Annotated in this window: 153 protein-coding genes and 1 pseudogene; 88 read left to right on the top strand and 66 right to left on the bottom strand. The window is 63.3% G+C overall.

The genetic code is table 11. The annotated features are described in order from the left end of the window. Positions 1-1,126: 1,126 nt before the first annotated feature. Entirely contained in the window at positions 1,127-2,836 is a 1,710-nt protein-coding gene (locus AB4Y81_RS15670) for an AAA family ATPase (RefSeq protein ID WP_275777388.1), read from the bottom strand. A 230-nt stretch (positions 2,837-3,066) separates the two neighbouring features. On the opposite strand from AB4Y81_RS15670, the pseudogene AB4Y81_RS15665 reads away from it, so the two are divergent. Further along, positions 3,067-3,734 (top strand): annotated as a pseudogene (locus tag AB4Y81_RS15665) (recombinase family protein). Between the two features lie 76 nt (positions 3,735-3,810). Here the strand turns inward: AB4Y81_RS15665 and AB4Y81_RS15660 are convergent. From AB4Y81_RS15660 to AB4Y81_RS15630, 7 genes are all read right to left on the bottom strand, one after another. Continuing rightward, positions 3,811-5,487 carry a thiamine pyrophosphate-binding protein gene (locus AB4Y81_RS15660; protein ID WP_441996228.1) on the bottom strand — a complete coding sequence of 559 codons (1,677 nt, stop codon included), beginning with the start codon at positions 5,485-5,487 and terminating at the stop codon, positions 3,811-3,813. Continuing rightward, positions 5,484-6,275: a cyclase family protein gene (locus tag AB4Y81_RS15655; protein ID WP_434327873.1), complete on the bottom strand. Its 792-nt coding sequence runs from the start codon at positions 6,273-6,275 to the stop codon at positions 5,484-5,486. The genes AB4Y81_RS15660 and AB4Y81_RS15655 overlap by 4 nt, the downstream gene beginning before the upstream one ends. 7 nt (positions 6,276-6,282) lie before the next feature. Beyond that, positions 6,283-7,914 (bottom strand): phytoene desaturase family protein, encoded by a 1,632-nt coding sequence (locus AB4Y81_RS15650; protein WP_441996227.1) that lies wholly within the window; start codon positions 7,912-7,914, stop codon positions 6,283-6,285. 21 nt (positions 7,915-7,935) lie between these two features. Further along, a complete protein-coding gene (locus AB4Y81_RS15645) occupies positions 7,936-9,669 on the bottom strand; it encodes a flavin reductase (RefSeq protein ID WP_441996226.1) in 1,734 nt (577 codons plus the stop codon). A gap of 39 nt (positions 9,670-9,708) precedes the next feature. Next, a complete protein-coding gene (locus tag AB4Y81_RS15640) occupies positions 9,709-10,950 on the bottom strand; it encodes a styrene monooxygenase/indole monooxygenase family protein (protein ID WP_441996225.1) in 1,242 nt (413 codons plus the stop codon). A gap of 37 nt (positions 10,951-10,987) precedes the next feature. Next, positions 10,988-11,776, bottom strand: a complete 789-nt coding sequence (locus AB4Y81_RS15635; RefSeq protein ID WP_441996224.1) for an SDR family oxidoreductase — start codon at positions 11,774-11,776, stop codon at positions 10,988-10,990. 123 nt (positions 11,777-11,899) lie between these two features. Next, entirely contained in the window at positions 11,900-12,049 is a 150-nt protein-coding gene (locus AB4Y81_RS15630) for a hypothetical protein (protein ID WP_179128464.1), read from the bottom strand. A 149-nt stretch (positions 12,050-12,198) separates the two neighbouring features. On the opposite strand from AB4Y81_RS15630, the gene AB4Y81_RS15625 reads away from it, so the two are divergent. Next, positions 12,199-13,167, top strand: a complete 969-nt coding sequence (locus AB4Y81_RS15625; protein ID WP_441996223.1) for an AraC family transcriptional regulator — start codon at positions 12,199-12,201, stop codon at positions 13,165-13,167. Here the strand turns inward: AB4Y81_RS15625 and AB4Y81_RS15620 are convergent, their stop codons facing one another. Together AB4Y81_RS15620 and AB4Y81_RS15615 are read right to left on the bottom strand one after the other, a co-directional pair. After that, positions 13,168-13,869, bottom strand: a complete 702-nt coding sequence (locus tag AB4Y81_RS15620; protein WP_039239287.1) for a FadR/GntR family transcriptional regulator — start codon at positions 13,867-13,869, stop codon at positions 13,168-13,170. Positions 13,870-13,937: 68 nt separating this feature from the next. Beyond that, entirely contained in the window at positions 13,938-14,741 is an 804-nt protein-coding gene (locus AB4Y81_RS15615; protein WP_441996222.1) for an alpha/beta fold hydrolase, read from the bottom strand. A 129-nt stretch (positions 14,742-14,870) separates the two neighbouring features. On the opposite strand from AB4Y81_RS15615, the gene AB4Y81_RS15610 reads away from it, so the two are divergent. The 5 genes from AB4Y81_RS15610 to AB4Y81_RS15590 all read left to right on the top strand — a co-directional run bounded on the left by AB4Y81_RS15610 (position 14,871) and on the right by AB4Y81_RS15590 (position 20,246). Further along, positions 14,871-16,376: a four-carbon acid sugar kinase family protein gene (locus AB4Y81_RS15610; protein WP_441996221.1), complete on the top strand. Its 1,506-nt coding sequence runs from the start codon at positions 14,871-14,873 to the stop codon at positions 16,374-16,376. A gap of 25 nt (positions 16,377-16,401) precedes the next feature. Then, positions 16,402-17,304, top strand: coding sequence for an NAD(P)-dependent oxidoreductase (locus AB4Y81_RS15605; protein WP_039239290.1), 903 nt, complete (start codon positions 16,402-16,404; stop codon positions 17,302-17,304). A gap of 175 nt (positions 17,305-17,479) precedes the next feature. Then, entirely contained in the window at positions 17,480-18,946 is a 1,467-nt protein-coding gene (locus tag AB4Y81_RS15600) for a GntP family transporter (protein ID WP_018778989.1), read from the top strand. After that, positions 18,946-19,815 carry a class II fructose-bisphosphate aldolase gene (locus tag AB4Y81_RS15595; protein WP_441996220.1) on the top strand — a complete coding sequence of 290 codons (870 nt, stop codon included), beginning with the start codon at positions 18,946-18,948 and terminating at the stop codon, positions 19,813-19,815. The genes AB4Y81_RS15600 and AB4Y81_RS15595 overlap by 1 nt, the downstream gene beginning before the upstream one ends. A gap of 38 nt (positions 19,816-19,853) precedes the next feature. After that, complete coding sequence (locus AB4Y81_RS15590; protein ID WP_039239292.1) at positions 19,854-20,246, top strand: DUF1304 domain-containing protein; 393 nt, start codon at positions 19,854-19,856, stop codon at positions 20,244-20,246. Here AB4Y81_RS15590 and AB4Y81_RS15585 read toward each other — a convergent pair. Both AB4Y81_RS15585 and AB4Y81_RS15580 read right to left on the bottom strand, forming a co-directional pair. Continuing rightward, the gene (locus AB4Y81_RS15585) at positions 20,243-20,662 is read right to left on the bottom strand and encodes a VOC family protein (protein ID WP_018778986.1); all 420 of its coding nucleotides are present in this window, start codon (positions 20,660-20,662) and stop codon (positions 20,243-20,245) included. The two genes, AB4Y81_RS15590 and AB4Y81_RS15585, sit on opposite strands and share 4 nt — an antisense overlap. Positions 20,663-20,724: 62 nt before the next feature. Next, positions 20,725-21,750 carry an Lrp/AsnC family transcriptional regulator gene (locus AB4Y81_RS15580; protein WP_441996219.1) on the bottom strand — a complete coding sequence of 342 codons (1,026 nt, stop codon included), beginning with the start codon at positions 21,748-21,750 and terminating at the stop codon, positions 20,725-20,727. A 132-nt stretch (positions 21,751-21,882) separates the two neighbouring features. On the opposite strand from AB4Y81_RS15580, the gene AB4Y81_RS15575 reads away from it, so the two are divergent. The 4 genes from AB4Y81_RS15575 to AB4Y81_RS15560 all read left to right on the top strand — a co-directional run bounded on the left by AB4Y81_RS15575 (position 21,883) and on the right by AB4Y81_RS15560 (position 26,312). After that, a complete protein-coding gene (locus AB4Y81_RS15575; RefSeq protein ID WP_441996218.1) occupies positions 21,883-23,304 on the top strand; it encodes an MFS transporter in 1,422 nt (473 codons plus the stop codon). Continuing rightward, positions 23,301-24,497: an amidohydrolase gene (locus AB4Y81_RS15570; protein ID WP_441996217.1), complete on the top strand. Its 1,197-nt coding sequence runs from the start codon at positions 23,301-23,303 to the stop codon at positions 24,495-24,497. Before AB4Y81_RS15575 ends, AB4Y81_RS15570 begins: the two co-directional genes overlap by 4 nt. 103 nt (positions 24,498-24,600) lie before the next feature. Next, positions 24,601-25,953, top strand: a complete 1,353-nt coding sequence (locus AB4Y81_RS15565) for an acyltransferase family protein (protein WP_441996216.1) — start codon at positions 24,601-24,603, stop codon at positions 25,951-25,953. Then, on the top strand, positions 25,950-26,312 hold the full coding sequence (locus AB4Y81_RS15560) for a GNAT family N-acetyltransferase (protein WP_018778983.1): 363 nt from the start codon (positions 25,950-25,952) through the stop codon (positions 26,310-26,312). The genes AB4Y81_RS15565 and AB4Y81_RS15560 overlap by 4 nt, the downstream gene beginning before the upstream one ends. A 10-nt stretch (positions 26,313-26,322) precedes the next feature. Here AB4Y81_RS15560 and AB4Y81_RS15555 read toward each other — a convergent pair whose 3' ends face one another. After that, entirely contained in the window at positions 26,323-26,976 is a 654-nt protein-coding gene (locus AB4Y81_RS15555) for a hypothetical protein (RefSeq protein ID WP_144401217.1), read from the bottom strand. Between the two features lie 121 nt (positions 26,977-27,097). On the opposite strand from AB4Y81_RS15555, the gene AB4Y81_RS15550 reads away from it, so the two are divergent. From AB4Y81_RS15550 to AB4Y81_RS15540, 3 genes are all read left to right on the top strand, one after another. Beyond that, positions 27,098-28,714 carry a sigma-70 family RNA polymerase sigma factor gene (locus AB4Y81_RS15550; RefSeq protein WP_441996215.1) on the top strand — a complete coding sequence of 539 codons (1,617 nt, stop codon included), beginning with the start codon at positions 27,098-27,100 and terminating at the stop codon, positions 28,712-28,714. Positions 28,715-28,972: 258 nt separating this feature from the next. Then, a complete protein-coding gene (locus AB4Y81_RS15545; RefSeq protein ID WP_441996214.1) occupies positions 28,973-36,382 on the top strand; it encodes a DUF7507 domain-containing protein in 7,410 nt (2,469 codons plus the stop codon). Next, positions 36,379-36,807 carry a hypothetical protein gene (locus AB4Y81_RS15540; RefSeq protein WP_055977230.1) on the top strand — a complete coding sequence of 143 codons (429 nt, stop codon included), beginning with the start codon at positions 36,379-36,381 and terminating at the stop codon, positions 36,805-36,807. The genes AB4Y81_RS15545 and AB4Y81_RS15540 overlap by 4 nt, the downstream gene beginning before the upstream one ends. Positions 36,808-36,881: 74 nt before the next feature. On the opposite strand, the gene AB4Y81_RS15535 is transcribed toward AB4Y81_RS15540, so the two are convergent. Further along, positions 36,882-37,253 (bottom strand): hypothetical protein, encoded by a 372-nt coding sequence (locus AB4Y81_RS15535; RefSeq protein WP_018778978.1) that lies wholly within the window; start codon positions 37,251-37,253, stop codon positions 36,882-36,884. Positions 37,254-37,541: 288 nt separating this feature from the next. On the opposite strand from AB4Y81_RS15535, the gene AB4Y81_RS15530 reads away from it, so the two are divergent. The 17 genes from AB4Y81_RS15530 (at position 37,542) to AB4Y81_RS15450 (ending at position 54,377) form a co-directional block, all read left to right on the top strand. Then, entirely contained in the window at positions 37,542-39,104 is a 1,563-nt protein-coding gene (locus AB4Y81_RS15530; protein WP_110505938.1) for a pyridoxal phosphate-dependent decarboxylase family protein, read from the top strand. Beyond that, positions 39,101-40,444 (top strand): lysine N(6)-hydroxylase/L-ornithine N(5)-oxygenase family protein, encoded by a 1,344-nt coding sequence (locus tag AB4Y81_RS15525; RefSeq protein ID WP_275777428.1) that lies wholly within the window; start codon positions 39,101-39,103, stop codon positions 40,442-40,444. Before AB4Y81_RS15530 ends, AB4Y81_RS15525 begins: the two co-directional genes overlap by 4 nt. Beyond that, positions 40,441-41,031 (top strand): GNAT family N-acetyltransferase, encoded by a 591-nt coding sequence (locus AB4Y81_RS15520; protein WP_441996213.1) that lies wholly within the window; start codon positions 40,441-40,443, stop codon positions 41,029-41,031. Before AB4Y81_RS15525 ends, AB4Y81_RS15520 begins: the two co-directional genes overlap by 4 nt. Beyond that, positions 41,028-42,923 (top strand): IucA/IucC family protein, encoded by a 1,896-nt coding sequence (locus tag AB4Y81_RS15515; RefSeq protein ID WP_441996212.1) that lies wholly within the window; start codon positions 41,028-41,030, stop codon positions 42,921-42,923. The genes AB4Y81_RS15520 and AB4Y81_RS15515 overlap by 4 nt, the downstream gene beginning before the upstream one ends. A gap of 222 nt (positions 42,924-43,145) precedes the next feature. Next, positions 43,146-43,292 (top strand): hypothetical protein, encoded by a 147-nt coding sequence (locus AB4Y81_RS15510; protein ID WP_018778973.1) that lies wholly within the window; start codon positions 43,146-43,148, stop codon positions 43,290-43,292. Positions 43,293-43,345: 53 nt separating this feature from the next. Beyond that, positions 43,346-43,522, top strand: a complete 177-nt coding sequence (locus AB4Y81_RS15505; RefSeq protein ID WP_018778972.1) for a hypothetical protein — start codon at positions 43,346-43,348, stop codon at positions 43,520-43,522. A 91-nt stretch (positions 43,523-43,613) separates the two neighbouring features. Continuing rightward, complete coding sequence (locus tag AB4Y81_RS15500) at positions 43,614-43,805, top strand: hypothetical protein (protein ID WP_018778971.1); 192 nt, start codon at positions 43,614-43,616, stop codon at positions 43,803-43,805. A gap of 5 nt (positions 43,806-43,810) precedes the next feature. Continuing rightward, positions 43,811-44,566: an ABC transporter ATP-binding protein gene (locus AB4Y81_RS15495; protein WP_018778970.1), complete on the top strand. Its 756-nt coding sequence runs from the start codon at positions 43,811-43,813 to the stop codon at positions 44,564-44,566. After that, on the top strand, positions 44,563-45,300 hold the full coding sequence (locus AB4Y81_RS15490; RefSeq protein ID WP_018778969.1) for a hypothetical protein: 738 nt from the start codon (positions 44,563-44,565) through the stop codon (positions 45,298-45,300). Before AB4Y81_RS15495 ends, AB4Y81_RS15490 begins: the two co-directional genes overlap by 4 nt. Continuing rightward, the gene (mpaP, locus tag AB4Y81_RS15485; RefSeq protein WP_018778968.1) at positions 45,297-46,916 is read left to right on the top strand and encodes a daptide biosynthesis intramembrane metalloprotease; all 1,620 of its coding nucleotides are present in this window, start codon (positions 45,297-45,299) and stop codon (positions 46,914-46,916) included. The genes AB4Y81_RS15490 and mpaP overlap by 4 nt, the downstream gene beginning before the upstream one ends. Further along, positions 46,913-48,010 (top strand): glycosyltransferase family 2 protein, encoded by a 1,098-nt coding sequence (locus tag AB4Y81_RS15480; protein ID WP_441996211.1) that lies wholly within the window; start codon positions 46,913-46,915, stop codon positions 48,008-48,010. Before mpaP ends, AB4Y81_RS15480 begins: the two co-directional genes overlap by 4 nt. After that, positions 48,003-49,091, top strand: a complete 1,089-nt coding sequence (locus tag AB4Y81_RS15475; RefSeq protein WP_018778966.1) for a hypothetical protein — start codon at positions 48,003-48,005, stop codon at positions 49,089-49,091. Before AB4Y81_RS15480 ends, AB4Y81_RS15475 begins: the two co-directional genes overlap by 8 nt. After that, complete coding sequence (locus AB4Y81_RS15470) at positions 49,088-49,864, top strand: class I SAM-dependent methyltransferase (RefSeq protein ID WP_018778965.1); 777 nt, start codon at positions 49,088-49,090, stop codon at positions 49,862-49,864. Before AB4Y81_RS15475 ends, AB4Y81_RS15470 begins: the two co-directional genes overlap by 4 nt. Then, the gene (locus AB4Y81_RS15465; RefSeq protein ID WP_018778964.1) at positions 49,857-51,104 is read left to right on the top strand and encodes an aminotransferase class III-fold pyridoxal phosphate-dependent enzyme; all 1,248 of its coding nucleotides are present in this window, start codon (positions 49,857-49,859) and stop codon (positions 51,102-51,104) included. Before AB4Y81_RS15470 ends, AB4Y81_RS15465 begins: the two co-directional genes overlap by 8 nt. Continuing rightward, the gene (locus AB4Y81_RS15460; RefSeq protein WP_431229990.1) at positions 51,101-52,348 is read left to right on the top strand and encodes an iron-containing alcohol dehydrogenase; all 1,248 of its coding nucleotides are present in this window, start codon (positions 51,101-51,103) and stop codon (positions 52,346-52,348) included. Before AB4Y81_RS15465 ends, AB4Y81_RS15460 begins: the two co-directional genes overlap by 4 nt. Then, positions 52,338-53,543 carry a YcaO-like family protein gene (locus AB4Y81_RS15455; protein WP_018778962.1) on the top strand — a complete coding sequence of 402 codons (1,206 nt, stop codon included), beginning with the start codon at positions 52,338-52,340 and terminating at the stop codon, positions 53,541-53,543. Before AB4Y81_RS15460 ends, AB4Y81_RS15455 begins: the two co-directional genes overlap by 11 nt. A gap of 54 nt (positions 53,544-53,597) precedes the next feature. Continuing rightward, positions 53,598-54,377, top strand: a complete 780-nt coding sequence (locus AB4Y81_RS15450; RefSeq protein ID WP_018778961.1) for an SDR family NAD(P)-dependent oxidoreductase — start codon at positions 53,598-53,600, stop codon at positions 54,375-54,377. On the opposite strand, the gene AB4Y81_RS15445 is transcribed toward AB4Y81_RS15450, so the two are convergent. Both AB4Y81_RS15445 and AB4Y81_RS15440 read right to left on the bottom strand, forming a co-directional pair. Then, on the bottom strand, positions 54,374-54,928 hold the full coding sequence (locus AB4Y81_RS15445) for a TOPRIM nucleotidyl transferase/hydrolase domain-containing protein (RefSeq protein ID WP_110505944.1): 555 nt from the start codon (positions 54,926-54,928) through the stop codon (positions 54,374-54,376). The two genes, AB4Y81_RS15450 and AB4Y81_RS15445, sit on opposite strands and share 4 nt — an antisense overlap. 44 nt (positions 54,929-54,972) lie before the next feature. Further along, complete coding sequence (locus AB4Y81_RS15440) at positions 54,973-56,043, bottom strand: FUSC family protein (RefSeq protein ID WP_431230579.1); 1,071 nt, start codon at positions 56,041-56,043, stop codon at positions 54,973-54,975. 122 nt (positions 56,044-56,165) lie between these two features. Here AB4Y81_RS15440 and AB4Y81_RS15435 point away from each other — a divergent pair, with 122 nt between their 5' ends. Both AB4Y81_RS15435 and AB4Y81_RS15430 read left to right on the top strand, forming a co-directional pair. Continuing rightward, positions 56,166-56,630, top strand: a complete 465-nt coding sequence (locus AB4Y81_RS15435; protein WP_431229991.1) for an SRPBCC family protein — start codon at positions 56,166-56,168, stop codon at positions 56,628-56,630. Next, positions 56,627-57,142, top strand: a complete 516-nt coding sequence (locus AB4Y81_RS15430; protein WP_431229992.1) for a GNAT family N-acetyltransferase — start codon at positions 56,627-56,629, stop codon at positions 57,140-57,142. The genes AB4Y81_RS15435 and AB4Y81_RS15430 overlap by 4 nt, the downstream gene beginning before the upstream one ends. On the opposite strand, the gene AB4Y81_RS15425 is transcribed toward AB4Y81_RS15430, so the two are convergent. Genes AB4Y81_RS15425 through AB4Y81_RS15415 form a run of 3 tightly spaced genes read right to left on the bottom strand, consistent with a single transcriptional unit; the run spans position 57,143 to position 59,149 of the window. After that, positions 57,143-57,562, bottom strand: a complete 420-nt coding sequence (locus AB4Y81_RS15425) for a VOC family protein (protein WP_018778956.1) — start codon at positions 57,560-57,562, stop codon at positions 57,143-57,145. A 9-nt stretch (positions 57,563-57,571) separates the two neighbouring features. After that, on the bottom strand, positions 57,572-58,195 hold the full coding sequence (locus AB4Y81_RS15420; RefSeq protein ID WP_039239311.1) for an FMN-binding negative transcriptional regulator: 624 nt from the start codon (positions 58,193-58,195) through the stop codon (positions 57,572-57,574). A gap of 21 nt (positions 58,196-58,216) precedes the next feature. Continuing rightward, complete coding sequence (locus AB4Y81_RS15415; protein WP_441996210.1) at positions 58,217-59,149, bottom strand: DMT family transporter; 933 nt, start codon at positions 59,147-59,149, stop codon at positions 58,217-58,219. Between AB4Y81_RS15415 and AB4Y81_RS15410 the strand changes: the two genes are divergently transcribed. Then, complete coding sequence (locus tag AB4Y81_RS15410; protein WP_441996209.1) at positions 59,148-60,560, top strand: aminotransferase-like domain-containing protein; 1,413 nt, start codon at positions 59,148-59,150, stop codon at positions 60,558-60,560. The genes AB4Y81_RS15415 and AB4Y81_RS15410 overlap by 2 nt on opposite strands. Here the strand turns inward: AB4Y81_RS15410 and AB4Y81_RS15405 are convergent. Beyond that, on the bottom strand, positions 60,557-61,297 hold the full coding sequence (locus tag AB4Y81_RS15405; RefSeq protein ID WP_441996208.1) for a FadR/GntR family transcriptional regulator: 741 nt from the start codon (positions 61,295-61,297) through the stop codon (positions 60,557-60,559). The genes AB4Y81_RS15410 and AB4Y81_RS15405 overlap by 4 nt on opposite strands. A gap of 114 nt (positions 61,298-61,411) precedes the next feature. On the opposite strand from AB4Y81_RS15405, the gene AB4Y81_RS15400 reads away from it, so the two are divergent. From AB4Y81_RS15400 to AB4Y81_RS15375, 6 genes are read left to right on the top strand one after another with little or no spacing between them, the layout of a single operon-like run. Further along, positions 61,412-62,671, top strand: a complete 1,260-nt coding sequence (locus AB4Y81_RS15400; protein WP_431229995.1) for an ABC transporter substrate-binding protein — start codon at positions 61,412-61,414, stop codon at positions 62,669-62,671. Beyond that, positions 62,668-63,648 carry a carbohydrate ABC transporter permease gene (locus tag AB4Y81_RS15395; RefSeq protein WP_431229996.1) on the top strand — a complete coding sequence of 327 codons (981 nt, stop codon included), beginning with the start codon at positions 62,668-62,670 and terminating at the stop codon, positions 63,646-63,648. Before AB4Y81_RS15400 ends, AB4Y81_RS15395 begins: the two co-directional genes overlap by 4 nt. After that, entirely contained in the window at positions 63,645-64,478 is an 834-nt protein-coding gene (locus tag AB4Y81_RS15390) for a carbohydrate ABC transporter permease (protein WP_055977266.1), read from the top strand. The genes AB4Y81_RS15395 and AB4Y81_RS15390 overlap by 4 nt, the downstream gene beginning before the upstream one ends. 10 nt (positions 64,479-64,488) lie before the next feature. Further along, entirely contained in the window at positions 64,489-65,676 is a 1,188-nt protein-coding gene (locus AB4Y81_RS15385; RefSeq protein WP_055977270.1) for a mandelate racemase/muconate lactonizing enzyme family protein, read from the top strand. 47 nt (positions 65,677-65,723) lie between these two features. Beyond that, complete coding sequence (locus AB4Y81_RS15380; RefSeq protein ID WP_431229997.1) at positions 65,724-67,193, top strand: aldehyde dehydrogenase (NADP(+)); 1,470 nt, start codon at positions 65,724-65,726, stop codon at positions 67,191-67,193. Beyond that, complete coding sequence (locus AB4Y81_RS15375; protein WP_441996207.1) at positions 67,190-68,359, top strand: fumarylacetoacetate hydrolase family protein; 1,170 nt, start codon at positions 67,190-67,192, stop codon at positions 68,357-68,359. Before AB4Y81_RS15380 ends, AB4Y81_RS15375 begins: the two co-directional genes overlap by 4 nt. Before the next feature lie 127 nt (positions 68,360-68,486). Here AB4Y81_RS15375 and AB4Y81_RS15370 read toward each other — a convergent pair whose 3' ends face one another. The 5 genes from AB4Y81_RS15370 to AB4Y81_RS15350 form a co-directional block, all read right to left on the bottom strand. Then, positions 68,487-70,121: an MFS transporter gene (locus tag AB4Y81_RS15370; RefSeq protein ID WP_018778952.1), complete on the bottom strand. Its 1,635-nt coding sequence runs from the start codon at positions 70,119-70,121 to the stop codon at positions 68,487-68,489. 713 nt (positions 70,122-70,834) lie between these two features. Next, positions 70,835-74,062, bottom strand: a complete 3,228-nt coding sequence (locus AB4Y81_RS15365; protein WP_441996206.1) for a type I restriction endonuclease subunit R — start codon at positions 74,060-74,062, stop codon at positions 70,835-70,837. A gap of 64 nt (positions 74,063-74,126) precedes the next feature. Further along, positions 74,127-75,203, bottom strand: coding sequence for a restriction endonuclease subunit S (locus AB4Y81_RS15360; RefSeq protein ID WP_441996205.1), 1,077 nt, complete (start codon positions 75,201-75,203; stop codon positions 74,127-74,129). 11 nt (positions 75,204-75,214) lie between these two features. Beyond that, entirely contained in the window at positions 75,215-76,843 is a 1,629-nt protein-coding gene (locus tag AB4Y81_RS15355) for a type I restriction-modification system subunit M (RefSeq protein WP_441996204.1), read from the bottom strand. After that, complete coding sequence (locus AB4Y81_RS15350; protein ID WP_441996203.1) at positions 76,843-78,894, bottom strand: helix-turn-helix transcriptional regulator; 2,052 nt, start codon at positions 78,892-78,894, stop codon at positions 76,843-76,845. The genes AB4Y81_RS15355 and AB4Y81_RS15350 overlap by 1 nt, the downstream gene beginning before the upstream one ends. 285 nt (positions 78,895-79,179) lie before the next feature. Here AB4Y81_RS15350 and AB4Y81_RS15345 point away from each other — a divergent pair, with 285 nt between their 5' ends. After that, positions 79,180-80,595 carry a DUF2130 domain-containing protein gene (locus AB4Y81_RS15345; protein WP_441996202.1) on the top strand — a complete coding sequence of 472 codons (1,416 nt, stop codon included), beginning with the start codon at positions 79,180-79,182 and terminating at the stop codon, positions 80,593-80,595. Between the two features lie 155 nt (positions 80,596-80,750). Here the strand turns inward: AB4Y81_RS15345 and AB4Y81_RS15340 are convergent, their stop codons facing one another. After that, complete coding sequence (locus tag AB4Y81_RS15340; protein WP_441996201.1) at positions 80,751-81,551, bottom strand: putative protein N(5)-glutamine methyltransferase; 801 nt, start codon at positions 81,549-81,551, stop codon at positions 80,751-80,753. A 237-nt stretch (positions 81,552-81,788) separates the two neighbouring features. Here AB4Y81_RS15340 and AB4Y81_RS15335 point away from each other — a divergent pair, with 237 nt between their 5' ends. Then, positions 81,789-81,989 carry a hypothetical protein gene (locus AB4Y81_RS15335; protein ID WP_039239315.1) on the top strand — a complete coding sequence of 67 codons (201 nt, stop codon included), beginning with the start codon at positions 81,789-81,791 and terminating at the stop codon, positions 81,987-81,989. A gap of 34 nt (positions 81,990-82,023) precedes the next feature. Continuing rightward, positions 82,024-82,284 carry a hypothetical protein gene (locus tag AB4Y81_RS15330; RefSeq protein ID WP_018778949.1) on the top strand — a complete coding sequence of 87 codons (261 nt, stop codon included), beginning with the start codon at positions 82,024-82,026 and terminating at the stop codon, positions 82,282-82,284. A gap of 69 nt (positions 82,285-82,353) precedes the next feature. Here AB4Y81_RS15330 and AB4Y81_RS15325 read toward each other — a convergent pair whose 3' ends face one another. Continuing rightward, positions 82,354-84,924, bottom strand: a complete 2,571-nt coding sequence (locus AB4Y81_RS15325; RefSeq protein ID WP_441996200.1) for an ATP-dependent DNA ligase — start codon at positions 84,922-84,924, stop codon at positions 82,354-82,356. Positions 84,925-84,962: 38 nt separating this feature from the next. Between AB4Y81_RS15325 and ku the strand changes: the two genes are divergently transcribed. Next, entirely contained in the window at positions 84,963-85,829 is an 867-nt protein-coding gene (gene ku, locus AB4Y81_RS15320; RefSeq protein ID WP_026267323.1) for a non-homologous end joining protein Ku, read from the top strand. An 88-nt stretch (positions 85,830-85,917) separates the two neighbouring features. Here the strand turns inward: ku and AB4Y81_RS15315 are convergent, their stop codons facing one another. The 4 genes from AB4Y81_RS15315 to AB4Y81_RS15300 are packed head-to-tail and all read right to left on the bottom strand — an operon-like array spanning position 85,918 to position 90,265. Then, entirely contained in the window at positions 85,918-86,754 is an 837-nt protein-coding gene (locus AB4Y81_RS15315) for a carbohydrate ABC transporter permease (RefSeq protein WP_441996199.1), read from the bottom strand. After that, entirely contained in the window at positions 86,751-87,722 is a 972-nt protein-coding gene (locus AB4Y81_RS15310) for a carbohydrate ABC transporter permease (RefSeq protein WP_018778945.1), read from the bottom strand. The genes AB4Y81_RS15315 and AB4Y81_RS15310 overlap by 4 nt, the downstream gene beginning before the upstream one ends. Before the next feature lie 6 nt (positions 87,723-87,728). Beyond that, a complete protein-coding gene (locus AB4Y81_RS15305) occupies positions 87,729-89,024 on the bottom strand; it encodes an ABC transporter substrate-binding protein (RefSeq protein ID WP_026267322.1) in 1,296 nt (431 codons plus the stop codon). A 59-nt stretch (positions 89,025-89,083) separates the two neighbouring features. Then, positions 89,084-90,265 (bottom strand): aminotransferase class V-fold PLP-dependent enzyme, encoded by a 1,182-nt coding sequence (locus AB4Y81_RS15300; protein WP_441996198.1) that lies wholly within the window; start codon positions 90,263-90,265, stop codon positions 89,084-89,086. Positions 90,266-90,545: 280 nt separating this feature from the next. Between AB4Y81_RS15300 and AB4Y81_RS15295 the strand changes: the two genes are divergently transcribed. Next, positions 90,546-91,232, top strand: a complete 687-nt coding sequence (locus AB4Y81_RS15295) for a FadR/GntR family transcriptional regulator (protein ID WP_441996197.1) — start codon at positions 90,546-90,548, stop codon at positions 91,230-91,232. A gap of 43 nt (positions 91,233-91,275) precedes the next feature. Here AB4Y81_RS15295 and AB4Y81_RS15290 read toward each other — a convergent pair whose 3' ends face one another. Both AB4Y81_RS15290 and AB4Y81_RS15285 read right to left on the bottom strand, forming a co-directional pair. Then, a complete protein-coding gene (locus AB4Y81_RS15290) occupies positions 91,276-91,542 on the bottom strand; it encodes a DUF7218 family protein (RefSeq protein ID WP_055977300.1) in 267 nt (88 codons plus the stop codon). A 69-nt stretch (positions 91,543-91,611) separates the two neighbouring features. Continuing rightward, entirely contained in the window at positions 91,612-92,124 is a 513-nt protein-coding gene (locus AB4Y81_RS15285; RefSeq protein WP_018778940.1) for a DUF6328 family protein, read from the bottom strand. A gap of 115 nt (positions 92,125-92,239) precedes the next feature. Between AB4Y81_RS15285 and AB4Y81_RS15280 the strand changes: the two genes are divergently transcribed. After that, positions 92,240-92,461 (top strand): hypothetical protein, encoded by a 222-nt coding sequence (locus tag AB4Y81_RS15280; protein ID WP_018778939.1) that lies wholly within the window; start codon positions 92,240-92,242, stop codon positions 92,459-92,461. An 82-nt stretch (positions 92,462-92,543) separates the two neighbouring features. Here the strand turns inward: AB4Y81_RS15280 and AB4Y81_RS15275 are convergent, their stop codons facing one another. Further along, complete coding sequence (locus AB4Y81_RS15275; protein WP_018778938.1) at positions 92,544-92,714, bottom strand: hypothetical protein; 171 nt, start codon at positions 92,712-92,714, stop codon at positions 92,544-92,546. 308 nt (positions 92,715-93,022) lie between these two features. Between AB4Y81_RS15275 and AB4Y81_RS15270 the strand changes: the two genes are divergently transcribed. From AB4Y81_RS15270 to AB4Y81_RS15255, 4 genes are all read left to right on the top strand, one after another. Beyond that, on the top strand, positions 93,023-93,502 hold the full coding sequence (locus AB4Y81_RS15270) for a Dps family protein (protein WP_014920468.1): 480 nt from the start codon (positions 93,023-93,025) through the stop codon (positions 93,500-93,502). Between the two features lie 41 nt (positions 93,503-93,543). Further along, the gene (locus AB4Y81_RS15265; protein ID WP_189076406.1) at positions 93,544-94,503 is read left to right on the top strand and encodes a DNA topoisomerase IB; all 960 of its coding nucleotides are present in this window, start codon (positions 93,544-93,546) and stop codon (positions 94,501-94,503) included. A gap of 85 nt (positions 94,504-94,588) precedes the next feature. After that, the gene (locus AB4Y81_RS15260; protein WP_431230003.1) at positions 94,589-95,146 is read left to right on the top strand and encodes a hypothetical protein; all 558 of its coding nucleotides are present in this window, start codon (positions 94,589-94,591) and stop codon (positions 95,144-95,146) included. Between the two features lie 4 nt (positions 95,147-95,150). Continuing rightward, a complete protein-coding gene (locus tag AB4Y81_RS15255; RefSeq protein ID WP_193590711.1) occupies positions 95,151-95,738 on the top strand; it encodes a TetR/AcrR family transcriptional regulator in 588 nt (195 codons plus the stop codon). Positions 95,739-95,878: 140 nt separating this feature from the next. Here the strand turns inward: AB4Y81_RS15255 and AB4Y81_RS15250 are convergent, their stop codons facing one another. The 5 genes from AB4Y81_RS15250 to AB4Y81_RS15230 form a co-directional block, all read right to left on the bottom strand. Beyond that, complete coding sequence (locus AB4Y81_RS15250; protein ID WP_018778934.1) at positions 95,879-96,157, bottom strand: HPr family phosphocarrier protein; 279 nt, start codon at positions 96,155-96,157, stop codon at positions 95,879-95,881. 39 nt (positions 96,158-96,196) lie between these two features. Next, entirely contained in the window at positions 96,197-98,227 is a 2,031-nt protein-coding gene (locus tag AB4Y81_RS15245) for a PTS fructose transporter subunit IIABC (RefSeq protein WP_018778933.1), read from the bottom strand. Further along, entirely contained in the window at positions 98,224-99,216 is a 993-nt protein-coding gene (locus tag AB4Y81_RS15240) for a 1-phosphofructokinase family hexose kinase (protein ID WP_039239324.1), read from the bottom strand. The genes AB4Y81_RS15245 and AB4Y81_RS15240 overlap by 4 nt, the downstream gene beginning before the upstream one ends. After that, positions 99,213-100,004 (bottom strand): DeoR/GlpR family DNA-binding transcription regulator, encoded by a 792-nt coding sequence (locus AB4Y81_RS15235; protein WP_018778931.1) that lies wholly within the window; start codon positions 100,002-100,004, stop codon positions 99,213-99,215. Before AB4Y81_RS15235 ends, AB4Y81_RS15240 begins: the two co-directional genes overlap by 4 nt. A gap of 734 nt (positions 100,005-100,738) precedes the next feature. After that, positions 100,739-101,071 carry a hypothetical protein gene (locus tag AB4Y81_RS15230; RefSeq protein ID WP_413305532.1) on the bottom strand — a complete coding sequence of 111 codons (333 nt, stop codon included), beginning with the start codon at positions 101,069-101,071 and terminating at the stop codon, positions 100,739-100,741. 287 nt (positions 101,072-101,358) lie between these two features. On the opposite strand from AB4Y81_RS15230, the gene AB4Y81_RS15225 reads away from it, so the two are divergent. The 3 genes from AB4Y81_RS15225 to AB4Y81_RS15215 all read left to right on the top strand — a co-directional run bounded on the left by AB4Y81_RS15225 (position 101,359) and on the right by AB4Y81_RS15215 (position 103,966). Beyond that, positions 101,359-102,123 carry a GAF and ANTAR domain-containing protein gene (locus AB4Y81_RS15225; protein ID WP_370584097.1) on the top strand — a complete coding sequence of 255 codons (765 nt, stop codon included), beginning with the start codon at positions 101,359-101,361 and terminating at the stop codon, positions 102,121-102,123. 216 nt (positions 102,124-102,339) lie between these two features. Next, positions 102,340-102,789, top strand: coding sequence for a hypothetical protein (locus AB4Y81_RS15220; RefSeq protein WP_018778928.1), 450 nt, complete (start codon positions 102,340-102,342; stop codon positions 102,787-102,789). A gap of 40 nt (positions 102,790-102,829) precedes the next feature. Next, complete coding sequence (locus AB4Y81_RS15215; RefSeq protein WP_441996196.1) at positions 102,830-103,966, top strand: glutamate--cysteine ligase; 1,137 nt, start codon at positions 102,830-102,832, stop codon at positions 103,964-103,966. A gap of 87 nt (positions 103,967-104,053) precedes the next feature. Here the strand turns inward: AB4Y81_RS15215 and AB4Y81_RS15210 are convergent, their stop codons facing one another. After that, positions 104,054-104,455, bottom strand: coding sequence for a VOC family protein (locus tag AB4Y81_RS15210; protein ID WP_026267320.1), 402 nt, complete (start codon positions 104,453-104,455; stop codon positions 104,054-104,056). Between the two features lie 10 nt (positions 104,456-104,465). Beyond that, positions 104,466-104,915 carry a helix-turn-helix transcriptional regulator gene (locus tag AB4Y81_RS15205; protein ID WP_441996195.1) on the bottom strand — a complete coding sequence of 150 codons (450 nt, stop codon included), beginning with the start codon at positions 104,913-104,915 and terminating at the stop codon, positions 104,466-104,468. A 26-nt stretch (positions 104,916-104,941) separates the two neighbouring features. Here AB4Y81_RS15205 and AB4Y81_RS15200 point away from each other — a divergent pair, with 26 nt between their 5' ends. The 4 genes from AB4Y81_RS15200 (at position 104,942) to AB4Y81_RS15185 (ending at position 109,893) form a co-directional block, all read left to right on the top strand. Next, positions 104,942-105,559, top strand: coding sequence for an alpha/beta hydrolase (locus AB4Y81_RS15200; protein WP_055977433.1), 618 nt, complete (start codon positions 104,942-104,944; stop codon positions 105,557-105,559). 204 nt (positions 105,560-105,763) lie between these two features. Further along, positions 105,764-106,765, top strand: coding sequence for a LacI family DNA-binding transcriptional regulator (locus AB4Y81_RS15195; protein WP_354628316.1), 1,002 nt, complete (start codon positions 105,764-105,766; stop codon positions 106,763-106,765). An 8-nt stretch (positions 106,766-106,773) separates the two neighbouring features. After that, on the top strand, positions 106,774-107,505 hold the full coding sequence (locus AB4Y81_RS15190) for an HAD family hydrolase (RefSeq protein ID WP_039239331.1): 732 nt from the start codon (positions 106,774-106,776) through the stop codon (positions 107,503-107,505). Between the two features lie 30 nt (positions 107,506-107,535). After that, on the top strand, positions 107,536-109,893 hold the full coding sequence (locus tag AB4Y81_RS15185) for a glycoside hydrolase family 65 protein (protein ID WP_018778921.1): 2,358 nt from the start codon (positions 107,536-107,538) through the stop codon (positions 109,891-109,893). Between the two features lie 5 nt (positions 109,894-109,898). Here AB4Y81_RS15185 and AB4Y81_RS15180 read toward each other — a convergent pair whose 3' ends face one another. Both AB4Y81_RS15180 and AB4Y81_RS15175 read right to left on the bottom strand, forming a co-directional pair. Then, positions 109,899-110,090 (bottom strand): YegP family protein, encoded by a 192-nt coding sequence (locus AB4Y81_RS15180; protein WP_441996194.1) that lies wholly within the window; start codon positions 110,088-110,090, stop codon positions 109,899-109,901. Further along, positions 110,091-110,471: a hypothetical protein gene (locus AB4Y81_RS15175; protein ID WP_018778919.1), complete on the bottom strand. Its 381-nt coding sequence runs from the start codon at positions 110,469-110,471 to the stop codon at positions 110,091-110,093. It abuts the gene before it with no gap. 121 nt (positions 110,472-110,592) lie between these two features. Here AB4Y81_RS15175 and AB4Y81_RS15170 point away from each other — a divergent pair, with 121 nt between their 5' ends. Together AB4Y81_RS15170 and srmL are read left to right on the top strand one after the other, a co-directional pair. Further along, complete coding sequence (locus tag AB4Y81_RS15170; RefSeq protein WP_441996193.1) at positions 110,593-111,348, top strand: class I SAM-dependent methyltransferase; 756 nt, start codon at positions 110,593-110,595, stop codon at positions 111,346-111,348. A 271-nt stretch (positions 111,349-111,619) separates the two neighbouring features. Then, positions 111,620-112,738, top strand: coding sequence for a PheS-related mystery ligase SrmL (gene srmL, locus AB4Y81_RS15165; protein ID WP_441996192.1), 1,119 nt, complete (start codon positions 111,620-111,622; stop codon positions 112,736-112,738). Between the two features lie 25 nt (positions 112,739-112,763). Here the strand turns inward: srmL and AB4Y81_RS15160 are convergent, their stop codons facing one another. Continuing rightward, positions 112,764-113,585, bottom strand: a complete 822-nt coding sequence (locus AB4Y81_RS15160) for a tryptophan-rich sensory protein (RefSeq protein ID WP_441996191.1) — start codon at positions 113,583-113,585, stop codon at positions 112,764-112,766. Positions 113,586-113,696: 111 nt separating this feature from the next. Between AB4Y81_RS15160 and AB4Y81_RS15155 the strand changes: the two genes are divergently transcribed. Then, positions 113,697-114,218, top strand: coding sequence for a MarR family transcriptional regulator (locus tag AB4Y81_RS15155; protein WP_181423367.1), 522 nt, complete (start codon positions 113,697-113,699; stop codon positions 114,216-114,218). Here AB4Y81_RS15155 and AB4Y81_RS15150 read toward each other — a convergent pair. The 6 genes from AB4Y81_RS15150 to idi are packed head-to-tail and all read right to left on the bottom strand — an operon-like array spanning position 114,213 to position 120,033. Then, positions 114,213-115,412: a prenyltransferase gene (locus tag AB4Y81_RS15150; protein WP_441996190.1), complete on the bottom strand. Its 1,200-nt coding sequence runs from the start codon at positions 115,410-115,412 to the stop codon at positions 114,213-114,215. The genes AB4Y81_RS15155 and AB4Y81_RS15150 overlap by 6 nt on opposite strands. After that, positions 115,409-115,759, bottom strand: coding sequence for a lycopene cyclase domain-containing protein (locus AB4Y81_RS15145; RefSeq protein WP_018778913.1), 351 nt, complete (start codon positions 115,757-115,759; stop codon positions 115,409-115,411). Before AB4Y81_RS15145 ends, AB4Y81_RS15150 begins: the two co-directional genes overlap by 4 nt. Beyond that, positions 115,759-117,411 (bottom strand): phytoene desaturase family protein, encoded by a 1,653-nt coding sequence (crtI, locus tag AB4Y81_RS15140; RefSeq protein WP_079582360.1) that lies wholly within the window; start codon positions 117,409-117,411, stop codon positions 115,759-115,761. The genes AB4Y81_RS15145 and crtI overlap by 1 nt, the downstream gene beginning before the upstream one ends. Next, positions 117,408-118,313 carry a phytoene/squalene synthase family protein gene (locus AB4Y81_RS15135; RefSeq protein WP_018778911.1) on the bottom strand — a complete coding sequence of 302 codons (906 nt, stop codon included), beginning with the start codon at positions 118,311-118,313 and terminating at the stop codon, positions 117,408-117,410. Before AB4Y81_RS15135 ends, crtI begins: the two co-directional genes overlap by 4 nt. Continuing rightward, positions 118,310-119,482, bottom strand: coding sequence for a polyprenyl synthetase family protein (locus AB4Y81_RS15130; RefSeq protein ID WP_441996189.1), 1,173 nt, complete (start codon positions 119,480-119,482; stop codon positions 118,310-118,312). Before AB4Y81_RS15130 ends, AB4Y81_RS15135 begins: the two co-directional genes overlap by 4 nt. Next, on the bottom strand, positions 119,479-120,033 hold the full coding sequence (gene idi / locus AB4Y81_RS15125) for an isopentenyl-diphosphate Delta-isomerase (RefSeq protein ID WP_441996188.1): 555 nt from the start codon (positions 120,031-120,033) through the stop codon (positions 119,479-119,481). The genes AB4Y81_RS15130 and idi overlap by 4 nt, the downstream gene beginning before the upstream one ends. A 105-nt stretch (positions 120,034-120,138) precedes the next feature. Between idi and AB4Y81_RS15120 the strand changes: the two genes are divergently transcribed. Then, on the top strand, positions 120,139-120,726 hold the full coding sequence (locus AB4Y81_RS15120) for a MarR family winged helix-turn-helix transcriptional regulator (protein ID WP_413305501.1): 588 nt from the start codon (positions 120,139-120,141) through the stop codon (positions 120,724-120,726). A gap of 133 nt (positions 120,727-120,859) precedes the next feature. Continuing rightward, positions 120,860-121,966 carry an EAL domain-containing protein gene (locus AB4Y81_RS15115; RefSeq protein ID WP_055977352.1) on the top strand — a complete coding sequence of 369 codons (1,107 nt, stop codon included), beginning with the start codon at positions 120,860-120,862 and terminating at the stop codon, positions 121,964-121,966. Between the two features lie 86 nt (positions 121,967-122,052). On the opposite strand, the gene AB4Y81_RS15110 is transcribed toward AB4Y81_RS15115, so the two are convergent. Next, positions 122,053-122,934 (bottom strand): SGNH/GDSL hydrolase family protein, encoded by an 882-nt coding sequence (locus AB4Y81_RS15110; RefSeq protein WP_018778906.1) that lies wholly within the window; start codon positions 122,932-122,934, stop codon positions 122,053-122,055. A gap of 112 nt (positions 122,935-123,046) precedes the next feature. Here AB4Y81_RS15110 and AB4Y81_RS15105 point away from each other — a divergent pair, with 112 nt between their 5' ends. Next, positions 123,047-123,997: a cation diffusion facilitator family transporter gene (locus AB4Y81_RS15105; protein WP_441996187.1), complete on the top strand. Its 951-nt coding sequence runs from the start codon at positions 123,047-123,049 to the stop codon at positions 123,995-123,997. A gap of 10 nt (positions 123,998-124,007) precedes the next feature. On the opposite strand, the gene AB4Y81_RS15100 is transcribed toward AB4Y81_RS15105, so the two are convergent. After that, positions 124,008-124,844, bottom strand: coding sequence for a helix-turn-helix transcriptional regulator (locus AB4Y81_RS15100; protein ID WP_441996186.1), 837 nt, complete (start codon positions 124,842-124,844; stop codon positions 124,008-124,010). Between the two features lie 86 nt (positions 124,845-124,930). On the opposite strand from AB4Y81_RS15100, the gene ilvD reads away from it, so the two are divergent. Both ilvD and AB4Y81_RS15090 read left to right on the top strand, forming a co-directional pair. After that, a complete protein-coding gene (gene ilvD / locus AB4Y81_RS15095; protein WP_079582355.1) occupies positions 124,931-126,793 on the top strand; it encodes a dihydroxy-acid dehydratase in 1,863 nt (620 codons plus the stop codon). 165 nt (positions 126,794-126,958) lie between these two features. Next, positions 126,959-128,617: a DUF222 domain-containing protein gene (locus AB4Y81_RS15090; RefSeq protein ID WP_441996185.1), complete on the top strand. Its 1,659-nt coding sequence runs from the start codon at positions 126,959-126,961 to the stop codon at positions 128,615-128,617. Positions 128,618-128,661: 44 nt separating this feature from the next. Here AB4Y81_RS15090 and AB4Y81_RS15085 read toward each other — a convergent pair whose 3' ends face one another. Continuing rightward, positions 128,662-129,513, bottom strand: coding sequence for a LysR family transcriptional regulator (locus AB4Y81_RS15085; RefSeq protein ID WP_441996184.1), 852 nt, complete (start codon positions 129,511-129,513; stop codon positions 128,662-128,664). 85 nt (positions 129,514-129,598) lie between these two features. Between AB4Y81_RS15085 and AB4Y81_RS15080 the strand changes: the two genes are divergently transcribed. Then, positions 129,599-130,456, top strand: coding sequence for an EamA family transporter (locus tag AB4Y81_RS15080; protein WP_039239372.1), 858 nt, complete (start codon positions 129,599-129,601; stop codon positions 130,454-130,456). Here the strand turns inward: AB4Y81_RS15080 and AB4Y81_RS15075 are convergent, their stop codons facing one another. Beyond that, positions 130,457-131,476: a LacI family DNA-binding transcriptional regulator gene (locus AB4Y81_RS15075; RefSeq protein WP_441996183.1), complete on the bottom strand. Its 1,020-nt coding sequence runs from the start codon at positions 131,474-131,476 to the stop codon at positions 130,457-130,459. Between the two features lie 121 nt (positions 131,477-131,597). Between AB4Y81_RS15075 and AB4Y81_RS15070 the strand changes: the two genes are divergently transcribed. Together AB4Y81_RS15070 and AB4Y81_RS15065 are read left to right on the top strand one after the other, a co-directional pair. After that, positions 131,598-132,782 (top strand): Gfo/Idh/MocA family protein, encoded by a 1,185-nt coding sequence (locus AB4Y81_RS15070; RefSeq protein WP_441996182.1) that lies wholly within the window; start codon positions 131,598-131,600, stop codon positions 132,780-132,782. A 1-nt stretch (position 132,783) separates the two neighbouring features. Then, complete coding sequence (locus AB4Y81_RS15065) at positions 132,784-133,779, top strand: Gfo/Idh/MocA family protein (RefSeq protein ID WP_441996181.1); 996 nt, start codon at positions 132,784-132,786, stop codon at positions 133,777-133,779. A gap of 82 nt (positions 133,780-133,861) precedes the next feature. Here the strand turns inward: AB4Y81_RS15065 and AB4Y81_RS15060 are convergent, their stop codons facing one another. Next, positions 133,862-134,656 (bottom strand): TIM barrel protein, encoded by a 795-nt coding sequence (locus AB4Y81_RS15060; protein WP_193590730.1) that lies wholly within the window; start codon positions 134,654-134,656, stop codon positions 133,862-133,864. Continuing rightward, positions 134,653-135,804, bottom strand: coding sequence for a Gfo/Idh/MocA family oxidoreductase (locus AB4Y81_RS15055; protein ID WP_441996180.1), 1,152 nt, complete (start codon positions 135,802-135,804; stop codon positions 134,653-134,655). The genes AB4Y81_RS15060 and AB4Y81_RS15055 overlap by 4 nt, the downstream gene beginning before the upstream one ends. 467 nt (positions 135,805-136,271) lie before the next feature. Between AB4Y81_RS15055 and AB4Y81_RS15050 the strand changes: the two genes are divergently transcribed. Then, positions 136,272-137,258, top strand: a complete 987-nt coding sequence (locus AB4Y81_RS15050) for a LacI family DNA-binding transcriptional regulator (protein WP_441996179.1) — start codon at positions 136,272-136,274, stop codon at positions 137,256-137,258. Positions 137,259-137,285: 27 nt separating this feature from the next. Here AB4Y81_RS15050 and AB4Y81_RS15045 read toward each other — a convergent pair whose 3' ends face one another. After that, positions 137,286-138,590, bottom strand: a complete 1,305-nt coding sequence (locus AB4Y81_RS15045; protein ID WP_441996178.1) for an MFS transporter — start codon at positions 138,588-138,590, stop codon at positions 137,286-137,288. 70 nt (positions 138,591-138,660) lie between these two features. Next, positions 138,661-138,825 (bottom strand): hypothetical protein, encoded by a 165-nt coding sequence (locus AB4Y81_RS15040; RefSeq protein ID WP_018778892.1) that lies wholly within the window; start codon positions 138,823-138,825, stop codon positions 138,661-138,663. A gap of 196 nt (positions 138,826-139,021) precedes the next feature. Here AB4Y81_RS15040 and AB4Y81_RS15035 point away from each other — a divergent pair, with 196 nt between their 5' ends. The 3 genes from AB4Y81_RS15035 to AB4Y81_RS15025 are packed head-to-tail and all read left to right on the top strand — an operon-like array spanning position 139,022 to position 141,404. Next, entirely contained in the window at positions 139,022-139,858 is an 837-nt protein-coding gene (locus tag AB4Y81_RS15035) for a hypothetical protein (protein WP_441996177.1), read from the top strand. Next, positions 139,842-140,591, top strand: coding sequence for a LamB/YcsF family protein (locus tag AB4Y81_RS15030; protein WP_018778890.1), 750 nt, complete (start codon positions 139,842-139,844; stop codon positions 140,589-140,591). Before AB4Y81_RS15035 ends, AB4Y81_RS15030 begins: the two co-directional genes overlap by 17 nt. Before the next feature lie 39 nt (positions 140,592-140,630). Then, complete coding sequence (locus AB4Y81_RS15025) at positions 140,631-141,404, top strand: biotin-dependent carboxyltransferase family protein (protein WP_441996176.1); 774 nt, start codon at positions 140,631-140,633, stop codon at positions 141,402-141,404. Positions 141,405-141,450: 46 nt separating this feature from the next. On the opposite strand, the gene AB4Y81_RS15020 is transcribed toward AB4Y81_RS15025, so the two are convergent. Continuing rightward, entirely contained in the window at positions 141,451-141,888 is a 438-nt protein-coding gene (locus AB4Y81_RS15020; RefSeq protein ID WP_018778888.1) for a VOC family protein, read from the bottom strand. 61 nt (positions 141,889-141,949) lie between these two features. Then, positions 141,950-143,305 (bottom strand): DUF445 domain-containing protein, encoded by a 1,356-nt coding sequence (locus AB4Y81_RS15015; RefSeq protein WP_441996175.1) that lies wholly within the window; start codon positions 143,303-143,305, stop codon positions 141,950-141,952. A 50-nt stretch (positions 143,306-143,355) separates the two neighbouring features. Here AB4Y81_RS15015 and AB4Y81_RS15010 point away from each other — a divergent pair, with 50 nt between their 5' ends. Genes AB4Y81_RS15010 through AB4Y81_RS14995 form a run of 4 tightly spaced genes read left to right on the top strand, consistent with a single transcriptional unit; the run spans position 143,356 to position 145,823 of the window. Further along, entirely contained in the window at positions 143,356-144,243 is an 888-nt protein-coding gene (locus AB4Y81_RS15010) for a glycerophosphodiester phosphodiesterase (protein WP_275777527.1), read from the top strand. Between the two features lie 52 nt (positions 144,244-144,295). Continuing rightward, a complete protein-coding gene (locus AB4Y81_RS15005; RefSeq protein WP_018778885.1) occupies positions 144,296-144,730 on the top strand; it encodes a DoxX family protein in 435 nt (144 codons plus the stop codon). Continuing rightward, positions 144,727-145,515, top strand: a complete 789-nt coding sequence (locus AB4Y81_RS15000) for an AzlC family ABC transporter permease (protein ID WP_441996174.1) — start codon at positions 144,727-144,729, stop codon at positions 145,513-145,515. Before AB4Y81_RS15005 ends, AB4Y81_RS15000 begins: the two co-directional genes overlap by 4 nt. Beyond that, positions 145,512-145,823: an AzlD domain-containing protein gene (locus AB4Y81_RS14995; protein WP_018778883.1), complete on the top strand. Its 312-nt coding sequence runs from the start codon at positions 145,512-145,514 to the stop codon at positions 145,821-145,823. Before AB4Y81_RS15000 ends, AB4Y81_RS14995 begins: the two co-directional genes overlap by 4 nt. Here AB4Y81_RS14995 and AB4Y81_RS14990 read toward each other — a convergent pair. Together AB4Y81_RS14990 and AB4Y81_RS14985 are read right to left on the bottom strand one after the other, a co-directional pair. Then, entirely contained in the window at positions 145,820-146,359 is a 540-nt protein-coding gene (locus AB4Y81_RS14990) for a DUF5684 domain-containing protein (protein WP_416429853.1), read from the bottom strand. The two genes, AB4Y81_RS14995 and AB4Y81_RS14990, sit on opposite strands and share 4 nt — an antisense overlap. 95 nt (positions 146,360-146,454) lie before the next feature. Continuing rightward, positions 146,455-147,084: a TetR/AcrR family transcriptional regulator gene (locus AB4Y81_RS14985; RefSeq protein WP_018778881.1), complete on the bottom strand. Its 630-nt coding sequence runs from the start codon at positions 147,082-147,084 to the stop codon at positions 146,455-146,457. Between the two features lie 91 nt (positions 147,085-147,175). Between AB4Y81_RS14985 and AB4Y81_RS14980 the strand changes: the two genes are divergently transcribed. Genes AB4Y81_RS14980 through AB4Y81_RS14970 form a run of 3 tightly spaced genes read left to right on the top strand, consistent with a single transcriptional unit; the run spans position 147,176 to position 148,718 of the window. Beyond that, positions 147,176-147,508: a thiamine-binding protein gene (locus tag AB4Y81_RS14980; protein WP_055977396.1), complete on the top strand. Its 333-nt coding sequence runs from the start codon at positions 147,176-147,178 to the stop codon at positions 147,506-147,508. A gap of 40 nt (positions 147,509-147,548) precedes the next feature. Next, positions 147,549-148,220: an O-methyltransferase gene (locus AB4Y81_RS14975; RefSeq protein WP_039239359.1), complete on the top strand. Its 672-nt coding sequence runs from the start codon at positions 147,549-147,551 to the stop codon at positions 148,218-148,220. Beyond that, positions 148,221-148,718, top strand: a complete 498-nt coding sequence (locus AB4Y81_RS14970) for a GNAT family N-acetyltransferase (protein ID WP_416429851.1) — start codon at positions 148,221-148,223, stop codon at positions 148,716-148,718. It abuts the gene before it with no gap. A gap of 7 nt (positions 148,719-148,725) precedes the next feature. Here the strand turns inward: AB4Y81_RS14970 and AB4Y81_RS14965 are convergent, their stop codons facing one another. Then, a complete protein-coding gene (locus AB4Y81_RS14965) occupies positions 148,726-148,878 on the bottom strand; it encodes a hypothetical protein (RefSeq protein ID WP_018778877.1) in 153 nt (50 codons plus the stop codon). Positions 148,879-148,996: 118 nt separating this feature from the next. Between AB4Y81_RS14965 and AB4Y81_RS14960 the strand changes: the two genes are divergently transcribed. Further along, entirely contained in the window at positions 148,997-149,872 is an 876-nt protein-coding gene (locus AB4Y81_RS14960) for a spermidine synthase (RefSeq protein ID WP_416429850.1), read from the top strand. Positions 149,873-149,874: 2 nt separating this feature from the next. Here AB4Y81_RS14960 and AB4Y81_RS14955 read toward each other — a convergent pair whose 3' ends face one another. Then, positions 149,875-151,647 carry an ABC transporter ATP-binding protein gene (locus AB4Y81_RS14955; protein WP_416429849.1) on the bottom strand — a complete coding sequence of 591 codons (1,773 nt, stop codon included), beginning with the start codon at positions 151,645-151,647 and terminating at the stop codon, positions 149,875-149,877. Continuing rightward, positions 151,644-153,413 carry an ABC transporter ATP-binding protein gene (locus AB4Y81_RS14950; protein ID WP_441996173.1) on the bottom strand — a complete coding sequence of 590 codons (1,770 nt, stop codon included), beginning with the start codon at positions 153,411-153,413 and terminating at the stop codon, positions 151,644-151,646. The genes AB4Y81_RS14955 and AB4Y81_RS14950 overlap by 4 nt, the downstream gene beginning before the upstream one ends. A 40-nt stretch (positions 153,414-153,453) precedes the next feature. Between AB4Y81_RS14950 and AB4Y81_RS14945 the strand changes: the two genes are divergently transcribed. The 6 genes from AB4Y81_RS14945 to AB4Y81_RS14920 all read left to right on the top strand — a co-directional run bounded on the left by AB4Y81_RS14945 (position 153,454) and on the right by AB4Y81_RS14920 (position 159,273). Further along, positions 153,454-154,290: a helix-turn-helix domain-containing protein gene (locus AB4Y81_RS14945; protein WP_210078210.1), complete on the top strand. Its 837-nt coding sequence runs from the start codon at positions 153,454-153,456 to the stop codon at positions 154,288-154,290. Positions 154,291-154,413: 123 nt separating this feature from the next. After that, positions 154,414-155,367 carry an ABC transporter substrate-binding protein gene (locus tag AB4Y81_RS14940; protein WP_275777544.1) on the top strand — a complete coding sequence of 318 codons (954 nt, stop codon included), beginning with the start codon at positions 154,414-154,416 and terminating at the stop codon, positions 155,365-155,367. Beyond that, positions 155,364-156,245 (top strand): siderophore-interacting protein, encoded by an 882-nt coding sequence (locus tag AB4Y81_RS14935; protein WP_416429846.1) that lies wholly within the window; start codon positions 155,364-155,366, stop codon positions 156,243-156,245. The genes AB4Y81_RS14940 and AB4Y81_RS14935 overlap by 4 nt, the downstream gene beginning before the upstream one ends. 15 nt (positions 156,246-156,260) lie before the next feature. Then, complete coding sequence (locus tag AB4Y81_RS14930) at positions 156,261-157,331, top strand: Fe(3+)-siderophore ABC transporter permease (RefSeq protein WP_416429845.1); 1,071 nt, start codon at positions 156,261-156,263, stop codon at positions 157,329-157,331. Next, positions 157,328-158,416: an iron-enterobactin ABC transporter permease gene (gene fepG, locus AB4Y81_RS14925; protein ID WP_416429844.1), complete on the top strand. Its 1,089-nt coding sequence runs from the start codon at positions 157,328-157,330 to the stop codon at positions 158,414-158,416. Before AB4Y81_RS14930 ends, fepG begins: the two co-directional genes overlap by 4 nt. After that, entirely contained in the window at positions 158,413-159,273 is an 861-nt protein-coding gene (locus tag AB4Y81_RS14920; RefSeq protein WP_441996172.1) for an ABC transporter ATP-binding protein, read from the top strand. The genes fepG and AB4Y81_RS14920 overlap by 4 nt, the downstream gene beginning before the upstream one ends. Before the next feature lie 87 nt (positions 159,274-159,360). On the opposite strand, the gene AB4Y81_RS14915 is transcribed toward AB4Y81_RS14920, so the two are convergent. Next, a complete protein-coding gene (locus AB4Y81_RS14915; protein ID WP_441996171.1) occupies positions 159,361-160,257 on the bottom strand; it encodes a LysR family transcriptional regulator in 897 nt (298 codons plus the stop codon). A 137-nt stretch (positions 160,258-160,394) separates the two neighbouring features. Between AB4Y81_RS14915 and AB4Y81_RS14910 the strand changes: the two genes are divergently transcribed. Together AB4Y81_RS14910 and AB4Y81_RS14905 are read left to right on the top strand one after the other, a co-directional pair. Continuing rightward, positions 160,395-161,786 carry an MFS transporter gene (locus AB4Y81_RS14910; protein ID WP_026267518.1) on the top strand — a complete coding sequence of 464 codons (1,392 nt, stop codon included), beginning with the start codon at positions 160,395-160,397 and terminating at the stop codon, positions 161,784-161,786. A gap of 4 nt (positions 161,787-161,790) precedes the next feature. Further along, on the top strand, positions 161,791-162,540 hold the full coding sequence (locus tag AB4Y81_RS14905) for a 3-hydroxybutyrate dehydrogenase (RefSeq protein ID WP_018780360.1): 750 nt from the start codon (positions 161,791-161,793) through the stop codon (positions 162,538-162,540). Positions 162,541-162,731 lie beyond the last annotated feature (191 nt).

The following is a 162,731-nucleotide window of genomic DNA, read 5'->3' as shown; positions in this document are numbered from 1 at the left end:
ATTCGATACTTTCGACCCAGTCCTCCCAAGCGGCGGAGTCGAAGGGGCGTCCGTCGCTCGTCAGGCCAGTGTCTCCCAACAGAGTTATTAGGTCGTCGCCAGCACCACGACGTGCGTACGCCCACACAAAGTCGGACATCACGAGAAAGCAATCTTCGGTCGAGAGGATGGGATCTAGGGGAGTCGAGCTATCTGGGAACAACGTTCAGTCCTCCGCTATTGATCTCGGCACCGTTGCGAGGCTCTACCCACGCCTGCGTGCCGTCCGACAGACCGTTGAAGTACCTGGCATGTGATCCATCACATGCCAGTGTGGGATGCAGAAGCCGCCGGAACGCTCCGAACCATCATTATGCGTGTTGGCCCTTCCTTCGCACATGTCGCTCGAGGTAGAGCAGGCTCGCGGCTGCCCATTAAGCCGGCGGCTCACCGGGCGCCGCTACGTCCGATTGGGGATCCTCTACCGGACGCTTGGAGCGTTCGGAAAGCCACCGTCTTACGGACGTTGCCAAGAGGGGCTGCTGCGTTTCGCTTCGGCCTTAGTTCTTTCCAAGATCCCGGAGAAGTGCTGACGGTCGAGGTAGTTCGCGTCGGCTAGCCGGATAATGTGCCCCATGTAGGGATCTCGCTGCATCAACTTCCTATTGCCGAGACGGACAGTTGTGTAACCAGCTTTTTTCTCCGCGCGATCCCGCACCGCACACCAGTTGATGAGAACTATTACGCCAAGCCCGCCTAGCATCATCACCACGCCAAGTACGTTGACGTACCAGGTTTGGGGTACGCCTGATCGACTCAGGACGGCTAAAACGCCGCAGGACGCAACCGTTATTGTTGTGAAACGGTATCGCCACCGCCACAAGATGAACGCGGTGGGTCCGTCGACCAACCCAGCTGCTATAGAAGTTTCCATCCCGTGATTCGTATTCCATTCGCAAAGGGCGACAGCCAGTTAGAAAGCAGCTGCCGGGCATGACCGAGAGGCCAGGCCAAAGGGGCGACCGACGGCCACAGGCGGCCGCAGGTAGAAGGGTCCGTCCTTAGAACGTCCATTCAAGCTGCAGTCTAATTGGCTACGGCCACCAGCCATTCGGTGTCCGCTAAACGATCCCTCACCGGACACCGATCAGGTATGGCTGTTTGCCGTCCTGATAAGGGCAATGACTTCCTGTACGCGCTCCTTCAGGTCGAACGGCCACTCGTTTCCCCAATTTTGAGTTGCAACTTTCGAGACCGCGACCTTACTCGGCTGCTTGATACCGAGCCGGTCTGAGGCCAAAGGATTCGACCAACGATCTTGAGCAGGAAGCACGCGCTTCTTCGTGGAGGTGTGTGCTGTGTGTATCGCTTCGGTTAGAACGTGTTCCGGCACATAGTTCTCAACGGTGTAACCTGCGGTTACCCACGCCATACCTGTTGACGGGTCCTTGCTGAGATCATTGATCACCCGCTGCTTATGCTCATTGAGGCGCGCACGGCGGCTCTTCCTATCAGAGTCAATGAAAATCATCACGTAGCGGTTGAGGTTTCGAAGAGAGATGAACTCTTCTACCTCTGCTGCGTCAAGCGGTGAAAGTGCGCTGAGCAAAGACCCACCGTAGAACATCACGGAGTAGTGAGTCCCTTCAACGAATTGATCTGGAGCGAGTTGCTCGATCCAATGTTTGAGGTAAATACGGTCAGAGGGACCCTCAACCCACAGGACGGCATTCGTCTGCACGAGGTCAGAGGGACGATACCCCAGGTCTGCACATATCGCCGCCCTGTCCCGTGCTTCGCCGGAGTACATGAGGCTTGAAGTGCCATCTTTGCGGGAAACATGAAAAATGCTCCCGATCTCCGAATCCAGCATGTGAGCAGAGTGAGTCGCGATAAAGTACTGGTTTGTAGTGCTCGACTCCAGGTAGCGGAGAAGCTTCCGCTGGAGAATCGGGTGCAGATGCACCTCGGGTTCCTCGATGCACAAAATTGAGTTCTGAATGACCGTCGCCGCTGCCGCAATAATTACCACCTCATGAACGCCAGTGCCCATGTTTTCAATGGGCAGCGTGTGCCCTCCTTGAGTGACGTGGATCGTCGAGAGATCGTGCGGAACATCTATGGTGATCCCGGGGTCATCCAGCACGGCGCGGACAAAATCCTGAACTCTTGCGAAGAGTTCTTTGTCTTTCAGGCGATCAGTTGACGGATTCTGTAACTCGAGGAGACGGCGCTTAATGCTCAGCCCATTCAGATCGGGAGCTTGGCTGCTGTCGTCGGAAATTGTCCTGACACCGTTCACAGTAAATACCGAAGGAGCGTGAGGTCGTGCCCCCGCGATCCACTGGAGAACCCTGAACGCATCCTGCCCAGCACCGCCCCCACCGGAGCTAGTCAACTCCAGTGACAGAACATTCGCGAGGTGACTGTCACCCACTTCGCGGCCCATCCGTTGCAAGGCTTCGCTGTCGATTTCACCCCGTTCTCGGACCGCGAAGCCGATGACATCCTTTCCAACATCAGGAAGTGATATTCCTCCAGAACGGAGAAAACCGCGAAGCTTTTCCTTGCGGTCCTCGGAGAGGCGCCGGATTTTTTCCCACGTGAAGACGTCATCAATATGGTGCAGCTCTAGACGGCCAAAAGTGTGCTCCGCATCTCCAAGCGGCCGGTCCCACGTGGAGACGGGACTTGGTTCRGCACTATAGGTGTTACCAATGACTCGCAAAATATTGGACTTTCCAGCGTTGTTCTGACCTGCGATCAGATTTACCCTCCGCAGGGGGTAAAGCACTGCCAGCTGGTCTGACGAGAAACTCCTATAGCCGCGAAAGCTGAATCCGTTGATAAGTGTCACGGTTCCAATCATTGCCTATCACTCGCGATTGATATCGATGGCAGCCCAGCGATTGATTCGAAGTTCCCTGCCAAACGAGGCTCGCGTGCCGTAAGCCGGTCGTCCATCGGACGTGCCGGCGCTGCCCATCGGCTCTCTCCAAATCTGCGTGTTTCCGCCAAGGCTGGATTCCCGTATACCCCGCCCGAATTAATGCCCGGTGAAGGGGCCTTATACGCTACAGCCCAATCATGCCCATCGGTTATGCCCGCTGCTCGACCAGCAGTCAGGACCTCACCGCCCAGCGTCATGCTGTCCATGCCTTGGGAGTTGACGACGAGATGGTCCACGTCGACCACGGATTTACCGGCGCTAAACGAGACCGACCCGGTCTGGAAAAGGCCGTGGCTGCGTGCCGCAACGGCGACACCTCCGTTGTCACCAAACTTGACCGGTTGGCAAGGTCCCTGCCGGACGCAAGGGATATTGCCGACGAACTCACGCGCAAGGGCGTAATCCTCAACATCGGAGGCAGTATCTACGATCCCCATGACCCGGTTGGAAAGCTGCTGTTCAACATCCTGGGCATGGTCGCGGAATTTGAATCCGCCCCTATTCGCGCCCGGAGCCCGTGAAGGCATTGCGGTGGCGAAGTCGAAGGGCAAGCTTCGGGGTCGACAGCCCAAGCTCTCCAAAAGGCAGGAGGCCCACCTCCTGAGCCTTCATCAGGGTGGAACACACGACAACGGAGATTGCTGAACTCTTCGGCGTCGCTCGCTCCACCGTCTACCGGGCCATCCAGCGCGCTGCGCCGACCACGCGATCGCTTCCCGGCAGTGAACGCACTGCCGGGAGCCTTCGTGCAGAGGACTCTCGACCAAAGTGTGACGCCTCGTGCAGGGGACTTTGGACACTCTGATTTCCATACCCGTCTGCACAAGTTCAGTACTTTCAGGGCAGCGTGTGCAGACGACTTCGGAAAACGACGCCGGCACTTAGTGGCCCTGGAAGGCCTCGGCCAGCCACCAGGAACCGCCGTCGGAGGCGATCTTGGCATCGATGACCAGCGGCCGGTCCTGCGTCCCGGCTTCGTAAGCAGCTATCCACGGGCGAACAGCTTCGAGGTCAGCTACGGTCCGCACTGTCACCCCTTCCGCACCGAATCCCCGGGCAATCGCGGCAATGTCGGTGGCCGGGAACACGACGCTGGACAACTCGGCTTCGGAGTGCCCTGAAGCGAAATGGTGCACCTCGGCTCCGTACGCGGCGTCGTTGTACACAATGCACACAAGCGGCATCTTCAGTCTCGCCGCGGTCTCGAGTTCGCTGATACCCATGAGGAACCCGCCGTCTCCTGCACCCAGGACCGGCAGGCGGTGCGGCTGGGCCACGGCGGCGCCGATGGCCGTGTACAGGCCCAGTCCGATCGCCTGGAAAGCCTGCGTGAAGCAGAACCCGAACTCGTCCGGGACGGCAAGGTATTGGCTGGGGTAGCCCATGAAGTTGCCCGAATCCACGGCTACGATCCGCTCGGCAGGGAGCATCGAATCGAGTTCGCGGGTGAGGACGCGCGGGTCGATGGAGGTCGCGGTGGACAGGTCTTCAGTGTCCACGTCCCGCCACCGTGAGCCCTGCTTGATGGCCAGGGCGTTGGCCTCTGTACGGTACTTCTCCACAGGCTCCGGCTGTGAAAGGGCCAGTACGGACAGGGCATCGGCTGCGGTCAGCGCCGAATCGCCCAGCACCCCCAGAGTGATGGGACGGTTGGCACCCAGGGCGGAGTCTTCGACGTCGACCTGGACCACCGTGGTGCCGGACGAAATGAGCCGCCCGTGCCGCATGGTCCACATGTTCAGCGCGCAGCCCCAGCCCACGATCAGGTCGGCGCCGCTGATGAACTCCGCCGTTGCGGGCGAAGAGAACCCCCCGGAAATGCCCAAGTTGTGCGCGTCGCCGTTGAACAGCCCGCTCGCCACCGCGGACGTCGCCACGAGGGCTCCGGCATGGCGCGCCAGCGCGAGGATTTCGTCCCTGGCGCCGCGCCCTCCGCGTCCGGCCACGAACACGGGTCGTTCAGCCGCGGAAATCAGTGCCACCAGTTGCTCAACGGCGCCAGCGTCGGGGCGCACCTTGGGCGGTTGAGGCACGACGGCGGCACCCACCTCGTCCGCTGCGGTGGCACTTTGGATGTCCAACGGCAAGCTCAGAACCACCGTGCGGCGCTCGTTCACAGCCGTACGGAAAGCCCTGACCGTGTCAGCGACCGCCGTGGCCGGGGAGTGGATCCGCTCGGCTACAGCGCCCACGCTGCGGGCCAGGGCGTCCTGGTCGATCTTGAAGTTGGAGCGGATGGCTGCGGCCTGGGTGTCGGCGGTCAGAACGATCATGGGTGTCCGGCTTTTCGCGGCCTCCCCGATCCCGGTGATGGCGTTGCTTAGCCCGCAGCCTTGATGTGTGGTGACCACGCCCACCTTGCCCGACATCCGGGTGTAGGCGTCCGCCATGGTCGCCGCTCCACCCTCATGGCGGGCCGCGGTGAACGGGATGCCTTCGGCCATGAGCGTTCCGGTGACATCGAAGTTTCCGGAGCCCACCACCCCGAAAACGTGTCCGACACCGAGCTTCGCCAAGGTCCTGCCGACCAGCGCGGAAACCCGAACCTGCCCGCTCATGCCTTCTCCACCGCGTCTTTTTCAACCAGCGCATACACGCGGCTGGGGCTTCCGGTGCCACCAACGATCGGCAGGGGAGCAACCACCAGCGTGGCACCGGTGATAGGAAGCCGGTCCACATTCCGCAGCGACGTGACGCCGTACTTGTCCGCCCCGAGCAGGAACGAGTGGACCGGGAACATCGGATCGAGGGTACCGGCCTGGCCGGCGTCGATGCCCACGGTTTCCACGCCGAAACCGCTGATCGAGGCGTTTCCGGCGAGCCACTTGGCACCCGCTGCCGAGACACCGGGAGTGTGGGGTCCGGCGTCGTCCGCGTTGACGAAAGCCGCAGCGTCAGCGCCGCGGGCCGCCCAACCGGTCCGGAAGATGACCCAGCAGTTCTCCGGGAACGCGCCGTGCTCTTCCTGCCATTGCTCAAAGTGCTCCGGTTCCAGGAGGAAATCAGGGTCTTGCGTCGCCTCGGCGGATTTGTCAATCACAACGATGGGACCTACCAGGCGGTGCGGTTCGATCTGGTCCACGGACTTGCCGTCCTTGCCGGTGATCCAGTGCACCGGTGCGTCCAGGTGTGTTCCTGCGTGCTCGCCCACCGTGACGTCGTTCCAGGCCCAGGCGGGTCCGGCGTCGTCGAAATTGCTCACCGGCGATACGGAAAGCCCCACCGTGTTCGCGAAAGGCTGCGGCAGGTTCAAAATGGGCGTCTCGGAGCTGAGGGGAGTGGTGAGGTCGATGATCTCCACCGAACCATTCGAAAGGGCTGCAGTGAGCCCGGCCAGAACAGACATTGTTCTCCTATCGCTTACGTGGTTTCAGTGCTTCTTGGATACGGGAAAATCGTGACGGCGGTGCGGTCAGTTTCTGCGCCACCAAGTGTCCGGAGCCGCCCGAAAGTCCAGGACCGGGGTGGGTTGAAGCCCCGATGTGCCAGAGACCTTGGATGGCCGTGCGGTGTCCGGCGGCTTCCGGGAAAGGCCGCCACAGAAGGTTCTGGAAGAACTCAGCCGAGCCGCCGTAGGGATCCCCATTGACGGCATTGGGATTGGCCAAGGCAAGGTCCGTCGGAGCCAGGATGTCGGAGGCGAGGACACTCGCACGGGTCCCCGGAGCAAACTGTTCCAACCTTGCCAGGACCCGCTCCAGGTACCTGGCTTTAAGTTCGCCACTCCACCCGTTGCTGACGTCCAGTTCACCTGCGGCATCGCCCACGGGCGCGAACGGCACCTCCTGCAGCTGCAACCACAGCGTGGCCTTCCCCTCCGGTGCCCGCGACGGATCCAGCACGTATTGCTGCCCCACCACAACCGTTGGTTCGGCCGGCAGCAGTCCCGCTTCGGCCTGGGCGCAGGCAATTCCCGTGCTGTCCGAACCGTTGCTGAGGTGCACCAGCGGCACGGTGTTGAGCCGGGGATCGAGCCACTCAACGGGCTTGTCCAAGGCCAGGTGGATCTGCATGGCTCCGCGGCCGTTCTGGTACTTTTCAGCGGCCCGGGCAGCCGCGGCCGGGGGCTCGTGAAGCAATGACGTGTAAAGGGCCTGCGGGGAGACGTTGGCCAGCACGGTGTCGGCCGAAACACTGCCCTGTGACGTCCGGACACCCGTGACCGCTGTGCCTGAAACCAGGATCTCCTCGGCTTCGGCACCGAGCATGATCCTGACGCCGTTGTCCCTCAGGAGCGACTCGAACGCCGCAACGAACCGCGATGCCCCGCCCTTCACGACGGGCAGCCCAAAACCGTGCATGCTCATGGCCATGACGGGCAGCATCACCCCGCCCGTGGCTTGGTCCGGTCCCAGCCCGGCGTGCAGGAGCCACGGCGACCACAACTGGTCCGTTTCCCAGCCGTCAAAGCGGCTGCGGACGTAGTTGCGGCCGCTCATCACGGAGTCCCGGATGAATGACTCATTTGCGGCCAGCCGCCCACGCCGCACGGCGCCAAAGGCGATCTTTGCAACCTCAGGAAAGGACCGCAGCTCGGCCCCGAAGGCCCCGAAAACCGTTCCGGCGTTCCGGCCCAGGTCATCGAGCATCGCCAGGTAAGCGGCCTGGTCCCGGGGCTCCTTGAAAGCAGCGCTTGTCTCGGCTGGATCCCGGTGCGCAATGACTACGCGGTGCGCCCCCGTCGCCGGGTCCGCCGCTACGCTCGCCGTCACGGGCCCGGTGGTATTGCAATACTCGAGGCCCCGGGCGTGCAGTTCCTTGCCCAGCACTTCATAGGCGCCGCCGGACACAAACAGCGGATGCCAGGAGGAGAACGTGTCGTGGATGAAGGCCGGCAAGGTCCGTTCGGAGGAGTCGATGAACCCACCCAGCCGGTCCGAGCGCTCGATGATGCACACGCGCTTTCCGTCCAGGGCAAGCTCGGCTGCCGCCACCAGGGAGTTGATTCCCGAGCCAATGATCGCGACCTCACAGGATTCGTCCATAACCGTTCCTTTCAAGAGTGCTCAGAAATCAGGGTGGCTGGCAGTGGCGTTGTACTTGCCGCCGTGGAACACCAGGGGAGCGCCGCCGTCGTGGTTGTAGCTTTCCACCTCACCCACATAGATGACGTGATCCCCGGCATCATGTCGCGAGACGGTCCGGCATTGGAAGGTCGCCACCGCGCCGTCCAGCAGCGGCACACCGGCGATGCCTTCCACGGTTTCCACTCCGGCGAACTTGTCCGTGGCCGGGGTAGCGAATTGGCGGGAAAGGACGTGCTGGTCGCTTGCCAGGATATTGATGGCAAAGTGCGTGGCTTCCTCGAAATCGCCCAGGCTGGGTGCCCGTTTGCTGGGGCACCACAGCACCAGCGGGGGATCCATGGAGACCGACGTGAAGGAGTTCGCCGTCATGCCCACCTTCCTGCCGTCCGCGGAAACGGTGGTGACCACTGTGACGCCGGTGGCGAATTGTCCCAGGGCGCTCCGGAAGTCACGGACGTCGAACGCCGAGGTGTCTTCTTCCTTCCTGGCCTGCATGAAGTCAGCAGCAGCGGTGGGATCAAACCACCACGGGTAGGACGTTCGGGGGTCGTCGAAACCGTTCACGATGCTCGCCGCCAACGCGGGATGTTCAGCGGCTTCGCTGAGGAGCGTTTTCTGGTGGTCCCGGCGCGGTTTCAGGAGATCGTTGGTCCATTCAACGGCCCACTGCCCCCAGCCCCGCCAGAATTCATCGAAAGTGCGCTCCATCCAGTGGCGATCGAATGGTTGCTGGCCACGGCGGACGATTGAGTCCAGGTAGTACTTTGCGGCCAGGGTTGCATTGTTGGAGCCCTGCCCGGTGAGGGGATCGTTGAGGACTACGGCATCACCCAGCCCGAACACCAGCTTTCCGTTGCCGAGTTCCCCGACGGCGGACCTCACCGTGGGCGTGATGCGTCCCAGAAGCGTGGCGCCGTCATCCGTCAGTTCGGCTCCGGCGAAGTTCCCGGCTTCGTGCGGAAAGTGCTCGCGCAGGATCGCCAGCGACCGCTCTAGCTGCTCCTCAGGACTTCCGACGTCGGTCCACCGGTCCATGGGGCCACCCACCACGCCCTCGAACACCATCATGCGGCACGGGCCGGAGACGGTCAGGCCCGGGAAGGTGAAAAACTCGCCGACGCCGGGGGCCATGGACATGCGGATGGCGTCACCCGCTGCGCCGGCGACAGCGCCGGCGTCGGGCTTGACGTAGTTCAGTGCAAGGACGCGCTGCGGGCGGTCGAAAGGCGACTTTGCCTTGTCCCGCGGGAAGATCTGCCCGATTTCGCCTTTGCCCGTGCTCACAATGACCAGCTCGTAGTCGCGGGCGAGTTCCTCGAGCATGCGCGGGGTGACCTTCTCGATGCGGAAATCGCCACCGGCAGCTACGAACGTCTCGATCCACAGGGCGCTTTTGATCCGTTGGTCGATGGAGCGGGCAGTCCCGTCCAAGGGGGCTGCCCATTCGATGGGTTCTTCCGCGTCCACCCGGAGCTGGATGGAGGTGATGGCCGGGACTGCTCCGGATTCGTAGTATTCGGTGAGGGCGGTCCCCATCTGTGCCTCGGCATCCAGGGCCGTGGAGAACATGCACTGGCTGGACATGACTTTCCCGGTGCGGATCTGGGCTGCGGAACGGTCGGACAGCAGTGTCACTGCGTAGCCCTCCCGTTGCAGGCCCAGGGCCAGTTGGGCACCGGATTCGCCGGCGCCGACGATTGCTATCTTTCGCATGATGGGTCCTTTTTAGCTTGTCTGTGCCAAAAAACGTGGCTAGGAGACTTTGGCTGCGGAAAGGCTCGCCAAGTAGCCGGCTGCCTTGTCGGGAGACATGAACCACTCCTGGAATTCCGGCGGATGGTTGAAGCCGTTGGCGAACCTGCGGGCGATGTCCGGCTCGCTGTTGGCGGCGCCCAGGAGTTCAAGGACGTGGGGCGGCGGCGGGGCCAGGAGGGCATTGGTCCAGTGTGCAACGTGCTGTGCGTAATCCCAATAGCGCTCGAATGTGGCCTGCATGAACTCAGCGCCGAACGGCTGTTCGCCGTGCCGGATGATGCTGTCCAGGTAGGACGCCGCGCACTTGCTGGCGTTGTTGGAACCTTGGCCGGTGATGGGATCGTTCAACACCACGACGTCGGCCAGGCCCAGTACCTGCCGGCCGCTCGGCAACGTGGCGATCGGGTGGCGGACAGTGGGCGCAAACCTGCCCTGGAGGACGCCGTTGGGGTCGGTGAGTTCCACATCCGTTGCCCGCTCGGCTTCCCATGGCAGGAAGGTCTTGAGGATGTTCGTGGATTTCTCCAGATGTTCCTCCGGGGAGAGGCCCTTCCAGGTGTCCATGGGACCGCCGGGCACGCCCTCGAAGACCATGATTTCGCAGGGGCCGCTGGTGGTGAGTGCGGGGAACACGAAGTATTCGCCGACGCCGGGGATGAGGTTGAAAGAAACCGCAGAATACTCTTCGCGGGGCTTGAGGCCCTTCACGTAGGTCAGCGCCAGGGCGCGCTGCGGGGCGTCGTAGGTGCTCCGTTCGGCGTCGCGGGTGAACAGTTGGGCGATGTCTCCCTTGCCTGCGGCGACAATCACCAGGTCCGAGTTCTGCGCGTACTTCTCCAGCTCGGCCACGCCTGCGTCTTCGAAAACGAGTTCCCCGCCGCGCGCCGTGAACTCTTCCATGAACCGCGGGAACTTCACGCGCTGGTCGATGGACTTGGCATGGTTGTCCAGGCGGGATGCCCAGCTGATGGCCTTCTCGCCCGGGAGTTCGGGGTGTGGGATGGTGAAGGAAATGCCGTCGACCGTGGGGGCATCGGGCCAGAAGTCCAACCCCAGCGCCCGCTCGTGCTCCAGTGCGTTGTGGAAGATGCATTGGCTGGAGGCGACCTTGCCGTCCCGGATTTCTTCGGGTGTGCGGTTGGAAATGGTGGTCACAGAGTAGCCGGCGTCCAGCAGTCCGATGCCCAGCTGAAGCCCGGACTGGCCGGCTCCGACGATGGTGATGTGGCGTTGCGTCATGGTGTTGCCCTTCTATGGAGTGTGGTGGAGCCTGGCGTCAGTTGGCGGCCAGCAGGGGGATGGTTTCTTCGGCGCGTTCAGGACCCAAGGCGGAGTAGCCGCCGTCGACCGCCCAATCGGCGCCGGTCACGAAACTTGCCTGGTCGCCGGCGAGAAACGCGACGACGTCCCCAACCTCGTGCGGGCGGCCGACGCGCTTGAGAGCGTGGAAAGGGGCGGCCACGGAATCGGTCTTGGCAAGATCACCGTTGCTGAGCGTGTCCATGATGTTGCTCCACACCCATCCGGGGCTGACGGAGTTCACCCGGATACCGTCCGCCGCGAAGTCCACGGCCATGCTGCGCGTGAGCTGGACGAGGGCCGCTTTGCTGGCCGGGTAGAGCCAGCGGCCGGTTTGGGCGATGGAACTGGAGATCGAGGTGAAGTTGATGATGGCGCCGTGCCCTGACGCTTTGAGGTGTGGGCGCGCGGTGTTGCTTGCCACTACTGCACTCACGAGGTTGACGTTGAGGGCCTCGAGCCAGTCGCTGCGACCGGATGCCGGGCCGTCGTCCTTGTAGGTGCAGGCCAGGTTGACCAGGATGTCGAGACCGCCGTGGAGGGCTACGGTTTCCTCCACGAGTTCGCGCACTGCGGCGTCATCGGTGATGTCCGTGTGGGAATAGTGGATTCCTTCCCCGAGTGCTTTGATGAGGGTGCCGCCGTCGGGAGCTATATCCGCAACCACCACCGTGGCTCCGGCGTCCCGCAGCGAGGTCACCACGCCTTGTCCCACCTTGGTTGCCCCACCGGTGACAATTGCTGTCCTGCCGTCGAGTCCTGACATGGCCCAAACCTTTCCCGTACTTGTAATGTTGAAGAAATGTGACGTCCGTCATGGTTGATCCATAAGCGACTCTAGGCAGTCGCTGTTGGCCGGACTATCCACTAAGCGCAAAAGTCATCCGGATTACGCAGGGTCTTCCTCTTCTTCGTGCCAACCAACCCACGCCGCTGAGGTGAGCTGAGCGTCCTTGGCTTGAAGTTCCGCCGCCCAGAGTTCGAAATGGTGTCGATCCCACTCGTCCCGCCGGTCATGCACGAGCTTGATGTTCTTCACTGGTCCCACCTCGCTTTCAGTGCTGTTATCGTGATGTGAGCTGCGTCATACTGGTTCTGAAAGCGACTCTAGGCGGCCGTTGAAATCCGGAATATCCACGTAGCGCGGGGATCATCCGAAAAGCGCAGAACTGTGGAGTGGGTGCCCAAATGGTGAAAATTCTTCCCCGCGATGTCCTGCGGGGGCGGCCGACGATGGCCACAACTGACGTGGACGAAGCCCACGCCAGGATCGCCGAGCTGTTCTGCAGCCACGAGCTCGCACCGCGGACCCGGACCTCGGCAGTGGATATGAAGCTGCGTTCCCTGCACCGGGGCGATGTGGGCATCGAGTTCCTGGACTACGGCGCCGACGTCCGCATTGAGCCCGAAGGACTGCAGGATTTCCATCTGGTGCAGATCCCGCTCGCCGGGCATGCGTCCATGCGGGTGGGGACCAGCACGGTGGAATCCAGCCCGCACATGGCCACTGTTCCGCCGATCGACAGGCCATTCTCCATGAGTTGGGACGGCGGCAGCCCGCACCTGATCGTCTATGTGCGGCGAACAGCGCTGGAACGGGTTGCCGGGCAACTGTACGGGGACGGCGCTGTGGAGCTTGGCTACGGCATGGACCTGTCAGGCGCCGCCGGTCGCGCCTTCTTGAGGTCCGTCGTCGAGCTTCATGACGACCTGATAAGCCGGCCGCAGACCGCCGCGCCGGTGTTCGTTCAAGGCTTGTTGGCGGACAGCATGGTGTCCCGGCTGCTGATGGCGATGCAACCGCCTGCGGAGGAGGCCCGGAGCACGGAAGCGGAGGGCCGGCTGGTCCGGGAGTGCCGCGAACTGCTGGAGCGTCACGCCACGGAGGAACTCACGGTGCCCGATATCGCCGAGTGCCTTGGCGTTTCGGTCCGGACCCTGCAGACGGCACTGCGCGCCGAAACCGGGGCGACGCCGTCGGACCTGCTGCGGAGCATCCGGTTGGATCGCGCCCGCGAAATGCTCCTGGAAGCCGGCCCGCGTGAGCAAAGCGTGACGGCGGTTGCGGAGTCGTGCGGCTTCACGCACCAGGGGCGGTTCTCGGCGCTGTATCTGAAGACCTTCGGGGAGTTGCCGTCGGAGACACTGCGCCGCTAGCTACGCCTCCAGGACGTACGTCTTCAGGTCGTCCAGCGTCTGCTGCATGTGCGCGTCCATCGCGAGCCGCGCCTCGTTGGGGTTGCGGGATTCCAGCGCCGCGGCAATCTTCCGATGGTGTCCGATGGCGTGTTCCTGGATCTCCGCGAAAGCGGACGTCTCCCGGCGGCGTGCCTCCAGGACGCGGTGCAGGGGTTCGAACAGTACGGCCACGAAGACGTTGCCGGAGGCGTGCAGAATCACGTCATGGAAGGCCAGGTCGGCTTCAACGAAACCGGCCAGGTCATTGTCCTCGTGGGAGGACTGCATCTTTGCCACATGCTCTTTGAGCGTGATGAGTTCGTCGTCTGAGATACGCTCGGCGGCCAGTTCGCAGGCGCCCGTCTCCAGCATGCGGCGGAGTTCGATCAACTGGATGGCCGCCGCGGCATCCTTGGTGCCCTCCGACGCTGCGCGCAGCACGGCCTCCAGGGATGCCCACTGATTCAGCGGATTCACGAACGTGCCCCGGCCTCGTTCGACGCTGAGGATCCGCTGCGCTTCCAGGGTCTTCATGGCTTCACGCACGGTCATACGGCTCACCTCGTGCTTGGCGCTGAGCTCCAGCTCGCCCGGGACAACCGTGCCGGGTGGAAATTCGCCCGCGATGATCCGGTCCAGCAACTCATCAGCGACGACGCCAACCAGCGACTTGCGTGCCATGTATCCCCATTCCTGTATCCGCCCATCCTGCGCCCGGCTTCCCCGGGGCGGGATGGATGTCAGACATCTTACGCTGGCGGTGGCCAGCTGGTTTTCCAAAACTCCTGCAACGCTTCCGCACATTGTTGCGGTTGCTCCCAATGGACACTGTGGCCCGCCCCGGGAATGGCCTTCAGCCGGCGTCGCGGGTCCGCGTCCACAAACGCGGCCATCTGTTCCATGGACCGCACGCGGTCCGCTGTTCCGGCCAGCACCAGCAGCGGAGCGTGGACGCGCCCAGGTACTGAAGGTTCGACGCCGGTCATGGCCGCCTCGCCGCTGGGGCCCAGGATTTCGAACGGGATATCGAACCCGCGGCTGAGCAGTTCTTCGTCCTGGTACGGCGGGTCGCCGTACCAGGCTGCCATGCATCGAACCTTGGTTCCGGCGTCGATGAAACCTTGTTTCCATTGCGCTTGCAGCATGGACCGGAAGCCTTCGTTGGGCGGCGCCGGAACCATGCCAACCAGCGTTAGGGTTGCCGTCAGCTGCGGGAAGCCGGCGGCAAGCGTCAGCGCCACGCTGCCACCCAGGGAGTGCCCCACCAGGTGCACGGGACCGCTGTGTTTGGCTTCGAGGGTCGCCGCCAAGGAGGCTGCCGCAGACTCCAGGGTCCATTCGAACTCCGGGGAGAGTATCTCGCCGGGGTGATAGCCGGGGAGGTCCGCAATCCATACCGGGTATCCGGCGTCGAGCAGCTTTCCGGCCAATGGTTCCCAGTAGGCGGATGTTGAGGCCCAGCCGTGGATCAGGACCGCCGGCGCCGTTTCACCTGCGGAAACAACAGGCGTGCGGATATCCACGGATGTGAACGGTGCTTCGCTGCCAGCCATGCACCCAGCCTAGTGACGCTGGTCTCCTTGCACAGGCCGGGAGCGTTGTGTCACACTAATTCAAATGTTAGATGTCTGACATCTTACATTCACAAGCCGCAGCAAAGATTTCCCACGATGGAGTGAACAGTGACCCTTGAAGCCGACGTTCTGGCCGCTTTCCCGGCGGAAGTCCAGATTCCTGCTCAGCTCGTGGCCGATGCCGTTGCCGCGTCCTCGGCAAGCAGCCCCCGCGTCCTGGTGGTCCTCGACGACGACCCCACAGGCACCCAATCCGTGGCAGATCTCGCAGTGCTGACCAGCTGGGATGTCGCTGACTTCACCTGGGCCTTCGCCCACATCCGTGACAACCAGACCAAGCCCGCCGTCTATGTGCTGACCAACACCCGTAGCCTGGACCCCGCAGAAGCCGCAGCCCGCAACGAGGAAATCGTCCGGAATGCGCTCGCGGCAGCCGCTTCTGCCGACGGACTGCGCCTGGGTTTCGTCAGCCGGAGCGACTCCACCCTCCGCGGCCACTACCCGCTGGAGCCGGACGTCATCGCCGCCACCGTGGCTGCTGAAACCGGCGAAACCACCGACGGCGTGGTAATCGTCCCCGCGTTCCCCGACGCCGGTCGCGTCACCATCGGCGGTGTGCACTACATGCGGGGCGATGCCGGTTCCCTCACCCCCGTTGCCGAGACGGAGTTCGCCAAGGACGCGAGCTTCGGCTTCGCAAATTCAGAGATGGCCAAATATGTGGAGGAGAAGTCGCAGGGGCGGTTCCCCGCCAGCGACGTGATCGTCCTGGACCTGAACATCATCCGCGCCGGTGCTTCCGCCCAGGACCCCACCATCTCCGCGAAGGCCATCGCAGACGCCCTGGAATCCGCCACCAACTCCACCCCGATCGTGGCCGATATCGTCACCGAGAACGACTTCCGCGCCCTTGCTCTGGGCCTGGAGGAAGCAGAACGCCGCGGCAAGAAGCTCCTCTACCGCGTGGGTCCGCCTTTCGTCCGTGGACGCATCGGCCAGGAGATCCGCACCGCGCTGACCTCCGAAGAGGCCTTTGCAGGCAACACTCCCTCCACAGCCGGAGGCTTGATCGTTGTGGGTTCCCACGTGGGCGTCACCACGCGGCAACTCAACGACCTCACGGCTCAGCACGGCTCGGCGAGGACCATCGAAATCGACGTCGAGAAGCTCATTGCCGGCACCAAAACCCAGGGCGAAGCAGAAGCCGAAGCGTACATCGGAACGGTAGTGGCCGACGTCGTGGATGCCCTCCGCAGCGGTGACGTGATCGTCCACACCAGCCGCCTGCTCATCAAGACCGACGACGCCGCAGCCAGCCTGAAGATCGCCCGCACCGTCTCCGCCGCCGTCGTGGCTGTCGTGAACCGCACGCTCAAGAGTTTCCCGCCGCGCTTCGTCATCGCAAAGGGCGGCATCACATCCTCGGACGTGGCCGCCCACGGCCTGGAAATCCGCCACGCGATAGTCCGCGGCCCCATGCTCCCGGGCATTGTCTCCCTGTGGGAGCCGGTGGACGGTCCTGCAAAGGGCATCCCGTACATCGTTTTCGCCGGCAACGTGGGTGACGACCAATCCCTGACCCAGGTCACCCGCAAGCTCAGCGCAACCTTCTAACAGCCAAAATTCAATGGAGAACACCATGACCAGCAGCAACTACACCGTCACCGTCCTGGGCCTCGGCGCCATGGGCCTGCCCATGGCAACCCGGCTCGCGTCCGAGCTGACCGTGCACGGCTTCGACATTGCCGAGCCCCGTCTGGAACTCGCCGCCGCGGCCGGTATCAAGACCTTTGCCTCGGCCCGCGAAGCTTCGCAGGACGCAGATGCGCTGCTGCTCGCCGTCCGCAACGGTGAGCAGCTCAACGACGTCCTGTTTGGCGAAAACGGTGTCGCTGCCGTTCTGAAGCCGGGCGCCGTCGTAATCCTGGGCAGCACGGTGGGAACTGAAGCCATCCCGGCGACGGTCGCCAAGCTTGCCGAGTACGGTGTTTCGCTGGTTGACGCTCCGCTGTCCGGCGGCCCCAAGCGTGCCGGTGAAGGCGATCTATTGATCGTGGTCGGAGCCGAACCGGAGGCGCTGGAGAAGGCGCGCCCTGCCTTGGAGCTGCTGGCCTCCACATTGAGCATCGTGGGCGACAAGCCCGGCGACGGCCAAGCCCTGAAGACCGTCAACCAGTTGCTCTGCGGAGTCCACATCGCTGCCGCCGCCGAGGCCATGGCCCTCGCGGACGCCCTCGGCCTCGACCAGGCCAAGACCCTCGCAGCCCTCGAAGCCGGAGCCGCCGGTTCCTTCATGCTCTCCAACCGCGGCCCGCGCATCCTTGAGGCCTACACAGAAGACGGCGCCGAGGTCCTCAGCCGCCTGGACATTTTCGTCAAGGACATGGGCATCGTAGGCAAGGCAACCCGGGCCGCCGGACTCGCCGCACCCGTTGCCGCTGCCGCCGAGCAGCTCTACCTGCTCGGCCAGGCCCAGGGCCTCGCCGCCGCTGATGACTCCGCCGTCATCAAGGTAGTAGCGCCCGCCAAGCGCACCGCTTAACCCCTGGGAGTTTTTGTACACCTAACGCCCTCATGGGGCGCCCTAAAGGTCATTAGCTGTACAAAAACTCCACCCACCCCAGAACGCGCGACGACGGCGATCCCCCCTTCGTCGTCGCCGCCACCTCCCGCCGGTCTGCTGTGCGCACCGGTTTGTCAAAGGAGACACCGCCCCAATGAACCCCCTCGTCAACTCCCTCATGGCCGGGGCCGCCGATGCCCCTGCCATCAAACCCGCAGTGGAGCTGGGAACACCGCTTCTGCTGACCATCGCCGCGGCAGGCATCGCCTTGCTGCTGGTCCTGATCATCCGCTTCAAGATCCAGGCATTCGTTGCCTTGCTCGCCGTCAGCATCCTGGTGGGCGTGGCCGCGCAGATTCCGCTCAAGGACATCTTCACGGTGGTGACCAACGGTGTTGGAAGCACCATGGGCAAGGTCGCCTTGTTGATTGCCCTCGGCGCCATCCTTGGTCGCATGATCGAGGTCTCCGGCGGCGTGCAGTCCTTGGCCACGCACTTCACGGAGAAGCTCGGTGCCAAGCGCGTTGCTGTCGCGTTGACGGCCGTCGGCTTCCTGGTCGCGATTCCGGTGTTCTTCGAGGTGGGAGTGATCGTCCTCGTTCCGATCGTTTACGCCTTCGCCAAAATCGCCAAGGTCCACCCCATCAAGTTCGGCCTACCCATGGCTGGAATCATGCTGTCCATCCATGTGGCTGTTCCGCCGCACCCGGGCATCGTTGCCGGCGCCGGCGTATTCGGTGCCGACATCGGCCTGATCACCATGATCTCCCTGATCATCTGCATTCCCTTGGGCTTCCTGTCCTACTGGGTTGCCAGCATCATGAACCGCAAGGACTACGAACTCCTCCCCGGCGTGAAGCAGCAGGTTGAGGAATTCGGTTCCGATTCCCTGGTCCACGTGGGCCACGACGGTCCGGGTGCCCGCGCAATCGCCCCTCCGCGGCCGGGCCTGATCATGTTCCTGATCGCGGCTCCCATCGTCCAGATTCTCCTTGGGACCGTTGGCACGCTCACCATCGCCAAGGACAACTACTGGTACGGCGTGGCCTCGTTCATCGGCAACCCGTTCTTCGCCCTCCTCGTTGCCGTTGCGTTGTCGTTCTTCCTGCTGGCGGTCCGCCGCAACTGGTCCCTCAAGGAAACAGGCGAGATTTTCGAGGGTGCCCTGCCGCCCATCGCTTCCATCCTGATGGTGGTTGCTGCCGGTGGCGTCTTCGGTGAAGTCCTCCGCACTTCCGGCATCGGAGCCGCGCTCTCCCACACCTTGGACAGCCTGGGCCTGCCCGTGATCGTGCTCGGCTTCATCATCTCGCTGGCCTTGCGCGCCGCACAGGGTTCGGCGACGGTTGCAATCGTCACGACGACGGGCCTGCTCACCTCAGCGGTCATGGAAGGCGGCTACTCGCCGGCGCAGATCGCAGTGATAGTGATTGCCATCGGCTTCGGCGCGCTCGGCCTGTCCCACGTGACCGATGCCGGCTTCTGGACCGTGATCCGCTACTACGGCCTCACGGTCTCCGACGGCCTCAAGACCTGGACCGTCCTGACCACCATCCTGGGCCTGGCCGGCTTCGTCCTGACGTACGTTGCCTGGATCCTGGTAGGAGGCCTGGCCCACTGATGCGCACGAAACTCGACCACCTGGTCAATTCCGCGTTGGCCACCGGCTCCGCTGTTCCAGCCTTCACCTGCTACGACTTCACCACCGCGCTCGCCGTCGTGTCAGCTGCGGAGGAGGCCCGCCTTGGCGTAATCCTGTTGGTGGCGCCGAAAACCGCGTCCACCGCCAACGGCCTGCGGCTCATCACTGCCCTCCGGGGCTTGGCGGACTCCGCGAGCGTCCCGGTGTCCGTCCAGCTGGACCATGCTTCAGATCTGAACGTCATCCTGGAAGCCGTGGCAGCCGGAGCTGATGCCGTCCTGGCCGATGGCTCATCCAAGCCGCTCAAGGACAACATCCGCCTGGTCCGCGAGGTCCGTGCCGCGCTGGACGCGGCGGGCCAGGCCGACGTCGTGATCGAAGCGGAGTTGGGCGGACTGGCAGGCGACGAGGACCGCGCGTTCGGGTCATCAACGCCCGACGCCGGTGCTTCCGTCCCCGGTCTCACCGACCCGGAGCAGGTGGCCGGCTTCGTGGAGCAAACGGGTGCGCAATTGCTCGCTGTTGCCGTGGGAAACGTCCACGGCAAGTACACGGGTGAGCCCAACATTCGGTGGGATGTGTTGCAGGATGTCGCTGCACGGACGGAGGTCCCTCTGGTGCTCCACGGTGCCTCTGGAATCCCGGCCAGTGAGCTTGCCAAAGCTTCCGGAATGCAGGTAGGCAAAGTGAACTTCAACACGGAGCTGCGGACCGGGATCCTGGCCACGTTGGAGTCGGAAACAGCGGCGTACCGGGCAGACGGCGAGAATCTCCAGGGATTGCTGGCCCGGTGGAACGGCTCGGCAGCATCCTTTGCCGGCGCCACGCTTGAGTTGCTCAGCGCCTGACACGCAGCGCAGGAACACGGGGAGGCTAGGATCAGACCATGATCCTGGCCTCCCTGATTTTTGCGACGATTGCCGCCCTTCTTCACGTCTACATCTTCACCATGGAGTCCATCACCTGGACCAAGCCCGCTACGTGGAAGACATTCAGCATCACGTCCCAGGCCGAAGCGGATACCACCAAGTCCATGGCGTACAACCAGGGCTTCTACAACCTCTTCCTCGCCATCGGTGCATTGGTCGGGATTGTCGCAGTGGCCATGGGTGCACCCCAGGTCGGTTGGACCCTCGTCTTCAGCAGCTGCGGCTCGATGCTTCTTGCGTCTCTGGTCCTCGTGGCGAGCGGTAAGAAGTACCTCCGGGCAGCGACCATCCAAGGCACGACGCCGCTGCTCGCCGTCGTGCTTGGAATCCTGGCCGTAACCCTGGGCTAGTGTTCCGGCGGCCCTGCCTGGGCTGCGGCGTCGTCCATCCACAGCACCTCCCAATGGTGGCCGTCGAGGTCCCTGAAGGCCCGGCTGTACATGAAACCGAGATCCTGCGGGTCATAGGTTTCCGAGCCGCCGGCTTCCAGGGCTTTGCCCGCCAAAGCATCCACGTCTTCCCGGCTGTCGGCCGAAATGGCGACGATGGCCGCCGTCGAATTCCTGGTATCCGCGATGGGCTGCTTGGTGAACTGGCTGAACTTGTCGTGCGTAAGCAGCATTGTGTAGATCGTGTCGCTGAAAACCACGCATGCCGCGGTTTCGTCGGTGAAGTTCGGGTTGATCGTGTAGCCAAGTGCTGTGTAGAAAGCCTTGGATGCCTCGAGGTCGCTGACAGGAAGATTCACGAAAATGGACGTAGTCATGCGTCTGATCCTGCCGTTGTTTCGGCGTCCCGTCCAGACTTGAAATGCGACCATGTGGACAATTAACGGCCGGAGTCATCTCTCCACAACGGCAGGGGTATCACTTGGCGGCTGCGGCCGGATTCATCCAGGACGTGGCCCAGTCTCTTGTAGGTCCGCACCACCGCCTGTCGGGAGATGACGGCACTTCCGGGAGCCCGCTCCGCCAGTTCCCGTTCGTAGGTCTGGACCTCCAGATAGTCGCGGACCCAGAGGGTCACCACCAGGTTCTGGGCCCCCAGGACTTGGGCGCTAAGGCGGCAGTTCGGCAAGGCGGCAAAGTAGCGGCCGACGTCGTCAACAAAATGAGCCGGGACGTTGAGCACCAAAGTCACTTCCCGCAGGCCCTGCTGGGCCGAGGTCGCCGTATCGCACCGCAGGGAAATGTAGCCGGCCGCAAGGAACCGCTCCACCCGTCGTCGCGCCGTCTGCGGTGAAACTCCGCAGGCGGCACCCAGGTCCGCCCAACTGGCGCGCCCATCGTTAGCCAACTCCGCCAAAAGCGCCGCATCCAGGCGGTCAGGTGAGTATCCCGCTTGCTCGGGCAATGGTTCAGCTGAGACCTGCCGTGCCCGGGCAGGCTCCAAGGTGCCACTGCGCCACTCCGAGGCCTGCCTGTACAGATTGGTAACAAAAACCACCTCGCGATGGGTGATTCCAGGCAGCCGGGGAAAGGAACCGGTGACGATGTCGATCAGTTCCCGATGGCTGGAAGCGAAGCAGTCCATGAAAATGTCGTGCGATCCGGTGACCAGGGAGACCGTGGCAAATGCCGGCTCCGCGCACAGTTGCTCGAGCAGTTCCTCGCTCCTGTCCGGCGTGGAAGACAAGTGGATGAAAGCCGACCAGCCCGCGCTGAGATATCGCTGACCGGGGGAAGGAGTGATCCACGCCTGCCCTTGCCCTGCCAACGCGTTCCAGCGCCGCGCGACGGTTGGCCCGGAGAGTCCCAGGGCATCCGCGACCCGGCTCCAATCGGCCCTCGGATTGATCTGCAGGGCATTCACGATTTCGAGATCGATTTCGGCGATCATGGCTGAGTCGTTCATGAATACCTGCTCAGGATTGGTTTTTAACGATTTCCGGACAAGTGTAATCGACGGTCCTAACGTTGTGACTCGCATCACCAAGCTCCGCCCCGCGGGGGCTTGGAAAACCGGCCCAACACCACAAGGAAGCACATGCCAAGCAACACAGCACCGCCGGCGACGTCAGCCATGACTCGCCGCACCATCGCAGGAATGATCCTGGCCATGGCACTGATTGAGTCGCTCAGCGGGGTCACGCAGGGCTATCTCAACCCCATCCTCCCCGCCTTGGGGCCGGTCTTCGAGATCGACGATCCCACCATCAACGGCATCTTCCTCATCTCCAACGTCAGTTTTGCGGTGCTCACCCCGATCATCTCCAGGCTTGGTGACAGCTACGGCTACAGGCTGGTGCTGCGCTGGTCCACTGGGGTGGTGACGCTCGGTGTGCTGCAAATGGCGCTGTGGCCGTCGTTGTGGACAGTGACCCTGGGCGTCGTCATGCTCACGTGCGTGGTGGGGTTCATCCCGTTGATGATGGGAATCCTTCGCGTCACCAGCCCTGCACATACCCGGACCGGCGTCAGCGTCATGATCGGCATGCTCATGATCATGGTGGGAGCCGGCGGACTTTTGGCGGGGATTGTGGGCGTGACCGATCCGACGCTTGGCTTCTGGGTCGCCGTGCCGTTCGCCGTGGTCGCCTTTGTCTGTTCGTTCTTACTGCCCGACGCCGGGGTCCCGACTCGTGAGGGCATCGCCCTTGCGCCGTTGTTGGCTTGCTCTCTCGGCCTGATTGGGTTTGTGGTTGCACTCTCCATGGCGCCCGAGTGGGGCTGGCTGGACGCCCGCACGCTCACTGCCGGTTTACTGGGGCTTGCTCTGTTGGCCTACTGGGCAAGACGCGATTTCAGCGCCACCCAGGCCCGGCGGTTCATGGACCTGCGCATGTTGGCCCTTCCGCGCATCCGCGCAATTTCACTGGCCACTTTCTTTTTCGGCTTTGCGTCCATCAGCTACTTCGGAACCAACGGTATCTTCCTGCACTCCAACCCGGACAAGACGGGGTACGGGTTCGGCCTGAGCCCGCTCATGATCGCAATCGTCCTGGCCTTGGCCTCCGTTTTGTCACTTGTTTCCTCGCTCCTCACGGCGCGGGCCCTCCGGCAGTTCGGCGAGCGCGCCACTTTGGTCTTCGCAGGCGTCCTGCTGGCCGCCGGCTTCCTCGTGATGTTGCTCGCCCACGGTTCACTTGCGGGGTACTGCCTCGGATTCGCCATGTTCAACCTGAGCCTGGGGATGTACCAGGCGGGCACTCGCGCACTGTCTGTTGAAGGTGTTCCCTTGGAGGAAACCTCGACGGCGGCCGGGCTGAACGAGTTGGCGTTGTCCGTGGGTATCGCGGTGGGGGCCGCAGTGGTCAAGCTGATCTCCTCCGCGTCAGCTGAAGCGGGACACATCACCGAAACCGGGTTGTTCTCCATTTGGGGAGCATTGGCAGTTGCGGCCCTGGTGGCTGCGGTGGCCAGCGCCAGCTACCCCAAGCGCCAGGCTGCCGGGGTGACGGCACGATGACCGGACTCAACAGCGTTAGCCGCGGCACCGCCGTCGTACCCGCTTCCCCGGAGGAAATCCGGGGCCGGCTGGAAAATGCGGTCCAGCGCTGGAAGCCCGACGTTCTCGACCTCAGCCATGCCATCCATGCCGACCCCGAGCTCGGCGGCCAGGAGGTCCGGGCAGTCAAACGGGTTCGGCGGGTGTTGCAAAGGGCAGGCTTCAGTTTCGACGAAACACAGCCTGCGCAACCCACCGCGTTCAGCGCCCGCTTCGGGTCCGGTGAGTTGGTGGTGGCCCTGTGCGTGGAATATGACGCCCTGCCCGCCATCGGCCACGCCTGTGGGCACAACGTGAACGCGGCCAGTGCCGTGGGAGCGGCGTTGGCGCTCGCGGCCGTAGCCGACCAGCTGGACATCACCGTGAAGGTGCTGGGAACACCCGCCGAAGAGACCACCGGCGGCAAAGTGGACCTCATCGACGAAGGGTTCTTCAAGGACGTGTCCCTGGCCATGATGGCGCACGCCGCGGCAAGTGATGTTGTGGGCGGTTCGTCGCTGGCCATGGGCATGTGGGATGTACTTTTCGAGGGGCGTCCCGCGCATGCCGCCGCGGCTCCGTCGGAGGGTGTCAATGCCCTTGATGCCCTTGTGATCGCGCAGACGGCCATCGCCCTGGCCCGCCAGCAACTCCCTGCGGGATCCATTGTTTCGCTGGTGGTCACCGAAGGCGGGAGCGCGGTGAACGTTATCCCGGAGCGAGCCCGTGCGAACATCGAAATGCGCGCTCCCAGTCTCGAAAACCTGAAGATCATCCAAAGCAAAGTTCGGCGTTGCCTGGAAGGTGGAGCCCACGCCAGCGGATGCACGCTCCAAGTGACGCCGTCCGGCAACGCCTATGCCGAACTGCGCCAGGACGCATTCCTCTCGGAGGCCTACCGGGATGCGATGACGGCCAGGGGCAGGGACGTTGCTTTCAGCGCCGAGCCCGTGGCTTCGACCGACATGGGCAACGTCTCCCAAGTTGTACCGAGCATCCACCCCATGGTCGGCTACGACGTCCGTGGCGCCGCGCATCACACCGCAGAGTTCGCTGCCTTCGGGGCATCGGCGGGAGCCGATAAAGCGGTTCTGGACGGATCCTTCGGATTGGCGGCGGCAGCATGCGCCGCTGCTCTGGACCCGGCGCAAAGGGAGCGTCTCCTCCGGACGTAGCCCTCGCCACGCCCACCCTGCTGGCTCCGCCGCTCCGCGAGGCGGACAATGGAGTCAGCACACTGGGAGTCAGCACGCAGGTGCCGGCCCGGTAGGGAGAGCCATGGAGCGGGAGGCGTTTCCTGCGGTCAGCCCAACGGCTGCGCAGAGGGATCCGGTGATCGACCTTGTCCGCTTCACGTGCCTGCTGCTGGTGGTCGCAGCCCACTGCATGATGGTGAGCCCCGTTTTGCACAAGGATGGGACAGTCGAGACCCGCAACGTCCTCATGGAGCAAGCCTGGTTCACGCCTGTGCTCTGGGTCCTGATGATCGTTCCGCTCTTCTTTGTCCTTGGCGGTGTTACCGGCCTCCAGTCGTGGCGGCGGTTGAGAATGGCCGGCGGGACAGGATTCGACTTCGCCCAGCTGCGCCTCCTGCGATTGGTGCGTCCCGCCATGGCCCTGCTCGCCGTCATGTGGGGAGGGTTGTGGATCGCGCTGCTGCTGGGTGTCCATCCGCAAGTCATCCAGCTGATGACTGCCGGAGCTGCGATGCCGTTGTGGTTCCTCGCCGCGTACCTCACGGCCCAGCTGAGTATCCCCCTCTTGGCAAGATTCCATGAACGTGCACCGCTGCTGACTTTCGGGGTTCTGGTGGCCTTCATCATCGCCGTCGATTCCCTCCGCGGCGCCATTCCCGTGCTGGCGTTTACCAACATGATTTTCGTATGGTGCGCCGTGCAGCAGCTGGGATTCTTCAAGGCCGATGGCTTCTTCGAACACCGGAGCCGCACCTGGCTGGTGGGCGCCATCATCTGCAGCAATCTCCTCCTGGGACTTGTCACCGGAGTCGCTGTGTATCCGGGGAACATGGTGGTGAACATCAACCCGCCCAACTTTTGCCTGCTTCTGCTGGGCATTTCCCAGACAGCCGCCCTGCAACTGCTGGGTCCAGGGCTGCGGTGGCTCGCTGACTTCCGGTGGATCCGTGCCGGGATCGCTGTGGCGGGACGCCGCTCCATGACCGTTTATCTATGGCATCTCCCCCTCCTGGTTGGCATGGCCGGTTTGTTGTTGCTCACCGACGTGCCCAGGCCGGTCGCCGAGACCGCAGAGTGGTGGTGGGCCCGCATTCCCGTCTTCATCGCCGTGGTTGCACTGCTCGTCCCGGTGACGATGCTTTTCGGCCGGCTTGAGGATCGTCCCATGGCAGCAAGCCATGCTCGAGGCCCGGGGCGGGCCGCCGTGGTGACGGCCGCCGTCGTGGTCTTTATCCCAGTGGCGGACGCCGCCTTCAACGGACTGACGCTCGCGTTGCTGGGTGGGGGAGCGGCGTGCTTCGCGCTGTCCGTCCTGCTTTTGGGCAGGGTTCCGACGCCGGTCCCCCCGGCGGCGGAGGCAGAACCTGCGGAAGCGCCGCAGGCGACCCCGGCCACGTTGCCAGCACACGATTTACGTGCCAATCTCGAACCATGACCGAGAATACGGATTCACTGGCCGAGTCGTTCCGCCCCGGCGTTACTACATTGCGCAACGACAAGTTCCACCGCTACGAGTTACACGTAGACGGGGAGTTGGCGGTGATTTCACAGTTCCTGGACAGGCCCGGTCACATCGACTTCATCCACACGGAGACGAAACCCCAATTCAAGGGCCAAGGACTGGCGAACGTTCTGGCACACTTCGCCCTGGATGACGTCGTGGCGTCGGGGAAGCGCATCATTCCGCATTGCCCGTTCATTGCCGGTTACCTGAAAAGGCACGAGGGATATGAACAGGACGTCGACTGGCCGAAAGAAAAGCCTACGGTTGACGCGGAGCCTGACAACAACTGACCGCGCCGGGTCAGTCGGTCCGCCCTCTCGGCGAATGCGGCCTTCGTCGCGGCGAGACTGACGTGACCGTTGCTGAAGCCCAGTAGCCCAGGCCTGGTCGCGATGACCGTGGAAGCCAATCCAGCCGCGCATCCGAGAGCGCCACGATGGCGTCGTGTTCGTCAACAACTTCCTGGCCGCGGCACCACGCCCTGACCTGCATGGCACTTACCAGGCTGCCGCCGTGGACATGGTCCGACTCCGTGACGCGGTAGGAGAAACTCCGCATGACGCCTTCGCCCGGGGCCAGGGAGCCGACTGACAGATGGCGACGGTCCGGGCTGGAGGTATAAACCAGGGGCTCCATGGCCTCGTTGGTGAAGGACCGCGGAATAAGACGAATGTTACGAAGATGGCACGTGGAGTCGTTCATGATCCATGCCGTGAAGATCACCGTCTCACCGGGGACGGCCGTGCACTTGTCCGCGCCGTGGATCAATGTGATGCATTTCGCTTGCGCAACCAGCGGCCGGTTGCCGTGATGCCGGAAGTGCGAAAACGGTGTTTTCGCACTTCGCGAGTGGATTGCGGTGCCCGCGGAGACGCTCCGGACCGCCCTCGACAATGACGACCGCCCTTTGAAACGCGCTACTCGTCGCACTTCGCCGGAGTTGTGAAACTTCATGCCTGATTAGTGGCGGCAGGAACAGTTTTATGTCGCTTATTCGACGAAACTTTTCGCCCCTTATAGTCCTAAGCAACCTGTTATTCAAGTCAATTCGCAATCTGATGACACACTACTGTTTATGGATCAAGTATTAATGTCCGGGGCCGGTGGGGCGTCCCCAACTTTGGCTGCCGGAAATGACAGCGATCCCCAAATCCTGAACCTCGTCCGCCAGGGTGTCACGGACGCCTTTGACACTCTCTACAAGCGGCACGTCCAGATCGCCCACTACGTCGCGCGCACACAGTCCGACAACCCCAGCGACGCCGATGATGTCGTCGCAGAGGCCTTTGCCACCATCTTCCAGTCCTTGAAGGACGGCAAAGGCCCCAAGGAGTTTTTCCGTTCGTACCTCCTGACGGTGGTGCGGCGTACAGCGCATGAACGCAACCGAAAAGCCAGACAAACTCAAACTGCAGCGGATGACGCCATCCTGGACGCGGCTGTCCATGATGACGATCCCGTGGTTGGCGATCTTGAGTCGAGCATCATGGCCAATGCCTTCAAATCGCTGCCGGAGCGTTGGCAGGCCGTTCTCTTCCACCTTGATATCGAGGGATTGAAGCCGGCTGCTGTTGCGCCACTGGTGGGTCTCACGCCGAACGGCGTCTCATCCTTGGCCATCCGGGCCAGGGAAGGTTTGCGTCAGGCCTACCTGCAACACCACATCAGCCGCAGCGTTGACCAGGCCTGCGACGAATTTGCCAGCCAGCTCGGCAAGTATGTGCGCAACGCCCTCAAACGCACGTCCAAGGAAAAAGTGGGTGCCCACCTGGAAGACTGTGCCAAGTGCACCGCGTTGTTGATGGAACTCAATGACGTCCAGGGCGGCATGCGTGCCATCCTTTTCCCCTTGGTTGCGGGCGTTGCCTTTACCCCGGCAGCTGCCGCAGCGGTCGGGTGGCCAGGCGCCGGTGTCGCAGCGGGCGGCGGCAAGGCCGCCGTCGTTGGCCTTCACGGAGTCAGCCAATCCTGGAAAATCCCGGCGGCCATGGTGGTGGGTGCCGCAGCTCTGGCGGGGGTCATCACCTGGTTCCTGCAACCCGAACCCGGTCCCGCTTCTGTGGTTGTTGCAGAATCTCCTGCCAGTATTCCGACGGCCGAGGAAACGGCGCCGGCCCCGGTTCCGAGCAGCAGTGCGTCGCCGGAACCCAGTGCCATTGTGGAGCCGCCCCTCCTCCCTGTCGTTGCCCCAACGGCTGTGCCATCTTTGGCTCCCAGTCAACCTCCCGCCGTCGTGATTCCGCCGGAAGAGCCGTCGGGAAGGCGCGCTGTTGTCGTAGACCCGGGCGTCATCTATTCGACGACGGCGCCGCAGGCCACCGCTTCGGCGGCACCCTTGACGCAAACGGTTGAGGCGACGTTCTCGGCCAGCCAGGGACCAAGCCCCCTTGAACGCGACCTTGGCGTCCAGTTTTCCCTGGCCGGGGATGGTTCGCCGACATCCGGAGAAGTGGTCTTTGCCCTGCCGGCGGACGCTACTTTCCTAGCAGGGAAGACGGTGGTGCCGGAGGGCTGGGAGTGCAGCGCATCCGAGGCCCGCCGGATCCGGTGCACCACAGCCACGCTGGACCCGCAGCAGTTGACCTTTGTCGTCGCTGTGACCCTGCCGGACGGTGCGGAGAGCGGAACCCTGGACTACCAGTTCAGCGGGCAAGGAATCGTGCCGAAGACGTTCACCAATACCTTTCATTAAGGCGCCCGAAAGGGCTGTTCTTGGCGGCTTGAAAAAATTCTTGCTGATTTCGCGTCACGATTCGTGAGTTTCGCCCACTAAGAAGTTGGGTGCTCTATGCCCTGGTGCCGTCAGGAAAATTTGGCGCTTTTCTGCGTCACGAATGGTTGTGGAAGCACACAAGGCAACTGGGAGTAGCCTTCCGCATTTCACAGCCATCACGCGAGGATTCCAAGCTCGACCGGATCCCAGGCGTGGTCCAGACAGGCAAGAGAGCCAATGAAACATTCATATCCACGAAAGCTGTTGGCGGGTGCGCTCGCTACAGCCATAATTTCCCTGGGAGTGGGTGGTGCCATGGCGCCGCCAGCCCTGGCAACCACGCCGGGAACCCCAGGCGTCACCCAGCCAGGGACGCCGGTCTACACGGAGGATTTCTCCAACCAGAACGCGACAAGTAATGCCATCAGCCTCCTGAACTACACCGGAGGCGCCGCCGCCGCCAATGAGACGTACACGGCCGATACCCCGTATACGCCCGCCGGCGGGCAGTGCGACGGATGGATCCTCAACTCTTCAACACCAACGCCGCCAACCGACCTGGGTTGCTACAGGAACCAACCGGCAGGCTGGAACCAGATCCGGTCCATGGCTCAGGCGCTTGGCCTGGCTCAGGGCCAAACTGCTGCCCAAGCCGCCAGCAACCAGGCTCTCTCCGAGTACACCAACGCAAGCTCCGGCGTGATCGATCCCGGCGTGATGTTCCGGACGACAAAGAATTCCATCCCAGCCGTATCCGGCCACTACTACGCTGTCTCGGCGTACTTTGCGGAGGTTAACTGCCACGCGGCGCACGCCAGCGAGACTTTCAGCCTCCTGGTCAACGGCACACCGATCGTGCTGGGGACGGGTCTTGACCCCTGCGGCGGCAGCACCTCGCCGGAAGTCCAGGTCACCAAGCTGCAGTCCGGCGCGTTCAAGATTCCCGAGGGCACCTCGCCGTCGTTGGGCTTGGAGCTTCGCAACGAAGCAACCACCGGGTCGGGCAACGATGTGACCTTCGACCTTCCCCAGATCGTGGATGTAACGCCGCAGCTGGACAAAGCTTTCACGCCTGCCCTCATCGGGCCGGGTGGAACCTCCACGGTTACCCTGACCGTAACCAACACTGACGACGTCAAGGCCAAGAGCGACTGGTCCATTACGGATACCCTTCCGGACGGGCTGGTTGTCGCAGCTACCCCCAATATTGGCGGGACCTGTGTTCAGGCTGCGGGCACTGCGCCGTTCGTCAAGACGGCGGTCGCCGGCGGCAATTCCATCTCCGTCACCGGCGGCGACCTCGCGGTCGGCATGGAGTCCTGCACCATCACGGTTGACGTCACTTCGGATACCGAGGGAACGTACATCAATGGTCCGGGAAACATCGTCACCAACCTGAACCCGCCGGCAGACGCGACGCTCATTGTCCGCGCTCCCCGGATTACCTTGAGCAAGGCCCTGGACGCTCCGCGATTGTCTGATGCTGATCAGTTCACCATGGAGATCCGTTCGGGCTCTGCCACCGGCCAGGTTGTCAGCAACCCCGCCAACTCCACCACCAGTGGTTCCGGCTCCACCGTTTCGACCGGAACCGGCACCACGGGGAAGTACGTCGCTGACACTGGTGCCAGCTACTACCTGACCGAGTCGGGTGGCTCCAACTTGTCCGATTACGCGAAGACCATCACCTGTACAGATGCCAACGGACTGCAGGCCAATCTGCCAAGCGGCGTTGCATTTGAGGGATCCCTGGCGCTGGTACCTGTGGCCGGCGCCGACATTGACTGCGTGCTGACCAACACCGCGCAGTCGGCTCCTTCGATGACGTTCACCAAGAGCGCGGACGCGTCCGGGATTCAGTCGCCGGCTGTAGTGGGCGACAAGATCACCTACACGTTCACGGCTACCAACACCGGAAATGTGGCGTTGACGGATGTTGTCATCACCGATCCGCTGGCTGGCCTCTCCACCCTGACGTACAGCTGGCCCGGCACCCCGGGTACTCTGCTTCCGGGCGAGACTGTCACCGCCATGGCAACCTACTCCATCACGCAGGCGGACATCGACGCAGGACACGTAGCCAACTCGGCCACCACCTCGGGTAATCCTCCGACCGGTCCGCCCGTCATCCCGCCGCCCGGCACCACCGACACTCCGCTGACTCCTGGCCCCGCCATGGAATTCAGCAAGTCGGCCGATGCATCCGACATCCAGAACCCGTCCGTCGTCGGCGACATCATCACCTACACCTTCACGGCGAAGAACACCGGCAACGTGAAGTTGAGCAACGTTTCCATCAATGACCCGCTGGCTGGCCTGTCGGCTCTGGTTTACTCCTGGCCGGGCACTCCAGGCGAGTTGCTCCCGGGCCAGACCGTCACGGCTACGGCGACTTATGCAATCACCCAGGCGGACATCGACGCCGGTCACGTTGCGAACACGGCAACCACCACAGGAACCCCTCCCACCGGTCCTGCCGTGACCCCGCCCCCTGCGGGCACCGATACACCGCTGACCCCGGCTCCGGCGATGGAGTTCACCAAGACGGCGGACGCTTCGGCTATCCGGAACCCCTCCGTCGTGGGTGACGTCATCACCTACACCTTCACTGCCAAGAACACCGGCAACGTGACGTTGAAGAACGTGTCCATCACGGATCCGTTGGCTGGTCTGTCGGCTTTGGCTTACACCTGGCCGGGCACTCCGGGCGAGTTACTGCCGGGTCAGACGGTGACGGCTACGGCAACGTATGCCATCACCCAGGCCGACATCGAGGCCGGCCACGTGGCCAACACGGCAACCACCACGGGCACCCCGCCCGTTGGTCCTCCGGTGACGCCTCCTCCGGGAACGACGGACACCCCGTTGACCCCGGCTCCGGCCATGGAGCTCACCAAAACGGCGGATGACTCAGCTGTTCAGAACCCCACCAAGGTGGGCGACGTGATCACTTACACCTTCACGGCGAAGAACACCGGCAACGTGAAGTTGACCAACGTGTCCATCACGGATCCGCTGGCTGGTTTGTCGGCTTTGGCTTACACCTGGCCGGGCACCGCGGGTGAACTGCTTCCGGGTCAGACCGTGACGGCTACGGCAAGCTACGCAGTGACCCAGGCGGACATCGAGGCCGGTCACGTTGCGAACACGGCAACCACCACCGGTACCCCTCCCATAGGTCCTGCCGTGACCCCGCCCCCTGCGGGCACCGATACACCGCTGACCCCTGGCCCGGCCATGGAGTTCACCAAGACGGCGGACGCATCCGAGGTCCAGTCGCCTTCGGTAGTTGGCGACAAGATCACCTACACGTTCACGGCGAAGAACACCGGCAATGTGAAGTTGAGCAACGTCTCAATCACGGATCCGCTGGCTGGTCTTTCGGCTTTGGCCTACACCTGGCCGGGCACCCCGGGTGAACTGCTTCCCGGTCAGACGGTGACGGCTACGGCAACGTACGCCATCACCCAGGCGGATATCGACGCCGGTCACGTGGCTAACAGCGCCACGACGACGGGCACTCCTCCGTCCGGTCCTCCGGTAACGCCTCCTCCGGGAACGACGGACACTCCGTTGACCCCGGGTCCGGCCATGGAGTTCACCAAGTCGGCTGACTCCTCAGCTGTTCAGAACCCCACCAAGGTGGGCGACGTGATCACTTACACCTTCTCCGCGAAGAACACGGGCAACGTCACGCTGAAGAACGTCTCCATCTCGGATCCGCTGCCTGGTTTGTCGGCCCTGGCATACAACTGGCCGGGAACTCCCGGCGAGTTGCTCCCGGGCCAGACCGTCACGGCTACGGCAACGTACGCCATCACGCAGGCGGATATCGACGCCGGCCATGTCGCCAACAGCGCCACCACCACTGGTACTCCTCCGTCCGGTCCTCCGGTCACGCCTCCTCCGGGAACGACGGACACCCCGTTGACCCCGGCTCCGGCGATGGAGTTCACCAAGTCTGCTGACTCCTCGGCGATCCAGGATCCGTCCGTAGTAGGTGACATCATCACCTACACGTTCACGGCCAAGAACACGGGCAACGTGAAGTTGAGCAACGTTTCCATCACTGACCCGCTGGCTGGTCTGTCAGCTTTGGCTTACACCTGGCCGGGTACTGCCGGTGAGTTGCTTCCGGGCCAGACCGTCACGGCTACGGCAACGTATGCAATCACCCAGGCTGATATCGACGCCGGTCATGTCGCCAACAGCGCCACGACGACGGGCACCCCGCCTGTTGGTCCTCCGGTCACGCCTCCTCCGGGAACGACGGACACCCCGTTGACCCCGGCTCCGGCCATGCAGTTCACCAAGACGGCGGACGCCTCCGGTATCCAGAACCCGTCCGTAGTAGGTGACCGCATCATCTACACCTTCACGGCGAAGAACACCGGCAACGTGAAGTTGAGCAACGTTTCCATCACTGACCCGCTGGCTGGTCTGTCGGCTCTGGCTTACACCTGGCCGGGAACTCCCGGCGAGTTGCTCCCGGGCCAGACCGTCACGGCTACGGCAACGTACGCCATCACGCAGGCGGATATCGACGCCGGCCATGTCGCCAACAGCGCCACCACCACTGGTACTCCGCCGTCCGGTCCTCCGGTCACGCCTCCTCCGGGAACGACGGACACCCCGTTGACCCCGGCTCCGGCGATGGAGTTCACCAAGTCTGCTGACTCCTCGGCGATCCAGGATCCGTCGGTTGTGGGTGACATCATCACCTACACGTTCACGGCCAAGAACACCGGCAACGTCACGTTGAAGAACGTTTCCATCACTGACCCGTTGGCTGGGTTGTCTGCCCTGAGCTACGTTTGGCCGGGCACTCCGGGCGAGCTGCTTCCGGGTCAGACGGTGACGGCTACGGCAACGTATGCCATTACCCAGGCTGACATCAATGCAGGTCATGTGGTGAACTCGGCCACGACGACGGGCACCCCGCCTGTTGGTCCTCCGGTSACGCCTCCTCCGGGAACGACGGACACTCCGTTGACCCCGGCTCCGGCCATGCAGTTCACCAAGTCAGCTGATACGTCGGCCGTCAAGGATCCTTCCATGGTCGGTGACGTGATCACGTATACCTTCACGGCGAAGAACACCGGCAACGTGAACCTGAGCAACGTTTCCATCACGGACCCCTTGGCTGGGTTGTCCGCCCTGAACTACGTTTGGCCGGGTACTCCTGGCGAGCTGCTTCCGGGCCAGACCGTCACGGCTACGGCATCGTATGCCATCACCCAGTCGGATATCGACGCCGGCCATGTCGCCAACAGCGCCACCACCACTGGTACTCCGCCATCCGGTCCTCCGGTAACGCCTCCTCCGGGAACGACGGACACCCCGTTGACCCCCGAGCCGGGCATGGAGTTCACCAAGACGGCGGATGCCTCGGCAATTCAGAACCCCACCAAGGTGGGCGACGTGATCACGTATTCCTTCTCCGCGAAGAACACGGGCAACGTCACGCTGAAGAACGTGACCATCACGGATCAGTTGGCTGGTCTCTCGGCTTTGGTCTACTCCTGGCCGGGCCCCGCAGGCGAGCTGCTTCCGGGCCAGACCGTGACGGCTACGGCAACGTACGCGGTGACGCAGGCGGATATCGAGGCGGGCCACGTTGCGAACTCGGCCACCACTACTGGTACTCCTCCCACCGGTCCTCCGGTGACGCCTCCTCCGGGAACGACGGATACCCCGTTGACCCCGGCTCCGGCGATGGAGTTCACCAAGTCGGCGGATGCCTCGGCTGTTCAGAACCCCGCCGAAGTGGGCGACGTGATCACTTACACGTTCACGGCGAAGAACAGTGGCAACGTCACGCTGAAGAACGTGGCAATCACGGATCCGTTGGCTGGCTTGTCGGCGTTGACGTACACCTGGCCCGGTGCTGCAGGAATCCTGCTGCCCGGTGAGACGGTGACGGCTACGGCGACTTATGCAATCACCCAGGCGGATATCGACGCCGGCCATGTTGCCAACAGCGCCACGACGACGGGCACTCCGCCGTCCGGTCCTCCGGTGACGCCTCCTCCGGGAACGACGGATACCCCGTTGACCCCGGCTCCGGCGATGGAGTTCACCAAGACGGCGGACGCCTCGGGGGTCCAGAACCCCACTAAGGTGGGTGACATCGTCAAGTACGCATTCACGGCGAAGAACACGGGCAACGTCACGTTGAAGAACGTGACCATCACGGATCAGCTGGCTGGGTTGTCGGCTCTGAGCTACAACTGGCCGGGTACTCCGGGTGAGCTGCTTCCGGGTCAGACGGTGACGGCTACGGCAACGTACGCCATCACGCAGTCCGACATTGATGCAGGCCACGTCGCGAACAGCGCTACCACCACCGGCACTCCTCCGTCCGGTCCTCCGGTGACGCCTCCTCCGGGAACGACGGATACCCCGTTGACCCCGGCTCCGGCAATGGAGTTCACCAAGTCTGCCGATGATTCCGCAGTTCATGACCCGTCGAAGGCCGGTGACCTGATCACTTACACCTTCACGGCGAAGAACACCGGCAACGTCACGCTGAAGAATGTGGTCATTGATGATCCCCTGGCTGGCCTCTCGGCTTTGACGTACAGCTGGCCCGGTGCTGCAGGAACCCTGCTGCCCGGTGAGACAGTGACGGCTACGGCAACGTACGCCATCACCCAGGCGGACATCGACGCCGGCCACGTCGCCAACTCGGCCACGACCACGGGCACTCCTCCTGTTGGTCCGCCGGTAACGCCGCCTCCGGGTGAAACGGACACTCCGTTGACCCCGGCTCCGGGCATGGAGTTCACCAAGACGGCTGACGCCTCCGCTGTTCACTCGCCTTCCAAGATCGGTGACCTGATCACTTACACCTTCACGGCGAAGAACACAGGGAACGTCACGTTGACCAACGTCTCCATCGACGACCCCCTGGCTGGACTCTCTGCGCTGAGCTACACGTGGCCCGGTGCAGCAGGAACCCTTCTTCCGGGTCAAACGGTGACGGCTACGGCAACGTATGCCATCACCCAGGCGGACATCAATGCCGGTCACGTCGCCAACTCGGCCACCACCACGGGAACTCCTCCCACCGGTCCCTCGGTGACGCCTCCTCCGGGTACCACGGACACTCCGTTGACCCCGGCGGCAGGTTTGGAGTTCACCAAGACGGCTGACGCTTCTGCGGTAGGTGACCCCACCCATGTGGGTGATCTGATCACTTACACGTTCACGGTGAAGAACACCGGAAACGTTCCGCTGAAGGGCGTTGTGGTCAACGACTCCATGCCTGGTCTGTCTGCCTTGAACTACGCCTGGCCCGGTGATGCGGGAGTCCTGCTCCCCGGCCAGACGGTGACGGCTACGGCGACGTACGCCATCACGCAGGCGGATATCAACGCAGGCAAGGTGGCCAACACGGCAACTGCCACCGGCATTCCGCCCGCGGGACCGCCGGTGAGCACGCCACCTGCAACGGCTGAAGTGACCTTCCCGCCGACCGTCCCGCCGGCCGCGCCGTCGGCGTCGGATCAGTCCGGAGGGTCGCTGGCCAGCACTGGTGTTGTTCTCACCGTGCTGCCCATCAGCCTTCTGGTGGTTGGCGCGGGTCTCTTCCCCACACGTCCGTTCATTTACACATCACGAAAGATCCAGGTAGCCATCACATGAAGAAATCAGTCGCGGGCCTCGTGGGCGTGCTGGTTGCAGTCTCGGCACTGTCCGCTTGCTCTTCGCCGCAAAGCAGCGAAGCGGGCAATCCGCCGTCGTCGACCACAACGCAAGCTGCCACCACAGGCGAGGCAAAGCCGGCGAACCCGGGCACTGGCATCATCGAGGCAACCTCCATGACCTCCTGTGACACGGCGCCCGGGAAGGTGACGGCCAAAGGGACGGTGACTCCTCCGGCCCGTGCCAAAGGAGCAGTCAAGATCACCGTCAGCTGGGTGGATTCAAAGACTTCTGCCGTGCTTGCCCGTGGAGAGCAGACCTTCAAGGATGCCGCAGCGGACAAAGCTCTCGACTGGACCATCAACGCAGAAGTCTCCAAGCCAGGGGTGGACGTCAAGTGCGTCCTCGGGGCTACGGTGCTCTAGCGCGCGGCTCCAGCAGCCGGTCTCAAGCAGCCGGGACCGCTGTTCCTTTGGAGAAGCGGCCAACCAGGTATCCACTACCCGGTTGGCCGCTTTTTTTGCCACTGGATGGCATGCCAAAAGAGAAGCCCTGCCGTGAGCAGAACGCCGCCCAGGAGCGCGTAAGGAGCGTTCGACAACATCATGTACGTGAACTGGGCCGTTGAGGCAGATTGATACGGCGCCGGAGCGGGCCCGACCAAGGCCGCGGCAGCGGTGGCAATGGCCCAGATCCCCACCCACAGCAAGCCTGCGTCAAGAACCCAGAGGGCGATGATGAAGGGGTTCACTGACAGGCGCCTGGGCGGCGGGCCTGCTGTCTCCGGAACATGCGGGCTGACTGCCTGTACGGCATTGCCATGCTCGTCGATTTCGCGGAAACCGATCCGCTCGTGAACGTGGTCTTTCATGGGTCCCCCAACCGCGGAATGTCCTTGTTCCTGCACTCTACTCCCCGTAGATCCGAGGTTGGGGTACCGGCTCTTGAAGGACCTAAATACCCGCCGTCTCCGCCGAGAGCGGCCGTATTCTCCACGCAAAACCCCGTCCGTAAAAGTCAATGACGGAGTGATCTTGCAGTTGTGGACCCAGAAACCGCCTTCCGAGCGAAATAGGTCACAAAAGTTTGACGGAAAGGCTTACCTAAGTAAGGCTTACCTTGCTAACAAGCGCCCCAACGCAAACGGAAGGAAGCTGACGTGACGTCACCCAGTGTCGAAGAGCGGATCGCTCAGGAACCGGATTTTGGTTCCAAGGTGGAGCTGGCCCTCGCTGCCACAAACCAGCTGTTCAACGCCCGCAATTCGCCCAGCTACGTGGCGCAGGTGCTTCAGGGAGTCAACGCCGTCTCCACCAAGGTCCAGCGGACCGCCCGGCCCTTCACTGGTGTGGGGCATGCAGATCTCAAAGCGAAGGTCGGCGCGGTTGACCTTGAGCGTCCGTTGCCTGACACCGCTGCCGCCCTTGAGGAACTCGATGAGCTTTACCTCAAGGACGCTGTCTACTTCCACGACTCCCGCTACGCAGCGCACTTGAACTGCCCCGTGGTCATCCCCGCCTTGGTGGGTGAAGCAGTGCTCTCGGCCGTGAACTCTTCCATGGACACCTGGGACCAGAGCGCCGGCGCCACCATGATCGAACGCCGCCTTATCGATTGGACCGCGGAGCGCATCGGCTTCGGCGCGGAGTCCGATGGCGTCTTCACCTCAGGTGGCAGCCAGTCCAATTTCCAGGCCTTGCTGATCGCCCGCAACCACGCCGTCTCCAAGCTGCGGGCCGCGAACGGGGACGCCCGCCTGCCGCACCTCCTGGACCGGCTCCGGATCTTCACCTCCGCGGACAGCCACTTCAGCATCCAGAAGTCGGCTTCCATGCTGGGCCTCGGTTTTGACGCCGTCATCGCGATTCCTACTGCCGAAGACCACCGCATGGACCCCGCCGCGCTTGCGGCCGCTTTGGCGGAAGCTCACGACGCCGGTCTGGTACCCATGGCCGTCGTGGCCACCGCCGGGACCACGGACTTCGGCTCGGTTGACCCGCTCTCCGAGCTCGCCGCATTGGTCCGCGCCTACGATTCCTGGCTGCATGTCGATGCGGCCTACGGCGGAGGCCTGATCGTTTCCGGGCGTTACCGGCACCTTTTGGACGGTATCCACCTGGCCGATTCCGTCACTGTGGACTTCCATAAGACCTTCTTCCAGCCGGTCAGCTCCAGTGCAGTCCTGGTCCGTAACGGTTCCATGCTTGGCCACGTCACCTACTACGCGGACTACCTCAACCCTGAGAGCGCCGCGAAGGCCGAGATCCCCAACCAGGTGGACAAGAGCATCCAGACCACACGCCGTTTCGATGCCCTGAAGCTATGGCTCACGCTGCGCATCATGGGCGCGGACGCCATTGGTGCGCTCTTCGACGAGGCCATTGACCTGACGGGCCGCGTGGGCATGCTGCTGGCTGACGACCCTGAATTCGAGCTCGCGGCAGCACCGCAGCTGAGCACCCTAGTGTTCCGGTACCGCCCCGAGGTTGAGGGTTCACGACTGGCCGAAGACGCGGCAGACATCCTCAACCCAGCCATCCGTGCAGCCATCTTCGCCTCGGGTGAGGCTGTCGTTGCCGGAACCAAGGTCGCCGGACGCCACTACCTGAAATTCACCCTCCTCAACGCAGAAGCCAGCCTGGGGGACATCCACGAAATCATCGAACTGATCCGCAGGACCGGCGCCAGCCTCCTCGCAAACACCACGGAGGAAGCAGCATGAGCACCCCTGACAACGGCAGGATCTACGACGTCGCAGGCATCGGCGTCGGGCCCTTCAACCTGGGGCTGGCCGCGCTGAGCGAGCCGCTGGAAGACTTGGACTGCGTGTTCCTGGACCGCCGTGAGTCCTTCGACTGGCACCCTGGCATGATGCTTGAGCCGGCGCACTTGCAGGTTCCTTTCATGGCGGACCTTGTCACCCTTGCCGACCCGACGTCGCCTTTCTCTTTCCTGAACTTCCTGAAGCAGACGGGCCGTTTGTACCGCTTCTACATCCGGGAGAATTTCTACCCGTTGCGCGCCGAGTACAACCAGTACTGCCAGTGGGTCGCGGGCCAGCTTGAGTCCGTTCGTTTTAGCACGGATGTGCTGGATATCAGCTACGACGACGGCGTGTACCGCCTTTCGGTGCAGGGACCGGATGGCGCTGAGGTGCTTCGCGCCCGTCGACTGGTCCTTGGCACCGGAACGTCCCCGTACATTCCGGACTCCTGTGCAGGAATAGTGCACGCCGGGGGACTCGTCCTCCACAACGCCGACTACCTGTCGAGGAAGAGTGAGCTGCAGTCCAAGCGCAGCATCACCATCGTGGGCAGCGGCCAGAGCGCTGCGGAGCTCTACTACGAACTCCTTCAGGAAATCGACGTCTACGGCTACCAGCTGAACTGGGTCACCCGCTCCGGGCGCTTCTTCCCGCTGGAGTACACCAAGCTCACGCTCGAGATGACGTCTCCGGAGTACGTCGACTACTTCCACTCGCTGCCGGGCGAGCAGCGCGATTCACTGATCAAGAGCCAGAAGAACCTGTACAAGGGCATCAACTCGGACCTGATCGACGACATCTACGACCTCCTCTACACCAAGAGCCTCTCCGGCATGGTGGACTCGCAGCTGCACACCCATTCGACACTGACCGCAGCGGCGTGGGACGCGGCGACGGGCACCCACACCCTCCAGCTGCACCACGAGGAACACGGCCGCGACTACAGCCTCGAGTCCGAAGCCGTGGTCCTGGCGACCGGCTACAGCTACAAGGAACCTGCCTTCCTGGGCGGCATCCACGACCGCATCCGCCGCGACTCCAAGGGCCGCTTCGACGTCGAGCGCAACTATGGAACCGGCGTCGAACCCGGCGAGATCTTCGTCCAGAACGCGGAGCTCCACACTCACGGTTTCGTGACTCCGGACCTTGGCATGGCCGCCTACCGCAACTCCTGCATCCTGCGCGAAATTACCGGACGCGAGGTCTACCCGATCGAGCGCAGCATCGCCTTCCAGCAGTTTGGAGCGCCCGCTCCCGTGCCGGCCGGCGTCCCGGAGAACGCCGGGGTGACGGCATGAGCTTCACCTTCCGCGCTGTGGACCCCGTAGCCGACGCACCTGTCCTTCACAGCTGGGTGAGCCAGGAGTATGCCCGCTTCTGGGGAATGGTTTCGGCCACTGAGCAGGACGTTGTGGAGGAATACTCAAAGATCGCCGCCTCCGGTCACCACCAAGCGTTCCTGGGACTCGACGACGGCGTCCCCGCCTTCCTGATGGAGCGGTACCATCCGGAGTCCTCGCCGCTGGCGGACGTCTACGAGGTCCAGCCTGGTGACGTGGGCATGCACCTGCTGGTGTCGCCGCCGGTCGGTGAGCCGCAACCGGGCTACACCACGGCCGTTATGCAGTCCGTGATGACGGAACTGTTCGCGGACCCCGCAACCCGGCGGATCGTCGTCGAGCCTGACGCCCGCAACCACAAGATCCATGTCCTCAACGAAAAGGTGGGCTTCCGCCCGCGCGGCGTGGTGACCCTGCCCGCCGTCGACCCTGCCGAAGACCACAAAAAGGCACTGTTGAGCTTCTGCGCCCGCGAGGATTTCCTCGCCACCCTGACCCCGATTCTGGCCGCGCCTGCCGCGGCGACCAGAGGAGAATCCCTGTGACCACCACTGCCGACAAAGCGACGACCACCGCCGTTGATTCCGTGTCGCACTTGACCCCTGAACGCTGGGCGGCAGCAAACCGCCATCTGGTTCGCAAGGCAATCGCGGAGTTCTCGCACGAACGCATCCTGGTGCCGGAGCTTATTCGCGATGAAGGCGCCGGCATTGGGCTTTACCGCGTGAGGAGCGACGATGACACCACCGAATACCGATTCCGTGCACGGCTGCTGCAGCTTGAGCACTGGTCTGTTTTCGCCGATTCCATAGTGCGCCTGCGCGACGGCGGGGAATTGCCCATTGACGCCTTGGACTTCATCGCCGAGTTTCACGAGGCACTGGCCATCCGGATGGAAATGCTGCCGGTGTACCTCGAGGAGATCAGCAGCACGCTGGCCAGCCACGCGTATAAGCAGGGCAAGCCGTTCAGCTCGGCCGAGCTGGCAGCGGGCATCACGGGCGGGACCGACCCGGCCGCTGACTTCCAGGCCATTGAGCACAGCATGACCGAAGGCCACCCCTGTTTCGTGGCCAACAACGGCCGGCTTGGTTTCGGGATCGCGGACTACCACGCGTTCGCGCCGGAAACCGGGGCAACCGTGAAGCTTCAATGGATCGCAGTGCACCGCAGCAAGGCAGTTTTCACCTCGAGCGCGGGGCTGGACTACCGGACACACTTCGAAGCTGAACTCGGGCCGGCCACCTTGGCGTGGTTCAACGCAGAGCTATCCGCGTCCGGCCTGGATCCCGAGGACTATCTCCTCATGCCGGTCCATCCGTGGCAGTGGGACAACAAGCTCACCGTGACGTTCGCGGCAGAAATCGCCCAGCGACACATCGTGAACCTGGGTACGGGGGAGGACAACTACCAGGCGCAACAGTCCATCCGTACCTTCTTCAACACCACCTCACCGGAGAAGGCGTACGTGAAGACGGCCATGTCCGTGCTGAACATGGGCTTCATGCGTGGCCTGTCTCCGCAGTACATGAAGGCAACGCCAGCCATCAACGACTGGCTTCAGGAATTGATCGGCAATGACCAGGAGCTCCAGAGCCGGGGCCTGGCCATGATCCGTGAAACCGCTGCCATCGGCTACCACAACCACTACTACGAGGCGGCTTCCGCCAAGGGTTCGCCCTACCGCAAGATGCTCTCAGCCCTGTGGAGGGAGAGTCCGCTGCCGTTGCTTAAGGACGGGCAACAGCTGGCCACCATGGCTTCACTGCTGCATGTGGATTCGTCCGGAGAGTCCGTGGTTTCGGCCCTGATTTCCCGGTCCGGCCTGGCGCCCACCGAATGGCTTGGCCGCTACTTCGAGGCCTACCTGGTGCCGCTGGTCCACTGCCTCTACGAGTACGAGCTCGCCTTCATGCCACACGGGGAGAACGTGATCCTGATCCTCGAAAACGGCGTGCCGGTCCGGGCGATCATGAAGGACATCGCCGAGGAAATCGTTGTCATGGGGGACCGGCTGGAGCTGCCGGAAGAAGTCTCGCGCATCAAGGCCGAGATCCCTGCCGAGGAAATGGTCCTGGCCATCTTCACGGACGTCTTTGACTGCATCTTCCGCTTCCTGTCCGCGGTTCTCGTGGAGGACGGGACACTGGCCGAGGACGAATTCTGGGAGACCGCGGCTTCCGTGCTTCGCGAATACCAGCAGCGCCACCCGGAGCTTGCAGACCAGTTCGCCATGCACGACCTGTTCGCGGCGGACTTCGAGCTGTCCTGCCTCAACCGTCTCCAGCTCCGGAACAACCAGCAGATGCTCGACATCTCGGACCCCTCCGGAGGGCTGCAAATGGCCGGCCGCTTGACCAACCCCTTGGCGGGAAGACACGGGGATGCTGTTTCGCTGTCAGCAAAATCTGGAATCACTGGTCCATCACAGTCATAGGCATCCCGAGGCCTGGAGGCCCGAATTTCCGCCTGCAGTGGTTCGGAAACCTTCGGATCCGCTTGTGGCCGCAGAATATTTCACGGGTTGCCAAACACTGCAAGTCACACGGCCCAGCGACAAAACCCGGGAACGATGTGCCCTCCGGATTTTGCTAGGTTCAGTTTTGTCCAGTGAATGGATTAGTTCGACCATCTATCTCTTTGGGGGGAGGTAAAAAATATGGAGAACCAACTGGCTCAGATTGAGCAGCTTGATGAACTCGACGCACCCGGCTGGGGCGAGTGGGTTGCCGGAATCGGCGTAGGCGCAGTTGTTGGCGGCGGCCTGATTTACGGCGGAATCGCCATCGGCGTTGCGATCACCTGACACAGGAGATTGACCTTCCAGACCGTCAGACATGAAGCCTATGGGGAGGTGAAATGGAAACCACTCTTGATGTGAACAGCGAATTCAGTGCCCTCGTTGCCGGAATTGAACCCTTGGAGTCGCTTGACGCGGCTTGGAACTGGGGAGAATTCTTCGGCGGCGTGGCGATCGGAGTCGGTGCTGCAGGCGTTGTCGCCGGCGGCATCGGCATCGGCGTAGCCATCACCTAGGAAATGACAGTACTTGTGGGGGCCGGGCATTGTGATTCGGCCCCCACAGGCATTGTCCAAACATCAATCTGCAGAAAGAGTGACGACGCGAATGACTCAAAGCAAGGCATTCATCCCGCTCATCGCCGTACTTGGTGCATTGGTTGCCATCATGGGCGGTCTCACCGCGATGCTCGCGGCAACCGGAAACCAGCCAGTGCTTTTCGGCCTCACCTTGGCTATTGGCATGATCTTGCTTGTTGTGCTGGGCATCTTCATCGGACTCCTAAGAAAGCGCAGCTGACAACCATGCCAGTGGAGCCCATCGTTTCGATGACAGGCGTTGAAAAAAGGTACGGCCAAAAAACGGGAGTTTCAGGCGTCACCTTCGGCTTGGGCCGGGGTGAGTGTGTGGGGCTTCTGGGCCCCAACGGGGCGGGGAAATCCACGCTTTTGAAGATCTTGTGCGGTCTGATGCGGCCCACAGAGGGAAGCGTCCGGATCTTCAACCAGGATCCCGGGGCGGTGAAGGAGCCGGGCAAGACGCTTGGCTTTGTCTTTGACCCTGCCGGCCTCCCGCCGGACCTTACTGTCCGGGACTGCCTGACTATCGAATCGATGGCCCAAAACCTGGGACGCGGCGCCGTCGCCGCGGTTGCCGAGGACTTTGATCTGACGGAGTTCATGGGGCGGCGGGTCCGTAAGCTGTCCACAGGCCAGCGGCAGAGGGCAGCCTTGGCGGCTGCCATGATGGGTGGGCCCGATGTCCTGGTGTTGGACGAACCCATGAACGGACTCGACATCGAATCGACGCGCTGGCTTCGAATAAAAATCGAAGAACGCACCGCCCGCAACCAAACGACCCTCATTTCCAGCCACAATCTTTCGGAAGTCCGGCGGTTGGCGGACAGGGCAATTGTGGTCCGTACGACCCAACGCTATGACGGCCCTGTTCCCGAACTTGGGGATGCCGACTTGGAACGCTGGTACCTCTCCCTCGTCCATGATGGCTCGGAGAACACCCTGGACAAAGCCTCCAGTGCTGGAAAGGGTGACGCTTCGTGATACGCGCCGAAGTTTTCCGCCTGACCAGGGGATGGTCACTTCCCATCCTGCTCCTGACAGCCCTGGTGCTCAATGTCCTGGCTGCATATGGCACGTCCACGGGTTTCGATGCGGGACTCGCTGCCCCCGGTGCTTCAGAGAAGGCCACCGCGGCACTGGTGGGCCTCGGTTTCGGTGCCAGCCTCTTTTCCATGATTTTCGGGGCCATCAGCGTCACGCGTGATTTTGGCAATGCGTCCATCGGCCGGAGTGCATTCCTCTCAGGCGGCGCTGTGCGACTGCTGTCCCTGCGGGCCTTTGCCTTGGCGGTTCCCGCGATTGCCTTCGCGGTTGCAGGAACAGTTTCAGTGGTGGTGGTCGCCATGGTTGCCGTTTCCTCGAAGGGCGGCCACTTTGTCCTCGACGGCGACGGCCGCGCAACCCTGGCCGGAGTGTTCTTCACCATCATCTTCGCGGCCTACCTTGGTCATTTCATCGCCTGGCAGGGCAGGAAGTCCCTGCCCGTGGTTATCGCCCTGGTCGCGTGGACGCTGGTCTTGGAACCGAATCTGATCAACATTCTTCCTGCCGCGGGCAAGTTCCTGCCCGGCGGCGCGGGCCAAGCCATGACCCTTGATGCCTCGGCCACCTTTGACACGCTTCCAGTAGGTGCCGGTTATGCCGTCTATTTGGGATGGCTGGTGGTCCTGTTTGCCGCCGCGGGGATCCGGCTCAGACGAACGGACCTCCTGTGAGCAGCCAGTATCAGTGGCTCAGCCAGATCCGGCTCTCCGAGCAGGACGAGAGCGGGCGGATCCTCATCAGCACCGCTGCAGGTCCGGTCCTGCGTCTGCCGCAGGCCCTCGGAGAAATCGTCCGCGAAGCCCAGCAAGCATTGCCCGACGTGGATGCCCACGGTATCGCGGAACGGATACGTGCCGGCAGCGGGACGCAGAGTGGCCAGACCAAGACCGATCGTTCGCAGCTGACGGCGGCAGAAGTGCAACTGCTGCTGGACACGCTGGCAAAGAACCCGGCACTGGCCCGGCTGGACGTGTCTCCGGTCCGGCGCCTGCAGTTCCGAAAGCCATTTTCCATCCAGCTGACCCTTCTGGACCCATCGTGGCTGCTTGGCCGCATGCCCTGGACCCGGCGGATCATTCGTTCTTCCGGCTTTTGGTGGACTGTCGCCGCCCTCAACGGTGTGGGTGTGGCTGCCGTGGCCGTGCTGCTCATGGACCAGGGAAGCGCCCTTCATGACACCACGACGGTGACTGGCTACCTCTGGCTTTTGGTGGCCCTGTACCTTGCCGTCTTCATTCATGAGTTTTCCCACGCGGCGACGTTGGTCGCTTTCGGTGGCCGTTCGCACCGCGTCGGTTTCATGCTGTTCTATTTGGTTCCTGCTTTCTTCTGTGATGTAACGGATGCGTGGAACCTCAAGCCTGCTGATCGCGCCAAGGTTGCCTTGGCGGGCATCGCAGCCCAAGGAAATCTGGGTGCAATTGCCGGGGTCCTCTCCTTTGTTCTGCCCAGAGACCTTGCCACCCTTGCCGCGGCCTTTAGTGTGTTGTGTTTCCTCTACGGGCTGCTGAACCTGATCCCCTTCGTGAAGTTGGACGGGTACATCGCGTTGGTGGGATACCTCGACAAGCCAAACCTCCGGGCGAGCTGCATGGCAGAGTTCCAGGCATGGACCAGAGGCTTGATCTTCCGTCAGGGATCCCCGAGCCAGGTCCCGGCGTCCCCAAAGCGGCTGATCTTCGGATTCCTGTGCATCGTTTTCCCACTCTTGATCCTTATTGGAGTGGTGGCCGCTGCTGGAAGCTACCTGGCGTCATGGGGGAAAGTTGCAGCGTGGATCCAGTTGTTCCTGGCAGGTGGACTTGTCGTTTGGCTGCTGCTGAGGGGGATCGGCCATATGGTCGGACTGCGGAAATCCGGCATCGCCAAGGGTCCTGTAACGGTCTATGGCGCTGCACTGTTGCTTGCCGCAGTGGCACTGGTGGTCGTTGTTCCGTTCCCCAACAACGTTCGCGGCGGCCTTTACAGTGATGGTGATGGGCCCAGGTTCGTGGTCCTGGGAGGATCCGCTGGAGCAACGGGCGGGACAGTTGACCTGTTCGGGCCAGGGCTTGTGCCGGGCAGCAGGATCGGGACGGCGACAGCCGCCGGCGATCCCGAGCCGTGTACGGTTCCCCTGGCAGCAACGGTTGCCGTCAAGGAGTCGGACCTGACCCTGGACGCCCTGTGCGTCCGGCTGGACTATGCCGGCACGGCGCCCCGCACCGGCACGGCAGTATGGCAGGTCCCCGGCCAGACAATCGCCCAGTGGGTGGCCAATCTGGGAGCAAGGGCGGTCGGCCCATGATCCGCCCGAGGTTTACGGTTATTTGCCCCGCCTATAACCGCTCGGCTCCGATAGCGGCAACCATTGAGAGTGTCCTGAAACAAACCAGGGGAGACTTCGAACTACTTGTTGGCTCTGATGGTTCAACAGATGATACGGACGACATCGTCGCCGGGTTCGCACGCGCCGACAGCCGTGTGAAGTTAGTGCGGCTGGCCCACACGGGCGATCCCGGGTTGGTGCGAAACCGGCTGTGCGGGCAAGCCGGCCAGGGGTACGTGGCCTACATTGACCACGACGATGTGTGGCGGGAGGACCACTTGGCGGTTCTGGGGTCGGTCTTGGACTCTGGTGCAGAGTGGGCGGCCAGCGGTGGGGATTATCGCCATGACGACGGCTCGTCAACCATTCGCGGCGGACGCAGCCTGCTGTGGCATCCGGAACTTGCCGTGGTGGATCCCTACGCGGAGCCTTCCCGTGTGGCGCACAGGATGCCTGTCCTCACGGCGGCCGGCGGCTGGCGCAGAGCAGCCAGGGGACTGGAGGACTGGGACCTTTGGTGGCGTATGAGTTCCCGAGGGGCCGGCCTTCAGCCCGTGGATGAAACGACGGCGGTTGTGTCCATTTCCGGGACGACCCGCCGGCACACCTTGGACCACCACTTGGTGGTTCCTTTGGCGGGAACTGCCAGTGCGTCAGCGGCCCGGGCCGCGGTTGAAGACTGGTCCCAGGCGAGACTGGCCGAAGTATTTGCCGCGGACTTCCTCCGCTGGGCAGGGGAGATCGACCTCGACCCGCTGGTGATGTTGCCGTTGGCGAACAACGGGTCTGGCGGCTGCCTGCCGGAGGAAACGGCAGAACGCCCGGGCCCCTCAGTTTCAACCGCGCCGCACATGGCGTTCACTGTGGGTGCATTCCCTGGTGGTCACGATGGTTGGTTGGTGGGCATCGCAGCTCCTGTTGTCAGCCGTGGTCATCGCCAGGCGATGCAACGGGTCCTGAGGACGCGGTTCCCCGAAGCGATGGGGCGCCTGGAATCCGGAGTGTCGCTCCGGTGCGGGGGCATAGGCGAGCAGATGAAGAATGCACGATCCAAGAGGGGGAATCATGAGTGAAGAGTTGTTGGCGGAGCCCGCAATGTCAGAACGCCTGCGTTTGTGGCTTGAAGGAGGACGCCCCGGCCCCGGTATCCGGGACGCATTGATGGTGGGGGACGTGGACGAGGAGCGGATGCGGCTGTTGCCGGCGTCGGGCACCTCGCTCGTGTTCGTCGAGGAATCGCAGGTTGAGACAGCCAAATCCCTGACGACGTCGACCGTCGTCGGCTATAGCGGTGAGTTCTCCACCAACGGTGGCGAAATCGGGATCGGTGACAGCTTTGTCCTCCAGCTGGAGGGGTATGCAACTGCGCCCTATGTCGCGATCTCGTGTCCCACAGTTTTCTCACTTGATGAGGATGCAGACCGCGAAGCTGCTGCAGCCGACGCCGATACTGCCTTCGCGTCCGGGGTGTTTCCACGGTTTCTCCTGACGCAGTTGGTGACGGTCCTGGACCAGCAGTTCTGGCAGAACAGCGGACGGCTGGGGACTGACCCGGCCCGCCTTTACGTGGCCGAGGGGGGATCGGAGCTGCTTTCCGGTCCGGCCGGCGGATCAGTGGAGGTATCCGGCGACAGCTGCCGGACATCCGCCCCCGTAGCCGGTGAAGACAACGCCCGGCTGCTTGCGGATAACCCTGGTATCGGGCGCTTTTTTGGCGCGGCCAAAGTCCTCCGCGCTGCGCAGAGTCGTTTCCCCGCCGGCGTCCAGGTGGCAGGGTTCGGTTTCCGGCTGGTCCAGGGAGAAACCCCGGGTGAGCGGTCTCGGCGCGACAGTGTTTACGTGCTGGTCGCTGAAGACGCGTACTACCTGACGGACCTCAGCACGGGAAAGCTCAGCAAGGTTCCCAAGGATGTGGCCGAAGTGGTGGAGTGTGTCCTGTCTGCTGCGGAGCCGAGCCAGGAACTTCAGGCGCGGCTGGGCCTGAAGCTCTCAGGCAAGGACCTTTCTCCGGCGGCACAGATCCGCCGGAGCAAAGAACTGCAGAAGCTTTTCGAGCACCTCGCCATTGCTCCTGAAACGGAGACGCCCGGAATCCCCGCGGTGGCCGTCCCGGTGAACCCTGCCCTGACCATTGTTCCGGTCATCGTCACATGAGCGGGAAGCCGGCAACGTTATACACCGGACGGGGCGCAGAGCTCTACCATGCGATTGTTCAGTCTGACAGCTCGGAGCTGCGGGAGATCATCCGCTGCCTCCGGGGCAAGGACGCGCGGGTGCTTGAACTGGCGGCAGGTTCCGGGCGGATAACCTTGGCCGTCCTGCCGTTTGTCAGATCGGTGACCGCAGTGGACAATTCGGCTGAGCTCCTGTCCATCCTGCAGGAGGAACTGGCCAAGCCGGAGCGGGTCAAGAACGCAGCAAAAGTGGACGCGGTCCTGGCCGACATCCTGCGGTTGGAGCTGACGGACCAGTTCGACGCCGTGATTCTGGGGACTACCTCCCTTTGCCTCTTTGACGCGGACCAACGCCGCTCGCTCTTGGGCGACATCCAACGATGGCTGCTTCCCGGCGGGGAGCTCCTGATTTCCCTGCGGACCCCCGAGCTGGGGGGAAGTGACTTCTACGTGCACGAGGTTTCCCCTCAGCTGGCCATCGAGGAATCTTTTGATGTCACTGCCGGGACGTTCACCTCAAAGCTGGTGGAACGGAATGACGCCGGGGAACGGGTGGCGGAGTATTCCGTGACAACCCATTTGCTGACCGAGGCTGAGTTCAGGGCGGAACTGGGTGCTGCCGGGTTTGCTGTGGCAGCAGCATTCGATGTTGGCCCGCGGAACCGCGCAGATGCCATCGGCAATTACAAACTTTTCAGGGCCCATGCTTCAGCTGCGGGTGCCGGTATCAAGGAGGGCCACACGCATGGGTAGCGGGGATTACTTCGAGTTCTACTTGCCATCGAAGGACTGGGGCAATGCGGAGGCCGTCACGGCCCGCGGTAACACCGTTACGTTCTCCGACGGCAGTGAAGCGCTCTGCGGGATCAGCGGCCTGTGGAATGCCAGCCTGGGCTACGGCAACCTGGCGGTGGCCGAAGCGATCAACCACGCGAACCTCCACGCGGCTACCCTGCCCATATTCCGCAGGGGTAGTGCTTACTCCCGCGAAGCGGCCGCGCGGCTCCTGGAATTCGCACGGCCCCATGAATACGCATCGGTCTTCTATTCAACGTCCGGCAGTTCCGCTCTTGACGCCGTGGTGAAGCTCAGCCGGCAGTTCCACGACATCGCCGGTAACCCAAAACGCCGCCGCGTGATCAGCTTTACAGGCAGTTACCACGGAGTGACCATGGGGGCTATGGCCGTGACCGGGTCTTATCTCTTCCAGGACGTCTATCAAGTGGACCAACGGCTCAACATCAAGATCCCGTACGACGATGTCAATGCCTTGGAAATCGTGATGAAGAGGTTTGGCCCGGAAGTGGCAGCAGTCATCATGGAGCCCGTTCTTGGCTCCGGAACCTTACCTGTTCCACAGGAAATCGTTGATGCTGTTTACGCTTTCCGGGAGTCCGAGGGTTTCCTTGTTGTTGCCGACGAGGTGGCTACCGGTTTCCATAGAACGGGACCGAAATTCGCCAGCCACCTTTGGCCGCAACCGGACGTGATGGTGGTGAGCAAGGCCCTGACCAACGGCACCTGTGCAGCGTCTGCGCTCCTCCTGGGGCGCCGCGTAGTGGACTCGTTCGACCAGGCCCAGCAAGTCTTCTGGCATGGTGAGACCCAAGCCGGATCGCCGCAGTCCTGTGCAGCGATTGTGGCGACACTGGATGAAATCGAGCGGTTGGACATCGAAGAGTCGGCAGCCCGTGTGGGGAAGAAGCTGGCCGAATTTGTCAGCACCCTGGAGGGATTGTCCCCACGGGTCAAGGGATTTGGCCTGGGAGCGTTCCGGGCGGTCCAGCTGTTTGATGGGGCGGGGGAACTCATCGGAACGGACAAGGTGTTCGAGCTGGTGGGCGAGTGCCGCCGGCGCGGGGCGATTGTCCAGCCTTCTCCGGGGGCACTGCAATTCGTTCCGGCCCTCAACTATCCCGACGAGGAGCTGGATGTGCTCTTCTCACGGATCCACAGCGTTGTGGAGGACTACGTGGCCGGGAAGCCGGCGTGATCCCTGCTCCCGTCAGCAGGCCTCCCACCCCATTGCAGATTGCAGGAGCGGGGTCCGCCCGCCATCTGGCTGCCGGTTTCCGCGACACCAAGTCGGTATTGGTGGTGGACCCTGCCGTGATGGGTCGGGCCGAGAGACTTTTGGCCGGAGGATTCCTGTGGCTGGAAATTGCTCCGCCGGTGGTCAGCGCAGAACATGCAGCCGGGTTCGGCCGCAGGCTTCGGGAGCGCGGAGTGGAGCGTGTCCTCAGCGTTGGAGGCGGAAACACCATGGACTTCGCGAAGCTGGCGGTGTCCATGGCGGCGGATCCGTTGGTGGAATCAGTTGTGACCCGTAGCGGTGGCCCTGCCGGCGTGGTGGTCCTGCCCCGGCCGCTCAGTAGCCACATCGAAGTGTCCGCCATACCCACTACCTTTGGCACCGGGTCCGAGGTCACCTCAGGCGCCTGCTTCGAATCCGCTGGGCCGGCCGACGGTCACGGCGGATTCCGTGCCAAGAGCCTTGTCCTGCTGGAGGGACTGAAAACCTCGGCAGTCGCTTATGATCCGGAATTCCTTGAAGCGCCGCCCTGGCTCATTGCCGAAGGCCTCCTGGAACCGGCAGTCCGGCTCCTGACGTCCCTTGTTGAGGGGACCCCGGACCTGGCCTACTCCGATGCGCAGGGCAGCTGGCTCCTTGCGGAGGCAGGAGAACACTTGGCGGCCGGGCAGAAGACGGACTTCCGGTTGTCCCCGTCTGAACGAGTGGATGCTGCCCTGCTGAGCGCCGAATCGCACGCTGGTTGGTCCTTGCGCGGACGTGGCCCCGCGCCGTCGTCGCTCTGGTTTCCGGCCAACGAGCTGTCCATGGCTTTGGGTTTGCGCAAGAACCAAGCCTCCGCGCTCCTGCTGCGGCCCTGGTTGGAAGCTGTAGGCAACGGGAAGGCAGCATGGGGAAACCAGCGGAAACTGGACGAGCTCTGGCCCCTGGTTTCCGTTGGAGCCGCCGCTGCGGTGACCGCAACACTGAAGGGGCCCGACGGCGGTGCCTTGGTCGGCGGACTGGCCGGCGGAGACGGAATGCAGGTGGACGATCTGGCCGATTCCTTGGCCACCAGGACCCTTGGACGCTTCGGCCGTGGACGTCCCATGAAGCGGGCAGTGGGACATGGGGAGCTCGTGGATCTCTTTGCGGCTGCCTTGTCCCCTGCCAATTTCCAGCAAGCCGGCCTGCAGCAAACAGGGAGCGATTCATATGGCCGTTGACTATCAGCAGACACTGAATCCTGCGAACGGGCTTGCCCGCAGCGTCCGTGTGCTCCGTCCCGACGGGTCCACGAACCTGCTCTGGACCGTCGCAGTGGATATTGGTCAGGAACGACCCGATGAGGCGGACGCCGGAATCGACATGAGCTGGGTTGGCGCGGCCGGAATCCGGCGTGCGCCTACCCTTGCCCGTGCCGCCGGCGAAGCTGTTGAGCGCAGTGCTCTCATTCCCGGGACAAAACTGCCTGCCGGCGACGGATTTCCGATGGCTCCCCGCGGTGCGTCGTGGGGCGACATTTCCGTAGCGACGGATCTGCCTCTCTATACAGGAACAAGGTACAGCGGAGATGGCGCGACGGCGGCCGTTGCTGTCCCTGCGGCCGCGGTTGACTTTCCGCCGCTGCCCGGCGTGACAGACCTTTTTGACCCCGGCCCTTCCGGAACCGCAGCCGGCGTTGATCTGACCTCGGCGGCCAATTCTGCCGCGAAGGAGATCATCGAACGGAGCTCGGCGATGCTGGGTTGGGCACAACCGGAAGGAGCCCGGCGGTACGCCCTGCGTGATGAGGCGTTCGGCCGGCAGGCCCTGGACCTTGGCTCCGTGGCAGCCGCCCAGGGTGTGGAGCTGGAAGTCATCCGGCTTGAAGAGCCACACGGCCACGCGGTATGGATGGTGGTGGCCATTGACGGCGTTCAGGGGGTTGTGGGGGCGGGCCTCGGACTGGAACGGGACCCTTCCATCGGAGTACTCCGGGCCGTCCAGGAGTCGCTTCAGATCAGGTCGTTGCTCATCAATATGAAGAGTTTCGAGGGCGAAAAGGCCGTGTCCCTGCCGGTTGCGAACGAGATGGACAGAGCGCGGTATTGGGCCTCGGACGCCAGCATTGGGCGCATCCGTGGGTGGCTGGCGCGTATACCCCGGGCAGAGCGGTTTGCCGGAGCCGCGGAGCCGCCGCACGTCAAGGGAAAAAACGCCGCATGGCTGGAGAGCCTGCCGGAGCACACAGTGGTTGACCTGACGCCGCGCCTTCCGCCAGCCATCCGGGACATGGGCTGGTGTGTGGTGAAAATCTTCTGCGACACGTTGCAGCCACTGCGCATGTCCGATGCCCTGGAATGGAACGTCCTCCACCGTGGCAGCTTGTCCGGACCCGGCGGCCTGCAAGCAAACGTGCTCCCGCATCCCTTCATCTAGGAACCCTGCGTCGATCGGGGCCTGCTGGTAAGGAGCGGGGGCTAGTCTTGGGCCATGACGACTCGAGCCAATGAACTCACCGCACTTGTTACTGGAGCAACTGCCGGGCTCGGTGCCGAGTTCGCCCGTCAGCTCGCCGAGTCGGGACACCACCTGGTTTTGGTGGCAAGGGACGAGCAGCGGTTGAAGGAAAAAGCCGCGGAGCTTGAACGCGACTTCAGCATCCTGGCAGAGGTGCTGCCCGCGGACCTGACCACCGACGTCGGCGTTTCGGCTGTGGCGGACCGCCTCCGGGACGCTGCGAGGCCGGTGGATGTGCTGATCAACAACGCCGGAGTGGGGCTCTTGAAGTCGTTCGAGGACAACGAATTGGCCGAGGAACGCCGCCATTTGAGGCTGCACGTCCAAACGCCCATGGAACTGTGCCATGCCGCGCTGGAAGTGATGCTGGCCCGCGGCAAGGGCCGGATCATCAATGTGGCCAGTGTTGCCGCCTTCGCCAACCGGGGCACCTACTCCGCAGCCAAGGCATGGCAGGTGACGTTCAGCCGTTGGGCCAACACCACCTATGCCAAGTCCGGGGTGCTGGTCACTGCCGTCTGCCCGGGCTTCACCCACACCGAATTCCACGACCGCATGGGCATGGACAAATCGGTGGCCCCCCGCTTCCTGTGGCTCACCGCGGAGCGTGTGGTGCGGGAAGGCCTGGAGGACAACGCCAAGGGGAAGGGCGTTTCCATCCCCACCAAACGGTACAAAGTGGTCAGCTTCTTCGCTCGCGTTCTTCCGGCAAAGCTGACCGCCGGACCACCGCGCCGGCCGCTGGAGCCCTAACTCCCGTTCGCCAACGCGTCGACAAGCCGCGCGAGTGGATCCGGAGCTTGGCCCGCTGGCAGGGCTGCCACCAACAGGGGCGCGTAGCGGATCTTGTTCCCGCTGCGTCCACCAAAGAAACGGCGTAGTTGCGACGGAACCGGCTGTCCTCGTTGCGAAGGCTGGCGTTGGAGCAGCCGGAACGACGCCAGCTCACCCTGGGCGTCGATGACACCGAGCACGGCATCAATGCCGAGGCAGCGTATGAGTTCGTCCTCAAGATCAGCACGGCAAATCTGGAATCCGAGTTCGTCCAAGGGGCCCGCGCCGAGTCCGGCCCGGCCCAGCGCGCGGGCAACGCCACGGGACTCGCCCTCGTCGCACAGCCCAAGGAGCCGGTGGTTTGCGCCGGCCGGGCCGTAAATATCGAGGTAACGGACAATGCTGGTGGCGCCTCCCATGGGGACCACCGATACATGCGCCGCGTCCAGGTCATATCCGCGACGGCGCGCGAGCATCTCGACCGCGAGCCGGTCGCTTTCGCCTTCGACCAGGACAGTCGTCGCCTGCATTGAACCAGTATGCCGCAGGCAGCTGAAGACGGGGCCCGTGGATGTCAGGCCGGGAGTGCCTTGGTGCGCGGCTTCCGCACGAACACCGCCACCGAGATTCCGACCACTGCACCTATGAACGTCTCAATGGCGCGTTCCATCACCAGCACACCCGGGTCCATCGGAGCCGCAAGCTGCGCGATCAGCAGGACTACCGGCGTGAAGAACACCATCGCCCAGCCGTAATGCCGGGCCATGAACAGCTCCGTGGGGAACTGGCAGAGCATCACCACGACAGCCAGGACCAGGGCGGAATGGCCGGGGAAGTACTGCAGTGGCGACAACGGACCAGGGAAGAGGACGACGGCGACCACCGCCAACCCGAGGAACGTCCCCACAATGCGGTGGATGCCCCGGTGGACGCGGCTTGGGAGGTCGGCACCGGCCAGCGGCACTGCGGCTGCAGCCATGGCCCAGTGCGGGTGGCCGCTGCCGCTCAGAACACCGATGGCGCCGGCCGCGCTCACCGCCAAGGAGTAGCGCGCGGCATGGACCAGGGCTGCATGGCGAAGCGCGCCCCGGAGGGCAGGGGCTTCCCGCGCAGCACCGGCCACCCAGGTGCGGCGCCGGAACCAGCCGGCGAAACCGACCACCAAGGAGAAGGCAGCCGAGGCAGCTCCGATGAGTACCGCCGTCGAGAAGGGCACGCTGGTGGGGACGGAAGCGCAGGCGCCCAACGCGAGGATGCCAAAGAACGGTCCGATCGGTTTGAGGCGGACGCGGTCCGAGTACAGGGACCCGGCACCGGCAAACAGGGTAGCCACCAGCACCAGCCACCAAGAATGGATGTGGTTCACGGACAGGAAAACGCCGATCGTAAGTCCGCCCACCAGGATCAACGCGGCCTGTGCCTGGTGCTTGAGCCGGAGTTGGTGGGGCTCGTTGCGGCCGTACATCCCCGTGAGCGCACCGAAAACTGCGTACAGCATGAGGTCGGGGCGGCCGACGAGGATCAGGAAGAGCCCAGGCAGCGCAACGCTCAGGGCGACCCTCACGGCGGAAAGACGATCGTTGTTCGCCGGGCCAAGACGGTGGAGTTCGCGGGCGTGCATCAGAAGTGCGGGCACAGGGAACACCACCAATCATTCAGGGTTTGCTTTCGAAATTATCAGGGCTGTCCGTACGCCGCCATAAGCCCGGTCACAACCCGTAGTGAACCGGGGCATGCCGAACCGGGAACGTCTGGGAAGATCGAGGTATGCCTGTCGCCTTCGTTTGCCGCACCCGCTCCAGCATGTCGCCGCAGGAGCTGTTCGACCTGTCACGGAACATCGACGCCCACGTGGGGTCGATGACCAAGAGTCGTGAGAAAGCCATCGCCGGGGTGACGTCCGGGTTGATCTCGGAAGGCGAGACCGTCACCTGGCAGGCCTGGCACATGGGAGTCCGGTTCCGCATGACCAGCCGCATCGTGCGGATGGAGGCTCCGGCGTCGTTCTCTGACGAACAGGTGAAGGGCCCCTTCAAGTACCTCCGCCACACGCATGAGTTCCGGCCCGAGGGCAGCGGGACACTGATGGTGGACACGATCGAATTCGCGGCGCCGTTCGGACCGCTGGGCCGGCTGGCGGAAAAGCTGGTCCTCGCCCGGTACATGCAGAACCTCATTGAAGAACGTAATAAATTCCTGGTGGCTCCTCCCGCGCTGGACGCACGGCAATGATCCGGCTGGCCCACTCGGACGACCTGCAGATGATGCAGGACATCGAGCGCGCCGCGGGGGAGACTTTCCGGCAGCTCGGCATGGACCAGATCGCGGACGACGAGCCTTTTCCCGTGGAAACGTTGGGCGCCTACGCGGCAGCCGGACGTGCTTGGGTGTACGTCGACGGACTCGACTATCCGGTGGCGTACTTGCTGGCCGACGTCGTCGATGGAAACGGCCACGTGGAGCAGGTCAGCGTCCACCCCGACTACGCACATCAGGGCATCGGCCACGAACTGCTGCACGCCGCGCGGATCTGGACGCGCGGCCACGGCATGCAACGGCAAACATTGAGCACGTTCCGGGATGTGCCCTGGAACGCTCCGTACTATCGTCGGCTTGGTTTTCAAGTGCTCGACGCCGGCAGCTGGGGTCCGGAGCTCACTCACCTCATGGAACACGAGGCACAGTTGGGGCTGACCCGTTGGCCGCGGGTGGCGATGTGGCGTCCTGCAGTTCCTCCGGTGTAATTATTCAGCTACGAGTTCAACCTCGTAGCTGTCGGTGTTGAGCAGGTAGGCGGCGTAGTGGTCTGGACCGCCGGCATGCGGATACTTGGACTCGAACATCTCGTACCAGCCCGCGTCCGCGCCGAGCGACCGGATCCTGTCCACGTTCTCCCGCGTGCCTGCGTGAAAGGCCACGTGGTTGACCCCGGGATCGGTCCGGCGGTGGGCCGTACCCGTGATGGCATCGGTCTGTTCCACCACCACGTACGTCCCGCCGAGCTTCCAACTGCACCCGGTGGGCCACTGCTGGAACGGCTCGTAGCCGAGCTGGCCCAGGAGCCAACCCCACTCTTCCCTGGCGCGTTCAAGGAACGGCACCCAGATTTCCAGATGGTGGATCGAGCCGACAGGCCCCCGGGATTGTGCAGTTTCCTCACGCATGCGCCGAGTCTACGAGGTCCGCGCCCGTTCCACATCCGCCGCGCTCGCCGCGTCGCCGGAGGCACGGAGCCCGGCAATCACGCCGTCAACATCCGCTGGAGTACGGTTCTGGCTGAGTTTGGTCTTCGCCTCCACCCGGGTAATCACGAGTTCGACGCCGACAATCGCCCTCAGTTGTCCGGCAATGAACCGCTCGGGTGCTTCATCCACCGTCCACGGCCGGGGCATACCGGCCTCGTGCTGCCCGGAGAGGCGACGGACATGCCGGCCCAGCCATTCGGCGTCGTCGTGAACAACAAGCTCACCGTAGACATGCGCTGTGGAGTAGTTCCAGGTTGGCACCACACGGCCGTGCTCGGCTTTCGACGCGTACCACGAGGGCGAAATGTACGCGTCCGCGCCTTGGACGATCATCAGGGCTTCACCGGTAACGGGGGAGGACCATTGGGTGTTGTTCCGGGCCATGTGGGCCTGCAGCGCCCCGTGCTCACCGACCGCCGGTTCGTACACGAACGGCAGGAGGGTGGCGAGCAGCCCGTGCGGCGTCATGGTGACAAGGTTGGCGGCCCCGCTGTGGTTGAGCAGATGGGCCATGGCCTCATCGGATGCCGCGAAATGCGCTGGGGTGTACATGTTTTCTTCCTTTCAGTGCGTTCAGGATTTCGACGGCGGGTTGAGCCTTACGCGGACAGCGGCTCCTGCGCAGAGGACCACCGCCAGTCCGCCCACAACGGTGGTCCACGTCATCGGCTCGCCCAGAAACAGCCCGGCCCACGCGATGCTCATGACGGGTTGGACCAGTTGGATCTGGCTGACCTGAGCCATGGGACCGATCGCGAGTCCGTGGTACCAGGCGAAGAAGCCCAGGAACATGCTCACGACCCCCAGGTAGGCGAAACACAACCACTGGACGGGTGACGCGGCGGGCATTCCGGAACCCAGCGAGACCAGTGTCAGCACGATCATGACGGGGGAGGCCACCACCAATGCCCAGGAGATGGTCTGCCAGGCGCCCAATTCACGGGCCAGCAGTCCGCCCTCTGCGTAGCCGATGGCTGCAGCCAGGACAGCACCGAGCAGCAGGAGATCAGCCCAGTGCAGGGAGCCGAATCCGCCGGACTGGACCAGGGCGAAAACCAGGGCGGCTACGACACCTACTGCCGTGAGGATCCAGAACAATGGACGGGGGCGTTCCCGGCCGCGGATCACCGCTATCGTGGCGGTGGCGGCGGGCAGTAGCGCGATCACGACAGCACCGTGGCTTGCAGAGGTGCTGGTGAGGGCGAAGGTCGTCAGCAAGGGGAAACCTGCCACGATCCCGCCCGCTACTACGGCCAAGCGGAACCATTGACGGCCGCGGGGGAAGCGTTGACGGGTCAGGCCCAGTGCCAGCGCGGCAAGGAGGGCCGCAACCACTGCCCTTCCGGCTCCGATGAAGAGGGGAGACATGCCCTCTACAGCCACGCGGGTCAGTGGGACCGTGAAGGAGAATGCCAAGACGCCGAGGAGCCCCCACCAGATGCCGGTCGAGGTCTTGGTGGATATCACTGGCCGCGAAAGTGTAGTAGCGCTACTATTGTGACTCATGAACAACGATAGCAGTTCCCGGATCGTCTCGCGAGTAAAAGAGTGGATCGCCGGTGCCGCTCCGGGAGCAAAACTGCCATCTACCAGGCAACTCGTCGCGGAGTACCAGGCGAGCCCCGTAACGGTGCAAAAAGCGCTGCGAACCCTCACCGCCCAAGGCCTGATCGAGAGCCGGCCGGGCGTGGGGACGTTCGTTCGCGCCTACCGCACGGCCAGGCCCTCCGACTACGGCTGGCAGACAGCCGCCCTGCGATCGGCCCAAACCGCCAGGCCATTGAACTCCGCCGCCATGCGCAGCGCCTCCAACGACGTCATCGCTTTCCATTCCGGCTATCCTGCTCGGGAACTCCTCCCGGAGCGGCAGGTCCGCGCCGCGCTGACCCGCGCAGCCCGAGGCGATGCCGCGTTGTCGCGGCCCCCAGCGCAGGGTTTTCCGGAACTCCAATCCTGGTTCGCGCAGGAGCTCAGTACCTCAACGCCGGTGGGCGTCACGCCTCCCCAGCCGAGCGACGTCGTCATTCTTCCCGGGAGCCAAAGCGGACTGAGTTCGATTTTCCGCGGCCTGGTGGGCCATGGGCAGCCGCTGCTGGTGGAGTCCCCAAGCTACTGGGGAGCGCTGCTTGCCGCCGGGCAGGCGGGCGTGAACGTCATTCCTGTCCCCAGCGGCCCGGAGGGGCCGGACCCGGACGAACTGGACAGGGCTTTCGAGGAATCCGGGGCGAGGCTCTTCTATGCGCAGCCCAACTTCGCCAATCCCACGGGCGCTCAGTGGTCCGCGGAGCGCGGCGAGGAAGTGCTGCGGATCGTTCAGCGTCACGGGGCTTTCCTTGTGGAGGACGACTGGGCCCACGATTTTGGCATCACGGCGCCGTCGGTGCCCGTCGCGGCAAAGGACGACTCCGGGCACGTCGTCTACATCCGCTCCCTGACCAAAAGCGTCTCGCCATCCATCCGGGTGGCTGCGATCATCGCCCGCGGCCCCGCCCGTGAGCGGATCATGGGCGCCCAGGCTGCCGAGTCGATGTACGTCAGCGGGCTGCTGCAGGCGGCAGCGCTCGACGTCGTCACCCAGCCCGCGTGGCAAACGCACCTTCGCGGACTCAGTCATCAGCTGCAGTCGCGGCGCGACCTCCTGGTCACCAGCCTCCGCGAGCACGTACCGCAGGCGCACCTGAGCCACCTTCCCAAGGGCGGTTTGAACCTTTGGCTGCGGATGCCGGACGGGTTCGGTGTCGAGCAGCTCACCAAGGATTGCGAAGCGGCCGGCGTCCTGATTGCGGCCGGGACCGAGTGGTTCCCGGCAGAACCGGAAGGCCCCTACATCCGGCTCAACTACGCCGGTCCGAATCCCGGTCGATTCCCTGATGGGGCGCGGATTATCGGCGAGGCAATGGCTGCACAATCGGCCTAACGGGCGGTAGCTTCCGGGTCCAAGGCCGGCATGCCGGTGGGAGTTTCGAACTCCGGTTCGCCGTGGCTTAGATCGACATCCGACTCCCGGATGGCAAATCTCATGGCGGCTTCGGCCGCTTCAGGGTCACCCTGTTCGACCGCGTCCAGGACCCGCTTATGGTCCGGTACCGGGTCCAGCCAATGGCCGCCCGGGTGGTGCTGGATTCGGTTGCGGGCGCTCAGGGCGTGGACGATCACAACATCAAGTCGCATCATCAGTTCGTTGTGAGTGGCACGCAGCAAGTTCAAATGGAAGTCCTGGTCCGCCGCCGCGAGCCTTTCCACATCCCTTCCGGCGGCTTCGAATTCTGCGAATGACTTCTTGAGGGCTTCCAGGTCCTCCGCCCGCCGGAACCGGGCGGCAAGTTTCGCCGCCGCTGGTTCAATGACGTCCCTCAGCTGCGACAGCTCAGCCAAGAGGCGGTCGTCGTCGCGACGGGCGGAGCGCCGCCACTTGATCACGTCGCTGTCCAACAGCTTCCACATCTTGCGGTCGTTGACGATGGTTCCCCTGCGTGGCCACGAATCGATGAGGCCCTTCTCGCGGATGACGCGCAGTGCCTCCCGCATCGCGGTTTTGCTCACTCCGAACTCCGGCTCCAGCGAGTCGACATCGATCCGCGTCCCTGGCGGGTAATCGCCGCGGACGATGCGTAGGCCGAGCATGTCCACGAGCTCGGAGTGCAGGTTCGTCATAGCCGTACCCTACCCTTTGAAGCTGACTATTGCCTTTATACCTATTATTAGTAATAATCCTATCTATGTGGGCCAAGTCTCACTCCCATCACAGACGTGCACGAAGGAGTAGCAATGTCATTTCGACCCAACCGCGGAGCAAGGGCTGTCTCTGTCCTGGCAGCGGTAGCAGTCAGCGCCAGCGTTCTTGCAGGGTGTTCGTCATCCCCCGAGGGCACCTCGTCGCCGCAGCCGGCAACCATCACGTTTGCCGCTTCGACTTTGGGAGATCCGGGGCGGGGACCCGGTCTCCAAAAGCTCATCGATGAATACAACGCAAGCCAGAACGTGGTTAAGGTTGAACCCGCTTCCGTCCCCTACCCGACGTTTGGCCAGACGTTGCTCACCCAGATGGGTGGAGGCGAGGGTCCGGACGTGATCCGTTTCGACATGCCGGAGTTCTCCACGGCCGCTGCTTCGGGACTGCTTGAACCACTCAATGACAAGATCGACGCGTCCAAGCTGAAACTCAACCCCGGTCCTGACAAATACCTGACGGTGGACGGCAACCGATACGGAGTCGTCTTCGAGAACTCCAACTACGGCATGTTCTACAACAAGGACCTCATTCCCGAGGCTCCCACGACGTTCGAGGAGTTCGTCCAGACTGCCAAGGACACCACAAAGGGCGATGTCTACGGCCTCGCGTTCCGCCAAACCCAGGCAGAGGAAGCCGGTGTTTGGCAGGACATCTTCAATTACGTTCTCGGTTTCGGCGGCGATTGGTCCGACGGCGAAAAGCTCACCATCAGCTCCCCGGAGGTTGTTAAGGGCCTGGAAGCGTACAAGGAGCTCTACGATGCGAACGTCATCCCGAAGGGCGCCGACGCCGCGACTTTCCGCAAGATGTTCGCTAACGGCAAAGTCGGCATGGAGCTTAACAACGGCGGATACGTCACGGCCACGACATCGGCCAACTCTGCCCTCAACTTCAGCGTGGCACCCATCCCCTTCCCCGAAAAGAAGCATGGGTCACTGTTGGCGCCGGTCGTCATCAATGCCAACAGCAAGCACAAGGACGCTGCCCTTGACTTCATCAACTGGATCCTCAAGCCGGAACAGCAGGTAAAGCTGCAGGGAGTCCTCGGTGCCAGCAGCGTTGCTACACCCACTGAACGCAGCGCCGAGAGCCTTCAGAAGTACCCGTTCCTGCCGGTCCTCGACGAACTGACTGAGTCGGGTGTCCCCCAGATCGTCAACGGATTCGGGCCTCAGACTGCAGATATCCGCCGCATCGTCGTCGGCGAAGTGCTTGCGGCCCTCCAGGGTCAGCAGGACATGAAGACTGCCATGGACAAGGCCCAGAAGCAGGCTGAGGAGTTGGTTCGGAAATGAACGGACGCAAGGGGGGATCGCGCCTGATGGCGCGGTCCCCGGCGTCTGAGGGACAGCCGACGTCGGCCCCCACACCTTCCCGGCGGCGCCGCAGCAGGGCGGTCGGCAGTCCTTGGACGCCGTACCTGTTCCTTGCCCCCGCTGTCCTTTACATCGTCGTCTTCCAGCTCTTCCCGCTGGTTCAGGAGGTCTGGCTGAGCTTCACCCGGACCACGTTGCTGAACCCGAACCTGAATGTTTGGGTTGGGGTGGCAAACTTCCAGTCCATTCTGTCGAACCCCTCGTTTCAGCAAACTTTGCTCACCACACTGATGTACGTCACGGCCTGCGTCGTAGGGTCTGTGGGCTTGGGCTTGGTGGTGGCCATGCTCCTCAACGGCAAGTTCCCTGGCCGCGGCGTAGCACGGTCGCTGGTAACGGTGCCTTGGGCGGCGCCCGGTATTGCGGTGGCACTCATTGGCATTTGGATGTTCAACCCGCAATTCGGAATACTCACGCGGCTCCTGAAAGCGGTTGGGATCGATCCCGGCCCCAGCGGCGTGCTGGACAATCCGCAGATGGCACTTGGAGCAATCCTGGTAACCACCATCTGGCAGTTGGTTCCATTCGTGGCCGTCGTGCTTCTTTCGGCGCTGCAGGGAGTACCGCAGGAATTGGTGGAGGCCGCTCAGGTGGACGGCGCCGGGCGCTGGGTAATCTTCCGCGTCGTCACTTGGCAAGTCCTCAAGCCCACCATCGGCCTGGTGGCAGTGCTGATGACCATCTGGTCGTTGCGCCGCTTCGAACTGATTTGGCTGATGACACGCGGCGGGCCTTCCGGCTCTACCCGGACACTTGTCATCGATCTCTACGCCCAAGCCTTTGACTCGAAGCAGCTGGGAACGGCTGCCGCGATCGGCATGGTTGGCATCGTTATATCCCTGATTGTGATCATCGGCAGCCAGCTTGTCGCTCGCGCAGCCGCGAAGGAGGCATGATGCGCAGCAGGCATCTTGGCGTTACTGCCCGAATGGTGGGCGTGCTGGTGGTGCTGGGTCTTGCAATATTCCCGGTGTATTGGATGTTCGTGACCGCCTTGGCGTCGGATGAAGTGCTCTTTGGTTCAGATGTGAACCTGCTCCCGGATTTTTCCCGGCTAAGCGTCTTCGGGGAAGCCTTGGCAGATGGCCAGGTGGTGGGTTGGCTTATCAACAGCTTGATAGTGGCTGCCGGAACCACGGTGCTATCCATTGCCTTGGGAATACCGCTGGGTTATGCCCTGTCCAGGTTTGGATTCCGGGGCAAGACGAGCGTCGGCCTCGCTCTGTTGTTCACCCAGATGCTCCCGGAAGCGCTCCTGGTGGTTCCACTGTTTGCCATCTTCCGACGATTTGATTTGTTGAACTCGCTTCACGGGCTGATTCTTGCTGACACTGCCTTCGCATTACCCGTGGTTGCGCTGATTCTCAAGGGCGCCATTGATGGAGTTCCGCGCGATCTCGACGAGGCGGCCCGTGTAGACGGAAGCAACCCGCCAACTGTCCTCGTCCGCATCATATTGCCGCTCATAGCGCCGGCCGTCGCAGCCGCTGCGGTCATCGCCTTCTTCAGCGCGTGGAACGAGTACGTCTTTGCTGTCACGTTTGTCTTCGACAAATCCCTGCAGCCGGCGTCGGTTGGGGTGGCCGGCTTCATCGGCGAACAAGACACGTCGATCCAAAGCATTATGGCTGTGGGCCTGCTGTTTACGTTGCCCGCGGTCGTTTTCTACCTCTTTGCCCAACGATTCGTCGTCAGCGGCATGACCGCCGGCGCCGTCAAAGGATGACATCAAACCAATGAAAATAACCAACCTGGACACCGTGGTTGTCGACTTTTACCGCACGAACCTCATTTTCGTCAGGCTGAGCACCGATGAGGGACTGACGGGCGTTGCCGAGGCGACACTCGAAGGCCAGGAGCACGCTGTCATCGGCGCGGTAGCGGTACTTGCCGATGCCGTCCGGGGCAAGGATCCCACCCGGATCGCGCAGACAATCTACGAAGTCAACAGGGACGCCTATTGGCGCGGCGGCCCGGTATCCATGACAGCGCTCAGCGCACTGGAAATGGCGATGTGGGACGTGTCAGCGCGTGCCCTCGGGGTACCGGTCCATCGCATGCTTGGCGGTCAGGTCCGTGACCGCGTTCGTGCCTACGCCAACGGCTGGTTTTCCGGGGCCAAGTCCCCGGAAGACTTCGCCGATGCTGCCGTGCAGACAGTTGCGCAGGGGTTCCGGGGACTTAAGTGGGACCCGTTCGAAGCGGCCGATCTCATCTTGGAACCGCGTGAGCTGCGCCGGATGCTTGAGCCAGTCGCAGCTGTTCGGGAAGCGGTGGGGGACGACGTCGAATTGTTCATCGAAGGCCACGGCCGCTTCGACGTGCCCACCGCCATCCGGGTGGCGCGTGAACTTGAGCAATACCAGCCGGTTTTCTTTGAAGAGCCCTGCCCGCCGGACGGGATCGACGCCCTGGTGGAAATACGCTCCAAATCTCCTGTAGCCATTGCTGCAGGTGAGCGCTGGATCGGCCGCAACACCTTTGTGCCTGCCCTGATGCGGAACGCTGTGGACTATGTACAGCCGGATGTCACGCATGCCGGTGGTCTCCTGGAGTTGTCGTTCATCTCAACCCTTGCGGCGTCCCAGTACATTCCGTTCGCCCCGCATAATCCGAGCGGACCGCTGAGCACTGCCGCCACCTTGCAGCTGGGGGCGATGCTTCCGAACTTCCGTTACCTGGAGATCATGGCCACGGATGTGCCGTGGCGGAGTGAGATTTCGAACGAGCGGCTGACGCTGACCGGCGACGGGGATGTACTCATCCCGGACTCTGTGGGTCTGGGCATAGAACTTGACTTCGATGCGATAGCGGAGCACCCCTATACGCCGCATCCAATGAGAATCTTCAGCGATGTTGTTGCTGACATCCGTCCGCCGGATGCCCGTTCCTTCTTCAACCTTGAGCCCTCGCCGGCCATCTGAAGCTCCCACCGGAAAGCGAGGGGCAGCAGCCCCCGGAAAGACGAGACATGACCACATCACCAGTGCAGGTTGAGGCGCTAATACTTGCTGCACACAATGCCTATGAGTCGACCAGGGATGTTTCCCCACACGTACGGAGAACTTGGTTGACCGGCGTTGCCGACGCCCTCGACGCCAACTCAGACGAGTTGGTCGGCCTGGGGCAGCGGGAAACGCACTTGGCCGAGGCGAGGCTACGCAATGAGCTGAAGAGAACGGTCTTCCAGCTCCGGCTACTCGGTTCCGAAGTAGTCCGCGGCGAGCACCTCGACGCAACCATCGACCACGCCGATCCGTCTTGGGGTATGGGACCAAGGCCGGACATTCGCCGCTTTTCCGTGCCATTGGGTGTGGTGGGCGTCTTCGGCGCCTCGAACTTTCCTTTTGCCTTCAGCGTCATGGGCGGCGACAGCGCATCGGCGTTGGCAGCAGGGTGCGCCGTGGTGCACAAAATCCATGAGGGCCACCGTGAACTTGCCTTGAGGACAGGCGAGCTGGTCCGGGAAGCCCTCGAACGGGCTGGGGCGCCCGCCGGTCTCTTCTCCACCATCGTAGGGAGGCAGGCTGCGGAACTGCTGGTGGATCATCCCTTGGTTAAGGCCATCGGATTCACGGGGTCCACGGCTGGCGGAAGGGCGCTCTTTGACCGGGTCTCGCAGCGCGCGGCTCCAATACCCTTTTATGGCGAGTTGGGCAGCATCAACCCGGTTTTTGTCACCGAGCGGGCATGGAGTGCCCGGCGGGGAGAGATTCTGGAAGGCTATGCTGCGTCCTTCACTCTGGGAATGGGGCAGTTCTGCACCAAACCCGGGCTGCTTTTCGCCCCCGTTGACCATGATGACGAGGTGGCCGGGATCCTTCAGAGGGAAATCGCGTCGAAACCCTTGACGCCCCTCCTGAGCCCGCGACTGCGGGAAGGTTTCGATGAAGCGTTGAAACAAGTGCGCACAGCCCGGGGGGTCGATGTGCTGGTGGCCGGGGATGACTCCGAATCACCACGGCCTACGGTGTTGCTTACCTCGGCTGAGCAAGTCCTCCGATCTCCGGAGATTCTGGAGCAGGAAATGTTTGGTCCCGCAACGCTGGTAGTCCAGTACAAGCCGGGGACGGATCTGATCGAACTCGCACGAGTGCTGGAGGGGCAGCTGACGGCCACTGTTCAGGCAGAGCCGGACGAGGACCTCACGGAGTTGTTGAAGGTATTGCGCGAGCGGTCAGGCCGATTGCTCTGGAATGCCTGGCCCACAGGTGTGACCGTTAGCTATGCCCAGCATCACGGCGGTCCCTACCCCGCCACCACTGCTTCCACCACATCTGTCGGAACGGCTGCGATTGCCCGGTTCATGCGACCGGTCGCTTACGACTCCTTCCCGCCATCCCAGCTGCCGGAACCGCTGCAGGACCACAATCCTTGGCGGATCCGGCGTCGGGTGGATGGAACGTGGGAATCACCAGTTACGGACGGGGAAACCGAATGAACACAGTATCGCCAAGCATCCTGCCCTCGGATGGAACCGAAGCAGTCCTCATCGGACGGATGTGGGATCCGATCAGCAATGGACCCAGAGTGGTCGCAGTCAGCGAGGATATGCTCGTCGACCTGACCCAGACCTTCAGCACAGTTTCCGAACTTCTGGACAACGACAACGCCGCTGAACTGGTCCGGCAAACAGCAGAGAGTCCTCTTCGCTGGAAACTGGCCGACGTGGTCCATAATCGCCATTCCGGTGACAGGAGCGTCCCCTTCTTACTGGCGCCGATAGACCTGCAGGTGATCAAAGCCTGCGGCGTCACCTTTGTGGAAAGCATGATCGAGCGGGTCATCGAGGAAAGGTGTGGAGGAGACCTCAACCGGGCCGCGGAAGTCCGGGAGAGCGTTAACCGCGCCCTCGACGGTGGTTTGGCTTCCCTTCGTCCCGGAACCGTGCAAGCGCAGGAGGCCAAGAAGATCCTCGCAGCCCAAGGCATGTGGTCGCAGTACTTGGAAGTGGGACTGGGGCCCGATCCGGAAGTGTTCACCAAGGGGCCGGTACTGTCCGCCGTGGGCCACGGATCAGGTGTGGGAATTCCGGGCTTCTCATCGTGGAACAACCCGGAACCGGAGCTGGTGCTCATCGTGGATTCGTCGGGGCAGGTCAAGGGAGCCACTCTCGGCAACGATGTGAACCTGAGGGACGTTGAAGGTCGGAGTGCGCTCTTGCTGGGCATGGCCAAAGACAACAATGCATCATGCGCAGTAGGTCCATTCATACGGCTGTTCCATGGCGACTTCACTGTCGAGTCTCTGCGAGCGGAAGAGATCAGCCTCACTGTGGACGGCCCGGAGGGCTACAAGCTGGAGGGCCGCAACAGCCTGGCCCATATAAGCAGACCATTTGAAGAACTCGTTGGGGCAGCGCACGGACGCCACCATCAGTACCCGGATGGCTTTGCGTTGTTCACAGGGACGCTGTTCGCGCCTACCCAGGACCGCGATGCGGAGGGACTGGGCTTTACCCACAGGACCGGCGACGTCGTGACCATCAGCAGCGCGCAGCTGGGGACTCTGGTCAACCATGTCCGCAAGACCGAAGAGATGGAGCCGTGGACGTTCGGCATCAGGGAACTGTTCAAGTACCTGACCGCTGTGGAGAAGGTCGGTTAACAGCCGCAGCCACCAACCTCAAGGAGAGCGCCTTGGGGCTGGTGGCTGCGGTGGGCGGCAGCTGCCGCGAACTATCCGTGACGCTTGGAGTGAGCGTCGCTATGCAGAAGTTGCAGGCAAAGGGGGCCTACGCGGGGGTCAGATCCGACTTGCCTTTACCAAACACTGCATCATCGATCGGCTGGCCGTCGAACGGCATCTCGTCCAGGTTGATGAGCGGGTTGGTGTCCTGCGTGGCGACGAGCTCGCGTGCCTCAGCCTGGGTGTCCACGCTGGGCATGGAGCCCGGCAGCGGGCGCTGGGCCGATTCACGCAGGAAGTAGATGGCGATGGCGCCCACAATGGACGTGGCCATCAGGTAGTACGCAGGCATCATGTCATCGCCTGTGCCTTCGATCAGGCCCTGCACGATGAACGGTGTGGTTCCACCGAAGATCGCAACCGAGAAGTTGTAAGCGATGCCCATTCCGCCGTAACGGCTGGACGTCGGGAACAAGGCCGGCAGTGCCGAGGCCAGGTTGGCGATGTAGAACGTCACCGGGAAGGCGATCAGCGCAAGGCCGGCCAGCGTGGACCAGATCTCGCCGATACCGATCAGCAGGAACGCGGGGACGGAGAACACGATGGTGCTGCCTGCGCCAACCCACAGGACCGGGCGGCGTCCGATGCGGTCGGACAACTTACCTGTCAGCGGGATACAAACAGCCATGATCACCAGGACCGGGATGGTCAGCAGGGTGCCGTGCACGGGGTCGTAGCCCTTGGAGTCAGTGAGGTACGTGGGCATGTAGGACGTCAGCGCGTAGCCGACGGTGTTGGCAGCGGCCGCGAGGATCATGGCCAGCACGATCTGGCGCCAGTAGGCCTTGACGATGCCGATGGGCCCCTTGGCGACTGCGGCGTCCTGCGAAGCTGCGTCCTTGGCGGAAGCCTCCTGCGCGTCCAGGGTTGCCTGGAACTGGGGGGACTCTTCGATCTTGCTACGGAAGTACACCGCGATGAGGCCCAGAGGACCGGCAATCAGGAACGGAATCCTCCAACCCCATTCCTCCATGGCGGCCTGTCCCAGCGTGAGCTGCAGGACCGAAACCAGGGCGGCGCCGAGGGCGAAGCCGATGTAGCTGCCCATATCAAGGAAGCTGGCGAAGTAGCCGCGGCGCTTGTCCGGGGCGTACTCGCTGACGAAGGTTGTGGCACCGGCGTACTCGCCACCGGTGGAGAAGCCCTGGATGAGCTTCAGGATCACCAGCAACGCGGCGGCCCAGATGCCGATCTGCGCGTAGCCGGGAAGGAGGCCGACGGCGAACGTACTTGCCGCCATCAGCATCAGTGTTGCTGCGAGGACCTTCTGGCGGCCCACCTTGTCGCCGAGCCAACCGAACACGACGCCGCCGAGGGGGCGGGCGATGAAGGTTGCGGCGAAGGTGCCCAGAAGAAAGAGTGTCTGGACAGACTTGTCTGCTTCCGGGAGGAAGACAGGGCCCATGGTTGTGATGAGGTAGCCGAAGACACCGACGTCGTACCATTCCATGGTGTTGCCGACGATGGTGCCGCCGAGTGCTTTGCGCAGCATCGGCTTATCCACCACGTTGACGTCCGATTCTTTCAATCGGCGCTTCGGGCGGAGTTTCGTTTTCTTTGCTGCGGTCTTAATTGCGTTTGCTGCGTTCGTGGCGGCCGGGGTGTGGCCTGCCAATACCTGGTTCCCGGTGGCGTTCCTTGCGCCATCCGGAGAGACGGTGTTGCTTTGGTCTGTGGGCATTTGGGCTTCTCCTAGGGAGGTCATTTGCTTGCGACTTCTGCTGCCCCGCTCTGGGCAGGGTTTCAATTTTACGCGGTTCAGCCCCAAAACCCGAGTTGAGAGCCTATTTTTGGCCCCTGAGAGGGTGCAAATTGCCTAGGTGTGTTGCATCTCATTACCGGCTTTTGCCCTGTAAGGACGCGGAAGTCGGGTGGTTTTTGCCCCGCGAGGCGCGTTGTTACCAAATTGTTTAGCTATGCCCACTGAACAGGGCCCAAAAGGGGTCGGAAACTGATGATTTGCGAGTCGATGCCACATTGACGGTGGCCACCGACATTGCGCCGGTGGCCACCGCTCCCGGTTAGGGGATGTTGTGCCAGAACAGGCGGACGACATCAACGACTAGTCGGATGATGTTCACCGCCAGGTTCCAGGCGCCCCATGGTTCTTCACGTTTCCGCTTGGACTCCATGCCGGCACCTCCTCCCGGAGGAACAGGGCACGGCCAGCACGTGTCTGTGGGCACAACAACGTTGCGCCCTACGTGCGCAGGGCCATAGACTCAAAGTGTTCGGATTTGAGGCTATGACCCTCTCGACCGCACCAATGAGCGCACCGCGCTGAACAAGGACCCGATTGCACTCGGGTCCTTTGTTCGTTAGCGGCACAGCAGGCTTTTGCCTGATGATCCCAGCGTATCGGCCAGAAGGCGCGTCAATGGACAGCCCGACCTGTTAAAGACGTGCCTCCGCAAATCGGGGCGCCATAGACTCCATCTGCTCCATAACGAGCTTGATGGCTTCCGGCTGCTTGTCCGGCGGATACCCGAAACGGACCAGAAGCCTTTTGATCGAGGAACGAAGTTTGGCCCTGACATCATCGCGCACCGTCCAGTCGGTCCGAACGTCCCGGCGCATCACTGACAGCAGCTCGCGGGCGATGTCGGCGAGTACGCCTTCGCCCTGTATCTCCACGGCAGACTCGTTGGAGGCCACAGCGTCATAGAAAGCAAGCTCGTCAGAACTCAGAGGGGGAGTGAAGTGAGCGCCTCGGTTGCCCTCGGCTGCGACTTCCCGAGCCAGCTCCACCAGCTCCGCGATGATCTCCGCCGACGTTAGCTGCTGGTTGGTGTATTTCCGCATCAGCTCAGTAATGCGTTCTGAGAATGCCCGCTGGCGGATCACGTTGTTTCGCGTCACGACGGCGGACTCGTCGGCGATGAGCTTCCGCAGTGCCTCAATAGCAAGTTGCGGGTTGCGGGCATTTTGGGTCTTGGCGATGAATTCCGGTGTCAGGTCGTCCAGTGAGGGCTTCGGCATGCCAGCTGCCTCGTAGATGTCAAGTACCTCGCCGGAAGAGGTTGCGGAAGCCACGAGGTTGCCCAACAGTCGCTGGATCTCCTCCGGCACCGGTTCGCCGCTGGCCTGTCGGTCCGCGGCGTCGAACTTGGCCATGTAGACCCGCGTCTCCTCGTAGACTTGGACTTCGGGCAGAAGTTCTGCCAAGGTACCCGAGCCGGAACACAGTGCCCACGCCCGTGACAACTGGCCGGAGTACCGCCGGTACATTGAGGCCAGAGCTTCTTCGCCTTCAGCCGGCTTGTTCCCCGGTGTCTCCGGGCTTCGCAGGTAGTTGGCCGCGCCCGTCGCGGCATTGACAAAGGCCCGCGGGCCGCCCTTCATCAACACGGATTTCCAGTCGTATCCGGAGAGCATCCCACGGAGTTTTCCGACCAGCAGCACCGTCTGCCCAACCGCTTCTTCTACGTTCTTGCCGACCGGTTTGTTCGCCCGATCGTCGTTGGTGTACTCGCCCAGCGCCTTGGTTAGGTTTTCCGCCAGGGGCGCGTAGGCCACAAGCAAGCCGTCCTGTTTGCCGCGGAAGGTGCGGTTTACGCGGGCCAGGGTCTGCATCAATAGCGCACCCCTCAGGGGTCGGTCCAGGTAGAGCGTGTGCAGCGGCGGTGAGTCATAGCCGGTGAGCATCATATCCTTGACGATGGCGAGCTCCAGTTCGTCGTCAACGTCCTTGAGCCGCTCTTTCACCGTCGCATTCGCCGAGTCGCGGCGCACATGATCGGACACCGGAGGAACATCGGTGGCGTCACCGGAGTACACCACCTTGATCTTTCCTTTGGCAAGGTCATCCGAATGCCAGTCGGGCCGCAGCGCCACGATGGCGGAGTAGAGGTTGGCGCAAATTTCCCGCGTGCCTCCCACGATCATCGCTTTGCCGGGAGCTTCAATGAATTTGCCCATTTGTGCACGCCGGTTCTCCCAATGCGCTATCAAGTCTTCCGCCAATGCAGCGATACGCTGCGGCGCACCGTACACGGCGTTCACGACGGCGACGCTCGCCTCGAGTCGCGCCCGTTCTGTATCGTCGAGGCCTAGAGTGGCTTCGTCGGCTGCCTGGTCAAGGACCTCTTCTGTCACGTCGGACGCGAGTCCCACCTTGATGAGCCGCGGCTCAAAGTACACAGGCACGGTGGCGCCGTCCTCCACCGCCCGGGTGAGGTCGTACACGTCGATGTAATCGCCGAAGACTTCCTGCGTGTTCCGGTCATCAAAGGAGATTGGCGTTCCGGTGAAGGCGATCAACGTGGCATGGGGGAGTGCGTCACGCAGGTGCCGGGCGTATCCGTCCAGGTCGTCGTAGTGCGAGCGGTGCGCCTCATCCACCACCACAATGATGTTGCGCCGGTTGGACAGCAGCGGGTGCTCGGCACCGGAATCTTTTTCGGCCTTGCTGCGGCCGAACTTTTGCAGGGTAGTGAAGTAGATACCGCCGGTCGTCCGGTTGCTTAGTTCCTCCCGCAGTTCGGAACGCTTCCGGATCTGCTTCGGCGACTCGGCCAGCAGCAGGCTCCTATCAAAGCCCTCGAACAACTGGCCGTCGAGCTCGTTCCGGTCCGTGATCACCACGACCGTCGGATTTTTCAGCTTCGGATGCCGTGCCACCAGATTGGTGTAGAGCTCCATCTCCATTGACTTGCCAGAGCCCTGTGTGTGCCAGACGACGCCTGCTTTGCCGTTGCTTTCCACTGCTTGAACGGTGCTGCCGACGGCTTTGGTGACGGCGAAGTACTGGTGCGGCTTCGCGATGCGTTTCAACAGCCCTTCCGGGCCACCATCGAAGGCAGTGAAACTACGGACTAATTGCAGAAAACGCTCCTGGTTATACAGGCCGTGCAGGGCGGTCTCGAGAGCCGTGACGGCGACGCCGGCCTCCATATAGCCTGGTGCGACCGGTCGACCATCATCGTCCACATTCCATGGCGAGAAGTGGTTAAGGGGAGTGAACGGAGTGCCGTACTTTGCTTGGATACCGTCTGATGCGAGCGTGAACACGCAGAAGCGAAATGCCATGGGAAACTCGCGAAGATACGTCTGTAGCTGCGCATGTGCCGCGGCCACGCCAGCCGTGGCGCTGCCTGCCTTCTTGAGTTCAATAACACTTACCGGCATACCGTTGCAGTACAGGACGATGTCGAAGCGCCGCTTATAGTCGCCCTGCACCAAAGTGACTTGGTTGACGGCGAGCCAGTTGTTCTGGTCGGGGTCCTGGCTCAGCAGGTGGATGGTGGGGTTTGCCTCGTTGCCGTCGGAATCGATGTAACTGAGCCGGTAGCCGTTCACGAGGTAGTTGTGGATACGGTGGTTTTCGGCAATGGCGTCGTTCGATTCCGGAGAGGCGATCTCGGCGAGTGCTTGCTGCAGGTATTGGGCCGGAACAGCAGGGTTGAACCGCTGGAGGGCGGAGAGCAGCCGAGGCCGGATCAGCAGTTCATCCCACTTCTCCCGCTCGCCCGTACCGGGCGCGATGTCCTGCCCAGGCAAGGGCCGCCATCCGAGTGGCTCGGCCAAGAGTTCAAGGGCCATACCCTCCCAGTCGGCTTCGGAAAAGGCTACTGCTGGTGCTCCTGCTGTCACGGTGATTCCCCCTGTTGGACCGGCGGTCATTCTGAAATATTGTGTGAATCCTGCTTTGAGATCGGAGGCGCTGGTTAGGCCGATTAGTCCGGCCTCACACTCCCGCGTCCTCCAGCACCTTCTCCGCGTCCCTGACCCGCATCTTGCCGGACATGAGCTGGGGGAGAAGGGCATCTCGTGTGGTCGCAAGATGGTCATTCTCGCTCAGCGTAGAGGCTACTATTCGCTCGACTGACCCCAGAGTGTCTTCCAGTTGCTCTTCTACTTCAGGTCGAATGCTTGGAACCCTAATCGAGGCCAGTTGATTCTTGTTGATGGAGCCGAAAACCGTGCCTTCAGCCTCGAATGGTGCCCAAATATCATGCGAGTCTTTTAGGACATGGAATAAAGTGAAGGGTCGATGGCCGAGGGAACGGATCGAGGCGAGCCCGCGTCCTATACAAGTTTTCTCGCTTGCAAGATTTACGCGACCCACCGGTGCCCGAACGCTCAACAGGGTGTCTCCCGCGGCCGCTAGGCGTACGGGGGCGGCCGTCCAGACCCTATTGCTGGGAAAACGAACGCCGAAATCTCTTACACCCTGATAAAAGACGGTGCCCTCGCCATTCTCGTTAAAGCTCGCGCCCGAAGGTGACGATCCCATGACTATGTCGGCAATACTGGACAGCGACACCGGGGCGGACCTGTCGAGCGCCTGACGAGTCAAAGACGCAGCTAGGTTGTCGGCACCCCTGACCAGTCTTGTGTTGGCGGCGATCTTGTCGTCGAGGGCCCCCAGCACTTCTGCGATGGCCTGCCTCTCGTCCATTCCCGGCGGATCAAATGCGATGGCGCCGAGGACGCTTTGATTCAAGAGGGGCTGGCCCGACCCGGAACTTCTTCCATTAAGATCCAGCGTCTGCATGGCGTAGTACCAGTAGCGAATGTCCTTCGAATCCTTGGATGAACAGACAATTGCGTTATCAGTGACCCATGCGTCGGCTTCTGAGTAATAAAGACTGCCGCAGTAGGACCCGACCCGACCAATGACCACCAGCGGGCCCGTCGCATTGGTGGAGTCTGACCTACCGATCTCCCCATTGGAGCCAAAGACTGCATGGGCCCCCTCCTCAGTCCGGTCTGGAGATGTTTTGCCATTCTTGAAGTCTAAGAATTGATTCAGGATGCTCACTCGTCCGGTGTTCACAGAACCCTCCCCAACTGCTCGCGCACAACCGCCGCCAGCCGCTCAGACTCTTCGAACTGTTCAAACAGCTCCTTCGAAAGCCGTGCAATCCTCTCCTCGATCGGCTCGCCATCGTCCTCCACTTCAGCAGCGCCGACGTACCGTCCGGGCGTCAGCGCGTAGTCCGCAGCCTTGATCTCGGCAAGTGTGGCCGAATAGCAAAAGCCAGCCTCGTCGTCGTACGTCAGTCCGGCCTCAACCGCCGAAGCTGTGCCGCGCCACGCGTGGAAGGTGTTGGCGATCTTCGCGATGTCGTCGTCGGACAGCGCACGCTCGGCGCGGTCCACCATGTCGCCAAGGTTCCTTGCATCGATAAACAGCACTTGCCCGGTCCGGTTCACAGAGCCGCGGGGGCCGGCCGTCTTGTCTTTTGCGAAGAACCACGTGCACACCGGGATACCGGTGCTGCGGAACAGCTGCGTGGGCAGGGCTACCATGCAGGAGACGAGGTCAGCCTCCACCAGCTGGGCGCGGATCTCGCCCTCGCCGCCGGAGTTGGAGGACATGGAGCCGTTGGCCATGACCACGCCGGCGCTACCGCCCGGGGCCAGCTTGGAGATGATGTGCTGAATCCAGGCGTAGTTGGCGTTTCCGGCCGGAGGGACGCCGTACTTCCAGCGGGGGTCTGATTCTGAGCGGGCCCAGTCCTTGATGTTGAAGGGCGGGTTGGCCATGATGAAGTCGGCGCCGTTGTTGCCGGTGAGTTCCGGGTGCTGGTCGCGGGCAAAGGTGTCACCCCAGCGGGAGGCGAGGTTGGCATTGAGGCCGTGGATGGCCAGGTTCATCTTTGCCATCCGCCAGGTGCGCTCGTTGAGCTCCTGGCCGTAGACGGAGATGTCGGAGCCTTCCATATTGTGGGCCTCGAGGAACTTTTCGGCCTGGACGAACATGCCGCCGGATCCGCAGCAGGGATCATAGACGCGACCACGATGGGGTTCCAGAACCTCCACCAAGACGCGAACCACGCCGGCCGGAGTGTAGAACTCGCCGCCGCGCTTGCCCTCAGCTTTGGCGAACTTTTCCAAGAAGTACTCGTACACCTCACCGAGCAGGTCTCGGGCTTTGCTCGCGCCCTGGCCTGTGAACCGCGCGGAGTTGAACAGGTCCAGCAACTCGCCCAGGCGTCGCTGGTCCACGTTGTCCCTGTTGTAGATGCGGGGGAGCGTGGCAGCCAGGGACTTGTTGTCCATCATGATCATGTCCATGGCCTCATCGATGAGCTGGCCCACTAACTTCGGGTGCTCGCCCATGGCTGCAGGCAGGCCCTTGGCGTTCGCCGCCAGATAGCTCCACCGTGCCCGGGGGGCAACCCAGAAGACGCCGCGCCCGGTGTACTCGTCGACGTCGTCGATCAACTGAGCGATCTGGTCCTCGTTGAGTCCGTCCGCCTCCAGTTCGGCTTGGATCTGCTCACGGCGTTCGTCGAAGGCGTCGGAAACGTACTTCAGGAACACCAGGCCCAGGATCACGTCCTTGTACTGTGAGGCATCCATAGAGCCGCGCAGCTTGTCCGCGGCTTTCCAGAGGGTGTCCTTGAGTTCCTTTATGGTGGACGGGGCGAGGTCCACCTTCAATTTCGGGGGCATTACTGGGTTCCTTTTGTCGCTGGTTCGGCGAGATTATTGCTGGGATCTATCAGGGTGAGGCTTCCGCTCGCCACGCCGTCCGTAATCAGCGTAGCGACTTCGTGGAGCTGCCCGAGCCGTTCTCGGGCCTGTTGCTGCTCGTGCTGCAACCGGGCAAGAGTATCGCCCAGTCTTCTCAGCTGGACCTCAGGTACGCGACGCAGGCGCCACCGGCGCCAGTCTTTGTCCGTTGGGGAAAGGCTGTTGATGTCAGAGGCAACGACGAACGGAGACAGCCCGCCCGGGTCACCTACCTCGACCCGTAGGACCTTCGCAGGGAACGTGACGACGGAGCCACCATCCGTGTCCACCATGGCAGCGGGCCGGGGATTCGCGCAGAAGACGACGTCGCCTGGATGAGTGAGCCGGCTCGAAGGATAGTTGGCTGCCAGATCCAGGAGGCCTATGTAGCGGTGGGGTGCGTTCTGCGGGTCGAGCAGCTCCGCCGGCCCCAAAGCCCGGGTTCCCTTCTGCGTGTTCAGGTCCGCCTCCGCCACCCGGTTTCCCTTGATGTGCTTGAGAGCGCGAGCGGAGAGGAGTTCTTGGACTGTTGCTGCCTGAATGTTGATGTTCGTAGTTGTRGGCCAGACGTGTAAGACCGACGGGTCGTTGGACTGCAGCAGATGCGACAGTTCCTCCAGCCGAAGTGCTGCCTCGGCACCGTTCGGATTGCCAGCCGAACGGCGGGGTGGCGCGGGCACCAAGGATTTCCTGCTAGCCAGTAGGTGCCGGGTCTGCGCCAGCCGGGCGAATCGGAAGGCATGGGCGCGCACCGTTGCGCCGTTTCCCATGGAGGCAACGATGTCACTGACCAGGTCCTGCTTTACGTCCTCTGTGAGGTCTTGGGTACTGAGGTCCGCCACCATGGTCCAGCGTTCAGCAATGGGAACCTCCGGGAACGACGGTCCAAGCACCCAGAGGGCCTGGGCTTCGCGGGGTTTGGCGCGCAGCAGGCCTTGGGGCAGTCGCACGATGGCGCGGACCCGGCCGATTCGCAGCAACTCCGCACGAAGCCCTGTAGGGCCGCCGTCCTTCGGTGGATCGCAGAGAACCCGAGCCGGGCCGATGATGACCGCCCTCTGTTGATCATCCATCTGCAAAAGAAGCTGCTCCACTGCCGCAAGGATCTGCGCCCCGTCCATGCCGGATTCGCTTGGGGATGGGTACTGAGCTACGTGAACCACAGGCCCTTGAACAGCGAATTCTCCGCTTGGATCGAGATGGATCTGCCCGCACTCCACGCCGTGCACCCGCAGCCGGCGACGCACCAGGCGACCTGAACCGCCGTCGTCGTCCGCTGTCAGAACGGTGACCGGCGTTCCTTCCCCGGCGGCGTGAACGACGCCCAGCAGAAGATCGCTACCGCCTCGTGTGGAATCAGCAAAAACGGAGTCGCCGCCAAGCGTCGCCGCCAATTCAACGGCCGCAGCTGCGACCAACCCCACGGCAGAGTCGGTGAGGGCTGTGGCGGAGTACTCCTTCAGCTCCTCGCGGAACCTCGCGGCAAGCAAATGCTCGAATGCTGCCGCTATGTTGTAGGCACCATCCACCAGCCGGTCGGCGAATGCCGCTGTGGAGGTAACTGAGGTGCCCCCCGCTTCCATTTCGGAGTACAGGAATATGTCATCCGGATCGCACTCGTCTGCAGCGTCCAGCAAGTCTTCCCGGCTCAGTTGTGCCAACGAGTTCCCGGTAATCGCCTTGAGCGTCAGCAGAGCTGTGAGAGTTTCGAAGGTGTCTCCCCGGGCTCCGGCAGTCATGCCGGGCATGCGGGCGAAGGCGGCGACGTCGTTGGCGGCCTCGGGGTTGTTGCCCAGTCCCGTGTCGGTCAGCCACGCGGCGATGTGGCCGGAGTCGAAGAGTTCCAACCTGCCGTTGAGCGCTACAGGCTTCGGAAATGGGTGGGCGGATCCGGCGCTGCGTTTGCGCCACATGGACACAACGGGGCGCTGGACCTGCGCGAGGGCGGCAACGTCCGAGAGGGTCATGTGCATTGTTTCTGTTTGGTTCATGTCCCTCTCCCTTTGTCGTTGACCTCAGCTTATCTCCGTGGAACAACTATAAAACCGCATCACTGATAAGTGGGGTTATCAATATGTTCGTTTTTGTTTCAGAATCCTTGCCGTAGTTTCGTTCTCAAGCAACGAGGGAAGGTCTCCGGAGTTGCGACTACTGCAGGAAACCATGCATTGGGGGACCGGTTTCCGCGTATTTCGACAATCCCTCTCCTTCCGAAAGATCGGGGGGTCCACGAGTGCGGCCGTACGAGGCCGACATAGCTGATTGAGGTTCCAGACATGCATGACATCAAGTGCCCGCACTGCGGACAGACATTTACTATCGACGAAGCCGGCTACGCCGACATCGCCAAGCAGGTTCGCGATGCTGAGTTTGAACAGCAGCTCAACGAACGGCTTGAACTGGCAGAGCAGGACAAGGCCACTGCTCTCGTGCTCGCGGAGACGAAGTCCGCCAGCGAACGTCAGAAGATCGCGGCAGCCAAGGATGCTGAGATCCAGGAGCTGAAGTCGAAGCTCGATGCGGGTGAGGTTGCACAGAAGCTCGCCGTAACAGAGGCGCTTGGGGCCGTCGAAAAGGAGCGCGATGGGCTGATGAAGGAGCTCGAACAGGCGAAGCAGGAGAAACAGGCATCGGTTGAACTGGCCGAGGCGAAGCTCGCTAACGAACTTCAGAAGACTGCATCGGAGAAAGACTCCGCTATCCAGGACCTCAAGGCGAAGCTCGAAGCCATCGAAACCGCGCAGAAGCTTGAGATCTCCGAAGCAGTCAACACGGTCGAAAAGGAGCGAGACAAACTCAAGAGCAGCCTTGAACGGGCCGATCTCGAGAAGCAGCTCGGTGAGAAGGCTCTGAAAGACAAGTACGAGACCCAGATCAAGGACCGGGAAGAACAGATCGAGCGGCTGCGGGACCTGAAAGCGAAGCTGTCGACCAAAATGGTCGGGGAAACTCTTGAGCAGCACTGTGAGACCGAGTTCAATCGCATTCGTGCCACAGCCTTTCCCCTTGCCTATTTCGAGAAGGACAACGATGCGCGGGCCGGGAGCAAGGGTGATTACATCTTCCGCGACTCCGATAGTGCCGGTACTGAGATTGTGTCGATCATGTTTGAGATGAAGAACGAGAACGACGGAACCGCGACCAAGCATAAGAACGAAGACTTCCTGAAAGAGCTGGATAAGGATCGCACGGAGAAGGGGTGCGAGTACGCCGTGCTGGTCTCTCTGCTCGAGCCTGACAGCGAGCTCTACAACACCGGGATCGTCGATGTCTCTCACCGCTATCCGAAGATGTACGTCATCCGGCCGCAGTTCTTCATCCAGTTGATCGCGCTGCTGCGGAATGCCGCGATGAATTCGCTCGAATTCAAGACCGAACTTGCGATGGTCAAGGCGCAAAACTTGGACATCACTAATTTCGAACAGCAGATCAGCGATTTCAAGGACGCGTTCGGTCGGAACTGGCGGCTCGCTTCCGACGGTTTCGTCGAGGCGATCAAGCGCATCGACGAAGCGATCAAGGACTTGGAAAAGACGAAAGTGGCGCTGCAGAAGTCTGCCGACAACCTGCGGCGTGCGAACGCCAAAGCCGACGATCTCACCATTAGGAAGCTGACGCGGGGTAACTCGACAATGACTGCCAAATTTGCCGAGTTGGAGGCGGCGAAGGCGGCAGGATGGGACGTCAACTGACGCGCCATTGCGGGGAGCGCTCTGATCACAAATCCACCACAAATGCTGGAAGCCCACAGCAGCGAAAACGTGCCGACACTCCCTGAACCAGTGAAGGCCAGCACCTGGAAGGTGCTGGTCTTCACTGTCTCTGTGTGTCCTCGAAAGCCGACGGTTCAGTGGCCGGGTGCAGCCCCCACCACCAGTGTGGCATCGAGATCCTCATCCGTCACCACGTCGGCCATCAACCCCGAGGCGCTCAGGAGGGCGGCCGTTTCGACGGACTGCTGCCGCGATGTCTCGATCAGGAGCCACCCGCCCGGCGCCAACCACCCAGGCGCTTCAAGCGCCACCCGACGGTGCACATCCAAACCGTCAGCGCCGCCGTCGAGCGCCACAGCGGGCTCGTGCAGCCGCGCTTCCGGAGGCATCAGGCTGATCGACTCCGTGGGGACGTAGGGAGCATTGACCAGGAGCACGTCAACCCGGCCCAGCAGCCGGCGGGGGAGCGGATCGAAGAGATCGCCCAGATAAGCAGTGCCGCCACGAGGCTCCAGGTTGCGCCTGGCGCACGCCACCGCGGCAGGATCGATATCCGCGGCGTGCAGTTCGCAGCCGTCCAGGATGTCGTTGAGGGCGGCACCTATCGCTCCGGACCCGCAGCAGAGATCCACGACGACGGCACGGCGCCCAACGATTGACCGACGGGCTTTGAGTGCCGCTTGCCGCACCAGGAACCCGGTGCGACGCCGGGGCACGAAGACCCCCGGATCAACAGCTATCCGGGTCCCGCAGAAATCCACCCATCCGAGAATGTACTCCAGCGGCAGTCCGGCGACGCGCAGATCCACCATCCGGTTGAGCTCCTCCGGATGGGTGGCGGCATCGATCAGGAGACGGGCTTCGTCCTCGGCAAAAACACAACCGGCATCGCGAAGGGCAGCGACGATCGACGTAGTCCGGATCACGAGAGTCATGCTAGCCGAGGGGTTCACAAATATGGAGGATCGCGGTTAGGGTATGACGCATGGGAACACTGATTTTTGAGTAGACAGGCCCGTGCTCTGCTGTGAGCACGCCCTGCCTGACAGAAGACAAAAATCCACGCCTGTTGAGGCTTGCCTCCATGCCGTTCCCGTTGTCGACGCCTTTTCTCGAACCGAACGCCACGGGATACGTGTCTCTTCAGGACTCACTTACTTCCAGGAGTCCATATGACTGCCAACCCGACAGATAACAACAAAACCCCCGCTGCCGGCGGTATCAAATCCAAGCTGACCGACGCCCAGAGGGCGATGCTGGCCAGTAAGTCCGGCGGTGGCGCACCGGCCGGCTGGCAAAGCACCGGCAAGGGGCACAAACCCACGGCCGCGAGCGGTAAGCAGGCCAAGACCGAGAAAAAGGTCCGCTGGTAAGTCCAGCGGACAGGCGCACTGGAAAGGAAGAACCATGACTGCGAATCACAATACTGAGAGCATCGATCCTGAGGTTGCAAGCCACTTGGTGGAGTCCATGGACATGGCTCCCATGCCCGAGCCAACAACCATTGCCGTGGCCTTGGGCGCGGACCCAAGCAAGCAGTGGCCTGACGGAAACGGCAAACGCCGCCACCCGAAGGAACGCGACCAGGCCCACGGACGCATGGGCCAGGGAGCAGCCGTGACGGCGATCCACCGGACCAGCCGCCCGCAGATGCCACACTCCTCCTAGCCGCACCAAGCAGCACAGCCAGCCCAACCGGGGGGACAGCAAACGTCGTATTGACCCGTCAGTACAGCGTTATCGATCCCCCTGGTTGGGCTGGCTGACGTCTGAGGGGGACTTGTCCGGACGCCAGCCCCGCCACACCGGATGACGAAGCCTGCCAGGGCCTGTCCAGTTGCCGAAAGTCACCTCGGCCACCAGCACCGGCTTCACCCAGTGCGCTCCGGCCGCGTCCTCCCTCGGAATGTCTTTGAACGGGGAGTCGTCCACCACCAGCGGCTCCAACTGCTCCATGATGTCCCGCAGCTGCCAGTCCTTGAACCCTGTGCCCACCCTTCCCACGTAGTGCAAGGTGTCGCCGTCGGGGACGCCCAGCAGCAACGCCCCGAAAGTTCCGCTTCGGGCGCCCGCGCCGGGCCGCCAGCCGCCCACCACTACTTCCTGGCTCTGCTCCAGCTTGAGCTTGATCCATGAAGCACTGCGGCGGCCGACCACATAACGGCTGTCGGCTTTCTTGGCCATCACGCCCTCCAGGCCCAGATCCGCGGCGCTGGTCATGAGGTCGTCGACGTCGTGGTCAAGCACGGCGGAAACGTGAACCGGGCAGCCGCCTGGCATGCGTTCGGCGAACGCGTCCAGCCTTTCTCGACGCTCGACGAAAGGCAGCCCGCTCAAGTCCGCGCCGGCGTCGTACAGCAAATCAAAGAGCATGAGCTGTACCGGCACCGAGACCCGGGCCCGCTCGATGTCGGCCGTTTTCACCAGGTTCATACGGAGCTGCAGCCGGCCGAAATCCGGCCTGGACCCCTTGCCGAGGGCGACGATTTCGCCGTCCGCCACGAAGTCCCCTTCGGGCCAGCACGCGCGGTCCGTCAGTTCAGGGTAGGCAGCCGTGAGGTCGTTCCCATTGCGGCTCATCAGGCGGATCCGGCCCTCGGTACCGGTGATGATGGCCCGGATACCGTCCCACTTGAGCTCATACAGCCAGTTGTCGCCGCGAAGATCAGCGGTGGTCCCGGACGTGGCAAGCATCGGAGCGTAGTCGCGCAAGGGCTGTGGCTCCTGCTTGGGCTCGGGCGCTGACTCCGGCTCCGGCGGGGCCTGGCGCTGCGCTGCGGGCGCGGTTGCGGCGGTCCGCCTGGCGCCCGGCTGTTCCTTCATCAGGTGGATCAGCCAGCGGTCGCCCGTATTGATCAGGGCCAGGCGTTTGGTGCCGCCTAGTCCACCACCCGGCTCGCCCGTGAGCGTCGCGATGACTTCCTTGCCATCGCGCCACTTCTCGCACGTGAACTCGCCGCGGTCCCAAATGGTCATGGTTCCCGCCCCGTACTCGCCCTTCGGAATGACCCCGGCGAACGTTGCGTACTCCATAGGGTGGTCCTCGGTGTGCACGGCCAGATTGTTCCGCTCGGACGTTTCCGGGACACCGCGGGGCAGCGCCCAGGAAGCCAGGACACCGTTGTGCTCCAGGCGCAGGTCAAGATGGTAGCGGCGGGCGTGGTGCTCCTGGATCACGAAGATTCCGCCGGCCGGCGCCGGATCGCCCGGCTTGGGCTGCGCGGAGGAAGCGGGGCCCTGCGACACCGCAGAAGCAGCCGACGACGACGGAAACGGCTCCGGGGTTTTGCCCGGATCGCGCATCCCGACGTATTTGGCGAGACGATTCCCGACCGTTACCACGCGCTCGCGGCCACCGCCCGACACAGCGGACGCGCCGGCGTCGTCATTGTCGTCCTCGCCATGGGGCGGCAGGTGCCGGTCCGAGATGGGCGCGAAGTGGTCCTTGCCCGAACTGACCCGTTCCATCACTTCCGTGTAGTCCAACTGGTCAAGGGAAGGAGAGGCCAGCTCCTGCCACGTCCGGGGAGCCGCCACCGTTGGTTGGGCCCTCCCACGCAAGGAGTACGGCACGATCGTTGTCTTGTTCCCGCTGTTCTGGCTCCAGTCCACCAGGACCTTGCCCTTGCGCAGGGACTTCTTCATATCGCTGACCACGAGGTCAGGGTGATCGGCTTCCAGGGCGCGCGCGAGCTCATGGGCGAACGCGGACACTTGCTCGGATTTCAACGTGCCGTCGAGCCCTGTATAGAGATGGATGCCTTTGCTTCCGCTGGTGACGGGGACAGGTTCCATGCCCATGTCCTGCAGGATGGAACGGGCCAGGGTGGCAACTTCCACGCATTCGGGCAGTCCGGCGCCGGGACCGGGATCGAGGTCCAGGACGAAGCGGTCGGGCCTGAGGGGCTTGCCTGCAGCATCCACCTGCCATTGCGGAACGTGGATTTCCAGGGACGCGATCTGGGCCATCCACGTGAGCGTGGCCAGGTTGTTCACCATCGGATAGACGTTGGTGTGGTCCGAATGCTGGATGGCGGCCCGGGGGATCCAGCGTGGCGCTGAGTCCTCCAGGTTCTTCTGGAAGAACACCTCACCGGGATGTTCTGTCGTGCCCACGCCGTTGACCCAGCGTTTGCGCGTGACGGGCCGGTTGGCCGCGGCGGGGATGAGGAAGGGGGCCACGGTGGCGTAGTACTCAAGGACCTCAGCCTTGGTGGTCCCGGTTTCCGGGTAAATGATTTTGCCCAGGTTGGTGAGGGTGAGTTCGTGGCCTTCCACGGTCACCCGCTCCTGCTGCTTGCCTGCCACCTCTTCTCCTCCGCTGTGTTGTGCTGTTGACTGGGTGCATGAGGGCTATATGGAAGGGATCTATCGCGTTCGGTCTGGTCAACGTACCAGTGAAGCTCTACAGTGCCACGGAGGATCACGACATTGGCCTGCACCAAGTCCACAATAAGGACGGCGGACGCATCAGGTACCAGCGTAAGTGCGAAATTTGCAGCGAAGTCGTAGCTTACGAGGACATCGACAAGGCCTACGAGGAAGAGGGCCGCACCGTGGTCCTCACCGCCGCCGAGCTGAAGTCCCTGCCGGAGGAGAACAGCCGCGAAATAGAGGTGGTGGAGTTCATCCCCGCCGAGCAGCTGGACCCGATCATGTACGAGCGCAGCTATTTCCTGGAGCCTGATTCCAAATCGCCCAAGGCCTACATGCTGCTGCGCCAGACGCTGGAGGACACGGACAGGATCGCGATCGTCCAGTATGCGCTGCGCCAAAAGACCCGATTGGGGGCCCTTCGCGTGCGTGGAGACGTGCTGCTGCTGCAGGCGCTCCTATGGGGTGACGAAGTCCGCGAAGCCAAGTTCCCGTCCTTGGAAACAGACATCAAGATTTCCGACAAGGAACTGGAAATGTCCTCCGCACTGGTGGAATCCATGGCCCACGACTTCGACCCGGATGAATACACCGACGACTACCAGGCCCAGTTGAAGACACTCATCGAAGCCAAGCTCGAAAAGGGTGAGGCCCTGGACACGGAGGCCACCTTCGGCAACGTCGAAGGCGAAGGAGAAGGCGGCGACGTCATCGACCTCATGGAGGCCCTGAAACGCAGCCTCGACAAGAAACGCGGCAAGGAAAAAGCGTCCGACGACGACGCTGCCGCCAGCAAAACTGCCGGCAAGCCAAAGGCGCGGGCGAAGAAAAAGGCGTGAGTCCGGCGTCGGGCATTTAATCGCTTGATACGCAAGAGGAAAGCAGCGCCGGAAGGTACCGGCGCTGCTTTCCTCTTGCGTGCCTGGCTCAGCCTTTGACTGAGCCCGCAGTGAGCCCCTGGACAATGAACTTGCTGGCGAACGCGAAAATCACCAGCGTGGGTACCACTGTCAAAACCGCGGCAGCGGACATGGAACCCCAGTCAATGTTGAAGCTGGAGATAAAGCCGGCCAACGCCGTCGGGATGGTCTTGTTGCTGTCGCTGTTCATGAGTGTCACGGACAGGAACAACTCGTTCCAGCAGTTGACGAAGTTGAAGACGAAACTCGCCGCAATGCCCGGAAGCATCACCGGAACGATCACCCTGAAGAGCGCGCTCAGCCTCGAACAGCCATCAATCATGGCGGCCTCTTCCAAAGCGTCGGGGACGTTCTCGAAGAAGCCGCGGAGCATGATGGTGCAGAACGGGATGCAGATGGCGATGTAGATCAGGATCAGGCCGGTCTTGGAATCCACCAGCCCGAAGTCGGTCATCATCAGGTACAGCGGGCCCAAGGCAATGAACCCGGGAATCATCTGCGTGATGAGGAACGCGCCAAGCACAGCCCCTCGTCCGGAGAACTGGAACCTCGCCAGGACATAAGCGGAGAGCAACGAGATGAGCGTGGCCACCGACGACGCCACCAGCGCTACCACCAGACTGTTCAGCATGTACTGGCCAAAGTCGGACTTCGTGAAAAGACCGATGTAGTTGTCCAGCGACAGCTGCCGTGGCCAATAATCCAAGGGCAGCGAATAGATGGCCCCCGGCTCCTTGAGGGATGTCACCACGATCCAATACAGCGGAAAGACGGTGACGATCAGGCACAAGCCCAAAAAGACGRCCTTTGAAACCCGGCCGAAGAGCGAGGGAGTGTTGATCATCGGTCTGCCTTTCGGAAACGGACAGCCATGAGGTAGAAGGCTGCAAACAGCATGAGGGTGACCATCACGATCAACCCCAGGGCGGACGCCTTTCCGTAGTCGCCCTCCTGGGTAATCTTGATCATGTACGTGGTGATGATGTGGGTCTGGTCGGCCGGTCCGCCGCCTGTCATGGCGAAGATGATGTCCGGGAAGTTGAAGATCCAGATCACCCGCAACAGGATGGTCAGCGCCAGCGTCGTCGAAATGCTTGGCAGCGTGATGCTGAAGAACGTCCGTACCTTGCCCGCACCATCCAAAGCGGCGGCCTCATACATTTCGTCGGACACCGACTGCAGCGCCGCGAGGATCATGATGGCGAAGAACGTCACGCCGTACCAGATGTTGGCAATGATGATCGCTGTCATGGCGAACCCGGGGTCGGACAGCCACGGAATAGGCGAACTGATGAGCCCCGCCTTCATCAGAAGGTCGTTGACCACCCCGAACTCCGCATTGAACATCCACCGGAACAGCATGCCGATGAGGAAACCCGACACCGCCCACGGGAAGAAGATCATGGCCTGGTACGCCCCGCGCATCCGGAACCGGCGCTTCAGGAACAGTGCCACCGCGAAGCCAATAACCACCTGCGGAACCAGGGAGCCAACAACCCACACCACCGTATTGCGGACAATCGTCCCGAACTCAGGGGCATCGAACAGGCTCTGGAAGTTCCCCAAACCTACCCAGGAGGTATCGGAAAGGTCATTCAGGTTCCAGTTCCGGAAGGCCATCTGGCTGCCGGCAATCATGGGGTAGTACGTGAAGATCCCCACGAAGACCGCAGCCGGAGCCAGGAAAGCCAGCAGGGTCAGCGCTGTCCGGCCGCTGAACCGTCGCTTGGACGGGTTGCCCCTGCCCGGTTCCGACAGCGCGGCTTTCCGCCCCGAAGGGGGCGGTGCGGCCTGCTTGACGTCGAGAGTCACCGGAAGCTATCCCTTCATCTTTTCGGTCCAGTAACTGTCCCAACTGGACAGCAGGTCAGACGTGGACATCTGGCCCGTGAGGACGCGTTGAAGTTCACCGTCGGACTTCTTGATCCATTCAGTCCACCAGGAGACGCTGCGGGGCTGGATCGCCGAGACGTACGTATCAGGGTTCTCAGTCATCTTCACGTAGGCAGCCCATGGTCCGGTGCTGTAGAAGGTGTCCTGGGCTGCGGACTTCAGTGTGGGCACCAGGCTGTTGTCCTTGCTGAACGTAGTGGCAGCATCTCCCTGTGCCAGGTACTTGATGAGCTTGACTGCCTCGGGCTTGGACTTGGATGACTCAGCGATGCCCCAACCCGCCGAAGCCACGGGCTGGATTGCCTTGCCGCCCGGTCCTACCAGCAAGGGTGCGACGTTCCATTGGTCCTGCTTGATGGACTGTGACTCCTTGACGGTGGCAATGACTTCGGGATCCTGAAGCAGGAAAGCCGTGGAGCCGTTGCTGAAGCCCTGCACCATTTCGGGGTAGCCCCAGGCTACCGACGACGGCGGGGAACCCTTCTTGAACAGGTCAATGTACAGATCCATGGCTTGCTGGGCCTTGGGGGAGGAGAAGATCGTCTTGCCGTTCGTCAGCTTGAAGGCGTTTTCCCGGTCGATCTCGTCTGCCACGTATGCCTCGATGATGGCGACGGCGTTGGAGTTGGCATTGGTGCCGCCACGGAAGGCGTAACCGAACTTGTTTTCGGCGGGTTTGTTGAGCGCCTCGGCCTGCTTCGCCATCTCTTCCCAACTGTTCGGAGGGCCGTCGAATCCGGCCTCCTTGACCAGGTCCGAACGGTAGAAAAGGGAAAGGCCGTAGAAACCGTACGGGATGTAGTAGGTCTTGCCGTTTTGCTTCGAGTACGTGACCGCGTTGTCTGTCAGGTTGTTCCAGCCGTCCCAGCCATCGAGGTCCTTGGTCATGTCGTAGAGCCAGTTGTTGGCGCCGAAGGAACCCACGGTGATGTCACGGGCCTCCACCACATCGATGCCTTTGCCGGACTGGAGCATCTGCTGGATCTTCTGGTCCGCCTGATCGGTGGGTGGCGAAATGAGCTCCACCTTGATGTCGGGGTTTGCCTGTTCGAAACCGGAAATGAGCTTCTTCAGGGTTTCCGTCCGGGTGGGGTTCGTCAGGCTTTCCACCATCTTCAAGGTGACCTTGCCATCGGCCGCTGACTGGCCGCCTCCACACCCGGCAAGTGCAAGAACTGCCGCCAGGCCTGCTGCCGCAGACGCCATAATTCTGGATTTCACGTGGGTCCTCCGTTGATTGGTTAAGTGATTTGCACCGGCTGAGCGGGTGCGGGTGGGGTCTAGAGGGAACGGGCAAGCCGGACGAGTTCCGGGACTGCCTTTTCCGCGAATATCTCGTAGTCCTTGGGGGAGTTGTACAAATGGGCCGAAAGCCGCAGGAAACCTTGTCCGTTGAACGTGGTGATGGCAGTTTCGATGTCCAGGTGGTCTGAGATGTAGCCGCGGACCGCGTGGGAATCCTCGTGGGTAGTGGCGAGCCCCTCCGGCAGGCGGATCAGGCGCAGGGGTCCCACCGGCATGCCGACGTCCACTGCCGGGTTCTGCCCTGTGGCACTGGCAAATGCCTCGCTGATCAGTGATTGGCCATAGTCGCACAACTCCTTGGCGTAGCTGCGGAAAGCTGCCCAGCCGTATCGCTCCTCTATGGTGTCGAAGGCGGTCCGGGCCGCCATCCACGAGGTCACGTCCTGGGTTCCCACGTGGTCGAAGTTCTCCGGGAAGCTGTACGGGAACCCCCACGAATCGATCAACGGTTCCAGTGCCTGTGCTTCTGGTCCGCGCGCCACCAACGCTGCGGTGCCTCGTGGCGCACAAGCGAATTTGTGCAGGTTACCAACCCAAAAGCCCTCAAAATCGGGGACCGGGAACTCCAGAACTCCCGGAGCGTGGGCGGCGTCCACCAGCACAGGTACACCCAGACGGGAAGGCGCGCGGGCGATTCCCTCGACGGGGAAGGCGCGGGCAGTTGCGGAGGTGATGTGGTCCACCACGATCAGAGCTGTCCTGGGCGTTACTTCCGCCATGACCAGGGCGCAAACTGCCTCCGCATCCGCCTCGAGGGGTATCTCTGCAATCCGGACCTGGCCGCCGCACCTGCGAGCGACCCGCTCCGCCCCCTGCAGCACCGCTCCGTAGGCGTGGCTGGTGGTCACGATTTCGGCGCCGGGAGCGAAGTCCAGTGAGTTGTAGACGGCACTGACGCCCGCGCTGGCGTTGTGGACCAGCGCCACGTGTTGCGGATCGACCCTGAGGAACTCTGCAATCTCCCGTCGCGCCGTGGCTACCAGCTCGAATTGGCCCATGAACCACGGACAGGGGTTCTGGTCCATAAGCTCCTTGAGCTTCAACTGATGTGCCTGGGCAGCGCGGGGAACGGACCCATATGAACCGTGGTTGAGGTGGACCTTGGACGGTGTAAGGCTCCAGTCGGCCATTGCGGGCCGGCCCTCGGGGGTCAACATCGGGCGGGGGACTGTGAGGGGTGCTGGGAACACGGCGTCCTTCGTCGGAGGAATGGGTCAACGCTCTGTAAGTTACATCACAGCTTTGACCAAGACAACGGACAATCCAAAATAGTCATAAGATGACTCTGTCGTTTTCCGGTGATATTCCTGCCTAATCAACCCATGTTTGGATCAAAAGGTACGATGTCTTGAACAGAAGGCATGACAATGCCCTCACTCAGCTGCCCGGGCGTCCCGGTGCGGTAGCGTGATACCGGAATCTGGAGGAGGCGACGTATTGGGTGCTGTCGAAACGGCGATGCAGGGCCTGAGGAACAAAATTGCCTCGGGTGAACTCGCGGCTGGTCAGAAATGTCCTCCGGAAGCGGAGTTGGCGGCGCAGCTGGGCGTATCGCGGAGTTCCCTCAGGGAGGCAGTGAGGGCGATGTCGGCACTGGGCGTCATGGAATCCAGGCATGGCTCGGGAACGTATGTCTCGTCCCTGGAGCCCACGGTGATCCTTCAGAACTTCGCCCTGCTGGTGGACCTGTTGCCGTTGGACGGTCTGCTGGAACTCTTCGAGATCCGCCGTCTCATGGAATCCCATGCCGCTGCGGCGGCGGCTGCCAATGCCACTCCTGAAGTCCTGGCGAAGTTGACCGCGCTTGTGGAGAGCATGGAGGCCACGGTCGACCCCGGCGAATACTCCGAGCTGGATTCAGAGTTCCATGAGGAAATCTGCCGTGCGGGCGGCAACTCGACGCTGAATGCGCTGGTCAGGCTTTTCCGCTCCCGAGGCGGGCATTTCCACATTTTCGACGGCGAGGACGGCGCGGCCGTGCGCAGGGACAGCACTTCAGGCCATAGTGCGATCGTGGCTGCGATCGCCCGGCGTGATCCCACCATGGCGGCGACAGCGACGGCCGCACATATCGCCCAGACGGAGACCTGGCTCAGGAAACTAAGGCCGGAGCCCCGGCTCTGACGTTGCCATGGCCGGGGCGGGGGACGAGTTAGTGGTTCCGGGGTCAGTGGTTCCGCAGCATTGAAATGAGTTCGGACTTCTTCTTGTCCGAGTAACCCTTCAGGCCGAGTTCTTTGGCGCGGGCTTTCAGTTTGTCGACGGTCCAATCGTCATAGTCCCCTGATTTGCCTCCCTTACGGCCCACGTCCTTGCGTCCCCGGGCTGCCGCTGCGTTGGAGATCCGGGCTGCTTTTTCCTTGGAGGCTCCGTCGTCGCGCAGTTCCTCGTAGAGTTCAGGGTCTTTGATGCTTGGGTTCTTCTTTTCCGGCATGTTCAGGTTCCTTTCCCTGAGTTTGTGGTCATGTGATACTTCGGAGTTCGTGGCAGCTTCCAGGGCGACTCACTCCTCCTTGTTGTGTCCGTTGCTGCTCATTCCCCGGCGGTAGAGCCACAGGGGCATGCCGACCACCAGCAACAGCAACGTCAGGACAATGAAGCCGCCGGCCACAATGCCTGCGGTCCTTCCAGCTGTGAAATCGAAGACCAGCGTGGCGGACCCTACGATCAGTAGTGCGACGCCTCCCAAGGCCCATTTGGTGACAATGTCGGCGCTGGAGACGAGTGTGGCCTTGAGCCCGCGGCGGAAGAGTCGCCGATGAACGCTGACCGGAATGACGATGAGCACTGTAGTGAGGGCAGCCACCATCACGTTGAACAGGTAAAGGCCGCGCTGCCAGTCGTCCAGTTCCCCGAATCGTGACTGGAACGGCAGTGTCAACAGGAAGCCACCCAGGATCTGGACGCCCGTTTGCAATACCCGCAGCTCCTGGATGAGTTCCATCCAGTTGCGGTCCATGCGTTCTTCCGTGGACTCGTTCCTGCCGATTCTGGGAACTTGTTCCTGTTCTGCCATTCGCATGCCTCCGCAGCTGTGTGGTGGACGCCGGGGATGTGCCGGACTACGGTCGGACTGTCAGCATTCCTCGAACTCTTATCGGGGCCTCAACGGATTTCCAAGGAGGAAGAAAATGAGTCAGGACGAGCACCGCGTGGACCCGGACAGCGAGCCCGGCGGCTACGGTACGCCGACTCCCGAACAGGAGATGCCCGGCAGCGGCGACGGGCGCGAAACGCCGGAGCGGCCGGCTGAAGGAGTTCCCGAAGTGCCGGGTGACGAGTTCCCCACGCCCAAGGATCCGGATGCTGCGCCGCCGTCAGAGGCTACAGGGCAGGAGCCTGAGGGAGGGTAAGGGCGCCTGAGGGCCGTCCCTGCGTGCAAATGATGGGCGCAGGTACAGCCCTCGTTGACCTGTCGGAAGTCCTCGGTGGTGGTTATACCGTATGGCCCCGGCGTCCCGACATGAAGCTCAGCAGCCACCCGATGGCCGCGATGACGAGAAGGACAACGCCTACCCACAGCAACCAGTTCAGGGCCTGCGAGAAGCCGCCCACAAGAAGAAGAACAATTGCTACTACACCAGCAATGATCAGAAGCGTATTCATGGTCAGCACATTCCTTTCCGGGGAAATCATTGAATAATCGCCGATTCCCAACTATGCATTCCGGTTTTACTTCGATTTAGTTTTGCCGGTACTTGGAGGCGTTCCGCCGCCTCGAAGTGCCTTTGCCCCTGTCAGCCGGCGTTTCATCGGGTGATGAAGTTCGCCAGCTGTGAACAGTAACACTCCTCATTGTACTACTAAGCACCCTTATGAAAGGCTTATTGCAGTCGTCACCTGATGATTGGGCAGTCGTCGCAGAAATCTTGCGGCGCGTTTTTGGCTCACATGAAAGTCCATGAGAGGAACACATGAAAGCGTCACAGCAGCTTGCAGACAACCTTCAAATCGTCCTGACAGACCTCATCGAGCTGCAGCTCCAGGGAAAGCAGGCACACTGGAACATCGTGGGACCGAACTTCCGCGATCTTCACCTCCAGCTGGACGAACTCGTCCTGGCCACCCGCCAGTTCGCTGACGACACCGCCGAGCGCATGCGTGCCCTCCATGCCCTGCCGGACGGCCGCAGCGCGACCATCGCCAAGGGCACCCGCCTGGAGGAATTCCCGGCAGGCCTGGTCAACACCAAGAACGCCGTCAAGCTGGTTACCGACCGCGTGGAACGCGCTGTCCAGACCATGCGCGACGTCCATGACGAGGTGGACGAGGAAGATCCCACGACGGCGGACCTGCTGCACGCGTTTATCGCCCGCCTTGAGCAACTGGTCTGGATGATCAACGCAGAGATCATGAACGCCGGCGCTGCCGTTACCGATCCGGACGAAGCCTGAGCATCAACCGGACCGGCTGAAGACAGAGAGACCCGCCGACCATGCCGCGGCTGAAGAGAAGCGACCTTTCCAAGCCCGGCATCGTCCGCCGGAAGGTTGGTACGGGGTTCAGCTACCGCCACCCTGACGGCAGTCTGGTCAGCAAGGAGGATCGCCAGCGCATCAACGCGCTGGCGATCCCGCCTGCATGGACCGATGTGTGGATCAGTCCCTACGAGCATGGCCACATCCTGGCCACGGGAGTGGATGCTGCCGGACGGAGCCAGTACATCTATCACCCTGGGTGGCGGGAACGTAAGGACACCGAGAAGTTCATCCGTGCAGCCAAACTTGGCCTGGTGCTGCCAACGGTCCGCCGCAACGTGACGGTCCATCTCCAGGACGCCGCGGATCCCCGGCAGCAGACGCTCGCAGCAGCTGTACGGTTCATGGACCTTGGCGCGCTGCGCGTAGGTTCCGAGGTCTACATGAAACAGAACGGTTCCTACGGACTCACCACCCTCCGATGCCGCCACGCGCGGGTGGAGGGCCCTGACGTCTTCCTTAAGTTCCCCGGCAAGAGCGGCCAGCTCTGGGATACCTCCATCCACGATCCCGCTTTGGCGGCCTTTTTGGAGCCGCTGGCGGACCGTCCCGGCAAGGAACGGCTGCTTGCTTACCAGGCCAACGGCACCTGGGTGTCGGTGGATGCGTCCATGATCAATGAATACCTCAGGGGCATCTCAGGGGAGGCGTACACCTCCAAGGATTTCCGGACCTGGAAAGGCACTGCGGCTGCCGCCCTCTGCCTCATCAAGTCCGGGCATAAGGGAACCCCCAGGCAAGCCATTGTGCGGGCCATCAAAGAGGCGTCCGAACTCTTGGGCAACACGCCCTCTGTGGCGCGTTCCTCCTATGTGGATCCGCGGATTATCGAGGGCTACCTCTCGGAGGAGCTTAAAGACGTCAAGCCAACGGAAGCGTCGGTTGCCGCCTACTTGAACGGCGAAACATCGAGTTAAACCGTGCCTCTCGAGAAGGCCTGTCGTTTTTATGAGTACACTCGTACTAATAAAAATTGATGGACGTGGCGTCTGGGGGCCGTAAATGATTCTGTTGGCAATCGTGGTGTGTGAAGTTGCGTTCTGGGTGGCGATCCTTGCCGGGCTCGCAGCACGGTATCTGCTGCGTCGTCCCCGCCTGGGCGGAGCCCTCCTGATCCTTGCTCCGGTTATTGATGCCATCCTGCTTGCCTTGGTCGCCGTCGATTTGCTGGGCGGCGGTACAGCCTCATGGCACCACGGACTCGCCGCGGTCTACATCGGTGTCTCTGTCGCGTACGGCAAGCGCATGGTGGCTTGGGCCGATGCGCACTTCCAGCACCGGTTCGCGGGCGGACCTGCGCCGGAACGTCTCACTGGAACCCGCTACACCATCAAATGCTGGCGGGATGTGCTCCTTACCGGGTTGGCGGTTGCCATCGCAGCGGCGACCCTTGGCGCGATTATCTTCCTCGTCAACGACGCCGAAAGAACCGCAGCGCTCTCGGACTTCTTCCGCATCCTGGGCATCATCTTCGCCATCGACTTCCTCTGGGCTTTGAGCTACACGATCTGGCCGAAGAAGGCTGACCGCGCCCTGCCCGCTCCTACGCCGTCGCGCTGATTCCATGCCCCGGAGAATCGATGCAGAGGCACGCAGTGCAGCAATTGCGGAAGCTTCCTTGCGTGTCCTCGAACGTGATGGCCTTTCGGGCCTTTCAGTGCGCGGGGTGGCAGCGGAAGCGGGCATCGCAGCCGCTTCGCTACGGCGTGCGTTTGCCACGCAACATGCCCTGCGGGAGTTCTGCCTGCAACTCATTGAGGACCGGGTCACCGCCCGAATCGCCGCCCTTGAGCTCACTGGCCGGGCGTTGGTTGATGGCTTGCTCCTGCAGTTGCTTCCTCTCGACAAGGAACGGCGGCTGGAACTCGTGGCGCAGGTCCAGCTTGGTGTCCTCTCACTGACGGATAGTGCACTACGTCCTGCCGCGATCAGGCTCAGCGAGGGAGTGGACCGCGTGTGTCACGTTGCCCTCCAGCTCCTGGCCGAAGCGGGACAGTTCAACCCGGGGCGCGACCCCGGCTATGAAGCCCAGCGCTTGCGTGCGCTCCTTGACGGGATCGCGATGCACGGATTGTGGAGCGGTGAACTCCCGGAGGCGGGTCCGATGCTCCGGGTGCTCTCGCGCCATCTCGACGAGCTCGCGGGTCCGTAGCACCTTAGGCAAGCAGAGCACGCAGAGCACGCAGAGCACCCCGGACACGCAAAAGTACCTCGGACATGCAAAGAGCCTGGCGCCACCCATATCCGGGAGGCACCAGGCTCTTTGCGTGTCGCTGAGGGGTTTGGGTGTCCCTACTCGGCGTCGTGGTCCGTTTCGAGGATCTTCACCAGGCTGTCCAGTGCTGCGTCCGCACCTTCACCTTCGGCACGCAGCACCACCACGTCACCGTGGGCAGCGCCCAGGCTCATCAGGGAAAGGATGCTGGCGGCGTCCATGGCGTCGTCGGCTGGCTCTCCCGGGCGGGCGATGGTGACATCGATATCCAGGTCTCCCGCAGCCTCGGCGAAGATGGCTGCCGGGCGGGCGTGGAGGCCGACGCGGCTAGCGATGGTGGCTGTACGTTCAGGCATTGGTGCTCCTTTGTGGTGGTGGGTGGCTTTGTGGGAAGTCTAGACGCTGACGGTTGCCGGGGTAGTTTCTGCCTCTACCGGCTTCTTCACGGCCCAACGCTTGAGGGCGATGACCAGCAGCGCAGTGATGACCACGCCGACGGCGATCGAGAGGAAGAACAGCAGGAAGTTGTCGATGGCGAAGAAGACGAACAAACCGCCGTGTGGAGCCTTGGAGGTGACACCGAAGGCCATCGACAGGGCACCGGTGACGGCGCCGCCCACCATGCTGGCCGGGATGACGCGCAGAGGGTCGGCTGCGGCGAACGGGATGGCGCCTTCGGAGATGAAGGATGCCCCGAGGAGCCAGGCTGCCTTGCCATTTTCACGCTCTGCCAAGGAGAACAGTTTCTTGTCCAGGACGGTGGCGAGGGCCATGGCCAGCGGCGGAACCATGCCTGCAGCCATGACGGCTGCCATGATCTGCCAGGGAGCCTGGTTGCTGACACTCGCAGCACCGAGCCCCGCAACGGCAAATGCGTACGCAACCTTGTTGACGGGACCACCGAGGTCGAAGCACATCATGAGGCCCAGGATGATGCCGAGGACCACAGCTCCGGCTCCCGTGAGGCTGGAAAGTCCGGCGTTGAGGGCGTTGGTCAGATCCACGATCGGACGGCCGAGGATCAGGAACATCAAACCGGACGCCACCAGGGACGCGAGCAGAGGGATGATCACCACAGGCATCAGGCCGCGAAGCCAGCGCGGGACGTCCAGCTTGCCGATCTGGTAGGCCACGTAGCCGGCCAGGAGACCACCAACGATGCCTCCCAGGAAGCCGGCGCCCATGAAGCCGGACACAGCACCGGCTACAAAGCCGGGGGCGATACCCGGGCGGTCAGCGATGGCGTAGGCAATGTAACCGGCCAGTGCGGGAACCAGGAACCCGAGGGACAGGGCGCCGATCTTGAACAGGACTGCGCCGATGTAGGCACCCAGCGGACCCCAGGCGTTCTCGGGGAAATCGGTGGGGAGGTTGAAGATGCTGTTTTCAACAACGATCTTGTCGGCGAAGTTGGTGATGAGGTAACCGCCCATGAGGAAGCCAAGGGCGATCAAGAGGCCGCCACCCGCAACGAACGGAATCATGTAGCTGACACCGGTGAGGAGTGCGCGCTTCAGCTTCTGGCCGATGTGCTCGCCCTTTTCCTCCTCGGCACGCTCAGCCTGCTCTTCGGCACCGAAGTGCGGAACACGGCGTGCGTGGGGGTCGACGGCGGCAGCCAGGGCTTCCTCGACCATCTTGGTGGGCTCGTCGATGCCACGCTTGACCGGAGCGTTGATGACCGGCTTGCCGGCGAAGCGCTCCTTGCCGCGGACGTCGACGTCGACGGCGAAGATCACGGCGTCGGCCGCAGCAATCACTGCCGGATCCAGCGGCTTGGCACCGGAGGAACCCTGGGTCTCGACCTGCAGGTCAACGCCCATTTCCTTGGCAGCGGCAACCAGCGAATCAGCCGCCATGTACGTGTGTGCGATGCCGGTTGGGCAGGCGGTCACTGCGACGATGCGCTTGGGTGCGGCAGTCGTCGTCGTGTTTTCTGCGGGAGCAGCTGCAGCGGCGGGCGCAGCAGCTGGCTTGTCTGCCAGCGCTCCGTCGACGAGGTCCACAATGTCCTGCTCGGTGGCTGCCGCCCTGAGTGCTGCGGTGAAGTCCTTCTTGATCAGTGAACGCGCCAGCTTGGAGAGCAGCTTCAGGTGTTCCTGGTCTGCGCCGTCCGGGGCTGCGATAAAGAAGATGAGGTCAGCCGGGCCGTCCTTGGCACCGAAGTCCACCTTGTGGGAGAGGCGGGCCATGGCAAGGGCAGGCTCCGTGACGGCGGCCGAGCGGCAGTGCGGGATGGCGATGCCGCCGGGGACGCCGGTCGCCGTCTTCTGCTCGCGGGCGAAGGCGTCGGCGAAGAGCCCCTCAACCTCGGAAGCTCGGCCGGAGGCGGCAACTTTGCCTGCCAGGACGCGGATGACGTCGGCGGGGGAGTCGCCCAGGTTTTGGTCGAGGGTGACCAATTGTGGGGTGATCAGCTGGGTCACTGTGATTCCTTCTGGAGGGCCGTGATGGATACGGCGTCGGGGGTTGTCTGGTGGACTGCCGGGACAGTGGAGCCCGGCAGCGAAGCAGCTGCGGCACCATGTGCCACGGCTTGACGGAGGCAGTCCTGCGCGGAACCGCCCTGGGTTGCGGCCAGCAGGTAGCCGGCAAGGGAAGAATCCCCTGCGCCCACTGTGCTGACTGCCTTGATCGGCGGATGCGTGGCGAACCACGCTCCGTCTGCGGTCACCAGGACTGCGCCCTTGGACCCGAGTGTTGCGAGAACGGCGCCTACGCCGCTGGCGACGACGGCGGCAGCGGCTTGGGCGGCTTTGGCCGGGTCCGCTTCCAGTTCGTCAGCTGTGTAGACGTTGGTGAAACCGGCTGCGGCGGCGAGCTCGGCAAGCTCTTCCGCATTCGGCTTGAGGAGGTCGGGCTTTCCTGCGGCATCGCCCACCAGGGCCGCCGCAAGCGGAGCTCCGGAGGAGTCGATGGCGATGCCGGGGGCGGCCGTTCCATCAGCGTTCGACCGGAGCCGACGCGCGATTGTGGCGTAGAAATCCGCGGGCACCCCTGGTGGGAGCGAGCCTGCGAGAACCACCCAGCTGGCGCCACGGGAGCGCTCCAGCAGCAGCCCGATCAGGGCTTCCTGCTGTTCGCCACTCAGCTCCGGGCCGGGTTCGTTGATCTTGGTGGTGACCCCATCCGGTTCGGTGAGCGTGACGTTGCTGCGCAGCGCCTGACCGATGGGCAGCGCCGCAAAGGGCACGCCGCCGTCGTGCAGTCCGGACAGGACGGGGTCTGAATCCGCGCCGGGAAGGACTGCCAACGTTTCGAGGCCGGAGGCCACGAGCGCCCGGGAAACGTTGACGCCCTTTCCGCCGGATTCCTGGTGGACGGCCACCGCGCGCTGAACTTCGCCGCGGGCCAGGGCGCCCGGAAGTTCCACCGTGCGGTCCAGGCTGGGGTTGGCGGTGAGCGTGACGATCATGCGATCACCACGTCGACGCCGGCGTCGGCCAAAGCCGCCGCAAGTTCAGCCGAGGGCTGCTGGTCAGTAATCAAGGTGTCAACATCCTTCAGGGTGGCGAACTGGACCAGTGTTTCGGCATCCAGCTTGGACGAGTCGGCCAGGGCTACAACGCGGCGGGCAGACTGGACGAAAGCGGCTTTCACCGCGGCTTCCTCGGGATCCGGCGTGCTCAGCCCGAAGACGGCGTGGATCCCGTTGGCGCCCACGAAGGCGATGTCCGGACGAAGCCTGTAAGCGGCCTCAACGGTGGACTGCCCGACGGCGGCCTGCGTGAGTCCGCGGACACGGCCGCCGAGGATCTGGAGTGCGACGCCCTGCGTGGAGGAGAGCTTGCCGGCAATCGGAATCGCGTGGGTGATGACCACGAGCTCGTCGTTCCCATTGGTGGACGGAGTCCGCTGGGCCAGCAGGTCCGCCAGGGTTTCAGTGGTGGAACCGGCGTCGAGCAGGATGCTGCCGGTGGTGGGTTCCGGGATCAGTGCAAGAGCGGCGTTCGCGATACGGAGTTTTTCGGCCTGGCGCTGCACTGCCCGCTCCAGGATGCTTTCCTCGCGGGTGCTCAGGCGGTCGGAGGGGACTGCGCCGCCGTGGACGCGGCGGAGATTTCCGGAAACTTCAAGGGCCGCGAGGTCGCGGCGGATGGTTTCGGTGGTGATGCTGAAACGGTCTGCGAGGTCTGTGACGCTCACGCGTCCGCGCTCTGCGACGAGTGCGGAGATCAGTTGCTGGCGTTCTTCTGCGAACACTTACCCTCCATTGCGGTAAAGCCAAGTTCGATGCGGCCACATCCGTGACTGCTGTCACAACGATGTGGAATTGCTTGACTCTATCTTTGTTTATGTTGGTAAGTCAATAGAAACCAACATAAACAAAGATCACTGCTGCGTCCGAGGTGGTCCGGGCGCGTACCGGGAGGGCTCCGGAGACGACGAAAGGGCATGTCGCGCTCCCTGTAGCGCGACATGCCCTTCTATCGGATCCTGACTGGGGGATATGCCGGGATCCGGTCTTGTTGGGTGCGGAACAGCCCTAAAGCGAAGGGGGGTTCCCTGGTCCCGGGGGCGGTGGGACTGCCGGGCCCGGGGTGGGTTCCGGGACGGGTGGCGGGCCCGGTTCCGGCAACGGTACGGGCTCAGGCGTCGGCCCGGGTTCCCGGGTTGGATCGGGGTGTGAGGGATCCGTGGGGAAACCGCTCATCATCAAGCGCTCCTTCTCCGGGACGAATGCGTCGGGCGGAGGCTTTGCGGCGTGCTGGAAGGGTACCGGCTGGAATCCCATCCGGACCCCATGTAGTCGATGGGCAGGTTGTCCGGGTCAGGTGGATCCGGCAGCTTGTGCTTGCCGGGTTGACCATGCTGGTTATGCTGGCCAAGGCCCCGGGTGGCAGTGGAAGACTCTCTTTTCTGTGATTCCGCGTGCATGCTGTCCCTTCCTGTAGCTTCAGAATTGGTGCTGCTCCTCATGGCTGCGCCCGTCACGTTCAGTCCGGAATTTCCATCCGGAAGCCGCAGTGGCATCCAAGAATCCTCGTGTTGATGAGAACCTCGTACATCCGCAGCCGCCCACCCGGTTTCAGGACGAGGGGAGTTTGAATCCTCCGGAGCTCGCAGCTGCTGGTCTTCATGGGTTCGCCGCAGTGAAGATACTGACCGCCGAACTGAAGTACCCCCTGGGAAATACCGGGTCGGTTGAGTACCGCGGCAACCCTCTGGACGGACGCGATCTGCTGGTACGAATACCTGCAGACATGGCACTCGTACGCCACGTCCACCAAGTTGGGCGCGGGCGGATAGTGGGACTGGATCGAATTCACCAGGAGGTGCTTGTCCGTATTGCACCGGGTACACCAAAGACGCTCATCGGGCGGTTGGTGGGCTTCGTCCGGGACTCTGGACGCTGGCTGGGCCGGCATGGGTGTTTACCTCGGCATCAAAAAATGCGGGTCGCCCGTCTGCATGAGCTGTAAAGCCTGGTCCTGAAAATGCGGGACTGTAGCTAGATTGTGCACATAGGTGCACGGCATATGCAAGGATTCTGTTGTCATTCCCCAAAGGGGTGACAGGCAGTGACCCGGCGATCGTAAACTAAGGCATGGACGAAATGAACGTTGAATTGGCGCTGCCTGATGCCGCCTCGGCGCCCGACGAAGTTTCGGTGCCCGAGCAGCTTCAGGACCTCGTTATCGATAGCGAAGACGTCGGTGGATTCCTCGGAGAGCTTGCTGTGTTTTCCGCAGCGGCAGTGTCCAATGCGGTGGGTGTGAACGTGCATTGTGGCATCACATTGAGCAGGCGGAGGCGGACGGCCACGGTGGCCGGAAGCACCCCGGAAGCCAGATTGATTGACGAAGTACAGCAGGCGTACGGGGACGGCCCATGCCTGGAAGCAATGCGTAGCCATGCCACCGTGCATGTGCCCGACACCTCCACCGAGGGGCGCTGGCCCGACTACTGCAAGGTCATCGCGGACCGTGGCCATCTTTCGGCACTCTGTGTCCCTTTGGAGCTGGACGAAGGTGCAACCGCGGCCCTTAACTTCTTCGCTCCGCGGATCGACGCTTTTGACGCGGCCACCATCCGGGACTGTGAGCTCTATGCCAGCCAGGCCGAACGCTCATTGCGCCTGGCAGTCCGGATCGGAGTAAAGCAGCAGCACGCCGATGACCTCCAGGATGCGATGCAGTCCCGCACCGTGATCGACCTCGCGTGCGGCATCATCATGGGGCAGAACAGGTGCAGCCAGGACGACGCCTTCCAGATCCTCAAAAAGGCCTCAAGCGCCCGGAACCAGAAGCTGCGTGACGTCGCCGAGTCGCTGATCAAGAGCGTTGCGAAAGAGTCACCCGTGGCTCATTTCGAACCCTGAGGGACATCGCCCCGAGGGTCCGCGGCCAGCCGATGACTTGTGACGCAAGCCACTGGTGAACTACATTTTAGGTGGGTTAAGCAGATAGCCCTTGGAGCCTCATGACGTGGTGCCATCCCGGATGGTCCAAGAACTGCACTTTCAGCCGTGGCCATTATCGGCCGGCTCGCAGCGTCAATGCATGCGGCTCCTTGGAGTTGTAAAAGGAGAATGGCAATGACGCTTGGTTCCCTTCCTGTCCCGAAACCTTCACAAGGGCCCGAACCTGCCCAGGCCGGAGTGCGGCCATGGTGCACTGTCTGCGGCACCGATTCCTACATTTTTGTTGAGACCGTGGTGGAAGCCGAACCACACCAGACGGAAGTGGTCGACGTCAGCTACACCTGCAGCGAATGCGATACCTTCTACGCCCACCCCGTCCGCCTGGCAACGCTGGTGCCGGAGATCCAACAGGAATTCCTTTCCACTGCAGCAGCAGGACTGTGGTTCAGCTGCACACATTGCGGCGACCCCATGACGCTGGGACGTCCCACTGAACGCGTGATTGAGGCCCCCCGGAGCACTGAAGATCCTGAAAGCCCCAATCTCCTTGAGGTCTACTTGCAGACCCAGGTCCTGCATTGCCGTTGTGGTTTCCAAATGGAGGTTCCGCGCCACGTTGGGTAACCACCGTCTCTGAATAATCCATAGCGGGAGGGGTGGGTCTGTGCGCACGTTTGGTGTCGAGGAGGAACTTCTGATTGCCGATCCTTCGGACGGCATGCCATTGGCCCTCGCCACAGACATTCTGGACGTGGCGGCTGCCCACGGCGGGGATGTTGACGGTGACGCCGCTTCCCTGAAGTCCGAATTCAAGCAGGAGCAGATCGAAGTTAACTCCCGCCCTTGCCGGACGGCTGCTGAGCTCAGGGCTGAAATCCGTGCCGGCCGGGCCTTGTCCGACAAGGCGGCCAGAGCCGTGGGTGCGCGGGTGGCCGCGCTGGCTACCCCGCCGGTATTCCATGCGACGCCCACCTTGGGCAATCAGCGCTACGCTGCCATGGGCACGGAATTCGGCCTGATTTCGCGTGAGCAACTCACATGCGGTTTTCATGTCCACGTATCCATCGAGTCGCCTGAGGAAGGCGTTGGGGTCCTGGACCGCATGCGGCACTGGCTCCCCGTGCTGCTTGCCCTCAGCGCCAACTCTCCCTTCTGGATGGGGGCCGACACCGGCTTCGCGAGCTATCGAACACAGATCTGGAACCGGTGGCCTACTGCCGGGCCCATGGACGTATTTGGTTCGGCCGATGCATACCGCGCAGTCCTGGGGGCGCTGCTGGGCACCGGAGTTCCCATGGACGAGGGCATGATCTACTTCGACGCCCGCCTTTCCAGGGGCCATCCAACTGTCGAACTCCGGATCGCGGATGTTTGCCTCTACGCAGAAGACGCGCTCACCCTGGCGGTGATCGCGCGCGCTCTCGTGGAAACTTCGGCCGCTGAATGGCGGTCGGGCGATCCGCCGTCGAGTGCTTTGACCCAGGTCATCCGCATGGCCAACTGGAAGGCGAGCCGCTTTGGCATCAACCGCGAGCTGCTTCACCCGCAGGACCAGAGCCCGGTTGCTGCTCCGGAAGTTGCCGGCGCCTTGCTGCGCCACATCAAGCCTGCCCTGGGCAAGGCCGGAGACCTGTCGCTGGCGCGGGCCGGGGTGGCCTGCATCCTCCGCCGCGGTTCAGGCGAGCGGCTGCAGCGCCAGGCGTACGCGCGCCGGCGGCGGCTGTCCGACGTCGTGACCGCAGCCATCGCCTCCACGCACGAGTACGGGGAACTTTCGGACGCCGGGCTGCTCAGCCACTAGCAGTCGAAGGCCCGACGACGGCGGGCCGGGGAGCCGCCGTCGTCGCGCCTTGTGCGGGCCGTAGCCTCCGATGAAGTGCCCGGACGGTCAGCCCTGGTTGATGCGGATCATGTTGCCGGAGGGGTCGCGGAAGGCGCAGTCGCGCGGTCCCCACGGCTGGTCGATCGGTTCCTGGAGGACCTCTGCGCCGGACGCCCGAAGTTTCTCGAAGGTGGCGTCGAGGTCGTCCGTGCTGAAGACGAGCATCGGCATGACGCCCTTGGTGAGGAGTTCCTGGATGGCGTCGCCGTCAGCCTGGGAGCGGCCGGCGTGCGGCGGGGAGAGGACCAGTTCGAGGTCGGGCTGGGCGTCGCTGCCCAAGGTCACCCAGCGCTGGCCATCGGAGCCGACGTCGTTGCGGACCTCCAGGCCGAGCGCGTCGCGGTAGAAGGCGAGCGACTCATCGACATCGTTGACAGTGACGTGTGCGTACTTCAATGAAATGTTCATGAACCACACGCTATTGCAGCTTGGGAGCCTGCGCTTCTTCAATCCTGCTCAGGTTGGTCTTGCCCTTCCTGTCGGGACGAGTGTGCTGTTTGGCGATGCAGTTCGGCATGGCTTTCACGGCGTGGTGCTCCCGGGAGCGGTACTCGCTGGGCGTGATCCCTACGATTTCAGTGAAGCGGCTGCTGAAGGAGCCCAGGGAGGTACAGCCGACTTCCATGCAGGCATCCGTAACGCTGGTCCCGGCACGAAGGAGGGCCATGGCCCGCTCTATCCGCCGGGTCATCAGGTAGTTGTAGGGCGATTCACCGTATGCGGCCTTGAACTGGCGGGAGAAGTGCGCCGGTGACATGAGGGCGCCGGCTGCCATGGTGGGCACGTCCAAAGGACGCGCGTACTCGCGGTCTATGAAGTCGCGGGCGCGCCGCAGATGGGCCAGGTTGGCCAATTCCTGCGGTGTCATGGCGTCAGTCTACTAGGCTCATGCCCATGGAATCAGTGGTCTGGTCAAAGCCCGAAAACCAGCGCAAGGGCACTCCTTTGCTGGTGATGCTGCATGGTTACGGCACCAGCGAGCAGCGCATGGTCAACCTTTTTGACCAACTGCCCACGGAGTTCACCTGTGCTGCGTTGCGGGGGCCCAAGGTTATCGGCGACGATTACGGGTGGTTCCTGCTGGACTACTTCCTGACCAACGACTTCGCGGATGTGATTGCCTCCACAAATGCGGTGTTCGACTGGATCAACTCCGTGAAAGACAACCACAGCAGCGTGAGTTTGCTCGGCTACTCACAGGGCATGGCCATGGCCAGCACGCTTCTGCGGTTGCGGCCCGCGTCGTTCAAAGCCACCGTCGGCTTGTCCGGATTTGTCCTGGACAACGACCTGCTTGCCCTGAGTGAATCATTCGACACCCCGCCGCCGTTCTTTTGGGGAAGGGACAAAGCGGACCCCGTGATCAACGAGGACGCGATCGCCCACACGGAGGAGTGGTTGAACGCCAACACGGCATTGACGGCACGTACTTATCCCGGGATGGGGCACCGGATAGACCCTGTCGAATTGGTGGATGTCAGTGCTTTCCTGAAGTACTACGTGCTGGGCTAGGGCTGGATTAGAAGGCATTCCCACCCCGGAATCAAACCTGCTGGTGAGATTCGCGTCACAATTTCGCATTCAACCGCACTCTATTGAATGACAAAATTGTAAGCGCTTACACTTTTGGCTGGTGACCCGGTCCGGGACACACGCCAAAGCGTCAGGCGAGCATGGAAAGGGTTGAGGCCGTGTTGCATGGTTAGGACTCACAGGGTGACAATCCAGGACGTAGCCGTCCTTTCCGGGTTGTCCATTTGCACGGTATCGCGGGCACTCAGGAAGCTCCCCAACGTTTCCGAAAAGGCCCAGTCGCGGGTGGCTGAAGCTGCCAGCAAGCTCGGCTATAAAGCCTCGGCCGCCGCATCCAGATTGGCCGGCGGAAACACAGGGTCGGTGGCGATCGTCGCCCCCACCGCCACATCGTGGTTCTTCTCCCAGGCCGTGGAAGCTGCAGAGGAGGTTCTGGGTGACAGTGGCTACGACACGGTCCTGATCAGCCTCCGCAACAAGGCCACTGTCCGGAAGCAGTTCTTCGCGGATCTTGAAAACCTCGCGCAGAGGGTCGACGGACTGCTGTTGCTCAACATTGACCTCGACCCCGGAGAACTGGAAGCGTTGGAAGCCTGCGGACTGGCAGTGGCCAGCGTGGGCATGCGAAATGTTCCGTGGGACAATGTAGGTATCGATGACGAACACGCTGCCTGGCAGGCAACCCAACACCTGCTGGGGCTGGGCCATTGGAACTTGGCCGTTCTCTCGAGCAATGAACACTCCGTTGTGACTGAGACTCCTCGGTTCCGTGGCTTCCGGCGTGCGCTGGATGAACACCACCTCACCGTTCACCCGGACCTTGTGGTGGCTTCAGGGCCAGGTATCGACGACGGGCGGCGGGCCATGACTGAGCTCATCACCCGCGGCGCGAAGCCCACGGCAGTGTTCGCCCACTGTGACGAGGCCGCGTTCGGTGCATTGACCGCGCTCCGGGAATACGGCTTGTCCGTGCCGAAAAACGTGTCCGTGATCGGAATAGATGACCACCCGATGAGCTGGTTCCTGGGTCTCAGCACCGTGGCGCAGCCGGTAGCTGACCAGGGCGCCTTCGCTGCGAACCTGCTGTGCGAACGACTCCTGAATAACGAATCCCCCCACCAACCCTCCACCCACTTGCTCGATACCAAGCTCATCGAACGCAAAACCACGCGCCACAAGCGCTGAACGGAACTATGCACATGACTGACCTTCGTAATGCCTGGACCGGCGCCTCGGCGCTCCTGTTCGATCTCGACGGCGTGCTGACGCCCACTGCCGTGGTGCACGAGCAGGCGTGGCAGGAACTGTTTGACGGTTACCTGGCCCGGATCGGGCACCAGGAGGGCTACCAGGAGAGCGACTACTTCGACCACATCGATGGCAAGCCGCGCTTTGACGGCGTCCGGGACTTCCTCACCTCCCGGGGCATCACGCTCCCGGAAGGCCCAACGGACGACTCGCCCACGAACCAGACCGTCCAGGGGCTCGGCAACCGCAAGAACGCCATCTTCAACGAAATCGTGGACACCCGGGGAGTGGAGCCCTACGAAGGTTCCGTCAAATTCATCAATGCGGCCTTGGAACGGGGACTCAAGATCGCAGTCGTCTCCTCGTCAAGGAACGCTCCTGCCGTGCTGAAGGCAGCGGGACTCGACCACAACTTCGAGGTAGTCGTCGACGGCCAGGTGGCCGCCGCCGTCGGACTTCCCGGCAAGCCGGACCCGGCCACCTACGTGTATGGAGCAGGCCTGCTGGGCGTACCCGTGGAGGAATGCATCGTGGTGGAAGACGCCGTGTCCGGGGTGCAGGCCGGCGCGGGAGCTCCCTTCTACGCCGTGATCGGCGTGGACCGTGGTGCGGGCCGCCAGACCTTGCTCGATGCCGGCGCCACGCTGGTGGTCGACGACCTCAACGAACTTCTCTGACCCTACTTTTTCGAAGGACTTCAACAGCCCATGGCACTCATCAGCTCCGATCGGCTGCGTTTCCCCTGCGAGCCCTGGAAGCTTGTGGAAAACATCCACGTACCCGGTGACGAGGGAACGTTGGAAACGCTGTTCGCGCTCGGCAACGGCCACCTCGGCATCCGTGGATCCCATTCCACGGCGGGAGACAGCGAGCTTCCCGGCACGTTCATCAACGGTTTCCATGAGATCTGGGACATCAAGCATGCCGAAAACGCCTATGGATTCGCACGGACGGGCCAACGGATCGTGTACGTACCGGATGCCAACAACTTCACGGTGTCCATTGATGGCGAAGCCCTGAGCCTTGCCGAGTCCACGGTGTTGGACTATCACCGCAGTGTGGACTTCTCCACAGGCGTTTACGAGGAACGCATCGTGTGGTCCTGCCGGTCCGGCGCGACCGTCACCACAGTGGAGCGCCGCGCGGTCGGCTTCGATTCACGCGGATGCCTCGGCCTTGAACTGTCGTTGTCAGCGGACCGCGACGTGTCCGCGGACATCACCTCCGGCGTCGTGAACCGCCAGGACCAGCCTGTGGAGGACCACTCGGTCCATGACCCGCGGCGTTCGGGGCGGCACGCCGGGCGGGTACTGCTGCCACTTCACCTCCAAGGCGCCGATGGTTCGCTCCGCCTTGCCTGGGAAACGTCGGAGTCGCGCCAGCGCGTGGCGATGGCCGTCGACCACTGGATTTCGGCCGAAGGCCAGCCGTTCGAAACGCTGGTGGCGGAGGACGAGTCCTCCGTCCGTTACGTTCTGGCAATCCACGACGGCGACACTTTCCGTTTGGAGAAGACGGTCAGTTACGTCGTGGCAGGGTCAGCCGGGGATGCCGAGGACCGTGGCGAGAGCCTGGCCGCTGAGGCGGAGGCCAACCTGGTGCCGTTCTCCGAGATCCTGGCCCAGAGCAAAGCGCATTACGACGAGTACTGGACCACTGCTGATGTATCGATCGGCGGCCAGGCCGAGATGCAGCAGGCAGTGCGCTGGGGTCTGTTCCAACTCGCGCAAGCCACTGCCCGTGCCGGTGTGGCCGGCATTCCCGCGAAGGGGGTCAGCGGCTCCGGCTACGAGGGCCACTACTTCTGGGACCAGGAGATCTACCTCCTGCCTTACCTGACCTACACCAACCCCTGCGGCGCCAGGAAAGTGCTCGAATCACGCCACGCGATGCTGCCGGATGCGAGGGTACGGGCCAAGGAACTCAGCGTGGACGGTGCGTTGTTCCCGTGGCGCACCATCAACGGCCTGGAAGCGAGTGCCTACTATGCGGCGGGAACTGCCCAGTTCCACATCGCCGCCGCCATTGCGTTCGCTGCCAACCGCTACCAGTGGGCCAGCGGCGATGACACGTTCAGCGCAGAGCTGGGTGCCGACCTGCTGATCGAGACGGCCCGCATGTGGGCCTCGCTGGGGTTCTTCGGCAAGGACGGAATGTTCCACATCCACGGCGTCACCGGGCCGGACGAGTACACGGCTGTGGTGAACGACAACCTGTACACCAACGTCATGGCACGCTTTAACCTCCGGGCAGCGGCCGCGCTGGAACACGAGGGCATCGCCGAAACCGAGCGCATGGTGTGGAGGCAGGCCGCTGAACGGATGTCCCTCCCGTACGACCCCCACCTCCAGGTCTTCAGCCAGGACAACGACTTCATGACCCTGGAACCCTGGGACTGGAATACGCCCAAGTCCAAGTACCCGTTGCTGCTGAACTTCCACCCGCTGGTGATTTACCGCCACCAGGTCCTCAAGCAGGCTGACACGGTGCTGGCCATGTTCCTCCAGTGGCAGGACTTCACCGCTGAAGAGAAGCAGCGCGCTTTCGACTTCTACGATCCCATCACGACCGGCGACTCCACCCTGTCCGCGTGCGTGCAGGGCATCATGGCGGCCGAGGTCGGTTACGGGGACGTCGCGTTGCAGCACTTCACCGAGGCCTTGTTCATCGACCTCGACAACTCGCACGGCAACACCATTGACGGCGTCCACATTGCCTCCACCGGCGGCATCTGGAGCTCCTTGGTCTGTGGTTTCGCGGGAATGCGGGACCAGGGCGAGGTGCTGCGCTTCGATCCCCGGCTGCCTGTTGAATGGGACGGCTTGTCCTTCCGGCTCAAGGTGCAGGGCCGCCTGCTGGCCGTCGAGCTGGAACAAGGGTCCATTGCGTTGACCCTCGTGCCTGGACCCGACTACAGCGAGGAGCCGTTGCAGGTGAAAGTGCGGGACTACGACGTCACCGTTGGTACCGCCACCGTCCAGGTGCCGCTGGAGGACGTTCCCGTCCCGCCGCCGTCGATCTTCCCCAGCGTTTTCCCGACGGCGGGTCTTCCGATCATCCGGTAACCCGTTCAGGAAGCCCGCGACGTGTGGTCTTCAACCAGGCCACTCGCCGCGATTTCCCGCAGCGAATAAATGGCTTTGGCTGCCGTGGCCCTGTCCTGGAAACAGATGGAGATCGCGAGTTCAGTCCCGTCGGCATCGACGAGGCGGACCCGGCAATCACCGCCTGATTCGTCGAACAGTTCAAAGTGGCCGGCCATTTACGCCGCCCCCTTCCTGGTGGCGGGTGCCTCTGCTGCGGGCGCCTGCGGGCGGCCTTCCGCGGTTCGACGCCGGTCCAACTCGCTGTTGATCAGTTCCAACAGCGCTTGGGCCGGCTCGGACAGGTGGTGGGTGTCCGGGGAACCCAGCTGGTCGCAGTGAAGGAGGACGTGGCGGATCCTCTCCAGTTCGCGGGAGGGCACCAGCGGCCAGCGGTGAAAAAGCTGCCTTACGGCTATGGCACCCAGCAGGGCGTCGGGTTTGTTGGCTGCACCATGGCTTCCTTGGGTGACTGCTGCTCTTCGTCGAGCAACGGAGGCCGCGGAAGCTGCGACACCATGGGTGAGAAGAATGTTGGCTTTGAAGGAATTGGGGGCCATGAGGACCTCCCTGATGAGAGCGATGAAAGCCGACTGCGTGACTCTGAATCCAGCTTACAGAATGTGAGTTATGTCATGTCAATCGTTACGCGCGGTTGCCGGGACCTGCAATAGTGGCAGGATGACCGACCAGCAGGAGCTCTGGAACGAAGAAACCGCGCAGCAGTACGACACCCCCGGTGAAGGCATGTTCTCGCCCGACGTGCTGGGCCCCACCGTTCAGGTGTTGTCGGAACTCGCCGGTGACGGTGCCGCCGTCGAATTCGCGATCGGTACCGGCAGGGTGGCGGTGCCCCTCGTCGAAGCAGGCGTGCCCGTGAGTGGCATAGAACTTTCCCACGCGATGATCCGGCGGCTGCGGTCGAAGGCAGACGCGGCCACCATCCCGGTGGTTCAGGGCGACATGGCCGAAACGCAGGTGCAGGGCGAGTTCACGTTGGCGTACCTGGTGTTCAACACCATCGCCAACCTCCTGACCCAGGAGGAGCAGGTCCGCTGCTTCCAGAACGCGGCCAGGCATCTGGCGCCAGGCGGTCGTTTCGTCATTGAGCTGTGGGTGCCGCAGCTGCGCTCACTGCCGCCCGGACACGGTGGAACAGTTGAAGTGAGCCAGCCTGGTTACCTCTTGGTAGACAGCTATGACGTTCTTCGCCAGCATGTCATCTCCCACCACGTGCGCTTCGGCCCGGGCCTGTCCGACGGCAGGGATGCGCGCATCAGCCGGACGCCACACCGCTACATCTGGCCCAGCGAACTGGACCTCATGGCGCGGATAGCCGGGTTCCAGCTCGAATCCAGGTGGGCGGACTGGGACCGCAGCGACTTCACGGCCGAGTCCAGGAGCCACGTGTCGGTGTACCGGCTCGTGCACCGTTAGGGTCAACCTGTCTCTGACCAAGCCCATCACGGGTTGTCCGGGTGCGGGCCTGTCAAGCGGTCTGCAGTAAGGCTTCCGGGCCTTGCCATAGGCCCGGTGCCCTGTGCAGTCGCCACGGACCCGGGTATAGTCGGCCCATGCCTTCATTGCGTCGATTTACTTGCCCCCGACCGGTCTCCGGTCGCGAGGGCTGTTTGGCGCGCGCCTAGGTCCTGGCACGGAGAAGGTCGGGGGAGGAGACCTCCACCCACACCGAACCCAAGGACCAGCCATGCCTTCATATCTCAAACCCACAGAACTCCATGAAGCCCTGACCATCCGGGACCTCTCCAATCCGGACCAAGACCCGCACGCCATGCAGCAACTCCTCCACGACACCGTGCGCGGCCTGCGCGGGCAGTGGAACGTGTCGGAGCGGATCATCCGCCATAGTCCGTTGGTCAGCGTTTCCGACAATTACGATCGGCTCGGGTTCAGCGCCGCGGACGTCACGCGCGACCAGAAGTACTCCCGCTACATCAGCCCTACCGTCATGCTGCGCAGTCACACCTCCGCGTCCATCCCGTCGTTGCTGCGTTCGCTGGATCCGGATGGGTCCCTCGACGAGCTCTGGGCAATCCCCGGCGTGGTTTATCGTCGGGACGCCATTGACCGGACCCATGTAGGGACGCCGCACCAAGTGGATTTGTGGCGCGTCTCTTCCAAGGAGACGCTGACGGCCTCCCATCTAGGGGAAATGGTTGCCTCGCTGGTGAACGCTGTGCTGCCGGGCGCGGACTGGCGGACGGTTCCGGCAACCCATCCCTACACGCACAACGGCCTGCAGCTCGATGTGCGTATGGACGGTGAGTGGCTGGAGCTTGCGGAGTGCGGGCTGATGGCCCCACAGCTGTTCCTGGATGCCGGATTGAACCCCGGTCACTGGTCGGGACTGGCTCTCGGGATGGGCTTGGACCGGGCTCTGATGCTCCGCAAGGGCGTTCCCGACATCAGATTGCTCAGCTCGGACGATCCCCGGATTCAACAGCAGATGCTGGACCTCTCACCGTGGAGACCGGTGTCCCACATGCCGTCCATCAGCAGGGACATCTCAATCGTCGTTGCCGCGGATTTGGATGGCGAAGTGCTCGGAGACCGGGTGCGGACGGCTCTGGGTTACCGGGCGGAGGACCTGGAAAGCGTCGAACTGATGGCCTTGACTGCGTACCACGAGCTTCCTGCCAGAGCGCGGGACCGTTTGCAGATCCTCGCCGGGCAGGCCAACGCGCTGATCCGGCTCGTCTTGCGGCCTCTCGGCCGGACGTTGACGGATCCGGAAGCAAACCAAGTCCGGGACGATGTCTATCTGGCGTTGCACGAAGGCCCGGTGAAGGAGCTCATCGCAGGCTGAAGCAACCCGTGCCAAGGCCACCGGGCTATTGCAGCGGGGAGGAGGAACTCCGGGCACCTGCCCCGGCCAAGGCCACCCGGGTTCTTACCGCGATCGCAGCACCCAGGACCAGTGCAGCTGCGACGGCGGCCGCGACCGCCGTCGGGAATGACTCGGGTGCGTCCGAGCTGCGGCCAACCGTGATCCATACCAGGCCCCACGCGATGGCCGCAGCGAGGGCGAGACGGCCATGGCCTTTGAAGGCCAAGGCGACGCCAATGACCGCCACCACCACCAGCACGGCAACGGACCACACCTCGGGTTGCAGGCCGAATCCGGAGAATCCGGCAGCCTTCAAAGCGGCAGCGATATTGGCGCACACCGCCACGCTGGTCCACCCAAGATAGAGGCCCAAAGTTCCGTCCACCACAACGGCCTCCACCCATGAGGACGCGCGGGTCCGGCTGTAGCGGAGAAACGCCAGGACGAGGGTCGCAAGGAGTGCCAGGATCACCAGGACGCTGACAAAAAGCCATCCCGCCTGCACTGACAAGATCCATGCCGCATTCAGGATCATCGACGCGGCAACCACCCAGCCCAGCGCCCGCTGCCGGTTACTGGAACGCTGGGACGGCAACCACTGCCACACGGTGTAGGCAACCAGTCCGGTGTAAACCACGGACCAGATGGAGAACGCGGGCGTGGCCGGCGCCAGGAGGGTGGAATCAGCGGCCAGGGCACCGCCCGCGGCCTGGGCAATGGGCGTGCCGCCAAAGACTCCGACTCCGATCATCGAGCCAACAATGCAGACAACCAGACTCGCCGTTACAGCGATCTGTCGTGTGGGATCGGGGCTTCCGGTTGCCATATGCTGCGCCTCTTTCCTGATGGGATGTGCGGATTCATGCATTCGGGGTGTCCGTGACTTAGTATCAAATTGCTAGTGAAGCGAGCTTTATGCTTATCGAAGGAACATCGGATGGATTCGGAAGGCCACGCAAAGGGCTATTGGTACGGGAAAGACCCCGGGCAGAAGGCCATCGCCATCGATGTCCTGAACGCGCTGCGGGACTATCGAGCCTCCGAACAAGCGATGCGCCGCAGGACCCGCTCGTCCATGGGGATGGGCGAGAAAGACTTACTGGCCCTGCGGTACCTTTTTGAGGCGGAAGCCGACGGCAAAGTGATGAAGCCGAAGGACCTGGGCGACAAGCTGGGAATAACGTCGGCGTCCATGACCACCTTGATTGACCGTCTGGTGGAGTCCGGCCACATCCGCCGTGAACCCCATCCCACCGATCGTCGCGCGCTGATCCTGAAGGCCACCCCGGGATCGGACCAGGAAGTCCGGCACACCCTGGGCGGAATGCACCGCCGGATGTTGGACGCAGCGTCTGCGCTGAGCCCGGACGAGTCACGGGTCGTGGTGGATTTCCTGCAGCATATGCGGGAGGCGTTGGACACCATCGACGAAGAGCACGGAGAACCGTCCGGATCATGACGTCAGGCTCCACTGCAGGATGAAGATCAGGGTCACCAGGAATCCTGAACCGTAGTTGAGCCAGATAAACCGCCGCCATGCCACATTGGTGCGTGCCGCCGTCGTATCCGTGACGTTCCAGTACGGTGCGCAATTAACGATGTACGGGACGGCGATGATCGCCGCCAGCGGCCCGGGCCACGGCGTGGCCAGCATCGCGAGTCCCGCAACAAACCACAGGACGACGGCGAGCCGCACCGTCCGGCGGGCACCGATGACCGTTGCGATGGAGCCGATGCCGGCCTGCCGGTCGGGCTCGATGTCCTGTACGGCACCGAAGGCGTGGGCAGCCATGCCCCAGAGGAAGAACGCGGCCAGCAGAAGGAGGAGGCCGGGCGTCACATCGGCACCGGCGAGGGCCAAACCGACGACGGCGGGACTCACGAAGTGCGTACTCGACGTCAGCGAGTCCAGGACGGGGCGTTCCTTGAAGCGGAGTCCCGCCACGGAGTAGGCCACCACGGCGAAGGCACTCACGGCCAGGCTCAGCCACACTGCCGGTCCGCCGGCGAAGGCGAGGACCAGCAGGAACGGCACGTTGGTGATGGCGGCGAGCCACAGCATTGGCCGGTGCAGCTGCGGCCGGAGGAGCGCGCCTTCGATGCCGCCCTTGCGCGGATTCTTGAGGTCCGATTCGTAATCAAAGACGTCGTTGATGCCGTACATGGCCAGGTTGTAGGGGATCAGGAAGTAGAACGTGCCCACGATCAGGACCCAGTCGATTTCGCGGGTGGTCAGGAGCATGGCCGCGGCAAAGGGATACGCCGTGTTGATCCAACTGACCGGCCGGGACGCCAGTATTGCCTGCGGAACCAGGCCTGTGAGGTCGGATTTTGCTCCGGCACTCCGACGGCGGGTCAGCCACATCCACAGCCCGGGAAGCACCACGACGCCTGCCAGCGGATAGGCGAAATCCTCGATGGGTGCCAGCCCGGCCTTCAAGCCAAGAATGTGCGAGGCGTCGTAGTGGAAAAGCTCCATGCCGATCATCACGGAGTCGAACACCGCGGTCAGCACAGCCAGGGCGGCGAACGCCAGCCCCACGGCTTTCCAATGCCTGGAGGTCTCGCCCTGCCGGGTACCCCGGCGGGCGAAGATCACGCCGGCGACGGCTGCCGCGGCGATGAATGCAAGTGCGAGCCACAGGTACGTCATGCGTTCTCCCGCTCCCGCTCCGCTTGCCTCGCGGGAGACCGTTCCAGCAACCGCCGGGCGCCCGTGTACAGGACCATGGTGCACAGGGTCAGGAAGAGCAGGAACACGGGCTCCTCAATGGGCAGTTCGGGAGCGATCAACAGGCCCGTGGCTATGGTTCCTTCGCCGCGGAGGAAAATCCCCAGTCCGATTCCGGCCGCGTCCCAGCCGAGGAAGAACAAAACCCCGACGGCGGTCACGATCGCCGCTGCCTTCGCGTCATGCCAGAAAAACAGGCGGAATCTGTGATCCAGCAGCAGCATGCAGGTGATGCCGAGCAGCAACGAGGCCAAGTAGAGGACTCCCATCAGCCAATCCTGCTGGCTACGGGCCTCACGGTGACAGGGCCGGTGCTGTGATCGCCGCGGATCCTTTTCAGGACCAGCTCGGCGCTGATCAGGCACATGGGCACCCCCACGCCAGGGGCCGTTGTGGCGCCGGCGTAGTAGAGGCCCTGCACGCGCTTGGAGGCATTCTGGGGCCGGAACATGGCGCTTTGTCCCAGTGTGTGGGCCGGTCCCAACATGCCTCCGCGCCACGAGTTGTAGTCCCGGGCGAAGTCCGCTGGTCCTGTTGTCTGCCGGACCACGATCCTCTCGCGAAGGTCCGGGATGCCTGCCCATTGGGCGATCTGGTCGATCGCCGCGTCGGCGGTTCGTTCTATGAGCACATCTCCCGCCCCGTCCGGCCCGCCGGCTCCCAGTGCGGGATCGGCCGGGATGGGAACCAGGACGAAGAGGTTCTCGTGGTCTGTGGGCGCTACGGCGGGATCGGTTGCGCTGGGTTTGCAGACATAGATTGACGCCGGGTCCGGAATGGCCGGGTTTTCACCGAAGATGGAGGCGAAGTTTGCCTCCCAATCACGGGTGAAGAACAAAGAGTGGTGCGGCAATTCAGGGAGCTTGCCCTTGACTCCCAGCATCACCAGGACTGCTCCCGGACCGCTGGTACGCCGCTGCCACCAGGAACCGGGGTAGCTGCGGTCCCGCACGCCCAGCAGTTGGGTTTCGGTGTGGTGCAGATCGGCGCCGGAGACCACGAGGTCCGCCACGCTGTAGTGCTCGTTCCCGGAGGTGTCACGCCAGGTCACGCCGGTGACTTCACGGCTGTCCCTGCCGGTCAAGGCGGCCGGAAGCTTGACGCCGTCGAACCGTCCCACCTTCTTGGTCCTGCTGACGGCGCGGGTGGTGATCTTGAGGGCCTCGGCGCCGGTGTGGATCCGAACCCCTGCCTGGACTGCCAGATCCTCAAGCCGGCCCACGAGCTCCCAGAAGCCGCCCATTGGGTATTGCACCCCGTCACCGAGGTCCAGCGCACTCATCAAGTGGTACATGGCAGGAGCATCGGAAGGGCTGGTGCCCAGGAAGACGGCCGGATAACCCAGGACCTGCCGCAGCACAGGATGCTGGAAACGCCGGGCAACGTATTTGTCCAGGGGCGTCAGCAGAAGCTGCGCAAGCTTGGGCAGGCTGCGCAGCACCTCGGGTTGGAGCAGTCCTTGCAACCTGGTGAAGGGGTTGTAGAGGAAGAAGCGCTCCGCCATGTCGGTGGTGTGCCGCGCCGATGCCAGATAGGTGGCCAGCTTCCTGGCGCTGCCGGGTTCCACGTCCTCGAACGTTTCCAAAACCTGTTCGCTGCCCAAGGGAACGGTCAGCGTGTCCGGCCGGACGCCGTCGAGGTTTGGTTCGCTGAACACGCGGTACGCGGGACTGAGCGTGCGGAGATCCAACTGTTCCGCAGTGCTGGTGCCCAGAAGCTCGAAAAAATGGTCGAAGACGCCGGGCATCAGGTACCAGGAGGGGCCCGTATCAAAGCGGAAGCCGTCGCGCTCAAGGCTGCCGGCGCGCCCGCCAACGCGGTCACGCTGCTCAAGGAGTTGGACTTCGTGTCCTTCGTGGGCGAGGAGGGCGGCGGTGGCAAGCCCAGCGATGCCACCGCCGATCACTACTGTCCGGGTCATCGGTGCAGCTCCATCCAGGTAGAGGTGACTGCCCGCGCGGCAAGGCCGGCCTTCACGGCATCCGGAACGCGTACCCGTGAACGGTAGAGCTCGTCCACGGTGGTCTGCTCGATCCTGTCCGTCAGGGCTGTGAAGAGGGAAAGGGCGCTGCGGACAGCGGCCCGGGCATCGCGCGGCAGCAAGGGGATGACGGCGTCGGCGTCGGCCAACTGGGCGCGGATGGTGCGTACCCATTCCACGCGGTCGCGGTCCTCAAGGTGCTCGGAGGTGCCCAGGTAATTGCGTCCCAGACGGGTGGTGTCATCGGCCAGGTCGCGCAGGAAATTGATGTTCTGGAAAGCAGCCCCCAGCCGGCTGGCGCCATGCTGCAAAGCCGCGGCGTCGCCGTCGTCGATGTTTTCATCCCGCATGAAAACGCGCAGGCACATCAGCCCTACAACCTCGGCGGAGCCGTGGACGTAACCCTGGTGGGCGTCGGCGTCGAAACGCAGGGGGGTCTCCGGCGTCCCGGTGCGCTCGCCGAGGTCCGTGCGCATGGAGTCGAAGAACGGATCAATGAGCGACTCGTCAATCCGGGCCGCGCGGGCAGTCTGCGCGAAGGCATGGATGATGAGGTCGCTGCTGTAGCCCAGCTTGACGGCCCGGTGGGTCTCGTCGATGAAGTGGGCCAGGGCATCGCACTGTTCCTGGTAGCTGAGGCCGGCCTCCGCGGTGACACCATCCACGAGTTCGTCCGCGACGCGCACCAAGGCGTAGATGTTCCGGACATGTTGGCGGTGCCGCCGCCCGAGCAGCCTGCACGCCAGCCCGAACGAGGTGGAATATGCGGCGATCACCTGGTTGGCGGCCCGCTCGGCCGTCCGGGTGAAATGGGTGAATGAGGTGTCCGTGGCGAGGCTCATGACTGCCGTCCTTCCAATTGCCCGGCAAGGTCCAGCAACACATTGCACACGCCCTGCGGGATGGTGCTGGTCAGCAGCTCGTTGAAGGCCCGCATCTGCTCCTCGATGAGTCCGTTGACGAACGTTTCCGCCCCGCAATCGGCCAAGTGCCGGCGAACGTATTCGCATTCCGAGCCGTTCAGCTCCGGCCTGCCGAAGAAAGGCTCAATGTCCGGCCATGCCGCCGTGGTTCGTGCATGGGCGATGATGGCCGTTTCTTTTCCCTCCCGCAGATCCGAAAAGGGATCCTTGCCGTGCCGGCGGGGGTCCCCGAACGTTGACAGGAGGTCGTCCTGGAGTTGGAAGGCGAGGCCCAGATGGCGGCCGGCCGTGGCGAGCGCATTTTCGACGGCGAAGTCCGCGCCTGCCAGCGCGGCTGCGGCCCGCAGGGGAAGTTCGAAGGTGTAGGTGGCGGTTTTGTAGCCGCACATCACCAGGATGGTCTCGAGGTGGGGGTCGATGATGCCGTCCCCGAGGCCCACGTCCAGCTGCTCACCGGCCACTGTTTCATTGATGGTGTGTTCCAGGAGATCCAGGAGCCGCAGCCTCAGTGCATGCGGGAGGTCTGCCCTGGCGAAGGCCTGGTGGGTGGCGGCGAGGAGCATGTCCCCCATGAGGATGCCACCGGTTTGGGCCCAGTGGAGGTCGCTGCCTTCCCGGGCGCCTTCACCACTGTTGGTCCCGGGAAGTGACTGGGTTTCTGAAAGCGACTTTGCTTCTGCGAGGAGGGAGCCGATGAGGTTTGGGTGCCCGCGCCGGACCAGGTCTCCGTCGATCACGTCATCGTGGAGCAGGAAAGAGTAGTGGAGGAGTTCGATCGCGGCCGCAATGCTGATGGCCGTTTCGCGGTGGCCCGTGTCCGGTGGGCTGGCTTGGGGCTGGCTTGTCCCGTGCGGGGCTGTCCCGTCCGTGCCGCGCCCCCTGAGGGCATCGTAGGTCTCCATGAGCAGCAAGGGACGCACGAACTTTCCACCCAGGACGTTGTGGCCGGCCAGTTCCCAGAGTCTGGTGAAATGCCGCCCATACGTTGTTGCGGCGGCGGCCCGCTTGCCGATGAGCCCGCTGAGCTCGTTCTCAATCGCCGTGCAGAGGTCGGTGCGGCTGCGTAAAGCACCGGAGGTGACGGTCATGCTTTGGCTCCGGTCCCGAGGGGGAGTACCCGCGCTTCAAGCAGCTGGGGGAACTGGAGTCCCAACCACGGGCTGAAGGCGGATGGTGTGCGCTCCAGGGAGTTGGCCAGCACGGCCGGTGACATCCAGGCCCAGTCCGCTACCTCTGAAGGATTGGGGTTTAGATCGCCGGCGATCTTGGCGACGTAGACCGGGCAGATTTCGTTTTCCACAATCCCCGTGGGGTCCACGGCCCTGTACCGGAAGTGGGGGAGCGCCATTTCAACCTGGTTGGCATCCACCCCGAGTTCGAACTGCGCCCGGCGGGCTACTGCGTCCAAGGGGTCCTCGCCGGGTGCCGGGTGTCCGCAAAAGCTGTTGGTCCACACTCCGGGCCAGGTTTTCTTCTCCGGCGAGCGGCGGGTCAGGAGGACCTCGCCGTCATCGTTGAGGAGGTAGCAGGAGAATGCGAGGTGGAGGGGCGTTTCCTGTGTGTGGACCCCTGCTTTGGGGGCCTCGCCCATGGGTGTGCCGGCGTCGTCAAGGAGGACAACCATCTCTGTAGCGTTCATACTGCGCCTTCCTCCTGCAACCTGAGTCTTTACAGCAGCCCGAATATTGCTAGACAAGCTAGAAGAAAGCCTACCATGTAGGAAGTTAGGTGTAACATACTCAGCATGTCCAGTCTTGAAGAAATGCCTGAAGAAGCCGGGTTCCCGGTCTCATCCGGCCTCTATCATCTGGACGCCAACGATCCCCATCAACAGTTGATTGACCGCTCCCGGTTCTCCGAAGCCGACATTGAACAGATCAGCGAACTCATGGCAGCGCTCGGGAGGCTCCGCGACGCCGAACAGCGCTTGGCGGAGGCTTCACTCCGGTATATGAAACTGAACCAATCGGACATGCGGGCGCTGCATTACCTGATCGTCTGTGCCAACCATGGCGTCATAGCCACGCCCGGAGCCATAGCTTCCCGCCTGAACATCTCGACGGCGTCAACCACCAAATTGCTGGACCGGCTGGAACGCGCCGGCCACGTCACCCGGCAGGCGCACCCCTCCGACCGTCGGGCCCTCGCGATCGCCATTACCCCGGAAACGCACGAAGCCGCGATGCGTACTGTGGGCAAGCAACAGGCGAAGCGGTTCCTGGCGGCCGCACGCCTCACTCCCGACGAGCGCGTGGCCGTGATGCGGTTCCTCGATGACATGGCGCGGGAGATCGAAGTGGCGGACGAGCCGTGGGCTGCGGCTCCACGCTGAAAGCTTCCTGTGATTCGAGTGATAAGTGTGAGCCAAGTGACACTTTTCTCTGTAAGATTCGAGGCAAGGCCCTCATGCGGCGGGCCGGCAGTTGTCTGGCCTGGCCAGCGGGGGATACACAAAGGAATAATTGATGGCTCAAGAAGCGGGCTCTCTATCACCGGGTAACGACGCGGACAGCAGCAACCACGACGGCGCAGGGGACACGCCGTTCGCGGATGAAGTGACCATGCGGGCACAGGTCCTGGACATCATCGAGTCCATTCTTGAGGACGCTGAACCGCGCAGTGAGGGGGCCAGGAACAAGCTCCGTGAGCTTCTTGACGCGCGGCCGGACGACCCCGAGGGTGCATTGCTGAAGCACCTGCTCCTCACTCGGAAAACATCACAGCCGGCGTCCAACGTGCCTGTTCACTTGGAACACGCCAGCCTGCATCTGGAATCGTCCGACGCGTCACGAACCGTGCTGGTCCCTGTCAGCCACGACGTCCGCGCCGGCATCCAATCGATCCTGGCCGACAAGCTTCTCCTGACGGCGTTCCAGCCGATCCACTCCCTTCCCAAGGGCGACCCGATCGGCGTCGAGGCCCTGACAAGGTTCATCGGTGAGGACGGTGCGGGCGCCGACGTGTGGTTCAGTGAAGCTGCTGCTGCCGGTCTGGGAACTGAGCTGGAGATTGCAGCGCTGCATTGCGCCCTGATGGCTGCGCACGACGTCCCGGAAAACATGTTTGTCACTCTGAATCTCACCCCGGCCACCTCGCACGATCCCCGGGTGCGGAACCTTTTGGCCGCTGCCGCCTTGGCCCCCGAGAGGATCATCGTTGAGCTGACGGGCAGCCTGGAATCCATGGCGGCCCAGCCGGCCGGCGAAGGCCTCGAACAACTGCGGGCCTTGGGGTTGCGGGTGGCGATCAGCGCCTCGGGTGCCGCATTGGTCTCGCTGGACAGAATCGAGCAATTGCGCCCCGACATCATCAAATTGGACCGTCACCTGATTGAAGGAATCGCCGGAAACGACGGCCAGAAGCTCCGTGCCAAGGCCATCGTTGAGCTGGCCCGTGAGATCGGGGCAGATGTCCACGCGCAAGGCATCGAAACGGCCGAAGAACTGCAGGAAGTCACCGCCTTGAAGGTCACCGCTGCGCAGGGATACCTTTTGGGCCGCCCCTCGGTGCACCCGCTTGATTGGTCGGCCTGGAGCGTCCGGGCGCAAACGGAACCGCAGCCTGCCAGCTGACCGTCGTTGAATCGACGACGCCGGTCCACGCCCGGGGTGCCAGGCGGCAGGCCGCGTGGCCGGTCAGTTGTTCGGCGGCCGGTCAGTCAGTCCGTCATACGGCGGGGATCGTTCCCGACATAGCTGCCTGGCGGCATCGCCGCACCGAAAACCGGCCCGGGCTGTGGACGCTTGGGGTGCCGACCGCCGTCGGCGTTCCGCTGCGTCAACCTCCGCACAACCCAAGGAAAAAGGTGCTCCCGGGCCCACACGATGTCATCCGCGCGGGCCTCGCGCCAACGGCGCTCGGGAAGCGGCCGCGGAGCCAGCGGTTCAAGGGAATGCGGGACGTTCAATGACTCCAGGACCATGATGGCGATGATGTGCTGGCCGAGCGGAGAGAAATGGAGCCGGTCCGGATCCCACATCCGGGGATCGGTGAGTTGGCGCAAAGCCCAGAGATCGGCAATCACGGCATCATGACGGGCGGCCACCACGCGGATGTTCTCGTTGAAAACAGCCACTTTGCCGCGGGTCCTGCCAAGCACCGGGGTCGCGCCCCAGTCCGGGCCGGTGAAGAGGACGATGGTGGCGCCCGTTGAGGCCAGCGTTTCCACGCCACGATCCAGTTCCAGTGCCAGCTTGTCGGGGTCGCTCCTATGAAAGAGCAGGTCGTTGCCGCCGGCGTTGAGAGTAATGAGATCGGGTTTGAGGTCCAATGCCGGACCCACTTGCTCCTCCAGGATCTGATGGAGGAGCTTCCCGCTGATCGCCAGGTTGGCATAGGCGAAATCGTGGTGGTCCGTACTCAACTCTTCAGCAACACGGTCCGCCCATCCCCGGAGTCCGCCCGGGCTGCGGGGTTCGGGGTCGCCCAGACCCTCCGTGAACGAGTCCCCCAATGCCACATAACGGCTCCACGGGTGCAGTCCAGCCCGGAAGCTACCGGAACCGTCCTGCGCCAAACCGCCGGCATCAGGAGCGTCCATCCCTCCATAGTGCGCCACATCCTGAAAATGTGTGCTGAAACGGGATTCTTTTATTCAGCTGCGGAACCTCGGTCCGCCGTCCATTTCGTGCGCTGTTGGGTACGGTAAGCCTATGGCTGCCTCACGAAAGCGATCGGACTCCAGCTCCACCCTGCTGACCGTCGTCATCRCTTTCGCGGCGAACGCCCTGGTTGCAGCGGCCAAATCAGTGGCCGCGGCGCTCACCGGGTCGGCGTCCATGACTGCTGAGGCGGCGCACTCCTGGGCCGACACCGGCAACCAGGTGTTCCTGTTCCTGGCCGAACGCCGCTCTCAACGTCCGCGCGATACGGGACATCCCATGGGTTATGGCCGCGAAGCGTACGTCTGGTCCATGTTTGCCGCTTTCGGGCTGTTCACTGCCGGCGCTGTGGTTTCCATCATGCACGGGATCCAGCAGATCATTGAGCCGGAGCCTGCGTCCGACTTCCTGATTGCGTACGTGGTTCTGGCAGTGGCCTTTGTCCTGGAAGGGTTTTCCTTCGTCCAGGCCTTCCGCCAGACCCGAAAGGCAGCCAGGAAGCTGGAACGGCGGACCTTGGAACAGGTTCTTGTCAGCTCGGATCCCACCCTGCGTGCCGTCTTTGCGGAGGATGCCGCAGCCCTGGTTGGGCTGGTGATCGCATTCACTGGCGTCTTCCTCCATCAGGTCACGGGTTCGCCCTTGCCCGATGCTGTCGGATCGATTGTCGTCGGTGTCCTGTTGGCGGTTGTTGCCGTCGTTCTGATCGACCGCAACCGTCGGTTCCTGGTAGGGCAGGGGGTCACGCCGGACATAGAACGGTCCATGGGGCGGCAGCTCCTGGAACACCGGGACATTGCACGGCTTACGTACCTCCACCTGGAATTCGTGGGCCCCCGCAAGCTCTATCTTGTAGCGGCCGTGGACTTGCAAGGCGACCACCCGGAACACGAGGTTGCCGTGGTGCTGCGCAGGATCGAGAGGGAGCTGGAGGACCACGAGACTGTGGAGGAAGCAGTGCTGACGCTTGCCACTCCGGACGAATCGTCCCTGCAGTTGTAGGAATGCCGGGTTACGACCGCCCGGTCTCCAGCAGCCGCTCCATCTGCTCACCGGCGTCACTGCCTGGTGCCGGGGTGTAAACCACAATGTGCAGGTCCGGCCGATCCGACGGCGATACCTGGTGGTGCTCCAGCTGCAGCACTCCCACTGCGGGATGGTGGAAAAGGCGCTCGCGGGACTCAAAGCCAAGGATGTCGTAGCGGTCCCAGCTTTCCTGGAATTCCGGGCTGGCCTCCTTGAGTCGTTCCACCTGATAAGCGACATCCGGATCACCCAGCCGCTGACCCGTCTCTGCACGAAATTCGGCGAGGAACCTCTTGCTGGTGACGTCCCAGTCCGGAAGCAGGTCCCGGACGTAGGGGTCGGTGAAGACGAGCCACAAAAGGTTCCTGTCGGCGGCGTCGAAAGTTCCAATGTTCGGGTACAGCGCCTCGTAGGCGCGGTTCCACCCGGCCACGCCCCAGTCCGGTGAAAGCGCATACGAGGGATTGGGATCCAAGGCGTCCAACAGGCGCTGGACATGCGCCGGTGCATCGGTGGCAACCGGACCCTTGGGAATGGCGGAGGCGTATCCGCCCAGGGAGAGCACGTAGCCGAGCCCGGTATCCGAAAGGTGCAGGGCCCGTGCGATGGACTCAAGGACCTGCCGGGAAGGGCTGATGTCCCGGCCTTGTTCGAGCCAGGTGTACCAGGTGACGCTCACCCCGGACAGGAACGCGATCTCCTCCCGGCGCAGTCCGCGCTCGCGGGACCGCCCCACCGGGGGCAGCCCGTAGTCGGAGCGCAGGGCCTGGTTGCGGCGGGTCCTGAGGTAAAGCCCCAGTTCCTTGCGCCTCTCATCTTTCACACTGACAACACTATTACTCTGGTACTTTCACTACTAGTAGCAGCACCGTCTTCCGGGGGTAACAAAACCCCAGCAGGATGGTACTTATGCCTGCACTACGCTCACGAACAGTCACCCACGGCCGCAATATGGCCGGCGCCCGCGCACTGCTGCGCGCCTCCGGCGTCGCCAACACGGACATCGGCAAGCCGATCATTGCCGTGGCAAACTCCTTCACCGAGTTCGTCCCCGGTCACACCCATCTTGCCCCCGTGGGCCGGATCGTCTCGGACGCGATCCTCGCCGCCGGCGCAGTACCGCGCGAATTCAACACCATCGCCGTCGACGACGGCATCGCCATGGGCCATTCCGGCATGCTCTACTCCCTGCCGTCCCGCGACCTGATCGCCGACTCCGTTGAGTACATGGTCAACGCACACTGCGCGGACGCCCTCGTGTGCATCTCCAACTGCGACAAGATCACTCCGGGCATGCTCATGGCAGCGCTGCGCCTGAACATCCCGGTGGTCTTCGTCTCCGGCGGTCCCATGGAGGCCGGCCGCGTGACCCTGACCGACGGTTCCGTGCGTTCCCTGGACCTGGTGAACGCCATCGCCGACGCCGTGGACGAATCCATCTCCGACGAGGACATAAACCTCATTGAAGAGAACGCCTGCCCCACCTGCGGTTCATGCTCGGGCATGTTCACGGCCAACTCCATGAACTGCCTCGCCGAGGCCATCGGCCTGGCCCTGCCGGGCAACGGCTCGGTCCTCGCGACCCACACCGCCCGCAAAGCGCTGTACGAGAAGGCCGGTGCCACCGTCGTCGAGCTCGTGAAGCGCTATTACGACGGCGACGACGACTCCGTGTTGCCGCGCTCCATCGCCACCGCTGAGGCCTTTGACAACGCCATGGCCCTGGACATCTCCATGGGCGGCTCCACCAACACCATCCTGCACCTGCTGGCTGCGGCCCAGGAAGCCGGAGTGGAGTACGGACTGGCCGAGATGGACGCCAAGTCCCGCCAGGTGCCCTGCCTGGCCAAGGTGGCCCCGAACGTCGCCGGAAACAAGACCTACTACATGGAGGACGTGCACCGCGCCGGTGGCATCCCCGCCCTGCTGGGTGAGCTGAACCGCGGCGGCCTCCTGCACAAGAACGTCCACTCAGTGCACTCCGCCGACCTCGAAGGCTGGCTGGACGACTGGGACATCCGCGGCGGCAAGGCAACGGAGGAGGCGCAGGCACTGTGGCACGCGGCCCCCGGTGGCGTCCGTTCCTCAACAGCGTTCTCGCAATCGAATGAGTGGACCTCCCTGGACACCGACGCCGAGGGTGGCTGCATCCGTTCCGTGGAGCACGCGTTCTCCAAGGACGGCGGCCTCGCTGTGCTGCGCGGCAACGTGGCGGTGGACGGTGCCGTGGTGAAGACCGCAGGCGTGGACGAGTCCATCTGGACCTTCGAGGGCCCTGCCGTTGTGTGCGAGTCGCAGGACGAAGCCGTGGAAATGATCCTGAACAAAACCATCAAGGAAGGCGACGTGGTGGTCATCCGCTACGAAGGCCCCCGCGGTGGCCCGGGCATGCAGGAAATGCTCTACCCGACGTCGTTCCTTAAGGGCCGTGGTTTGGGCAAGAAGTGCGCCCTCATCACCGACGGTCGCTTCTCCGGCGGCACCTCCGGGCTGTCGATCGGGCACATTTCCCCGGAGGCTGCCTCCGGCGGCGCCATCGCCTTGGTGGAGAACGGTGACATCATCAGCATCGATATCACCCAGCGCTCGCTCCAGTTGCAGGTTTCCGACGAGATCCTCGCCGAACGCCGCGAGAAGCTCGAAGTCAACGGCGGGTATAAGCCCAAGAACCGCGACCGCCAGGTGTCGCCGGCTCTCCGCGCCTACGCGGCCATGGCACTCTCCGCTGACAAGGGCGCCGTCCGGGACGTCTCGCTGGTGGAAAACCTCTAAGGCCTAGCGCCGCGCCTTTTGCGCCCGGGCCGCCTGCCGCCGTCGTGCTTTTACAACGCACGACGGCGGCAGGCGGCCTTTTTCTGCTTAACTGCGGTTGATGCGTTATCCACATACACAGATTGGCGTGGTTACTGGGGATTGGGGCCGTGACAGGCTTGCTTTATGGGGATCGGAGGGCAGGTGGCTGAAGGAAGGGCGGAGTCTTCATCAGACTCCGCGGTGGACTGCCTCGAAGACGGCATTGATGCCCTGGATGGTGTGAGGGCGTCGATCCTTGCTCAAGCCTCGATGTTCGATTTCGGCGAGGCGAGCGCTTTCGCCGGCAGAGTCGAGGATATTGCCCGGACCGTGGAGTACCTTCAGCTCGTCGCAGCCCGGGCCGTGGAGCGAACCCGCAAGGAAGCCGGAACTGCCGCGGTGCTCGATGACGGGTACCGGAACGCTGCAGATTTCCTCCGGGCACGGCTGCGGATCACAGCCAAGGAAGCCCGGCGTCGCCTGGCCCTTGCGGACGCCGTCCTGCCCGGCGTCGGCATTGCCGGAGAGCCGGTCCCGCCGCAGCGCGAACAGCTGGCCTTCGCTGTGGCCGACGCACTGGTATCCGGCGGCTCGGCCACCCTGATCAGCACAGCACTGGACCGCGTCCAGCTTCTGACCGATCAGGACACCATCACCAGGATGGAGAAGGACCTCACGTCCACAGCCATCCAGTCCGACACGGATTTCGTTTCCACGACGGCCCGCCGCTGGATGGATTTCATTGACCAAGACGGTGCCGAACCCACGGAAGAAGTGCTTCGGCAACTCCAAGGTGCGTTCATTCGAAAGCCACGCTTTGGCCTGAATCATCTCGAAATCTTCGCAACGGCCGAGCAATTCGAGACCCTCACCACCGTCATGAACGCCGCCACGAACCCCCGCCTCGTTGAGGGCGAGGTGCGCAACACTGGCAGTTCTGGCGGCCTGGGAGGGAAAAACGGCCCAAGCCGCATGGCTGTCCATACCACCCAGCGCGGCGCGGACACCAGGGGTCGGAGTTCAGCCGCTCAGGTCCGCACCCCAGAGGGCAGGGTAGCCGCCACCGTTCGCATGGAGCCCGCGAACGGGAGGAACCCGATTCCGGAACCGGGTCGCCGCTCCCGCGCCCAGAAACTCCTCGACGGTCTGGTCGGTGGCTGCGCGTTGGCCCTGAGAACCGGTCAGCTACCAGCCAATGGCGGTTTGAAACCCCAAGTCATGGTCACCATCGACTACCGGGATCTCTTTGACCAGCTCCAGAGCCACGCTGCCCATCACCAAACCGGCAACCCTGTGGGCAGGGGTGAAACCGACCCGGGCACAAAAGCGGCAGGCAACGGCACAACAGGCACAGGCGGCCTGCGACCCAGGCTCAGCAGCGCGGTCTCAACCTTCCAAGGACCCATCCACCCGAACGTCATCCGGAAGATCGCCTGCGACGCCGATATCCTCCCGATCCTGCTCGGCACCGAAGGCCAGGTCCTCGGAATTGGCCGGACCAGCCGGATCTTCCCGCCCCACATCCGCAAGGCCCTCCAGGCCCGCGACCAAGGATGTGCCTTCCCGGACTGCACCATGCCGGCGCCTTGGTGCGAAGCCCACCACATCACCTACTGGTCGCAAGGTGGCCCCACCAACACCGACAACGGCGTGCTCTTGTGCTCACACCATCATCACGTCATCCACAAGGAACAGTGGATGATTGCGAGCAGAAACGGCATCCCGTGGTTCATCCCGCCGGCGCACGTCGATCCCAGCCAAGCCGCCCGACGGAACCATCACCACGCACCGCTGCGGACATAGACCGCCAGCCTTCACGGCCATGGCGATCGACTGTCAAAGGCGGCCTACCGATAGAGCTCGGCCAGCAATGCAACCACAGCCTGGTGATCCTGGGGCGGGTCGTTCTTCAGCCACGCCACGTACACCGGAACCATGGGTGCGTCACGCACCGGCCGGTAGGCGACTCCCCGGCGTCGATATTGATGTGCCGTGGAGGCTGCAGTGATGCCCCGCGCGGCCCCGCTGCCGATCACGGTCAGCCAATCGTCGATGTCGTGGATAGGGATAACCTCCGGGGGCTTACCCTGCTCCGGCCATAGGTCCAGTGTTGTGCTGCCTGTGCGCAGGTCCATTGCCACGGGCAATGTGGCGATTTGCGCCAAAGACACTGACCTCCTTGGGGCCAGCGGATCGTCAGTGGACATGGCGCAGTAGCGCTTTTCCTCGCCGACGCGCTCATGCTCGACGGCGGCGGCCTGCGGGAGTCGTCGAAGGATTGCGTAATCGGTGGTTCCATCCAGCAGGCCGCCACTGGGGGTGTTGGAACGGGTGAGTTGAAGCCCGGTGTGCGGGAAGCGCAATTTCCAGCGGTGTTGGAATTCGGTTGTGTGCTCACCCAGAGCCGACCACGCGTAGCCCATGCGGATCTGCCCCGTTCCGGCCCGGGCATCCCGTTCAAGATCGGCCAGGAGCGCGATGATCCTGCGGGCCTTGCCCAGTGCGCGCTCACCGGCGGCTGTCAGCCCCACGCTGCGGGTGGTTCGCTCCACGACGCGTGTCCCCAGTGCTTGCTCAAGGGCTGCGATGCTTCGTGACACGGCGGCCTGGGACATTCGAAGCTCGATGGCGGCGTCGGTGAACGTGCCTTGCTCCACTACCGCGATAAGACAGCGCAATTGGCGCAGTTCCACGTCCATGTCCTCATCTTATTCATGCACGCAGCGCATAAATACGCCAATTCATGCATTTAGCGCCTGAACCCCCGGCGTGCAGAATCTCCTCATGGAACAGACCAACGCCGCAGCGGGCAAGGCCGGGGGAGCCGCAACCCTTGTCGCCAGTGCGCTCTCCAACCAACTGGGGGCCGCCAGCGGTTCGCTCGCTTTTCCTGTCATGGGACCTGTGGGCGTCGTTGCTGTTCGACAACTTGTGGCCGCGGCTGTCCTGCTTCCGGTCGTGCGGCCGAGGCTGCGCGAGTTGAGCTGGCACCAATGGTGGCCGGTGCTTCTCCTGGCCGTGTCGTTTGGGACCATGAACCTCGGGCTCTATGCATCCATTCAGCGCATTGGCCTGGGGCTGGCAGTGACGCTGGAGTTCCTGGGCCCGCTGGCCGTGGCCCTTGCGGGTTCCCGAGGGAAGGGAAGTGCCCTGTGCGCGCTCGCCGCCGCAGTGGGCGTTGTGGCGATCACCGGTCCGGAGGCGTCCACAGATCTTCCCGGCATCAGCCTTGGACTAATTGCCGCATGCAGTTGGGCTGCGTACATCCTCCTGAACCGGATAGTGGGCCAACGAATCCAAGGAATCCAGGGCACAGCGGCCGCCACGGGGGTGTCGGCGACCCTCTTCCTGCCGGTTGCCGTCGTAGTTTTCCTGACCCAACCCATCGATGGCTTTGCGGTGCTCTGTGCCGTGGGTGCCGGCATCATGGCTTCAGTGCTGCCATATGTGGCGGATCTGATCGCGCTGCGGAGGGTTCCGGCGAATCTATTCGGCGTGCTGATGAGCATCAACCCCGTTTTCGCGGCCGTCATCGGAGCCCTCATTCTGCGTCAGGAACTTGCACCAGCGCAGTGGGCGGGAATCGTCCTGATCGTCGGAGCCAACGCAGGAGTGCTGTTGCTGGGCCGAGTGAAACGGTAGCTACGACGGGGCATCCCCAGAGGACCCCCGCACCTGCAGCTGCGACGGAACCTGGTGCAGGCGGGCAGGAAGTTCCGGGGCTGTGAGCCGCTCAAGGATGAACTTCCCGGCTTCCACCCCCACGGCGAGATTGCCGTTGTCCACGGAGGTCAGCGACAGATGCCGGATCCTCGCGAGGTAGGTGTTGTCGTAGCCAACCAGTGAGAGATCCTCGGGCACGGACAGTCCAAGGTCGTCGGCCGCGGAGAGTGCCCCGATGCATGCGATGTCGTTGTAGGCGAAGATCGCGGTCGGCCGTTGGGGTCCGGCCAGGAGACGGCTCGCGGCAGCATAGGCACTCTCCTCGCTCACCCCGCCAGTTACCACCAAAGGTTCCAACCCGGCGTCGAGCATGGTCCGTTCGAACGATAACCGTCGCAACTTGCCGACTTCGCCCGGGCCCTGGAGATGCGCAATGCGCTGGTGCCCCAGCGAGAGCAGGTGCCCGGTCGCTTGCCGCGCGCCGGCGTCGTCGTCATTGACCACGATGTCAACGCCGGGAAGTTCCGGTTCGCGCGTCCCGGCCAGGACCACAGGGATGTTTCGTGAGGCGTTTTCGATCGCAGCCGATTCCGTGGTGGTTCCTACCACTACCAGGCCGTCGATCCGCTGCTCCAGCAGGGTTTCCACGGAACTGCGGCCCACGCGGTTGTCGGTGTAGGAGTCAGCCAGGACCGGTGAGATGCCGGCCGCGTGCAGTGCCGCGGTGAGCCCTTCCAGCAGTTCCACAAACCATGGGTTCCGGATGTCATTAAGCATCACCCCGATGGTGCCACTGCGCGGTCCGGAAAGGCGTTGGGCCAGCCGGTTGGGCCGGTAACCGAGCTGTTCCATCGCTTCGAGGACCGCGCGACGGCGACCGTCGCTGACGTTGGCAGAGCCCTGCAGGACCAGGGAGACCAAGGATTTCGAGACGCCCGCGGCGCTGGCGACATCGCGGATGGTGGGCTTGCTTCCGGGCAGGCTGGACGCGTCAGTCACGCATGTCTCCTTTCACTCCGGCAGATCCCATCCAAGCTTAGAGGGCTTGACGCCTTCGCCTCCCCACCGCCATTATGGACCGGTCCAAGTAAATTCCAAAGAGAGTCCTTGAGGATTTTTCATGATTGAACCACTTACCCGGCAACTGATAGCCGGCATGGTCGGAGGCGGCAAAGGCGCCGACATCGGCAAGACCCACCGCTTCGCCATGAGGCTTGACGGCCATTACGACCTCCAGGCCGGAATCTTCGGGCGGGATCCGAGCAGTTCCCGTGCCATCGGTGCCGCGCTCGGTGTGCCGGCGGACCGCAATTATGGGGACGTCCGCGAAATGGCTGAGGCCGAGGCCGTTCGCGAAGACGGTGTGGACGTCGTGGTGGTGGCGACGCCCAACGACAGCCACTTCGAGATCGCCCGCACGTTCCTCAGCAGCGGCATTTCTGTGGTCTGCGAGAAGCCGCTCACGCAGGACTCGGTTTCCGCCGCGGAACTCGTACGCATCGCCGCCGCCAATGACGCCATCCTTGCGGTGCCTCACTGCTATTCCGCCTACGCCATGGTTCGCCAGGCTGCCCGCATGGTCCGCAACGGGGAGCTGGGCGCCATACGCTTTGTCGACGTCGAACATGCTTCCGGGTGGGCGGCCACCCCGCTGGAAAACGAGGGCCACAAGCAGGCTTCGTGGCGCACCAATCCGGACATTGCGGGCTTCCCGAGCGTCGTGGGCGACCTCGGCACGCACGCCTTCCACCTGTTGCGCTACATCACGGGACTGGAAGCCCAGCGTCTCTCCGGCCGGCTGCAGACGTTGGTGCCAGGGCGCCGGGTCTTCGACAACGCCACCGTGGAACTCGAACTGACCGGCGATGTCCCGGCCCGCGTCTGGGCAAGCATGGCCGCCACTGGCCACAACCATGGACTCCGCATCCGCGTCTACGGGGAGAAGGGCAGCCTGGCGTGGCAGCATGAAGACCCTCATTACCTCAAGGTCCAGGATCCGGCAGGAGCCACTACCGTCCTCACACAGGGGCTCAGCACCCTGCACGACGACGCGTCCCGGCTCACCCGCGTCGGCCTCGGCCATCCGGAGGGCTTCCTTGGGGCCTTCGCAAACTTTTATTCCGACCTCGCCGAGGTCCTCCGCGCACGCCGCGACTCCACGCCGCTCCCGGAACGCGGGCTGTCTTTCCCTACCGGGATCGATGGATTGATCGGCGTCCAGTTCGTGGAAGCAGTCGCAGCCTCGCACCACGACGATTCCGCATGGATAATCCCCGCATCAGCACACCAGAAAGCAGCAGCCTGACATGATCCGCTTCGCACTCATTGGTGCCGGTTTCATCGGCACCGTCCACGCGGCAAACCTCGCAGCACATCCCGGGGTCGAGTTCCGGCTCGTTTACGACGTCGACCAGCGGCGCGCGCAAACCCTCGCCGCGGCCCACGGTGCTGCCGCCGCCGGGGTGTTGGAGGAGGTGTTCGACCCATCCCTGATCGACGCTGTCTTCATCGCCTCCTCCACCGATACACACGCCGGGCACTTGCAGCGCGCGGCCGCCGTCGGAATTGCAGCCCTGTGCGAGAAGCCGATCGACCTGGACCTGGACCGCGCCCGCGAAACCGCCACATTCGTGCAGGAATGCGGCGTCCCCGTGATGGTGGATTTCAACCGCCGGTTCGACCGCGACTACGCCGAACTCAAACGTGTGGTCGATTCCGGCGGGATCGGCACGGTGGAACTGATCCAACTCACCTCCCGTGGCCCATCCATGCCCCCGTTGTCCTACGTCGCCGTCTCCGRCGGCCAGATGCGCGACCAGACTGTCCACTTCTTCGACTTGGCCCGCTGGCTTTCCAACGTGGATCCGGTGGAAGTTTTCGCCACTGGATCAGCGTTGGCGGAACCCGGCGTGGCGGATTACGACGACGTCGACACCTCCGCCGTCACGTTGCGGCTCCCCGGAGGGGCGTTGGTCCAGATCGACAGTGTGCGCCGCACCGGTTACGGGTACGACGAACGCATCGAGGTCATGGGTTCCGAGGGAATGGTGGAAGCCAGACGACACCGGAACGGGGCAGTGTCCCGCTACTCCGGCACGTCAGTGGTGGACGACGGGCTGCACCCCGGCTGGTTCGAACGCGTGCAACCGACGTATGCCTCGGCCCTTTCGGCGTTCGTTTCCGCGCTGGAAAGCGGCGTGGCTCCCGCGCCGTCGCTGGAAGACGGGCTGAAGGCCCAAGCCATCGCCGAGGCTGCTGTGCTCTCCTTGCGCTCCGGCCGCATGGAGCCAGTCAAGTACTGACCCGGACGGGTAGCAACGGTGCAAGCAGCAGCGCGCGTTGTGGGCGGGCGGTTCCTGCGCCCATAACGCGCGCTGCTGGGACTCAGTTGGGAGAGAACGCGGCACGGAAGGCGGCCAGGGCGGCATCGCCCGCGTCTATTCCCTGGCCACCGATCGCACCGGCTTCCATGCCGACCACACCCGTATAGCCGGCCTCGTTGAGGGCCTTCGCGATCGCCGGATAGTTGATCTCGCCGGTTCCGGGTTCGAAGCGCCCGGGCACGTCGGCTACCTGGATCTCGCCGGTGAATGGCTGCGCCGCACGGACGAGCTCGATCAGGTTCCCCTCGCCGATTTGCGCGTGATACAGATCCAGCATCATCTTCACGTTGGGATGATTGACGGCCTGCACCAGGGCCAGGGTGTCCTTGGCCCTTGCCAGCGGAATGCCCGGGTGGTCCAGGATCGTGTTGAGGTTCTCCAAGGCGAACGTGATGCCGTGTTTTTCGCCCAGTTCGCCAAGTTTTTCCAGAGTCCGGAGCCCTGTCAGCCACATGTCGCCGGTTGAGCGGTGGGTGGGCCTCACGGCCCTTCCTCCTTCGCCGAGTTCGGCAGGATGGACCACCATGCGCTCCACACCCAGTTCCAGCGCAGTGGGAACCAGCTTTTCTGCCGACGCAAGGACCTCGTGGGCGTTGGCGGCGTCGATGACGCTGCCCCCGAAGTATCCGCTCATGGAGGAGAACGATGCCCCGGTGGCGGCCAAAGCCGGAATGTCCCGGCCTCGGGTGTCCCATAGCTCTACCTCGAAGCCTTGCTCGTGGATCCGACGAACCCGGTCAATCAGGGGCAGTTCGCCGTAGACCATTTCCGCGCAGACGGCCAGGCGGAAGCTCATGCGGGGACCCCGGCCGGGGCGGGCTGCGCAGCGGGCTCTGCGGCCTGCAGTTCCGCGATGTCCGAAATCTCCACGGGCAAGCCTGTTTCCGCGGACCTGAAGGCAGCCAGTGCTACGGCCAACGCGTTCCGTGCGTCCACCCCACCCGGAGCTGCCACGGGGGCCGGCGGGACGGCCGCCGTTGTGCGTTGCTCCGGGTATCCGCGGCGTGCCGCGACGTCGTCCGCGAAGGCCGCGAGCTCGGCGGTGTAGGCGTCGTGGAAGAGGTGGATGTTCAGGTGCGAAGTCTCCGTGACGATGCCTGCGGCGGTGTAGCTGGTGGCGTTGGTGGCCTGCGGTGTTCCGGCGGTGACCATGCCTGCGGAGCCGAACACTTCGCCGCGGACATCGTAGCCGTAGAGCGCATTGAAGTTCGCTTCGGCCACAGCGATGGCGCCATTGCTGTACGTGACGGTCACGACGGCGGTGTCCAGCAGGCCGCCCGACCTCGCCTCGGGCGCTACCAGGGCATCAGCGACCGCGTGGACTTTGACCGGGACGGCCCCGGGGTTGAGCCAGTTGAGGGTGTCGAAGTCGTGGATGAGGGTTTCCAGGAAGATCGTGCCTGGAGCAATGCGCTCCGCGTTGCTGATTCCGGCTTCGGTTCCGGGGTCCCGGGTGAGGGAGCGCAGCAGCTGCGGTGTGCCTACGGCGCCGTCGTCCACCAGCTTGCGGGCGGCTGCGAAATCGCTGGAGTAACGGCGGTTGAAGCCAAACCGGAGAACGACGCCGGCGCTCGCGGCGGCATCGATGGCGGCGTCGAGTTCATCGATGGTCCGCCCGCCGGGCTTTTCGCAGAAAACATCCTTGCCGGCTGACGCTGCGGCTGTGATCAGCCCGGCGTGGAAACGCATGGGAGAGGCGATGAGGACGGCATCAACCTCCGGGTCGGCCAGCACATCGGCGGCGTCCGTACTGATTTTGGCCACGCCAAGCTTGTTTGCGAGTTCTTCGACGGCGGGCAGGACGGGGTCGGCGATTGATTCCAGTCGGGCATTCGGAATGCGGCGGGCTATGGTCTCGGCGTGGAATTTGCCGATCCAGCCAGCGCCGATGACGGCGATGCGGACAGGCTGCTCTGCCTGGACCGGGTGCTGGAGATACGTCACTGGGGCTCCTCTTCAGGTTTCTAGATCGTTCTAGTCGCTCCAATGGTTGCATGCAGTGTGAGCGCGTGTCTAGATCGTTCTAGTGGGTTTCTTGGGAGGCCGTAAAGATGGCGTCGGATTCGGAGAGATGCCCAAAAAGTTGTCTAAGGGGTCCCGGACTTCAAACAAAAAACCTCTTCCCGAAAATATTCTTCGGAACTCCGCGTCATGTTTGAGGGACTCGGACTACATATCCAGTGCCCATGTCATTGACCGCGTTCCGCGCCGTTGCCCTTTTCGGCTGCGTCGCGTGTCATCGGCACAGTAGGCAGCGATGGGTGTGGCGGGTTCTGGGGCCCGCCCGGGGCGCCATCGTTGCATGAACGGGCTAGTGCGGTCGGTCGTCTGAGTCGCGACCGACCGCACGACTCGTTCGAAGCCCGGCGGTTGGATCGTTCTATAGACTGGCTCCCGAACAGAGGAGCGCCATGACGGGCAAACGGCCTACGTTGATGGACGTAGCGGAAGCAGCAGGTGTTTCACGCGCCCTCGTTTCCATCGTCATGCGGGATGTTCCAGGCGCATCGGACGCCACCCGGGCAAAAGTGCAGGAAGCTGCCCGGGCACTTGGCTACAGGCCGGACAGTCGTGCCCGCCTCCTCCGAAGCAGCCGCACGAGGCTCCTTGGCGTCAGTTTCTCCACTGCCCATGCTTTTCACGCCGAAATCGTTGATGCCGCCTACGCCGGAGCCACACTGCGGGGCTACGATATCGCGCTCAGTGCGGTGGCCAACGGACGGTCCGAAGAACGTGCAGCGGACTCGCTGCTGGATCTCGGATGCGAAGCCCTGATCATGATTTCCCCGACCCTCGAAGAACAGCAGTTGGCCGAATACGCGGCCCGGGTGCCTGTAGTCAGCCTGCTCCGGGACGACGTTGGGGACTCCGTGGACTCCGTGAGCAGCGACGACCGGGCCGGCATGCACCTCGCGATCGAGCACTTGACCTCGATGGGCCACCGCAGCATAGCCCACGTTGACGGCGGTGCGGCCATCTCCGGTCCGCAGCGCAGGGCGGCCTTCCGGGAAGAAATGGAGCGCCGCGGACTGGATGGCCGCGTAGTCCCGGGTGGCCCCACGGAAGAAGACGGTTTGCGCGCCGGACGGAAGCTGCAGGAGGAGCTGCCCACCGCCGTCGTGGCTTTCAACGACCGCTGCGCCCTGGGCGTCTGGGAGAGCTTCAGGGCTGCTGGCCTTCGCGTGCCGGAAGACGTGTCCGTCCTTGGCTACGACGACAGTCAATTTGCACGCCTCAGCTACGTCCAGCTGTCCTCCGTCAGCCAGGACGCACCGCTCCTTGCGCAGGCCGCAGTGGACCGCGCCGTCGACCGTTTGGAGGGGACGACGCCGGCCACCCACCTGGTGCGGACACCGCACCTGGTGGCGCGCCGCACCACAGGGCCCGTGCCTGGGTAAGGCCTGCGGAAGGACCGGGCTACCGCGCTAAACGGAGTCGGACTGTGAGTCCGCGGATTCGGAAACGGCCGGCGTCAAGGGATTGTCGATCTCGTCAGTCATCATGCGCGCTGCGAAGACGGCCACGAATGCCATGAACGGGCACACCAGTCCGGCCACCAGGAAGATCAGCCAGATGGGGACCACCTCGGCCACGGGCCCGGCGAGGGCCATGGACACAGGCATCAGGGCCAGGGAGACAAAAAAGTCCAGGCTCGAAATCCGGCCCAGTAAATGCCGTGGGACCCTTCGCTGCAGGAGTGTGCCCCAGATGACCGTTCCCATGCCCTCGGTGACTCCGAAGATCAGCATGGCACCTCCGAGCAGCCACACGCTGTCCATAAAACCAATGGCTGCGACGGGCAGGCTTCCGAGGCCCCATGTCACTACCATCACTGTCAGGTAGCGGCGGGGGAGGGGGAAAGAAGCGGTGGCCAGTGCGGCGACGGCACTCCCCACGCCCATGACCGCCAGCAAGAAACCAAACATCCTTGAATCGCCACCGAGCTGGTCCCGGACGACGAAGGGCAGCAGGACCTCAATCGGCCCGATCAGGAACAACACGGACAGGCACGCCCACAGCAGTGTCCACAGCAGCCAGGGGGTGCGGACGGTGTAGCTGAACCCTTCTCGGAGGTCCCTCAGGAAGGACCTCCCAGCCGACGCGTCGGAGAACGCACCGCCGGCATCGGGGCCGCCCAAAGTACGTCTGTTGAGGAAGTTCAGGATCCCGAAGGCCAGGAAATGGCATGCAGCAACCCCGGCAACGGCGTGCGCCGGTGAAAATGCCGCCACCAGGATGCCCGCAATCGCCGGACCGGCCGCTTGCTGGAGGATCGGCCGGACGGTGCCTTCCATCCCGTTGGCCGCGAGGAGGTCCTCTGCCGGCAGGATGCGCGGAAGGATCGCCGAATATGCCGGAAAGAAAAAGGCCTGCCCCACGCCCAGGACGAACGCACCGAGGGCCAGATGCCAGAGTTGCAGGACATTGAGCATCGCCAGCAACGTCACCGTGGCGATCACAGCCAGATTGGCCCCCTCCACGCCGATGATGAGCAGCCGCTGGGGAAAGCGGTCGGCGGCGATGCCACCTGCCAGCACAAATCCCACCAGTCCGATGCTGGCGGCGGTGGCCACCAACGACAATTCCAGCGGGCCGCCTCCCAGATGGATGACCTCGTAGACCATCGCCACGGCCCACATGCCGGATCCGAAAATGGAAATCGACAAAGCAGAGATCAACACCCGGAATTCCCGGTGTGCAAAGGGGCGCAGCGCTCTCAGGGCGGCCATTTCACCAGCCTAAACCTGTGTCGGGACGCTGCGTAAGGCGGTCCAGCCGCCGGCGAGGGGAGACGTCAGGTCAAGAAGCGCCCGACGGCGGGACGTCGTCGTCGATGTCCGGACCCTCCGCCGGCTCCTGGCTGTGCAGGCCGGTGTCGTGCGGAACCCAGCCTTCGGTTTCACCCTCTGCCGGGGCGTCGGTGTGGTGCCGGTCGAGGTGCTCGTTCTTGTCCGGGGCGGTCATGACGGATACTCCCTGTCCTTCTTGGACTGCTTCCGTGAGTGAACTCAGTCTACGCCGCGGAAGGCTGAAAACGGGGTCCGCTCTGCGCGGAATAGTATCCACAAACGGCACAAAACGGCCCATGCGACGTTGGAGTGTGGCATAGGCTGAAACCATCAGTTCCCTGAACAATCAGAGCTGCCAAGGAGAGGTGAACATGCCCAAGCGACCCAACCCGGCGGTGAAAATCGCCCAGGAGACAGCACACAACGCAGTCTTCGATGCCGAAGGCAACACCAAGCAAGGAGTGCACAACGTGCTCCTGAAGGCAGTGGAGGTCCAGCGTCCCCTGGTCCTGGCGAACCTTCGCAGGCTTCAGCGAAGGCACCCCAACGATTCCCCGGCGCAGCTTGCCGCCAAACTCGAGCGCCACTACCTGTTCGCCATTTCAGGTGGCGGTGCAGCGGTGGGCGCCACCGCCGTCGTGCCTGGAATTGGAACTGCAGCATCGCTGGGACTCTCAGCCCTGGCGACCGCGGGTTTCCTGGAAACCACCGCGCTGTACGCGTCGTCCTTGGCAGAACTCCATGGCATCCGGCTCACTGACCCTGTCCGGGCCCAGACTATGGTCATGGCCATCATGTTGGGTGAAGAAGGCACATCCATGCTCGGCGCGCTCAGCGGGCATTCACTGGGACGGGGAATGGGCGTCACAAATGCCTGGGGGAAAACCCTGACCAAGAAGATCCCGGGCAGCGGCTTTGGAGTCGTCCGGGACGCCATCCAGCGGGCGTTCCTCAAGAACCTGATAAAGCGGCAAGGGTCTGCGTTCCTTGGCCGCGCACTGCCGTTTGGCATTGGCGCAGTGGTGGGCGGTGCCGGAAACATGATGATGGGGCGGGCCGTTGTGTCAACTGCCAAGGAAGCATTTGGCCCCTTGCCGGACACCATTCCAGGGGAACTGCTTCCCAACGCACCCAAAAACATTGCCGGGAAATCGACCCCTGCGGACAACCCGATACTGGAAGGCGGCAATAGTGGATCTGAACGCTGATCTGGGGGAGTCTTTCGGCTCCTGGACCATGGGCGACGACGCCTCGATGTTCCGCATCGTGAGCAGCGCGAATGTCGCTTGCGGATTCCATGCCGGCGACCCCCTCACCATGCTGGACAGCTGCCGTGCGGCGTTTGAACTCGATGTTCGCGTAGGAGCGCACGTCGGATACCGGGACCTGGCAGGGTTTGGCCGGCGTTCCCTGGACATGACCTTCGACGAACTGTTCGGCGATGTGCTGTACCAGCTGGGAGCCCTGGACGGCATGGCCCACGCGGTAGGAGCCTCGGTGGACTACGTGAAGCCGCATGGCGCCCTGTACAACAGAATCGTCCGGGACGCCGAGCAGGCCGAGGCCGTGGTCGCGGCCGTCCACGCCTACGATCCCGGGCTTCCCGTATTGGGCCTGCCGGACTCGGCCTGGATCACCCTGGCCGAGGAAGCAGGACACCCTGTCTTCCGCGAAGCGTTCGTGGACCGGGCGTACTTGCCGGACGGAACGCTGGTTCCCCGCACGCAGGAAGGCGCCGTGCTGCACGACACCGCTGCAGTCGTGGCACAGGCCGTGCGGCTGGCAACACGTCGGGAAGTAGTGGCCATTGACGGCTCGGTTGTGCCTGTCCAAGCGGATTCGCTGTGCATCCACGGCGATACGCCGGGAGCGGTAACGATGGCGACCGCGGTTCGCGAGGGCCTTGAAAGCGCCGGCGTGGGCATTGAGGCGTTCGCCTGATTCTGGTTGGACGGCAGAATTCATGGGTTGGGAGGTTGCATGGGCGCAGTAGTGGTGGATCCCGGGTCCTCAAGCCTGGTGCTTGAGCCGGAGCATGTCCTGGACCGCGCGTCCATGAACCTTGCCAACGCCTTGTTGGGTAATTCCGCCACAGCGCCCGGTCTGGAGGTGCTGGTGGGTGGGCTCAAACTCCGCTTCGTGACAGGCTCCGCCGTTGCAGTGACTGGTGCCGAGGGCGTCGTGACCCTCAACGGCGAAGAGCTGCCGCTGAACAAGCCCGTCCGGGTGGCTCCCGGAGCAGTGCTGTCCTTCGGTCCGGCCAAGTTCGGAATCCGGTACTACGTTGCCGTGCAGGGCGGATTCACGGGCCGCGGGGCACTCCAAGCCGGTGCCGCACTGTCATTTGGCAAGGCACAGGGACATGGTTTCCCACAGATCCACCAGACAGCCCGCCGCGCTTTGGATCCGGAACGGCCGGTGGTCGCCCGGATCAGCCGCGGAGCCCGCGTCCCCAACTACGACGCCGGGTTGTGGCATCGCCTGACCACGGAACCGTGGATTCTCTCGCCTGAGTCGGACCGGGTCGGTGCGCGGCTGGCGGGCCGGCCACTCGAGGTGGCTTCGGCTCCGGCACCCGAGGCCCAACCGTTGACGGCAGGCTCGGTGGTGTTGCCGGCGTCGGGCCTTCCGGTGATTGCACTTGCCGACCGGCCCGCCACCGCTAAGTCCCCTGTTATTGCCGTCGTGCGGGATGAGGATATTGACCTGATAGGCCAAGCCAGACCGGGGCAGATGGTGCATCTGCTGGGTTAGCGGATCGGGGCCCCGGTGACGAGACACCCAACAACGTGCCCGAGCGTCAGTCCTTCTTCACTTGCTGGGCCAGCATGACGAGGATGCCGCTGGGCCCACGGAGGTACGTCAATTTGTAGATGTCCTGGTAGTTGGCAACACCGCGTAAAGGGGTGCATCCGTGCTTGGCCGCGATTTCGAGGGAGGCATCGATGTCGTCAACGGAGAAGGCGACCCGGTGCATGCCGATCTCGTTGGGAAGGGTCGGGCTCGTTTCGATCGCATCCGGGTGGAGGTATTCGAAAAGCTCCAACTGGCCATGGCCGTCGGGGGTTTGGAGTACCGCGATCTTGGCGTGGTTGCCGTCGAGCCCCACGGCGGTGTCGGCCCATTCGCCGCTGACCGTGTCGCGGCCCAACACTGTGAGGCCAAGGTCGGTGAAGAACGCGATTGTTGCTTCAAGATCCCGGACGGCAATCCCGACGTTTTCAAGTTTGATAGGCATGCGTTGAACGTACCAAGGCACGCTGGATAGCTCCAGAGCCGCCATTCAGGCCGAAGGGTCCTTAGCCGAAGAGCAAATGGGCCACGGTGAAGATCGCCAGGCCAGCCAGCGCGCCCACAACGGTTCCATTGATGCGGATGTACTGAAGGTCCTTGCCCACCTGGAGTTCGATCTTCTGCGAGGTTTCCTCGGCATCCCACCGCGCCACGGTGTCCGAAATGACGCCTGCTATGTCTGAGCGGTACGTGTTCACCAGGTAAGCGGCGGCGTCGCCGATCCACGTGTTGACCTTGCCCGCCAGTTCGTCGTCGTTGACCAGGCGCGTACCGAAGTCGCGCACGGCGCTCTTGAAGCGCTGGCTCAGTTCGCTGTCGGGATCGTCGACGGCGTTGAGCAGTGCCGTCTTGACCGTCCCCCACGTGCGGGAGGCAAGTTCGCGGACCTCGGGGTCACCCAGGATCTGCGCCTTGATGCTCTCCGCCCGTTCTATCATTGCCGGATCATGCTGGAGATCCTGGGCAAGGTCGGTGAGGTACGCGTCGATCGACTGGCGGACCTGGTGATTCTGGTCGGCCTGGACTGCGCGGACAAACTTGGAAAGTTCCACGTGCACGCGGTCTCCCACCAGCCCGTCAACGAAGGTCGGCACCCACAGGGGCGAGCGGTCCGACACCAGCCGGTTCACAGTTGAATGGTTGGCATCAACCCAGTCTGCGGCGCGGTCAACCAGCAGGTCCACCAGCGTGTGGTGGTGTCCATCAGCGAAGATCCTTTCCGCCATCCGGCCCACGGGCGGCCCCCACGGGGGAGTGAGGAGGTGCTTGCGGACCATTCCTTCGATGACCGCCTGCACGTCGTCGTCGTTGAGGACCTTAAACGCGCCGCGGATCACCGCGCCGCCCTCTTTGGCCACGCGTTCGGCGCCGCCGGGAGCGGACAACCAGTGCCCGGCTTTACGGGCGATATCGATGCTCGCCAGTTTCTCCTGCACAACCTCCTGTGAAAGGAAGTTGCTCTCCACGAACTCACTGAGCGATTCGCCGATCTGGTCCTTGCGCCGCGGAATGATGGCCGTGTGCGGAATCCGCAGGCCCATTGGGTACTTGAAGAGCGCGGTCACGGCAAACCAGTCCGCCAAAGCACCCACCATGCCGCCTTCGGCCGCAGCACGCACATATTCCAGCCACGGATATTGCTTCTGGAACGCGAAAGCGACCGTGAAAATCACTGCCATGGCAATGAGGAGGGCCAGCGCCAAGCGCTTCATCCGCAGCAGCGCGGCTGCCTTTTCCCTTTCACCAGCGGAAAGATCGACGACGGCGGTACGTCCGCGCGTCGTCGTCGAACTTGGCTGCGTGGGCAGTGGGTCCGGGGTGGTGACGTCTTCAGTTGGGATTCGCTCAGAGTTCACCTGCATTAGCCCAGCGTAGCCCCCGTTGGGACGGCGGTGTGGGCTACCGTGTCTGCATGACTAGCGACGACTTCGCCCCGTTCCGCCCGAAGGTCTACGCCCACCGGGGTGCCAGTGCCGCGTTCGCCGAGCACACCCGTGCGGCGTACTTGAAGGCCATCGCCGACGGCGCCGACGGTGTGGAGTGCGACGTCCACCTGACCCGTGACCAACACGTGGTCCTCCTGCATGACGCCAACCTCGACCGCACCTCCACAGGCACGGGACCTGTCTCGGAACACACCCTGGAGGAGCTCAGGTCCTTGGACTTCTCTTCCTGGAAAGGCGCGCGCATTCCGGACGCCTATGGGGGAGTGGCAGACCAGTTCCTTACCCTGCCGGAACTGCTGGACATCCTCCGGGGAGCGGGACGGGAAATTGGTCTGGCAATCGAACTCAAGCATCCCAGTCCTTACGGGCTCAAGCTTGAGGAGCGGGTCATCGCAGTCCTGGAGCAGGAAGGCTGGTCCGCCGAAGAATCACGGCTGGAGAATATACAAATCTCGTTCATGAGCTTTGACTCCGACTCCGTGCAGCGGTTGCTCCAATCGGTTCCAGGGCGCCACATTTGCCAGTTGGTGGATGACTTCACAGTGCAGGAAATACGGCAGGAACTCGGGCTGGGCTTCCTTACCGGCGGTGCCGTGGCCAATGTCATGAAAGCAGCCCAGGAGGATGCCGAACGTGTCCTGGACGAAGGACAGGTGGGCATCGCCGGTCCGGGGATCGACTATGTGCGCGAGCACGCACGGAACGTTCAGCGCTGGTTGGAAGCCGGGCGCACGTTCAGGGTGTGGACTGTGGACTCCGAAAAGGATGTTGCCCTGTGCCAAGGCCTCGGCATCCAGGAGATCACCACCAACAAGCCGGCGCAGGTACTCGCCCAGTTGATGGTGTCCAACTAGACCGGCGTAGCTCCGGCTTTGGGGGCCACTCCGCTTGTGATTGAGTGGTCTCATGCCTTTTCGCTGGTCAGCCCAAGCAACCCGTACGACTTCCGCAGTCGCCCTGAGCGCACTGCTCCTGACCAGCGCTGTGAAGCACTTCCGCACGCCTTCGTTCTACAAGCCTGTGGTGCCGGACTACCTGTGCCGCAAGGATGAGCCGGGGAGCCGCCCGAACGGCCCCCTGGCAGTTATGTCCCGCGAGGAATGGATTGCGTCTTCCGGCCTGCTGGAGGCCGCAGTCGCCGTCGGACTGCTGGTCCCTGCCACGCGCAAGGTTGCCGCCGACGCGACTACCGCCATGTTCACTGCATTCCTTGCAGGACATATTGATGCCTTGCGTCGAGCCTACGGTCCGACTGGCACGAAGAAAGAGCGCCGTATCCACACACTCCGCCTGCCGCTGCAACTTCCCCTCATCCTTTGGTCGTGGAGTCTCCGGAAATGAGTGGCGGTTCCGCTCCCGCGAAGCTGAAGGAGTCACCGGCCTTCAAGATCGCGCTGTCCCTGAGCATTGCGACGGGCTTGTATGGCGTATCTTTCGGGGCCCTCTCCGTGGCATCAGGTTTTGATTTCTGGCAAACCATGGTCTTGAGCCTTCTGCTGTTCAGCGGTGGATCCCAGTTTGCGTTCATCGGCGTGGTGGCGGGTGGAGGCTCAGGTGTTGCCGCGATGACTGCCAGCGCCCTGCTGGGGTTGCGCAACGGAATCTACGGAATGCAGATCAACGCCATGCTGCGTCCACGGGGCTGGAAGCGTTACGTCTCCGCCCACATCACCATTGACGAATCGACTGCCACAGCTTCCGGCCAGTCCGATCCCGGCGAACAAGCCCGCGGGTTCTGGACCGCGGGTATTGGCATATTCATCTTGTGGAATATCTTCACGGCGGTTGGAGCCTTGGCAGGCGATGCCATGGGCGACCCGAAGCAGTGGGGTTTGGATGGTGCTGCCGTTGCGGCTTTCCTGGCGCTTCTGTGGCCCCGGCTCAAAGGGCGCCAACCCTGGGCGATTGCCGCAGCATGCGCCTTGGCTACAGTGCTGGCTGTGCCCTTCGTGCCGTCCGGCGTCCCTATTCTCGTTGCGGCCGTGGTGGCAGGCGTGATCGGCTGGTTCAGCCACTCGCGCATGGATGAAGGGCTTGAGCCGGATCTGGATCCCTACGCGGAGACTCGCCGGCGAGATAAGAATCAGCACAGCAAAGATCATCACGGAAATGGGGGTGCGGAGTGAACCTCTGGCTGTGGATCCTCATCGCCTGCGCCTTGGCTTATCTCACCAAACTGGTGGGCTACTTTGTGCCCGCCAAGCTGTTGGACAACCCCCGCATCATGCACGTGGCCGGAACCATGACCATCGGGCTGCTCGCCTCCCTCACGGTGGTGAACGCTGTGGCGTCCGGCCAGGGCCTGGTTCTCGACGCGCGGATCGGCGCCCTGGTGGCTGCCGCCGTCGCACTACTGCTTCGTGCGCCGTTCCTGGTTGTTGTCATTTCGGGCGCAGCAGCCGCTGCATTGCTGCGGCTGCTGGGCTGGGGCTAGCGGTACTGCTGGTCCGCTGGGTATTGTCCGGGATGACCCTGGACAGGCGGCTGTCCGTAACCCGGTACTTGGCCGTAGCCCTGCTGCTGGCCGTAAACCGGGGGATATGCCGGCGGGTACGCCATGAACTGTCGGCCGGCTGCCGGTCCGAGGTATTGAGCTGAGCCGTACGAAAGCATGGGCACGAAGACCACCGGAAGCAGGACAAGCCCCACCGTGTAGCCGGCGTCTTTCCCGAAGCTCTTGGCGAGGTCGTTCAGGGCCACGATGCTGAAGTAGATCCCGGCGAACGGGATGAGGAACAGCAAGTACCAGTACCAGGGGCGCCCGGCGATCTCGAGCAGTTTGATCCCGTTGTAGACAGGGACGAAGGCGGCCCAGGCCGGTCGGCCGGACTTGGTGAAGATTCCCATGTAGAGCACACCAACGATCGCGAAGATCACGGCGAAGTAGATCAGCATGAACAGCAGGGCGAGGCCGGCCGTGCCAGCGGATCCTGCTCCGCTGGAAGAGTATGAGCTCAGGGGAATATTCATACGGTAGACGATACGGTCACGTCTTCGGCCCCGCGATGGGCAGGACTCACCATGGGCCAAGGAACGGGCCGGGCCCTGGAAGCCGCGGAGGGGCTTCAGGCGCCTTCGGTGAGCGTCACTCCGGGGATGCCCGACTGTTCCGGCAGGGGACGCGAGGGGCGTTCTGTCCGGATAGCGTCCTCGATCAGGGCCACAGGACGCTTCCAGGCTTCGGATCCCGGTTCCATGGTGTCCACTGCCCCTATTAGCATGGCCACCAGCCTGACCATGTCTTCGATAGTGATGTCCTTGCGCAGCGATCCCTGGCCCTGGCCGCGTTCCAAAAGTGTGGCCATGGACCCGATGAGCCCGCCCGTGATGCCCATGAGTAGCCCACGGCGGCCGGCGACGGCGTCAAGCAGATTGGCATCTTCGCTGGCAACCCGCATCACGGCGTCGATGACGTTGATGAGGCCTTCGGCGGCGTCCATGCCGTCCGCTGCCGCAGCGGCCACGGGGTCCACGTGCTGGCGCAATTGACGCGACAGTGCGGCGAGGACCAATTGCTCTTTGTCGGAGAAGTTGCGGAACAACGTTGCGGGGCCAACTCCAGCGGTGGCGGCAATGGTTTGCAGGGGCACGTCAGGACCGAATTCACGGAAGCACTGCCGGGCGGCGGTAATGATCTTGTCTACGTTGCGTGCGGCGTCTGCCCTGAGGGGCTTGCGTTCAGAGGGCTGTTCCATGCTTGTCAGGGTAGCAACGCAGGCGTTCAGGCCTGTTGTTACGCGGGAGTAGGTTGTTATATGACAAACCGGCACATGAAACACTGGATTCATGTTGCTTGCATTCTCAGTTGCCCCTTCGGGCCAGCCCGCTTCCGCCGCCAACGGTGGACCCACCCCTGACGCCTCCGTGCACGACGCCGTTGCTGCCGCCGTGAAGATCGTCCGCGAGTCCGGATTGCCCAACCAGACGGACTCCATGTTCACCACCATCGAAGGCGAATGGGACGAAGTTTTCGACGTCGTCAAACGGGCCACCGAGGCGGTCGGGCGCTATGGCAGCCGCGTCTCGCTGGTCATCAAGGCGGACATCCGCCCTGGTTACAGCGGCGAGCTGACCGGCAAGGTGGAGCGCCTGGAAGACGCCATCTCCGCTTCGGAGTAGATGCTTTCCCCGGCGGGCGGTCAGTGCCAGACTGGGGGCCATGATTGAACACGTGACCGAACCCGGCTGGGTGGACGTCGAACGGTACCTGACGGACGTCGTCGTGCATCCCGAACCTGCCCACCAGCGCGCGGTGGCTTCCGCCATGGAGGCCGGGATGCCTGCCATCGAGGTAGCGCCAAACGCTGGCAAGCTGCTGAGGATGCTGGTGCAGATGTCGGGGGCCAGGCGTGTGCTGGAGATCGGAACGCTGGCTGGGTTCAGCAGTATGTGGATGGCCCAGGGACTGCCTGATGACGGCAGGATCGTTACGTGCGAATACCTCCGGAAGCACGCCGATGTTGCACGCGCCAACCTGGATGCTGCCGGCGTTGGCCACAAGGTGGACATCCGGGTGGGTGCGGCCCTGGACACGCTTCCGACGCTTGCAGGCCAGGAGGCGTTCGACTTTGTGTTCATTGATGCGGACAAGGAAAACGACGCCAATTACCTCGACTGGGCCATCCGGCTGGGTCACCCCGGCACGGTGATCGTGATGGACAACGTGATCTGGGACGGTGCCATCCTGGAGCCCGGGCGGGACGAGACCAACGCTCCCGGAATCGTAAAGGCGCTGGAAATGATGGGGCAGGATCCGCGTCTGGATGCCACGGCCATCCAGACGGTAGGGAGCAAGGGCTGGGACGGCTTCGCGATCGCGCGGGTGCGATAGGTGGACTTCACGCTTCGCCCTGCAACGGTGGACGATGCCCGGGCCATGGCCGTGATGCACCTCCAGTCATGGCGCGAGAGCTATGGACGGCTCCTGCCCGATGAGTTCTTTGCCAAACAGGAAGCAGGATTGCCCCAACGCATCGACAAGTACGAGGAGTCAATCGCCGCGGGCCATGCAAGGATGCTGGCTTTCGGCCCCGATGGCGACCTGGTGGGGCTCGGAGCAGCTGGTCAGGGCAACCACGAGGACCGCCCGTGCGATACGGAATTGTTCATGCTTTACACCTTGGAACGGATCCACGGGAGGGGAGTTGGACAGGCGCTGGTGGACGCCTTGATCGGGGACGCTCCGGCTTACCTGTGGGTCCTGGACGACAATCCGCGGGCCCAGGCTTTCTACCGCCGCAACGGGTTCGTCCCTGACGGCAAGCGCCAGTTGTGCGACCCATCGTGGTACTCGCTCCCGGAGCATCGGATGGCACGCCCCGGCATCTGATCCTGAGTCAGCGCTCGCTCTCCTCGGGCTGGTCCATGTCCAGCGGCGAGTCGAGCAGGCCCGGCGGTTTGGGCACCCGCGCGAGCAGGAGGCAGACCACCGTCAGCCACGCCACTGCTGCGGTCAGTACCTCCGCCCATACCGATGCTCCAAGTTCCATGTAGCGATCATATGGCTCAGCGGAGCCAAATTGTAAGTATCCTTACTACTGATGTGACTGAATCGGGTAACACTGCACTCCACTAGGCTGGAACCATGGATCAGGCAGGGCGGCAATAGTGGCGAAACGCGGAAAAAGGTCGACGGCGGGAGTCGTCGAGGTGCCTTCCGGCACCCGTCCTGACGGCCCGGTGGCAGGCGTCTATTACATCGATACCGGCGACTGCGAATTGCTGCAGGACCAGGACAACTCCAACGGCTGGCTGCTGAAAATCAACGGCGTCATGAGCTCCCATATCGACCTCGCGGACCCCCTGTTCCTGGACTTCGAGTACATGCGGTGGATTGCGGCCCTGGTGGAATCCCGATGGCCCAGGGAGTACAAGCCCAAGCTGCGTGCACTCCATCTGGGCGGTGGGGCGTGCTCCATGGCGCGGTACTTCCACTCGGCGTACCCCGAAGCGCGGCAGGTGGTTGTGGAGCTTGACGGCAAGCTGGCCGACTACGTCCGTGGCTGGTTCGATCTGCCCAAGGCGCCGTTGCTGAGGATCCGCGTGGGAGAAGCCCGGGAAGTCACAGAGTCCCTCACTCCGGATACCCGCGACCTCATCATCCGCGATGTCTTCGCGGGAGCCTTCACGCCACGTGCCCTGACCACTCGGGAGTTCACGGCCCATGCCGATGCCGTACTCGCCGCTGACGGACTGTATGTGGTCAACTCAGGGGATGCGCCGGACCTGAAGAATGCCCGGGCAGATGCCGCTACTATCGCCGACACCTTCGAGCACACCATGATCATCGCGGATCCGGCCATGCTCAAAGGGCGCCGGTACGGCAACATGATCATGGCCGGCAGCCACGTTCCTTTCGGCGATGACCCCACCCTGGCGCGCAAGTTGCTGGGCGGCGGCGTGCCGGCCCACATTTGGGACGATGCCAAGGTTCGGGCCTTCGCAGCCGGAACCCCGGTGCGGCACGATCCTCCTGCCGAGTGACGTTACCCCCGGCTCAAGGAGCTGTTCCAAGCCTCCCATAGGGTGGCATACCGGCCGCCGTGGGCCAACAATTCCTGGTGCGGACCGGACTCAACAAGCCTTCCGTGCTCCATCACCACCACCGTATCCGCGGAGGCGGCCTGCGACAGCCGGTGCGCGATCACCACGGACGTTCTGCCTGCCAGGGCAGCTTCCGCGGCCTGGTCAAGCATGGTTGCCGAACCCGTTCCTGCCTCCGCCGTCGCTTCGTCCAGAACGGCGATCGGCGGGTCCTTGAGCAGGAGCCGTGCAAGGGCTACTTGTTGCGCCTGCTCGGGGGTGAGCTGGTGGCCTCCGGCACCTACGGGAGTCTCCAGTCCGTCGTCGAGCGTTTCACTCCAAGTGGCCCCTACCGTGTGCAGGACCTGCCGCAATTCCGCAGGGGAAGCGTTCGGCTTGGCGAGCCTGAGGTCCTCGGCGAGGGTGCCGGAGAAGACATGCACTTCCTGGCTAACCATGGCAATGCGTTGATGCAGCTCCGCGGGGTGGGCGCTGGCGGAATTGAGGCCCCCCACCAGGGCGGTCCCGCGTTGGGGTTGTTCCAAGCCCATGATGACCTTGGCCAGTGTGGTCTTGCCTGCCCCTGACGTTCCCACGATGGCCACACGTTCGCCGGGTTTGATTGTGAGGGACACTCCGTTGAGCGCGGGACGCTGGCCGGGGTAGGCGAAGGAGACATCGTCCAAGACGATTCCGGCGTCCTTTTCCGGGGCGGTGCCGTCAGGCTTGGTCCGGTCCGGGGGAGCAGCCGGCCCCGCGGATTGCGTCAGCCCGAACATCCGGCCCAGGCCCGCGGCTGCCTTCTGGAGCTCGTCGAACTGCCCCAGGACCAGGCCAATCGGATCGAATAACCGGTAGAAATACAGTGCCGCTGCCGTCGCTGCCCCAATGGTTACCGCGCCCTCGGCGTGTAGCCAGAACCCCACCAGCAAAACGGCGGACAGCCCAATGAGCTCGGCCAGGTTGAGGCGGTTGTAGAAGCGGGTCAGGTAGCCAACCCCGCGCAACGAATGGCCGATGTTTTCCCGGGAGGCTGCCGCCACAAGATCGGCATGGCGTTCTGCCAGTCCCAGCGCCACGACAGACGCCGAACCGTGGACGGTCTCGATGATCTGCTCGGTCCGGTTGGCCTCGGTGATCCGGACCGTCCGATAGATGGGGGCGGTCCGTTTGAGGAACCAGCGCAACGTGATGACCTGCAAGGGTGCCGCAACCAGCACGGCGACGGCGAACCGCCAGTCGATCACGCCCAGGCCAAACAGTGTCACGGCAATGGTGAACGCTGCGCTGGTAAACGCGGGCAGCACGCGGGAGATGGCCTCGCTGACGGCCTCCACGTCGCCGGAAACCCGCGCAACGACGTCGCCAATCCCTGCCTTTTCCAGTTGTGCCAGCGGCTTGCGGACTGCTGCTGCAAACACGTCCTCGCGCAGTCCTGCCAACGCTTCCTCGCAGATCCGGGCCAGGAGATTCTGTCCCAGAATCCCCAGGAGTGCTCCCAAGCCACCGGCCACCAACAAGGAAACGGCCAGCCACAGCAAAGACAGGACGTCTCCACCCGTCGCCGCAATATTGACCATCATGCCCAGGATTGCCGGAGCCGCGAGCCCGCAGCAGGATGCTGCCAGCAAGACCAGGATGGTCAACGTGAGCCTGCCCGGACGCTGAGCCAACAGGCGCCACATGGCCTTCCGTGTTTCACGGGGAGAGGCTATGGGAAGAATTTCGATGCTCATGAACCCACCACTTCGCGGTAGCCGGCGGAGGTGGCAAGAAGCTCGCGGTGGGTGCCTGTTTCCGCCGGACCGCCCGCACCCGCCATGACTACGCGGTGGCACGCCGCCAGCAGCGTGGGACTGGTTGTTACCAGGACCAGCGCCTTGTCGGGGAAGTTCCGCAGGCCGTCGGCGATCACGGCTTCCGTGGCGGTATCGACGGCGGTGGTGGGGTCGTGCAGGACCAGTACCGGTTGCGGCTGGTGCAGTGAGCGGCCCAGTACCAGCCGTTGCCGCTGGCCGCCGGAGAGGCTCTGGCCATGACCGGTCAGGACGGTTTCGGTGCCGTCGGGCAGCCCGGACACAAAGTCCCCGACGGCGGCAGCGGCCATGGCGCGTTCCTCCAGTTGGGCGGCGGGTGCCGCGACGTTTTCGCGGACACTGCCCCGGAACAGGACACCATCGTGGTTGTCGGCAAAGACCTGCGAGCGGATGTGGCCGGGGTCGAGCCCGGCGGCATCCTGGCCATCAATGGAGATGAGGCCAGACGGGGTGGGTACGCGGACGCCAAGGGTGTCCACCAACTGCCTCGCCTGCGTGCTGTCGGGGAGGACGATCCCCACGATTTCTCCGGCTGACGCCGTGAAGGCGGGCAAGGTGCTGTCTGCTGCGCCGCTGTGGATTTCGAGCAGCGGGGCGCTGGTCGCCGCGGACCGGTCGTCCGGCGTCGTGCGCTCTTTCGGCTCACGTGAGCCGGACTGTTCGGGGGCCGGCACTGCGGCCGGTTCCTCCAATACGGCCGCGATCCGCGCCGCGGAGGCACGCTTTTGAGCCAGTTCCACACTCAGGAACCCGAGCCAGGTCATGGGTCCCTGGACGAATTGGGCCACGCCAACAACCGCCACCAATTGACCCACGGAGATTGTCCCCTGGAGGGCAAACCAGGCCGCGAAGAAGGCGATGCCGGCCAGGAACGCCGCAGAGAGGGCGGTGCCGGCGCCTGTGTAGGCGGACTTGGCGCGGATGGCTTTCAGCGCCGAAGCCAACGAGACCCGGCTCGCGGAGCGGTACCGGGTGATGGCTGCGTCCTCGGCGCCGAGGCCCTTCAAGGGGCGGGAACCGGTAATGAAGTCCGTCGCCAGGGCTCCTGCCCGCGCGGCCGTGGACTGTTCAGCGTCGCTGCGGTTTTCCAGCGGTTTGGTGAGGTGGTGCATGACGAGCAGCATCACCGGGGTCGCCAGGAGGACGGCAAGCCCCAAGGGCACGGAGATCAGCAGCAGCGTGACGGCGGAGGTGACCAGCCCGGCCACGGCAGCCAGGCCACCACTGATCAGCCAGGAAAGTCCTGCAACCCTGTCGGCGTCGGAGGACGCGATGGCGACGATTTCGCCGGGCGCTCGCCGGCTGGCCATGCCGCGGGGGTGAAGGTTTCGTTCCACGACGAGTTGGCGGAGGTCGTGGGAGCCGTAGTTGAAGGAGCGCTCAGTGGCCAGCGTCCCGAGCCGCCACGAGAGCGCCAGGACCACGAAGACCACGGCCAGGGCGCCCAGCCACCCAAGGAGGGCGGCGACGTCGTTCGGTTGGATGGCGTTGTCCACCGCCGCGCCGATGGTGGCCGGCACCAAAGCCTCGCTGACCTGGTGCAGCGCGAGCCCGGCACAGCCTCCCAGCAGCAAATTCCATCGGCCGTTCGCAAAAAGGGCGAACGTGAAGATCCGGGATACCTTCCACGGTGCTTGCTTGTTGCGCCCGGGCGGGCAGGACTGAAGAGCGGAACTGGAAGGCATGCTTACCATAGTAAGGCTCACCTAACTTCGAGAAGGCCAGATGACCCGCCAAGCTATATCGCAATCCGGACATACGCCGCCGGTGGAAGCAGGCAGCAGCCTTTCCACGCCGCATGTCCGTGGTGTCCATACGGGATACTTCGAGTGCGCGACGCCGGCTACCTGGACTGAACACGTCCACGAAACCCATGAACTGCTCTGGGGTGCCCGCGGCGTGCTCACGGTGGAAGCCGACGACGGGTTCTTCGCGGTCCCCTCGACGCTGGGCCTATGGATCCCGGCGGGCGTGGCGCACGCGGTGAAATCGACGCAAGGTACGGGCTTTTACTGCTCGCACATTGATGCGCAGGTGGCCCCCGCGCTGGCACATCGAACCGTGGCTGTCACGGTGCCCGCGGCCGCGCAGGAGTTGCTGCGCCACATGAGCACCTTTGACATGGACGATTCCATCCGGCGGAGATCCGAGCATGTTGTGGTGGGGCTGCTCGAGGTCGTTGATTCCCGGCCGATGCTGCTGCCCATGCCCACCGATCCGCGGCTGGAACTGATGGCCAGGGCGCTTCTTGATGATCCGGCCCTGGATCGTTCGTTGGAGGAGTGGAGCGTTGTGGTTGCCGTCAGCGTGCGTAACTTGTCCCGGCTGTTCCATAAGGAAACCGGGATGACCTTTGCCCAGTGGCGGATCCACGCCCGGGTGCGCGTGGCGTTGGGTTTGCTGGCGGCCGGCTACCCGGTGTCGTCGGTCAGCAGGCGTGTGGGTTACAACAATCCGAGCGCGTTCGTGCAGGTGTTCCGAAAGGTGATGGGGCACACTCCTGGCTGGTACGTGGCGTCGCTGAAGGCCGGAAATCATCAGCCTTTGGCCGGTTCCGAATAGAATCCGGCGGTCTCTTCGAGGAGTGCGTTGTTAGGGTAGGTATACCTAACTTCGGCGGCCGGATGACAAAGCAGCGCCGCTACCGGGAGCTCTCCGCCTCCCCTGAGAATCAAGAGGACCGCAGTGATTTCACGCCCTAAAACCATGTCTGCCGCCGTTGCGGCACTGGCATCCGCAGCTTTGCTCCTGAGCGGTTGCGCCACCACCGATGCCAACGCCAGCGCGTCATCGGAGACCCGGACGGTCCAAAGCGAGGTCAAAGAAGTCGTCATGCCCGCCGAGCCCAGGAAGGCGCTGGGCATGTACACCACAGACTTGGACATGCTGATCACCCTCGGCATTCCGCTGGCCAGCCAGCAGCCCATCCGGGACAGCGGCTACAAGGGCTTCCCGTACTTCTTCGACCAGAAAGCGTTGGAGGGCATCACGCCGTTCACCAACTACCCGGAGTTCAATTTCGAGGCCATCCTCAAGGCCCAGCCCGACGTTATCCTGAACGGCCTGGGTTACGACAAGGAACTGGACGGGAAGCTCTCCGACATCGCGCCGACCTATACCTTCAACGGTTTCGACGGCAGCGACTGGCGCACCAAGTTCAAGACCGTAGCCGAAGCCTTCGGCAAGACGGCTCAGTACCAGGCTTGGATGGACAAGTACCAGGCCAAGGTTGACGACGTGAAGAAGCGTCTCGCTGCGGCCGGCAAGGACAACCTGGTGGTCGGCCCCGTGGACTACTACGAGGACCAGGTCTCTGTCAGCTGCTACGGAACGCCCTGCCTGGTGATCAAGGACCTGGGCCTGAAGATCTCACCCCTGGCTGATGGCGAGGGCAGCAAGTTGAGCGCCGAGCAGCTGGAGCAGCTCAAGGGAATCGATGTCGCCATCACCACCGAGGTTCCCGAAAAGGACGGTGCCAACCCGGACGCTTTCGCTCCGCTTGCCGGAAACAAGCTCTGGACCTCGCTGCCGTTCGTAGCCAACAAAGAGATCCATACGTACGACCTCGAAATGATTTACGGCTCACCCAGCGGCCAGTATGCGCTGCTTGAGAAGATCGAAAAGGCCCTCCTGCCATGATGCGGATCTACCGCGCCGAGGTAGTCGGAACCCGCTTTCTCACGCCCGGAATGATCCGGATTACCTTCGGCGGACCCGCCCTTGCCGGCTTTGACACCACAGGAATCGGCGACGAATACCTCCGCGTCTTCCTGCCCGAGCCGGGTGCCCGGGAAGCGCGGCTTCCCATCTCCACCGGCGACTCCTGGGACTGGGAGCCCGGCGTCGAGCCGTCCGCCATGCGGACCTACACGGTCCGGTCAGTGGATACTGCCGCCGGCACCGTCGACATTGATTTTGTAGTTCACGACGGCGGACTGGCAGCTTCCTGGGCGCAGCGCGCCCAGGTGGGGGACGTCGTCGGACTCAACTCTCCGACCGGTCTGTACGAACCGCCGGCAGGGCTGCAGTGGCAGATCCTGCTGGCAGACGCCACCGGACTTCCGGCTGTGGCCCGGCTTGTGGAGCAGACGCCGCCCGGCGTTCGAACGCGGGTGCTGATCGAGGTTGAGCGTGCCACGCACCAGCAGGAGATTACCCTCGGTGCCGGGACCGAACTCGCTTGGATCCACGGCGGGAACGGCCACAGCCAATCCCGCCTGGAGGAGGTCCTGCGGTCGATGGAACTGCCCGGCGGTGTCGGCTACATCTGGGTGGCCGGCGAGACCAAGGTGCTGCGGGGGATCCGCAAGTATCTTCGGCACGAGAAGAAGCTCACGCCCGAGTCCTACAAGCTGATGGGCTACTGGACGGACAAGAGCGAGGCTTGGGAACAGCGCTGGGAAAACCTCGACGCCGAAACCCGCCGCTGGTTCGACGAGCTCTGGTCCAACGGGAATCGTGACCACGAGGAAATCGCGGACCTGCAGGACGCCAGGTTCGAATTGCTGGGGCTATAAGTGGCGGCCGGGACCATGGAGTTGCGATCAGCCCCCGCTGAAACCGCGCCGGTTTCAGCGGGCACGTTGCGGCCGGCGGCCTTGGCGGCTGTCAACAGGCATCGGCTCCTGGGGCTGCTTTCCGCAGTCGGTGCACTGGCGCTGGTCCTGTGGCTGAGCCTTGTGGTGGGATCCAAGGACGTGGACCCGGGGAGTCTATGGCCCGCCATCACCGCGTACGACGGCTCGCCGGAACACGTGATTATCCACGACCTTCGCCTGCCCCGGACGGTCACCGGCGTGCTGGTGGGCGTAGCCCTGGGCCTGTCCGGCGCGCTGATCCAGGCCCTGACGCGCAACCCGTTGGCGGACCCCGGCATCCTGGGCGTCAACGCGGGCGCCGGCTTCTTCGTGGTCCTCGGGGTAGCGCTCTTCGGCGTCACCAGCATCCAGCAGTACATCTGGTTCTCCTTCCTTGGCGCGGTCGTTGCCACGGTGGCCGTGTACTTCATCGGTTCGCGGGGAAGGGGTGGGACCACTCCGCTCCGCCTCACCCTTGCCGGGGTTGCCTTGGGCGCGGTCCTCGGAGGCATTTCGTCCGGCATCACGCTCCTGCGTCCGGCCGTGTTCGACAGTATGCGCAGTTGGAGCGCTGGAACGTTGAGCAATCGCACGTGGGAAGTATTGGCTTCCGTGGCGCCGTTCATCCTGCTGGGAACGCTGATAGCGCTGTGCATGGCCCGTCCCCTCAACGCTGTGTCCATGGGCGATGACACCGCCAGATCCCTCGGTGCCAACATCGTGCGCACCCGGATCTGGACCATCATCGCGGTCACGCTGCTCTGCGGAGCCGCCACCGCTGCCGCCGGACCTATCGGCTTCGTGGGGCTCATGGTGCCACACGTCGCCCGCTGGATCGTTGGTCCGGATCAACGATGGATCCTGGCCTACACTTTGGTGCTCTCGCCTGTGCTGCTGCTGGTGTCCGACATTCTTGGCAGGCTGGTCCTCCGGCCCGGCGAAATGCAGGTGGGAATCATTACTGCTTTTGTGGGCGCTCCCGTCCTCATCTGGCTCATCCGGCGCCGGAAAGTGAGCACCCTGTGACATCCCTTGACCAGGCGCTTCCCCTTGAGAAGGCGACGTCCGTCGACTTCGGCCGGCGGACCATCGCTATCCGCCGCTTTGGCGGACGCGTCTCCCTTCGCCTCGACGTCCGGACCTTGGTTGTCACCGCCGTCCTGCTTACCGCCGCCCTGGCGCTCGCCGTCGTCGCCCTCGGCCTGGGTGAGTTCAGCGTTGCGGTACCGGACGTTGTTTCGGCGCTGCTGGGCCAATCCAGCGGCGCTGTGCACATGGTGGTGGTGGAGTGGAGATTGCCCCGTGTCCTCCTGGCCCTGTTATTGGGGGCGGCCATGGGGGTCAGCGGGGCAATCTTCCAGTCGCTGACCCGCAACGCGCTGGGAAGCCCCGATGTGATCGGCTTCAACACGGGCGCCTATACGGGCGCGCTGGTGGTCATCCTGCTGATGGGTGGCGGCTACTTTGCGGTGTCGGCCGGTGCTCTGGTGGGTGGTCTGGTGACTGCCGCGCTGGTGTACGTGTTCGCTTACAAGAAGGGCATCCAGGGGTTCCGACTCATCATCGCGGGCATCGCTGTGAGCGCCATGTTGGCCTCGGTAAATACCTGGCTCATTCTCAAAGCCTCGCTGGAGCAGGCAATGTCGGCAGCCGTCTGGGGTGCAGGTTCCTTGAACAAGATCACCTGGGACCAGGTGTTGCCGGTGATGATCGTGTTCGGGGTGCTGCTGGTGGTGCTGTCTTTCTACGGCAGGCGGCTGGGCCTGTTGGAAATGGGCGACGACGCCGCCCGCGCCTTGGGTGTTCGGCTGGAAGGCTCGCGGCTGGTTCTGGCAGTGGTTGGCGTGGCTTTGACGGCGATGGTCACCGCCGCCGCGGGGCCAATCGCCTTTGTATCGCTGGCAGCACCGCAACTCGCGCGCCGTCTCACCCGCTCGGCCTCTGTGGGCCTGGTCCCGTCGGCTGCCATGGGCGCTTTCCTGTTGGTGGCCAGCGACATCGCGGCGCAGAACCTCTTTGCGCCCACGCAATTGCCGGTAGGCGTAGTGACTGTCAGCATCGGCGGCTGCTACCTCGTGTGGCTCCTTGCCCGTGAGGTGAAGCGGCAATGAGCGAAGAATTGAAGGAGTCTGTTGTGACTGATGTGTTGGTTGATCCCGTTTCTGATTTTGCGCCGGATGCCCGCCCCTTCGCTTCGCGCCTCAGCGCCGAGAGCGTGAGTCTCGGCTACGCGGGACGCTCGGTGTCCGAGGCGCTTGACGTGCGGATTCCGGACGGCGGGTTCACGGTGATCGTGGGCCCGAATGCCTGCGGTAAGTCGACGTTGCTGCGGGCGTTGTCCCGGCTGCTGGAGCCGACGTCCGGGTCGGTGCTTTTGGATGGCAAGAGCATCTCCTCCTATGGGGCCAAGGAAGTCGCGCGCCGCCTCGGTTTGTTGCCGCAGACCTCCATTGCACCCGACGGAATCACCGTGGCGGACCTCGTAGCCCGTGGCCGGTACCCGCACCAGAAGCTGCTGCGCCAGTGGTCTGAGGCTGACGAGGCCGCGGTGGTGGCAGCCCTGGAAGCCACCAACGTTGCCGGGCTGTCCGGGCGTTTGGTGGACGAACTCTCCGGCGGGCAGCGGCAACGCGTATGGGTGGCCATGGTGTTGGCGCAGCAAACCCCGTTGCTCCTGTTGGACGAACCCACCACGTTCCTGGACATCGCGCACCAGATCGAGCTATTGGAACTGTTCCGGCGGTTGAACAGGGAAGGCAACACCCTGGTGGCCGTGCTGCACGACCTCAATCACGCCTGCCGCTACGCCACGCACCTCATCGCCATGAAGGACGGCGCCGTGGTTGCCGAGGGCCGGCCCGCCGATGTAGTGACAGCTGAGTTGGTGGAGCACGTTTTCGGCCTGCCGTGCCTCGTGATCGACGACCCCGTGAGCCACACTCCGCTGGTGATCCCGCTTGGGTCCTGATTCCCCCGCTGATTCCCCCGACCCGCGAAGCGGCAGTTAATGACAGTGTTTTGCGAAAACATTGCCATTAGCTGCCACCTCGGAGACTCATCCCGCCCCCAGCAGCTCCTCCCGCCGGCTCTCCGTCTCCTCCCGCAAAGCCTGCACGACGGCGGCTACCGCGGGGCGGCGCATGGAGTCCGGGCGGAGGGCCATCCAGTAGGGGAGCAGCTCCGCGAAGTCCGATGGCAGCAACCTGACCAGATCCGCGTGCCGGTCAGCCATGAAGCACGGCAGGAACCCCACCCCGGCGCCGGCCCTGGTTGCTTCGACGTGGACAAAGACGTTCGTTGAACTCAGCCCGTCGCGCATGGTCGGAACCAGCCTCCGGGGAGCGTCCAGGTCATCCACCTGGAGCATGGAATCCACGAAGTACACCAGCTGGTGTTGCGTCAGTTCCTCGATGCTGGAAGGCGTCCCGTTGTCTTTCAGATAGGCACGGGAGGCGTACATTCCCAGCCGGTACTCGCCAAGTCGGATCGCTTCAGCCCGGTGCACTTGCGGCGTCCCGACCACCACCTCGATGTCCAGGCCCGAGCGCTGCTGCAACGCCCGACGCGTCACCGTCACAATCTCCACGCTGAGACCAGGGTGCGAGCTCCGCAGACGGGCCACCGCTGGTGCCGCAATATAGGCGCTGAAGCCGTCCGTCGCGGTCATGCGTACGACGCCGGTAATGGGGTCGGGTGCGCGGTCGCTGGGTCCCAGCGCACCCACCGCAGCTTCGATCCGCTCCGCCACCAGAACCGCTTCGGCGCCCAACTCCGTCACCTCCCAACCACCGGCCGCACGCGCCAGGACCCTGCCGCCCAACGCTTTCTCCAGCGCCGCTATCCTGCGCGAAACGGTGGTGTGGTTCAGCCCCAAGGCTTGTGCCGCCGTCGTGAACTTTCCTGAACGTGAGACGGCAAGGAAGATGAGGAGGTCGTCGGGGTTCGGCTTCATATCTGCAATTTTGCACACATGTGGTGCCTCTTTGGTCATTGAGGCATAACAAATCTGCGGCAATACTCAGTGGAGCATTTCGTGTTGTGGATCACATCACGTTCAAAAGGGTCAAAGAGGACACTGAGGAGATGGATATGAGCGTAGAGCAGCGCTCCGCATCAAGAGCAGGGAAAGACGCCGGCAAAGGCTCCGGCCTGAAGAAGATCGTCGCGGCCTCGATGGTGGGCACCGTCGTGGAATGGTACGAGTTCTTCCTGTACGCCACAGCCGCCACGCTCGTTTTCGGCAAGTACTTCTTCCCAAGCACAGGAAACGAACTGGACGGCATCATCCAGGCCTTCATCACCTACGCCGTGGGTTTCGTCGCGCGGCCGCTGGGTGGCATCGTGTTCGGCCAGATCGGCGACAAGCTCGGCCGCAAACCGACGCTGCAGCTGACCATCGTGATCGTGGGCGTCTCGACGTTCCTGATGGGCTGCCTCCCCGGCTTCATGGACATCGGGTACTGGGCGCCGGCCATGCTGGTGGCACTTCGCTTCATCCAGGGCTTCGCGCTCGGCGGCGAGTGGGGTGGCGCTGTGTTGCTGGTAGCTGAGCACAGCCCCAACAAGTCGCGTGGTTTCTGGTCCTCGTGGCCGCAGGCCGCTGTGCCGGTGGGCAACCTCCTGGCCACACTGGTCCTGTTCGTTATGTCCACCACCCTGAGCAGCGAAGCGTTCCTCGGCTGGGGCTGGCGCGTTGCATTCTGGCTCTCCGCGGTGATCGTGTTCGTTGGCTACTACATCCGAACCCACGTCACCGAAGCCCCGATCTTCCTCGAAGCCAAGGCACAGGTGGAAGAGTCCAAGGCCATCAGCTACGGCGTCGGCGAGGTCATCCGCAAGTACCCCAAGGGCATCCTGCAGGCCATGGGACTCCGTTTCGCGGAGAACATCATGTACTACCTCGTGGTGAGCTTCGCGATCGTCTACCTCAAGAGCGTCCACAAGTACGACACGTCCTCGCTCCTGCTGGCACTCCTGATCGCCCACGTCATCCACTTCCTGGTCATTCCGCAGGTCGGCCGGCTTGTTGATTCGTGGGGCCGCAAGCCCGTGTACCTCATCGGCGCCATCACCGGTGCAACCTGGCCGTTCTTCGCCTTCCCCATGTTCGACACCAAGAACGCCGTGATCATCGTGCTCGCCGTGACCATCGGCCTCTGCCTGCACGCCTTCATGTACGCCGGTCAGCCGGCCATCATGTCCGAGCTCTTCCCCACCCGCATGCGCTACTCCGGCGTCTCACTGGGCTCGCAGGTCACGTCCATCTTCGCCGGATCACTCGCTCCGCTGCTGGCAACCCAGTGGCTCAAGGACACCGGCTCATGGGTTCCCACAGCGATCTACCTCGTGGTCGCCTGCGCGATTACCGCCGTCGCGGTTATTTCACTCAAGGAAACCAAGGGCATCGCGCTCCAGGAGGTGGACGAGGCCGACGCAGTAAGGCACGGACTCACCACCGCACCCGCTACCTCGAAGGGCTGATCTGATGGACAACTCCTTGAACGGACGCAAAGCGCTGATAACCGGAGGCGCGAGCGGTATCGGGGCTGCCTGTGCCCGTGCGCTCGCCGCACGCGGCGCGAAGGTAGTAGTGGCCGACGTCGATGCCTCCGGAGCTGCGGCCCTCGCCGACGAGCTGGGCGGCACGGCCTGGACGGTGGACCTGCTGGATACTGAGGCGTTGGCCGCGCTGAGCCTTGACTGCGACATCCTGGTCAACAATGCCGGCATCCAAAAGGTCGCGCCGATCGAGGAGTTCGAACCAGCCGAGTTCCGACGGATCCTGGCCCTGATGCTGGAGGCGCCGTTCCTCCTGATCCGGGCCGCCCTCCCGCACATGTACGCCAACAACTTCGGCCGGATCATCAACATCTCCTCGGTCCACGGGCTCCGGGCCTCGGCCTACAAGAGCGCGTACGTGTCCGCCAAGCACGGCCTTGAGGGACTCAGCAAGGTCACTGCTTTGGAAGGCGGTGAGCACGGTGTCACGTCCAACTGCATCAACCCCGGCTACGTCCGCACGCCCCTTGTTGAGAAGCAGATCGCGGACCAGGCCCGGCTCCATGGCATCCCCGAGGCCGAAGTCCTGGCCAAGGTGATGCTCACGGAGTCGGCGGTGAAGCGGTTGGTGGAGCCGGAGGAAGTTGCGTCGTTGGCAGCTTGGATGGCCTCCGACGACGCCGGTATGGTCACCGGCGCGAGCTACACCATGGACGGCGGGTGGTCGGCCAGGTAGCACTCCCTCGCCCCCGCGAAGTGACAGTTAATGCCAATGTTCCGCGGGCAAAGTCAATTGGTGGGAGCAACGCTGGGGGTTAGGCCGCTTGTAGCAGCTGGTTTAGCCGGTTGGCTGGGGTCTCGAGGTTCAGTGTTGGTCTGGGGCGGCGGTTGAGTTTCGCTGCGACCAGGCGGATGTCCTCGGGGGTT

Origin of the sequence: Paenarthrobacter sp. TAF1 (assembly GCF_052113825.1) — a bacterium.
Taxonomy (GTDB): Bacteria; Actinomycetota; Actinomycetes; order Actinomycetales; family Micrococcaceae; genus Arthrobacter; species Arthrobacter nicotinovorans.
Note: the sequence above shows the minus strand (reverse complement) of the source record. Positions and strands in the feature narration are given on the sequence as shown.

Coding starts and splice junctions, on each gene's coding strand:
- AB4Y81_RS15380 (WP_431229997.1), top strand. CDS start 65,724: ATGACCACATCACCAGTGCAGGTTGAGGCGCTAATACTTGCTGCACAC.
- AB4Y81_RS15385 (WP_055977270.1), top strand. CDS start 64,489: ATGAAAATAACCAACCTGGACACCGTGGTTGTCGACTTTTACCGCACG.
- AB4Y81_RS15020 (WP_018778888.1), bottom strand. CDS start 141,888: ATGCCTATCAAACTTGAAAACGTCGGGATTGCCGTCCGGGATCTTGAA.
- AB4Y81_RS15285 (WP_018778940.1), bottom strand. CDS start 92,124: ATGGCAGAACAGGAACAAGTTCCCAGAATCGGCAGGAACGAGTCCACG.
- AB4Y81_RS14965 (WP_018778877.1), bottom strand. CDS start 148,878: ATGGAACTTGGAGCATCGGTATGGGCGGAGGTACTGACCGCAGCAGTG.
- AB4Y81_RS15465 (WP_018778964.1), top strand. CDS start 49,857: ATGGGTAGCGGGGATTACTTCGAGTTCTACTTGCCATCGAAGGACTGG.
- AB4Y81_RS15010 (WP_275777527.1), top strand. CDS start 143,356: ATGACTAGCGACGACTTCGCCCCGTTCCGCCCGAAGGTCTACGCCCAC.
- AB4Y81_RS15110 (WP_018778906.1), bottom strand. CDS start 122,934: ATGGACGCTCCTGATGCCGGCGGTTTGGCGCAGGACGGTTCCGGTAGC.
- AB4Y81_RS15580 (WP_441996219.1), bottom strand. CDS start 21,750: ATGAACGACTCAGCCATGATCGCCGAAATCGATCTCGAAATCGTGAAT.
- AB4Y81_RS15085 (WP_441996184.1), bottom strand. CDS start 129,513: ATGGACGTGGAACTGCGCCAATTGCGCTGTCTTATCGCGGTAGTGGAG.
- AB4Y81_RS15210 (WP_026267320.1), bottom strand. CDS start 104,455: ATGAACATTTCATTGAAGTACGCACACGTCACTGTCAACGATGTCGAT.
- AB4Y81_RS15410 (WP_441996209.1), top strand. CDS start 59,148: ATGAACAACGATAGCAGTTCCCGGATCGTCTCGCGAGTAAAAGAGTGG.
- AB4Y81_RS15345 (WP_441996202.1), top strand. CDS start 79,180: ATGCATGACATCAAGTGCCCGCACTGCGGACAGACATTTACTATCGAC.
- AB4Y81_RS15290 (WP_055977300.1), bottom strand. CDS start 91,542: ATGCCGGAAAAGAAGAACCCAAGCATCAAAGACCCTGAACTCTACGAG.
- AB4Y81_RS15250 (WP_018778934.1), bottom strand. CDS start 96,157: ATGCCTGAACGTACAGCCACCATCGCTAGCCGCGTCGGCCTCCACGCC.
- AB4Y81_RS15445 (WP_110505944.1), bottom strand. CDS start 54,928: ATGCAGGCGACGACTGTCCTGGTCGAAGGCGAAAGCGACCGGCTCGCG.
- AB4Y81_RS15275 (WP_018778938.1), bottom strand. CDS start 92,714: ATGAATACGCTTCTGATCATTGCTGGTGTAGTAGCAATTGTTCTTCTT.
- AB4Y81_RS15600 (WP_018778989.1), top strand. CDS start 17,480: ATGAACCCCCTCGTCAACTCCCTCATGGCCGGGGCCGCCGATGCCCCT.
- AB4Y81_RS15520 (WP_441996213.1), top strand. CDS start 40,441: ATGAGCTTCACCTTCCGCGCTGTGGACCCCGTAGCCGACGCACCTGTC.
- AB4Y81_RS15260 (WP_431230003.1), top strand. CDS start 94,589: ATGATTCTGTTGGCAATCGTGGTGTGTGAAGTTGCGTTCTGGGTGGCG.
- AB4Y81_RS15620 (WP_039239287.1), bottom strand. CDS start 13,869: ATGGCACGCAAGTCGCTGGTTGGCGTCGTCGCTGATGAGTTGCTGGAC.
- AB4Y81_RS15420 (WP_039239311.1), bottom strand. CDS start 58,195: ATGTACACCCCAGCGCATTTCGCGGCATCCGATGAGGCCATGGCCCAT.
- AB4Y81_RS15240 (WP_039239324.1), bottom strand. CDS start 99,216: ATGATCGTCACGCTCACCGCCAACCCCAGCCTGGACCGCACGGTGGAA.
- AB4Y81_RS15605 (WP_039239290.1), top strand. CDS start 16,402: ATGACCAGCAGCAACTACACCGTCACCGTCCTGGGCCTCGGCGCCATG.
- AB4Y81_RS15265 (WP_189076406.1), top strand. CDS start 93,544: ATGCCGCGGCTGAAGAGAAGCGACCTTTCCAAGCCCGGCATCGTCCGC.
- AB4Y81_RS15500 (WP_018778971.1), top strand. CDS start 43,614: ATGACTCAAAGCAAGGCATTCATCCCGCTCATCGCCGTACTTGGTGCA.
- AB4Y81_RS15390 (WP_055977266.1), top strand. CDS start 63,645: ATGATGCGCAGCAGGCATCTTGGCGTTACTGCCCGAATGGTGGGCGTG.
- AB4Y81_RS15400 (WP_431229995.1), top strand. CDS start 61,412: ATGTCATTTCGACCCAACCGCGGAGCAAGGGCTGTCTCTGTCCTGGCA.
- AB4Y81_RS15300 (WP_441996198.1), bottom strand. CDS start 90,265: ATGTTGACCCCCGAGGGCCGGCCCGCAATGGCCGACTGGAGCCTTACA.
- AB4Y81_RS14980 (WP_055977396.1), top strand. CDS start 147,176: ATGTTGCTTGCATTCTCAGTTGCCCCTTCGGGCCAGCCCGCTTCCGCC.
- AB4Y81_RS14990 (WP_416429853.1), bottom strand. CDS start 146,359: ATGAATATTCCCCTGAGCTCATACTCTTCCAGCGGAGCAGGATCCGCT.
- AB4Y81_RS14930 (WP_416429845.1), top strand. CDS start 156,261: ATGGAGTTGCGATCAGCCCCCGCTGAAACCGCGCCGGTTTCAGCGGGC.
- AB4Y81_RS15435 (WP_431229991.1), top strand. CDS start 56,166: ATGCCTGTCGCCTTCGTTTGCCGCACCCGCTCCAGCATGTCGCCGCAG.
- srmL (WP_441996192.1), top strand. CDS start 111,620: ATGCCTTCATATCTCAAACCCACAGAACTCCATGAAGCCCTGACCATC.
- AB4Y81_RS15045 (WP_441996178.1), bottom strand. CDS start 138,590: ATGGCCGCCCTGAGAGCGCTGCGCCCCTTTGCACACCGGGAATTCCGG.
- AB4Y81_RS15200 (WP_055977433.1), top strand. CDS start 104,942: ATGGAATCAGTGGTCTGGTCAAAGCCCGAAAACCAGCGCAAGGGCACT.
- AB4Y81_RS15475 (WP_018778966.1), top strand. CDS start 48,003: ATGAGTGAAGAGTTGTTGGCGGAGCCCGCAATGTCAGAACGCCTGCGT.
- AB4Y81_RS14975 (WP_039239359.1), top strand. CDS start 147,549: ATGATTGAACACGTGACCGAACCCGGCTGGGTGGACGTCGAACGGTAC.
- AB4Y81_RS15205 (WP_441996195.1), bottom strand. CDS start 104,915: ATGACACCGCAGGAATTGGCCAACCTGGCCCATCTGCGGCGCGCCCGC.
- AB4Y81_RS15555 (WP_144401217.1), bottom strand. CDS start 26,976: ATGAAGTTTCACAACTCCGGCGAAGTGCGACGAGTAGCGCGTTTCAAA.
- AB4Y81_RS15640 (WP_441996225.1), bottom strand. CDS start 10,950: ATGACGCAACGCCACATCACCATCGTCGGAGCCGGCCAGTCCGGGCTT.
- AB4Y81_RS15470 (WP_018778965.1), top strand. CDS start 49,088: ATGAGCGGGAAGCCGGCAACGTTATACACCGGACGGGGCGCAGAGCTC.
- AB4Y81_RS15505 (WP_018778972.1), top strand. CDS start 43,346: ATGGAAACCACTCTTGATGTGAACAGCGAATTCAGTGCCCTCGTTGCC.
- AB4Y81_RS15190 (WP_039239331.1), top strand. CDS start 106,774: ATGCACATGACTGACCTTCGTAATGCCTGGACCGGCGCCTCGGCGCTC.
- AB4Y81_RS15185 (WP_018778921.1), top strand. CDS start 107,536: ATGGCACTCATCAGCTCCGATCGGCTGCGTTTCCCCTGCGAGCCCTGG.
- AB4Y81_RS15040 (WP_018778892.1), bottom strand. CDS start 138,825: ATGACCGCCCCGGACAAGAACGAGCACCTCGACCGGCACCACACCGAC.
- AB4Y81_RS15650 (WP_441996227.1), bottom strand. CDS start 7,914: ATGGACGAATCCTGTGAGGTCGCGATCATTGGCTCGGGAATCAACTCC.
- AB4Y81_RS15175 (WP_018778919.1), bottom strand. CDS start 110,471: ATGGCCCCCAATTCCTTCAAAGCCAACATTCTTCTCACCCATGGTGTC.
- AB4Y81_RS15395 (WP_431229996.1), top strand. CDS start 62,668: ATGAACGGACGCAAGGGGGGATCGCGCCTGATGGCGCGGTCCCCGGCG.
- AB4Y81_RS15015 (WP_441996175.1), bottom strand. CDS start 143,305: ATGCAGGTGAACTCTGAGCGAATCCCAACTGAAGACGTCACCACCCCG.
- AB4Y81_RS15060 (WP_193590730.1), bottom strand. CDS start 134,656: ATGAGCTTCCGCCTGGCCGTCTGCGCGGAAATGGTCTACGGCGAACTG.
- AB4Y81_RS15050 (WP_441996179.1), top strand. CDS start 136,272: ATGACGGGCAAACGGCCTACGTTGATGGACGTAGCGGAAGCAGCAGGT.
- AB4Y81_RS15480 (WP_441996211.1), top strand. CDS start 46,913: ATGATCCGCCCGAGGTTTACGGTTATTTGCCCCGCCTATAACCGCTCG.
- AB4Y81_RS15225 (WP_370584097.1), top strand. CDS start 101,359: ATGAACGTTGAATTGGCGCTGCCTGATGCCGCCTCGGCGCCCGACGAA.
- AB4Y81_RS14945 (WP_210078210.1), top strand. CDS start 153,454: ATGACCCGCCAAGCTATATCGCAATCCGGACATACGCCGCCGGTGGAA.
- AB4Y81_RS15615 (WP_441996222.1), bottom strand. CDS start 14,741: ATGGCTGGCAGCGAAGCACCGTTCACATCCGTGGATATCCGCACGCCT.
- AB4Y81_RS15540 (WP_055977230.1), top strand. CDS start 36,379: ATGAAGAAATCAGTCGCGGGCCTCGTGGGCGTGCTGGTTGCAGTCTCG.
- AB4Y81_RS14920 (WP_441996172.1), top strand. CDS start 158,413: ATGAGCGAAGAATTGAAGGAGTCTGTTGTGACTGATGTGTTGGTTGAT.
- AB4Y81_RS14950 (WP_441996173.1), bottom strand. CDS start 153,413: ATGCCTTCCAGTTCCGCTCTTCAGTCCTGCCCGCCCGGGCGCAACAAG.
- AB4Y81_RS15130 (WP_441996189.1), bottom strand. CDS start 119,482: ATGACCGTCACCTCCGGTGCTTTACGCAGCCGCACCGACCTCTGCACG.
- AB4Y81_RS15565 (WP_441996216.1), top strand. CDS start 24,601: ATGGAGCGGGAGGCGTTTCCTGCGGTCAGCCCAACGGCTGCGCAGAGG.
- AB4Y81_RS15595 (WP_441996220.1), top strand. CDS start 18,946: ATGCGCACGAAACTCGACCACCTGGTCAATTCCGCGTTGGCCACCGGC.
- AB4Y81_RS15115 (WP_055977352.1), top strand. CDS start 120,860: ATGGCTCAAGAAGCGGGCTCTCTATCACCGGGTAACGACGCGGACAGC.
- AB4Y81_RS15645 (WP_441996226.1), bottom strand. CDS start 9,669: ATGCGAAAGATAGCAATCGTCGGCGCCGGCGAATCCGGTGCCCAACTG.
- AB4Y81_RS15180 (WP_441996194.1), bottom strand. CDS start 110,090: ATGGCCGGCCACTTTGAACTGTTCGACGAATCAGGCGGTGATTGCCGG.
- AB4Y81_RS15655 (WP_434327873.1), bottom strand. CDS start 6,275: ATGTCTGTTCTGGCCGGGCTCACTGCAGCCCTTTCGAATGGTTCGGTG.
- AB4Y81_RS15450 (WP_018778961.1), top strand. CDS start 53,598: ATGACGACTCGAGCCAATGAACTCACCGCACTTGTTACTGGAGCAACT.
- AB4Y81_RS15560 (WP_018778983.1), top strand. CDS start 25,950: ATGACCGAGAATACGGATTCACTGGCCGAGTCGTTCCGCCCCGGCGTT.
- AB4Y81_RS15425 (WP_018778956.1), bottom strand. CDS start 57,562: ATGCGTGAGGAAACTGCACAATCCCGGGGGCCTGTCGGCTCGATCCAC.
- AB4Y81_RS15080 (WP_039239372.1), top strand. CDS start 129,599: ATGGAACAGACCAACGCCGCAGCGGGCAAGGCCGGGGGAGCCGCAACC.
- AB4Y81_RS15000 (WP_441996174.1), top strand. CDS start 144,727: ATGAGTGGCGGTTCCGCTCCCGCGAAGCTGAAGGAGTCACCGGCCTTC.
- AB4Y81_RS15025 (WP_441996176.1), top strand. CDS start 140,631: ATGGGCGCAGTAGTGGTGGATCCCGGGTCCTCAAGCCTGGTGCTTGAG.
- AB4Y81_RS15220 (WP_018778928.1), top strand. CDS start 102,340: ATGACGCTTGGTTCCCTTCCTGTCCCGAAACCTTCACAAGGGCCCGAA.
- AB4Y81_RS15430 (WP_431229992.1), top strand. CDS start 56,627: ATGATCCGGCTGGCCCACTCGGACGACCTGCAGATGATGCAGGACATC.
- AB4Y81_RS14985 (WP_018778881.1), bottom strand. CDS start 147,084: ATGGAACAGCCCTCTGAACGCAAGCCCCTCAGGGCAGACGCCGCACGC.
- AB4Y81_RS15090 (WP_441996185.1), top strand. CDS start 126,959: ATGGGGATCGGAGGGCAGGTGGCTGAAGGAAGGGCGGAGTCTTCATCA.
- AB4Y81_RS15145 (WP_018778913.1), bottom strand. CDS start 115,759: ATGGGAGTCCTCTACTTGGCCTCGTTGCTGCTCGGCATCACCTGCATG.
- idi (WP_441996188.1), bottom strand. CDS start 120,033: ATGAACGCTACAGAGATGGTTGTCCTCCTTGACGACGCCGGCACACCC.
- AB4Y81_RS14955 (WP_416429849.1), bottom strand. CDS start 151,647: ATGAGCATCGAAATTCTTCCCATAGCCTCTCCCCGTGAAACACGGAAG.
- AB4Y81_RS15575 (WP_441996218.1), top strand. CDS start 21,883: ATGCCAAGCAACACAGCACCGCCGGCGACGTCAGCCATGACTCGCCGC.
- AB4Y81_RS15035 (WP_441996177.1), top strand. CDS start 139,022: ATGCCCAAGCGACCCAACCCGGCGGTGAAAATCGCCCAGGAGACAGCA.
- AB4Y81_RS15120 (WP_413305501.1), top strand. CDS start 120,139: ATGTCCAGTCTTGAAGAAATGCCTGAAGAAGCCGGGTTCCCGGTCTCA.
- AB4Y81_RS15255 (WP_193590711.1), top strand. CDS start 95,151: ATGCCCCGGAGAATCGATGCAGAGGCACGCAGTGCAGCAATTGCGGAA.
- AB4Y81_RS14905 (WP_018780360.1), top strand. CDS start 161,791: ATGGACAACTCCTTGAACGGACGCAAAGCGCTGATAACCGGAGGCGCG.
- AB4Y81_RS15635 (WP_441996224.1), bottom strand. CDS start 11,776: ATGTCAGGACTCGACGGCAGGACAGCAATTGTCACCGGTGGGGCAACC.
- AB4Y81_RS15355 (WP_441996204.1), bottom strand. CDS start 76,843: ATGCCCCCGAAATTGAAGGTGGACCTCGCCCCGTCCACCATAAAGGAA.
- AB4Y81_RS15510 (WP_018778973.1), top strand. CDS start 43,146: ATGGAGAACCAACTGGCTCAGATTGAGCAGCTTGATGAACTCGACGCA.
- crtI (WP_079582360.1), bottom strand. CDS start 117,411: ATGACCCGGACAGTAGTGATCGGCGGTGGCATCGCTGGGCTTGCCACC.
- AB4Y81_RS15375 (WP_441996207.1), top strand. CDS start 67,190: ATGAACACAGTATCGCCAAGCATCCTGCCCTCGGATGGAACCGAAGCA.
- AB4Y81_RS15495 (WP_018778970.1), top strand. CDS start 43,811: ATGCCAGTGGAGCCCATCGTTTCGATGACAGGCGTTGAAAAAAGGTAC.
- AB4Y81_RS15590 (WP_039239292.1), top strand. CDS start 19,854: ATGATCCTGGCCTCCCTGATTTTTGCGACGATTGCCGCCCTTCTTCAC.
- AB4Y81_RS15370 (WP_018778952.1), bottom strand. CDS start 70,121: ATGCCCACAGACCAAAGCAACACCGTCTCTCCGGATGGCGCAAGGAAC.
- AB4Y81_RS15525 (WP_275777428.1), top strand. CDS start 39,101: ATGAGCACCCCTGACAACGGCAGGATCTACGACGTCGCAGGCATCGGC.
- AB4Y81_RS15155 (WP_181423367.1), top strand. CDS start 113,697: ATGGATTCGGAAGGCCACGCAAAGGGCTATTGGTACGGGAAAGACCCC.
- AB4Y81_RS14910 (WP_026267518.1), top strand. CDS start 160,395: ATGAGCGTAGAGCAGCGCTCCGCATCAAGAGCAGGGAAAGACGCCGGC.
- AB4Y81_RS15660 (WP_441996228.1), bottom strand. CDS start 5,487: ATGAGCGGGCAGGTTCGGGTTTCCGCGCTGGTCGGCAGGACCTTGGCG.
- AB4Y81_RS15270 (WP_014920468.1), top strand. CDS start 93,023: ATGAAAGCGTCACAGCAGCTTGCAGACAACCTTCAAATCGTCCTGACA.
- AB4Y81_RS15330 (WP_018778949.1), top strand. CDS start 82,024: ATGACTGCGAATCACAATACTGAGAGCATCGATCCTGAGGTTGCAAGC.
- AB4Y81_RS14915 (WP_441996171.1), bottom strand. CDS start 160,257: ATGAAGCCGAACCCCGACGACCTCCTCATCTTCCTTGCCGTCTCACGT.
- AB4Y81_RS15455 (WP_018778962.1), top strand. CDS start 52,338: ATGGCCGTTGACTATCAGCAGACACTGAATCCTGCGAACGGGCTTGCC.
- AB4Y81_RS15625 (WP_441996223.1), top strand. CDS start 12,199: ATGGTGAAAATTCTTCCCCGCGATGTCCTGCGGGGGCGGCCGACGATG.
- AB4Y81_RS15070 (WP_441996182.1), top strand. CDS start 131,598: ATGATTGAACCACTTACCCGGCAACTGATAGCCGGCATGGTCGGAGGC.
- AB4Y81_RS15170 (WP_441996193.1), top strand. CDS start 110,593: ATGACCGACCAGCAGGAGCTCTGGAACGAAGAAACCGCGCAGCAGTAC.
- AB4Y81_RS15005 (WP_018778885.1), top strand. CDS start 144,296: ATGCCTTTTCGCTGGTCAGCCCAAGCAACCCGTACGACTTCCGCAGTC.
- AB4Y81_RS14935 (WP_416429846.1), top strand. CDS start 155,364: ATGATGCGGATCTACCGCGCCGAGGTAGTCGGAACCCGCTTTCTCACG.
- AB4Y81_RS15585 (WP_018778986.1), bottom strand. CDS start 20,662: ATGACTACGTCCATTTTCGTGAATCTTCCTGTCAGCGACCTCGAGGCA.
- AB4Y81_RS15340 (WP_441996201.1), bottom strand. CDS start 81,551: ATGACTCTCGTGATCCGGACTACGTCGATCGTCGCTGCCCTTCGCGAT.
- AB4Y81_RS15135 (WP_018778911.1), bottom strand. CDS start 118,313: ATGAGCCTCGCCACGGACACCTCATTCACCCATTTCACCCGGACGGCC.
- AB4Y81_RS15535 (WP_018778978.1), bottom strand. CDS start 37,253: ATGAAAGACCACGTTCACGAGCGGATCGGTTTCCGCGAAATCGACGAG.
- AB4Y81_RS15160 (WP_441996191.1), bottom strand. CDS start 113,585: ATGGCAACCGGAAGCCCCGATCCCACACGACAGATCGCTGTAACGGCG.
- AB4Y81_RS15365 (WP_441996206.1), bottom strand. CDS start 74,062: ATGACCGCCGGTCCAACAGGGGGAATCACCGTGACAGCAGGAGCACCA.
- AB4Y81_RS15280 (WP_018778939.1), top strand. CDS start 92,240: ATGAGTCAGGACGAGCACCGCGTGGACCCGGACAGCGAGCCCGGCGGC.
- AB4Y81_RS15150 (WP_441996190.1), bottom strand. CDS start 115,412: ATGACGTACCTGTGGCTCGCACTTGCATTCATCGCCGCGGCAGCCGTC.
- AB4Y81_RS15405 (WP_441996208.1), bottom strand. CDS start 61,297: ATGACGAACCTGCACTCCGAGCTCGTGGACATGCTCGGCCTACGCATC.
- AB4Y81_RS15570 (WP_441996217.1), top strand. CDS start 23,301: ATGACCGGACTCAACAGCGTTAGCCGCGGCACCGCCGTCGTACCCGCT.
- AB4Y81_RS15335 (WP_039239315.1), top strand. CDS start 81,789: ATGACTGCCAACCCGACAGATAACAACAAAACCCCCGCTGCCGGCGGT.
- AB4Y81_RS15550 (WP_441996215.1), top strand. CDS start 27,098: ATGGATCAAGTATTAATGTCCGGGGCCGGTGGGGCGTCCCCAACTTTG.
- ilvD (WP_079582355.1), top strand. CDS start 124,931: ATGCCTGCACTACGCTCACGAACAGTCACCCACGGCCGCAATATGGCC.
- ku (WP_026267323.1), top strand. CDS start 84,963: ATGAGGGCTATATGGAAGGGATCTATCGCGTTCGGTCTGGTCAACGTA.
- AB4Y81_RS15415 (WP_441996210.1), bottom strand. CDS start 59,149: ATGAGTCACAATAGTAGCGCTACTACACTTTCGCGGCCAGTGATATCC.